This is a genomic window from Pantoea sp. CFSAN033090, assembly GCF_001264395.1.
GTDB classification, from domain to species: Bacteria; Pseudomonadota; Gammaproteobacteria; order Enterobacterales; family Enterobacteriaceae; genus Pantoea; species Pantoea agglomerans.
This window is the reverse complement of sequence record NZ_LGYX01000007.1, coordinates 1-230,686: the sequence shown is the minus strand read 5'-3', so window position 1 is coordinate 230,686 and position 230,686 is coordinate 1. Positions and strand designations below refer to the sequence as shown.

200 protein-coding genes, 3 tRNA genes, 3 pseudogenes, 1 riboswitch and 1 other annotated feature (1 of these 208 cut by a window edge) are annotated in these 230,686 nt (G+C 56.2%); of the genes and pseudogenes, 111 read left to right on the top strand and 95 right to left on the bottom strand.

The annotated features are described in order from the left end of the window. From symE to AFL22_RS07890, 4 genes are all read left to right on the top strand, one after another. Positions 1–161: the final stretch of an endoribonuclease SymE gene (symE, locus tag AFL22_RS07900; RefSeq protein WP_033787451.1), read on the top strand. 169 nt of this gene lie to the left of the window's left edge; only the last 161 of its 330 coding nucleotides appear in the window; the start codon falls outside the window, past its left edge; the stop codon is at positions 159–161. Beyond that, positions 158–424 (top strand): tlde1 domain-containing protein, encoded by a 267-nt coding sequence (locus AFL22_RS23270; protein WP_072123860.1) that lies wholly within the window; start codon positions 158–160, stop codon positions 422–424. The genes symE and AFL22_RS23270 overlap by 4 nt, the downstream gene beginning before the upstream one ends. Then, positions 393–656, top strand: a complete 264-nt coding sequence (locus AFL22_RS07895) for a hypothetical protein (protein ID WP_052271149.1) — start codon at positions 393–395, stop codon at positions 654–656. Before AFL22_RS23270 ends, AFL22_RS07895 begins: the two co-directional genes overlap by 32 nt. Before the next feature lie 1,288 nt (positions 657–1,944). Then, on the top strand, positions 1,945–2,583 hold the full coding sequence (locus tag AFL22_RS07890) for an acyl-homoserine-lactone synthase (protein WP_052271148.1): 639 nt from the start codon (positions 1,945–1,947) through the stop codon (positions 2,581–2,583). 14 nt (positions 2,584–2,597) lie between these two features. Here the strand turns inward: AFL22_RS07890 and AFL22_RS07885 are convergent, their stop codons facing one another. Continuing rightward, positions 2,598–3,326: a LuxR family transcriptional regulator gene (locus AFL22_RS07885; RefSeq protein WP_072123858.1), complete on the bottom strand. Its 729-nt coding sequence runs from the start codon at positions 3,324–3,326 to the stop codon at positions 2,598–2,600. Positions 3,327–4,043: 717 nt separating this feature from the next. Here AFL22_RS07885 and AFL22_RS07880 point away from each other — a divergent pair. The 3 genes from AFL22_RS07880 to AFL22_RS07870 all read left to right on the top strand — a co-directional run bounded on the left by AFL22_RS07880 (position 4,044) and on the right by AFL22_RS07870 (position 5,754). Next, positions 4,044–4,400 (top strand): putative T6SS immunity periplasmic lipoprotein, encoded by a 357-nt coding sequence (locus AFL22_RS07880; RefSeq protein ID WP_052271147.1) that lies wholly within the window; start codon positions 4,044–4,046, stop codon positions 4,398–4,400. Between the two features lie 131 nt (positions 4,401–4,531). Beyond that, complete coding sequence (locus AFL22_RS07875) at positions 4,532–4,957, top strand: hypothetical protein (RefSeq protein WP_052271146.1); 426 nt, start codon at positions 4,532–4,534, stop codon at positions 4,955–4,957. Beyond that, a complete protein-coding gene (locus AFL22_RS07870; protein WP_052271145.1) occupies positions 4,954–5,754 on the top strand; it encodes a CDP-diacylglycerol diphosphatase in 801 nt (266 codons plus the stop codon). The genes AFL22_RS07875 and AFL22_RS07870 overlap by 4 nt, the downstream gene beginning before the upstream one ends. Here AFL22_RS07870 and AFL22_RS23795 read toward each other — a convergent pair. Then, positions 5,740–6,042: pseudogene (locus AFL22_RS23795) on the bottom strand (class II fructose-bisphosphate aldolase); the annotation flags it as partial. The gene AFL22_RS07870 and the pseudogene AFL22_RS23795 overlap by 15 nt on opposite strands. A gap of 238 nt (positions 6,043–6,280) precedes the next feature. Here AFL22_RS23795 and AFL22_RS23255 point away from each other — a divergent pair. Genes AFL22_RS23255 through AFL22_RS07855 form a run of 3 tightly spaced genes read left to right on the top strand, consistent with a single transcriptional unit; the run spans position 6,281 to position 7,785 of the window. Then, complete coding sequence (locus AFL22_RS23255; RefSeq protein WP_072123856.1) at positions 6,281–6,796, top strand: DUF2778 domain-containing protein; 516 nt, start codon at positions 6,281–6,283, stop codon at positions 6,794–6,796. Further along, a complete protein-coding gene (locus AFL22_RS07860) occupies positions 6,777–7,298 on the top strand; it encodes a hypothetical protein (protein WP_052271143.1) in 522 nt (173 codons plus the stop codon). The genes AFL22_RS23255 and AFL22_RS07860 overlap by 20 nt, the downstream gene beginning before the upstream one ends. Position 7,299: 1 nt before the next feature. After that, entirely contained in the window at positions 7,300–7,785 is a 486-nt protein-coding gene (locus AFL22_RS07855; protein WP_010671741.1) for an Hcp family type VI secretion system effector, read from the top strand. A gap of 231 nt (positions 7,786–8,016) precedes the next feature. Here AFL22_RS07855 and AFL22_RS07850 read toward each other — a convergent pair whose 3' ends face one another. The 10 genes and pseudogenes from AFL22_RS07850 to AFL22_RS07810 all read right to left on the bottom strand — a co-directional run bounded on the left by AFL22_RS07850 (position 8,017) and on the right by AFL22_RS07810 (position 18,522). Continuing rightward, on the bottom strand, positions 8,017–8,877 hold the full coding sequence (locus tag AFL22_RS07850) for a ketose-bisphosphate aldolase (protein WP_010671740.1): 861 nt from the start codon (positions 8,875–8,877) through the stop codon (positions 8,017–8,019). Between the two features lie 5 nt (positions 8,878–8,882). After that, positions 8,883–10,307, bottom strand: a complete 1,425-nt coding sequence (locus tag AFL22_RS07845) for a fructose-specific PTS transporter subunit EIIC (RefSeq protein WP_052271142.1) — start codon at positions 10,305–10,307, stop codon at positions 8,883–8,885. A 107-nt stretch (positions 10,308–10,414) separates the two neighbouring features. Next, positions 10,415–10,888: a PTS sugar transporter subunit IIA gene (locus tag AFL22_RS07840; protein ID WP_010671738.1), complete on the bottom strand. Its 474-nt coding sequence runs from the start codon at positions 10,886–10,888 to the stop codon at positions 10,415–10,417. Between the two features lie 18 nt (positions 10,889–10,906). Next, on the bottom strand, positions 10,907–12,112 hold the full coding sequence (locus tag AFL22_RS07835) for a PRD domain-containing protein (protein ID WP_229518688.1): 1,206 nt from the start codon (positions 12,110–12,112) through the stop codon (positions 10,907–10,909). A gap of 126 nt (positions 12,113–12,238) precedes the next feature. Further along, positions 12,239–12,418: pseudogene (locus tag AFL22_RS24640) on the bottom strand (HTH domain-containing protein); the annotation flags it as partial. A gap of 282 nt (positions 12,419–12,700) precedes the next feature. Continuing rightward, positions 12,701–14,092: a hexose-6-phosphate:phosphate antiporter gene (gene uhpT, locus AFL22_RS07830; RefSeq protein ID WP_010251526.1), complete on the bottom strand. Its 1,392-nt coding sequence runs from the start codon at positions 14,090–14,092 to the stop codon at positions 12,701–12,703. A gap of 152 nt (positions 14,093–14,244) precedes the next feature. Beyond that, entirely contained in the window at positions 14,245–15,573 is a 1,329-nt protein-coding gene (locus AFL22_RS07825; protein WP_010671736.1) for an MFS transporter, read from the bottom strand. A 9-nt stretch (positions 15,574–15,582) separates the two neighbouring features. Then, the gene (gene uhpB, locus AFL22_RS07820) at positions 15,583–17,082 is read right to left on the bottom strand and encodes a signal transduction histidine-protein kinase/phosphatase UhpB (protein ID WP_052271141.1); all 1,500 of its coding nucleotides are present in this window, start codon (positions 17,080–17,082) and stop codon (positions 15,583–15,585) included. Beyond that, the gene (gene uhpA / locus AFL22_RS07815) at positions 17,079–17,672 is read right to left on the bottom strand and encodes a transcriptional regulator UhpA (protein ID WP_010251517.1); all 594 of its coding nucleotides are present in this window, start codon (positions 17,670–17,672) and stop codon (positions 17,079–17,081) included. Before uhpA ends, uhpB begins: the two co-directional genes overlap by 4 nt. Before the next feature lie 181 nt (positions 17,673–17,853). Continuing rightward, on the bottom strand, positions 17,854–18,522 hold the full coding sequence (locus AFL22_RS07810) for a YecA family protein (RefSeq protein ID WP_033769584.1): 669 nt from the start codon (positions 18,520–18,522) through the stop codon (positions 17,854–17,856). A gap of 240 nt (positions 18,523–18,762) precedes the next feature. On the opposite strand from AFL22_RS07810, the gene AFL22_RS07805 reads away from it, so the two are divergent. Continuing rightward, positions 18,763–20,016 carry a serine hydrolase domain-containing protein gene (locus tag AFL22_RS07805; protein ID WP_052271140.1) on the top strand — a complete coding sequence of 418 codons (1,254 nt, stop codon included), beginning with the start codon at positions 18,763–18,765 and terminating at the stop codon, positions 20,014–20,016. Positions 20,017–20,148: 132 nt separating this feature from the next. After that, positions 20,149–20,655 carry an RcnB family protein gene (locus AFL22_RS07800; RefSeq protein ID WP_033759783.1) on the top strand — a complete coding sequence of 169 codons (507 nt, stop codon included), beginning with the start codon at positions 20,149–20,151 and terminating at the stop codon, positions 20,653–20,655. A 57-nt stretch (positions 20,656–20,712) separates the two neighbouring features. Here the strand turns inward: AFL22_RS07800 and AFL22_RS07795 are convergent, their stop codons facing one another. The 4 genes from AFL22_RS07795 to AFL22_RS07780 all read right to left on the bottom strand — a co-directional run bounded on the left by AFL22_RS07795 (position 20,713) and on the right by AFL22_RS07780 (position 24,279). Beyond that, positions 20,713–21,825 (bottom strand): FAD-binding oxidoreductase, encoded by a 1,113-nt coding sequence (locus AFL22_RS07795; protein WP_052271139.1) that lies wholly within the window; start codon positions 21,823–21,825, stop codon positions 20,713–20,715. 19 nt (positions 21,826–21,844) lie between these two features. Beyond that, entirely contained in the window at positions 21,845–22,606 is a 762-nt protein-coding gene (locus tag AFL22_RS07790; protein WP_052271138.1) for an amino acid ABC transporter ATP-binding protein, read from the bottom strand. Next, positions 22,599–23,405, bottom strand: coding sequence for an amino acid ABC transporter permease (locus AFL22_RS07785; protein ID WP_010671730.1), 807 nt, complete (start codon positions 23,403–23,405; stop codon positions 22,599–22,601). Before AFL22_RS07785 ends, AFL22_RS07790 begins: the two co-directional genes overlap by 8 nt. 61 nt (positions 23,406–23,466) lie before the next feature. Beyond that, entirely contained in the window at positions 23,467–24,279 is an 813-nt protein-coding gene (locus AFL22_RS07780) for an ABC transporter substrate-binding protein (RefSeq protein WP_022625355.1), read from the bottom strand. Positions 24,280–24,472: 193 nt separating this feature from the next. Here AFL22_RS07780 and AFL22_RS07775 point away from each other — a divergent pair, with 193 nt between their 5' ends. Both AFL22_RS07775 and AFL22_RS07770 read left to right on the top strand, forming a co-directional pair. Beyond that, entirely contained in the window at positions 24,473–25,558 is a 1,086-nt protein-coding gene (locus tag AFL22_RS07775; RefSeq protein ID WP_052271137.1) for a LacI family DNA-binding transcriptional regulator, read from the top strand. A gap of 149 nt (positions 25,559–25,707) precedes the next feature. Then, on the top strand, positions 25,708–26,421 hold the full coding sequence (locus tag AFL22_RS07770; protein ID WP_052271136.1) for a GNAT family protein: 714 nt from the start codon (positions 25,708–25,710) through the stop codon (positions 26,419–26,421). A gap of 16 nt (positions 26,422–26,437) precedes the next feature. On the opposite strand, the gene AFL22_RS24240 is transcribed toward AFL22_RS07770, so the two are convergent. From AFL22_RS24240 to AFL22_RS07755, 3 genes are all read right to left on the bottom strand, one after another. Further along, positions 26,438–27,403, bottom strand: coding sequence for a tropomyosin (locus tag AFL22_RS24240; protein WP_052271135.1), 966 nt, complete (start codon positions 27,401–27,403; stop codon positions 26,438–26,440). Positions 27,404–27,621: 218 nt separating this feature from the next. Continuing rightward, positions 27,622–29,913 carry a phosphatidylglycerol--membrane-oligosaccharide glycerophosphotransferase gene (gene opgB / locus AFL22_RS07760; RefSeq protein ID WP_052271134.1) on the bottom strand — a complete coding sequence of 764 codons (2,292 nt, stop codon included), beginning with the start codon at positions 29,911–29,913 and terminating at the stop codon, positions 27,622–27,624. Positions 29,914–30,134: 221 nt separating this feature from the next. Continuing rightward, positions 30,135–30,524, bottom strand: a complete 390-nt coding sequence (locus AFL22_RS07755) for a tautomerase family protein (protein ID WP_010251498.1) — start codon at positions 30,522–30,524, stop codon at positions 30,135–30,137. A 102-nt stretch (positions 30,525–30,626) separates the two neighbouring features. Here AFL22_RS07755 and AFL22_RS07750 point away from each other — a divergent pair, with 102 nt between their 5' ends. Further along, positions 30,627–31,544: a LysR family transcriptional regulator gene (locus AFL22_RS07750; protein WP_010251496.1), complete on the top strand. Its 918-nt coding sequence runs from the start codon at positions 30,627–30,629 to the stop codon at positions 31,542–31,544. Here AFL22_RS07750 and AFL22_RS07745 read toward each other — a convergent pair. Then, positions 31,521–32,534: a capsular polysaccharide synthesis protein gene (locus AFL22_RS07745; RefSeq protein ID WP_052271133.1), complete on the bottom strand. Its 1,014-nt coding sequence runs from the start codon at positions 32,532–32,534 to the stop codon at positions 31,521–31,523. The two genes, AFL22_RS07750 and AFL22_RS07745, sit on opposite strands and share 24 nt — an antisense overlap. A 504-nt stretch (positions 32,535–33,038) precedes the next feature. Between AFL22_RS07745 and AFL22_RS07735 the strand changes: the two genes are divergently transcribed. After that, the gene (locus tag AFL22_RS07735) at positions 33,039–34,004 is read left to right on the top strand and encodes a hypothetical protein (protein ID WP_033759801.1); all 966 of its coding nucleotides are present in this window, start codon (positions 33,039–33,041) and stop codon (positions 34,002–34,004) included. On the opposite strand, the gene AFL22_RS07730 is transcribed toward AFL22_RS07735, so the two are convergent. After that, positions 33,986–34,540 (bottom strand): histidine phosphatase family protein, encoded by a 555-nt coding sequence (locus AFL22_RS07730; RefSeq protein ID WP_052271132.1) that lies wholly within the window; start codon positions 34,538–34,540, stop codon positions 33,986–33,988. The two genes, AFL22_RS07735 and AFL22_RS07730, sit on opposite strands and share 19 nt — an antisense overlap. A 580-nt stretch (positions 34,541–35,120) precedes the next feature. Here AFL22_RS07730 and AFL22_RS07725 point away from each other — a divergent pair. The 3 genes from AFL22_RS07725 to AFL22_RS07715 all read left to right on the top strand — a co-directional run bounded on the left by AFL22_RS07725 (position 35,121) and on the right by AFL22_RS07715 (position 38,616). After that, positions 35,121–36,509: an MFS transporter gene (locus AFL22_RS07725; protein ID WP_052271131.1), complete on the top strand. Its 1,389-nt coding sequence runs from the start codon at positions 35,121–35,123 to the stop codon at positions 36,507–36,509. An 86-nt stretch (positions 36,510–36,595) separates the two neighbouring features. After that, complete coding sequence (locus tag AFL22_RS07720; RefSeq protein ID WP_029519642.1) at positions 36,596–37,618, top strand: LacI family DNA-binding transcriptional regulator; 1,023 nt, start codon at positions 36,596–36,598, stop codon at positions 37,616–37,618. Between the two features lie 11 nt (positions 37,619–37,629). Next, complete coding sequence (locus AFL22_RS07715) at positions 37,630–38,616, top strand: nucleoside hydrolase (RefSeq protein ID WP_045140801.1); 987 nt, start codon at positions 37,630–37,632, stop codon at positions 38,614–38,616. A gap of 154 nt (positions 38,617–38,770) precedes the next feature. On the opposite strand, the gene AFL22_RS07710 is transcribed toward AFL22_RS07715, so the two are convergent. The 3 genes from AFL22_RS07710 to AFL22_RS07700 form a co-directional block, all read right to left on the bottom strand. Beyond that, positions 38,771–39,235 carry a YbaK/EbsC family protein gene (locus AFL22_RS07710; RefSeq protein WP_010671716.1) on the bottom strand — a complete coding sequence of 155 codons (465 nt, stop codon included), beginning with the start codon at positions 39,233–39,235 and terminating at the stop codon, positions 38,771–38,773. Between the two features lie 94 nt (positions 39,236–39,329). Next, a complete protein-coding gene (fhuF, locus tag AFL22_RS07705) occupies positions 39,330–40,124 on the bottom strand; it encodes a siderophore-iron reductase FhuF (RefSeq protein WP_010251473.1) in 795 nt (264 codons plus the stop codon). A gap of 193 nt (positions 40,125–40,317) precedes the next feature. Further along, positions 40,318–41,415, bottom strand: a complete 1,098-nt coding sequence (locus tag AFL22_RS07700) for a diguanylate cyclase (protein WP_052271130.1) — start codon at positions 41,413–41,415, stop codon at positions 40,318–40,320. Positions 41,416–41,646: 231 nt separating this feature from the next. Here AFL22_RS07700 and AFL22_RS07695 point away from each other — a divergent pair, with 231 nt between their 5' ends. After that, a complete protein-coding gene (locus AFL22_RS07695; RefSeq protein WP_010251467.1) occupies positions 41,647–41,931 on the top strand; it encodes a DUF1435 domain-containing protein in 285 nt (94 codons plus the stop codon). A 162-nt stretch (positions 41,932–42,093) separates the two neighbouring features. Here the strand turns inward: AFL22_RS07695 and AFL22_RS07690 are convergent. The 4 genes from AFL22_RS07690 to rsmC form a co-directional block, all read right to left on the bottom strand. Continuing rightward, a tRNA-Leu gene (locus AFL22_RS07690) sits at positions 42,094–42,180 on the bottom strand. A gap of 28 nt (positions 42,181–42,208) precedes the next feature. Then, positions 42,209–42,295, bottom strand: a tRNA-Leu gene (locus AFL22_RS07685). Between the two features lie 30 nt (positions 42,296–42,325). After that, positions 42,326–42,412 (bottom strand) — tRNA-Leu (locus tag AFL22_RS07680). A gap of 151 nt (positions 42,413–42,563) precedes the next feature. After that, positions 42,564–43,595 (bottom strand): 16S rRNA (guanine(1207)-N(2))-methyltransferase RsmC, encoded by a 1,032-nt coding sequence (gene rsmC / locus AFL22_RS07675; protein WP_010253598.1) that lies wholly within the window; start codon positions 43,593–43,595, stop codon positions 42,564–42,566. Between the two features lie 106 nt (positions 43,596–43,701). Between rsmC and AFL22_RS07670 the strand changes: the two genes are divergently transcribed. Genes AFL22_RS07670 through yjjG form a run of 3 tightly spaced genes read left to right on the top strand, consistent with a single transcriptional unit; the run spans position 43,702 to position 45,223 of the window. Further along, a complete protein-coding gene (locus AFL22_RS07670) occupies positions 43,702–44,112 on the top strand; it encodes a DNA polymerase III subunit psi (protein ID WP_022625367.1) in 411 nt (136 codons plus the stop codon). Continuing rightward, positions 44,084–44,524 carry a ribosomal protein S18-alanine N-acetyltransferase gene (gene rimI, locus AFL22_RS07665; RefSeq protein ID WP_010671713.1) on the top strand — a complete coding sequence of 147 codons (441 nt, stop codon included), beginning with the start codon at positions 44,084–44,086 and terminating at the stop codon, positions 44,522–44,524. Before AFL22_RS07670 ends, rimI begins: the two co-directional genes overlap by 29 nt. An 18-nt stretch (positions 44,525–44,542) precedes the next feature. Further along, positions 44,543–45,223: a pyrimidine 5'-nucleotidase gene (yjjG, locus tag AFL22_RS07660; RefSeq protein ID WP_010671712.1), complete on the top strand. Its 681-nt coding sequence runs from the start codon at positions 44,543–44,545 to the stop codon at positions 45,221–45,223. 664 nt (positions 45,224–45,887) lie between these two features. Here yjjG and AFL22_RS07655 read toward each other — a convergent pair. Then, positions 45,888–46,538, bottom strand: a complete 651-nt coding sequence (locus AFL22_RS07655; RefSeq protein ID WP_010253606.1) for a YtjB family periplasmic protein — start codon at positions 46,536–46,538, stop codon at positions 45,888–45,890. Between the two features lie 107 nt (positions 46,539–46,645). Between AFL22_RS07655 and serB the strand changes: the two genes are divergently transcribed. The 3 genes from serB to nadR all read left to right on the top strand — a co-directional run bounded on the left by serB (position 46,646) and on the right by nadR (position 50,336). Next, complete coding sequence (gene serB / locus AFL22_RS07650; protein ID WP_033770935.1) at positions 46,646–47,623, top strand: phosphoserine phosphatase; 978 nt, start codon at positions 46,646–46,648, stop codon at positions 47,621–47,623. A gap of 13 nt (positions 47,624–47,636) precedes the next feature. After that, positions 47,637–49,019, top strand: coding sequence for a DNA repair protein RadA (gene radA / locus AFL22_RS07645; RefSeq protein WP_031593287.1), 1,383 nt, complete (start codon positions 47,637–47,639; stop codon positions 49,017–49,019). 75 nt (positions 49,020–49,094) lie between these two features. After that, the gene (nadR, locus tag AFL22_RS07640) at positions 49,095–50,336 is read left to right on the top strand and encodes a multifunctional transcriptional regulator/nicotinamide-nucleotide adenylyltransferase/ribosylnicotinamide kinase NadR (protein ID WP_010253612.1); all 1,242 of its coding nucleotides are present in this window, start codon (positions 49,095–49,097) and stop codon (positions 50,334–50,336) included. Between the two features lie 45 nt (positions 50,337–50,381). Here the strand turns inward: nadR and AFL22_RS07635 are convergent, their stop codons facing one another. Beyond that, positions 50,382–51,383, bottom strand: a complete 1,002-nt coding sequence (locus AFL22_RS07635) for a zinc-binding alcohol dehydrogenase family protein (protein ID WP_022625370.1) — start codon at positions 51,381–51,383, stop codon at positions 50,382–50,384. Positions 51,384–51,587: 204 nt separating this feature from the next. Between AFL22_RS07635 and AFL22_RS07630 the strand changes: the two genes are divergently transcribed. After that, the gene (locus AFL22_RS07630; RefSeq protein WP_010253616.1) at positions 51,588–52,484 is read left to right on the top strand and encodes a LysR family transcriptional regulator; all 897 of its coding nucleotides are present in this window, start codon (positions 51,588–51,590) and stop codon (positions 52,482–52,484) included. Here the strand turns inward: AFL22_RS07630 and AFL22_RS07625 are convergent. The 4 genes from AFL22_RS07625 to deoR form a co-directional block, all read right to left on the bottom strand. Then, positions 52,465–53,067, bottom strand: a complete 603-nt coding sequence (locus AFL22_RS07625) for a putative adenosine monophosphate-protein transferase Fic (RefSeq protein WP_033770937.1) — start codon at positions 53,065–53,067, stop codon at positions 52,465–52,467. The two genes, AFL22_RS07630 and AFL22_RS07625, sit on opposite strands and share 20 nt — an antisense overlap. Before the next feature lie 12 nt (positions 53,068–53,079). After that, positions 53,080–53,244, bottom strand: a complete 165-nt coding sequence (locus AFL22_RS23980) for a YhfG family protein (protein ID WP_109652447.1) — start codon at positions 53,242–53,244, stop codon at positions 53,080–53,082. A gap of 64 nt (positions 53,245–53,308) precedes the next feature. Then, complete coding sequence (ettA, locus tag AFL22_RS07620; protein ID WP_010253620.1) at positions 53,309–54,976, bottom strand: energy-dependent translational throttle protein EttA; 1,668 nt, start codon at positions 54,974–54,976, stop codon at positions 53,309–53,311. A 191-nt stretch (positions 54,977–55,167) separates the two neighbouring features. After that, entirely contained in the window at positions 55,168–55,932 is a 765-nt protein-coding gene (deoR, locus tag AFL22_RS07615; protein WP_010253621.1) for a DNA-binding transcriptional repressor DeoR, read from the bottom strand. A gap of 392 nt (positions 55,933–56,324) precedes the next feature. Here deoR and rbsK point away from each other — a divergent pair, with 392 nt between their 5' ends. Genes rbsK through AFL22_RS07600 form a run of 3 tightly spaced genes read left to right on the top strand, consistent with a single transcriptional unit; the run spans position 56,325 to position 59,587 of the window. Beyond that, on the top strand, positions 56,325–57,242 hold the full coding sequence (rbsK, locus tag AFL22_RS07610; RefSeq protein WP_033780554.1) for a ribokinase: 918 nt from the start codon (positions 56,325–56,327) through the stop codon (positions 57,240–57,242). A 9-nt stretch (positions 57,243–57,251) separates the two neighbouring features. Beyond that, positions 57,252–58,577 (top strand): L-fucose:H+ symporter permease, encoded by a 1,326-nt coding sequence (fucP, locus tag AFL22_RS07605; protein ID WP_052271129.1) that lies wholly within the window; start codon positions 57,252–57,254, stop codon positions 58,575–58,577. Next, complete coding sequence (locus tag AFL22_RS07600; RefSeq protein ID WP_052271128.1) at positions 58,574–59,587, top strand: aldose 1-epimerase family protein; 1,014 nt, start codon at positions 58,574–58,576, stop codon at positions 59,585–59,587. Before fucP ends, AFL22_RS07600 begins: the two co-directional genes overlap by 4 nt. Positions 59,588–59,594: 7 nt before the next feature. Here the strand turns inward: AFL22_RS07600 and urtE are convergent, their stop codons facing one another. The 8 genes from urtE to atzF form a co-directional block, all read right to left on the bottom strand. Continuing rightward, positions 59,595–60,293 carry an urea ABC transporter ATP-binding subunit UrtE gene (urtE, locus tag AFL22_RS07595; RefSeq protein ID WP_010253632.1) on the bottom strand — a complete coding sequence of 233 codons (699 nt, stop codon included), beginning with the start codon at positions 60,291–60,293 and terminating at the stop codon, positions 59,595–59,597. 1 nt (position 60,294) lies between these two features. Further along, entirely contained in the window at positions 60,295–61,086 is a 792-nt protein-coding gene (gene urtD / locus AFL22_RS07590; protein WP_052271127.1) for an urea ABC transporter ATP-binding protein UrtD, read from the bottom strand. Beyond that, positions 61,083–62,156 carry an urea ABC transporter permease subunit UrtC gene (gene urtC / locus AFL22_RS07585; protein ID WP_033769609.1) on the bottom strand — a complete coding sequence of 358 codons (1,074 nt, stop codon included), beginning with the start codon at positions 62,154–62,156 and terminating at the stop codon, positions 61,083–61,085. The genes urtD and urtC overlap by 4 nt, the downstream gene beginning before the upstream one ends. After that, positions 62,156–63,721 carry an urea ABC transporter permease subunit UrtB gene (gene urtB / locus AFL22_RS07580; protein WP_052271126.1) on the bottom strand — a complete coding sequence of 522 codons (1,566 nt, stop codon included), beginning with the start codon at positions 63,719–63,721 and terminating at the stop codon, positions 62,156–62,158. The genes urtC and urtB overlap by 1 nt, the downstream gene beginning before the upstream one ends. A 92-nt stretch (positions 63,722–63,813) precedes the next feature. Further along, entirely contained in the window at positions 63,814–65,082 is a 1,269-nt protein-coding gene (gene urtA / locus AFL22_RS07575) for an urea ABC transporter substrate-binding protein (protein WP_052271213.1), read from the bottom strand. Between the two features lie 28 nt (positions 65,083–65,110). Then, entirely contained in the window at positions 65,111–65,812 is a 702-nt protein-coding gene (locus tag AFL22_RS07570; RefSeq protein WP_010253646.1) for a GntR family transcriptional regulator, read from the bottom strand. A 9-nt stretch (positions 65,813–65,821) separates the two neighbouring features. Then, positions 65,822–69,442 (bottom strand): urea carboxylase, encoded by a 3,621-nt coding sequence (gene uca, locus AFL22_RS07565; protein WP_052271125.1) that lies wholly within the window; start codon positions 69,440–69,442, stop codon positions 65,822–65,824. 2 nt (positions 69,443–69,444) lie between these two features. Beyond that, entirely contained in the window at positions 69,445–71,241 is a 1,797-nt protein-coding gene (gene atzF, locus AFL22_RS07560; protein ID WP_052271124.1) for an allophanate hydrolase, read from the bottom strand. Positions 71,242–71,509: 268 nt separating this feature from the next. On the opposite strand from atzF, the gene sltY reads away from it, so the two are divergent. Beyond that, on the top strand, positions 71,510–73,429 hold the full coding sequence (gene sltY / locus AFL22_RS07555; protein ID WP_033756501.1) for a murein transglycosylase: 1,920 nt from the start codon (positions 71,510–71,512) through the stop codon (positions 73,427–73,429). A gap of 45 nt (positions 73,430–73,474) precedes the next feature. Beyond that, positions 73,475–73,792, top strand: coding sequence for a trp operon repressor (gene trpR, locus AFL22_RS07550; protein WP_010671698.1), 318 nt, complete (start codon positions 73,475–73,477; stop codon positions 73,790–73,792). Here trpR and yjjX read toward each other — a convergent pair whose 3' ends face one another. Further along, positions 73,793–74,311 (bottom strand): inosine/xanthosine triphosphatase, encoded by a 519-nt coding sequence (gene yjjX, locus AFL22_RS07545; protein ID WP_010671697.1) that lies wholly within the window; start codon positions 74,309–74,311, stop codon positions 73,793–73,795. A gap of 206 nt (positions 74,312–74,517) precedes the next feature. On the opposite strand from yjjX, the gene gpmB reads away from it, so the two are divergent. Continuing rightward, entirely contained in the window at positions 74,518–75,165 is a 648-nt protein-coding gene (gpmB, locus tag AFL22_RS07540; protein WP_010253664.1) for a 2,3-diphosphoglycerate-dependent phosphoglycerate mutase GpmB, read from the top strand. A 40-nt stretch (positions 75,166–75,205) separates the two neighbouring features. On the opposite strand, the gene robA is transcribed toward gpmB, so the two are convergent. Continuing rightward, entirely contained in the window at positions 75,206–76,087 is an 882-nt protein-coding gene (gene robA / locus AFL22_RS07535) for an MDR efflux pump AcrAB transcriptional activator RobA (protein ID WP_033756504.1), read from the bottom strand. A gap of 194 nt (positions 76,088–76,281) precedes the next feature. Here robA and creA point away from each other — a divergent pair, with 194 nt between their 5' ends. Further along, on the top strand, positions 76,282–76,755 hold the full coding sequence (creA, locus tag AFL22_RS07530; protein ID WP_010253671.1) for a protein CreA: 474 nt from the start codon (positions 76,282–76,284) through the stop codon (positions 76,753–76,755). A gap of 71 nt (positions 76,756–76,826) precedes the next feature. On the opposite strand, the gene arcA is transcribed toward creA, so the two are convergent. Further along, the gene (gene arcA, locus AFL22_RS07525; protein WP_010253677.1) at positions 76,827–77,543 is read right to left on the bottom strand and encodes a two-component system response regulator ArcA; all 717 of its coding nucleotides are present in this window, start codon (positions 77,541–77,543) and stop codon (positions 76,827–76,829) included. A gap of 609 nt (positions 77,544–78,152) precedes the next feature. On the opposite strand from arcA, the gene AFL22_RS07520 reads away from it, so the two are divergent. From AFL22_RS07520 to thrC, 5 genes are all read left to right on the top strand, one after another. After that, positions 78,153–78,857, top strand: a complete 705-nt coding sequence (locus AFL22_RS07520; RefSeq protein ID WP_033780562.1) for a tRNA/rRNA methyltransferase — start codon at positions 78,153–78,155, stop codon at positions 78,855–78,857. Between the two features lie 188 nt (positions 78,858–79,045). Further along, a complete protein-coding gene (thrL, locus tag AFL22_RS23245; RefSeq protein WP_071591720.1) occupies positions 79,046–79,114 on the top strand; it encodes a thr operon leader peptide in 69 nt (22 codons plus the stop codon). Next, positions 79,053–79,171: a sequence feature (Thr leader region), on the top strand. Its footprint overlaps the gene before it by 62 nt. A 26-nt stretch (positions 79,172–79,197) precedes the next feature. Continuing rightward, complete coding sequence (gene thrA, locus AFL22_RS07515; protein ID WP_033770943.1) at positions 79,198–81,660, top strand: bifunctional aspartate kinase/homoserine dehydrogenase I; 2,463 nt, start codon at positions 79,198–79,200, stop codon at positions 81,658–81,660. Between the two features lie 2 nt (positions 81,661–81,662). Continuing rightward, a complete protein-coding gene (gene thrB / locus AFL22_RS07510) occupies positions 81,663–82,592 on the top strand; it encodes a homoserine kinase (RefSeq protein WP_010671694.1) in 930 nt (309 codons plus the stop codon). Between the two features lie 3 nt (positions 82,593–82,595). Further along, positions 82,596–83,879, top strand: a complete 1,284-nt coding sequence (gene thrC, locus AFL22_RS07505; RefSeq protein WP_010671693.1) for a threonine synthase — start codon at positions 82,596–82,598, stop codon at positions 83,877–83,879. A 61-nt stretch (positions 83,880–83,940) separates the two neighbouring features. Here the strand turns inward: thrC and yaaA are convergent, their stop codons facing one another. After that, a complete protein-coding gene (gene yaaA / locus AFL22_RS07500; RefSeq protein ID WP_022625385.1) occupies positions 83,941–84,714 on the bottom strand; it encodes a peroxide stress protein YaaA in 774 nt (257 codons plus the stop codon). 209 nt (positions 84,715–84,923) lie between these two features. Between yaaA and tal the strand changes: the two genes are divergently transcribed. From tal to AFL22_RS07485, 3 genes are all read left to right on the top strand, one after another. Beyond that, positions 84,924–85,877: a transaldolase gene (gene tal, locus AFL22_RS07495; protein WP_010253690.1), complete on the top strand. Its 954-nt coding sequence runs from the start codon at positions 84,924–84,926 to the stop codon at positions 85,875–85,877. Positions 85,878–86,003: 126 nt separating this feature from the next. After that, positions 86,004–86,591, top strand: a complete 588-nt coding sequence (gene mog / locus AFL22_RS07490) for a molybdopterin adenylyltransferase (protein ID WP_052271123.1) — start codon at positions 86,004–86,006, stop codon at positions 86,589–86,591. A gap of 106 nt (positions 86,592–86,697) precedes the next feature. Next, positions 86,698–88,005, top strand: coding sequence for an MFS transporter (locus AFL22_RS07485; protein ID WP_052271122.1), 1,308 nt, complete (start codon positions 86,698–86,700; stop codon positions 88,003–88,005). Positions 88,006–88,057: 52 nt separating this feature from the next. Here the strand turns inward: AFL22_RS07485 and satP are convergent, their stop codons facing one another. Next, complete coding sequence (gene satP / locus AFL22_RS07480) at positions 88,058–88,627, bottom strand: acetate uptake transporter (protein ID WP_052271121.1); 570 nt, start codon at positions 88,625–88,627, stop codon at positions 88,058–88,060. Between the two features lie 302 nt (positions 88,628–88,929). On the opposite strand from satP, the gene dnaK reads away from it, so the two are divergent. The 4 genes from dnaK to nhaR all read left to right on the top strand — a co-directional run bounded on the left by dnaK (position 88,930) and on the right by nhaR (position 95,013). Next, complete coding sequence (gene dnaK, locus AFL22_RS07475; RefSeq protein ID WP_052271120.1) at positions 88,930–90,840, top strand: molecular chaperone DnaK; 1,911 nt, start codon at positions 88,930–88,932, stop codon at positions 90,838–90,840. Between the two features lie 104 nt (positions 90,841–90,944). Next, entirely contained in the window at positions 90,945–92,090 is a 1,146-nt protein-coding gene (dnaJ, locus tag AFL22_RS07470) for a molecular chaperone DnaJ (protein ID WP_010253699.1), read from the top strand. An 805-nt stretch (positions 92,091–92,895) separates the two neighbouring features. Further along, the gene (gene nhaA / locus AFL22_RS07465) at positions 92,896–94,074 is read left to right on the top strand and encodes a Na+/H+ antiporter NhaA (protein ID WP_052271119.1); all 1,179 of its coding nucleotides are present in this window, start codon (positions 92,896–92,898) and stop codon (positions 94,072–94,074) included. 30 nt (positions 94,075–94,104) lie between these two features. Beyond that, complete coding sequence (nhaR, locus tag AFL22_RS07460) at positions 94,105–95,013, top strand: transcriptional activator NhaR (RefSeq protein WP_045140782.1); 909 nt, start codon at positions 94,105–94,107, stop codon at positions 95,011–95,013. 38 nt (positions 95,014–95,051) lie between these two features. Here nhaR and rpsT read toward each other — a convergent pair whose 3' ends face one another. Continuing rightward, positions 95,052–95,315 carry a 30S ribosomal protein S20 gene (gene rpsT / locus AFL22_RS07455; protein WP_008925553.1) on the bottom strand — a complete coding sequence of 88 codons (264 nt, stop codon included), beginning with the start codon at positions 95,313–95,315 and terminating at the stop codon, positions 95,052–95,054. A 306-nt stretch (positions 95,316–95,621) separates the two neighbouring features. On the opposite strand from rpsT, the gene ribF reads away from it, so the two are divergent. From ribF to AFL22_RS07400, 12 genes are all read left to right on the top strand, one after another. Beyond that, complete coding sequence (gene ribF / locus AFL22_RS07450) at positions 95,622–96,551, top strand: bifunctional riboflavin kinase/FAD synthetase (protein ID WP_010253714.1); 930 nt, start codon at positions 95,622–95,624, stop codon at positions 96,549–96,551. 29 nt (positions 96,552–96,580) lie between these two features. Further along, a complete protein-coding gene (gene ileS, locus AFL22_RS07445) occupies positions 96,581–99,397 on the top strand; it encodes an isoleucine--tRNA ligase (protein WP_010671810.1) in 2,817 nt (938 codons plus the stop codon). After that, on the top strand, positions 99,397–99,903 hold the full coding sequence (gene lspA / locus AFL22_RS07440) for a signal peptidase II (RefSeq protein WP_010253719.1): 507 nt from the start codon (positions 99,397–99,399) through the stop codon (positions 99,901–99,903). The genes ileS and lspA overlap by 1 nt, the downstream gene beginning before the upstream one ends. A 3-nt stretch (positions 99,904–99,906) precedes the next feature. Beyond that, positions 99,907–100,377 carry an FKBP-type peptidyl-prolyl cis-trans isomerase gene (fkpB, locus tag AFL22_RS07435; protein ID WP_010253720.1) on the top strand — a complete coding sequence of 157 codons (471 nt, stop codon included), beginning with the start codon at positions 99,907–99,909 and terminating at the stop codon, positions 100,375–100,377. Beyond that, a complete protein-coding gene (ispH, locus tag AFL22_RS07430; protein ID WP_010253724.1) occupies positions 100,358–101,311 on the top strand; it encodes a 4-hydroxy-3-methylbut-2-enyl diphosphate reductase in 954 nt (317 codons plus the stop codon). The genes fkpB and ispH overlap by 20 nt, the downstream gene beginning before the upstream one ends. A 223-nt stretch (positions 101,312–101,534) precedes the next feature. Further along, positions 101,535–102,350: a 4-hydroxy-tetrahydrodipicolinate reductase gene (gene dapB, locus AFL22_RS07425; RefSeq protein WP_010253726.1), complete on the top strand. Its 816-nt coding sequence runs from the start codon at positions 101,535–101,537 to the stop codon at positions 102,348–102,350. A 61-nt stretch (positions 102,351–102,411) separates the two neighbouring features. Beyond that, on the top strand, positions 102,412–102,756 hold the full coding sequence (locus tag AFL22_RS23975) for a hypothetical protein (protein WP_156311583.1): 345 nt from the start codon (positions 102,412–102,414) through the stop codon (positions 102,754–102,756). Positions 102,757–102,818: 62 nt separating this feature from the next. Continuing rightward, positions 102,819–103,967 carry a glutamine-hydrolyzing carbamoyl-phosphate synthase small subunit gene (gene carA, locus AFL22_RS07420; protein ID WP_033756525.1) on the top strand — a complete coding sequence of 383 codons (1,149 nt, stop codon included), beginning with the start codon at positions 102,819–102,821 and terminating at the stop codon, positions 103,965–103,967. A 14-nt stretch (positions 103,968–103,981) separates the two neighbouring features. Beyond that, complete coding sequence (carB, locus tag AFL22_RS07415; protein ID WP_010253739.1) at positions 103,982–107,209, top strand: carbamoyl-phosphate synthase large subunit; 3,228 nt, start codon at positions 103,982–103,984, stop codon at positions 107,207–107,209. Between the two features lie 561 nt (positions 107,210–107,770). Continuing rightward, entirely contained in the window at positions 107,771–108,910 is a 1,140-nt protein-coding gene (locus tag AFL22_RS07410) for a porin (protein ID WP_052271118.1), read from the top strand. 234 nt (positions 108,911–109,144) lie between these two features. Then, complete coding sequence (gene folA / locus AFL22_RS07405) at positions 109,145–109,627, top strand: type 3 dihydrofolate reductase (RefSeq protein WP_010253752.1); 483 nt, start codon at positions 109,145–109,147, stop codon at positions 109,625–109,627. 88 nt (positions 109,628–109,715) lie between these two features. Further along, complete coding sequence (locus AFL22_RS07400) at positions 109,716–111,599, top strand: PhoX family phosphatase (protein WP_033770950.1); 1,884 nt, start codon at positions 109,716–109,718, stop codon at positions 111,597–111,599. Positions 111,600–111,632: 33 nt separating this feature from the next. On the opposite strand, the gene apaH is transcribed toward AFL22_RS07400, so the two are convergent. The 6 genes from apaH to lptD are packed head-to-tail and all read right to left on the bottom strand — an operon-like array spanning position 111,633 to position 118,446. Continuing rightward, the gene (gene apaH / locus AFL22_RS07395; RefSeq protein WP_033787393.1) at positions 111,633–112,490 is read right to left on the bottom strand and encodes a bis(5'-nucleosyl)-tetraphosphatase (symmetrical) ApaH; all 858 of its coding nucleotides are present in this window, start codon (positions 112,488–112,490) and stop codon (positions 111,633–111,635) included. A 53-nt stretch (positions 112,491–112,543) separates the two neighbouring features. Further along, positions 112,544–112,921: a Co2+/Mg2+ efflux protein ApaG gene (gene apaG / locus AFL22_RS07390; RefSeq protein ID WP_003854807.1), complete on the bottom strand. Its 378-nt coding sequence runs from the start codon at positions 112,919–112,921 to the stop codon at positions 112,544–112,546. A gap of 3 nt (positions 112,922–112,924) precedes the next feature. Then, positions 112,925–113,746 carry a 16S rRNA (adenine(1518)-N(6)/adenine(1519)-N(6))-dimethyltransferase RsmA gene (rsmA, locus tag AFL22_RS07385; protein ID WP_003854805.1) on the bottom strand — a complete coding sequence of 274 codons (822 nt, stop codon included), beginning with the start codon at positions 113,744–113,746 and terminating at the stop codon, positions 112,925–112,927. Continuing rightward, complete coding sequence (gene pdxA / locus AFL22_RS07380; RefSeq protein ID WP_052271212.1) at positions 113,739–114,731, bottom strand: 4-hydroxythreonine-4-phosphate dehydrogenase PdxA; 993 nt, start codon at positions 114,729–114,731, stop codon at positions 113,739–113,741. Before pdxA ends, rsmA begins: the two co-directional genes overlap by 8 nt. Beyond that, the gene (gene surA / locus AFL22_RS07375) at positions 114,721–116,016 is read right to left on the bottom strand and encodes a peptidylprolyl isomerase SurA (RefSeq protein ID WP_010253800.1); all 1,296 of its coding nucleotides are present in this window, start codon (positions 116,014–116,016) and stop codon (positions 114,721–114,723) included. The genes pdxA and surA overlap by 11 nt, the downstream gene beginning before the upstream one ends. A 54-nt stretch (positions 116,017–116,070) precedes the next feature. Continuing rightward, positions 116,071–118,446 carry an LPS assembly protein LptD gene (gene lptD, locus AFL22_RS07370; protein ID WP_052271117.1) on the bottom strand — a complete coding sequence of 792 codons (2,376 nt, stop codon included), beginning with the start codon at positions 118,444–118,446 and terminating at the stop codon, positions 116,071–116,073. A gap of 182 nt (positions 118,447–118,628) precedes the next feature. Here lptD and djlA point away from each other — a divergent pair, with 182 nt between their 5' ends. Beyond that, entirely contained in the window at positions 118,629–119,438 is an 810-nt protein-coding gene (djlA, locus tag AFL22_RS07365; RefSeq protein ID WP_010253811.1) for a co-chaperone DjlA, read from the top strand. Positions 119,439–119,501: 63 nt separating this feature from the next. On the opposite strand, the gene rluA is transcribed toward djlA, so the two are convergent. From rluA to polB, 3 genes are all read right to left on the bottom strand, one after another. Beyond that, positions 119,502–120,155: a bifunctional tRNA pseudouridine(32) synthase/23S rRNA pseudouridine(746) synthase RluA gene (rluA, locus tag AFL22_RS07360; protein ID WP_010253813.1), complete on the bottom strand. Its 654-nt coding sequence runs from the start codon at positions 120,153–120,155 to the stop codon at positions 119,502–119,504. Between the two features lie 313 nt (positions 120,156–120,468). Beyond that, entirely contained in the window at positions 120,469–123,375 is a 2,907-nt protein-coding gene (rapA, locus tag AFL22_RS07355) for an RNA polymerase-associated protein RapA (RefSeq protein WP_010253817.1), read from the bottom strand. A 152-nt stretch (positions 123,376–123,527) separates the two neighbouring features. Next, positions 123,528–125,888 (bottom strand): DNA polymerase II, encoded by a 2,361-nt coding sequence (gene polB / locus AFL22_RS07350; protein ID WP_156311582.1) that lies wholly within the window; start codon positions 125,886–125,888, stop codon positions 123,528–123,530. Between the two features lie 168 nt (positions 125,889–126,056). Here polB and AFL22_RS07345 point away from each other — a divergent pair, with 168 nt between their 5' ends. Next, entirely contained in the window at positions 126,057–126,821 is a 765-nt protein-coding gene (locus tag AFL22_RS07345; protein ID WP_010253821.1) for a DedA family protein, read from the top strand. A gap of 5 nt (positions 126,822–126,826) precedes the next feature. Here AFL22_RS07345 and thiQ read toward each other — a convergent pair whose 3' ends face one another. The 4 genes from thiQ to sgrR all read right to left on the bottom strand — a co-directional run bounded on the left by thiQ (position 126,827) and on the right by sgrR (position 131,930). Next, positions 126,827–127,528 (bottom strand): thiamine ABC transporter ATP-binding protein ThiQ, encoded by a 702-nt coding sequence (thiQ, locus tag AFL22_RS07340; protein WP_031594583.1) that lies wholly within the window; start codon positions 127,526–127,528, stop codon positions 126,827–126,829. After that, positions 127,512–129,122, bottom strand: coding sequence for a thiamine/thiamine pyrophosphate ABC transporter permease ThiP (gene thiP / locus AFL22_RS07335; protein WP_033787387.1), 1,611 nt, complete (start codon positions 129,120–129,122; stop codon positions 127,512–127,514). Before thiP ends, thiQ begins: the two co-directional genes overlap by 17 nt. Next, a complete protein-coding gene (gene thiB, locus AFL22_RS07330; protein WP_033767901.1) occupies positions 129,098–130,084 on the bottom strand; it encodes a thiamine ABC transporter substrate binding subunit in 987 nt (328 codons plus the stop codon). Before thiB ends, thiP begins: the two co-directional genes overlap by 25 nt. A 46-nt stretch (positions 130,085–130,130) precedes the next feature. Beyond that, positions 130,131–130,233: riboswitch (TPP riboswitch) on the bottom strand. A 35-nt stretch (positions 130,234–130,268) separates the two neighbouring features. Beyond that, entirely contained in the window at positions 130,269–131,930 is a 1,662-nt protein-coding gene (gene sgrR / locus AFL22_RS07325) for an HTH-type transcriptional regulator SgrR (protein WP_052271115.1), read from the bottom strand. A gap of 253 nt (positions 131,931–132,183) precedes the next feature. On the opposite strand from sgrR, the gene AFL22_RS07320 reads away from it, so the two are divergent. After that, positions 132,184–133,362 carry an MFS transporter gene (locus AFL22_RS07320; protein ID WP_010253833.1) on the top strand — a complete coding sequence of 393 codons (1,179 nt, stop codon included), beginning with the start codon at positions 132,184–132,186 and terminating at the stop codon, positions 133,360–133,362. A 617-nt stretch (positions 133,363–133,979) separates the two neighbouring features. Here the strand turns inward: AFL22_RS07320 and leuD are convergent. From leuD to leuA, 4 genes are read right to left on the bottom strand one after another with little or no spacing between them, the layout of a single operon-like run. Continuing rightward, entirely contained in the window at positions 133,980–134,585 is a 606-nt protein-coding gene (gene leuD / locus AFL22_RS07315; protein WP_010253835.1) for a 3-isopropylmalate dehydratase small subunit, read from the bottom strand. A 3-nt stretch (positions 134,586–134,588) separates the two neighbouring features. After that, positions 134,589–135,995 (bottom strand): 3-isopropylmalate dehydratase large subunit, encoded by a 1,407-nt coding sequence (gene leuC / locus AFL22_RS07310; protein ID WP_010253838.1) that lies wholly within the window; start codon positions 135,993–135,995, stop codon positions 134,589–134,591. Positions 135,996–135,999: 4 nt separating this feature from the next. Next, positions 136,000–137,091 carry a 3-isopropylmalate dehydrogenase gene (leuB, locus tag AFL22_RS07305; RefSeq protein ID WP_052271114.1) on the bottom strand — a complete coding sequence of 364 codons (1,092 nt, stop codon included), beginning with the start codon at positions 137,089–137,091 and terminating at the stop codon, positions 136,000–136,002. 2 nt (positions 137,092–137,093) lie between these two features. After that, positions 137,094–138,656 (bottom strand): 2-isopropylmalate synthase, encoded by a 1,563-nt coding sequence (gene leuA, locus AFL22_RS07300; RefSeq protein WP_010253843.1) that lies wholly within the window; start codon positions 138,654–138,656, stop codon positions 137,094–137,096. 904 nt (positions 138,657–139,560) lie between these two features. On the opposite strand from leuA, the gene ilvI reads away from it, so the two are divergent. From ilvI to mutT, 22 genes are all read left to right on the top strand, one after another. After that, entirely contained in the window at positions 139,561–141,282 is a 1,722-nt protein-coding gene (gene ilvI, locus AFL22_RS07295) for an acetolactate synthase 3 large subunit (protein WP_010671820.1), read from the top strand. 2 nt (positions 141,283–141,284) lie between these two features. Beyond that, on the top strand, positions 141,285–141,776 hold the full coding sequence (ilvN, locus tag AFL22_RS07290) for an acetolactate synthase small subunit (protein ID WP_010253849.1): 492 nt from the start codon (positions 141,285–141,287) through the stop codon (positions 141,774–141,776). Positions 141,777–141,972: 196 nt separating this feature from the next. Further along, the gene (gene cra, locus AFL22_RS07285) at positions 141,973–142,983 is read left to right on the top strand and encodes a catabolite repressor/activator (RefSeq protein WP_010253851.1); all 1,011 of its coding nucleotides are present in this window, start codon (positions 141,973–141,975) and stop codon (positions 142,981–142,983) included. Positions 142,984–143,477: 494 nt separating this feature from the next. Further along, on the top strand, positions 143,478–143,936 hold the full coding sequence (gene mraZ, locus AFL22_RS07280) for a division/cell wall cluster transcriptional repressor MraZ (RefSeq protein ID WP_009092149.1): 459 nt from the start codon (positions 143,478–143,480) through the stop codon (positions 143,934–143,936). Positions 143,937–143,938: 2 nt separating this feature from the next. After that, the gene (rsmH, locus tag AFL22_RS07275) at positions 143,939–144,880 is read left to right on the top strand and encodes a 16S rRNA (cytosine(1402)-N(4))-methyltransferase RsmH (protein WP_010253859.1); all 942 of its coding nucleotides are present in this window, start codon (positions 143,939–143,941) and stop codon (positions 144,878–144,880) included. After that, positions 144,877–145,197, top strand: coding sequence for a cell division protein FtsL (gene ftsL / locus AFL22_RS07270; RefSeq protein WP_003854764.1), 321 nt, complete (start codon positions 144,877–144,879; stop codon positions 145,195–145,197). The genes rsmH and ftsL overlap by 4 nt, the downstream gene beginning before the upstream one ends. Before the next feature lie 16 nt (positions 145,198–145,213). Next, positions 145,214–146,980, top strand: coding sequence for a peptidoglycan glycosyltransferase FtsI (locus AFL22_RS07265; protein WP_010671821.1), 1,767 nt, complete (start codon positions 145,214–145,216; stop codon positions 146,978–146,980). Further along, positions 146,967–148,454: a UDP-N-acetylmuramoyl-L-alanyl-D-glutamate--2,6-diaminopimelate ligase gene (gene murE / locus AFL22_RS07260; RefSeq protein WP_010253868.1), complete on the top strand. Its 1,488-nt coding sequence runs from the start codon at positions 146,967–146,969 to the stop codon at positions 148,452–148,454. Before AFL22_RS07265 ends, murE begins: the two co-directional genes overlap by 14 nt. Then, positions 148,451–149,809: a UDP-N-acetylmuramoyl-tripeptide--D-alanyl-D-alanine ligase gene (murF, locus tag AFL22_RS07255; RefSeq protein WP_052271113.1), complete on the top strand. Its 1,359-nt coding sequence runs from the start codon at positions 148,451–148,453 to the stop codon at positions 149,807–149,809. The genes murE and murF overlap by 4 nt, the downstream gene beginning before the upstream one ends. After that, complete coding sequence (gene mraY / locus AFL22_RS07250) at positions 149,803–150,885, top strand: phospho-N-acetylmuramoyl-pentapeptide-transferase (RefSeq protein ID WP_003854755.1); 1,083 nt, start codon at positions 149,803–149,805, stop codon at positions 150,883–150,885. Before murF ends, mraY begins: the two co-directional genes overlap by 7 nt. A 2-nt stretch (positions 150,886–150,887) precedes the next feature. After that, positions 150,888–152,204, top strand: coding sequence for a UDP-N-acetylmuramoyl-L-alanine--D-glutamate ligase (murD, locus tag AFL22_RS07245; RefSeq protein WP_010253876.1), 1,317 nt, complete (start codon positions 150,888–150,890; stop codon positions 152,202–152,204). Continuing rightward, positions 152,204–153,418 carry a cell division protein FtsW gene (gene ftsW, locus AFL22_RS07240; protein ID WP_010253879.1) on the top strand — a complete coding sequence of 405 codons (1,215 nt, stop codon included), beginning with the start codon at positions 152,204–152,206 and terminating at the stop codon, positions 153,416–153,418. The genes murD and ftsW overlap by 1 nt, the downstream gene beginning before the upstream one ends. After that, on the top strand, positions 153,415–154,473 hold the full coding sequence (gene murG / locus AFL22_RS07235) for an undecaprenyldiphospho-muramoylpentapeptide beta-N-acetylglucosaminyltransferase (RefSeq protein WP_052271112.1): 1,059 nt from the start codon (positions 153,415–153,417) through the stop codon (positions 154,471–154,473). The genes ftsW and murG overlap by 4 nt, the downstream gene beginning before the upstream one ends. 70 nt (positions 154,474–154,543) lie before the next feature. Beyond that, on the top strand, positions 154,544–156,022 hold the full coding sequence (murC, locus tag AFL22_RS07230; RefSeq protein ID WP_010253883.1) for a UDP-N-acetylmuramate--L-alanine ligase: 1,479 nt from the start codon (positions 154,544–154,546) through the stop codon (positions 156,020–156,022). Next, the gene (locus tag AFL22_RS07225) at positions 156,012–156,932 is read left to right on the top strand and encodes a D-alanine--D-alanine ligase (RefSeq protein WP_010253885.1); all 921 of its coding nucleotides are present in this window, start codon (positions 156,012–156,014) and stop codon (positions 156,930–156,932) included. Before murC ends, AFL22_RS07225 begins: the two co-directional genes overlap by 11 nt. Before the next feature lies 1 nt (position 156,933). Next, positions 156,934–157,773: a cell division protein FtsQ gene (gene ftsQ, locus AFL22_RS07220; protein ID WP_010253887.1), complete on the top strand. Its 840-nt coding sequence runs from the start codon at positions 156,934–156,936 to the stop codon at positions 157,771–157,773. After that, a complete protein-coding gene (ftsA, locus tag AFL22_RS07215) occupies positions 157,770–159,026 on the top strand; it encodes a cell division protein FtsA (protein ID WP_010253890.1) in 1,257 nt (418 codons plus the stop codon). Before ftsQ ends, ftsA begins: the two co-directional genes overlap by 4 nt. 71 nt (positions 159,027–159,097) lie before the next feature. After that, complete coding sequence (gene ftsZ, locus AFL22_RS07210; RefSeq protein WP_010253892.1) at positions 159,098–160,252, top strand: cell division protein FtsZ; 1,155 nt, start codon at positions 159,098–159,100, stop codon at positions 160,250–160,252. A 101-nt stretch (positions 160,253–160,353) separates the two neighbouring features. Next, positions 160,354–161,271, top strand: a complete 918-nt coding sequence (lpxC, locus tag AFL22_RS07205; RefSeq protein ID WP_010253894.1) for a UDP-3-O-acyl-N-acetylglucosamine deacetylase — start codon at positions 160,354–160,356, stop codon at positions 161,269–161,271. A gap of 300 nt (positions 161,272–161,571) precedes the next feature. Then, on the top strand, positions 161,572–162,078 hold the full coding sequence (gene secM, locus AFL22_RS07200; RefSeq protein ID WP_323054595.1) for a secA translation cis-regulator SecM: 507 nt from the start codon (positions 161,572–161,574) through the stop codon (positions 162,076–162,078). A gap of 74 nt (positions 162,079–162,152) precedes the next feature. Next, the gene (gene secA, locus AFL22_RS07195; protein WP_010671827.1) at positions 162,153–164,861 is read left to right on the top strand and encodes a preprotein translocase subunit SecA; all 2,709 of its coding nucleotides are present in this window, start codon (positions 162,153–162,155) and stop codon (positions 164,859–164,861) included. Between the two features lie 155 nt (positions 164,862–165,016). Continuing rightward, entirely contained in the window at positions 165,017–165,412 is a 396-nt protein-coding gene (gene mutT / locus AFL22_RS07190) for an 8-oxo-dGTP diphosphatase MutT (protein ID WP_010253900.1), read from the top strand. 35 nt (positions 165,413–165,447) lie between these two features. Here the strand turns inward: mutT and yacG are convergent, their stop codons facing one another. The 3 genes from yacG to coaE are packed head-to-tail and all read right to left on the bottom strand — an operon-like array spanning position 165,448 to position 167,010. Next, positions 165,448–165,645 (bottom strand): DNA gyrase inhibitor YacG, encoded by a 198-nt coding sequence (gene yacG, locus AFL22_RS07185; RefSeq protein WP_010253903.1) that lies wholly within the window; start codon positions 165,643–165,645, stop codon positions 165,448–165,450. 8 nt (positions 165,646–165,653) lie between these two features. Beyond that, positions 165,654–166,397: a cell division protein ZapD gene (zapD, locus tag AFL22_RS07180; protein ID WP_033787377.1), complete on the bottom strand. Its 744-nt coding sequence runs from the start codon at positions 166,395–166,397 to the stop codon at positions 165,654–165,656. A 4-nt stretch (positions 166,398–166,401) separates the two neighbouring features. Further along, a complete protein-coding gene (gene coaE / locus AFL22_RS07175; RefSeq protein WP_052271111.1) occupies positions 166,402–167,010 on the bottom strand; it encodes a dephospho-CoA kinase in 609 nt (202 codons plus the stop codon). 234 nt (positions 167,011–167,244) lie between these two features. Here coaE and AFL22_RS07170 point away from each other — a divergent pair, with 234 nt between their 5' ends. Further along, on the top strand, positions 167,245–168,285 hold the full coding sequence (locus tag AFL22_RS07170) for a GMP reductase (protein ID WP_033780586.1): 1,041 nt from the start codon (positions 167,245–167,247) through the stop codon (positions 168,283–168,285). A 25-nt stretch (positions 168,286–168,310) separates the two neighbouring features. Here AFL22_RS07170 and hofC read toward each other — a convergent pair whose 3' ends face one another. The 4 genes from hofC to nadC form a co-directional block, all read right to left on the bottom strand. After that, entirely contained in the window at positions 168,311–169,510 is a 1,200-nt protein-coding gene (gene hofC / locus AFL22_RS07165; protein ID WP_052271110.1) for a protein transport protein HofC, read from the bottom strand. Then, positions 169,503–170,888, bottom strand: a complete 1,386-nt coding sequence (gene gspE / locus AFL22_RS07160) for a type II secretion system protein GspE (protein ID WP_033787374.1) — start codon at positions 170,886–170,888, stop codon at positions 169,503–169,505. Before gspE ends, hofC begins: the two co-directional genes overlap by 8 nt. Next, positions 170,875–171,330, bottom strand: a complete 456-nt coding sequence (gene ppdD, locus AFL22_RS07155) for a prepilin peptidase-dependent pilin (RefSeq protein ID WP_052271109.1) — start codon at positions 171,328–171,330, stop codon at positions 170,875–170,877. Before ppdD ends, gspE begins: the two co-directional genes overlap by 14 nt. A 174-nt stretch (positions 171,331–171,504) precedes the next feature. Next, on the bottom strand, positions 171,505–172,401 hold the full coding sequence (nadC, locus tag AFL22_RS07150) for a carboxylating nicotinate-nucleotide diphosphorylase (RefSeq protein WP_052271108.1): 897 nt from the start codon (positions 172,399–172,401) through the stop codon (positions 171,505–171,507). A gap of 196 nt (positions 172,402–172,597) precedes the next feature. Between nadC and ampD the strand changes: the two genes are divergently transcribed. Next, positions 172,598–173,149 carry a 1,6-anhydro-N-acetylmuramyl-L-alanine amidase AmpD gene (ampD, locus tag AFL22_RS07145; protein ID WP_010671836.1) on the top strand — a complete coding sequence of 184 codons (552 nt, stop codon included), beginning with the start codon at positions 172,598–172,600 and terminating at the stop codon, positions 173,147–173,149. 16 nt (positions 173,150–173,165) lie between these two features. Further along, positions 173,166–174,020 (top strand): beta-lactamase regulator AmpE, encoded by an 855-nt coding sequence (gene ampE, locus AFL22_RS07140; RefSeq protein WP_010253930.1) that lies wholly within the window; start codon positions 173,166–173,168, stop codon positions 174,018–174,020. On the opposite strand, the gene AFL22_RS07135 is transcribed toward ampE, so the two are convergent. The 3 genes from AFL22_RS07135 to aroP form a co-directional block, all read right to left on the bottom strand. Beyond that, positions 174,002–174,961, bottom strand: a complete 960-nt coding sequence (locus AFL22_RS07135; protein ID WP_033780588.1) for a family 43 glycosylhydrolase — start codon at positions 174,959–174,961, stop codon at positions 174,002–174,004. The two genes, ampE and AFL22_RS07135, sit on opposite strands and share 19 nt — an antisense overlap. Then, entirely contained in the window at positions 174,958–176,370 is a 1,413-nt protein-coding gene (locus AFL22_RS07130) for an MFS transporter (RefSeq protein ID WP_010671837.1), read from the bottom strand. Before AFL22_RS07130 ends, AFL22_RS07135 begins: the two co-directional genes overlap by 4 nt. Positions 176,371–176,568: 198 nt before the next feature. Further along, positions 176,569–177,924 carry an aromatic amino acid transporter AroP gene (gene aroP, locus AFL22_RS07125; RefSeq protein WP_033756570.1) on the bottom strand — a complete coding sequence of 452 codons (1,356 nt, stop codon included), beginning with the start codon at positions 177,922–177,924 and terminating at the stop codon, positions 176,569–176,571. A gap of 515 nt (positions 177,925–178,439) precedes the next feature. Between aroP and pdhR the strand changes: the two genes are divergently transcribed. From pdhR to AFL22_RS07090, 8 genes and pseudogenes are all read left to right on the top strand, one after another. Beyond that, positions 178,440–179,204 carry a pyruvate dehydrogenase complex transcriptional repressor PdhR gene (gene pdhR, locus AFL22_RS07120; protein WP_010253942.1) on the top strand — a complete coding sequence of 255 codons (765 nt, stop codon included), beginning with the start codon at positions 178,440–178,442 and terminating at the stop codon, positions 179,202–179,204. A 103-nt stretch (positions 179,205–179,307) separates the two neighbouring features. Continuing rightward, positions 179,308–181,974 carry a pyruvate dehydrogenase (acetyl-transferring), homodimeric type gene (gene aceE, locus AFL22_RS07115; RefSeq protein ID WP_010253944.1) on the top strand — a complete coding sequence of 889 codons (2,667 nt, stop codon included), beginning with the start codon at positions 179,308–179,310 and terminating at the stop codon, positions 181,972–181,974. 14 nt (positions 181,975–181,988) lie between these two features. After that, entirely contained in the window at positions 181,989–183,890 is a 1,902-nt protein-coding gene (gene aceF, locus AFL22_RS07110; RefSeq protein WP_010671838.1) for a pyruvate dehydrogenase complex dihydrolipoyllysine-residue acetyltransferase, read from the top strand. A gap of 160 nt (positions 183,891–184,050) precedes the next feature. Next, positions 184,051–185,475: a dihydrolipoyl dehydrogenase gene (gene lpdA / locus AFL22_RS07105; RefSeq protein WP_010253950.1), complete on the top strand. Its 1,425-nt coding sequence runs from the start codon at positions 184,051–184,053 to the stop codon at positions 185,473–185,475. A gap of 182 nt (positions 185,476–185,657) precedes the next feature. After that, positions 185,658–185,837, top strand: coding sequence for a type II toxin-antitoxin system HicA family toxin (locus tag AFL22_RS23230; protein WP_010253953.1), 180 nt, complete (start codon positions 185,658–185,660; stop codon positions 185,835–185,837). Between the two features lie 26 nt (positions 185,838–185,863). Beyond that, complete coding sequence (locus tag AFL22_RS07100; RefSeq protein WP_033756573.1) at positions 185,864–186,289, top strand: type II toxin-antitoxin system HicB family antitoxin; 426 nt, start codon at positions 185,864–185,866, stop codon at positions 186,287–186,289. Between the two features lie 81 nt (positions 186,290–186,370). Continuing rightward, positions 186,371–186,460, top strand: a pseudogene (locus AFL22_RS24455) (CRISPR-associated protein Cas1); the annotation flags it as partial. A 236-nt stretch (positions 186,461–186,696) separates the two neighbouring features. Beyond that, the gene (locus AFL22_RS07090) at positions 186,697–187,626 is read left to right on the top strand and encodes an Rpn family recombination-promoting nuclease/putative transposase (RefSeq protein ID WP_033770970.1); all 930 of its coding nucleotides are present in this window, start codon (positions 186,697–186,699) and stop codon (positions 187,624–187,626) included. A 427-nt stretch (positions 187,627–188,053) separates the two neighbouring features. Here the strand turns inward: AFL22_RS07090 and AFL22_RS07085 are convergent, their stop codons facing one another. Then, positions 188,054–188,953: a LysR family transcriptional regulator gene (locus tag AFL22_RS07085; RefSeq protein ID WP_052271106.1), complete on the bottom strand. Its 900-nt coding sequence runs from the start codon at positions 188,951–188,953 to the stop codon at positions 188,054–188,056. A 105-nt stretch (positions 188,954–189,058) separates the two neighbouring features. On the opposite strand from AFL22_RS07085, the gene AFL22_RS07080 reads away from it, so the two are divergent. The 3 genes from AFL22_RS07080 (at position 189,059) to yacL (ending at position 193,287) form a co-directional block, all read left to right on the top strand. Next, the gene (locus AFL22_RS07080; RefSeq protein WP_052271105.1) at positions 189,059–189,568 is read left to right on the top strand and encodes a phenolic acid decarboxylase; all 510 of its coding nucleotides are present in this window, start codon (positions 189,059–189,061) and stop codon (positions 189,566–189,568) included. Positions 189,569–190,121: 553 nt separating this feature from the next. Then, positions 190,122–192,719: a bifunctional aconitate hydratase 2/2-methylisocitrate dehydratase gene (gene acnB / locus AFL22_RS07075; RefSeq protein ID WP_010253968.1), complete on the top strand. Its 2,598-nt coding sequence runs from the start codon at positions 190,122–190,124 to the stop codon at positions 192,717–192,719. Between the two features lie 190 nt (positions 192,720–192,909). Further along, the gene (gene yacL / locus AFL22_RS07070; protein WP_010253973.1) at positions 192,910–193,287 is read left to right on the top strand and encodes a protein YacL; all 378 of its coding nucleotides are present in this window, start codon (positions 192,910–192,912) and stop codon (positions 193,285–193,287) included. A gap of 61 nt (positions 193,288–193,348) precedes the next feature. Here yacL and AFL22_RS07065 read toward each other — a convergent pair whose 3' ends face one another. The 5 genes from AFL22_RS07065 to AFL22_RS07045 form a co-directional block, all read right to left on the bottom strand. Beyond that, positions 193,349–194,020: an SDR family oxidoreductase gene (locus AFL22_RS07065; protein WP_154209932.1), complete on the bottom strand. Its 672-nt coding sequence runs from the start codon at positions 194,018–194,020 to the stop codon at positions 193,349–193,351. A gap of 8 nt (positions 194,021–194,028) precedes the next feature. Further along, on the bottom strand, positions 194,029–195,225 hold the full coding sequence (locus tag AFL22_RS07060) for an exo-alpha-sialidase (RefSeq protein ID WP_033756583.1): 1,197 nt from the start codon (positions 195,223–195,225) through the stop codon (positions 194,029–194,031). Position 195,226: 1 nt separating this feature from the next. Then, a complete protein-coding gene (locus tag AFL22_RS07055) occupies positions 195,227–196,642 on the bottom strand; it encodes a sodium:solute symporter family protein (protein ID WP_052271211.1) in 1,416 nt (471 codons plus the stop codon). Between the two features lie 79 nt (positions 196,643–196,721). Beyond that, positions 196,722–197,606 carry a dihydrodipicolinate synthase family protein gene (locus tag AFL22_RS07050; RefSeq protein WP_052271104.1) on the bottom strand — a complete coding sequence of 295 codons (885 nt, stop codon included), beginning with the start codon at positions 197,604–197,606 and terminating at the stop codon, positions 196,722–196,724. Between the two features lie 11 nt (positions 197,607–197,617). After that, on the bottom strand, positions 197,618–198,766 hold the full coding sequence (locus AFL22_RS07045) for an iron-containing alcohol dehydrogenase (protein WP_052271103.1): 1,149 nt from the start codon (positions 198,764–198,766) through the stop codon (positions 197,618–197,620). A gap of 187 nt (positions 198,767–198,953) precedes the next feature. Here AFL22_RS07045 and AFL22_RS07040 point away from each other — a divergent pair, with 187 nt between their 5' ends. Genes AFL22_RS07040 through AFL22_RS07030 form a run of 3 tightly spaced genes read left to right on the top strand, consistent with a single transcriptional unit; the run spans position 198,954 to position 201,957 of the window. Next, on the top strand, positions 198,954–200,213 hold the full coding sequence (locus AFL22_RS07040) for a four-carbon acid sugar kinase family protein (RefSeq protein WP_052271102.1): 1,260 nt from the start codon (positions 198,954–198,956) through the stop codon (positions 200,211–200,213). Further along, positions 200,206–201,186 (top strand): D-threonate 4-phosphate dehydrogenase, encoded by a 981-nt coding sequence (locus AFL22_RS07035; protein ID WP_052271101.1) that lies wholly within the window; start codon positions 200,206–200,208, stop codon positions 201,184–201,186. Before AFL22_RS07040 ends, AFL22_RS07035 begins: the two co-directional genes overlap by 8 nt. A gap of 6 nt (positions 201,187–201,192) precedes the next feature. Then, positions 201,193–201,957: a DeoR/GlpR family DNA-binding transcription regulator gene (locus AFL22_RS07030; RefSeq protein ID WP_033756597.1), complete on the top strand. Its 765-nt coding sequence runs from the start codon at positions 201,193–201,195 to the stop codon at positions 201,955–201,957. A gap of 248 nt (positions 201,958–202,205) precedes the next feature. Here AFL22_RS07030 and speD read toward each other — a convergent pair whose 3' ends face one another. The 3 genes from speD to AFL22_RS07015 all read right to left on the bottom strand — a co-directional run bounded on the left by speD (position 202,206) and on the right by AFL22_RS07015 (position 204,357). Beyond that, entirely contained in the window at positions 202,206–203,015 is an 810-nt protein-coding gene (gene speD, locus AFL22_RS07025; RefSeq protein ID WP_010253978.1) for an adenosylmethionine decarboxylase, read from the bottom strand. 28 nt (positions 203,016–203,043) lie between these two features. Then, positions 203,044–203,907, bottom strand: coding sequence for a polyamine aminopropyltransferase (speE, locus tag AFL22_RS07020; protein WP_010253980.1), 864 nt, complete (start codon positions 203,905–203,907; stop codon positions 203,044–203,046). Between the two features lie 102 nt (positions 203,908–204,009). Then, complete coding sequence (locus AFL22_RS07015) at positions 204,010–204,357, bottom strand: YacC family pilotin-like protein (protein ID WP_003854673.1); 348 nt, start codon at positions 204,355–204,357, stop codon at positions 204,010–204,012. Between the two features lie 181 nt (positions 204,358–204,538). Here AFL22_RS07015 and cueO point away from each other — a divergent pair, with 181 nt between their 5' ends. Beyond that, complete coding sequence (cueO, locus tag AFL22_RS07010; protein WP_052271100.1) at positions 204,539–206,137, top strand: multicopper oxidase CueO; 1,599 nt, start codon at positions 204,539–204,541, stop codon at positions 206,135–206,137. Here cueO and AFL22_RS07005 read toward each other — a convergent pair whose 3' ends face one another. Next, positions 206,138–207,421, bottom strand: a complete 1,284-nt coding sequence (locus AFL22_RS07005) for a cystathionine gamma-synthase family protein (RefSeq protein ID WP_052271099.1) — start codon at positions 207,419–207,421, stop codon at positions 206,138–206,140. Positions 207,422–207,656: 235 nt separating this feature from the next. On the opposite strand from AFL22_RS07005, the gene hpt reads away from it, so the two are divergent. After that, positions 207,657–208,193: a hypoxanthine phosphoribosyltransferase gene (gene hpt, locus AFL22_RS07000; protein ID WP_010254010.1), complete on the top strand. Its 537-nt coding sequence runs from the start codon at positions 207,657–207,659 to the stop codon at positions 208,191–208,193. A gap of 80 nt (positions 208,194–208,273) precedes the next feature. Here the strand turns inward: hpt and can are convergent, their stop codons facing one another. Then, positions 208,274–208,930 (bottom strand): carbonate dehydratase, encoded by a 657-nt coding sequence (gene can, locus AFL22_RS06995; protein WP_029519477.1) that lies wholly within the window; start codon positions 208,928–208,930, stop codon positions 208,274–208,276. A gap of 108 nt (positions 208,931–209,038) precedes the next feature. Between can and AFL22_RS06990 the strand changes: the two genes are divergently transcribed. The 3 genes from AFL22_RS06990 (at position 209,039) to AFL22_RS06975 (ending at position 212,173) form a co-directional block, all read left to right on the top strand. Then, positions 209,039–209,968, top strand: coding sequence for an ABC transporter ATP-binding protein (locus AFL22_RS06990; RefSeq protein ID WP_010254017.1), 930 nt, complete (start codon positions 209,039–209,041; stop codon positions 209,966–209,968). Then, positions 209,965–210,735: an ABC transporter permease gene (locus AFL22_RS06985; RefSeq protein ID WP_010254018.1), complete on the top strand. Its 771-nt coding sequence runs from the start codon at positions 209,965–209,967 to the stop codon at positions 210,733–210,735. The genes AFL22_RS06990 and AFL22_RS06985 overlap by 4 nt, the downstream gene beginning before the upstream one ends. Before the next feature lie 424 nt (positions 210,736–211,159). Beyond that, a complete protein-coding gene (locus AFL22_RS06975) occupies positions 211,160–212,173 on the top strand; it encodes an acyltransferase family protein (protein WP_010254020.1) in 1,014 nt (337 codons plus the stop codon). Positions 212,174–212,238: 65 nt separating this feature from the next. Here AFL22_RS06975 and panD read toward each other — a convergent pair whose 3' ends face one another. The 9 genes from panD to thpR all read right to left on the bottom strand — a co-directional run bounded on the left by panD (position 212,239) and on the right by thpR (position 219,296). Beyond that, the gene (gene panD / locus AFL22_RS06970; protein ID WP_010254022.1) at positions 212,239–212,619 is read right to left on the bottom strand and encodes an aspartate 1-decarboxylase; all 381 of its coding nucleotides are present in this window, start codon (positions 212,617–212,619) and stop codon (positions 212,239–212,241) included. Positions 212,620–212,666: 47 nt separating this feature from the next. Continuing rightward, the gene (gene panC / locus AFL22_RS06965) at positions 212,667–213,521 is read right to left on the bottom strand and encodes a pantoate--beta-alanine ligase (protein WP_052271097.1); all 855 of its coding nucleotides are present in this window, start codon (positions 213,519–213,521) and stop codon (positions 212,667–212,669) included. Positions 213,522–213,536: 15 nt separating this feature from the next. Then, a complete protein-coding gene (gene panB / locus AFL22_RS06960; RefSeq protein WP_052271096.1) occupies positions 213,537–214,331 on the bottom strand; it encodes a 3-methyl-2-oxobutanoate hydroxymethyltransferase in 795 nt (264 codons plus the stop codon). Positions 214,332–214,414: 83 nt separating this feature from the next. Continuing rightward, positions 214,415–214,900, bottom strand: coding sequence for a 2-amino-4-hydroxy-6-hydroxymethyldihydropteridine diphosphokinase (folK, locus tag AFL22_RS06955; RefSeq protein ID WP_022625440.1), 486 nt, complete (start codon positions 214,898–214,900; stop codon positions 214,415–214,417). Then, positions 214,897–216,315 carry a polynucleotide adenylyltransferase PcnB gene (gene pcnB / locus AFL22_RS06950; protein ID WP_203583884.1) on the bottom strand — a complete coding sequence of 473 codons (1,419 nt, stop codon included), beginning with the start codon at positions 216,313–216,315 and terminating at the stop codon, positions 214,897–214,899. The genes folK and pcnB overlap by 4 nt, the downstream gene beginning before the upstream one ends. Positions 216,316–216,401: 86 nt before the next feature. Next, positions 216,402–217,280, bottom strand: a complete 879-nt coding sequence (gluQRS, locus tag AFL22_RS06945; protein WP_033756612.1) for a tRNA glutamyl-Q(34) synthetase GluQRS — start codon at positions 217,278–217,280, stop codon at positions 216,402–216,404. A 73-nt stretch (positions 217,281–217,353) separates the two neighbouring features. Continuing rightward, positions 217,354–217,809, bottom strand: a complete 456-nt coding sequence (gene dksA, locus AFL22_RS06940) for an RNA polymerase-binding protein DksA (RefSeq protein WP_010254035.1) — start codon at positions 217,807–217,809, stop codon at positions 217,354–217,356. 247 nt (positions 217,810–218,056) lie between these two features. After that, positions 218,057–218,761: a DNA/RNA nuclease SfsA gene (sfsA, locus tag AFL22_RS06935; RefSeq protein WP_033756614.1), complete on the bottom strand. Its 705-nt coding sequence runs from the start codon at positions 218,759–218,761 to the stop codon at positions 218,057–218,059. After that, the gene (gene thpR / locus AFL22_RS06930; RefSeq protein ID WP_052271095.1) at positions 218,739–219,296 is read right to left on the bottom strand and encodes an RNA 2',3'-cyclic phosphodiesterase; all 558 of its coding nucleotides are present in this window, start codon (positions 219,294–219,296) and stop codon (positions 218,739–218,741) included. Before thpR ends, sfsA begins: the two co-directional genes overlap by 23 nt. Before the next feature lie 36 nt (positions 219,297–219,332). Between thpR and hrpB the strand changes: the two genes are divergently transcribed. The 6 genes from hrpB to fhuB all read left to right on the top strand — a co-directional run bounded on the left by hrpB (position 219,333) and on the right by fhuB (position 230,558). Then, complete coding sequence (gene hrpB / locus AFL22_RS06925; protein ID WP_052271094.1) at positions 219,333–221,816, top strand: ATP-dependent helicase HrpB; 2,484 nt, start codon at positions 219,333–219,335, stop codon at positions 221,814–221,816. Between the two features lie 98 nt (positions 221,817–221,914). Next, positions 221,915–224,455, top strand: coding sequence for a bifunctional glycosyl transferase/transpeptidase (gene mrcB / locus AFL22_RS06920; protein ID WP_010671853.1), 2,541 nt, complete (start codon positions 221,915–221,917; stop codon positions 224,453–224,455). A gap of 199 nt (positions 224,456–224,654) precedes the next feature. Continuing rightward, positions 224,655–226,856: a ferrichrome porin FhuA gene (gene fhuA, locus AFL22_RS06915; protein ID WP_052271093.1), complete on the top strand. Its 2,202-nt coding sequence runs from the start codon at positions 224,655–224,657 to the stop codon at positions 226,854–226,856. Between the two features lie 39 nt (positions 226,857–226,895). Continuing rightward, the gene (gene fhuC, locus AFL22_RS06910) at positions 226,896–227,690 is read left to right on the top strand and encodes a Fe3+-hydroxamate ABC transporter ATP-binding protein FhuC (RefSeq protein ID WP_033756619.1); all 795 of its coding nucleotides are present in this window, start codon (positions 226,896–226,898) and stop codon (positions 227,688–227,690) included. 10 nt (positions 227,691–227,700) lie between these two features. Then, the gene (gene fhuD / locus AFL22_RS06905; protein WP_022625447.1) at positions 227,701–228,579 is read left to right on the top strand and encodes a Fe(3+)-hydroxamate ABC transporter substrate-binding protein FhuD; all 879 of its coding nucleotides are present in this window, start codon (positions 227,701–227,703) and stop codon (positions 228,577–228,579) included. Then, a complete protein-coding gene (fhuB, locus tag AFL22_RS06900) occupies positions 228,579–230,558 on the top strand; it encodes a Fe(3+)-hydroxamate ABC transporter permease FhuB (protein WP_052271092.1) in 1,980 nt (659 codons plus the stop codon). Before fhuD ends, fhuB begins: the two co-directional genes overlap by 1 nt. Positions 230,559–230,686 lie beyond the last annotated feature (128 nt).

The window sequence follows — 230,686 nt, the reverse complement described above, 5'->3', positions numbered from 1 at the left end:
CAGTAGATGTAAAGGTAATGGAGGGTTGTATTGTGCTCACTGCCCGGCAGGAGAGCGAACTGATGCAGTCGCTGCGCCAGGTGTGCAAACTGTCGGCGCGGAAACAAAAGCAGGTGCAGGAGTTTATTCAGGTTATTGCCGGTAAACAGAAAGTCGTCTGAGTGTAAAACCGCTCCCGACATCGTATCGGGAGCGGTTAAATGTCAGGACGCGTAATGTAGAACGAGGGAATTTCAGACTACATCCTCGCGGGCCTCTTGGTGTATCTTTAGGCTGTATCACTTTGCAACACAGAACTGATTTCATCGCTATTCGGCAAGCATTACTCTCTACTTCACAAGTGAAATTACGTAATGGTCTAATGTCTTTTGGCACAATTGAGGTGGTTTTAAATGGAAGCAAAACGTGTCCCAGCGGGGTTTAGAATCCTTATCGCAGTGTCCTTGTTCGTAATGACGTTCCTTCTGGCAAGGCCGTCAGATCCATCGACAGAAGAACAACAACAGTTTTGGACAGAGTTAGCAAAGCTATTTAATCAACGCGATATTGAGGGTTTTGTGGGGATTGCGCTATTAGTGATATGTACAATGGTAACGCTCATCGGTTATCAGATTATAGTCAGAGTCATTGAGAAGCAACTTAACACTAAGCAATGATTTTATAAGGTGTGAATTAATTCTGGCAGAAGTTAAAAGTTGCTTATAAATTGTATGATATAAATTCGCTCACATTGCACATTAAAGTATTATAACATGTACGGCTAAATCTTAGGTTTTCTTGCCCAACAATACGTGCATGCGCAATTGATTGAGTTGCATTGTAACCTGCTCACCGTTTTCTGGTGTATCCACCACCGGGACATCGGGTTTTCGTTGCCTGATTGTTTAATTCACTTTCCTGCAGTCCGATTATCCCCCTGGGAATGAAAGAGACAACACAGGGATGTTTATACGGGATTGAGCCTGCCAGAAAACCGTCTTATTTGTCTGTCGGGGAATAATCTTTCGCCAGAATCGTTTGAACGTATCATCAGCCCTTTTGCTGCATGGAGCCACGCCGGACAGGACTACCAGTTTGATAATCGCTGACATCACCAGCGCTATATCGTCAATATCGAACCACAATCCAGCTATCCCCTTGCCGGAACGCTTTCCAGACACGGAGAGCAGTCAAAGGAACAACTAAAAGCCATGATAGAGTGTGGTGATGTGGTATGCCTGAATGATGTGTCTGTTCTGACCGCCGGGCTGTTTTACATTGACGACAACGGTAAGTTAATTTGCGGCGATGAAAATGCCTTCAGATTCGGTGGAGCGAAAACACTATCGGTGCGTTTAATCCTGCAGTGAGTAAGCGCGATCACTGACGCTCTGACGGAAAACCTGCGCCAACCTCATTAAGGCAGCTCAGCGTGGGAGGCGGGAGACAGCCAGCCAGTAATACGGAACGCTTAACATCAAAAAACGTCGGCCGGTTACTCGCTGCTGGCGGTATCTGTAACGATAATAGTGAGGGGTTTCGTATAACGGCTGAACAGTTTGGTGGCGATGTCTTCAGCAACTGATTAGTGTCAGGCGGGGAAACCACCGGTTAACCTGTATCACAGATTAGATAACAGTTGTTTTAGTCAATGCAACAGGAAAGCTTGCCCCTTAAAATTATAAAGGGCAATAATTAAACTATAGTTAATTGATGTTTTTCGTATTTTAATATAATTATCGTTTGAGCGCTTATTGCACTCTGTACCCGGTACCTGAAATATCAGATAATCGCGGGTGGGTTTTCCCTGGTGTTGACTTGGTCTTTGACCTCCTGACCTCTAAGCATGGTGAGTGCCCGGTGGTCAGGTACTTTTTTAAGTATAGGGTCTGCGCAGGTGTAATAAAAGCTGTCTTAAAAGACAGGGGGTAATGGTTCCCATGTGTGATTATCAGGAATGAATGAATGAATTCTGCTATTGAGTTTTTTTTGCGTGATTACGATGAATTTCCGCCAGAATTAGCAACCGAACTCTACCGGCTCAGAAGAAAAACATTTCGTGAGAGGCTCGACTGGAAAGTCGAATGCATTAACGGCATGGAAAAGGATCAATTTGACAACGAAAATACGACTTACCTGCTGGGCATGCATAACGGGAAGTTGCTATGTGGTGCACGGTTTATAGATTCAACGCAGCCGACGATGATGAGCGAAATTTTTCATGAATATTTCGAGGGTATAAGTGGTCTCCCCACAGATATCCCCTGTTGTGAGATTAGCCGGCTGTTTTTAGATAAAGATAGACGTGACTCTGCAGGCCTTCATGGCTTGCCCGCCAGTAAAGTGTTATTCCTTGCAATGATTTTTTATTGCATGAAGAGAAACTATCGGGGGATGTACGCTGTGGCAAGTCGCGGCATGTATGCAATATTTCGCCATGCAAACTGGAAAATAGAAGTTATTCAAAAAGGCCTTTCTGAAAAAGGGGAAGTTATCTACTACATTTTCATGCCTGCCAGCATGAGCATCGTGGAAGATATTATCACCAGGGACAAAGCCAGTGGCTGGCTTCGTGAGATGTCCCGGCATTTACGCCATCTTTAACCCGTAACGCTGGCTCAGTTGTCCAGCAGCCGGAGCTCCGTTCCAAGTTTTACCGCATGTGTGGCGTTATTCACTCCGAGCTTTTTCATGACGTTGCCCATATGAAATTTTACGGTGCGTTCCGCAATAGATAAAATGACCGCAACTTCGGCGTATGTTTTCCCGGCGCCGACCCACTTAAGTATTTGCCGCTCACGCGGTGACAAAAAAACGTTTTTTTTCTGATGGTGTTGACTGTATAAGTTAAGCGTCTTCTGATGCAATTTAATAAGAAAGCTAACTATTTTTGAACGATTTTTTTCCATGTCAATACCAGAATCTTTCTGACTGATAATGGATAGCACAGCCAGGTTGTTCAGGTAGTCATGCAGAGGGAATGTCTGCCCCTGGAAAATATTATATTGAAAACTTTCATTGAAAATTCGTGTGAGATTGTAGCCGCCTGACAGAATGACGTTGTTTTCCCAAAAAAAATCTTCAACACAACGTAAACTCTGAATAATGACAGGATCAATAAACTGATATTTTCTTTCAAGGTATATATCGAACCACTCAGGGTTGTTATTAATAATACGCATCTGTGAAGGGTCTTTCTTGTTCATAATTGCGTAGGCATAGATAACACCCTTGTAATCCTCAAAGAATGCATTCAGTTCACTCTGGATTAACAAATTGATTCTTGTATCGTTGTAGTATGTATCCTTCACGTCAGTTTCTACCTCCGGGATGAGTGGATAAACCATTATAATCCGCTTCGTTAGCTGTTGCTAATCGTATTTTAATCCAGCTAATGGAAAGCGGAAATGACATCTGCCAGCAATATTCTGGATGTTTTTGCTTTACAAAACGGATGGAAAGAGCAGCTTACAAGATTACAGATGGATTATCGGGGTTCACAAAAATCTGCGGGGACAGCAGGAACATTCGAATAATGATTCGCGATTTTAAGTTATTGCTGACTGGAGTGAACCGACAGCAGCATTTTTCATAACAAAAATCATGCTGGCAGGCGTAATTAAACAGGCACCGAGTCAGTATCTGGCTGCTGACGGTTTTTAAATCCTGATGCTTATGCTCCCCTTCGGCTCCCCGGCGTTACCGGGTCGTCAGTTCTGCTGCGCTAACCCCTGTGGGTTTCGGACATAAGGCCTGATGGCAAACGTTCAGGTCAACCCTGCAGCCGGCTTAACGCCTGCGCTTTCACTGGCCATATAGATGATGACAAGCGAGTGTTAATCAGCAGGAGGCACATCAGGTCGTGTAAGTAGGCCAGTAATCTGATTACTCTCTGAACAGCAAGCCTCTATTTTGGCTGACTAATGGTTACTACTGATTTATGGGATGAGTAAGTGGTCTTTCAATCAGAGGCCAGGGCGCATGGGGATGTACAGCGGCAATGATATGTTGCAGGATGTCCCCTCGCTTTATCAGAAAAGCGTAACAGGGAATGAGCGTTAATCATGAAAAACAAGATGATGCTGGGTGTCGTATTTCTCTTAACGGGATGCCCTGGGCCTGGCGACCGAATGGTGGAGCGCGAATCTACAACGGCATTTATCAAAGACAAGCAAGTTTGTGTGGTGTCGCCACTGGAGCCACAAGAAAGGATTACTGCCATTCATATCAACAGTGATAAAAGCAACTCCCTTCACAAGGTTTTTGATGACAAACCTGTTTATGTTCCAAAAGGTGAGTGCCTTCCTGTGTTCGGATTTAAGTTCACAACTGGAGAACGTTACTATTTCGCCTGTGATGTTCAATCTGATAAATCAATATCGCATTTAGTCACTGCTGATTTTTCTTATCCAAAAGAATAGGGGGGCATAACGGCCCTTTGATTCTCATAAATGCACGCATGTCATCAGGCCAGGCTTAACGACTTCACATCTGCGGTAGTTAAGGTAGTTACCAATGATGGGACATCACTCTTATTCATGGGGGCGAGGCAATGAAAAACCTGTTTAAGTGGTCCGCACTTGTGGCTGCCACCGTCCTCATTCTTATTGGCTTGTTTGTCTGGCTTGTTGCATCGGGCTCTGATGAAACGACTGTCTATAAAGAAAATGACTTCTTCAGCTATCACACACTGACAGACAAGGACATTGAAAACGCGCCGCGTATAACGGACAACTACTATTTTGAAGCGCACCCTGGCGACGGTTACTCACCTTCAAATAGCATCGTATTTAAAGGGGCTACAGATACTGCATCGCTGCGCGCTTATCTCGAAAAGCTGGGGTACGTGAAGCAAAATCGCAGTCTGGGCGAGAAGGAAATATGGGTAAGGCCTGATCAGTTGGATGGGGATCTGTTCTATCTGTACTTCAACCCCTTAACCAGTGAGATTGAGTTGACTAAGGTTCTGAATAATTGAGTCGCCTGGACGGGAAACTGTTGTGGCGATGCCGGTCTCTGCCGCTGGTCATCGCGCTGCTGCTGGTGGGATGCGCCCGCTCTGACGCGCTGTGGACGGTCACGCATGACCTCTGCATGAATAACTATCACTATCGTCGCGATCCGGCACCCTGCCAGCAAATCTATCTGCCGCAGGACAGCACCCAGGGCTACAGCATCATCCAGAATCCTCGCCACAGGTTGCACTTTATTCTGGTGCCCACGGTGGCGATGTCCGGCATTGAGAGCATTGCGCTGACGCGCCCCGGACGTCCCGACTATTTCGGCTACGCCTGGTTAATGCGCTATCGTCTGATGGCGGCCTATGGGGCTAGGGTGCCTGAGGATCGGCTCGGCATGGCGCTGAATTCCGCTTATGGCCGCAGCCAGAATCAACTGCATATTCATCTGACCTGCCTGCGGGAAGATGTCTATCGCCAGCTTCAGGCTGAGCGCCCCTATATTAATAATGACTGGCGACCCTTGCCCGACCGTTTGCTGAACCACACCTACTATGCCCGCCGCGTTATGCAGCCGACGGCGATGGGGATCTATCCTGTCTCCTCCGTAGCACGCCATTTCCGGCTGTCGCCGCCGCAGCTGGCAGAGTCTGGTGTGGCGCTCATCCCGGCGACGTTTTCGGGAGAAAAAGGGTTTATCCTGCTAACCACCCGGCGCGGCTGGGATAAGGGTAATCGGGCGTCCGTTGAGTCGCTGCTGGATAAACGCTGCGCTATTCTTTCAGCGCCGCCAGCTGACGTTTCAGTCGGGAAGTAAGTAAACCTTATCACCCTTATTCCTCCACCGACCCAGCCACTCTGCTGTAATCAAACCCTCTGATAGCAGGAACCTGGCTGACGAGGACGATCGCCCGTGCATCGGTTTCGTAAACATTGAATCAGGTTCGTGTCCGCCCTGTTTCAGTTCCTGCTCCAATGCCACGAAAAATGCCTTCTTCATGTCGCTGAAGATATTGATTTTACCGACACCATAACGAATTGATTCCGCCACCTCGCTGTCTTTGTTGCCCGAACCGCCATGCAGTACACGTGGAATATTAATTAATAGTAAGCTTGTTACAAGCTTGTCATTTATACATGGTTGTTGAGCTATAACATCTCTGTTACTCTCAGGTTAAATAACAAGCCATAAACGCATATTAATTACATCTGTTAAGTGACTTATTACTAACATAATCATCCTATTTCTTAAACTCAGACTTTTTCCAGGAAAAATTATTGCTCATTTTCTTTTCACCAGCGTAGGATAAGCGCACAAAGGATTATAGTTGCAAGGATTATCAATGGCTCTACATGGAAAGTTTGTTATTAATGATGCTGACTACTCACCGTTATCCTTTCCGGGTGTGGGAACGTTTTTAGCGTTCTCTGGCAATGGTGCTTATCGTAATCGTGGTGCCTGTGGAATGATTCCTAAAGAGGGGCCTGTACCAGCGGGTAAATACTGGATTGTTGACCGTCCTGAGGGAGGCCTCCGATCACAACTAAATGCCGGTGTAAGGGATATTTATAATCATTTTGCCAGCGGTGCTACGTTCAGGCATTCCGAATGGTTTGCAATATGGCGGGATGATTGGGCAATTGATGATTACACCTGGGTTGATAGCGTTAAGCGTGGTAACTTTCGTTTGCACCCCGGCGTTCTTTCTGAGGGTTGTATCACACTTCCGCATGATTCTGATTTTTCCCTGTTACGCAATGCATTATTAAGGACCCAGAAAATAGAGGTTCCTTGTATGAGGAAGTTAAAGGCCTATGGAATGATTGAGGTAATTGCCAATGGCAAAACATGTCCTTAGTCTTTTTATAAAATTAGCGCTCTTTACTGTGATTATGCTGTTCGTTGCTAAAGAAGTTCCCTATGATGGATTAGTTGACTCTATAACAGCCTTATTTGATTTCCAAAGCGCTCTGAACATTACCCATTTCATTCTGGGTGAACCTGACTTAGAGGCTTGGGAGTCGTTGCGAGATTACTTTTCTATTTTAATTAATACTCTAATCAGCATTCCGGTTATGAGTGCGATTATTACCCTTTTTAACGGCCTTACTCACAAAGTGACCCCATCTTGCCTCCCTAAAGAGTGGGCTTTCTCTACCGTGCGACGATTGATAAAAATAATCATTTTTGTAATGCTGCTTTGGTTATTCGTCCGCTTTGTACCTTACCAGGCTGTTTTTCCGGACATAGAAAAATTTTCAGATGTTGCTATGGCTGCACTTATGGCTTTCAACCTGATTTTAGCCATTTTCTGCTATTACTTTATTATGAAGAAATGCACATTCAAAAGGAGTTTGTAAAATGCCTATTCCAGCTTACATGTGGCTTAAAGATGACGGCGGTGCAGATATTAAGGGATCTGTAGACGTTCAGGATCGTGATGGTTCTATCGAAATTGTTGGCTTCAGTCACGGTTTAAATATTCCAGTGGATAGTGCCAACGGTAAAATCACCGGCAAGCGATCACACTCTCCCATTATGATTGAAAAAGAGTTTGATAGCGCCAGCCCATACTTATACAAAGCCGTTGCTACTGGTCAGACGCTGAAAAGTGCGGAGATTCGCTGGTATCGCATTAACCATGCCGGGCAAGAGGAATGCTATTTTGTTATGACTATCGAAGGGGTGAAGGTGACTGGCATTAATCCGGGGATGCCAAATGCTAAAATGGCAGGAAACTCGCAGATCAACCATATGGAAAGCCTTTCCCTGATGTACGACAAAATCACCTGGCGTTACGTTGATGGTAATGTGCAGTATACGGATGACTGGAATGTTCGGTCCTGAGATTAAAATCCTGTTTCCTGTGGTATAGCTAAGTTCTCCTTGGCAGTGAAGCACTAATTAAAACGTTACCGGGGTGTAATGGGGGATTTAGTGACGACCTCCATGTATGCTCGAAAAACGTTACGACCGCGTTATCCGGTTGTACAACATCTAAAAAAGGCACCTATTCATCGGTGCCTTTTCCCAGCCTCCCTGGCAGTCTTCAAGCCACCATCCACGCCACAAAACCCCTTACCGATACAACGCCGCTTTCCCCACCGAACTAAACAGCGCCATCTTCGCCGCGACAACTTCGCTCGCCGCCTGCATCGGTTTAACAAAGAGGGAATTAGGCTCGTGACCCCCAAGCTTCAGCTCCTGTTCCAGCGCCACGAAGAACGCCTTCTTCATATCGCTGGAGATATTGATTTTACCGACGCCATAACGAATTGATTCCGCGACCTCGCTGTCTTTGTTGCCTGAACCGCCATGCAGCACCAGCGGGATATCAACCACCTTACGGATCTGCTGCAGGCGCTCGATATCCAGCTTCGGCTGCTTCCCTTTGGGATAGAGGCCATGCGAAGTGCCGATGGCGACCGCCAGCGTATCGGTGCCGGTCTCGCGCACAAAGGTCTCAGCCTGCTGCGGATCGGTATAGAGAATCTCGTTACTGCCACCTTCGCCGCTGCCTTCTGCTACACCGATGGTGCCCAGCTCCGCTTCCACAGAGACATTAATCGTGTGCGCTATCTCGACAATCTTCTTCGTCAGCGCAATGTTCTGTTCGAAAGGGTGAGACGAGGCATCAATCATCACCGAGGTAAAACCGGCGTAGATCGCTTTCATCACCTCTTCCAGCGAGCGGCCATGGTCCAGATGGATCACTACCGGCACACGCGCCTGAATCGCCAGCGTCCGCAGATAGCCGATAAATTCCGGGCCGGTAAAGGCCATCTCTTCAGGATGGATCTCCAGAATCAGCGGTGAATCCAGTCGCTCGGCAGTCTCAACCGCCACACGGCCAAACTCCGCGCTGGCGATGTTGAACGCGCCAACGCCAAACTGATGCTGTCGGGCAACGCTGAGCAGATCTTTCATGTTGTAAAGCATAGGTTTTATCCTTGTTTTGCAGGAACGGAGATATCTTTTTTCAGGAACAGCAGGATCAGCGCTGTCAGCAAACTGCCTGCGGCAATCGCAAACAGATAACCCATGACATTGCTGATCACGTTAGGAATGAAGATGACGAAAATGCCGCCGTGCGGAGCGCGGGAAGCGCAGCCCAGCATCATTGAGAGTGCGCCCGCTAACCCGGAACCTGCCACGATGGCCGGGATGACGCGCAGCGGATCGGTGACCGCGTAAGGGATCGCGCCTTCCGTAATAAATGACAGACCGAGGATGTAGGTGACCTTGCCGGTCTCGCGCTCCTGCTCGGTAAATTTGCGGCGGAAGAGGGTGGTTGCCAGCGCGATGCCCAGTGGTGGCACCATGCCCGCCGCCATACAGGCGGCAATCGGTCCATAAACCCCGCTCGACATCAGGCCAATCGCAAACATACAGACGGTTTTATTCAGCGGGCCACCCATATCAAAGGCCACCATCATGCCGAACAGCAGGCCGAGAATGGCCGCATTGGTGTTACCCAGCGAACTGAGGAAGTCGGTCAGCCAGCCGAGCAGCATTTTGATCGGCTCACCAATCAGCAGCGCCATCAGTGCGCCGGTCAGCAGCACGCTTAACAGAGGCACGATTAAAATAGGTTTCAGCCCGGCGACCGCTTTGGGCAGATGGATATGGTTATTGATCAGCAGCGTGATGTATCCGGCCAGGAAGCCGGCAATCAGCGCGCCGAGAAAGCCGGAGCCGGTGTGGATCGCCATCATCCCGCCCACGGCGCCCGCCACGATGCCCGCTTTGCCGCTGACAGACTGGCTGATCCCCAGCGCAAGAATCGGCAGCATCAGGGCAAAGGCGGAACCGCCACCGATGTCAGAAAGCATCTTCGCTATCGGGCTGAAGTTCGCGTCCCCTGGTGTGGCCGCCGTAATCCCGAATGAAAAACTGAGCGCGATCAGAATGCCGCCCGCCACCACAAACGGGATCATCAGGTTCACGCCGGTGATGAGGTGCACATAAATCTCTGAAATCCAGGAACGGGAACCCGATGTCTCACGGGCACTGTTAGCCGGTTCCGATGCACTGGCCTGCGGGGCGGAGTCGGCAAGCCTCGGAGCCAGTTCGCCGTTAACAATGGCGTTTAACAGGCCTTCAGCGTCCTTCGCGGCACGGGTAACGGGCACCTCAATCACGTTTTTGTGCTGGAAGCGCGCCATCTCAACTTTTTTATCTGCGGCGATTAACACTATGTCGGCCTGATGAATATCGTCGTCGCTGAAAATATATTCGCTTTCAATCGCGCCCTGGGTTTCAACTAATACATTCAGGCCCAGTTTTTTAGCCGCTTTTTTTAAATTACTTTCGGCAAGGTAGGTGTGGGCGACACCTGTAGGACAGGCGGTAATGGCAATAATGTTCATAAATGTTCTCCAGTGAAAATTTTATATTTATGTTTTTCGGTCTGAAGGGATGGCTACAACCTGGAATACCTCCTTAATTTTTTAATTCATGCTGCTCTCCGGTTTATTCAGGCTCCCGATCGGGATAAGAGTAAATGAAACATTTCTTCGCGATGCGGGACATTAAGTAATTGCGCGACGACATCTTCATCGCCTAATGCAATGGATATTTTGGCGAGCATTTTGATATGGCCCACATCTTTATCGGACTCTTTTACCGCGAACAGAATAACCAGCCGGACTTTAGTGCCGTCGATGGTTTCCCACGGAATGTCCTGGCGTAAACGACCCACGGCAATGCGGGTTTTGGCGACGGCGGCAGATTTGCCGTGCGGAATAGCAATATGATTTTCAAATCCGGTGGAGCCTAATTCCTCACGCAGATAAACATCTTTCAGGAATGCGGCTTTATCAGTGACGGCGCCGGTCTGGCAGAGCAGGTCGGTCAGCTGAGAAATAATCTGCTCTTTGGTCTGGCAATCGACATCGAGAATAATGCACTCTTCTTTTAATACTTCGTTAATAGCCACGGCTGTCGTCATTTTGCTTCTCCATTATCATTAATTAATCGAATTCGATACCAGACACTCCGTTACTCTTGCGATATCTTTCGCCGAGAACAGGGCAGAGACATACACCACCGGTTTTTCCAGCGGTTCCAGCCTGATGGTGGAAATCACCACGTCACACTCATGTCGTTTCAGGGAGTCAGCAATATTTTTCCCTGGCACGATGTCGATAATTTTCCAGTCGGGAAAGGCGCGGATAATGCGTCCGTAAAGCAGCTGCGAGGTGCCCAGACCGCTGGAGCAGACCAGCAAGACCCGTTTTACCTTGATGCTGTTTTCGATGGCTGCCTGAATATGCACCGTCAGGTAAGCCACTTCGTCATCACTGATCTCATCCAGGCTGTACTCCTGCGTCAGCTGGCTGATTACCGCTTTCACGGCGGCAAACACCGTTCCCAGCTCGGTCTGGATATCATGCAGCAGCGGATTTTTAATCCGGATGTGATATCTGAGGCGGTTCAGCATCGGCTTGATATGCGAGGACAATGACGCCTGCAGGTTCTGGTCGGTAGTGATTTCAATGTTGATGCGCTGCGCCACCCGGGCGATCAGCGCCTCAGCAAAGCGGGTTTCACGCTCTGAAATCAGGGAGTCATCGTGCTGTGGTGACTCACCGCCCGCCTTACCGGAAGAGACCAGATACTGATAGATAGAGTGAGACTCTTCGGCCACCAGTACCGTGTTGTAAGCGGTCTCAATGCGTTCTATCACCGCCAGTGACACCTGCCAGGCGTGATGGTCGCTGACCCGGTTCATCGACACCGCGCGGGCGTCGGTCCTGTGCATCGGCGAGTGACTGCGGTGGATCAGCACCAGAATATGCGTAAATAAATTGATGTAGTAAGGATCGCTTATCGTATATTGCAGTTGCTGTTCAATAAAATTAATTAATTGCAGGGTAAAATGGACAGCCTGCTGACCAAATTTCTCTGAAAGCTCCTGCAGCGTGCTTTCATCCAGACGGCTTTCCATCATGTCCTGACGGTTATAAATCGATTTTAACACCAGCGCTTTCATCGCCATGCGAATATTATGGTCACTGCCTTTTATGCTGGTTCCGACACGGCTTTTTAATAAGGTTAAATCAAACTGATGTAACCATGCTTCTAATGTTTTTAAATCATTCACTATCGAGGCGCGGCTGATAAAATATTTATCCGCCAGTTCGCTGATGGATGAACTTTTTGGTGACAGCATTAATAAATCCGACGCTATTTTCAGCATCCTGAAGTTACTGCTGAAATCATCCACTTCGGTTGAGAAAATCCGGCGCGCGGCTATTTCCGACTGCGCATCAGCGAATTTAATTGTGATCCCTCTCCCACTTTTTCCGCTGAGATTGATTCCCTGGTCAGAAAGTTTTTCGTTAATGTCGGCAATATCGCGGCGTAGAGTTCTGGGTGTAATAGACGTTTTTTCTGAAATAGCGTGCAGGCTCACATAACTGTTATGAGAAATAAGCTGTCGCATAATCGTCAGTTGCCGTTCAGTCAGCGCCTTCATCATCATCAGGTTCCGCTTAATCCGTTATTCGCCTTGTCAGTTATCATCTAAACAAAGGCACTATGCCATGTAAATATTAAAACATGGCCACAACCTGGTGGTCCGGCTGACCACCTGACAGTGAATTTCTTAAATAATCGGCGACGAGGTGAAAGAATAAGTGAAAGGGGATGGGAGGGTTTGGCGGGCTGACTGGCAGTGATCCGATTGGTGGGACTACATCAATGGCTGAGGGCGGAATCTGGCGGGAAAGCCCGGCTTACGCCGGGCCAGATTTTATCTTTACGCCATCTTTAAACGCTGTAGCCGTTTCTCGCGGCGAATCTTACGCTCTTCCATCACCGCAACCAGCGCCATCAGGCAGATACAGGCGATAGCAGCGGCATCCAGTGCGGCAAAGGTGCCCGCCCAGCCGGTCAGGCCAAATATCGGCGTGCCGTCGGCAATCATGCCCAGGCCCAGTTTGGCGAAGCTGTCACCAATCAGATAGGCGAAGGTGCCTTTGATACCATCCGCTGCGCCAATCGCTTTTTTCGGCACAAAGCCGACTGCGGCGACGCCGATTAACAGCTGCGGGCCAAAGACCAGGAAGCCCAGAGCGAACAGCGACGCCAGATAGACATACTGGTTGCTGGCATGCTGATAGATCCCGAGCGTGGCAATAATCAGTGCTAATGCAACGCAGGCGACCAGCGCACGGCGGCCATTGGCCAGATCGGATAACCAGCCCCACATCAGCGTCCCCACCAATGCGCCCACTTCAAACAGGGTAAAGCCCTGAATCGCCACCTCTTTAGAGAGCTTCAGCTCCTGGAAGGCGTAAACCGTTGACCACTGATCGATCCCGATGCGCACCACATAGAGGAAGATGTTGGCGAAGCAGAGCAGCCAGATCACCTTGTTCTTCAGTACGTACTCAACAAAGATCTGCCATTTGGTCATCGACTCATCTTCGGCTTCTTTGTCCTCATCGCTCAGCTCTTCGTCAAACAGCTCTTCGGCCTTGCCCAGGCCATAAGATTCCGGGGAGTCGCTGCCGTAGCGCAGGCCGATAAAACCAACAATCAGCGCGATAATAGACGGGAAGATAAACATCCCAATTACGTGGCCGTTGAACAGCACATTGGCACCAAACAGCGCAACGCCTGCCGCACCGGCACCGCCGAGGTTGTGGGAGATATTCCACATGCCAAGATAAGTACCTCGTTTGCGGCGCGGCGTCCACTTAGTGATGGTGGAGTAGCTACAGGAGCCGCCGGTACTCTGGAAGAATCCGCTTAAGGCATAAAAGGCGATCATCAGAAACAGGCTGACGGATCCGGTGCCCATGCTGGCGCTGAAACCCAGCATACAGATGGCCGAGAGGATCAGCATAAACGGCAGGAACTGCTTGGTGTTTTTGCCATCAGCATAATAGGAGACCAGGGTTTTCCCGACGCCATAGGTGATGGAGAAGCCCAGACCGATCATCCCCAGCTGCGTCATGCTCAGTCCGTAGGTGGTGATCATATCGTTCTGCGCGATATTGAAGTTTTTGCGGATCAGATACATGGTCAGGTAGCCGATAAAGACCACCAGATAGGACTGCATAAACGGCTTGAACCACATCTTGCGCCGCAGTTCGATGGGCAGATCCAGCGTCGGTCTGCGCACCTGTTTGAGGAATGCCAGCATGGAAGGGAATTCTCCTGGTTGGAATAGCTGCAATGGGCAGCGAATGGCTGGCATTGTAAAAACCTGCCGCCAGACTGGCCTGAGACAGCATCCAGGCGAAACCAGGAAAATTTCTTAGTTTTGCCCCACTTGGGGCAAAAAGGAGAGGCGTATCACGCTTCAGGCAGGGGACGCGGTGCCTGAGCATTTAAAAACGGCAGCAGCAGCAGGGCGGATATCCCCGCCGCCGTGGCAATCACCGCAAAGAAGCCGCTCCAGTGCCAGACGTCGATAACCCACGCCAGCGGCCAGCCGGAGAGTGACGCGCCAAGATAGGCGAAAAGACCGACGAAGCCGGTTGCTGCGCCTGCCGCATCTTTATGGGAACATTCGGCTGCCGCCATGCCGATCAGCATCTGCGGGCCAAAGACAAAGAAACCGGTAGTAAAAAAGCAGGCTGCCTGCATCACGTAACTGGTAAAGGGCATCAGCCACAGTGAGCCGACGGAAAGCAAAATCCCGGCTGCAAAAATCAGGTTCATCGGCCCACGGTTGCCGTTAAACAGCTTGTCCGAGCCCCAGCCCGCGACCAGTGCGCCTATCACACCGCCCAGCTCAAACAGGGTGACTACCGAGTTGGCCGTCACCAGATCCACCCCCAGCGTGTCGGAGATGTAGAGATTTCCCCAGTCATTGAGCGCCGCGCGAACCACATAGACCAGCACGTAACAGAGTGACAGCAGCCAGATGTAGGGGTTGAATAGCACATAGCGGGTCAGGATCGCTTTGCGGCTCAGACCTGCGCCTTCCTGCTGCTGCGCCATCTCCATCTCATCCTGTCGCCAGTCGCCTACCGCGGGCAGGCCGACAGTCTGAGGCCGGTCGCGCAGACGCCAGCAGAGAAACAGTCCGGCGAGGATCGCTAAACTGCCCGCAATCATCATCCCGATTCGCCAGCCATAGTGCAGCGCCACCGCACCGATAACGATCGGGATGACCGCACCGCCAACGTTGTGCGCGGTGTTCCATAGTGCCCACCAGCCGCCGCGCTCGTTGCGTGAATACCAGCTGGTCAGCAGGCGCGCGCAGACCGGCGCGCCCCAGCCCTGGAAAAAGGCGTTGATGGTCCACAGCAGCGCAAAGGCCCACAGTGAGGTGGAGAAGCCAAACAGGATATTCACCACGCCGGTAGCGATCAGCCCCAGCCCCATAAAGTAACGGGCGTTGGAGCGGTCACTGACGATGCCGGAGAAGAACTTCGACAGGCCGTAGGTGATGTAAAATAGCGTCGCCAGCAGGCCGATATCGGTGCGCATCATCACGCCGCTGGCGATCACTTCCGGCGCTGCCGCATTGAAGCTTTTGCGGGTAAAGTAGAACAGGGCATAGCCGATCCAGATGGTCGACATGATGTGCCGCCGCCAGTAGCGATAGCGGCTATCAATCTCACTTTTGTCCTGCAGCGGAGCGGCGTTAGCGGGCGTTTTCAGAAAGTTAAACACGGTGATTCCTCAGGCCGTACGCAGCGGCAGATGCACACTGACGCGGGTTCCATGGGTGCAGGAGATAGTCAGCGATCCGCCCAGCGCACTCACGCGTTCGCGCATCCCGACCAGACCAAAGCTCTGCTGACCGGAACCTGGCGGCAGACCGCAGCCATCATCTTCAATCACCAGCAAAACGCGACCATCCTGTTGCCAGCCTTTGAGCATCACGGCGCTGGCGCTGGCGTGTTTCACAATGTTGTTCAGCCCCTCCTGACAGACGCGAAACAGCGTGACGCGCTGCGCTTCGCTCAGCAGCGTCTCATCAATACGCCACTCAAGGTGACTGACGATGCCGCAATCCTCCAGCTCCATCTCACGCATCAGGGAGCGAACTGCCTGTTCAAGTGACAGGTCATCTAGCTGACGGGGTCGCAGACGTCCCAGCAGTCGCCGCACTGAATCGTAGACGCCAAGAGAGAGCTGCTCAATATGGACGCCGCTTTGGATCACCCGGCCATTATCCGGCGCAAGGCGCTGCACAATGCCCGCCTGGGTGCGGATTGCCGTAATCGTCTGACCGATATCATCGTGCAGCTCGCGCGCCACCTCCTGGCGCACGTTCTCTTCTGTCTCGACCAGCCGTTCCGCCAGGCGCCGGTTGCGTGCCAGCTCACTCTGCAGCGACTGATTCAGCTCGCGCAGCCGCTGAATACCGGCACCCAGCAGCAGTCCGGTCAGGCTTTGTGCCAGCAGCGAGAGCAGAAGATCGACCGGATGATCGTGCCAGGTCTGGCTGGCGATCAGCGCGATTGCGTTCATCAGCGTAGCAATCAGCGCACCCTGCCAGCCGTAGTGCCAGGCCAGCGCAATAATCGGCAGCGCCAGACAGAATGGCGTAAAGCGCGACAGTTCAGCGGGCAGGCCAAGCTGCAACCAGAGACTGATGACAAACAGCAGCAGATACCAGATAAGATGCCGGGCGCGCCAGTTGACCGGGTGCGAGACCAGCGCCGGTCCCAGCGGCTGCCAGCGGGTGCTGGTGAGGTAGTGCCAGATGACCAGGCAGGTCGGGGCCAGCGTCAGACCACCGGTGAGCGTTAGCAGCAGCGCGTTCAGCATCTCCTGCTGTCCCGCCCACGCCAGGGATTGCAGCAGCGCCGCGGCGATCAGAGCCGCGCCCTGGCTCAGCAGCGTGCGCCAGTCACGCTGATGGCGGTAATGGGAGATCAGCGCCACCGGCAGCAGCGTCAGTACACTGCCCGCCATTAACAGCGGCAGATGCGCCAGCGCGACCACCTTCGCCAGCCAGATCAGCATGATCCACTCAGCTGCCAGCAACACCGGCCAGTAAGCGCGTGGACATTGCAGCATCAGCCCCAGACGCAGGCCAAACGGAAATAGCAGCACCGCCAGCTCCGGGCGTTCCACCAGGTGCAGGCTGATACTCCACAGGCAGAACCAGGCCGCCGAGAAGATGAAAAAGCTGGCGACAATGGAGATCAGCCGCGAAACACAGGGGCTCATTGCCAGCCATCAAACATGCGGCGCGCCAGCTCCACATCATTGCTGACGCCGAGCTTCTCCATCAGATTCGCGCGATGGACATGTACGGTTTTCGGTGACAGCGCCAGCTCAACGGCAATTTCCTTTACCGCCATGCCCTGCGACAGTTTTTCTGCCACCTGACGTTCGCGTCGGGTCAGCGGGTCCTGCCGACCGGCGGCCAGCTTGATCGCAATCTCTGGCGTCAGATAACAGCCGCCTGTGGAGACCGTGCGCACCGCCGCGATCAGCTCATCGGGACGACAGCGTTTAGAGAGGAATCCGCGCGCACCGGCATTAAGCGCCTGCTCCACCAGGGCCGGACTGTCATGGACTGACAGCATGATGGTGGCCAGGCCCGTCGGCAGCTTGCTCAGCAACTCCAGCCCGGAGAGATCCGGCATCGAAATATCGCAGATACAGACCTGAACGCCCCGGCCCGGTAAACCTGCCAGCGCCTCACGGCCAGAACCAAATTCCGCTACGACCTGGAAATCCGATTCCAGGCCCAGCAACTGGGCAAAGCCGGAGCGGACGATAAGGTGATCGTCAATAAGCGCGATGGTGATCATGTTTATTCCTGGCGGGTAAAATCGCGCTTACCTTAGCGATAAGCACGAAGCTGTTCAAGTCGTGAGCAGTCTATTCAGGTAAGGGAATGAGCAGAGTGATGCAGGTCAAACTGTCGTGGATCGTGAGAGAAGCATGCCGGGCTGAATAGCCGCCCGGCAGATCGTGAGGCTAAGCAGTCGATCAGTGCAGGCAGCACTGCTTGTATTTTTTGCCGCTGCCGCACGGGCAGGGATCGTTGCGGCCGGGCAGCTTCTCTGCCGCGACAGGCTTCTGGGGAACGGGAATCGCTTCTGGCTGGGAGATCCAGTGATCGTGCAGCGCCAGCGCAGCAGGACGGATAGCTTCAATGCTGGCTTCCATCTCGTCCGGCGTCATGGCATCGATCTTTTCAAGGTTCTCTTCCACGCCGTGCAGAGCGATGGCGTCCAGCGCGGGTTGCAGATCCTGCGGCAGGGCAGACCAGTCGGTCAGCGCGACACCGCGCATGTAACCGAAGCACCACTCTTCCACCACGGTAAATTCCAGACCTTCCATTTCACGGATGCCAAACAGCGGTTCGAACTGCTCAGGGAATTCAGATAAGCGGTCAGCCACATCATTCATATGCTGGAAGCAAAGCGACATAAAGCGCGTCATTTCACGCTCGTTGCTCCATTTTGGGATCTGCTTCTCGCCACCCCACAGTGCCACCAGCCACTGGCTTGGCTCGACGGTGACGGGACCGGAGAGAACGGCAGTCAGCAGGCCGTCGAGCTCGGAGACATCAATAATCGATGCTTCGCTGCCATATTTTTCCAGCATATCTTCCAGCCATTGCAGCTCTTTTTCGGACAGTGGGCCTTCTTTCATGCGGTTGCCTCCCGGGCATTTCAAAAATTTCAGCGGCGTTGAGCCTTAAAACCGCAGCAGTGTACACCCTTGTGGACTGCAACACAGCTAACCCTGTTCGGGCATGCTGCGGTGATTAAACTGCGTTTAGCACCACTTTCACCCCGTTGTGCAGGCGATAGCCCACAGCACTTTATGGTACATTTTTGCGCTCCAGCCAGACAGTTGCGTGTTAAATAATAATAAGTAAATGATTAATATATGAAAAATGGATTTACTGGCAGGCCGGCTGTTGCAGTCTCCCTTGCACGGCTGACCCCTGGCGGCCAGTGGATCAGCAGATTAATGACGCGATTCATGCCAGCCTTTATCTTCCTGCTGGCGGGATGTGGAACCCTGTCGCAAACCTCCGCCCCGGTGGGCGACCGCGTTTATCTGACACACGCCACCTTTCATGAAAATGTCGACGACATCGTGCAGCATTACATGCAACAGAAGCAGGTTCCCGGCATCAGTATTGCGGTCATTCATCGCAGTGGGCCGACACGCTATTACGCTTTTGGCGTCACCGATCGTGTGCATCGCTATCCGATCACGCCCGATACCCTGTTTGCGCTGGGATCGCTGAGTAAAGGCGTGACGGCAGAAGTGATTATCCAGCTGGTTGATCAGGGTAAGCTGCGCTGGAGCGATACACTGGCCGATCTTCTGCCGGAAGGCGTTCGCCTCAGCGCTGACGCGCAGCGCATCACGCTGCTGCAGCTGGTGACGCACACCTCGGGTCTGCCGCGACAGGATATGGATCTGACGATGCTGCAGCAGTTCGTACGTTATCTGGACACCGGCGAGAACTTCTATGGCAATCTTGATAGCGACAAGCTGCTGAGTTATCTGGCGGACTTCTCTGCACCTGCGGTACGCATGCCACACTACTCCAACCTCGGCTATGCGCTGCTCGGTTATATCCTGCGCACGCGTTTTCATCAGGACATTCAGACGCTGGCGTCGCAACTTATCTTCACACCGTTAAAGATGAACCAAAGCAGTTTTGTACCGGAAACGCTGACGGGCTATCCATTGCGTGCGCTGGGCCATGCAGGTGATCAGCCAAAATTAATCCGCCGCGGCACGCTGACGCCTGACTGGCATTTTCACGGCAACATGGTGGCCGCGGCCAGTCTCTACAGTAACGCGCGCGATCTGAGTGCTTATTTGCGCGCACATCTCAGCGCTACCGGTGATGCTGCGCGGGACCGGGCTTTCGCGGCGGTAGATCAGGCGTGGTATCAGCAGGGCGCGCAGGTGCAGAATATCGCCTGGGTAACCGACACTTTCGAAGAGCAGCAGATTACCTATCAGGTGGGCTATATCGGCGGCTATGCCAGTTTTATCGGCTACGATAAACGTAACGGCAATGCGATTGTGGTGTTGCAGAACGGCTTTAACTGGAGTAACTATTTAGGCATTGCGTTGTTGGTCGATCTGGCAACTCAGGATAAAGTGGTCGGACAGTGATCCGCTACCTGGCCTGTGTGCAGTAAAGTGAATAGCGCTGTTTTTCCTTACACATAGCGTCAGTGCGCCGGAACTGAAGTGCGATAAACATTGTCTTTAGCCTGACTGTCAAAATTCAACGTGGAAATCATTATGCGCAGGACTCAACGTGTACTTTTATCAATGGGATTACTGGTTGGCTCGCTGAGCCTGATCCCCGCTGTACAAGCCGCTGGCGAAGCAACGGATACCGTTCCGCCACCGCCGCAGATTCAGCCTGCTAATCCGGATGCGCAGCCCGCTACGCCTGATACGGGCAGCGTTCAGCCGGATGCCGGTGGCGCGCAAAGCCAGGCACCGACCAGCTCACAATCTAATGATGGTATTACGCCGACCACGCCGGCACCTTCCAATGGCGCGCACCCTAATTACGACCTCAGCACCATCATCATCGACTACAAACAGTACCAAATCGGTGACACAGTGCCAGAGAAGTACACCGATAAAACGTACACCATCAATGAGTGGCAAAAGCGTAATCTGCCTGCTCCGCAGGAAAATACCCACTGGGCCTATATCAACGCCAACTACATTCTTATTACCAATGACACCGGCAAAATCGTCATGGGTAAATCGGGCGATATCTTCTTCCGCGGTTAAAATAAGCGCGGTTAAAATAAGCGGTAAAAATCAGCCGGTCGTGATGACCGGCTTTTTTTAGCTGAAACGCTCAGCACCAAAGCTTGCCAGCATCGGATGCTTTTCACCGCTTACAATCTCCTCCGCCAGTAATTCACCGACAATCAGCGCCAGGGTTGCGCCCGAATGCGTGAACGCCACATAACAGCCCGGCACCTTCTGCAGTTGCCCCAGCACCGGATCGCCATCGCCTGGAATCGGCTTCAGGCCAATTTTCCAGCTCTGGACGCTGAGCGGCTCGTCACCCCGTAACAGCTGACTCGCTTCCTCGGCCAGCTTTGCTACAACCTGCTTATCAATATGGTAACCGCCTCCGGCCAGCTTCTGGATATCAGCCTCGTACCAGTCGTGATCCAGGGCGTAACGGTTGCCGGGGTTTGGCCGGATGGCGGCGCGAGGCGTGTTCAGCACCGCCTTGAGTTCATGTTTGCCCGGCTCAGTGATCACCAGCATGGAGACGGGCGATCCGTTGGGAATCGTCACGCCCAGTGGCGCAATCACATCCGGTGTCCAGGGCCCGCAGGCGACCACCACCGCATCTGCCCGCAGTTCGCCCAGCTCACTGCGAATGCCGCAGGCCCGGCCCTGATCGGTGATCACACTGGCTTTACCGGCGTGTTCAATCACTTCACCACCCCGCGCCCGGAACTGATTCACCAGATACTCTGACAGGTGCGGCAGGCTGACCCAGCCTTCACCGGGGTTAAATATCGCCTGCGACGGCAGCGCGTCAGGATCGATCGTCGCATCCGCCTGCGCCACGTTATCAGGTGTCATGAGTTGTGAGTCGTAGCCGTGTGCTTTCTCATAGGCGTGCCGCGCCTGCGTTCCGGCTGCATCATTGCTGAACCAGCAGACCCCACCATCAAAACGCAGCCAGTCGAGGGTAGGTTGTTGAGCAAACAGGGTGCGATAGCGATCAATGCCCGCCATGCGCAGCGCGTGATAGGGGCGGGAGCGTTCGCCCGCCGAGTTGAGCCAGGAGAGTGAACGTCCCGATGCGCCAGAACAGAGCGCGGCTTCGGTCACCAGCGTCACCGCCGCTCCCCGTTTTGTTAGCTCCAGCGCCGTCGAGACACCTATTACGCCACCGCCCAGTACAACTACTTTCATTTCAGTTTTTACCGCCATTATGAGGTTCCTTGCTCAGTTACAGCACTTCAGAGAGAAAACGTTGCAGTCGCGGCGACTGTGGCGTATCAAAAATGGCGCCCGGCGGCCCGGCTTCAACAATCTCGCCTTCGTCCATAAACACCACCTGATCCGCCACTTTGCGCGCAAAGCCCATTTCATGTGTCACCACAACCATCGTCATGCCGCGACGACAGAGATCCGCCATCAGCGTCAGGACACCCTTCACCAGTTCGGGATCGAGCGCGGAGGTCGCCTCATCAAACAGCATGACCTCGGGATCCATCGCCAGCGCGCGGGCAATCGCGACACGCTGCTGCTGGCCGCCGGAGAGATCGCGTGGCCGGTGATCGGCGCGCTGACCCAGACCCACTTCTTCCAGCCGCTGACGCGCAATCGCCATCGCCTGCGCTTTGGGCAGGCCTTTAACCCGCCACGGTGCCAGCGCCACGTTCTCCAGCGCGCTGTGATCGGGGAAGAGATTGAAATGCTGAAACACCATGCCGATCCGTAACCGCAGCGCATCTGGCTTGTCGCGCAACACTGACCGATTAGCCAGAAGTACATCCCCCGATTGCGGTTCATGCAGCCGGTTGATGCCGCGCAGCAACGTCGACTTACCCGAACCGGATGGCCCGATAATGCAAGTGGTACTGCCGGGCGCGACCCGCAGCGAGACGTTACGCAACACCTCAATCGGGCCATAAGCCAGAGTCAGATCGCGCAGCTCCAGGCTGGCACCGTGCCAGCTCGCGGCAGTGGTGCTGTTCAGGTTATTCATGGTTGCCTCCGATCCGGGGATGAGTGACCAGTGCGCCGCCGGGCGCTCTGACTTCCTCCACCTCTTTTAAGCCACTTTGCGGGGCAGTCAGGCGACGTCGGCCGGTGCGATAACGCACATCGACATAGTTGACCATGTGCGTCAGCGGCACAGTGATAATCAGATAGAACAGCCCTGCCAGCATCAGGGGCGAGAGGTTGCCGGTGAGCACCGCCGCGTCCTGGCCCACGCGAAACAGTTCCCGTTGCTGGGTCATGAGGCCCAGCAGGTAAACCAGCGAGGAATCTTTAATGATGGCGATGAACTGGTTAACGATGGCGGGCAGTACGCGGCGGATCCCCTGCGGGATCACCACCAGTCGCATTGCCCGGCCATAACTCATCCCCAGCGCACGGCAGGCTTCCATCTGGCCGCGTTCAACACTCTGAATACCGGCGCGGAAAATCTCGCCCATGTAGGCGCTGGCGATCAGGCTGAGGGCGAAGATCCCCAGCGGATAGGGCGTAGGACCGAACAGCTGATAGCTGAAGCGCGCCAGGCCCTGACCAATCAGCAGAATGGTCAGAATCGATGGCAGACCGCGGAACAGATCGGTATAGAGCCGGGCAGGCAGACGCAGCCAGCGTGAGGGCGAGATGCCCATCAGCGCCAGCAGAAGGCCGAATAGCGTGCCGAGCAGCGTTGCCGCCAGCGAGATAATCACCGTGTTGACCAGCCCGGTGGTCAGCATCTGCGGCAGTACTTCCATCATTGATGGAAAATCAAAGAAGGTGCGGGAAAGAATCGTGAGCAAGTCCATCGCCGTCTCCATGCAGGGTGGGGGATCCCCCGGTTAACTCAGGACGCGAACGTCCGCATCTTTACTGCCCGCCAGGCAGATACTGTTTTGGCATCGGCGATCCGGGGAACCACTTCTGATAGAGCCGTTGCCAGGTGCCATCCTGCATGGCTGCTTTAATGGCGCGGTCCAGCGCGGCCTTGAAGGCGGGTTTGCCTTTGGCAATGGCAATGCCGGCCGGTGCATCAAACGAGGGGATGTCGGCGGCAGAGACCAGCTTAAAGCGGTCGGCGTAGCTTTTTGCCGCCTCGTAGTCGAGGAAGATCGCGTCGAGCGTACCGTTGTTGAGCGCAGAGACTGCGCTGTTGTTATCCGGGAAGCGTACGAGATCGGTCTGGGTGAAGTGTTCGACGGCATAGCTCTCCTGCAGCGTGCCCTGAACCACCCCGAGCCGGTGTTTTGCCAGGCTGGCGACATTCTTCACGCCGCTGTCGTGGCGGGTCAGCACGGTGAGAAATCCCGCCAGATAGCCGGTTGAAAAATCCACCGTCTTTTCACGCGCAGGGGTGATGCCGATGGCCGCCACCGCCGCGTCATACTGACCGTTGGCCACCGCTGGCATGATGGCCGAGAAGTCCTGTCCAATAAAATCGACCTTATCGATCCCGATACGATGGGCGACATCTTTGAAGAATTCGACATCAAAGCCGGTGAACTGACCGCTGGCATCCGTGAAAGTGTAAGGTTTTGAGTCGCCGACGCTGGCGATGCGTAGCTGACCCGGTTCGATCAGCCCATAGGGATTGTTATCGCTGGCAGCCAGCGTACAGAACGACAGTGAACAGAGTGCGAGCGTGGTGCCGAGCAGTTTGCCCAGGGTGGTTTGCGATTTCATAGCTCATCCGTTTTTGCAGGTTTAAACATCAGAGACTGTTGAGCCAGCGGTTATAATTGAGACCGGTCTCAACACAGGTGGCACCTTAAGACACTGATGTTGTGAGACCGGTCTCAAGGGGTTACAATGAGTTTAAGCACAGCCTTTTTTCGGCGTCAATATTCCTGTCATCAACCTGTGATTCAAAATAATTATGACCAGCCAGAAACGACAATCTAAAGCGCCTACCGTGGCGGATGTGGCGCGCGCAGCAAAAGTATCCAAAGCCCAGGCGGCGCGTGCGCTGGGTGGCTATGGGGCGGTCAGTGATGAGGTGCAGGAGCGGGTCAACAGCGCGGCCTCCGCGCTCGGCTACCGTCTGAATGCCCTGGCCCGCAGTATGAACACCGGACGTTCCAATACCATTGGTGTGATTGTCGGCGACATTGAGAATCCCCATTTCGGTCTTGCGCTGCGCGGTATGGCGGATGTGGCGCGCACTGCCGGTTACCATCTGCTGCTCAGTAACAGCGATGAGAAGTTGCAGGCTGAGCAGGATGCGGTGCGGGTGATGCTGGAAAAGCGGGTCGACGGCATCATCGTTGCGCCCTGCTGTTCAGAACACCATCACAACAGTCACCTGACTCAGGTACTGGAAGAGGGCAGAGCGCTGAAATTATTTGATCGCGCAGTGACTGACCTTGATGTGGAGGCGATCTGCTGCGAATTTACCGAAGTGGCTGCAGAAGCAACCTCGCAGTTACTGGAAGCGGGCCATCGCCACATCGCTTATATCACCAGCATGGCACTGGCAACCGACTACAGCACGCCAGGGGATTTTGGCCTGACGCCGGTCGCCCAGCGCGTGGGCGGCATGATGCAGGCATTTGTTGCCGCGGGCATGGAATTTGATCCGACGATGGTGAAAGTGAATGCGCTGGACGAAGCGGAGATTGCCCGTATCGTGGCCGAGCTGTGGCAGCGTCCGCAGCCGCCCACTGCGCTGGTGGCTTCTGACAGCGTGGTGGCGATGTGGCTGCTGCGCGAAGTGACGCAGCGCGGACTGCGAATCCCTGCTGATCTCTCATTCGTGATGTATGACAATTTTCCGTGGAGTGAGATTGTCACGCCACCGCTGACGGTGGTAGCGCAACCGGTGTATGAGATGGGCCGTGAAGCGGCACGACGCCTGATCGCGGAGATACGCGGCGAAGCCGTCGGACCGATGCCGCGCTTTGATGCCCGTCTGATGATTCGCCAGTCCATTGCCGCACCGGCCAGCCTCATTAGTGCGGAATGATGCGGTTAACCCGGCCAGCCCGGTAACCGGTATATCGCCTGGCTGATGCGTTCGCAGGCAATGGTTCTATCATTTTCGCCAGTTTTGGTCCTTTTTAATCAATTATGATCGTGGCAATCTGCAGAGATAATCTGTAGCCAGGAGACAACATGCCACAACATACCAATCAGTTCGGACAGCCGGTCGGTGAGCCAATGCCAGACTGGCAGCCCCGACCTCTGCCCCAGCATCAGGTTTTTACTGGCGAAGTTTGTCGGCTGGAGCCGTTCAGTGTGGCGCGTCATGCTGAGGCACTGTTTGAGGCATGGGCGCTGGCTGAAGATGGGCGTGACTGGACTTACCTGCCTGCCGGTCCCTTTACCGAACGTCCGGCATGGCAGGCGTATGCCGCACAGCTTGAAATGAGTCGTGATCCGCTGCATTTTGCCGTGATCGATCTGGCCACCGACCAGGCAGTAGGCAGCCTGTCGTTAATGCGCATCCAGCCGGAACATGGCGTGATGGAAGTCGGGCATGTCATGTTTTCGGCCCGGCTGAAACAGACCCGCATGGCAACGGAGGCGCATTTCCTGCTGATGCGTTACGCCTTTGAGACGCTGGGTTATCGCCGCTATGAATGGAAATGCGATAGCTGTAATGCCCCTTCCCGTAAGGCAGCGGCACGTCTCGGTTTTCGTTATGAAGGCGATTTCCGTCAGGCAATCATCTACAAAGGGCGTTCACGTGACACCAGCTGGTTCTCGCTTATCGATAGCGAATGGCCGCAGGTGAAAAAGGGCCTGCAGCGCTGGCTGGCGGAGGATAACTTTACCGCCGAAGGTCAGCAGCGCGAAAAGCTGGAGGCGCTGCGCGACAGACCCTGACCGGGTGATAACGCGATCACATTACAATATCTTTCAGTACCGCCGCCAGCAGGGTGGTGGTCATGAGAATTGATAATCGTTTGATCCAGCGCATATCGGTGGTCAGGGTAACAACGTCATTTCTGAGGCTGTCCACAGCTGAAGTTAATCGGAAATTCATTTCACTGAGAGCGACATCCAGCTTATCCACCTTGGCTTCTAACTGATTAAAACGGATGGCCAGTTTGTCCGTTTTTCTTTCAACATGGCCAAGCCGCTCGTCTATCTGATGTACTTTTGTTGTGAGCTGACCAAGCTGCCCATCTATGTGATCGACTTTGGTTGTAAGCTGGCCGAGCCGGTTGTCTATTTGATCAACTTTTATTGAAAGCTGGCTGACCCGGTTGTCTATTTGATCAACTTTTATTGAAAGCTGGCTGACCCGGCTGTCTGTCTGGTCGACTTTCAATGTAAGATTGCCGAGTCGATCATCCATCAGGTCGACTTTGGTCGTAAGGTGACTGACCCGATCGTTTGTCTCGTCGACCCTGGTCGTAAGATGGCTGACCAGATCGTTTGTTTCGTCGATTTTAGTCGTAAGGTGGCTGACTCGATCGTTTGTTTCGTCGATTTTGGTTGTAAGGTGGCTAACCCGATCGTTTGTTTCGTCGACTTTGGTCGTAAGGTGACTGACCCGATCATTTGTTTCGTCGACTTTTGTTGTAAGGTGTCTGACCCGATCGTTTGTTTCGTCGACGTTGGTCCTGAGCTGACTGACCCGATCGTCTGTCTGGTCGGCTTTTGCCTGAAGCTGGCCGAGCCGAATGTCTATATGGTTGGCTTTGGTCTGAATCTGACCGAGTTGCTTTCCAACCTGTCCGCCTGGCTGCCTCTGCTGCATATCAGTAAACACCTCCACCATCGCCTCCGCTTGCTGATCGTCGATCCCTGCCTGTTGCAGCGCTTTAAAGGCTTTGTGGGTACTCATCATTGTGCTTGTCATCACGACACCTCCCTGTGCACTTCAGCGATAACGGCATCATGACAGGCAAAAGACGTATCGCCACTAAGCCGGTTATATTTTGCGCGCCTCGCCGAAAAATATCAATTAGTACAACAAGTAACGTGCAACAGAGTGCGGGCTGTCTCGCAACATTTAGCTGATGGCAGGATGAGGCGACTCTGCGGAAATCCGCAGAGTCGGAAAGAAAAAAGCGGGCGTCAGGGCTGTGGCACGATTTTAATTTCAACCATGCCGATGCCCAGTTTGCGCGGATCCTGACCGGTGATATTGCCGGTGTTACTCAGCTGCGGTTCAGGTGGTGCAATCACCAGACGATGGCTGGCGCCTGGGTTATCAAAATGCAGGGTATGTGTCGATATCTCTTCACTCAGTGACAGCAGTTGCTGCTGATCGCCGACCCGCACCGGAATCGCCCGGTGCGCGTTGGGGCCATACGCACGCGCGGTGATCACCAGATCGAACTTCGCGGGCAGCGCATCGATATAGTCGATATGAACCTCGGGCGCGAGATTAGCGTTAGACCAGCGTCCCCAGCTCTCTGGCCGTGAGATGCCGCTGAAGCTTTTAACACTCTCCGGTGCGCCAGGCACGTCAAGCCTGAAGCTATCGGCGCTGTAACGAATGTTGTTATCTTCAATACGGATCTGCGCGAGGTTCTGCTGGTAACGCGCATCGCTGATAGCGCTCTCGGGGAAACGGACTTTGCCTTTCCACTGCGGTTTGTCGACATGCGTCACCGACGGCGTGCCGCCGAGCTGTCCCATCGCCACACAGAGATCGCCGGAGAGTGCCAGCGAAGGCTGCCAGAGTCGCGCCATTTTAAAACAGCGATCCACCCAGAGGAATTTATCGGCTGAGGCGAAATCCGCCAGCTGATAGCGCAGCGGTGCCGAATATTCCCCCTCCGGCATCGGCTCAACGTGCTTATCACTGATGCGGAACAGAATCGGCAATTTGAAGGTGGTTCCCGAGAAGCTGAAGATATTCTTCGCCTGATCCACCGTGAAGTTGTCTATCTTCTTCGGGAAGTTCCACAGCTGGATAATGTCGGGCTTCCAACTCGTCACCTTACTCTTCATATCGTCGAACTGGGTGGAGAGTGAAAGCGATGAGAGGCTGCTGCGGCCCAGGCCAATCGCGTTATCGCCGCCGAGAATATCGAGCAGCGTGGCGCCGTTATCCAGCGTGCTGCGCTTCGCCTCCATCAATTCCGCCTGCGGCTTGTCACCACGGATCACCATGAAAAGATTGCGACGGGGCTGTTTGACCAGCCACGGATGCGCAGTGTTGTTCATCGCCAGATGATCCGAGCTCACCACAATCACGGTGTTTTTGAACCACGGCGACGCTTTAATGCGCGCAATCAGGCGCGCCACATGCTCCTGCGAGCAGGCGACCGCACTGAATGACTGATTCGGTTTGCCCTCAATGCTGTAGCTCCTGCGATCGCAGCTGCGTGAGATAAATCCGTCAGGATGATGGGTGTCGACGGTCAGCATAAACAGCGCAAAAGGTTTACCGGCCTGAGAGAGTTCCTGATACTTCTCAAACACCTCATCCATTACCGTATCGTCGTAATAACCCCAGTTATTACGGTAGGTGGGATCGGCGACGCGGCTTTTCAGCTCCTGCGAACCATAAAGGTTAGCGGGATCAAAACCGTGTGATTTCAGGAAGACATCTTTCCCGGCGAAACGCAGATCGGCACCCTGAATAAACCAGTTCTGGTAGCCGGAGTTTTTCAGGATGTCGCCCAGACAGACGTTCTGAGGATAGAAGCTGGAGAGCGATGCTGACGCATTGCCATCAAATGGGGCAAACAGCGGAATGCCACACTGTGAGGCGACCATGCCCGCAATGGTGTAATCGGTACCTGGCAGCTGTTCGGTTTCGCTGAAGTCGATGCTCTGCTCTTTCTGCCGGCTCAGCTCCGGCGCTAAGCCGGGAAAGGCGATAGGGTCAAAATAGGTGCGCTCTAAGCTTTCACCATAGATGTAAACCACGTTGAGGTGCGGCTGTTCAATGCGATTACGCGGCACTTTATAGAAGTTGTCGAAGTCAGAATCTGCCAGTTGGGTATGCGACACAATCAGGGTCGCGACCTGGCGAAAGGCCGGGGTGGTCTGCACCGAGCCGAGTGCACAGGCGGCGGCCAGCAGCGACCAGCCCATGTGATGCGGACGCTTACGCCGCCGCAGAATCCACGACAGCAGGCAGAACAGCAGAAACAGCACGATGATCAGCCCAATCGCCGGCACCACATATTTACTGACGCCCGCGCCGGTCAGGCTATTGGTCAGGGTATAAAGCACCGCATCGTTGATGCCGTCACCGGTAAAATAGTTGCTGGCATAGAGGGTGGCGTTCAGCACAACGAAAAGCACCAGCAGAATAAGAACGACAATAAACCAGAATTTGTTACGCCCGGCTTTACAGGAATAGATTGCAATAGCGGCCAGAAACAACGCGACGGACACCAATTCGGACAACGGCAAATCCTCTCTTCAGGGCTACGCGAGGCTTCACGCAACCGGCCACCTTCGGGGGATGGTTTTTCGACAATCTATATTGGCTGTAATCCGGCTGCAACATATCCGGCCCGATTTGTGCGGTGAAGAGCAGATTGGTTTATTGTCATTTCAGAAGTGAGGTTATCAGGCGTGACGGTGGCTGGCGCGCACCGTCAGCAGAGCAGAAGTCAGGGCGATTTTCAGAGTTTGCCGGTGAGATATTGTGCTTCGCCGTCGGCAAAACTCCAGTCACCTTTGTCGTTTGTGATAAAGCTGATCATTAAATCGTTGCCCTGCACACCACAATGCTCACGCAGCTCACGCGCCAGCTCGGCCATGAACAGCTGTTTCTGTTCACTGCTGCGTGGGCTGGTATAGACCCGCACCATCACCAGATTATCGCTCCGGCTGAATCCCAGTCCGGTATCCTGGAACACCATCTGATAGCGCTTGTTTTCCTGAACAATCTGGTAGCGATCGCGTTCCGGCACCTTAAAGGCCGTGAGCACGGCGCGGTGTGCCGCATCCAGCAGTGTACGAAGCTCTGATTCTGAACGACCCTGGATAACATCAAATTGCAGCAGTGGCATAGCGAACTCCTCCCGGTGATTAAGAACCCTATGGTGACCCCTTTATCCGGCGGGAAAAAGCGCGTAGCCTGAAATGATTATTCACTATAGTGAACAATCGTGATGAAAGAGATGAAAACGGATACGCTGTGGGATCATCTGCACTGGCTGACCGTACTGGCAGAGCAGGGCAGTTTTACCCGCGCGGCAGAGCGGCTCGACGTCAGCAAGGCGGCGATGAGTCAGAAAATTAAAGAGCTGGAGGAGATGGCCGGTGTGTTGCTGGTACAACGCACTACGCGCAGCGTGCGGCTGACCTCTGCCGGTGAGAAGCTGGTGGAGGAGCTACGCGAGCCTTTTGCCCGCATTGAACAGAGTTTTTTCAGCGTGCGGGACATCGCCGGACCGGTGCGTGGCCTGGTGCGCATTACCGCACCGGTGGCGTTTGCCCGTCAGCAACTGGTGCCGATTATCGGTGAATTTCTGCGTGATTATCCGCAGGTGCGTCTGCAACTGGATGTGACTGACCGCATTGTGTCGCTGAGCAGCGAGGGATTTGATCTGGCCATTCGACACAGCGACACCCTGCCGGAAACCCACGTGGCACTGCCACTGTGTGACACGCGGACATTACTGGTGGCATCACCCGCCTATCTCAACGAACAGGGGATACCGCAGTCGCCGCAGGATCTGGCGCAGCATAACTGCCTTTACTATCCACGAGGCGTCGAATCACCGCGCTGGCGGTTTACCACCACCGCGGATAACGAGCAGGTCCAGATACGGATCCAGGGCAGCTTTGCCACTAACAACAGCGAGTCGATACGCGATGCGGCCCTGCAGGGATTAGGGATCGCGATGCTGCCCGATTTCAGCGCCCGGGAGGCGCTGGCAGCAGGGTCATTGCAGCAGGTGCTGCCTGCGTGGCAGCCGGTTGAGGCCTTTGCCGCTCGCCTGTGGATCGTACGACCCTGGGCGGCGCAGGTGCCCCGCGCGGTCACCACGTTTACACACTGGCTACGCGCGCGCTTTGACCGTTGATGGCAATGCCAGCGCAGGTGGCGTGGTGTTCATCATCTCGCCAATCAGGCTGCTGCGGTTATATAAACCAAGCCGCAGATTAAAGTCGAGATGCAGCCGCTCGTTGCCGGTTAATTTTATAATGGGTGGCGGCGTCTGTGGCCGCTGCTGAAACATCACTGACTGCGCAAAGGCGCTGCTGCTGTCGGCATGCAGGCGCTGATAGAACCAGGCGCTGGCTTCACTTTTACGCAGATAGAGATTAGCCCGCCGGTATTCCCGCATCGCAACCTGCTGCGCCAGCGACAGGAGCTGACGAGACGGATTCTCCATATTCTGCACAATCAGCGGAAAATCATCACGCTTCTTCAGCTCATGGAAATAGTTGCGGATACCGACGTTTTTAACCGGTGCCAGCTGTTTCAGCCATTCGCGGATAAACGGATTTTGCGGGGCGGCAGCAAGAAACCAGCTCTCGGTGACCGGCGCAAGCAGATTCAGCGTTGATTGCTCGTTATAGTAACCAATGAGATCCATTGACCGCGCTTCGTGAACGCGATGCACCCAGGCGAGATTCTCAAACAGCAATGTGCTGCAATCAATGCCGATGCCGCCATAACGGTGAATCAGCTCAAGCCGGATGATTTCACTTTTATGTGCCAGCGTCAGATCGGAAGAGATAAAGTTGAGATCGGGCAGCCAGTGCGACAGGGTGCGCTGCGTAATCAGATAAACCTGGTGGTCGGGGTTGTCCCGCCGGATTTTACTGATATTCAGCGCCATTGAGGCAGGCAGGTGATCGTTATGCCAGACCATCCAGACGATTTTTGGAATCTCCGGCAGATCTTTCTGCTGCGCGATCAATACGACATTATCTTCCTGACCCGGATCATATTCCGGTGCCCGACAGAGTTTCTGCTGTTTTCTATTCCATAACATCTGGCTACTGAACGATATTCTTTTCCAGTTACGCCAGATTTTATGCGCTGGACGTTGGCGATGTGAAGTCATGGTACACCTGTTATTTTTATTTTCCCGTCATAGTGCAGGCTCTGCCCGTTCCGCCAGCGGCGGAAACGGCCGGAATGACATACTGACTGCAATCCCGATGAGTGCGGGAATTAATGAATAGTTTTCCCTGGTGGCGACGCAGTGCTGGAGCGCGCGATAGTTTCCTCACGGCTGTTTAATTGCACTGCACCTTTTTAATAAAACATTATTTACACATTAGCTATGTCTTTTTTTGACTTTAGGATAATACGGAAATAATCCGGTCACGTTATGAAAATAATAATGTCGTCACTGTTAATCATTTATTTAAATGCGGGAATAAACGCAGTTAAGGAATATCTGAATATTATTCTTAACCTGCGCGTTATCCTGCGGCCCGGGCCACAGGAACAGTGGCTATTGTACTTAACTGGTGGTGTAAGCCCGGCTCATCAATCCGCGGAATCAGACAGCCTGAAGAGGATTGTCTACGCTTAAGAAGAACTTACTGAGAAAGGAGCGCGCATGCAGAGTGAATCTTACGGGTTACTGGCGGTTGATAAGCAGGGTAATCGCGTCCTGTTTCTTAATCCGGAAACCTTCGCGGTCGAGCGGGAACTGAACGCTTTTCCACCGCGGCCGCATGAACTCCTGATGCTGGCCCCCTGGGGTAAAGCCTATGTACCCATTTTTGGCGACGGCGTTCATGGTAATAACCCGCATCCGGGTCACAAAGTGGCGATTATCGATTTACAGCGTCGGGAGATCAGCGGCTTTATCGATCTGTCGCCGCTGCGGGCACCCCACAGCGGGCAGCTGGGCCGCGATGGCAAAGTCTATCTCTGCTGTGAGCAGAGTGCCGCAGTGGCGGTGATCGATCCGCAGAGCGACAAAGTGGAAAAAATCATTCCAGTTCCTTCTCACAACGCGCATCGCCTGACGCTGTCACCCAGCGGCCGCAAGCTGTTCACCGATAACGAAGAGGATGCGACCATCACCGTGGTGGATCTCTGTGAAGCAGAGGGGCGGGTTATCGACACCATCCTGCTGCCCGGGCCGATTGCGGGCATCGCTGCCTCTCCGAAACACCCCTATCTGGTCGCCAGCGCCGCTGATGCACCGTTGCTCTATGTGATCGATCGGCAAAGCCACCGCATTCGCCAGCGCCTGACGCTGCCAGGTCATGAGCGGCCCTGTCAGGTGGTACGCTTCAGCGCCGATGGCGAGCAGCTGGTGGCGATAGGCGATCAGGAACCGCTGGTGACGCTGTTTGACGATCTGCTGAATCCGCTGGGCGACATCCGGGTAGGTAACATGCCGATGGATGGCTGTTTTACGCCAGACAGGCAACAGCTGCTGATTGCCAATCAGGATGATGGCACGCTGAGCGTCATCGATCTGGCGCAGCGTAAAGTGATTGCCACGCCGCGTGTCGGAACGGGCTGTGAGGTGCTGGGTTATTTTCCGATCGGTCAGATAAACGGACGATGATAGATCGCGGAACTCCAGTGGCGGCTGCTGGCGTGCTTCTCCGCCTGCCAGCCGCGTTTACGTAATTCGCGCGCAATCATCTTGTTCATGATGCCGTGACCCAGCAGCAGCACCGTGCCATGCCGTGAGTGATCGATCAGCTTCTCTGCCGCCGCGGAGGCGCGGCTGCGCGCATGTTGCAGCGACTCCGCTTCACCCGCATACCCGCAGAACCACAATAGCCGCAACAGGGCCAGCCAGCACAGGGTAGGCAGCTGCACCGCGCCGGTTCGCAGCAGTGGCACGGCGACTTCGCTGAACACGGCATCAACCTCATGGGGCTGCAGACCGAGCTGGCTCAGGGAGGATTGCGCGCGGGGCAGGGGACTACAGACAATCACCGCGGCCTGACGTGCAATCTCAATACTGCGCGGCGGCGGCCCGTCACTGACCTGTGACTGATCGTAGGCTTCGCACCAGTCTGCCAGCGCCTGCACGCTCTGGCGACCTGCCGCCTGATGATCGGGTTTACCATGTCGCATCAGGATAATGGTCATAACACCTCTGCCCGGACTTTTTGTCAGAGTAACGTATTGTCTGCGCTTACAGCGATTTTTCAGAATAAATACACGTGTCATCTCATGGTCACAGGCGTGTGCGACAACAGAGCACGATGAAAGGATTTTAGTCAGTCTTATAACGCTTAAACATAAGAGAAAATGGTAACTTATAGTCGATGGTGATTTTTTTCAGGCGATGTGTTGCGGGTAACTGGCTGAATTTGCGCTAAAAATGCGTGATGACGGGATGTGATAGTGAAGTTTTACTAATAATTTTCATCAGGATCTATTGATTTATCTACGCGCGTAGATACACTAGCTCCCCAGTGATTGCTCACGGTGCCCGATGCACAGTAGGCCCATCGATTGTTAAGTTACATTCGCTCAGTTTAAGCGACCGGTGAAAAATACACCGGCGAAATGGGGCGAAGAACAAGATTCCAACACCAGGGAATCCTTTAACCTTTCATCATGGTTAGTCAACTGAACGTCGTCACCGGGGAATTTCCGCTTTTATCAGGGAATCGACCCATGGACGGGCGTTTATCGATCTGCATACTCATTCAGGGATAGGGTTATGACGGCACACAACTCCGTTAATCAGCAGGCATCACTGTCATCCACTTCAGCCGCCGATGAGCGGTTTAACACCCCTTCAGGCCGCAAAGATTTCTGGCGCGCCACTTTCTCATGCTGGCTCGGAACGGCAATGGAGTACGCGGATTTCGCGCTCTATGGTCTGGCGGCCGGTATTATCTTCGGCGACGTCTTCTTTCCGGAATCAACCCCTGCCATGGCACTGCTCTCCAGCTTTGCTACCTGGTCAGTCGGCTTTGTTGCCCGGCCTATCGGCGCACTCTTTTTCGGCTGGCTCGGTGACCGCAAAGGCCGAAAGGTGGTGATGATCTCCACCATCATTCTGATGGGCGCTTCCACGACGTTGATCGGCTTAATCCCGAGCTATGCCTCTATTGGCGTCTGGGCTCCTGCCTGTCTGGTTCTGCTGCGCTTTACGCAGGGTTTCGGCGCTGGCGCGGAGTTATCGGGCGGCACGGTGATGCTGGGCGAATATGCGCCGACAGAGCGTCGCGGACTGATCTCCTCCGTGATCGCACTGGGTTCTAACAGCGGCACACTGCTGGCTTCGCTGGTCTGGTTGCTGGTGGTACAAATGGATCAGCAAAGCCTGCTGGAGTGGGGCTGGCGTATTCCGTTCCTCAGCAGTGCGCTGATTGCACTGGTTGCCTTGTGGATTCGACGTCATCTGCGCGAAACGCCGGTGTTTGAGCGCAGAAAAGCGGAGATGGAAGCGGAACGCGCAGGCGTGCTGGCCGCTCCGGTGGTGGATCAGCGGCCTTTCTTCCAGCGTACCCGTGCCTTCTGGACCATGGTTGGCCTGCGTATCGGCGAAAATGGCCCCTCCTATCTGGCGCAGGGCTTCATCGTCGGTTACGTCGCGAAGGTGCTGATGGTCGACAAGTCCGTACCAACCACTGCGGTGTTCCTCGCGTCGTTGCTGGGTTTCCTGATCATTCCTTTAGCGGGCTGGCTCTCTGACCGCTTTGGTCGGCGGGTGGTTTATCGCGTGTTCTGTCTGTTACTGATGTTGTACGCCTGGCCCGCCTTTACGCTGCTCGACACGCGTGAACCGATGCTGGTGATCCCGGTTATCGTGGTCGGTATGGCGCTGGCGTCGCTGGGTATTTTTGGTGTGCAGGCGGCATGGGGCGTGGAGATGTTCGGCGTTCATCATCGCTACACCAAAATGGCAGTGGCTAAAGAACTGGGTTCCATTTTGTCCGGCGGAACCGCACCACTTATTGCCGCTGCTATGCTTTCTTATACCGGTCACTGGTGGCCGATTGCGGTTTATTTCTCGGCGATGGCCGCAATTGGGTTCTTTACCACCTTTGTCGCGCCTGAAACGCGAGGGCGGGATCTCAATCTGCCTGAAGATGCCATCTAGCTTTGCCTGAGGATGCCATCTGCCAGGATAGCGCGAAAAGCAGCAGGCCGTGTAAAGCGGCCTGTTTTTTTATGGAGGAACGTGATGTGCCTAAGTCGTTAACGGGAAAAGTGACCCGCAGTGAAGTTGCGAAAGCGGCAGGCACCTCAGTGGCAGTTGTCAGTTATGTCATCAATAACGGGCCTCGCCCGGTTGCCGAGGCGACCCGTCAGCGGGTACTGGAGGCGATTAAAGCCACCGGTTACCGGCCAAATGCGGCAGCACGCGCACTGGCTTCCGGTAACACCAAAACCTTCGGGCTGGTGGTGCCCAACATCGGCAATCCTTTTGTGGCCTCAATGGCGCACGTGTTGTTGCAGGAGTCGATGAATCACGGCCACGTCATGCTGCTGGGTGATGCAGGTGATGACCGCAAGCGCGAACTGGAGTTAATTCAGGGACTGCTTAATCGGCAGGTCGATGGACTCTTTTACAACAGCGTCGATCGCCATCCTTACATTGACCTGATTAAAGCCAGCGGTACGCCACTGGTCATGCTGGAGCGGGTTGAGCCTCAGCCGGGCGTTAACATGCTGCGGGTCAATGAGCGTCAGGCCGCCTGGCAGGTGACGGCACATCTGTTGAGTCATGGTTATCAGCAGGTCGGCATAATCAGCGGCCCGGTGGATATGCTTAACGCGCAGGATCGTATTCAGGGCTGGCGTGATGCCATGCAGGATCGCGGTCTGCCGATTGATGAATCGCTGATGTTTCCCGCCAGCTACACCCCACAGGGCGGATACGCTGCGGCACAAACCATGATCGCCCGGGGTCGTGTGCCTCGTGCGCTGTTTACCAGCAACGAAGGTCAGGCGATTGGTGCGCTTCGCGCCTTTTCCGAACATCAGATCCGTGTGCCACAGGATGTGGCGCTGGTCTGTTTTAACGGTACCAATCACTCGTCGTTTCACGTCCCGACATTAACGACCGTGCGCCAGCCACTGCGTGAGATGGCTCGCTCTGCGATTCATATGCTGAAAGAGGGACAGAGCGAAGCGCAATTAAAGGAGTTTCCACACTACCTTGAAATCGGTGAATCCTGCGGCTGTGAGCCGCAAAGCCAGAGTTAGCCTATAAAAATATGAAAAGAATTATTATTGACTGCGATCCCGGCAACGGTATCGCGGGTGCCAACACCGATGATGGGCTGGCGATTGCGCTGGCCTTAGCTTCACCTGCACTGTCGCTGGAATTGATCACCACCGTGGCCGGTAACACGCCATGTGAAGTTGGCGCGCGCGTCGCCAAAGATCTGATCGTCCGGCTGGGATTATCTATCCCGGTAATCCAGGGGGCGACGCAGGCGCTACAGGAAGATCCTGCGCCGTGGCGCGAGACGCTGGATAACCGGGTCAATCAGCTTGCGCTGGGTGAGATGTGGCAGGGCGTGCGCCAGCCAGCGGATGTCGCGGCGGATGCGATTGATGCCGCTGACGCTATCGGCAAACTGATTTGCGACAATCCGGGCGAGATTACCCTGGTGGCGATTGGCCCGCTGACGAATGTGGCGCTGGCAATGCAGCGCTATCCCGCCATGGCCGACGCTGTGGCGGAAATTGTCATTATGGGCGGCGTATTTACGCTGGATGATTATATCAAAGACACCAATTTTGGCCTGGATCCGGAAGCGGCCCATCAGGTGCTGCACAGTGGTGCAGCAGTAACGCTGGTTCCGATGGATGTCACCACGCAGACGCTGCTGACCCAGCAGGATTTGACCCGCCTGACCGCCGTCGATCATCCACTGACCGAATTTGTGCGCGACACGCTGCGTCCGTGGATCGACTATTCGATGGCGACCCGGCATCTGGCGGGATGCTGGATCCACGATGCGCTGGTAGTCGCCTGGTTGCTGAATCAGCGGGTCGCGGCAGGCATCGATTACCGGGTGGATATTGAACTGCGTCCCGGTGCGACGCGCGGCAAAAGCTGGCGTTATCGTCAGCCCCTTCGGCTCACTGTCGGCGTGCCTGAGCAATGCGGCGCATCGGTGCATGTGCTGCATCGTGTCGACAACACGCTGCTGTTATCGATTATTGAACAGGCATTTAAGCGCCTGAAATCCTGATGTCGTGGGCGATTAACTCGCCCGCGTGCTGGCGGCAGCGGATCGGTTTCCAGAAGGGCGCGGTGGCCATCAAACGCTGACGGTATCCGTCAGTTTGTCAGCCGCATCAGGACGCGGGCAGAAGTGCAGGGCTTGTGTGAGCTGATACCCGGCATTACATTGCTTCGCACACATCGACCCAGCGGGCGTTAGTCAGTTCAGCCATCAGCTGTGGGGTAATGCGAACGGCGCTGTGGATAGCGCCGGCGGCGGGCAGGACTTCCTCGAAACTGCGCAGTGAAACATCACAGTAAACGGTCAGCGGATTCTCAAGACCGAAAGGACAGACGCCGCCCACCGGATGGCCGGTCCAGTTAATCACCTCGTCCACGCTCAGCATTCGCGCTTTCGCCCCCAGCGCCGCTTTCAGCTTGCGATTATCCAGCCGGGCATCGCCTCGTGTCACAATCAGCACCACGTCGTTTTTCACTTTCAGTGACAGGGTTTTGGCAATCTCACCTGGCGTCACGCCATGGGCGCGGGCAGCCATCCCGACCGTCGCAGTACTTTCGGCCAGTTCAATAATTTCAATTTCAGGGGCGTGTTCGGCGAAGAACTGGCGCACGGACTCCAGGCTCATCTTTCTCTCCAGGCTGATCGAAGGCGTAAAAATTGCCACAAGCCTCAGTGCCTGTAAACGAGATAAACGGAGAATTCAGCGTAATTAAGTCTGTTTAGCTGCCGCTCAGGGTGCAGTTGCCGCATTGTTCGACATCGGGAATGCGATAACGCTGGCAGCAGCTGCGACGGACCAGTTCGCCGTTGCGCGGGATCATGGTGCGGTAGAGCGGGTTTTCGCTGCCATCCAGCAGCCGCTGGTTGAAGAACAGCGCCTGCTCCAGTTGCAGCACCAGCGACTCATCGATCTGGCTTTTCAGTTCACCCAGGAACCACTGGAATGAGTAGCCCATATTGTTCCAGATGAGTCGGGCGTTGATATCACCATGCTGCGTAATACCATTAACCACCGGGATCAGATGCTGCTGAATCAGCCGATCGATACGCTGCTGAGGGTTAAGGTAGCGCGCTTCTTCATCCTCCTGCACATCGATCCAGAAAGTGGCCGGATGACCATTCTCATGAAAACCGACGCGGATATGCTCTGGCGAGCAGTCCAGCGCACGCGACTCCTGCAACAATGCCATGATCAGTGTTGGCAGCAGCAGGCCAAAATACCATTGCGCCCATAGTGACAGCACCGGTTTCGCTTCACGAACTGCATCAGGATGATCGCGATAGAGATAATCGCTGTAGCGCTGAATAATTGGGGTAAAGGCTTCTGATTGTGACCAGGCGGCGAGGGTCAGCGTGTCGCGCGGAGCAGGCTGGCTGAGCTTCGTCGATTCAAGCAGATAGCTGCGCTGTTGTTGCAGCCGCTCATGCAGACTTTCCGCCAGTGGACGGTCATTCTGCCGGAAGATCATCGACTGAGCGTTAAAACGCTGTTCCTGAGCTGAAACGGTTGCCATGACGACTCGCGAAAAGTGTAGATAAGAAAGCAAATGATAATCGTTATTGATTAACTCTACAAGTCGTGTAAAAAATCGTCGTTGCGGGTGGGAAAACGGCGGGGTTGAGGTCAGTTATCCGATCGGGCAGAGCAGCAGAGAGCCGGGCATATCGCGCCGAAGCTTCAGTGATTACCGATGGCGTTACGTTTAATTAGGCATGTTCACTGGCGGTCTGATGCTGTTTTCGGGGTAAATCCTCCCAGGCGAGAATGGTATTCCGGCCCTGATTTTTAGCCACATATAATGCGCTGTCAGCATTGGCGACCGCCAGGTCAAATTCATTATCGTAAATAGGCGCGATGCCGGCACTGATGGTGACGTGGGTTGAAACGGTTTCATTGAAAAGATGAGGAATTTCTAAATCCAGCACGTACTGACGGATTCGCTCTGCCAGTTTCATGGCGATGGAACTGTTCACATTGGTCATCAATACCAGAAACTCTTCGCCGCCATAGCGGGTGACAACATCGCGTGAACGCACCGCATCACGAATTGCGACAGAGACCCGCGCCAGCGCCTGATCGCCCATCGCATGCCCGTAATTGTCGTTATAAGACTTAAAATGATCGATATCCAGCAGCAGCACATAGTGGCTGCCAGCATGGTTTTCCAGAATATTATCCAGCCGGTTCTTAAGACCACGACGGTTATAAAGCCCGGTCAGCGGGTCGAGCATGCTGAGGTCGCTGAATGTCTCTTTCTCTTCGTAGAGCTGATGCATCAGGCGCAGAGTAAAGTTGTCGGCACGGCGGCGCATCAGATGCTGTAGTGAGAAACCAATCAGCGGCAGCGTAATGGTCAGCAGGATCAGCGGCAGGTGCTGTGCATTGTCGAGCAGCAATACGGTGAGCACCGGTGGCGTGACATGCAGACAAAAAGCCCCCAGATAATCGCTCAGGGCGATGGCACTGATAAATAACACACTGATCAAACTGATAATAAGAAAGCCACCATCAAAATAGAACACCTGATGAAAGCGATAATTAATATGCCAGGCCCAGAGCATTCCCAGCAGCAGCGCCACAGGATTTAACAGGGGAAGTTTTACTTTAGGCCATATTAAAAGGGAAATTAACATGATGCCGCTAAAGGCCGCGACACTCATTACCGGCAGGGTCGTCTCACTTTTCTCACTGTTCATTATTGGCAGCAGATGAAATAGCGAAACGGCGATATTCAGAAACAGAAAAAGCATCACTGAAAGCCGGTATTTACTCTGTTTCAGTTCTTCATAAGATTGTAATTTCATTATAAGTACTCGTGACGACCCTGAAATACCAAAGCGCACGCCGGCAAAACCAGGTTCTGCCAGACAATGAGCAAATTATTGCTGTTGCTGTTATTAAAGGTGTTATCGGCCGCAATCTAGCATTTTCCAACTGGTCTGTCATCTTCGTTGCCGGGCGTGACAAAAACAGGCTGCAGAGCAGGCAAAACTGTCATATGATAATGGGAATGCTTATCATTTGAGGTTGGTGTCATGGGGATAGCGATTATCGCGGCCTGCGGCCTGTGGGGAGTCAGTTGGGCGCTGGGTAAAAAGCTGGATAGTGCGTGGGGCGTGTTGCTGCCGTGCATTGCGCTGCCGCTGTTCGCCTTATGGGAACCGAGCTTCAGCCAGTGGCGGATGGTGATGACGGTTGCGCTGCTGCTGACAGTCGTGATGCTGTTTAACCAGCGGCTGCGTCACTATCTGCTGCTGCCATCCTGTCTGGCGTTAGCGGGCGGACTGGCGGCTGTCTCTGTGAATTTTCATCTGAATTAACATAAGCGGAGTGGTTAAAACCGGCGTACAGGGTAAAGCGGCTGGAAAAGGTAAAGCGACCGGAAAACAGAACAACTGAAAAAGGTAAAACGAGCAGGGGGTAAAACGAAACTACAGGGGAACAGAAAGAGATGAGCGGGAAAGGCCTGAAGATGACAACGTTGGTGCGAAGAGAGGGACTTGAACCCTCACGTCCGTTAAGACACTAACACCTGAAGCTAGCGCGTCTACCAATTCCGCCACCTTCGCATCGAGTTGTCTGTTCATATCACCGCAATGGTGCGAAGAGAGGGACTTGAACCCTCACGTCCGTTAAGACACTAACACCTGAAGCTAGCGCGTCTACCAATTCCGCCACCTTCGCGCAGTGCTCGCGATATGAAACTTGTGATTTTGGTGCGAAGAGAGGGACTTGAACCCTCACGTCCGTTAGGACACTAACACCTGAAGCTAGCGCGTCTACCAATTCCGCCACCTTCGCATACCCGTAACACCTTGAGAATGTTACAACCACGGAGGCGCATTCTAGAGATTTTACTCTTTGCGTCAACAACTATTTCGTCGGGCTGAAACGATCGCTGTAAAAAGCAACGTTTTCAGCCCGGCAAAGCAGTTAACGGCAGGAAAAACCCTTAGCGCGTTTTGGCACCGCGACCATAGACGGCACGGTAAACTTTAAAGCGCCCGGTTTGCGCGATGACTTCGTGACTGCCGAAGGCTTCATCCAGCGCCTGCGGATAGGGCAGGAAGGTGTTAGCAACGATACGCAGCTCGCCGCCGGTATTCAGGTGCTTCACCGCACCACGAATCAGCGCCTGTGCGGCGTCGAGGCTGGTCTGAGTGCCTTCATGGAAGGGCGGATTAGAGATAATCATGTCGAAACGACCGGTCACGTCAGAGAAGACATTGCTGGCGAAGACTTCGCCCTCGATGCCATTGGCGGCCAGCGTCGCTTTACTTGCTTCAATCGCCGCTGCATGCACGTCACACAGCCACAGACGCACTTTAGGCGAACGGGCAGGCAGCGAGGCGGCAATCACGCCCGCGCCACAGCCCATATCCAGCACTTTACCTTTGGTGTGTGGGGTAAAGGTCGACAGCAGCAGGGCACTGCCACTATCCAGACCGTCACGGCTGAAGACGCCAGGCAGGGTATGAATCGTCAGACCATCAAGCTGATACTGGTGACCAAAGGTGCTGGCATCGAATTCAGGCTGTTTGTCGAGGCGACCGTGGTAGAGACCACAGCGACGCGCGCTGTCGATCTTCTCCAGCTTCACCCATGACTCCATCATGCCTTCGGCGCTTCGCACGCCGCTGCGGTTTTCACCGACCACGAACACGTCGCAGCCCACCGGCAGCAGCGACAGCAGGTTCTGCAGCTGGAACTGCACTTCCGGCTTATTCTTGGTCCAGAAGTAGACCAGGGTATCGCAGCCCTGCACATCTTCGGCCTGAGCAACCATTCCGTAACGCGCCTGCTCGCCCATACGGCGGCTCAGGTTTTGCCAGTGATGATATTGCTGGGTGTGAACGCGCGATGAGGCGGTTTCCAGCTGAGCGGGCAGGTCATCCTGCAGATCGCCAGCAAATAAAACATGGCGGGCGGTAAATTCATCACTGTGGCGCAGAATGACTTCGCTGGCCGGGGTAAAAGCAGACATGTAGGGCTCCTGTAAGATCTGAGCGGGGATTATAGTGGTTTGTTGGCGCATGTTCGATGGGTTTGCTAGCATAGCGTCGCATTCAGGCAGCAGAACAGGTAACACCATGACGTCCAGGCGCGACTGGCTTTTACAGCAAATGGGAATTACGCAGTACCAACTGCGCCGCCCGCGCGTGCTTCAGGGCGAAATTGCCGTCACGCTGGCACCGGACACGCAGTTAATTATTGTCGCTGACGCGCCCCCCGGTTTGCATGAACCGCTGATGCGCGATGTGCTGCATGCCCTCAATCTGCAACCCGCTCAGGTAATGACCGTGACACCGGATCAGCTGCAAATGCTGCCGGAGACGCTGAACTGCGCGGGCTGGCTGCTCGGCGTAGAGAGCGAACAGACTTTCAATGGCGTGGCATTAACCAGCGCCTCTTTCAATGAACTGATCAGCAGCGGCGTCGCCAAACGCGCGCTCTGGCAACAGATGTGTAACCATGACAGCCATCTCTTTACTCACCCCTGACGATCTGGCGCAGGCCTTCGCCATTGAGTGTCGTAGTCACGCGTTTCCCTGGAGTGAAAAGACGTTTGCCAGCAATCAGGGCGAGCGCTTTATCAATTTACGTCTCGACGTTGACGGCCAAATGGCCGCCTTTGCGATTACGCAGGTGGTACTGGACGAAGCCTCGCTGTTTAACATCGCGGTCGATCCCGCTTTTCAGCGCCGGGGATTGGGCCGCCAGCTGTTGCAGCATCTGATCGATGAGTTGATCAAACGCGACGTGCTGACGCTGTGGCTGGAAGTGCGGGCCTCGAACCTGCCCGCCATCGCGCTCTATGAGCAGCTTGGATTCAATCAGGTCAGTCGTCGCCCCAACTATTATCCCACCGCCAGCGGCCGTGAAGATGCCATTCTCATGGCACTGACGCCGTAGCGGTGTTAAGGAGCTTTAATGATTGATAACTGGGATTGCATCCTGTTTGATGCCGACGATACCCTTTTTCATTTCGACGCCTATGCCGGTTTGCAGCGCCTGTTCGCCGGTTATGACGTGCAGTTCACCGACCAGGATTACAGCGATTATCAGGCGATAAACAAGCCGCTGTGGGTCGATTATCAGAACGGTGCTATCTCCGCGTTACAGCTGCAGACTCAGCGTTTCAACCACTGGAGCGAAAAGCTCAGCGTTGCGCCGGAGATCCTCAACAGCGGCTTCCTCAGCGCAATGGGAGAGATCTGTACGCCGCTGCCGGGCGCGGTCAGCCTGATGAACCAGCTGCATGGCCGGGTGAAAATGGGCATCATCACCAACGGTTTTACTGCGCTGCAGCAGACGCGTCTGGAGCGCACCGGTTTTCGCGATTACTTCTCGGCGCTGGTAATCTCCGAGCAGGTCGGCCAGCCAAAACCGGCGCCAGAGATTTTTGATTACGCACTGAATCTGATGGGCAACCCGGATCGTGAGCGGGTGCTGATGGTGGGTGATACGCCAGAGTCAGACATTCTGGGCGGCATGAATGCCGGTATTAAAACCTGCTGGCTCGATCATGGCACCCGGCCATTGCCGGAACATATCAAGCCCACCTGGCAGGTCAAATCACTGGGCGAGCTGGAAGCGCTGCTCATCGGCTAACGCAAGACGCCTCGCAAATCAGCATCTTTCCCATAAAAAAGGCCCGCACAGCGGTAATGTCAGTCAGTTAAGCGACAGGTGATAACGCAGTCTGGTGCCGGGCAGGGGCTGGCGGTCCTCGCGCCGCTGCGCGGTTCCTTCACTTCATTCCTCTGCCTGACGGACCGCCGGGGATGGCACATCCTGTGCCGCCCCGCCTTTCGCCCGCGTCCTGCGGGCTCTCCTGGCAGACTCATTCTGTTCAGCGCTGCGGATTGCCTGCTCCTGCCCGGCACCAGCCTGCTCTGAAACTTCAGTGTGTATTATTAAAAAGGGCACGAGAGTGGAGGCCTGAGCGCCTCTGCTGCTGAAAGGGCTATCCGCAGCGCTGAGGCGTGACGGTGGGCCAGAAGTCCACGCCGGGAAGCGTGGACAGTTCGGGGCCGGCCAGGGAGGGCCGATCCCCGAACGGTTCGTCGGCACGACGTCAAAGCCGAAGGTACCGCGTGAGCGGCGCGAGGACGGCCCGGCAGCAGCAGAGGTGCGCTGGCCCGCACTGCGGCTCGCTCGCCCGGAAAAAAAGCTGCCACGTTTGACCGTGACAGCCTTTACAAATCTAATCTTAACTGACCAGCATTACCGCTGTGCGGGCCTTTCTTGTTTTATCTTTACCGCAGCCGGAGCGTTACTCTTTCTTCTCGTCGTCCTCATCCCGATCCTCTTTCACCGGGGTGCTGGCGGTGAGCAGGAACGGCGACTGCTGCCAGCGGGTGCGGCGGTGGCGCAGCAGAGTGCGTGAGAGAATAATGCCAATTGCCAGCGCCAGCAGCATCATCAGACGCAGAATATTGGTGGTGTTATCGACCTGATGCGAGTCGGTGACCAGCACATGGGTATCCAGCGTCACGCGCAAAAAGCCCAGCGGACCCTCGTTTCCGGCCAGCGGCTGCACAATCTGATGGTTGAAATAGCTGCCTGCGCGCTGGCCGTCGAGCGCCAGCCGATCGCGGACATTGATGTTTTCACCGCTGTGCGCCACCAGGCTTCCGTCGCCGTCATAGACCGATGCATCCAGAATACGGCTGTTAGCCGTCATCTGATTAAGAATGGCTTCTATCTGAGTCCGGTTATTTTCACTGTTGTCCATCAACGGCTTAAGGCTGAACGCCACCTGGCTGGTCAGCGTATGCGCCAGCTCCTCGACCTGTTCAGAACGCGCCGCCTGATGGCCGAGGCTGAACCAGGATGCGCCCTGCATCAGCACGACCAGCAGCGCCATCGAGATGAGAACGATCACGGTACGATGTAAGCGAAATTTCAGTGCGGTTTTAGCCATTAATCATCCGGGTCATATCACAACAGAAAGCCTGGAGATTATGTTGCCAGAAGCGGCGCAGACAAGGTAGCCTCTTGCGTGGTTTTGTTGTCCCTACAGGAGCTCTGATGCCAAATCGTTTAACCTGGTGCGATCTTCCCGCCGATGTCTCCCTCTGGCCGGGTTTGCCCCTTTCTCTTAGCGGTGATGAAGTGATGCCGCTGGATTATCGCGCTGGCCGTACCGGCTGGCTGCTGTATGGTCGCGGGCTGGATAAGCAGCGGCTGACCGATTACCAGCACCAGCTGGGTGCCGCCATGGTGATCGTCAGCGCCTGGAACGTCGATGAGTATCAGGTGATTCGCCTGGCGGGATCGCTGACGCCGTTTGCCAGCAAGCTGGCGCACGACGCTGGCCTGGATGTTGCGCCGCTGGGCAAAATCCCGCATCTCAAAACGCCAGGCCTGCTGGTGATGGATATGGACTCCACCGCGATTCAGATCGAGTGCATCGATGAGATTGCAAAACTGGCGGGCTGTGGCGAGCAGGTGGCGGAAGTCACGGAACGCGCGATGCGCGGCGAACTCGACTTCACCGCCAGCCTGCGTCAGCGCGTGGCCACGCTGCAGGGCGCGGACGCCAATATTCTGAAACAGGTGCGTGATGCCCTGCCGCTGATGCCAGGCTTAACCACCCTGACGCAGAAGCTGCAGGCGCTGGGCTGGCAGGTTGCCATCGCGTCTGGCGGCTTTACCTACTACGCCGAATACCTGCGCGACAAGCTGCATCTGTCGGCGGTGGTCGCTAATGAGCTCGAAATTCGCGACGGCAAACTGACCGGCAACGTGCTGGGACCAATTGTCGATGCACAATACAAAGCCGATACCCTGAAGAAGCTGGCGCAGCGTTTTGACATCGCGCCGGAACAGACGGTGGCGATCGGCGATGGTGCCAATGACCTGCTGATGATCAAAGCCTCAGCACTGGGCATTGCGTTCCATGCTAAACCTAAGGTGAATGAGCAGACTGCGGTCACCATTCGCCATGCCGATTTAATGGGGGTGTTCTGCATCCTCACCGGCAGCCTGATCCACGAAGAGCGTTAACTGAGGTATTGATTTGGCCAAAGCGGCAAAACGCGCATTTGTCTGTAACGAATGTGGCGCAGATTACCCACGCTGGCAGGGGCAGTGCAGCGCCTGTCACGCCTGGAACACCATCACCGAGGTGCGCATTGCCGCCTCGCCCGCGGCTGCGCGTAACGAGCGCCTGAGTGGCTATGCCGGCAGCGCCGGAACCAGCCGGGTGCAGAAGCTCTCTGAAATCAGCCTGGAGGCGTTACCGCGCTTCTCGACCAGCTTCAAAGAGTTTGACCGGGTGCTGGGCGGCGGGGTGGTGCCGGGCAGCGCCATTCTGATTGGCGGCAGCCCCGGCGCAGGCAAATCCACGCTGCTGCTGCAGGTGATGTGCCGGTTGTCAGAGGGGATGAAAACCCTGTATGTCACCGGTGAAGAGTCACTGCAGCAGGTGGCGATGCGCGCCCATCGTCTGGGATTACCTACCGAAAATGTGAATATGCTGTCGGAAACCAGCATTGAGCAGATCTGCCTGATCGCCGAACAGGAGCAGCCGCAACTGATGGTGATCGACTCGATCCAGGTAATGCACATGGCGGAGATCCAGTCATCGCCCGGCAGCGTCGCCCAGGTGCGTGAAACCGCCGCTTACCTGACGCGCTTCGCCAAGACGCGCGGCGTGGCGATCATCATGGTCGGTCACGTCACCAAAGATGGCTCCCTGGCCGGACCGAAAGTACTGGAGCACTGTATCGACTGTTCAGTGCTGCTGGATGGCGATGCCGATTCCCGCTTCCGCACCCTGCGCAGTCATAAAAACCGCTTCGGCGCGGTCAATGAACTGGGTGTGTTTGCCATGACCGAGCAGGGCATGCGTGAAGTCAGCAACCCGTCAGCTATTTTCCTGTCGCGCGGCGAAGAGGTCACCTCGGGCAGTTCGGTGATGGTGCTGTGGGAGGGAACGCGACCGCTGCTGGTGGAGATTCAGGCGCTGGTCGATCACTCGATGATGGGCAATCCACGCCGCGTGGCAGTGGGTCTGGAGCAGAACCGCCTGGCGATTCTGCTGGCAGTATTGCACCGTCACGGCGGATTGCAGATGGCGGATCAGGATGTGTTCGTTAACGTGGTCGGCGGCGTCAAAGTCACTGAAACCAGTGCTGACCTGGCGCTGATGCTGTCGATGGTGTCGAGCCTGCGCGATCGTCCGTTGCCGCAGGATCTGGTGATCTTCGGCGAAGTGGGACTGGCGGGCGAAATCCGTCCGGTGCCCAGCGGTCAGGAGCGCATCGCTGAAGCGGCGAAGCATGGCTTCAAACGCGCCATTGTGCCGGCAGGGAATGCACCGAAAAAACCGATTGCCGGGATGCAGGTTTTCAGCGCGAAGAAGCTGGCCGATGCGCTGGCGATTCTGGACGATCTGTAACGCGCCTGCGGCCGCCAGCGAAAAGCCGCTGGCAGGCCGCTCCCACCTTAACCGCATTGATGCAGGAGGCACGACATGTCGTCGTTTGATTATCTGAAAACGGCCATTCGCCAGCAGGGCCACACGCTGCAACAGGTCGCTGATGCCAGCGGCATGACCAAAGGCTATCTGAGCCAGTTGCTCAATGCCAAAATCAAAAGCCCCAGCGCGCAAAAGCTGGAGGCGCTGCACCGTTTTCTGGGTCTGGAGTTTCCGCGCCGCGATAAAACGGTCGGCGTGGTGTTTGGTAAATTCTATCCGCTGCACACCGGCCATATCTATCTGATTCAGCGCGCCTGTAGCCAGGTCGATGAGCTGCATATCATTATGGGCTACGACGAGCCACGTGACCGCGAACTGTTTGAGAACAGCGCGATGTCACAACAGCCCACGGTCAGCGATCGACTGCGCTGGCTGCTGCAGACCTTTAAGTATCAGAAAAATATCCGCATTCACGCCTTTGATGAGGAGGGGATTGAGCCCTATCCACACGGCTGGGATGTCTGGAGTAAGGGCGTCAGCGCGTTTCTCAGCGAGCACGGTATTGCGCCGGACTGCATCTACACCAGCGAAGCGCCCGATGCGGAGATGTATCAGCAGCATCTGGGCATTCAGACCGTACTGGTCGATCCCAGCCGATCCTTTATGAGCATCAGCGGCGCGCAGATCCGTCAGGATCCGTTCCGCTTCTGGGATTATATCCCGACCGAAGTGAAACCTTTCTTTGTGCGCACCGTGGCCATCCTCGGCGGGGAGTCGAGCGGTAAATCGACGCTGGTGAATAAACTCGCCAACATTTTCAATACCACCAGTGCCTGGGAATATGGCCGCGACTATGTCTTCTCCCACCTGGGCGGTGATGAAATGGCGCTGCAATATTCAGATTACGACAAGATCGCGCTGGGCCAGGCGCAGTACATCGATTTCGCGGTTAAATATGCCAATAAAGTGGCGTTTATCGACACCGACTTTGTGACCACGCAGGCGTTTTGTCTGAAGTATGAGGGGCGTGAACATCCGTTTGTGCAGGCACTGATCGATGAATATCGCTTTGATCTGGTGATTCTGCTGGAGAACAACGTGCCGTGGGTTGCCGATGGCTTGCGCAGCCTGGGCAGTTCCGTGGATCGCCGGGAATTTCAGTCGATGCTGGTGACGATGCTGCGGGAAAACAACATCGAATTCCTGCACGTGCAGGAAGATGATTATGACACCCGGTTCCTGCGCTGCATTGAACTGGTGAAAGCGATGCTGGGCGAGAAAAACGCCCAGCCGTAACGCATGCTGTGACCCGGTCTGCCGCAGAGCAGCCGGGTCAGCGCATTAATACACCATCACTACTTTGCCGCGCATGTGGCCTTCCAGCACGCGCTGATGGGCAGCAGTTAAGGTCTCAACGCTTAGGCCGTGCAGCGTCTCGCTCAGTGTGGTTTGCAGCTTACCTTCATCCAGCAACGCCGAGACGGCATCCAGAATCTCGCCCTGACGCGCCATATCCGGCGTGTTAAACATGCTGCGGGTGTACATCAGCTCGAAATGCAGGGCAGCACTCTTCAGCTTCAGCTGATCCATCGACAGCGGATGTTCGTTTTCCACGATGGTGCAGATATGACCCTGCGGGGCGATAAGCTTTGCCATGGTTTCCCAGTGACCGTCGGTATCATTGAGGCAGAAGATATAATCGACCTGCTTAATGCCCTGTTTTTCCAGCTCACCAATCATATCTTTGTAGTTGATCACCAGATCGGCGCCACGATCGCGGCACCACTGCGCGGAATCTTCACGCGAAGCGGTGGCAATGATCTTCACCTTGCTGCGCAGTTTCGCCAGCGGGATCGCCAGCGATCCGACGCCGCCTGCGCCGCCCACGATCAGCAGCGTCTGATCTTCCGTTGCTGACTCCAGGTTCAGTCGCTCAAACAGTCCTTCCCAGGCGGTCAGGGCCGTCAGCGGGATCGCGGCGGACTGCGCCCAGTCCAGGCTCTCTGGCTTGTGACCGGTAATGCGTGAGTCAACCAGCTGCTCGGTGCTGTTACTGCCAGGACGGGTCAGGTCACCCGCATAAAAAACTTTATCGCCTGGCTTAAAGTTGCTGACTTTGCTGCCCACTTCCAGCACCACACCGCTGGCATCCCAGCCGAGGATGCGAGGCTGCTCTAATCCGTTCTTCTTCGCCCCTTTGTGAACCTTGGTATCGACCGGGTTTACTGACGCGGCTTTGACTTCGACCCGCAGGTCATACTCCCCTGGCGCTGGGGTGACAGGGAAAATTTCAGTGAAGTTTTCAGGACTTTCCGGATTAATTGCGATAGCGCGAATAGACATAAATTTTTCCTGTTTAGTCAGGCTGGAAGCCTGGATCTGGTGGTTGCCATTCTGGCCCTGGAGAGTGCTCACACTCCGCCGGAGCTGTGCCACGCTGTCCGTGGCAGACTGGCTGATGATTCGGAACAGGCTTTAAGTGTAGAACCTGATTTTAGCAGTGATAAGATGGACAATCTTTCATAGAGTGTTCGTCTGAGGTGAACAATGGCATTTCGCCAGTGGCAGGATATGGCACTGTTTGCGCTGGTGGCGGAGTGCGGCAGCTTTACCGGCGCGGCAGAACGTGCAGGGCTGCCAAAATCGAGCGTCAGTCAGCGCATCAGCCAGCTGGAGCAGCGGCTGGGAATTCGGTTGCTGAACCGCACCACCCGCCAGCTCAATCTGACCTTTGCCGGTGAGCGCTATCTGCTGCATTGCCAGGAGATGATGCAGGCCAGTGAACGCGCCGATCAGGCGATCGCCAGCCTGCGTGAAAATCCCAGCGGGCGTCTGCGTATCACCAGCCCGGCGGGGATTGGTGCCACGCTGCTGGCGCGCTGTAACGCGGCGTTTTTACGTCTCTATCCCGATGTGACGCTGGATGTCTCGATCTCCGATGAGATGCGTGATCTGGTGCAGGAGGGCTTTGATGTGGCGCTGCGCACCGGTCAGCCGCAGGAGTCCTCGCTGATTGGCCGCCGGATAGGCAACTGCCCGCGACTGCTGGTCGCTTCACAGCGCTATCTTGATCAGCATCCGCCGCTGGTTCATCCACAGCAGCTGTCTGCCCACCGCTGTATTGCGCATCGTGCCTGGAATGAATGGGTGTTGCAGCGCGATGACGAGTTCTATCGCTGGCTGCTGCCGCCAGGCCATCTCACGGACAATTTACTCTATGCGCGCGAATCTGCGCTGGGCGATGCGGGCATTACGCTGCTGCCGCACTTTCTGACCGACGGGGCGATGGCGGATCCCCGGCTGGTGCCGGTATTGCCGGAATGGGAAATCGAGGGGAATGAGCTCTGGCTGGTCTATCCGGGCCGTAAACTGAATTCACCTGCGCTGGCGCGGTTTATTGAATTCGCGCTGCAGTCACCGGTGTTCAGGGAGTTTTATCGCTGACCGGTACAATGTGGCGCAGGAACAGTGCCGCCATTTTTTCCGGGCCACTCTGGTAACCCGCGATATTTGCCGCTAACCAGTCGCTGGGGCTCACGCCTTCCCAGTTCACCTGATAGCCTGCGTGAAGAATGATATGTTCGAACAGAATGCGTAATGCCCGACCGTTTCCTTCCCGAAAGGGGTGCAGAATATTGAACTCGCAGTAATACCAGGCAACCTGATGACAAAAAGCTTCATGGTCAGCCTGCTCCAGCCATCTTTCGCACGCCAGTTTTGCAAATAATTTCTCCGCTTCACGCAGAATAAAAGCGGGCTGGCAAAAGCGGGTCTCTCCTTTGCTGATAGAGATATCACGTATCTGCCCCGCCCAGCTATAAAGCTCGTTAAACAGGCAGTAATGAATGTGACACAGTGACTGAAGGGTAAAAGGAGGATGAGAGAGCTTAATGGTGTGAATGGTCAGCGCGGTAACAGCACGCTCAGCCTGATCCAGCAGGGTTTGTTCGCGGATATCATAGCGATTGATCAGCACATCGGAATCGGGATAACAGTAGTGATCTCGCCAGACAAGATAACGATTCACGTTGGCTTCCTGTTACTGCTTATAGCGACGTCGAACCTGTTCCAGGGTCGATAACTCAGCATCTGCTGAAATACGTATCCCCTCCAGCAGGGAACTTGCGGCAAAGTTTGCGACTTTAGTGGCTTCATAAATCGCTTCAGCTTTTTTAGCCACTGGCCGCTCAGCTTTTTTCTTCATTGCGTTCAGCCCTTAAAACGTCACTGGTGAAGCAGGAGGAGGCCTGAGCCTCCCCCTGACATCGTTACTTCGTCATACGCTTGTACTTGATGCGCTTCGGCTCCAGCGCTTCGGCGCCGAGAGTACGCTTCTTGTACTCTTCATATTCGGTAAAGTTACCTTCGAAGAATTCGATGTTGCCCTCATCCTGATAATCCAGAATGTGTGTGGCGATACGGTCCAGGAACCAGCGGTCATGCGAGATCACCATGGCACAACCCGGGAACTCCAGCAGGGCGTTTTCCAGCGCGCGCAGGGTTTCAATGTCCAGGTCGTTGGTTGGCTCATCGAGCAGCAGCATGTTGCCGCCAACCTGCAGCAGCTTCGCGAGGTGCAGACGACCACGCTCACCACCCGACAGTTCGCCTACGCGTTTGCCCTGATCGACGCCTTTAAAGTTAAAGCGGCCGACATAGGCGCGGCTTGGCATCTCGGTGTTACCGATGCGCATGATGTCCTGACCGCCGGAAACCTCTTCCCACACGGTTTTGGCGTTATCCATGCTGTCGCGGAACTGATCCACAGAGGCCAGCTTGACGGTTTCACCCAGTACAATCTCGCCGGAATCAGGTTGTTCCTGACCAGACATCATGCGGAACAGCGTTGATTTACCCGCGCCGTTCGGACCGATAATCCCGACAATCGCACCTTTCGGTACCGAGAACGAGAGATCGTCAATCAGCACACGGTCGCCATAAGACTTACGCAGATTGCTGACTTCCAGCACTTTGTCACCCAGACGGGCACCTGGCGGAATGAACAGTTCGTTGGTTTCGTTACGCTTCTGGTAGTCGGTGTTGTTCAGCTCTTCAAAGCGTGCCAGACGGGCTTTGCCTTTAGACTGCTGGCCTTTTGGCCCTTTGCGCACCCACTCCAGCTCTTTCTCAATCGACTTGCGACGAGCGGCTTCAGAGGAGGCTTCCTGCGCCAGACGCGCATCTTTCTGCTCCAGCCAGGAGGAGTAGTTACCTTCCCACGGAATCCCTTCGCCGCGGTCAAGTTCCAGAATCCAGCCTGCAACGTTATCCAGGAAGTAACGGTCATGCGTAATCGCGACGACGGTGCCTTCGAAGTCGTGCAGGAAGCGCTCCAGCCAGGCGACAGATTCGGCGTCCAGGTGGTTCGTCGGTTCGTCCAGCAGCAGCATGTCTGGTTTTTCCAGCAGCAGGCGGCAGAGGGCGACGCGACGACGTTCACCACCGGAAAGGGTGGCGATTTTCGCGTCCCAGTCAGGCAGGCGCAGCGCATCGGCAGCACGTTCCAGCTGGGTATTCAGGTTGTGACCATCGTGAGCCTGGATGATCTCTTCCAGACGGCCCTGTTCAGCGGCCAGTTTGTCGAAGTCTGCACCTTCTTCAGCATAGAGCGCATAGACTTCGTCGAGACGCTTCAGTGCGCCAACGACTTCTGACAGCGCTTCTTCTACCGACTCACGCACGGTGTGTTCAAGGTTAAGCTGCGGTTCCTGCGGCAGGTAGCCAATCTTGAGGCCTGGCTGCGGACGCGCTTCCCCTTCGATATCTTTATCGATGCCGGCCATGATGCGCAGCAGGGTAGATTTACCCGCGCCGTTCAGGCCGAGTACGCCAATTTTTGCGCCAGGGAAGAAGCTGAGCGAGATGTTTTTCAGGATATGTCGCTTCGGCGGAACCACTTTGCCGACGCGATGCATGCTATAGACGAATTGAGCCACGTTGGTTTGAGCCTCTGGGTCTGTTGGTCGTTTGAATGATGTCGAAGTTTAGCCTTTTTCACCGTTTAATCCCAGCCGGGGGGCGGCGAATATTAGCGTGGCGGAGCCGATGCCGGGCGATGCCAGGCATAACTGACTGATTTCCACGCTCAATCGCTGACAGGGTCAGGAGAGGATGTCAGAAAGAGGCGTCAGGGCAGGCGCAGCGGGATCGCCTGCTGGGCCAGCCAGTTTTGCAACGCCTGATCGGGCGCGCTGTCACTCACCAGCAGATCAAAGCGCTGCAGCTCGGCGATGCGGGCAGGCAGCACCTTGCCATATTTACTGCTGTCAGCCACCAGCACCGACTTTCGGGCGCGCAGCATGGCGTGATGCTTCATCATCAGCTCATTGGTGTTGTAGCAGGTTGCGCCCTGATCTTTGTCGATGCCCGCTGCAGAGATAAAGGCCAGCGTCGGGCAGAGATCGTCAAGGATGGTATGCACGCCAATCGGCGTAAACAGGGCGTTGTCGGCATGAAATTCACCGCCGCTGAGAATCACGTTACAGGCCGGTTTCTCTTTCAGCGTCAGAAAGGTATTCATGGCGCAGCAGATGGCGGTAAACGACAGGGTGTCGGGAATCGCATCCACGATGTAGGGCAGGGTGGTGCCGCAGTCAAAAAAGACCGTATCGTTCTCGTTGATCAGGCTGGCGGCCGCCTGTGCCAGTCGCTGCTTTCTGGCGGCATTCTGGCCATGCTGATCGCTGACAAAATAGTGGCTGGCATGACTTTTCGGATCGCTGACGATATAGCCGCCCAGCAGGACCACGCTGGAGCCCGGCTCGGTTAAATCGCGGCGAACCGTCATCTCTGAGACGCCAAGCAGCTGGGCCGCATCTTTCAGATGCAGTTTGTCGGTGCGTTTCAGCGCCTGCGTCAGCTTGTGAATGCGTTCGTCGCGCCGGGTTTCCATGGTCATCTCTCTGTTCCCTATCCTGCAGTGCGGATGAAAGACGCCGGGATCGACGTCAATACGCTACAAACCTCACAGATTTGAATGAGTTGCGTCTCATCCGCCAGGCTGGCAGTCAATCTTACCCGCATTCCGTGAGGGCCGCAAACCTCCGCCGTGCTGTCAGCGCGTGGTGATATCGGCACATCACCGCGGGCGGTTGTGGCTTTCATCCACCGCGTTCAGTGATGTTAGCTTGTTACAATAATAACACTGAAAATCCCCTTTCATGGTGTCTTTTGCCTATTCTCACCGCCTCAGGATGTGGTTTTTGTCACATATTTAACCTTTAAGAATTGTTATTGTTACTTTAATAACATTTTAAGTTTAAAAAACATCCGGGAGAAAAGGTCATGACAATTGCGGTCATCGGCTCAAACATGGTCGATCTGATTACCTATACCAACAGCCTGCCGAAAGCGGGCGAAACCCTTGAAGCGCCCGACTTTGCCATTGGCTGCGGCGGTAAAGGGGCCAACCAGGCGGTTGCGGCGGCAAAAATGGGCGGCAACGTGATGATGGTCAGCAAGGTCGGTGACGATCTCTTTGCTCCGAACACCGTTGCAAATCTTCAACAGCAGGGCGTGGACACGCGCTTCGTCACCACCGCACCAGGCACCTCCAGCGGCGTGGCACCGATTTTTGTCGATGACCAGTCGCAGAACCGCATTCTGATTATCAAAGGTGCTAACCAGCAGCTGAAACCGGCCGATATCGACGACGCGGCTGAGGCGCTGAAAGCCTGCCAGCTGATCATCCTGCAGCTGGAGATCCCGCTGGAGACGGTCTATTACGCCATCGATTTTGCCCGCCAGCATCAGATCAACGTGATCCTTAATCCGGCGCCGGCCGTCGCCACGCTTGATATTGATTACGCCTGCAAATGCGACTTCTTTATGCCCAACGAAACCGAGCTGGAGATCCTCACCGGTCTGCCGGTCAGCAGCGATGAAGAGGTGATCCTCGCCGGACAGTCGCTGCTGAAGCGCGGCCTTAAAAATCTGATCATCACCCTGGGCAGCCGGGGATCGGTCTGGATGAGCGGCGACCAGGTGCATCGCGTGGCTGCCACACCGGTTCAGGCGGTCGACACCAGCGGCGCGGGCGATGCCTTTATCGGCTGCTTTGCGTATCTGCTGGTGGAAACCGGCGATGTGGCCGCCGCCATGACCCAGGCGTCTGCCTATGCCGCCTGCAGCGTCACCGGGCGCGGCACCCAGCGCGCCTATCCCGACGCAGAGAGTTTCCAGCGTTTTCTCAACCGTAACTGAGGTTCTGCCATGCAACAGAAAATTGTTCAGCAATCTGATGGCTATCTGAATAAAACGCCGCTGTTCCAGTTCATTCTGCTGTCGTGCCTCTTTCCGCTCTGGGGCTGTGCGGCGAGTCTTAACGATATCCTGATCACCCAGTTTAAAAGCGTATTTGCCCTGAGCGACTTTGCCAGTGCGCTGGTGCAGAGTGCCTTTTATGGCGGCTATTTTCTGATTGCGATCCCCGCGTCGCTGGTGATCCGCAAGACCAGTTACAAGATGGCGATCATGATCGGCCTGGCGCTCTACATTGCCGGCTGTATCGCCTTCTATCCCGCCTCGCACATGGCGACTTACACCATGTTCCTGGCGGCGATATTTGCCATCGCCATCGGCCTGAGTTTCCTGGAAACCGCCGCCAACACCTTCAGCTCGATGATTGGCCATCGTGATCACGCCACGCTGCGCCTCAACGTCAGCCAGACCTTCTATCCGATAGGTGCGCTGATGGGGATCGTGCTGGGTAAATATCTGGTGTTCCAGGATGGCGACAGCCTGGAGAGTCAGATGGCGACCATGACGGCAGAGCAGGCGCATGCGTTCCGCCTGACGATGCTGGAACACACGCTGGAGCCCTACAAATATCTGGTGATGGTGCTGGTGGTGGTGATGCTGCTGTTTATGTTCACCCGCTATCCGCGCTGTAAACCCGAAAGCAGCGAGATGTCGCGCCCCTCGCTGGGCGAGACTTTCCGCTATCTGGCTGGCAACCGACACTTTAAACGCGGAATTGTGACCCAGTTCCTCTATGTCGGCATGCAGGTGGCCGTCTGGTCGTTTACCATTCGTCTGGCGCTGACGCTGGGGGCGACTAATGAACGTCACGCCTCGAACTTTATGATCTACAGCTTCATCTGCTTCTTTATCGGCAAGTTCGTGGCGAACTTCCTGATGACCCGTTTCCGCGCAGAGAAGGTGCTGATTGCCTATTCGGTGCTGGGCGTGCTGACGCTGGCTTATGTGATGCTGGTGCCGAACTTTACCGCCGTCTACGCTGCCGTCTTTGTCAGCGTGCTGTTTGGTCCCTGCTGGGCGACGATCTACGCGGGAACGCTGGCGACGGTCGATAACAAATACACCGAAGTCGCGGGCGCGTTTATCGTGATGGCGATTGTCGGTGCGGCCTTTGTCCCGGCGCTGCAGGGCCTGGTTTCGGACTCACTGGGTTCTATGCAGCTGGCATTTGGCGTCTCGCTGCTCTGTTTCGCCTGGGTCGGATTCTACTTCTATGGCGAACTGCGCCATAAAAAACAGCCGGTTGCGACCGGTCGTCTGGCGGAGGAGTTACCATGAAAACCCGTTTACCCTTAGCGCGTGAACAGTTTCACACCACACCCTGGGTGCTTTTAGAAAGCGATAATTTCCGGGTTGAGCTGTTTCGCTATCCGGCGGGCATTGAGGCGGTGCGCATTCATAACCTACGCGGCAGCGTGACCGTGCTGCCGTTTCTCGGGCAGATGATCTGGGACGCAGAGTTCGACGATCATAACCTGACCATGGGCCACAGTTTTAAGCAGCCGCTGCCCGCAAATTCGATCATCGACACCTATGGCTGTTTTGCGTTTCATTCGGGACTGCTGGCCAACGGCTGTCCCGCACCAGAGGACGATCATCCGCTGCACGGTGAGATGGCCTGCGCCCGCATGGACAGCGCCTGGCTGGTGCTGGAGGATCAGACGCTGTCGCTGGAAGGGGAGTGTGAATATGTCAAAGGCTTCGGCCATCACTACCTGGCCGCACCCGCTGTCCGCATTCCGGCCGATCAGCCCCGGCTGACGATTGAAATGACCGTCACTAATCTGGCTGGCGCGCCGATGCCGCTGCAGTATATGTGTCACCTTAACAGCGCGTGGATCGATCAGGGCCGCTTCCGGCAGTCGATCCCCGAACAGGCATTCCAGCTGCGTCGCTCGATCCCGGCGCATCTGCGACCGACGCCCGCCTGGGGGGATTACACCGATCGGCTGGCGCGCGATCCGCAGGCGTTACAGCAGCTCGATCAGCCGCAACTTTGCGATCCGGAGATCGTCTTCTTCGCGGACGATCTGCCGCAGTATGGCGATGAGGTGCAGTTTGAGCTGCATTCGCCGCAGGGCTATGCGCTGATGACGCGCTTCTCTACCGCACAGTTCCCGCACGCCACTCGCTGGCTGCTGCACAACCACGATCAGCAGGTGGCGGCCTATATTCTGCCCGCCACCTGCCGGCCAGAGGGCTTTCTTGCCGCGCAGCAGGCTGGCACGCTGATCATCCTGGCGCACGGTGAACAGCGCCACTTTTCTGTCGAGACCGGCTTACTCTGAGCCGGGTTTAAATTGCCACCAGGCCGCGCACACCCTCTGCTTCCATGGTGTCGCCGCGGCCACGCTGCACAATTTCTCCGCGCGACATCACCAGATAGCTGTCCGCCAGCTCCGCCGCGAAGTCATAAAACTGCTCCACCAGCAGGATCGCCATATCTCCCCGCTGTGCCAGCTGGCGGATTACCGCGCCGATCTCTTTGATCACCGAAGGCTGGATCCCTTCGGTCGGCTCATCAAGGATCAACAGCTGGGGCCGACAGGCCAGCGCCCGGCCAATCGCCAGCTGCTGCTGCTGACCGCCAGAGAGGTCGCCGCCCCGGCGTGACTTCATCGCCAGCAGCACCGGAAAGAGCTGGTAGATCTCCTCCGGCACTTCACGCGCCTGCGCAGCCGGAAAGCGTGACAGGCCCATCAGCAGATTCTCTTCCACCGTCAGACGCGGAAAGATTTCCCGCCCCTGGGGCACCCAGGCGATGCCAGCCTGCACCCGCTGGTGCGGCTTGCGGCCATTCATGCGCTGCTGCTGCCAGTGAATCTCGCCCGACTTCGCCGGGATCAGCCCCATCAGGCATTTCAGCAGCGTGGTCTTCCCCACACCATTGCGCCCCAGCAGACAGGTGATTTCGCCAATCTTTACCTCAAACGACAGGCCGCGCAGAATATGACTGCCGCCATAATATTGATTCAGTTCAGTAACCTGTAACATTTCAGCGCCCCAGATAAACGTCGATAACCTGCTCGTTGGCCTGCACGTCGCGCAGCGAACCCTCGGCCAGCACCTGACCCTGATGCAGCACCGTCACGTGGTCGGCAATGGTTTCGACAAAGCCCATGTCATGCTCCACCACCATCAGCGAATGCTTGCCCGCCAGTCTGCGGAACAGCTCGGCGGTGTAGTCCGTTTCGGCATCGGTCATGCCCGCGGCCGGTTCATCCAGCAGCAGCAGATGCGGCTCCTGCACCAGCAGCATGCCGATCTCCAGAAACTGCTTCTGGCCATGCGACAGCAGGCCCGCGCGACGCTGGCGTTCGCCGCCCAGCCGCAGCAGTTTCAGCACCTCATCAATGCGATCACGCTGTTCACCGCTGAGGCGGGCGCGCAGGCTGGCCCAGACCGATTTATCGGCTTTAAGCGCGATCTCCAGATTTTCGAACACGGTTAACGCCTCAAACACCGTGGGCTTCTGGAACTTGCGGCCGATCCCGGCGCGAGCGATCTCCACCGGTGAGAGACGGGTCAGATCGCTGTCCTGGTCGTAGATCACCCGGCCGGCATCGGGCCGGGTTTTGCCGGTGATCACATCCATCAGCGTGGTTTTGCCCGCGCCGTTGGGGCCGATCACGCAGCGCAGTTCCCCGACGCCGATCTGCAGCGAAAGATCGGTCAGCGCCCGGAAGCCTTCAAACGACACGCTGATCTTCTCCAGTTGCAGCACCGGATCGCGCTGCACCCGATGGCGATCCGCCAGTTGAGTTTGGGTAAACAGGGCATCACTCATTTTTTCCTCCGGCGCAGCAGGCCAATCACGCCGTGCGGCAGAAACAGCGTGACCAGGATAAACATCAGCCCCAGGAAAAAGAGCCAGTATTCGGGGAAGGCGACGGTGAAGAAGCTGCGTGCGCCGTTCACAATTGCCGCGCCCAGCAGCGGGCCTATCAGCGTGCCGCGTCCGCCCAGCGCCACCCAGATCGCCGCTTCAATCGAGTTGGCCGGTGACATCTCACCCGGATTGATAATGCCGACCTGCGGCACATAGAGCGCCCCGGCCAGGCCGCACAGCACGGCGGAGAGCGTCCAGACAAACAGCTTGAAACCGCGCGGGTCGTAACCACAGAACATCAGGCGGTTCTCCGCATCCCGAACCGCAGTCAGCACCCGGCCAAATTTGCTGCGCGCCAGGGCGAAGCCGATCGCCAGGCTCAGCAGCAGCAGCAGCACCGTGGCGATAAACAGCCCGATACGGGTGGGGGTTGCCGTCACCGAAAAGCCGAGCAGGGTGGTAAAGCCGGTAAAGCCATTGTTGCCGCCAAAACCGGTTTCGTTACGGAAGAACAGCAGCATCCCGGCGTAGGTCAGCGCCTGGGTCATGATGGAGAAGTAGACGCCTTTAATCTTCGAGCGAAAGGCGAAGAAGCCAAAAATCAGCGCCAGCAGGCCCGGCACCAGCATGCTCAGGCAGAGCGCCCAGACGAAATAGTCGGTGCCGGTCCAGAACCAGGGCAGTTCCCGCCAGGAGAGAAAGGACATAAAGGCGGGTAAACCCTCGCCTGCGGCCTGGCGCATCAGATACATGCCCATGGCATATCCACCCAGGGCGAAAAAGAGGCCGTGGCCCAGCGACAGCAGTCCGGCGTAGCCCCACACCAGATCCAGCGCCACCGCGACCACCGCGTAGCAGAGGATTTTGCCGACCAGCGTCAGGGTATAGGTGGAGATCGCCAGCGGATGCGTAGCAGGCAGCAGGGCCAGAAACGGCATCACCAGGAGCGCTACGGTAATTGCCAGGCCAATGCTGATGGTCAGGCGCGGCGCGGTGCGCGCCACGCGAAGCGTGATGGGTTGCGTCATCAGTCAGTCACCCTTCCTTTTACCGCAAACAGCCCCTGCGGACGTTTCTGAATAAACAGCACGATAATCACCAGAATCAGGATCTTGCCCAGCACGGCGCCAATCTGCGGCTCCAGCACTTTGTTGAGAATGCCCAGACTGAACGCGGCAACCACGGTGCCCGCCAGCTGACCGACGCCACCCAGCACCACCACCAGGAACGAGTCGATAATGTAGCCCTGGCCCAGCTCCGGCCCGACGTTACCGAGCTGCGACAGCGCCACGCCACCCAGCCCGGCTATGCCCGAGCCGAGTCCAAACGCCAGCATATCGACGCGGCCGGTCGGCACGCCGCAGCAATCCGCCATGGCGCGGTTCTGGGTCACGGCGCGCACGTTCATGCCAAGGCGGGTCCGGTTCAGCAGCAGCCAGGTGAGCGCCAGCACAAACACCACAAACAGGATCACCGCGATGCGGTTCCACGGCAGCACCAGATTGGGCAGCAACTGCAAGCCACCCGAAAGCCACGCCGGATTCGCCACCTCCAGGTTTTGCGCCCCGAACAGCACCCGCACCAGCTGGATAAGCATCAGGCTGATTCCCCAGGTGGCGAGCAGCGTCTCCAGCGGACGGCCATAGAGATGGCGGATCACCGTGCGTTCCAGCGCCATGCCGATGGCGGCGGTAACCAGAAAGGCAACCGGCAGCGCCAGCAGCGGATACCAGGCTAAATAGTGCGGCGCAAACTGCTGAAACAGGCTCTGTACCCACCAGGTGGCGTAAGCACCGAGCATCAGCATTTCACCGTGCGCCATGTTGATCACCCCGAGCAGGCCATAGGTGATCGCCAGACCCAGCGCGGCCAGCAGCAGGATGGAACCCAGCGACAGGCCGCTGAAGGCCTGCCCCAGCAGATCGCCCCACATCAGCCGTTTCTGAATCTGTTGCAGACTTTCCGCCGCGGCGGCCCGTACCGTGGCGTCCGGCTCATTCGCGGGCTGGGTCAGGCGTTGCAGGCTGGCCTGCGTATTGGGATCGCTGGACTCACCCAGCAGTTTCACCGCCCGCAGGCGCACCATCGGCTCGCCATCTGCCAGTTGCAGGTTCGCCAGCGCCAGCGCCAGTGCGGCATGGACCCGGCTGTCCTGCTCGGCGGCAAAACGCTGCTCCAGCAGCGGCAGCTGGTCGGCAACGCCCTCACTTTGCAGCTGCTGCGCTGCGCGCAGACGCAGGGTCGTATCAGTGCTGACAAGCTGGTGGGCGGCCAGCGCATTGTTAACCAGCACGCGCAGGCGATTGTTCATAAACAGCTTTTTCAGGTTTCCCGTGGGCTGCGCCACCGCATCCAGCGGCTGCAGCGTGGCTCCCTGCTGGCTGAACGGCTGTTTATTCTGGTCGATGACCACCGTTTCGGCATGCAGCGCTTCCAGCAGCGGCAGGCGAGGACTATCCGGTGCGGCGGCCCACTGTTGCAGCAGCGTGGCCTGCTGACTGCGGCTGGCGGCGGCAAAGTCAGCCGCCGGTCCGGCACTGGCCAACAGCGGCATCAGCAGCAGCAGGCTGAAAAAGCAGCGACATAGATTCATAAAAGGAGCCTCGTCAGGGGAGGGCAGCACGGCGGGGGGCCGTGCTGCCGCTTCACAGCGGTTGACGCTGCGTATCTATCAGCAACCCGCGATTACTGCGCGGTCTTCATCGGGTGATCGGGTTTTTTGTCGTTACCGGCAATGTACGGGCTCCACGGCTGCGCGCGTACCGGCTGATCGGTCTGCCACACCACGCTGAACTGGCCGTTCTCTTCCACTTCACCAATCATGACCGGTTTATGCAGATGATGGTTGGTCTGATCCATGGTCAGGGTAAAGCCATCCGGCGCTTTAAAGGTCTGACCGGCCATCGCCGCCCGCACTTTGTCCACATCCGTGGTGCCCGCTTTTTCCACCGCCTGCGCCCACATATGAATGCCAACATATGTCGCTTCCATCGGGTCGTTGGTGACGACGGTGGCGGCGTTCGGCAGGTTATGTGCTTTGGCATATGCGCGGTAGTCGGCGACAAACTTCGCGTTGGTCGGATTATCGATAGACTCGAAATAGTTCCAGGCGGCTAATTGACCCACCAGCGGTTTGGTGTCGATGCCGCGCAGCTCCTCTTCGCCCACCGAGAAGGCGACCACCGGAATGTCAGTGGCTTTAATCCCCTGGTTCGCCAGCTCTTTGTAGAACGGCACGTTGGAGTCGCCGTTGATGGTCGACACCACCGCCGTTTTGCCGCCAGCCGCAAACTTTTTGATGTTGGAGACAATGGTCTGGTAGTCGCTGTAACCAAACGGCGTGTAGACCTCTTCGATATCTTTATCCGCCACGCCTTTGCTGTGCAGGAAGGCGCGCAGGATCTTGTTGGTAGTACGCGGATAGACATAGTCGGTGCCAAGCAGGAAGAAGCGTTTCGCGCTGCCGCCATCTTCGCTCATCAGATACTCCACGGCCGGAATCGCCTGCTGGTTAGGCGCAGCGCCGGTGTAGAAGACGTTGGGTGACATCTCTTCCCCTTCATACTGCACCGGATAGAACAGCAGGCCGTTCAGCTCTTCAAACACCGGCAGCACCGATTTGCGCGACACCGAGGTCCAGCAGCCAAACACCACCGCCGCCTTATCCTGAGTCAGCAGCTGCCGCGCCTTCTCGGCAAACAGCGGCCAGTTAGAGGCGGGATCGACTACCACCGGCTCCAGCTTTTTCCCCAGCACGCCTCCTTTGGCGTTGATCTCATCAATGGTCATCAGCGCCACATCTTTCAGCGGCGTTTCCGAAATCGCCATGGTGCCGGAGAGCGAATGCATGATCCCCACTTTGATGGTGTCAGCCGCCTGCGCACTCCAGGCGAACCCCATGCTGACAACGGTGGCGGAGAGGGCGAAAGCCTTGATCAAAGAACGTCTTTTCATCATCTGAAACCCCTGAGTAGTTGTTGTGTTATTCGGTGAGCTGGAGCCGGGCCTGCTGAAGGCGGTGCAGCGTGATCTTTCTGACCTCCGCCTTACTCACGGCGATGTGATCGGTCAGGATGCGTTGCGCCCCGGCGGTCTGCTGCTGAAAAATCGCCTGTAAAATCTGTGCATGTTCCTGATAAGTGGCACAGATGCGATCGTCACGAGTGAAGTCGAGCCGGCGGATAATGCGGATCTTCTCGGTGAGTTCGGCGTGAATGCGTGCCATCTCCGGGTTACCCGCTGCCGCCACCAGCGTCATGTGAAACGCTTCGTCATGCTGCGACACTACCAGGCCCTCTGTAAGCGCCTCCGCCTCGCACCAGAACTGGTTCAGTTCGTTTAACAGCGCGGCACACTGCGGCGCGGGCAGGGCGCAGAGGCGTTTGACCGCCTCGCACTCCAGCACGGTGCGCAGGTCATACAGCGATTCGAACCAGGCGAAATCGAAGTTCTTAATCTGCCAGCCGCTGCGAAACCAGACGTCGACAAAGCCTTCGCGTTCCAGCCGGAACAGCGCCTGACGGACCGGGGTGCGGCTGACCGCCATCCGTCCGGCGATTTCGCTTTCGCTGAAGCGATCGCCGGGCATCAGGCGAAAGGCGAAGATATCGTCCTTCAGCGCCTGATAAACCCGTTCCGCCAGCGCTTCCGGGCGGGCTTTAGGGGAGTGGGGTTGCGTTGTCATTACCGCTCCTTATTCCAGCCACAGCAGGTTATCGCCAGGACTGACCGGACGGCCCGCCTGGCAGGCAATCCGCGTCACACGACCGGCCTGCGGGGCGACAATCGCCAGCTCCATCTTCATCGCCTCTACGATAATCAGCGTCTGCCCGGCGCTGACCTCGTCGCCCGGCTGCACCAGCACTTTCCAGATGTTGCCATTGAGATCTGCCTGCACCGCCAGCCCGTTCTCCTCCTCTTCGCTGGCGCTGGCGCGCGTTTCATCCTCCTCCGGCGGCGCGTTCTGCTCCTCCTGCGCCCATAGCTGCACTTCCTGTTCAAAGGCGGCGGCCTGGCGCTGGCGGAACGCTGCAATATCAGCGGCGTGGTCGGCAAGGAACTGCTGGTGGGCGGCAAAATCAAACTGCGTCTCTTCAATACGCAGGCTGGCACGGCCTTCGCGGAAATCTTCGCGCAGCTGGGTCAGTTCGGTTTCACTCACCGGATAGAAGCGCACCTGATCGAAGAAGCGCAGCAGCCACGGCGCATCGGTAGCGAACTGCGGGTTTTTCAGGAAGGTATTCCAGATGGGCAGCGTGCGGCCCACCAGCTGATAGCCGCCGGGCGAATCCATGCCGTAGATGCACATGTACATGCCGCCGATCCCTACGGTGCCTTCGGCGGTGAAGGTGCGCGCCGGACTGTATTTGGAACTCAGCAGGCGATGGCGCGGATCGATCGGAACGGCACAGGGCGCGCCAAGGTAGACGTCGCCCAGCCCCAGCACCAGATAGCTGGCGTTGAACAGGGTGTCGCGCACCTCATCGCGGCTGCTTAAGCCGTTAATCCGCTGGATAAAGTCCACGTTGTTGGGCAGCCAGGGGGCGCTGGCGCGCACCGTCTCCTGATAGCGGCTGACGGCGCCCAGCGTGGCGCTGTCTTCAAATGCCATCGGCATCCACACCACGCGGGAGGGTACTTTCAGCGTGCTGACGTCGCCCAGCGTCGCTTCCAGCGCCAGCAGCAGTGACATCAGCCGGGACTGGTTAATGATGCGGCTGTCGTAGCGCACCTGCAGCGAACGCACGCCAGGCGACAGCTCCTCTACGCCGGGCTCCGCCTGCGCCGTCAGCGCATTCATCAGCAGATGGACACGCAGACGCAGCGCCAGATCCAGCACATTGTCGCCATACTCAATCAGCACATATTTGTCGCCCGCCTGGCGATAGACCACTTTCGGCGTGCTGGTCGTGGCCTCCAGAGCGGCCAGAATCGTGGCGGAGCCGTGGGCGGTTTCGGCCAGTGACGGCACGGCAAACGTGGGCGGATGCTCAGGCCGCAATGTCTCAATCAGATGCATCTGCGCTTTTTCCCGCGCCAGCGCATCGTCTGCGGTGATGGGGTGGAAGCGGATGGTGTCGCCAGGTTTAACCTGGCCTACTTTCCACAGCTCGGCTTTGGCGATGGTCACCGGACAGACAAAGCCGCCGAGGCTTGGGCCGTCGTGCGTCAGGATCACCGGGAAGTCGCCGGTGAAATTGACCGCACCAATGGCATATTCACAGTCGTGAACGTTGGAGGGATGCAGGCCCGCTTCGCCGCCGTTGGCGCGGGTCCAGGTCGGTTTCGGGCCGACCAGCCGCACGCCGAGGCGGTTGGAGTTGTAGTGCACCTGCCAGTCACTGGCAAAGAACGCATCGATGGCGGCCTGGGTGAAGAAATCCGGTGCGCCGTGCGGGCCGTAGAGCACGCCGATGCGCCACTCGCTGCCGTAGTGCGGAATCAGCGCCGCATCGAGCGGCTGCGGATCGCTGACCGGGGCAGGCGTGGTGCAGGCTGCCCGCTCAGGCTGGGAGATCGCCAGCATATCGGCAACCCGCAGGGTGCGTCCGGCGTGACCGCCAAACTGGCCCAGCGAAAAGGTGCTGCGGCTGCCCAGATACTCCGGCACGTCGAAGCCGTTACGCACGGCCAGATAGCTGCGGCAGCCCGTCCGGGCGCGTCCCAGCGCCAGAGTCTCTCCCGCTTTCACCGCCAGCGGCTGCCAGGTGCTGACCGGTTCGCCCTCCAGCGTGGCGTCGCAGTCAGCACCGGTCAGCGCCACGATGGCATCACAGTGGAAACGCAGCGTCGGCCCCTGCAGGGTAAATTCCAGCCCCGCCGCCGCGTCATGATTACCGACGATGCGGTTAGCCAGCCGGAAAGCGAAGTCATCCATCGGGCCAGAAGGCGGCACGCCGATATCCCAGTAGCCGAGGCGGCCAGGATAGTCCTGAACCGAACTGAAGGTACCGGGTTGCAGCACTTCCACCACGGAGGAGGCAGGCACCACGCTGTCGAGGTAGCGCGTCCAGACGTTGCCGCTGCGAAACGCGTCGCTGGCGGTAATCTGGCGCAGATAGTCGAGGTTGGTGGCGATGCCGTGCAGCTGAGTGGCATCCAGCGCATGGCGAAGTTTTTCCAGCGCCGCATCGCGGGTGTCGGCATGCACGATCAGTTTGGCGATCATCGGATCGTAGAAGCTGGAGACCTCGCTGCCGGTTTCGATGCCGCTGTCGACCCGCACGCCGTCAGGGAAAGTTACGCCGGTTAGCAGGCCGGGGCTGGGCTGAAAGTTCTTGAGTGGATCTTCCGCATAGAGCCGCACTTCAATGGCGGCGCCCTGCGGCGCCTGCTGCAGACGTGACCAGTCAACCGCATCGCCCGCCGCCACCTGCAACATGCACTCCACCAGATCGAGTCCGGTGACGCACTCAGTGACCGGATGCTCCACCTGCAGGCGGGTGTTCACTTCCAGAAAGTAAAAGGCCTGCTGGTCGACGTCGTAGATATACTCCACGGTGCCTGCGCTGCGGTAGTTAACCCGGTCGCCGAGCCGCACCGCCGAGGCGAGCAGGGCGTCACGCGTCGCCAGAGACAGGCCGGGCGCGGGCGTCTCTTCCACCACCTTTTGATTGCGGCGCTGCAGTGAGCAGTCGCGTTCACCCAGCGCGACCACAGTGCCGTTACCGTCACCAAAAATCTGCACTTCTACGTGGCGGGCGCGATCGATGCAGCGCTCCAGAAACACGCCCGCATCACTGAAGAATTGCTCGCCAAGACGGCGTACGCTCTCCCAGGCGCTGGCGAGCGCACCGGCGTCGGCGCAGCGCGTCAGGCCAATGCCGCCGCCGCCCGCCGTGCTTTTCAGCATCACCGGATAGCCGATCTTATCGGCCGCCTGTATTGCCTCCTCCAGCGACGCAAGCAGCGGTGTGCCGGGCGTCATTGGTACACCCGCACTGGCTGCCAGCTCACGGGCACGGTGCTTAAGGCCGAACTCACCAATCTGCTGCGCGGTGGGGCCGACAAAGGCGATCCCTGCCGCTTCACAGGCTTCGGCAAACGGCTGGCTTTCTGAAAGAAAACCGTAGCCCGGCCAGATAGCCTGGGCGCCGCTCTGCTGAGCCGCCGCCAGAATTTTGTCGATGCGCAGATAGCTGTCGCTGGCTTTATCGCCGCCCAGCGCGATAGCGATATCCGCCTGCTTAACGTGCTGCGCGTTGCGGTCAGCATCTGAATAGACCGCGACACTTTTGACGCCCAGGCGCTTCAGCGTCCGAATGGCGCGGCAGGCGATTTCGCCGCGGTTGGCAATCAGTACGGTGGTGAACATGATCAGTGACTCCCCTGTGATGCCAGCCAGTTGCGCCAGCCGCCCGTCTCAGTAATCTCCAGCGCGTTGTTCAGCGCCGCGCCTTCGCAGATAAAGCCTTTCACCACCCGCCCATCCGCCAGCGTCAGGCTGCCGATGCCCAGCGGTGCGGGAATCTCCGCTACAAACTCACCAAAGCGCGCCAGCGGGATATCCCACAGCTCTACGGTGATAGCGGCGCCCTGTTCGTCACGCATCAGGCCGGGTTTTTTGATCGCGCCCTCCAGCAGGGCAAACAGGCGATAGTGTGGCGCGGTTTTCGTCTCTTCCACCCAGACGGCATGGCGATCGGTGAGCTGGAAATTAAGCGGCATTCCGGTGAGATGCGCGCCCACTACCGCCAGCCGGACATGGTCGGCGGAGGCGGGCAGGCTGGTGCGCCAGGCAGGGCAGGGCTGGCCGGTCGCGCCCAGCGGCAGAGCAAGCTGCTGCTGCCAGCGAATGCCAAACTCAGCCAGCGCCCGATCGTGCCAGGCGGGCGCAATCAGCGTGATGCCTGCCGGGAGATCGTCATTGCGAAACGGTGCGGGCAGCGCCAGCGCGGCGAGGTCGGCAAGGTTGGTAAAGTTGGTATAGGTGCCGAACTGCGAGTTGAAGTGAATCGGCTCCTGCTTCATCTCCTCCAGGGTATGAATCGTGGGCGAGGTCGGCACCACCAGCGCGTCAAACTGTGCCAGCGTCTGCTGAATCTGACGCGTCAGTTCGGCCCGCAGATACTCCGCCTTATAGGCATCGACTGCGCTGTATTTCAGGCCACTGGCGATAATCTCGTGTACCACCGGATCCATCTCCGCCGGGCGATCGAGCATCCCGCCCACCGCCGCCGTGCGTTCGGCGACCCAGGCACCGTAGTAGAGCTGTTCAGCCAGCTTCCGGAACGGGGTGAAGTCGATAGGGTGCAGCGTCACGCCACCCGCCTGCAATGCCTCCAGCGCCTGGTCCCAGGCGGCTTCGGCGGCGGCATCATCAAAAAACTCCGGGTTCAAAGGTACCGCAAAATGGGGATGGACGGGCAGGCTGGCCGGGGCGGTGCGCGGATTAATGCGCGAATAGGCGTCACCGGCATCATAGCCACCCATGACGCTGGCGACGCTAAAGGCATCTTCTGCCGTCAACGCAAACACGGAAATCGTGTCGTTGAGGCGGCAGGCGGGCACCACGCCGCGTGCAGAGAACCAGCCCTTGGTCGGCTTCAGTCCGACAATATTGTTAAAGCCCGCCGGAACGCGGCCCGATCCCGCAGTATCGGTGCCCAGTGAAAAGGCGACCAGCCCGCGCGCCAGCACCGACGCGGAGCCGGAGCTGGAGCCGCCACTGACGTAATCGGCATCAAAGGTGTTACTGACCGCGCCAAACGGGGAGCGGGTGCCCACCAGGCCGGTAGCGAACTGATCGAGGTTGGTTTTGCCGATGACTATCGCGCCGGCGGCTTTCAGCCGGGCGACCGCTACCGCGTCTTCGCTGGCGGTATAGGTAAAGGCGGGGCAGGCGGCGCTGGTCGGCCAGCCCGCCACATCAATGTTGTCTTTGACGGCGAAGGGAACACCAAACAGCGGCAGCGATCCGGGATCGCGCTGATAGTGCGCCAGCAGTGGCTCAATCTGAGCCGCTAACTGCTCCGGTGTCGCCAGATAGATCCAGGCATTATCGTGTGTGTCGAGAGCCGCCAGGTGGGCGTTCAGCAGTGAGGTAATCTGTTGCGGCGCCTGCTGATAGCGCTGCTGCCAGGCGTGAAGCGTCAGGCCAAAGGTTGAAGTCATACGAAGAATTCCAGCTGGTATACAAGATGGAATTCAACAGAGCAAAGGCTGTGCCACTTTTTAACGCAATGATTCAACAGTTTAATGCGTGCAGTGATAAGATTTTCTGATGATAATTTGCACAATTACGGCGCGCACGCTGAGCGATGACGGTGCGTTTACCTTTCGTGTGCGTAAATTTTGTGAAGAACATGGCAAGAGTCCGGTGGCCTGGTTAGCATGAAGACTGTCTGGCAACTCGCCGGCCCCAGCAACAGAGGAGATTTACGTGGTGAAGTGGCGTAACTGGATAATAGGGATCTGCATGGCCGGCACGGCCAGCAGCGCATGGGCCGATTCGCTTGATCAACAACGGCAACGTTATCAACAAATTAAACAGGCCTGGGACAGCAATCAGATGGCCACCGTGGATCAGCTATTGCCCACGCTACAGGATTATCCGCTCTATCCTTATCTGCAATATCGCCTGCTGGCACAGGATCTCGATCAGGAGACCACCCTGGCGGTACAGAACTTTATTCGCCAGTATCCTACGTTGCCACCCGCGCGTTCGCTCAGCACCCGCTTTATTAATGTGCTGGCTTACCGACAGGACTGGCAGGGTGTGCTGAACTTCAGTCCGACCGAACCTAAGCCGGTGCAGGCACGCTGTAACTGGTATTACGCCAAATGGGCCACCGGTCAGCAGCAGGCCGCGTTTGACGGCGCGAAGCAGATCTGGCTGCGTGGCACGGCGCTGCCCGCGGACTGCGATAAGCTCTTTTCGGTCTGGCAGGCGTCCGGTCAGATTTCGCCAATTACGATCCTGGAGCGTATCCGGCTGGCGATGAAAGCAGGCAACGACAGCCTGGTGAGCTATCTGGCGAAAACGTTGCCAACTGACTATCAGACCATGTCTGACGCGATACAGGCCCTGCAGCAGGATCCGTTAACGGTCAGCACCTTCGCCAGCGCCGTCGGACCAACCGACTTTACCCGCCAGGCGACGATTTACGCCTTTACGCGTGTGGCGCGGCAGGACATGGAAAATGCCCGCAGCCTGATTCCGATCCTGGTCCGGGCGCAGAAGATGGGGCCGGAGGATGAGCAGGCGCTGAAGGAGATTGTGGTCTGGCGCATGATGGGCAGCGATCTCACCTCTGAGCAGGCACGCTGGCGCGATGCGGTGGTGATGAACAGCGAGTCTACCGCGCTGGTAGAACGCCGGGTACGACTGGCACTCTCTCAGCATGACCGACGCGGCCTCAATACCTGGATCGCCCGTCTGCCGCTGGAAGCCAAGGAGAAAGATGAGTGGCAGTACTGGCAGGCCGATCTGCTGTTTGAGAAAGATCGCAAAGAGGAAGCGGAAGAGATCCTGCGCAAACTGATGCAGGCGCGTGGCTTCTATCCAATGGTGGCCGCGCAGCGGCTGGGCGTTGACTACCCGTTGCAGGTGGATGAAGCGCCGAAGCCTGACAGTGCCACGGTGCAGGGACCGGAGCTGGCCCGCGTTCGCGAGCTGATGTACTGGGGACTGGATAACCTGGCGCGCAGCGAGTGGAGCAATCTGATCGGCAGCCGCACACACACGCAGCAGCAGATGCTGGCGCGCTACGCCAATGAGCAGGACTGGTGGGATCTCAGCGTGCAGGCGACCATCACGGCCAAAATGTGGGACAGCCTGAAAGAGCGTTTCCCGCTGGCGTGGCAGAGCGTCTATGAGCGCAACACCGCGGTGAAGCAGATCCCGCCGAGCTATGCGATGGCGATTTCGCGTCAGGAGAGCGCCTGGAATCCGAAAGCGCGTTCACCGGTCGGCGCCAGCGGTCTGATGCAGATTATGCCTGCCACGGCGGCGCATACCGTGAAGATGTACAACATCCCTGGCTACAGCAACACCAGCCAGCTGCTCGATCCGGAAACCAATATTCAGATCGGCACCCAGTATCTGGAATATGTCTATCAGCAGTTCAATCAGAACCGGATTTTCGCCTCGGCGGCCTACAATGCCGGGCCGGGCCGGGTGCGAAGCTGGCAGAAAACCAGTGCAGGCAATCTTGATGCCGTCGCGTTTATCGAGACCATCCCGTTCTCTGAAACGCGTGGCTATGTGAAGAATGTGCTGGCGTACGACGCCTACTATCGTCACTTCATGGGCAAGCCTGACAAGATCCTGTCAGATGCTGAGTGGAATCGCCGTTACTAGCTGTGCTAAGCTTCCGTACTCTTTAGCGAGTACGGAAGCCTCTTCATGACCCATTCTGATTCCCCCACCGATGCGCATCCGGCACAAGATAGCTGGCAACGCTTTGTCGTGCTGATGCAGCAGGCCTTTGCTGATGGTCATGCGCTGCCACTGATGCAACTGATGATGACGCCCGACGAGCGGGAAGCGTTCGGCACCCGTCTGCGGATTATCGAAGAGTTAATGAACGGCGAGATGAGCCAGCGCGAACTGAAAAATGAGCTCGGCGTTGGCATTGCGACCATTACACGAGGCTCGAACAGCCTGAAAGAGGCGCCGCCGGAGCTGAAACGCTGGCTGGAGGCGCGTCTGGGACGCGCCTGATCACTGCTGGTAAAGCGGATGGATGAACGGGCAGAGCGCCAGAATCAGTGCCTGATGATAAACACTGGAGCGGCTGAGCAGGCCGTTTGTGAACGCCCCGATAGCGCCACCCTGGTGTTTAATATTTTCGATGCCGGTTAACCGCGCCATCTCGTCGCCCAGCTCCCGCCCTTCACGCAGACCCGCCAGCACCACCGGCGGCAGGGTGAAACTGGCCGAGCGCGATTCGCCGCGCTGCTTCTGATTTTCTACCACCATCCAGGCAAACGCGCTGTCATCTTCAATGCCCGCCTCAATCGCTACCCAGAACGCCGCTTCTGGCCGGACCTGCCGGGCATTCATCACGCGCTGACGTGCGCCAGTTCGCGTTTCGAGATGGGTTAACGGTTGTGCTGCTACGCCGCTATCGACCTCGACCCCTTCAATATGGCAGGATCCCTCGCCGAAAACGTCGTTGAATGCCTGAGCAATCGCATGAATTTTCGCTGGATTGGTGGTGGCTGCGACAACATGGTACATAATTGGTTGAACCCTCAGGTGATTAAGCGCCTGGTCCATCGGGCTGTTTGATTTGTCATTCTGAACCCGGGCAGTGCTCACAATCCTCACGTACTTTCCGTACGCGCCGGTTGTTTCGCGCTCTCCGTGTGCAGACTGACTGCAACAATGACGCCTGATGGGGTAAGCTCTAAAGCGATTTTTGTCGCAGTATAACGGAAACTAACATGCTACAGGTCTATCTTGTTCGTCACGGTGAAACGGTATGGAATGCGGAGCGTCGCATTCAGGGTCAGTCCGACAGTCCGCTGACGGAAAAAGGTGAGCAGCAAGCCTGGCAGGTGGGTGAGCGCGTGAAACATCTGGGCATTACGCACATTATTGCCAGCGATCTGGGGCGAACGCGCCGCACCGCGGAGATTATTGCGGATGCCTGCGGTTGCTCAGTCACGCTTGATCCGCGGTTGCGTGAGCTGAATATGGGGGTGCTGGAGAAGCGTCCGCTGGATGGCTTAACCGCGGAAGAAGAGCAGTGGCGCGCCACGCTGGTCAACGGCACCGAAGGGGGCCGTATTCCTGAAGGGGAGTCGATGACTGAGATGGCGACGCGCATGCACGCCGCGCTGAATGCCTGTCTCGATCTTCCTGCCGGAAGCCGTCCACTGCTCGTCAGTCACGGTATGGCGCTGGGGGCGCTGGTCAGCACGATTCTCGGTCTGCCCGCCTATGCGGAACGTCGTCTGCGTCTGCGCAATTGCTCACTCTCACGTGTTGATTATCAGCAGAGCGCCTGGCTGGCAGAAGGCTGGATTGTCGAGACGGCGGGGGATATTTCCCATCTGGATGCGCCTGCACTCGACGAGCTTCAACGCTGATTTACCTGAGGCTGCCGTCGCGATGACGGCAGCCTTAACGTCAGCTGGCTACGGTCTGGCGGCGAATGGGAATCAGATATTCGCAACGGATCTCGGTCGGTGGCTCAGCGCGTTTTTTACCGCCATCGGTGTAAAAGCGTTCGATGTCCTGTCCCTGACGGCGGGTCAGCCCCAGCGTCGGCATGCAGGTGCCATAGAGCAGCAGAATAAACTCCTGCAGATTGACGCGCGGGCCGGTATAAGTGAACTGCACGTAGTCGCCCGCTTCCAGAATCACGTTCTGCCCGGAGTGCAGGTTGACCGCGCTGTCAGCAGGCACCGCCGTGGTGTAGAGAATCTCCTGCTCATCATCTTTGTCCTGGCTGGCGCGCACCTGATGCAGGCCATACAGTACCGGCGGCACCGTGTCGGTTTCCAGCAGGAACTGCTTCCAGAAATGAATACGCATTTCGTCGCGGTAGCTGGAAATCTGCTCCAGAATACAGGTGTAGTTCTGGGTTTGTCCTACCAGCACCGTCTCCGGTAAGGTGACGAAAGCCGGTTCCGGCTGCGTCTCATCATCCAGGCGAATAGGGGGACGAATACCGAATGAGTTCCAGTCTGAAGAGCGGCGATACCACGCCGGTGTCTGAGCAAACTGCTTCTTGAATGCGCGAGTAAAAGTCTGTTGTGAATCAAAACGATACTGCAGTGCGATGTCCAGAATCGGGCGGCTGGTCAGGCGCAGCGCCACGGCGGCTTTAGACAGACGACGCGCACGAATATAGGCACCTATTGCGTGTCCGGTTACGTCTTTAAACATCCTCTGTAAATGCCATTTAGAGTAACCGGCTTTCTGGGCAACATTGTCCAGTGAAAGGGGTTGATCCAGATGGCTCTCCAGCCAGACAAGCAAATCGCGAATGATACCGGCTTGGTCCATAAAACATCCTCATACTCTGGTGGTGCAGCTAAACGCATTCGAAGAATATTAGCACTCATTGCTCAAAAGACGTGGGCCGTTTTCCGGGGAAGGTTGTGCTAAATCAGTACGGGCTTCAACCCGTTTTGGTTTGGTCATTAACTCGATTAACAGTACATTACATTCTCATCTATTCCATTTGCAATGGTAACTCCATGACAATATTCCGACTTATGATCGCTGCGCTGACCACGCTGACCTTTTCCAGCCCGCTGTTTGCCGAACAGATTGGCTCTGTTGATACGGTATTCAAGATATTCGGGCCTGACCACAAGATTGTCGTTGAGGCTTTCGATGATCCGGACGTTAAAAATGTAACCTGTTATATCAGCCGGGCGAAAACCGGGGGTATTAAAGGCGGACTGGGTCTGGCAGAAGATACCTCTGATGCCGCGATTTCCTGTCAGCAGGTGGGTCCGGTCGAACTGAGTGATAAAATCGCGCAGGGCAAAGCAGAGGGTGAAGTGGTATTCCGCCAGCGCACCTCATTGATCTTCAAGAAGCTGCAGGTTGTACGCTTCTTCGACAAAAAGCGCAACGCCCTGGTCTATCTGACCTATTCCGATAAAGTGGTTGATGGCTCACCGAAAAATGCGATCAGCGCCGTGCCGATTATGCCGTGGCACTGATCATGCCGTCACACTAAGGACAAAAAAAACGCCCGCAGGGGCGTTTTTTATTTGCCGCGTCTGACAGGGGTTTAATCCTGCAGGTCACCGCAGAAGCGATAACCTTCACCATGAATGGTGGCGATGATCTCTGGCGTGTCCGGCGTTGATTCGAAATGCTTACGAATACGACGGATGGTGACATCGACAGTGCGATCGTGTGGCTTGAGGTCGCGGCCGGTCATTTTTTTCAGCAGATCGGCACGGGTCTGAATTTTACCCGGGTTTTCGCAGAAGTGCAGCATGGCGCGGAACTCACTGCGTGGCAGTTTGTAGTGCTCGCCGTTCGGGTTGATCAGTGAGCGGCTGTTGATATCCAGCTCCCAACCGTTGAACTTGTAGCTCTCTACCTGACGACGCTCTTCGCCTGGCATGGCCAGATTCATGGTGCGCGACAGCAGGTTGCGGGCACGAATAGTCAGCTCACGCGGATTAAACGGTTTGGTGATGTAGTCGTCAGCGCCAATTTCCAGACCAAGAATTTTATCGACTTCGTTGTCACGGCCGGTCAGGAACATCAGGGCGACATTGGCCTGCTCACGCAGTTCACGGGCCAGCAACAGGCCGTTTTTACCGGGCAGGTTGATGTCCATGATGACCAGGTTAACGTCATTGTCGGTCAGCACCTGATGCATTTCAGCACCATCAGTCGCCTCATACACCACATAACCTTCCGCCTCAAAAATACTCTTGAGGGTATTACGCGTGACCAGTTCGTCTTCAACGATAAGAATGTGCGGGGTCTGCATGTTTAGCTACCTAAAATTTGCCAACAAATTGAAAACAGGGCGTACAGCGGTATGGCGTTCTCCATCATCGAGAGCGGCGGGCCGCGCTGAACCGTTGTACGAAATCATATTTTGATAAGCCATCTATCAACGTCAACAACAGTATTAGCTCAGCCAGTCAGGATGAAAATTGCATGCCCCGGGCGTTAATGATAATGGCGCATATCCTAACTGTATTAACAGCAACCTAACAGCACCAACTACAACCGATAAGCATAAAAACAACGCTTCGTTGACTTATATCAAATGCAATTGTAGCACGTTAACACTTTTGTGAAAAACTTCTCGCAGATTGCCTGTTTAGCTCACAAAAAGCATCATTTTCGTTACATTTTTTACGCAGTCGGGCCAAAATAAAACCCGCCGGAAATCACATTCTATCTCGTTGAAGTTAAATGCTTTAATAATGATTTCTTTAATAAAGCTCGTTTCAGGGATAAAAAGATTCAGGCCATCACTTTTAACCAGTTTTAACATGGTTAACACACGATTTTCTTATTACCTTCTGGCGACTGAATCATTAACAGCCATGTTAATATGGCGTTATGTTAATGGACCAATGGAATAAATATGCTTTTTCCCCTGATTCTCGTCTCGCCCGCGCGGCCAGAAAATATCGGCGCTGCGGCGCGTGCCATGAAAACCATGGGATTCAGTCAGCTGCGCATCGTTGCCAGTGACGCCTGGCAGGATCCCGCAGCGCGCCGGGTGGCACATGGTGCCGGCGAAATTCTCGACAACGTTCAGACCTTTGCAACCCTGGCCGACGCGTTAGCGGACATCGATTTTTCGGTCGCGACCACCGCGCGCAGCCGGGCAAAGTTTCGTTATTACGCCACACCGGAGCAGGTTGAAACGCAATTGCTGGAGAAACGCCAGTGGGTAAACAGTATGGCGCTGGTGTTTGGCCGCGAAGATAGCGGGCTGACCAACGAGGAGCTGGAGCAGGTAGACCTGCTGACCGGCATCCCGATGGCGAATGACTATCCTTCACTCAATCTCGGACAGGCGGTGATGGTCTACTGCTATCAGCTGTCGAAGCTGAATCAGGTTGAGGCATCAAAAGCCTCTGCGGCGGATGGGCAGCAGTTGCAGGCGCTGCGTCAGCGTTTCCATCAGCTGCTGGCGCAACTGGAGGTCAGTGATGATGAGAAGCTGTCAGACTGGATTGATCAGCGGGTGGGGCTGCTGGAACAGCGCGACAGTGCGATGCTGCATCGTCTGCTGCACGATATTGAAAAAAAACTCACAGATAAATCCTCGGCAAAAAGCTGATTTTACAGCAACAGATCGCAGGGAATTTCTGCATCGCAACCGATCGAACAGCGTTTCACGCTTTCACCGGTGGCTGTGCGCAGTGGTGGAAATCTGTCCGCCGGACAAATCGGGTTGACTTAATGTGCGCTTTGCTTTACTTCTGGAAGCAAGACGGACAGACAAAAACAGACAGAAAATAAATCTAAATGCGTAAAATCAGCCTGAACACCACAATTATTACCACCACCATTACCACAGGTAACGGTGCGGGCTGACGCATACAGGAAAAACAGAAAATAAGCCCGCACCTAAACAGTGCGGGCTTTTTTTTCGGCTTAAATTCAGGAGAGTTTATATTATGCGAGTGCTGAAATTCGGCGGGACCTCGGTAGCGAATGCGGAGCGGTTTCTTCGCGTCGCTGACATTCTGGAAAGTAATGCGCAACAAGGACAGGTTGCAACCGTGCTCTCTGCGCCAGCAAAGATCACTAACCATCTGGTGGCGATGATTGAAAAAACCATCAGTGGTCAGGATGCTTTGCCGAATATCAGCGACGCCGAACGCATCTTCAGCGAGCTGTTGCAGGGACTGGCTGACGCGCAGCCGGGCTTTGAGTACGATCGACTGAAAACCCGCGTTGACCTGGAGTTTGCGCAGCTGAAGCAGGTTCTGCACGGTATCAGCCTGCTGGGGCAGTGCCCGGACAGCGTCAACGCGGCGATTATCTGCCGCGGTGAAAAACTCTCGATTGCGATCATGGAAGCGCTGCTGCAGGCGCGTGGCCATGAGGTCAGCGTGGTCGATCCGGTGGAGAAATTGCTGGCGGTCGGCCACTACCTTGAATCCACTGTTGATATCGCCGAATCAACCCGTCGCATTGAAGCGAGTCAGATTCCGCCGCAGAACATGATCCTGATGGCAGGCTTCACGGCTGGTAACGAGCGAGGCGAGCTGGTCGTACTGGGCCGTAACGGTTCTGACTATTCAGCCGCTGTGCTGGCCGCCTGTCTGCGCGCCGACTGCTGTGAAATCTGGACTGATGTGGATGGCGTCTATACCTGCGATCCGCGTCAGGTGCCGGATGCGCGCCTGCTGAAGTCGATGTCCTATCAGGAGGCGATGGAGCTCTCCTATTTCGGCGCCAAAGTACTGCATCCCCGCACCATCGCGCCCATTGCCCAGTTTCAGATCCCCTGCCTGATCAAAAACACGGCCAATCCGCAGGCACCCGGCACCCTGATTGGAGCAGAAGGCGAACAGGATGAGAACCCGGTAAAAGGCATCACCAACCTGAATAATATGGCGATGGTCAACGTCTCCGGTCCTGGCATGAAAGGGATGGTCGGGATGGCGGCCAGAGTCTTTGCGGCGATGTCGCGCACCGGCATCTCGGTGGTGTTGATCACCCAATCCTCTTCCGAATACAGCATCAGTTTCTGCGTGCCGCAGAGCGAGCTGGCGCGGGCGCGTCAGGTGCTGGAGGAGGAGTTCTACCTGGAGCTGAAAGATGGCCTGCTGGATCCGCTGGATATCATTGAAAACCTGGCGGTGATTTCAGTGGTGGGCGATGGCATGCGCACGCTGCGCGGCATTTCAGCCAAATTCTTCTCGGCGCTGGCGCGCGCCAATATCAATATCGTGGCGATTGCTCAGGGCTCCTCCGAGCGTTCAATCTCGGTGGTGGTGAACAATGATGAAGTGATCACCGGGGTTCGCGTGGTGCATCAGATGCTGTTCGCCACCGATCAGGTGATCGAAGTGTTTGTGGTCGGCGTCGGCGGCGTCGGCGGCGCGCTGCTGGATCAGTTACATCGCCAGCAGGCGTGGCTGAAGAAAAAGCATATCGACCTGCGCGTCTGCGGCATCGCTAACTCCCGTGCGCTGTTAACCCACGTCCACGGCATTGATTTAAGCAACTGGCAGGCGGCATTAGGCGAAGCGAAAGAGCCGTTCAATCTTGGTCGTCTTACCCGTCTGGTTAAAGAGTATCACCTGCTCAATCCGGTGATTGTGGATTGTACTTCCAGCCAGGCGGTCGCCGATCAGTATGCTGACTTTCTCAGCGAAGGTTTCCATGTGGTGACGCCAAACAAAAAGGCCAACACCTCCTCCTGGAATTACTATCAGCAGATGCGCGCCGCCGCTGCCAAATCGCGGCGTAAATTCCTTTATGATACCAACGTCGGAGCCGGACTGCCGGTGATCGAAAACCTGCAGAATCTGATGAACGCCGGTGATGAGCTGCTGCGCTTCTCCGGTATCCTCTCTGGCTCGCTGTCCTACATTTTCGGCCAACTGGATGACGGAATGTCACTGTCGCAGGCGACAACGATGGCGCGTGAGATGGGCTTTACCGAGCCCGATCCGCGTGACGACCTCTCCGGCACCGATGTGGCGCGTAAGCTGCTGATCCTTGCCCGTGAAGCGGGTCATCAGCTGGAGCTGAGCGACATTGAGATTGAGCCGCTGCTGCCCGCCAGCCTGACCGAAATCCAGGACATTGAGCAGTTTATGCAGCGTCTGCCTGAGCTGGATAACGCTTTTGCCGCCCGGGTTGCGCAGGCGCAGGATGAGGGCAAAGTATTGCGCTATGTTGGCGTGATTGAAGAGGGCGGCATCTGCAAAGTGAAGATCGACGCCGTTGACGGCAACGATCCACTCTATAAGGTGAAAAACGGCGAGAATGCGCTGGCGTTTTACAGCCGCTACTATCAACCGATTCCGCTGGTGCTGCGCGGATACGGTGCAGGAAATGATGTCACAGCGGCCGGTGTCTTTGCCGACCTGCTGCGGACACTGTCATGGAAGTTGGGAGTTTAATCATGGTAAAAATTTACGCACCGGCCTCGATTGGTAACGTCAGCGTCGGCTTCGATGTGCTGGGCGCGGCGGTTTCGCCGGTAGATGGCTCCCTGCTGGGTGACTGCGTCTCCGTAGAAGCGGCAGAGCAGTTTTCACTGACCAACGCCGGACGTTTTGTCAGTAAGCTGCCCGCCGATCCGAAAGAGAATATTGTTTACCAGTGCTGGCAGCGTTTCTGCCAGGAAATCGGCAAAGCGATCCCGGTGGCGATGACGCTGGAGAAGAACATGCCCATCGGCTCCGGGCTGGGTTCCAGCGCCTGCTCGGTGGTGGCCGGTTTAATGGCGATGAACGAGTTTTGCGGCAAGCCTCTCAGCGACAGTACGTTACTGACCCTGATGGGCGAGCTGGAAGGGCGAATCTCCGGCAGCGTGCACTATGATAATGTCGCCCCTTGCTTCCTCGGCGGCATTCAGCTGATGCTGCAGGAGAATGACATTATCAGCCAGGCGGTGCCGGGCTTTGATGACTGGCTGTGGGTGATGGCCTATCCGGGCATTAAAGTCTCAACCGCAGAAGCGCGCGCCATTTTACCGGCGCAGTACCGCAAAGAGGACTGCATCAGGCATGGCCGCTTGCTGGCTGGCTTCATTCACGCCTGCCATACGCGTCAGCCGCAGCTGGCAGCTAAACTTATGCAGGATGTGATTGCCGAACCTTACAGGACCCGGCTGCTGCCAGGCTTCACCGAGGCGCGGCAGGCCGCGAAAGATATTGGCGCACTGGCGTGCGGTATCTCAGGCTCTGGTCCGACACTTTTCGCCGTTTGCAATCAGATGGAAACGGCACAGCGGATGGCTGACTGGCTGAGCCAGCACTATCTGCAGAATGATGAAGGCTTCGTCCATATCTGCCGTCTCGACACGGCTGGCGCACGACAATTGGGATAACGCATGAAACTCTACAATCTTAAGGATCACAACGAGCAGGTCAGCTTCGCCCAGGCGGTGAAACAGGGTCTGGGTTCGCAGCAGGGTCTGTTCTTTCCGCTGGAACTGCCGGAGTTTGAACTGACCGACATCGACGCGATGCTGGAGATGGATTTTGTCAGCCGCAGCAGCAAAATTCTCTCGGCTTTCATTGGTGACGAGATTCCGGCCCAGCAGCTGCATGAGCGTGTTAAAGCCGCTTTTGCTTTTCCGGCCCCGGTGAAAGCCGTCAGCGAAGATATCGCCTGTCTGGAGCTGTTCCACGGCCCGACGCTGGCGTTTAAAGATTTCGGCGGCCGTTTTATGGCGCAGATGCTGTCGTATGTCTCAGGCTCAGATGAGCAGATCACCATTCTGACCGCCACCTCCGGTGATACCGGCGCGGCCGTGGCGCACGCCTTTTACGGCATGAAGAACGTGCGCGTGGTGATCCTCTATCCGCAGGGCAAAATCAGTCCGCTGCAGGAGAAACTCTTCTGTACCCTGGGCGGCAACATCGAAACCATCTCTATCGACGGCGATTTTGATGCCTGCCAGTCGCTGGTGAAACAGGCGTTTGATGACGAAGAGCTGAAGCGCGCGATTGGCCTGAACTCGGCTAACTCCATCAACATCAGCCGCCTGCTGGCGCAGATCTGCTACTACTTTGAAGCGGTCGCACAGCTGCCTCAGGAAAAACGTAATCAGCTGGTGGTGTCAGTGCCGAGCGGCAACTTTGGTGATTTGACCGCCGGTCTGCTGGCGAAATCGCTGGGCCTGCCGATCAAACGTTTTATCGCCGCCACCAACGCCAACGACACGGTGCCGCGCTTTCTGGGCAACGGCGAGTGGCAGCCAAACCAGACGGTCTCTACGCTGTCGAATGCCATGGATGTCAGCCAGCCTAATAACTGGCCGCGTGTGGAAGAGCTGTTCCGCCGTAAAACCTGGCGCTTAACCGATCTGGCCTGTGGTGCGGTCTCGGATGAGACCACGCGCGCCGCCATGCGTGAACTGGCTGAGATGGGCTACATTTCCGAGCCGCATGCCGCCATCGCCTGGCGTCTGTTGCGCGATCAGCTGCAGGAAGGGGAGTATGGTGTGTTCCTGGGAACCGCGCATCCGGCGAAATTCCGCGAAAGTGTGGAAGCGATCCTTGAACAGACCCTGACGCTGCCGCCGGAGTTAGCGGAGCGCGCCGACCTGCCGCTGCTGTCGCATCAGATGAAGGGTGATTTCGCCTCGCTGCGGGCGTTTCTGCTGAAGTAAACCTGTGAAAGGCTTCCCGGTTGCGGGAAGCCTGTTTGTGGAAAGCAGAGGGCGCGGGGTGTTACTGCTCTGCGCGCTTAAAGACCAGCTCGCTCTCGCTGCTGCTGGCTGCATCAAAACGATAGCCATCCAGATCAAACGCCTTAAGCTGTTCCGGCTTCGTCAGGCGCTGCTGAATCACATAGCGACTCATTAATCCACGCGCCTTTTTGGCATAGAAGCTAATCACTTTGTAACTGCCATTCTTCTCGTCGAGGAACACCGGCTTAATCATCTGTGCCTGCAGCGTCTTCGGCTTAACCGCCCGGAAATATTCGTCCGAGGCGAGGTTGATCAGCACCTCATCGCCCTGTTCCGCCAGCGCGGCATTCAGCGTTTCAGTGATGAGATCGCCCCAGAAGGTGTAGAGATCTTTGCCCGCCGGATTCGCCAGGCGAATGCCCATCTCCAGACGGTAAGGCTGCATTAAATCGAGTGGACGCAGTACGCCATACAGGCCTGATAACATACGCAGGTGCTGCTGAGCAAAATCGAAATCCTGATCGCTGAAGGTCTCTGCCTGTAAACCGGTGTAGACATCACCTTTGAACGCCAGGATAGCCTGACGGGCATTCTTAGGGGAAAAATCGGGCTGCCAGCTGTTAAAGCGCTCGGCATTGAGGTGCGCCAGTTTATCGCTGATGCCCATTAACGAGGCGATGCTGGCGGGTGACAGCTCGCGCGCAATTTCAATCAGCTGTTGTGACTTTTCTAACAGCGCAGGCTGGGTGAAACGCGTTGTCGCCAGCGGGCTTTCATAATCCAGCGTCTTGGCGGGAGAGATCACCATCAACATAGTTGCTTCCTCGGTTAATGCCTGGTTTAACAGGGCATTGGCTGCTTATCAGGCTTCGCAGTGTACCAAAAAAGCCGCAAAGAATGACGAATCACACCTATTTGTTCGCGCTATCGTAAACGGCATTCCCTGACCTTGCGCCACCGTTGCCGCGTGATATTATCGCAACAGCCTTTTTTCACACTGACAGTTAACTAAGAGAAAAGAACATGACGGACAAACTTACCTCCCTGCGTCAGCTCACCACCGTCGTCGCCGACACCGGTGATATTGCAGCCATGAAGCTGTATCAGCCACAAGACGCCACCACCAACCCTTCTCTGATTCTCAACGCCGCGCAAATTCCTGAATACCGTAAACTGATCGATGAAGCGATCGGCTGGGCGCGTGATCAGAGCAGCAACAAAGAAGAGCAGCTGCAGCTGGTTTCTGACAAGCTGGCCGTGAACATTGGTCTGGAAATCCTCAAACTGATCCCAGGCCGCATCTCGACGGAAGTAGATGCGCGTCTCTCTTACGACACTGAAGGCAGCATCGCCAAAGCCCGCAGCCTGATCAAACTCTACAATGATGCCGGTATCAGCAATGACCGCATCCTGATCAAACTGGCCTCTACCTGGCAGGGCATCCGTGCTGCAGAGCAGCTGGAAAAAGAGGGTATCAACTGTAACCTGACGCTGCTGTTCTCCTTTGCTCAGGCGCGTGCCTGTGCCGAAGCGGGCGTGTTCCTGATCTCTCCGTTTGTTGGCCGTATCCTCGACTGGTACAAAGCCAATACTGACAAGAAAGAGTATGCCGCGCACGAAGATCCAGGCGTGGTTTCAGTTTCTGAAATCTACAACTACTACAAGCAGCACGGCTATGAAACCGTGGTGATGGGAGCCAGCTTCCGTAACGTCGGCGAAATCATCGAGCTGGCTGGCTGTGACCGTCTGACCATTTCTCCTGCGCTGCTGAAAGAGCTGGCGGAGAGCGAAGGCACCCTGGAGCGTAAACTGAGCTACAGCGGCGAAGTGAAAGCGCGTCCGGCCCGCATGACCGAGTCTGAGTTCCTGTGGCAGCACAACCAGGATCCGATGGCGGTTGCGAAGCTGGCAGAAGGTATCCGCAATTTTGCCGTTGATCAGGGCAAACTTGAGAAGATGCTGGCAGAACTGCTGTAATCTGTTGACCGTGGCGGCGCAGGCTGCCACGGTTTTCCCTTTTCCGACCCTTTCACTTTATATTATCCTCTCGGCTATTCCCCTTTTACTCCAACCGCACCGCGGTAAATCACAGCGAAGCTAATCATGAATACATTACGCATTGGCCTGATCTCGGTCTCCGATCGCGCCGCGAACGGCATTTATCAGGATCAGGGTATTCCCGCGCTGGAGAGCTGGCTCGGCAGCGCAATCAGCAGCCCGTTTGAGATTGAGTCCCGACTGGTGCCCGACGAGCAGCCGATGATTGAGCAGGCGATTTGCGAACTGGTCGATGAACGTTTTTGCCATCTGGTGTTAACCACCGGCGGCACCGGTCCGGCCCGACGCGATGTCACGCCCGATGCCACCTTAGCCGTTGCCGATCGTGAAATGCCTGGTTTTGGTGAGCAGATGCGCCAGATCAGCCTGCAGTTCGTACCGACCGCGATTCTGTCGCGTCAGGTCGGGGTGATCCGCAAGCAGTCGCTGATCCTCAATCTGCCTGGTCAGCCGAAGTCGATCAAAGAGACGCTGGAAGGGCTGAAGGATGAGCAGGGCAACGTAAAAGTTCACGGCATCTTTGCATCTGTACCTTATTGTTTACAGTTGCTGGAAGGGCCTTACGTCGAAACGCATTCCAGTGTAGTAGCAGCATTTCGGCCTAAAAGCGCGATACATGAGATAAATAACTAAATATTCCCCATTTCAGGCATAAGCTATAGCCTTGCTGGTGTGGCAAAAGATTGACGGTATAGTAATAAGATCTTTACAACCTTATCTCTTTTGCCTCTGGAATATTATGAATCCGACTCACACTCAGCGTCTGACCGGTAAGGATTACAAGACCCTGGCGCTGGCCGCGCTGGGCGGCGCGCTGGAATTCTACGACTTCATTATCTTCGTCTTCTTCGCCACCGTGATTGGCGAACTCTTTTTCCCCTCGGATATTCCGGAATGGCTGCGTCAGCTGCAGACGTTTGCCATTTTTGCCGCAGGCTATCTGGCTCGTCCGCTGGGCGGCATCGTGATGGCGCATTTTGGCGATAAGCTCGGGCGCAAAAAGATGTTCAGCCTGAGCATTCTGCTGATGGCGCTGCCGACCCTGATGATGGGCGCTTTACCCACCTGGCAGACGATTGGTATTGCTGCGCCACTGCTGATGCTGCTGATGCGGATGTTACAGGGCGCGGCGATTGGCGGTGAAGTGCCGGGCGCCTGGGTGTTTGTCGCGGAACACGTGCCCTATAAACGTATCGGCATCGCCTGCGGCACGCTGACGGCCGGGCTGACTATCGGCATTTTACTGGGGTCGCTGGTAGCCACGCTGATCAATACCTCAATGTCGCAGCAGGCGATCCATGATGGCGGCTGGCGCATCCCGTTCTTCCTCGGCGGCGTGTTCGGGCTGATCGCGATGTACCTGCGTCGCTGGCTGCATGAGACGCCAGTGTTTATCGAGATGCAGCAGCGTAAAGCGCTGGCTGAAACTCTGCCGCTGAAGACCGTGCTGGCAGAGCATAAAAAGTCGATTGTCATCTCTATGCTGCTGACCTGGCTGCTCTCCGCCTGCATCGTGGTGGTGATCCTGATGTCGCCGGTCTGGCTGCAAAAACAGCAGGGCATCGCGCCTGCGCTGACCCTGCAGGCCAACAGCATCGCCACCGTGATGCTCTGCATTGGCTGCATTATTGCCGGACTCGCGGCCGATCGCTTTGGTGCCAGTCGTACGCTGTGTGTCGGCAGCCTGCTGCTGGCGATCTGTAGCTGGCAGTTTTATCACCTGACCGCCCTCTATCCACAGCAGCTCTTCCTGCTTTATGGCGTGGCGGGTCTTAGCGTCGGTATCGTCGGCGTGGTGCCCTTTGTGATGGTGCGCGCCTTTCCGGCAGAAGTGCGTTTTACCGGACTCTCATTTTCCTACAACCTCTCCTATGCGATCTTCGGCGGGCTGACACCCATCTTTGTGTCGCTGCTGATGAACGTCTCAGTGATGGCACCCTGCTGGTATGTGATGGCGCTGGCGCTGGTGGGATTGCTGACGGGGATCTGGCTGCGGCGTGATGTCAGCCACGAGCCTGGCCTGCAGCAGGGGATTAACTCTTTGTAATGCGGGGACGCGGAGCCTGGCTCCGCGTCTTTTTTTATGCGTAAAGGCAGGCTTAGAGTGATTTCGCGCCAATCGGCAGAATGGTGCGGCCAAAGGTTTCGTTCAGCACTTCACCCATCGCCAGATAGCAGGCGCTGACTCCACAGAGTATCCCGACCCAGCCCGCGGAGACCACCAGCGCCGGCAGGTGCATAAGATGAGCCACGGCCAGCAGCAGAAACAGCAGCGTGAGCGAGCCGAAAACAAACTGCAGCATCCGCGCACCTTTCAGCGTACCGACGAACATAAACAGCGTGAAAATGCCCCACAGTGCCAGCCAGGCCCCCAGGAAACGTTCGTCAGGCGCTTTTGCCAGACCCATTTCAGGTAACAGCAGAATCGCCACAAAGCTTAACCAGAACATACCGTAAGAGGTAAAGGCGGTCAGCCCGAAAGTGTTGTTGTTTTTAAACTCCAGCAGACCGGCCAGCACCTGCGCAATTCCGCCATAAAAAATGCCCATGGCTAAAATCGCCACGTCCATGGCAAACAGGCCCGTGTTGTGCAGGTTCAGCAAAATGGTCGTCATGCCAAATCCCATTAATCCCAGCGGGGCAGGGTTAGCCAGCGTTGAATTTGCCATAGTTCCTCGGCAGTAAAATGATCGTTGATGTAATAAACGGATTTCGTCCTGCTCCCTGAGGGGAACAAGGCGACGCATCATATTCAGCGTTGTGGCAGCGTTCTTTGATCCCGACAGGGCCAAAGGTAAAAATTTTTTTTTGGTTTAGCCCTTGATGCGCATCGAAGCGGCCCCATTTACTTGTCATCGAGCGTTGTGAACGTTGGAAAAAAAGCATGTGCTGGCAGTTGAATGCAAACAACCCGCCCACATAAAAGGTTCACAACCCAAATTGGCAACGAATTTAAGTGGGAGATGTTTAGATGGGTAAGATTATTGGTATTGACCTGGGTACAACCAACTCTTGTGTTGCGATCATGGATGGCACTAAAGCACGCGTGCTGGAAAATGCCGAGGGCGATCGCACCACGCCTTCAATTATTGCGTATACACAGGATGGCGAAATTCTGGTCGGTCAACCGGCTAAACGTCAGGCAGTGACCAACCCGCAGAATACCCTGTTCGCAATTAAGCGTCTGATCGGTCGTCGCTTCCAGGACGAAGAAGTACAGCGTGATATTAAAATCATGCCGTACAAAATTACCGGCGCTGACAACGGCGACGCATGGCTGGAAGTGAAAGGTCAGAGAATGGCACCGCCGCAGATCTCTGCTGAAGTGCTGAAGAAAATGAAAAAGACCGCCGAAGATTACCTCGGTGAGCCAGTGACTGAAGCGGTTATTACCGTACCGGCTTACTTCAACGATGCGCAGCGTCAGGCGACCAAAGACGCCGGCCGTATCGCGGGTCTGGAAGTCAAACGTATCATTAACGAACCGACTGCTGCTGCACTGGCATACGGTCTGGATAAAGGCCAGGGTAACCGCACCATCGCGGTTTATGACCTGGGTGGCGGTACCTTCGATATCTCAATCATTGAGATCGACGAAGTTGACGGCGAAAAAACCTTTGAAGTTCTGGCGACCAACGGTGATACCCACCTGGGTGGTGAAGACTTCGATAGCCGCCTGATTAACTATCTGGTTGCTGAATTCAAGAAAGACCAGGGCATCGATCTGCACAACGATCCACTGGCGATGCAGCGTCTGAAAGAAGCGGCAGAGAAAGCGAAAATCGAACTTTCTTCTGCACAGCAGACCGACGTTAACCTGCCATACATCACGGCAGATGCGACCGGTCCTAAACACCTGAACATCAAAGTGACCCGCTCTAAACTGGAGTCACTGGTTGAAGATCTGGTTGCTCGCTCAATCGCGCCACTGAAAGTTGCGCTGCAGGACGCCGGACTGTCTGTTTCAGACATCAACGACGTTATCCTGGTGGGTGGTCAGACTCGTATGCCACTGGTTCAGGCCAAAGTGACTGAGTTCTTCGGTAAAGAGCCACGTAAAGACGTGAACCCGGATGAAGCGGTCGCGGTCGGTGCTGCAGTTCAGGGTGGTGTACTGGGTGGCGACGTGAAAGACGTGCTGCTGCTGGACGTTACCCCGCTGTCACTGGGTATCGAAACCATGGGTGGTGTGATGACTTCGCTGATCAGCAAGAACACCACTATCCCAACCAAGCACAGCCAGGTCTTCTCGACTGCTGAAGATAACCAGTCAGCCGTGACCATTCACGTGCTGCAGGGTGAGCGTAAGCGCGCCAATGACAACAAGTCACTGGGCCAGTTCAACCTCGACGGTATCCAGAACGCGCCACGCGGTCTGCCGCAGATCGAAGTGACCTTCGACATCGATGCGGATGGTATCCTGCACGTGTCGGCGAAAGATAAGAACAGCGGTAAAGAGCAGAAAATCACCATCAAAGCCTCTTCAGGTCTGAGCGATGAAGAGATCCAGAAAATGGTGCGTGATGCGGAAGCGAACGCTGAATCTGACCGCAAGTTCGAAGAGCTGGTACAGACGCGTAACCAGGGCGATCAGATTGCCCACAGCACGCGTAAGCAGCTGGAAGAAGCGGGCGAAAAACTGTCAGCTGATGACAAAGCGCCAATCGAAGCCGCTCTGGCCGCGCTGGAAACTGCGCTGAGAGGCGAAGACAAAGCTGAAATCGACGCCAAAATGCAGGCGCTGATGGAAGTGTCCGGCAAACTGATGGAAGCGGCACAGCAGTCTCAGGCGGGTGCAGCGGATGCCGGTGACGCGTCAGCGAAGAAAGATGACGACGTTGTCGATGCTGAATTCGAAGAAGTGAAAGACAACAAGAAATAATTGCCCCTGACCGGGCGCGACGGTTGGCCTGACAGCCGTTGAAACCAGCACGGGCGTAGGAGATCTCTCCACGCCCGTGCGATCATGTTAAGGGCTAAATAAACATGGCGAAGAGTGATTACTACGAGATTTTAGGCGTCGCCAAATCCGCGGACGAGCGTGAAATCAAAAAGGCTTACAAACGCCTGGCAATGAAATTTCACCCGGACCGTAATCCCGGTGACAAAGAAGCCGAAGCCAAATTCAAAGAGGTCAAGGAAGCGTACGAAATCCTGACCGATGCGCAGAAGCGTGCGGCCTACGATCAATATGGTCATGCAGCCTTTGAACAGGGCGGTATGGGTGGCGGTGGATACGGCGGCGGCGGCTTTGGTGGCGGCGGCGCAGACTTCAGCGATATCTTTGGCGACGTGTTCGGTGACATCTTTGGTGGTGGACGCCGTCAGCGCGCCTCCCGTGGCGCCGATTTACGCTACAACATGGAGCTGTCGCTGGAAGAAGCGGTACGCGGCGTGACCAAAGAGATCCGCATTCCAACGCTGGAAGAGTGTGACGTCTGCCACGGCAGCGGCGCGAAAGCGGGAACGCAGCCACAAACCTGTTCAACCTGTCACGGTGCAGGCCAGGTGCAGATGCGCCAGGGCTTCTTCACCGTTCAGCAGGCCTGTCCGACCTGTCATGGTCGCGGCTCGGTGATTAAAGATCCGTGCAACGCCTGTCATGGTCATGGCCGTGTTGAGAAGTCGAAAACGCTGTCAGTGAAAATCCCGGCAGGGGTCGACACCGGCGATCGCATTCGTCTGAGCGGCGAAGGCGAAGCGGGCGAGCAGGGCGCACCAGCAGGCGATCTCTACGTTCAGGTCTCGGTGAAGAAACACCCGATCTTCGAGCGTGAAGAGAACAATCTCTACTGTGAAGTGCCGATCAACTTTGCGATGGCAGCGCTGGGAGGTGAGATTGAAGTACCGACCCTGGATGGTCGCGTGAAGCTGAAAGTGCCGTCAGAAACTCAGACCGGCAAGCTGTTCCGCATGCGCGGACGTGGCGTGAAATCTGTGCGTGGCGGCGCGGTCGGCGATCTGCTGTGTCGTGTCGTGGTGGAAACACCGGTCAGCCTGAATGAGAAACAGAAAGCGCTGTTGCGTGAACTGGAAGAGAGTTTTGGCGGCCCGAGCGGCGAGCATAACAGCCCACGCTCCAAGAGCTTTTTCGACGGCGTGAAAAAATTCTTTGATGATCTGACTCGTTAAGTCTGCCTGATAAAAAGCGGAGCCCCGGCTCTGATGCCAGTCAGTTAAGCGACAGGTGATAACGCAGTCTGGTGCCGCGCAGGGGCTGGCGGTCCTCGCGCCGCTGCGCGGTTCCTTCACTTCATTCCTCTGCCTGACGGACCGGCGGGGATGGCACATCCTGTGCCGCCCCGCCTTTCGCCCGCGTCCTGCGGGCTCTCCTGGCAGACTCATTCTGTTCAGCGCTGCGGATTACCTGCCCCTGCCCGACCCCAGCCTGCTCTGAAACTTCAGTGTGTAGTGTTAAAAAGGGCACGAGAGTGGAGGCCTGAGCGCCTCTGCTGCTGAAAGGGCTATCCGCAGCGCTGAGGCGTGACGGTGGGCCAGAAGTCCACGCCGGGAAGCGTGGACAGTTCGGGGCCGGCCAGGGAGGGCCGATCCCCGAACGGTTCGTCGGCACGCCGTCAAAGCCGAAGGTACCGCGTGAGCGGCGCGAGGACGGCCCGGCAGCAGCAGAGGTGCTCAGGCCCGCACTGCGGCTCGCTCGCCCGGAAAAAAAGCTGCCACGTTTGACCGTGACAGCCTTTACAAATCTAATCTTAACTGACCAGCATTGGAGCCCCGGCTCCGCTTTTTTTTACTTTAAATCCCCTGCCTGTGATGGCTGCATTATCTCTCCCTCACCGCAGCACTCATAAAAAAGCCGACGTTTACTGCTGCTACTGCTCGGCGAAACCGAGCAAATAGCGCGGTATAAGCTGCTTTTAACGAACTATATGAATCGTTACACTGTTTAACATTCTGTCTCTGCTCAGGAAGATGAACGTTGAACAAGCCGCGCAAATTAAAAAATCTGCTAAAAAGTTTTATTGAAAGTGATGCCAGCAATGGCGTGATGTTGATCGTGGCGGCGGTCGCGGCGATGATCCTCGCCAATACTGCCGCTACCGCCCAGGGTTACCAGGCTTTGCTGAATGAACCGGTACAAATCCGCTTCGGGGCGCTGGATATCAGCAAAAACTTGCTGTTGTGGATCAACGATGCGCTGATGGCGCTTTTCTTTCTGGTTATTGGCCTGGAAGTTAAGCGTGAGTTGATGGTCGGCGAACTTGCCAGCCGTGACAAGGCTATCTTCCCGGTCATCGCGGCAATAGGCGGCATGGCGTTACCCGCTCTGATCTTCCTGTTTTTCAACCATGGTGATGAGATTGCACGCAACGGCTGGGCCATTCCCACCGCAACCGATATCGCTTTTGCGCTGGGTGTGCTGGCCCTTCTGGGCAGCCGTGTTCCCGTTGCGCTGAAAGTCTTTCTGATGGCACTGGCGATTATTGATGACCTGGGTGCCATTGTGATTATCGCTCTGTTCTATACCAGTGACCTCTCAGTGCTCTCCCTGTGCGTGGCTGCTGGCGCAATTGTCGTGCTGGCACTCCTGAACCGCTTTAACGTCCGTAGAATCTCAGTCTACATACTGGTGGGTATCATACTCTGGACCGCCGTGCTGAAGTCGGGCGTCCACGCAACCCTGGCTGGCGTCATTGTGGGCTTCTTCGTGCCTCTGGAGAAGAAAGAGGGGCACTCTCCAGCGGAACATCTGGCGCATGGTCTGATGCCGTGGGTGAACTGGATGATTCTGCCGCTGTTTGCCTTTGCTAATGCCGGTATCTCACTTGCTGGCATTACGCTGAGTGATGTCCTCTCGCCTGAACCGTCAGGCATCATCTTCGGCCTGTTAATCGGTAAGCCATTAGGCATTACGCTCTTCTGCTGGCTGGCGGTAAAACTGCGGCTGGCAGTATTACCCAACGGCACAACCATACGCGATATTATGGCGATTGGTGTGCTGTGCGGAATTGGCTTCACTATGTCAATTTTTATCAGTTCGCTGGCCTTTGATGCCGCGCATGAACAGCTGGTGACCTTTTCTAAACTGGGCATACTGACCGGCTCTCTGCTTTCAGCCGTCATCGGCTATACGCTGCTGCGAATTAAACTGCGTTAATGGAGAGGAGGCGCAAGCCTCCTTTTTTCTATGAATCAGCTCAATTTCAATCATCTCTACTACTTCTGGCACGCCTGCCGTGCGGGATCAATTACGGCGGCAGCAGAGGCACTCTCCCTGACGCCACAGACCATTACCGGGCAGATTAAGGCACTGGAGGAGCGCCTGCAGGGCAAGCTGTTCCGGCGTCAGGGACGGGGCCTGGTACCGACTGAACTAGGGCAGCTGGTTTTTCGCTATGCTGACCGCATGTTTATGCTGAGTCAGGAGATGCTGGATATTGTGAATTACCGCAAAGAGTCTCATCTGCTACTGGATGTTGGCGTGGCAGATGCGCTCTCAAAGCAGCTGGTCAGCAAAGTGCTGGAGACGGCGGTGGTCGCAGAGGAGAAAATTCATCTGCGCTGTTTTGAATCGACCCACGAAATGCTGCTGGAGCAGCTCAGTCAGCATAAGCTGGATATGATTATCTCTGACTGCTCCATCGACCCCACCCAACAGGAAGGGCTGTTTTCGGTGAAGCTGGGGGAATGCCCGATCAGCTTCTGGTCAACCCAGCCGCTCAGCGATCTCTCTTTTCCGGCCTGCCTGGAGACGCGTCCCCTGCTGATTCCGGGGCGCCGCTCCATGCTGGGGCGCAAAATCCTCAACTGGATCAGCACCCAGGGGCTGCAGGTGGAGATTCTGGGTGAGTTTGATGATGCGGCACTGATGACGGCGTTTGGTGCGCGACAGAATGCGATTTTTGTCGCGCCTTTGCTGGAGATGGGTCAACGTGAGGGGATATATGAAGTCGGGCGGCTCGACGCGGTATCAGAGGAGTATCACATACTCTTCGCGGAGCGGATGATTCAGCATCCGGCGGTGCAGCGACTCTGTCACGCAGACTTCAGCGAACTCTTTCCCCGCCAGGGTACAGACGAAAAAAAACCGGCGTAAGCGCCGGCTTTTTTAACAAAGCGATTAACAACAGGCGATTAAGCCAGTTTGTTGATCTGTGCAGTCAGGTTAGACTTATAACGTGCAGCTTTGTTCTTGTGGATCAGACCTTTAGCAGCCTGACGGTCCACGAGTGGTTGCATTTCATTGAATGCGTTCTGCGCAGCAGCTTTGTCGCCTGAAGCGATCGCCGCGTATACTTTCTTAACGAAGGTACGCATCATAGAGCGGCGGCTAGCGTTATGCTTACGGCGTTTCTCAGATGTTACGGCGCGTTTCTTAGCTGATTTGATATTAGCCAAGGTACAACTCCCAAATGTGTTCTATAGAGACAAATCAAAGGCCGAGGACTATGCCCTTCTAACCTGATTTTGTCAATGGATTTGTGCAAATAAGCGTCGCCCTGAGAGCGGCACTCGGTTACGTATTTGATGGCGCAGGATTCTACCAGCTTCCCCTCGCTGAATACAGTATTTCGCGACAAAATTCTTAACATGCGCTTCTGCAACAGGAAATGCAGCGCCTAAAGCATGAAAGGCGTGCTGACGGGTTAACCTGAGTCGCTTTCAAGGGTATAATCCGCCGATTTCCACCGGTTTGGGCCAGCCATGAAGTTTATCCGCGGTATTCATAATCTTAACGAGCAGCATCGCGGCTGCGTTCTGACCATTGGTAATTTCGATGGCGTGCACCGTGGGCATCAGGCGCTGATGTCGCGGCTGTGTGAAGAGGGACGTAAGCGCAATCTGCCGGTGGTGGTCATGGTTTTTGAGCCACAGCCGCTGGAGCTGTTTGCCGGTGACAAAGCGCCGGCTCGTCTGACGCGTCTGCGTGAAAAACTGCGATACATGGCGGAAGCCGGCGTCGATAAAGTGTTGTGCGTGCGGTTCGACCGTCGCTTTGCGGCCCTGTCCGCCCAGCGTTTTATCAGTGACCTGTTAGTCGAAAAGCTGGACGTAAAGTACCTTGCGGTAGGCGATGATTTCCGCTTCGGCGCTGGTCGCCAGGGTGATTTCCTGTTATTACAGAAAGCCGGTGCGGAGTACGGCTTTGAGGTCGTCAGCACCGAAACCTTCTGTGATGGCGGTAAGCGAATCAGCAGTACTGCCGTGCGTCAGGCGCTGGCCGTGGATGATTTAGCGCTGGCGCAGTCGCTGCTTGGTCACCCTTTCACTATTTCCGGCCGCGTTGTGCACGGTGATGCACTGGGACGCACGCTGGGTTTCCCCACGGCGAACCTCCCTTTACGCCGCAGCGTCTCGCCAGTGAAAGGGGTTTATGCGGTAGAGGTACGGGGTCTGACGCCCGAGCCACTGCCAGGTGTCGCCAATATCGGCACCCGTCCGACCGTAAAAGGTTTACGCCAGCAGCTTGAAGTTCACCTGCTCGACATCAATATGGATCTCTATGGTCGTCACATTGATGTGGTGCTGAAACAGAAAATACGAAACGAGCAGCGCTTTGCCTCACTGGAGGCGTTGAAAGAACAAATTGCGAACGATGTGGTAACGGCCCGGCAGTTCTTTGGGCTGCTTTAACCTGAGCGAAAAACGGAATCGAGAATCTGATGAGTGACTATAAATCTACCCTGAATTTGCCGGAAACGGGATTCCCGATGCGTGGCGATCTGGCCAAACGCGAACCGGGAATGTTGCAACGCTGGTATGCCGACAACCTGTACGGCATCATCCGCGAAGCCAAAAAAGGGAAAAAAACCTTTATCCTGCATGATGGCCCTCCGTATGCGAACGGCAGCATTCATATTGGTCACTCCGTTAACAAGATTCTGAAAGACATTATCGTTAAGTCGAAAGGCATGGCGGGTTATGACTCGCCGTATGTGCCGGGCTGGGACTGTCACGGTCTGCCAATCGAACACAAAGTTGAGCAGATGATCGGCAAGCCAGGCGAGAAAGTCACCGCTGCTGAATTCCGCGAAGCGTGCCGCAAATACGCCGCGGAACAGGTTGAAGGCCAGAAGGCAGACTTTATCCGTCTGGGCGTGCTGGGCGACTGGGATCGTCCTTACCTGACCATGGATTTCGGTACCGAAGCCAACATCATTCGTGCGCTGAGTAAAATCATCGGCAACGGCCACCTGCACAAAGGCGCGAAGCCCGTGCACTGGTGTCTGGATTGCCGTTCTGCCTTAGCAGAAGCGGAAGTGGAGTATTACGACAAAACGTCACCGTCGATTGATGTGATGTTCAACGCCATTGATGCCGACGCGGTGCGTCAGGCGTTTGGTGTGGCACAGGTTAATGGTCCGATTTCACTGGTGATCTGGACGACGACACCGTGGACGCTGCCGGCTAACCGTGCCATCTCGTTAAACGCGGAATTTGAGTATCAGCTGCTGCAGATCGACGGTCGCGCGCTGATCCTGGCAAAAGATCTGGTCGAGAGCGTGATGAAGCGCGCGGGCGTCAGCGAATGGCAGGTACTGGGCGAATGTAAAGGCGCGGCGCTGGAGCTGCAGAAATTCCAGCATCCGTTCCTGGCGCTTGAGTCGCTGGTGGTACTGGGCGATCACGTCACCCTGGAAGCGGGTACCGGTGCAGTCCACACGGCACCTGGCCACGGCCCGGATGACTATGTTATCGGTCAGAAATATGGCATCGAAACCGCCAATCCGGTCGGACCGGATGGCCGCTATCTGCCAGGCACCTATCCAACGCTGGATGGGGTCAATGTCTTTAAAGCCAACGACATGATCGTTGAGCTGCTGAAAGAGAAGGGCGCGCTGCTGCACGTTGAGAAACTGCTGCACAGCTACCCGCACTGCTGGCGCCATAAAACGCCGATCATCTTCCGCGCCACGCCGCAATGGTTCATCAGCATGGATCAGAAAGGATTGCGTGCGCAGTCGCTGAAGGAGATCAAAGGCGTGCAGTGGATCCCGGACTGGGGCCAGGCGCGTATCGAATCGATGGTGGCGAACCGTCCTGACTGGTGTATCTCTCGTCAGCGTACCTGGGGCGTACCGATGGCGCTGTTCGTTCATAAAGAGAGCGAAGAGCTGCACCCGGACACGCTGGCGCTGATGGAAAAAGTGGCGCAGCGCGTTGAGCAGGAGGGGATTCAGGCCTGGTGGGATCTCGATCCGCGCGAGCTGATGGGCGACGATGCCGATCATTACGTAAAAGTGCCGGATACGCTGGATGTCTGGTTTGACTCCGGTTCAACCAGCTATTCCGTGGTTGATGCGCGTCCGGAATTTGGCGGACATGCGCCTGACCTTTATCTGGAAGGGTCCGATCAGCATCGCGGCTGGTTTATGTCCTCGCTGATGATCTCCACGGCGATGAAGGGCAAAGCGCCTTATCGTCAGGTACTGACGCACGGTTTCACCGTGGATGGTCAGGGCCGCAAGATGTCGAAATCGATCGGTAACACGGTTGCGCCGCAGGATGTGATGAACAAACTGGGCGCCGATATTCTGCGCCTGTGGGTGGCATCAACCGACTACTCGGGCGAAATGGCGGTCTCCGATGAGATCCTTAAACGTTCTGCCGATGCCTATCGCCGCATCCGTAACACCGCGCGTTTCCTGCTGGCTAACCTCAGCGGCTTTAACCCGGCGACCGATCTGGTGAAACCGGAAGAGATGGTGGTGGTGGATCGCTGGGCCGTCGGTCGCGCTCAGGCGGCACAGGCCGATATCGTTGCCTCTTACGAGAACTACGATTTCCACGAAGTGATCCAGCGACTGATGCAGTTCTGCTCAATTGAGATGGGCAGCTTCTATCTCGACATCATCAAGGATCGTCAGTACACCGCGAAAGGCGATGGCCTGGCGCGTCGCAGCTGCCAGACCGCGCTGTGGCATATCGTCGAAGCGCTGGTACGCTGGATGGCACCGATCATGTCCTTTACGGCGGATGAGATCTGGGGCTACCTGCCGGGCGAACGTGCGCAGTATGTCTTCACCGAAGAGTGGTATCAGGGGCTGTTTGGCCTGGCTGAAGATGAAGCGCTGAATGACGCCTACTGGGCTGAGCTGCTGAAAGTGCGTGGCGAAGTGAACAAGGTGATCGAGCAGGCGCGTGCGGATAAACGTATCGGTGGCGCACTGGAAGCAACGGTAACGCTCTATGCCGATCCGGAGCTGGCGGCTAAACTGCAGGCGCTGGGTAATGAGCTGCGCTTTGTGCTGCTGACCTCTGGCGCACAGGTGGCTGATTACGCCCTGGCGAACGACGAAGCGCAGCAGAGTGAGCTGCTGAAAGGTCTGAAAATCGCGCTGCACAAGGCGGAAGGCGAGAAATGTCAGCGCTGCTGGCATTACACTACCGACGTCGGACAGAATCCTGAGCATGCTGAGGTCTGTGGTCGTTGTTACACTAACGTAGCCGGTGACGGCGAACAGCGTGAATTTGCCTGATGCGTAAACCTATTTTATCAACCGGATTGCGCTGGCTGTGGCTGGTGCTGGTGGTGATTGTTGTCGACTTCGCCAGTAAGCAGTGGGTGATGAACAACATGATGCTGCATGAAACCCAGCCACTGATGCCCTACCTGAACCTGTTCTACGCGCACAACTACGGCGCGGCGTTCAGTTTCCTGGCGGACAAAGGCGGCTGGCAGCGCTGGTTCTTTGCCGGTATTGCGCTGGCTATCGTGATCTCACTGGTCGTGATGATGTATCGTAATCATGCCAGTCAGAAGATCGCTAACATCGCGTATGCCCTGATCATCGGCGGCGCGATAGGCAATCTGTTTGATCGCTCATACCATGGCTTTGTGGTCGATTTTATCGATTTCTATGTCGGTAACTGGCACTTCGCTACATTTAATATCGCTGACTGCGGCATCTGTATCGGTGCTGCATTGGTGGTGCTGGAGGGCTTTTTCAGCCCGAACGGCAAACAGGCTAAACAGAAAGGGTAAGTGATGACTGAGTCCGTACAGCGCGAAAGCGCGGTGTTGGTGCATTTTACGCTGAAGCTGGAAGATGGCTCGACGGCGGAATCGACCCGTGCAAACGGCAAGCCCGCGCTGTTCCGTCTCGGTGATGGCAGCCTCTCTGCGGCACTTGAGCAGGCACTGCTGGGGCTGAAAGCGGGTGAAACTAAACAGTTTACCCTGGAACCGGACGACGCCTTTGGCGGCGTCAGCCCTGACCTGATCCAGTATTTCTCGCGTCGGGACTTTATCGATGCGGGTGAGCCGGAAGTGGGAGCCATCATGCTGTTCAGCGGCATGGGCGGCAGTGAAATGCCTGGCGTGATCCGTGAAATCTCTGGTGACTCTATCACCGTGGATTTCAATCATCCGCTGGCAGGTCGTCGTATTCAGTTTGATGTAGAGGTGCTGGAAATCGATCCCGCACTGGAGGCCAACGATGCAAATCCTGTTAGCTAATCCGCGCGGCTTCTGCGCTGGCGTTGATCGTGCCATCAGTATTGTTGAGCGCGCGCTGGAGATGTATGGCGCGCCAATCTATGTCCGTCACGAAGTGGTGCATAACCGTTACGTGGTAAACAGCCTGCGTGAGCGTGGTGCCATCTTCATTGAAGAGATCAGTGAAGTGCCGGATAACGCGATTCTGATCTTCTCTGCGCACGGTGTTTCTCAGGCAGTGCGTGCCGAAGCCAAAGCGCGCAATCTGACCATGCTGTTTGACGCCACCTGTCCGCTGGTGACCAAGGTGCATATGGAAGTGGCACGCGCCAGCCGTAAAGGCGTTGAGGCAATACTGATTGGTCATGCAGGTCATCCGGAAGTCGAAGGCACCATGGGGCAGTACAACAACCCTAATGGCGGCATGTATCTGGTGGAGTCACCGGAAGATGTCTTCAGACTGACAGTAAAAGACGAAAACAATCTGAGCTTCATGACGCAGACCACGCTCTCTGTGGACGACACCTCTGACATCATTGATGCTCTGCGCCAGCGCTTCCCGGCAATTATCGGGCCGCGTAAAGATGATATCTGCTACGCCACCACCAACCGTCAGGAAGCGGTTCGTACTCTGGCTAAAGATGCGGAAGTGGTGCTGGTGGTGGGGTCGAAGAACTCCTCTAACTCTAACCGTCTGGCTGAGCTGGCTCAGCGTGCCGGTAAGCTGGCGAAGCTGATCGACTCTGCGGATGATATTCAGGAAGAGTGGGTAAAAGGCGTGGCCTGCATCGGCGTCACCGCAGGCGCGTCAGCGCCCGATATTCTGGTGCAGCAGGTGATCCAGCGGCTGCGTGAACTGGGCGGCGAAGCGGCAATTGAGCTGATTGGCCGTGAAGAGAATATTGTCTTCGAAGTGCCCAAAGAGCTGCGTGTCGAAGTGCGTAACGTGCAGTAACTCTGCGATATTACTGATAAAAAGGCCGACTCTGTTCGGCCTTTTTTGTTTTTTGAATCTGACAAAAAAAGTCGTTATTTGCTGTGGTGATTGCTTTTACTGATAATCACGGGCGGCTGGCATAAAATTCTTATTATCACGGATTAATAGTGGCGTGACTGTTAACTCATCGTTAACCTGATGACGCTTTGGATGCATAGTTTTGTTTTAGGAATGAATAAATATGAACACAATCCGCATTGCTATTGTGGGCGCGCCGGGCCGTATGGGCCGTAATCTGATTCAGGCGACGCAGCAGGCAGAAGGCGCAGAACTGGGTGCGGCACTGGCTCGCCCAGGCTCATCGCTGACCGGCAGCGACGCTGGTGAATTAGCGGGCATCGGAAAAAATGGCATCATCATCGCTGACGATTTACGCGCGGTGATTAACGATTTTGATGTGCTGGTCGACTTCACCCGCCCGGAAGGCACGCTGGAGTATATGGCGATCTGCCGTGAGCAGGGCAAAGCGATGGTGATCGGCACCACCGGTTTTGATGAAGCAGGCAAAGCGGCCATTCGGGCCGCTGCGGAAGATATCCCTATTGTGTTCGCCGCTAACTTCAGCGTGGGGGTTAACCTGGTGCTGAAGCTGCTGGAGAAGGCTGCCAAAGTGATGGGGGAGTACGCGGATATTGAGATCGTTGAAGCGCACCACCGCCATAAAGTTGATGCGCCCTCCGGAACCGCGCTGGCGATGGGTGAGGCGATTGCCGATGCGATGCAGTGGAAACTGGATGAGCATGCGGTCTATACGCGTGAGGGCCACACCGGCGAACGCCAGCCGCAGAGCATCGGTTTTGCGACAGTACGCGCGGGTGACATCGTCGGTGAGCATACTGCGATGTTTGCAGATATTGGCGAGCGCGTAGAGATAACCCACAAGGCTTCAAGCCGTATGACCTTTGCAAATGGCGCGGTTAAGTCCGCTTTATGGTTGAAAGATAAGAAATCTGGCCTGTTTGACATGCGTGATGTGCTGGATTTGTCGATGTTGTGAGTGTTGTTAACCATCGTGATGTGGTTGTTTCAATCGATAATCGCTTGATTGAAAAGGGGCAATGTTTTCATTGCCCTTAATTTTATCTGAAATATGCCTTCCAGATATAAATTTACCTCTGACTTCTGTTTTTTCCTGTTTTCTTCATTTATTTGCTCTGCCGGATGCTATTTTTGACCATTTGGTCAAAAATAAAGGCCGCGCTGCTTCTGTTTTGCTTTTACGCTGCCTGGCAAACGATTATTCCGCCGAGTTTTCCTCTCTTTTTGCTGCTTATGCCCGTTATTTTCCTCAGAAGGCAGATAAGGGTGAAAAAATCCCGCCGCAGGGTAGACAATGGCCAGGGCGATCATTAGAATGCGCGCAATTTGCCAAAAATCGCCAATTCAGGCGGTTTTTGCATTGATTCAGGCGGCTATTTTGAATTAATATGCAGATATTGTGACTGTTTATTCCCTGGAGGATGTTTTGATTAAGTCAGCGCTCTTGGTTCTGGAAGACGGAACCCAATTCCACGGTCGGGCCATCGGGGCAACAGGGTCGGCAGTGGGAGAAGTCGTTTTCAATACCTCAATGACCGGTTATCAAGAAATCCTCACTGATCCTTCCTATTCCCGCCAAATCGTTACTCTCACTTATCCCCATATCGGTAATGTCGGAACCAATACCGCCGACGAAGAATCCAGCCAGATTCATGCGCAGGGCCTGGTTATCCGTGACCTGCCGCTGATTGCCAGCAACTTCCGTAGTGAAGAGGGCTTATCCGCCTACCTGCAGCGCAACAACATCGTGGCGATTGCCGATATCGATACCCGCAAGCTGACGCGCTTGCTGCGTGAGAAAGGTGCACAAAACGGCTGCATCATTGCGGGCGATAATCCGGATGCCGCGCTGGCGCTGCAAAAAGCTCAGGCGTTCCCGGGACTGAAAGGGATGGATTTGGCGAAAGAGGTCTGCACCACTGAGACCTACAGCTGGCAGCAGGGCAGCTGGACGCTGGAGGGAGGGCTGCCAGAGCAGGCCGACGCTGAATCACTGCCTTACCATGTGGTGGCTTACGATTACGGTGCCAAGCGCAACATTCTGCGGATGCTGGTCGATCGCGGCTGTCGTCTGACCGTCGTTCCGGCACAGACGCCTGCCGAAGAAGTACTGAAGCTTAATCCGGATGGCATCTTCCTCTCTAACGGTCCTGGCGACCCGGAGCCATGCGACTACGCCATCAGTGCGATTCAGGCCTTCCTGAAAACAGAGATCCCGGTGTTCGGAATCTGTCTGGGTCATCAGCTGCTGGCGCTGGCCAGCGGGGCTAAGACCGTGAAGATGAAACTGGGTCACCACGGTGGCAACCATCCGGTGAAAGATCTCGATAACAATCGCGTGATGATCACCGCGCAGAACCACGGTTTTGCGGTTGATGAGAACAATCTTCCCGCTAACCTGCGTGTAACTCACATTTCGTTGTTCGATAAAACCGTGCAGGGCATTCACCGCACTGACAAGCCCGCATTCAGCTTCCAGGGACACCCGGAAGCGAGCCCGGGCCCAGGCGATGCTGCGCCGCTGTTTGACCACTTTATTGAATTGATTGACGCATTCCGTCTGCAAGCGAAGTAATCAGGAGCTAATTCATGCCAAAACGTACAGACCTAAAATCCATCCTGATTCTTGGTGCCGGTCCGATTGTGATCGGCCAGGCCTGCGAATTTGACTATTCCGGTGCGCAGGCGTGTAAAGCGCTGCGTGAAGAGGGTTACCGCGTCATTCTGGTGAACTCCAACCCGGCGACGATCATGACCGACCCGGAAATGGCTGATGCGACTTACATTGAGCCGATTCACTGGGAAGTGGTGCGCAAAATCATCGAAAAAGAGCGCCCGGACGCGGTACTGCCGACCATGGGCGGTCAGACAGCGCTGAACTGTGCGCTGGAGCTGGAACGTCATGGCGTGCTGGAAGAGTTTGGCGTCACCATGATCGGCGCAACGGCTGATGCGATCGACAAAGCAGAAGATCGTCGTCGTTTCGACGTGGCGATGAAAAGCATCGGTCTGGATACCGCGCGCTCCGGCATTGCGCACACCATGGAAGAAGCGCTGGCCGTGGCTGAAGATGTCGGTTTCCCCTGCATTATCCGTCCCTCATTTACTATGGGCGGAACCGGTGGCGGCATCGCCTACAACCGCGAAGAGTTTGAAGAGATTTGCGAACGCGGTCTGGACCTCTCACCGACCAATGAGCTGCTGATTGATGAGTCGCTGATTGGCTGGAAAGAGTATGAGATGGAAGTGGTGCGCGATAAAAACGACAACTGCATCATCGTCTGCTCAATTGAAAACTTCGATGCGATGGGGATCCACACCGGTGACTCCATCACGGTGGCACCTGCCCAGACGCTGACCGACAAAGAGTATCAGATCATGCGTAACGCCTCGCTGGCGGTACTGCGTGAGATCGGTGTTGAAACCGGTGGCTCCAACGTGCAGTTCTCGGTTAACCCGAAAGATGGCCGACTGATTGTCATTGAGATGAACCCGCGCGTGTCACGCTCCTCGGCGCTGGCCTCCAAAGCGACCGGTTTCCCGATTGCTAAAGTGGCGGCCAAACTGGCGGTCGGCTATACCCTCGACGAGCTGATGAATGATATCACCGGCGGTTTAACGCCAGCCTCGTTCGAGCCTTCCATCGACTACGTTGTCACCAAGATCCCGCGTTTCAACTTCGAAAAATTTGCCGGTGCCAACGATCGCCTGACCACGCAGATGAAGTCGGTCGGGGAAGTGATGGCAATTGGTCGTACTTTCCAGGAATCCATGCAGAAAGCGCTGCGCGGCCTGGAAGTAGGCGCTAACGGCTTCGACCCGAAAGTCCACCTCGACGACCCGGAAGCATTAACCCGCATCCGCCGTGAGCTGAAAGATGCCGGTTCAGACCGCATCTGGTACATCGCGGACGCCTTCCGTGCCGGCATGTCAGTGGATGGCGTGTTCAACCTGACCAATATTGACCGCTGGTTCCTGGTGCAGATTGAAGAGCTGGTGCGGCTGGAAGAGCAGGTTGCCCGTGAAGGGGTTAATAGCCTGGATGAGACGTTCCTGCGCGCCCTGAAGCGTAAAGGCTTTGCTGATGCACGGCTGGCGACACTGGCGGGCGTGGCAGAGAGCGAAATCCGCAAGCTGCGTCAGCAGTTTAACCTGCACCCGGTTTACAAGCGCGTGGATACCTGCGCCGCAGAGTTCGCGACAGACACCGCCTATATGTACTCCACCTATGAGGAGGAGTGCGAAGCTAATCCAAGTCCGGATCGCGAAAAAATCATGATTCTGGGCGGTGGGCCAAACCGTATCGGTCAGGGCATCGAATTCGACTATTGCTGCGTTCACGCCGCCCTGGCGCTGCGTGAAGATGGTTACCAGACCATTATGGTCAACTGTAACCCGGAAACAGTCTCGACCGATTACGACACCTCTGATCGCCTCTACTTCGAGCCGGTCACGCTGGAAGATGTGCTGGAGATTGTGCGCATTGAGCAGCCAAAAGGTGTGATTGTGCAGTATGGCGGTCAGACTCCGCTGAAACTGGCGCGTGCCCTGGAAGCCGCAGGCGTACCGGTTATCGGCACCAGCCCGGATTCCATCGACCGTGCTGAAGACCGTGAACGTTTCCAGCAGGCGGTTGATCGCCTGAACCTGAAGCAACCCGCCAACGCCACGGTGGCCACACTGGAGCAGGCGGTTGAGAAAGCCGCGGGTCTGGGTTATCCGCTGGTGGTGCGCCCTTCTTATGTGCTGGGTGGCCGCGCCATGGAGATCGTCTACGACGAGATCGACCTCAAGCGCTACTTCCAGACGGCGGTCTCGGTTTCCAACGATGCACCGGTGCTGCTGGATCGCTTCCTGGATGATGCGGTCGAAGTGGATGTTGATGCGATTTGCGACGGTGAGCGGGTGCTGATTGGCGGCATCATGGAACACATCGAGCAGGCTGGCGTTCACTCCGGTGACTCCGCCTGTTCACTGCCGGCTTACACCCTGAGTCAGGAGATTCAGAATGTGATGCGCCAGCAGGTTGAGAAGCTGGCGTTTGAGCTGAATGTTCGTGGCCTGATGAACGTCCAGTTCGCGGTGAAAGACAACGAAGTCTACCTGATCGAAGTTAACCCTCGTGCGGCGCGTACCGTGCCGTTCGTCTCTAAAGCGACCGGTGTCCCGCTGGCGAAAGTTGCCGCGCGCGTGATGGCAGGCAAAACGCTGGCAGAGCAGGGCGTCACTGAAGAGGTGATTCCGCCTTACTACTCTGTCAAAGAAGTGGTGCTGCCGTTTAACAAGTTCCAGGGCGTTGACCCGATTCTGGGGCCAGAAATGCGCTCTACCGGTGAAGTCATGGGCGTGGGCCGCACCTTCGCTGAGGCGTTTTCTAAAGCGATGCTGGGCGCACAGAGCAACATGAAGAAGTCGGGCCGTGCGCTGCTGTCGGTGCGTGAAGGCGACAAGAAACGTATTGTCGACCTGGCCGCTAAGCTGCAGAAGTTTGGTTTCGAACTGGATGCGACTCACGGCACGGCGGTTGTGCTGGGCGAAGCGGGCATCAATCCGCGCCTGGTGAACAAGGTGCACGAAGGGCGTCCGCACATTCAGGACCGTCTGAAGAACGGCGAGTATAGCTACATCGTCAATACCACGGCGGGTCGTCAGGCGATTGAAGATTCGAAACTGATTCGCCGCAGTGCTCTGCAGTATAAAGTGCACTACGACACCACGCTGAACGGCGGCTTCGCCACCGCGATGGCGCTGAATGCTGACCCGACGGAACAGGTTATCTCCGTTCAGGAGATGCATGCCCAGATCAAGGCGATGTAAGGCGATGTAATGTGAAAAACGGCTCCTGCGGGAGCCGTTTTTTTTGACCAAAATCTGGCCCGGTCAGCTGTGAGATCGAGCCTGCGAAGGGAACACGGTCAGATCGGAAAGTCGCTTAAGCCAATCCCTGGCCGCTCGGCCCGCGCGATTACGCACCTCATCCCTGAGGTGCGCCCGTAGCCGGGCCAACGCGTTGCGTTGTTCAAAAACGCTCCTGACGTTTTTGTCCATGGCGCGGGACGCTTTCCTCTTCTGCCCGTGTTCCCTGCGCGTTGAGCCTATGCATTGTGGAAAAAAAACCTGAATTGAATTTGTCAGCTGTCTGAACGGCTCCTGCGGGAGCCGTTTTTTTTGACCATCTTATTGGCGATAATCCGAAAAAAGGGTCCAGGGAAAGCAAAGAGTTTGCGTTAAAGTGACTGATTTGGCTTAATTTTTTAGCTATAGGTGCGAATAAGGCCGGTTCGCACAAATTTATAATATAAACACTTCCTGTGCGGATTTTTCGTCAGTACTATGCCTGCCGCTCATCACTGGAGCGTATCAGGACATAAATAAAAAATGAAAATGCATACTTTTTCTCTGAGTGCAGTGGCTGCACTGATGGCAATTCTTCCTTTCGCCAGCCAGGCGGAAATTACCCTGTTAAAACAGGATCCGCAGGCAGGCGATCCGCTTAGCCGTCTTAACTTTACTTTTGGCGGCAGCATTCGTGCTCAGTTCAATCATCAGACCGGCGTGGATGACAAATCCTACAAGCGCGACGGTTTTGACGGCGGCACCCGTTTCCGTTTCGGCGCTGACTACTACCTGTTTGATGACGTCAGCTGGATCAGCTACTACGAGCTGGGCGTTAACGTCCCGGCGGTCTTCAGCTGGGATCGTCACTATGCGGACGGTGCCAATAACACCACGCGTCGTCAGCTCTACACCGGTCTGAAAAGCAAAACCTGGGGCCAGCTTACCTTTGGTCAGCAGAACAGCGTCTATTACGATACCGTGGGCGCCAAGACCGATATCTGGGATTACGACATGGTCGGCCAGGCTCCGGGTAACGGGATCAACGGCGACTACGACGGATCTTACCGCTCACGCAAACAGCTGAAGTATAAAAACAGCTTCGGCGATGCGGATCTTTACGCCTCTTATCTGTTCGAAGATAACGAGTATCTGCCAGGCAACGGCCTGCGCTATAAGCGCAAAGGCGGCGGCTCGCTGGGTGTGGACTACCACATCACGGACGATCTGAGCTGGGGCACGGCGTGGAACTACACCCGCGCGGCGATGCGTAACCCGAACAACGGCGACAGCCGCGATTACGATCAGAACATTTACGGCACCGCGCTGAGCTGGACTCCAGGTAACTGGACGTTGTCAGCCGGCGGTGGCTGGTATGAGAACTTCATGACCACCAAACGCAAAGATGTGCATGACTACTTTGCCGGCGACGCGTGGGGCATTGAATATTTCGCCGGTTACAAGATTCCGGTGGGGCAGTATGGTCTGAAAGCGGTACAGCCATATGTCATGGGCGATCGCATTGAGTATGCGACAGGCCGTGATTATCAGCGCATCGACAACGGTCTGGGTGTGGTGCTGTTCCTCGACTACGGTTTCCGTGTCGATTACGAACATGTGTTTACCTCCAGCACCGATAACCTGGGTGATATGAATCTGGTGCGTCTGCGCTACGACTTCTGATAACCCTGACGGCTCCTCCGGGAGCCGTTTTCTTTTGCGCACGACTTTTGTGCCAGCATAAGGCCGATCGCTGGCGAGCTGCGGCAAACTGACGCGATTAGGCGGTGAAAAACGCTGCACAGGCCTTGAAAAACGACGTCATGAAAAGCTTTACGCAATTAGACCTTTCCCCCTATCGACGAAAGTTTCACCTTTACGTATCATGGCGCCAATTTTTTTCAGTGAGTGGTTAACATGATTAGTCTTATCGCGGCATTAGCAGCAGATCGCATTATTGGAATGGAGAACGCCATGCCGTGGGACCTGCCTGCAGATCTGGCGTGGTTCAAGCGCCATACGCTGAAGAAACCGGTGATTATGGGCCGACTGACCTTTGAATCTATTGGCCGTCCGTTACCTGGCCGACTGAATATCGTGGTCAGCAGCCAGCCGGGCACCACCGAAGGCGTTACCTGGGTCACTTCGCTGGATGAGGCGTTACAGGCAGCCGGTGACGCTGAAGAGATCATGGTGATTGGCGGTGGCCGCGTCTATGAGCAGATGCTGAAGCGTGCCGATCGTCTCTATCTGACGCACATTGATGCGGAAGTCGAAGGTGATACGCAGTTTCCGGATTACGAGCCGGATGAGTGGCAGTCAACGTTCAGCGAATTCCACGACGCTGACGAGCAAAATTCCCACAGCTACTGCTTTGAGATCCTTGACCGTCGTCGCTAATCCCCCCTGCCGGGCTGTAACCTGGCTGTCATCTTTATTCATTAGCATTGCTTCTTTTCTGGGATCGACACAAAGGAAGCAATCACTAATGAAAATCGAACTCTCTGCATTAAGCACTGACCGCCTGCCTGATCCACTGCGTCGTAAATTCCTTGCCGGTTCCGGTGCTATCGGCCTGACCGGCTTTCTCAGCGGCGGCCTGACGCTCTCGGGCAGTGCACTGGCGCAGGAGAAGCCTGCGGGCAGCCCACTGCTGGGCTTTCAGGCGATTGCCGCGTCCACGGCCGATGAGATTGTGGTAGCCCCTGGCTATCGCGCCGACGTGTTGATCTCCTGGGGTGATCCGCTGGTGAATGGCGCAGCCGCGTTTGATCCGCAGGGCAACAACAGCGCCGAAGACCAGGAAAAGCAGTTCGGTGACAACAACGACGGTATGAGCTTCTTCGCGATTAATGACCATCGCGGCGTGATGGCGATTAACAATGAATATGTGAATGAGCCGACGCTGTTCGCCCACGGCGGCAGTAAAGCGACCAGCCTGGAAGATGTCAAAAAGTCGCAGGCGGCGCACGGTATCTCCATCGTTGAAGTCAAACGAGGTGAGGACAATCGCTGGCAGGTGGTACGTCCTTCTGACTATAACCGCCGCATTACCGCCAATACCCCGATGCGCTTCTCCGGTCCGGCAGCGGGGGATAAAGCGCTGCAGACTGCCGCCGATCCGCAGGGAATGAATGTCCTGGGCACCTTTGGTAACTGCGCCAACGGCAAAACGCCGTGGGGCACCTATCTCACCTGTGAAGAGAACTACGACACCTACTTTGGCACCCATCAGGCGGACTTTACGCCGACCCCACAGCAGAAGCGCTATACCCTGAATGCCGCTGAGCCGGAGCGCAACTGGGCCGACTTTGATCCCCGCTTCGATATCGCTAAGAATCCCAACGAATTCAACCGTCACGGCTGGATTGTCGAAATCGATCCTTTCGATCCTCACTCCGTGCCGGTAAAGCGGACCGCGCTGGGCCGCTTCAAGCACGAGAATGCCGCCGTGACGGTCGCGAAAACCGGCCAGCTGGTGGTTTATATGGGCGACGACGAGCGCGGCGAGTATATCTATAAATTTGTCTCAGATGACAAGGTCACTCCGGATGATGCTAAAGCCAATCACGGACTGCTTGATAAGGGCACGCTCTATGTGGCGCAGTTCAACGGCGATGCGCAGGGCACGCCGCTTAAAGGCACCGGGCGCTGGCTGGCGCTGAAGTGGGGCGAAAATGGACTCACCGCTGAAAAGGGATTCAATAGCCAGGCAGATGTTTTGATCAATGCGCGTGCCGCGGCAGATGTGGTCAACGCAACGCGAATGGACCGGCCGGAGTGGATTGCGGTTAACCCGCATGACGGCCGTGCCTACTGCACCCTGACCAACAACAACAAGCGCGGAAATGAAGGCATGCCGGTCAATGCAGCGAATCCGCGGCCAAAAAATATCTACGGTCAGATTATTCGCTGGGATGAGAAGGGCGATGCTACCGCGCAGACGTTTGAGTGGGATATCTATGCGCTGTGTGGCAACCCGATAGCGCATCCTGAGGGGATCTATCGTGGCACACCGAACATCACCGCGGAGAATACCTTTAACAGTCCGGATGGGCTGGGGTTTGATGCGCAGGGGCGGTTATGGATCCTGACCGATGGCAAATACAGCAACAAAGAGGATTATCAGGGGCAGGGGAATAATCAGATGCTGGTGGGTGATCCTGATAGTGGCGAGATCCGCCGGTTTATGGTCGGTCCAAAATCGTGCGAGCTGACCGGTATTACCTTCACGCCCGATTACAAAACGCTGTTCGTGAATGTGCAGCATCCCGGCGAAGAGGGTGACTCGCATTTCCCAGACAACAGTCCGCGTCCGCGGTCGTCGGTGATTATGATCACCCGTGAAGATGGCGGCATTATCGGCGCATAAAACAGGATGCTGGCCTGATGGCCAGCATCGCCGTTATAGCGTGGGCGGTGCCAGACTTTCGCTGGAGGCCAGTGCTTTTTCGCGATTAGAAGGTTGCACCACATAGCGTTGTGTCTCCCAGTGCAGCAGGGTCAGCGTTCCGCCCCAGCAGCAGCCGGTATCCAGCCCGATAATGCCCTCTGGCGTGCCTTTGCCTTCCAGCGAGGCCCAGTGACCAAAGACGATGGTGTAATCACGTGCGACCGGCCCCTCAATGTTAAACCAGGGTTTCAGCGGCGGAAGCGCCGATTCCGGGGCATCTTTGCAGATCATGTCCAGCTGGCCGTTAGGGAAGCAGTAGCGCATGCGGGTGAGGGCGTTGGTGCTGAAGCGCAGACGCGCCAGGCCGGTCAGATCCTCACTCCAGTTGTTCGGCATGTCGCCATACATGGCATCCAGGAACAGCGGATAACTGTCGCTGGCGAGAACCGCTTCGACTTCACGCGCGCACTTTTTCGCGGTCTCAATATCCCATTGCGGCGTGATACCGGCGTGTCCCATCACCAGCTTTTTCTCTTCATCAACCTGTAACAGCGGCTGACGACGCAGCCAGTTGATCAGCTCATCCGCATCATCCGCTTCCAGCAACGGGGTCAGGCGATCTTTAGGCTTGTTACGGCTGATGCCGGCGTAGACCGCCAGCAGATGCAAGTCGTGATTGCCCAGCACCAGACGCACCGCGTCGCCCAGCGATTTTACGTAGCGTAAGACTTCCAGTGAGCCAGGACCGCGCGCCACTAAGTCGCCGGTCAGCCACAGGGTATCCTGTTCAGGATTGAAGTCGACCTGTTGCAGCAATGCACGTAATTCATCGTAGCAACCGTGAACGTCGCCAATCAGGTATGTGCTCATAACGTTTTATCCATCAGGAAGGTGCCCGACTTAACGGGCAAAAAGCGTGTGAATCAATGAATGTGGGTCTGAATGGCGAGGCGGAACACCGGGATCTCTACGTGAAAAGTGTCGCCCTGTTCGTCGACCATCACATAGTGCCCCTGCATGGTGCCCATCGGTGTTTCGATCACGGCACCGCTGGTGTACTGAAATTCATTGCCTGGCGCGATAAGCGGCTGTTCACCGACCACGCCTTCACCCTGAACTTCCGTTTCGCGGCCGTTACCGTTGGTAATCAACCAGTAGCGTCCCAGCAGTTGCACTGAGGAACGGCCCAGATTGCGTATCGTAATGGTATAGGCGAAGACGTAGCGATCATCATCCGGTGAGGATTGTGAGGCGACGTACTGGCTTTGCACATGGACGGAGACGCGGGCCGTTTCACTCATGACTTACTCCTGCGATTTTCCCTGATGATTCGCCAGCCAGTTCGCCAGCTGACAATATTGCGCCACCGAGACGTTCTCGGCACGCAGGGTTGGATCTATGGATAACTCTTCCAGCGCACCGGCGGCCACCATGTGGCTCAGGCTGTTGCGCAGCGTTTTACGACGCTGGCCGAACGCTTCAGTGGTAATACGGCTCAGGATACGCACATCGCTGACCGGATATGGCGGCTCGGCATACGGCACCAGACGCACCACGGCAGAGTCCACTTTCGGTGGTGGCGTGAAAGAGTGCGGAGGCACTTCCAGCACCGGAATGATCTGGCAGTAGTACTGCGCCATCACCGTCAGACGACCATAAGTCTTGTTACCCGGACCGGCAACCAGACGATTAACCACCTCTTTCTGCAGCATGAAGTGCATATCTTTGATCGAACCAGTATAGCTGAAAAGGTGGAACATCAGCGGGGTCGAAATATTGTACGGCAGGTTACCAAATACCCGCAGCGGCTGCCCTCTCTCCTGCGCCAGCGCGGCGAAGTCGAAGGTCATGGCATCCTGCTGGAAGATAGTCAGTTTCGGGCCAAGGAACGGATGCGTTTCCAGACGCGCAGCGAGATCGCGGTCCAGCTCTATCACCGTTAATTTATCGAGGCGTTCGCCTACCGGCTCGGTTAAGGCACCCAGGCCTGGGCCGATCTCCACCAGCGCTTCGTCGCGCTGAGGATGGATGGCGGAGACAATGCTGTCGATAATGTACTGATCGTTCAGGAAGTTCTGCCCGAAACGTTTACGGGCGTAGTGCCCCTGATGGACGCGATTATTCATTACTGCTCTTGATCATAGTGATGGCGAGGTTAAGCGCCGTGATGAAGCTGCCCGGTTCAGCCTGACCCAGACCAGCGAGTTCAAGCGCGGTGCCGTGGTCAACTGAAGTCCGGATAAAGGGCAGGCCCAGGGTGATATTTACCGCCCGGCCAAACCCCTGAAATTTGAGTACCGGCAGGCCCTGGTCGTGATACATCGCCAGCACCGCATCGGCGTATTGCAGATATTTGGGCTGGAAAAGGGTATCCGCAGGCAGCGGGCCGGTCAGATTAATGCCCTGCTGACGCAGTTCATTGAGTGCCGGCGTGATGGTCTCGATCTCTTCCCGACCCATGTGACCGCTTTCGCCGGCATGAGGGTTAAGACCACAGACGTAAATATGCGGCTCGGCAATCGCAAACTTCTGCTGCAGATCACGATGCAGAATCGTAATCACTTCATGCAGACATTCACGGGTTACCGCAGCGGGCACATCTTTCAGCGGCAGATGGGTGGTGGCTAGTGCGACTCGTAGCTCTTCTGTCGCCAGCATCATGACCACCCGATGGCCGCCTGCGCGATCGGCGAAGAATTCGGTATGGCCGGTAAAGGCGATGCCTGCATCGTTAATCACGCCTTTATGCACCGGGCCGGTAATCAGGGCAGCGAATTCACCGTCGAGACAACCGTCGCAGGCGCGCGTCAGCGTGGCCAGCACATAGTCGCTGTTGGCAACACAAAGCTCGCCGGGTGTGACCGGCGCTGCCGTTTCAATTGGCAGGATAGTCAGTGTACCCGCCTGCTGTGGCTCGGCTGCCACACCAGGCCGGTAGGGCCGCAGGGTCAGCGGCAGACCGAGTTGCGCCGCACGCTGCTGCAACAGGGCAGGCGAGGCACAGACCACCAGTTCAACCGGCCACGACTGCTGGGCCAGCTGAACGGTAAGATCGGGACCAATCCCGGCAGGTTCGCCGGGCGTGATCACCACACGGGCATTACTGCGCATTGCCATCCAGAATCTTCACGTAGGCACTGGCACGCTGTTCCTGCATCCAGGTCTGCGCTTCTTCCGCGAACTTACGGTTAAACAGCATACGGTAAGCACGCTCTTTCTGGGCCGCATCGGTTTTATCTACCTGACGGGTATCCAGCAACTGAATCAGATGCCAGCCGAAAGAGGAGTGAACCGGCTGGCTGGTCTGGCCTTTCTGCAGGCGCAGCAGCGCGTCACGGAACGCCGGATCAAAGACTTCCGGAGAGGTCCAGCCGAGGTCGCCGCCCTGGTTCGCCGAACCCGGATCGTCAGAGTACTGTTTAGCCGCCGCCGCAAAGGTGGTTTTGCCACTGCGGATATCGTTAGCAATCTGCTCCAGCTGCGCGCGTGCCTGATCGTCTGTCAGGATCGGCGATGGCTTCAGCAGAATGTGACGCGAATGGACTTCGGTGACCGAGACATTTTTGCTCTCGCCACGCAGGTCGTTCACTTTCAGGATGTGGAAGCCCACACCAGAGCGCACCGGCCCGACGATATCGCCTTTTTTGGCGCTCGAGAGTGCCTGAGCAAACAGGGTTGGTAACTCTTCGATTTTACCCCAGCCCATGTTGCCGCCTTTCAGCGCCTGAGAGTCGGCAGAGTAGGTCACGGCCATCTTGCCGAAGTCAGCGCCATTTTTCAGTTCGCCAACCAGCTGTTTCGCCAGCGTTTCCTGCTCATCAACCTGCTGTTGCGTCGGGTTTTCCGGCAGCGGCAGCAAAATATGACTGACGTTCAGTTCAGTACCCTGGCTGTTCTGAGAGCCGATCTGGGTAGCAAGCGTATCCACTTCCTGCGGCAGAATCGTGACACGACGACGCACTTCGTTGTTGCGCACTTCGGCGATAGTCATCTCTTTGCGGATCTGAGAACGATACACGCTGTAGTTCATGCCGTCATAAGCCAGACGGCTACGCAGCTGATCAAGGCTCATCTTGTTCTGCGCAGCGATGTTCTGAATAGCCTGGTCCAGCTGCTCGTCGCTGATCTGAATTCCCGCTTTATCACCCATCTGCAGAATGATGTTGTCCATGATCTGACGTTCCAGAATCTGATGGCGTAACGTTTTATCATCCGGCAGCTGCTGACCAGCCTGCTGGGCCTGAGATTTAACGGTGCTCATCATGCCATCCACGTCACTCTCAAGAACCACGCCGTTATTGACCACGGCTGCAACTTTATCAACGACTTGTGGTGCTGCGAACGCGGTGTTGGCACTGATTGCCACACCAAGAATCAGCATTCTCCAGTTCTTCATACTTTATCCATTGTTGGTTCCGCACTGCGGGATTGCCTGTCAAACATCACAACATCAGAAAGCAGGCTGGTAAGGGATAATGCCCTGACGCAGCATATCGTTGGTGCCTAAGCCATAGTTCGGACTCAGACCACGCAGCTCAATGTTGAATGAGATTTGGTTGTCGTACTTACTGTCGTTGTTTTCCCAACCGTTAATTTTGCGTTCGTAACCGACCCGGATAGCGTAACAGCATGAGCTGTATTGCAGGCCAACCAGTTGTGAAGCCGGACGCGTGTTGCGGGTATCGTAGTAGTAAGCGCCTACCACAGACCATGCGTCGGCAATCGGCCAGCTGGCCGTGGTACCTACCTGTGAAATCCCATTTTTGTAGATAGGATTCGTGACCAGGCTGCTATCGTTCAGCGCGGTCGCAACATACTCCGGGCTGCTGTAACGGTAGCTCAGCTGCACCATGCGGTCGGCATCACGACGGTATTCCAGTACGGTATTGCCCTGGGAGACGTTGTCGAGTTTGGTGTCATATTGCAGCCCACCACGGACGCCCCAGCGATCGCTGATTTTCCAGTATGTATCGCCAGCCCAGATCAGGCTGCCGGTATCATCTTCTTTACTGGTTTGATTCACACCAGTACGAGAAGGGGTAAACGAGTAGATTTGACCTACAGAAACGTTAAAACGTTCAACCAGATCGTTATCATAAATACGCGAGGTGACGCCGGTAGCCACTTCATTGGCGGAAGCGATGCGATCCAGGCCGCTATAAGTACGATCGCGGAACAGACCGGTGTAGTCGGTTTGCAGCAACGTTGAGTCGTACGGATAGATATTGCTCTGATTACGATACGGGATATAAAGGTACTGCACGCGCGGTTCCAGCGTCTGGGTATAACCCACCGCCGAGTTCATATCGCGGTCAAACACCAGACGACCATCAACTTTAAATTGCGGCAGGGTGCGGTTGACAGACTCATCCAGTTCGCCGCTCTTATCACCCCTGAGACCATTGGCAGCGTTGTTATAGAAATCAACGTCAGTCTGCTGATAGTGGGTCGCCAGGAACTTCGCTTCGGTATCCAGGCTGGCCCAGCCGTTTGACAGCGGCAGGTTCAGCGTTGGCTCAACATGTAAACGGGTCGCTTCGGGATAGCGGCTGCTGACATTGGTGAACTTCACCGCCTGGGCATAAACCCGGCCATCAAACGGGCCGATATCGTTCTGATAGAGATTGACGTCCAGCTGCGGCATGGCGCGGTAGACGTTATTGCTGGTGGTATCGCCGAACACCTGGAAATCTTTGGTGGAGAGCGTGGCGTCCCAGTTGGTGTCCGCATAGCCGATGCTGAATTTCTGCGTGGCGTAGTTGTCGGTGGAGCTGTAGTACTTCGAGTCGAGATCGTTGAAGTAGTACTTATCACTGACCTTGGTATAGTCCGCGCTGAAACGCCAGTTCTGGTCATAGACACCGGCATGACGCCAGTAGAACAGCCAGCGATCGGAGCTGTCATTTTCGGCGATGCCACGCACCGCTTTGTCGTTATCGTACTGTTTGTCCGAGCCGAGGTAGTCGAATTCAACCAGACCTGCACCCAGCGTGGTCAGATAACGGAATTCGTTTTCAAACTGCATGCCGCGCTTACTCATGTAGTGCGGCGTGATGGTCGCATCGGCCTGCGGCGCGATGTTCCAGTAATAGGGCAGTGTGAACTCAAAGCCGTTGTTGCTGCCATATTTTGCATTCGGGATCAGGAAACCGGAGCGGCGACGATCGCCAATCGGTAACTGCAGATAGGGGCTGTAGAACACCGGAACGGATCCGATCTTAAAGCGGGCGTTCCAGATCTCCGCCACTTCCTCTTCGCGATCCTGGATGACCTCTGAACCCACCACGCTCCAGCTGTTGGAGCCGGGCAGACAGGAGGTAAAGGTACCGTTTTCCAGAATGGTGTAGCGGTTATCGCCGCGCAGCTTCATCTGATCTGCGACGCCGCGTCCCTGACGATCTACCATCTGGTACTGACCATTCCAGACGTTGGTATCTTTGCTGTTGAGGTTTGACCAGGCTTTCGGACCTTTCAGGATGACCTGATTGTCATCGTAGTGCACATTACCCAGCGCATCGACGGTACGTACGGGCGCGGTCTGGCCTTCCTGCTGACGCTGATGAAGCTGGACTTCATCCGCCTGCATACGGCTGTTGCCCTGCTCAATATTCACATTACCGGTGAATACCGCATCATTGGGATAGTTCCCTTTGGCGGCGTCGGAGTGAATGGTGACGGGCATCTGATTCGTATCGCCATTCACCAGCGGGCGGTTATAACTCGGCACGCCTAACATACACTGCGACATCAAATCGTCGGCAAAGGCTTGCTGGCTAATGGCTGCGCCGATCAGTGTGGCCAGCAGGGTAGGTATATGTTTTTTCATACGCGGTATCGAGAATTCCATGAAAACTGGCATCATGCCGACAATCGGGTCAGAGACTAACTTACTGCCCGGCGTTGCGCCAGTGTTAATCCTGGTCAGTCAGCGTTGCCGTTAGGCGCTGAGATAAATGACAGGTATGATAATGCAATTTTCAGCCGCAAGCATGGCGAATTGAGGAGTTTATGCGCTACTGGGGAAAAGTTGTGGGTCTGGCGGTGGGATTACTTTCCGGCGCAGGCTTTTGGGGTATTGTGATCGGTTTGATCATTGGCCATATGATTGACAAAGTACGCGGCGCGCAAGGCAAGGCTTACTTCTCAAATAATCAGACCCGACAGACGCTGTTTTTCAGCACCACCTTTCAGGTGATGGGCCATCTGACCAAGTCAAAAGGGCGCGTCACGGAAGCGGATATTCAGATTGCTTCGCTGTTAATGGAGCGGATGCAGCTGCACGGTGACTCTCGCACGGCTGCCCAGCGCGCGTTCCGCGAAGGCAAGCAGGCGGATTATCCGTTACGCAGCAAACTGCGTGAACTGCGCAGCGCCTGTTTTGGCCGGTTTGATCTGATTCGGATGTTCCTGGAGATCCAGATTCAGGCCGCCTTTGCCGACGGTTCACTGCATCCCAATGAGCGACAGGTGCTCTATGTGATTGCCGAAGAGCTGGGCATTTCACGCGGTCAGTTCGATCAGTTCCTGCGCATGATGGAAGGTGGCCAGCAGTTTGGCGGTGGTCAGCGCAGTTCAGGCGGTTTTCAGCAGGCGCAACGCGGGCCAACGCTGGAAGATGCCTGTAGCGTGCTGGGTGTGAAGAGTAGCGATGACGCCACCACCATCAAACGCGCCTACCGCAAACTCATGAGCGAACATCATCCTGACAAGCTGGTAGCGAAAGGGTTACCGCCAGAGATGATGGAGATGGCGAAGCAGAAAGCGCAGGAAATTCAGGCGGCGTACGATCTGATTCGCAAAGAGAAAGGCTTTAAGTAAACACCATGTTCCGTGGCCGCTTCTGCAACAGAGGAGGCCACGGTGACAGGCGAGCAGTAAACCTTAAAAATCGGCGGGCTGACGAAACGTCATGGCGTTACCAAATGCCGGATGGGTAATGGTCAGTGACTCCGCATGCAGCAGTAAACGGGGCGCCATCGCTTTGGCCTCCGGATGCGCATAGAAGTTATCCCCCAGAATCGGATGGCCCAGCGCCAGCATATGCACCCGCAGCTGGTGTGAGCGGCCGGTAATCGGTTTCAGCGAAACACGCGCACTGTTATCCGCACGATATTCCAGCACCTGATATTCCGTCTGCGCGGCTTTGCCGGTCTCGAAGCAGACCATCTGCTTCGGACGATTTGGCCAGTCGCAAATCAGCGGCAGGTCAACCAATCCCTCTTCCTTCGCCGGATGACCCCAGATGCAGGCCACGTAAGTCTTGGAAGGCTCCCGCTCACGGAACTGTCGTTTCAGCTCGCGCTCAGCAGCCTTAGTCAGCGCCACGACCATCACGCCGCTGGTCGCCATATCCAGTCGGTGGACAGATTCAGCCTGCGGGAAATCACGCTGAACCCGCGTCATCACGCTATCTTTATGTTCGTCCAGCCGACCGGGTACCGAGAGCAGACCGCTGGGTTTGTTCACCACCATGATGTGCGCATCCTGATAAAGGATGTGCAGCCAGGGTTCACGCGGTGGATTGTAAGGTTCCATGGGGCTTTCCAAAAATAAGGGGCCATGCGGCTGAGATTGTAGACAAAGTCTGGCCCGCTTAGCTGTGATTGCGTGCCAGCGCAGGAAACACGGTCAGATCGGAAAGACGCAAAAGCTGTCATCCCTGACAAGCTCGGCCCGCGCGATTACGCACCTCATCCCTGAGGTGCGCCCGTTGCCGGGCCAACGCGTTGCGTTGTTCAAAAACGCTCCTGGCGTTTTTGTCCATGGCGCGGGACGCTTTCCTCCTCTGCCCCTGTTCCCTGCGTGTTGAGTTTCTCAGTTGCGGCCAGATTCATCCAGGCCCCTGAGCTTACTGGTGTGTCACCACAATCAGGCGCAGTGCGTCGAGACGCCAGTTGGCCTGATCGAGACTTTCCAGCACCTGTTCACGGTTGCTTTCCAGCGCCTCGACTTCATCGTCACGGATGTTCGGATTCACCGCTTTCAGCGCGTTGAGACGGGAGAGTTCTGCGCCCAGCTTCTCGTTCGCTTCGGCACGCGCTGCATCAATCACCGCACGCGCTTCGCTGACCACACTCTCTTCGCCCTGGGTCAGAATCGCATGCACATCCTGCTGCACCGCATTCACCAGTTTACTGGCGGTATGACGGTTAACCGCATTCAGCTGACGGTTAAAGCTTTCGAACTCCACTTTGTCCGCCAGGTTAGTGCCTTTAGTATCCATCAGCAGACGGATTGGCGTTGGCGGCAGGAAGCGGGTCAGTTGCAGATGCTTCGGTGCCTGCGCTTCAACCACATAGATCAGCTCGACCAGCAGCGTCCCCACCGGCAGCGCCTTGTTCTTCAGCAGTGACAGTGCGCTGCTGCCGGTATCGCCCGACAGAATCAGATCCAGACCGTTGCGGATCAGCGGATGTTCCCAGGTAATGAACTGGGTATCTTCGCGTGACAGCGCCTGATCGCGGTTGAAGGTAATGGTGCAGCCATCTTCCGGCAGGCCAGGGAAATCGGGCACCAGCATGTGGTCGGAAGGGGTCAGCACGATCAGGTTATCGCTGCGATCTTCCTGATTGATACCAACGATATCAAACAGGTTGAGCGCGAAGTTCACCAGACCGGTGTCGTTATCCTGCTCGCTGATGGCATTGGCCAGTAGCTGAGCCGATTCGCCGCCGTTGGAGTTCAGCTCCAGCAGGCGATCGCGACCCTGTTCCAGCTGCAGTTTCAGCGCGTCATGCTGTTTACGGCAGTCGGTGATAAACGCATCAAAACCTTCGCTGTTTTCCGGCGCGGCCAGATAGCCGATCAGTTGCGAATGGACGCTGTCATAGATTGTCCGGCCGGTCGGGCAGGTATGTTCAAACGCGTCCAGCCCTTCGTGATACCAGCGCAGCAGCACCGCCTGTGCGGTCTGCTCCAGCCACGGCACCAGAATCTGGATGTCGTGCGCCTGGCCAATACGATCCAGACGACCGATACGCTGCTCCAGCAGGTCCGGGTTAAACGGCAGGTCGAACATCACCAGACGGCTGGCAAACTGGAAGTTACGGCCTTCAGAACCGATCTCGGAGCACAACAGCACCTGCGCGCCATTCTCTTCTGAGGCGAACCAGGCGGCAGCACGGTCACGTTCAATGATCGACAGACCTTCGTGGAACACCGCTGCACGGATACCTTCGCGTTCACGCAGTACCTGCTCCAGCTGCAGCGCGGTGGCCGCTTTGGCGCAGATCACCAGCACTTTCTCTTTGCGGTTGGTGGTGAGATAGCCCATCAGCCATTCCACGCGCGGATCGAAGTTCCACCAGGTGCCGCTGTCGCCTTCAAATTCCTGATAAATCTGCTCCGGATAGAGCAGGTCACGCGCCCGCTCTTCTGCACTTTTGCGCGCGCCCATAATGCCTGAGACTTTAATCGCCGTCTGATACTGCGCAGGCAGCGGCAGGCGGATCTGGTGCAGTTCGCGTTTCGGGAAGCCTTTAACCCCGTTACGGGTGTTACGGAACAGCACGCGGCTGGTGCCGTGGCGGTCCATCAGCATGGAGATCAGCTCCTGACGCGCCTCCAGCTTGCCGTCACGGTCGCTGTTGGCGACCTGCAGCAGTGGCTCAATATCCTGCTCGCCGACCAGATCGTTGATCCGGTTCATCTCCTCCTGGGAGATCGCTTTATCGGCCAGCAGCGCGGTGACGGCATCGGCAATCGGACGGAAATGCTGCTGCTCTTCAACAAAGGCGGCAAAGTCATGGAAACGATTAGGGTCGAGCAGACGCAGACGGGCGAAGTGACTCTCCATGCCCAACTGCTCCGGCGTTGCGGTCAGCAGCAGAACCCCGGCGGTTTTCTCAGCCAGCTGTTCGATAACCTGATATTCACGGCTGGGCTCGCCTTCTGACCAGGCCAGATGGTGCGCTTCATCGACCACCAGCAGATCCCATTCGGCATCGGCCAGCATCTCAAGACGCTGCTTGTTACGGCGCACGAAGTCCAGTGAGCAGATAATCAGCTGCTCTGTTTCAAACGGGTTATCGCTGTCGTGCTGCGCTTCGGTATAGCGGTCGTCATCAAACAGCGCAAAGCGCAGGTTGAAGCGTCGCAGCATCTCGACCAGCCACTGATGCTGTAAAGTTTCAGGCACCACGATCAGGACGCGATCGGCGCGGCCAGCCAGCAGCTGCTGCTGGATGATCATCCCGGCTTCAATAGTTTTACCCAGGCCAACTTCATCGGCCAGCAGGACGCGCGGCGCATGGCGGCGGCCGACATCGTGGGCGATATGCAGCTGGTGAGGGATCAGATTGGTGCGCATGCCGCGTAAGCCGCTGATTGGCAGGCGATATTGCTCACTCTGGTATTTACGGGCGCGGAAGCGCAGGGCAAAACGATCCATCCGGTCGAGCTGGCCGGCAAACAGGCGATCCTGCGGCTTACTGAACACCAGCTTGCTGTCGAGCATGACTTCGCGCAGCATCACTTCGCTCTCTTCGGTATCCAGACGGGTACCGATATAGGTCATCAGGTCATTTTCGTTGCGTACTTCATCGACGCGCATCTGCCAGCCTTCGTGGCTGGTGATGGTATCACCCGGATTAAAGATGACGCGGGTAACCGGCGAATCGTTGCGGGCGTAGAGGCGGTTTTCCCCCGTGGCCGGAAACAGCAGGGTGATCATGCGGGTATCGATCGCCACCACGGTGCCCAGTCCCAGTTCACTTTCCGTATCACTAATCCAGCGCTGACCTAATGTAAAAACCATATATTTTTTGCTCGAATTTTAACGTTTTTAGAGGTGTTCCCAAAGCTCAGGCAATAGCGTTACCGCCAGACAACAAGGCCTGGAGCGTACATAAGAGCGGTGAGTTTCAGGAAGGGCGCTATGGTACTGGATGGCAGGACGTTCGTCACCTGTCAAAAAAGCCCCAGCTGTCCGGTAATAAGTGTAGCAAAGTCCCCCTCGACAAAAGGCAGAATCCCCTCTGCAACCGGCTGAAGTTGCTTCGTCACGTAGTGGTCATAGTCCAGCGGCGTGCTGCGCGCCTCCAGTGGCTCGGGGCCTGCGGTGGCGATGACATAACGGATCCGGCCACCATTCTGGTACTGCAAGGGCCGGTTTAATTTACGATTGTGCTCATCGGCCAGCCTGGCGGCGCGCACGTGCGGGGGCACGTTTCGTTCATATTCTTTCAGCGGACGCCGCAGCCGCTTTTTGTAGATCAGCTGATCGTCGAGTTCACCCGCCAGCAACTGCGCCACGGTTGTACGGATATAATCCTGCCACGGCTGACGGTGGAAGATACGGTGGTAGAGCTGCTGCTGGAATGCTTTTGCCAGCGGCGTCCAGTCTGTACGCACCGACTCCAGCCCCTTAAAGACCATGCGCTCACCGGCGGCGTCACGAATCAGTCCGGCGTAGCGTTTCTTGCTGCCCTGTTCCGCGCCGCGAATGGTGGGCATCAGAAAACGGCAGAAGTGGTTTTCATACTCCAGTTCCAGTGTGCTGGTCAGCCCCTGCGTCTGCTGCAGATGGTCGCGCCACCAGGCGTTCACTTTCTGCACCAGCTGCTGACCAATCGCGGCGGCATCTTCTTCACTGTGCGCCGACTTCAGCCAGACAAAGGTGGAGTCGGTGTCGCCATAGATGACGTCGTAGCCTTCCGCCTCAATCAGCGTTCGGGTCTGCTGCATGATGGCGTGACCGCGCAGCGTAATAGAAGAGGCGAGCCGCGGATCAAAGAAGCGGCAGGCGCTGGTGCCGAGCACGCCATAAAAGGCGTTCATGATGATTTTCAGCGCCTGGGACAGCGGCTGATTATTCTGCTTTTTCGCCGCTTCGCGACCCAGCCAGATCTGTTCAACTATCGCAGGCAGGCAGTGGGTATGCCGCGAAAAACGCGCTTCACGGAAACCCTCAATCGAATCGGCATCATCAGGATGGGCCAGCCCTTCCACCAGACCCACCGGGTCGATCAGGAAGGTGCGGATAATCGACGGGTAGAGGCTTTTGTAATCCAGCACCAGCACTGAGTCATACAGGCCGGGGCGCGAATCCATCACATAACCGCCAGGACTGGCTTCCGGGGCCACATCACCCATGTTCGGGGCGACAAACCCGGCGCGATGCATCCGCGGAATATAGAGATGACCAAAGGCCGCTACCGAACCGCCGTGGCGATCCACCGCCAGTCCATTGACCGCCGCGCGTTCCAGCAGAAACGGCATAATCGCCGTTTTGTGAAAAATGCGCGTCACCAGTTCGCAGTCTTTCAGGTTGTAGCGCGCCAGCGCCGGTTTATCGTTGGCAAAACGCCAGTTGATCTCCTCCATACGCTGCCAGGGATTATCAATCGCTTTCCCTTCTCCCAGCAGTTGCTGCGACACCGACTCGAGGCTGAATGAGGGAAAATCCCAGAACGCCGATTTCAGCGCGTCAATGCCATCAATAATCAACCGGCCACTGGCCTGAGCGAAAAATACGCCGGGTTTGAAGCCATGTTCACGCCACTCCAGCGCGGCCTGCTGGCGTCCCAGACGCAGCGGAATGCCGTAACGATCGGCATGCTTTTGTAATACCCGCAGGTCAAACTGCACGACGTTCCAGCCAATTAAGACATCCGGATCATGCTCTGCAAACCACTGGTTCAGCGCTTCAAGTAACTGCGGCCGGCTGTCGAGATAGATCAGCTCGAAATCCAGCGTGCTGGCATCACCGTTGGCCGGGCCGAGCATAAAGACCTGCCGCTGACCGCACCCCTCCAGCCCGATGCAGTAAAGCTCGCCATGCTGAGTGGTTTCAATGTCCAGCGAGACCCATTTCAGCGGCGGGCGATAGTCGGGATGGGGTTTGAGCCGCGCATTGACCACGCAGTCACCGCGCTGCTCGCCGTCAAACCAGACCGGCGCGGTAATAAAACGCTCCATCAGGTAGCGCTCCGGCGGACGGATATCGGCTTCATAGACCGGAATACCCTCTTCGCGCAGCCGTTTTTCAATGCGCTGTAGCTGGCGGTTCTGCTGGCAGTAGAGGCCGAAAACCGGGCGACGCCGAAAATCTTTCAGCGCCAGCGACTGAATCCGAAACTGACGTTCATCTTTCAGTAATTCGCTGACCTGCGCCTGAAATTCCTCAGGAATAAACGCGACGGACTCCTGCACCGGCAGCACCACGCGCTGCGCGCCCGCATCGGTCGCGAGCCAGAGGATAATTTCGGTGCCATGCGGGCTGTCGCGCCAGTGGCGGGTGAGCAGAAAACCTGCACGGGGCATATTCAGATGTTCTCCGGACTCAGCATTTCAGGATGAGAAAACCGCTTCAGTATAACATGGATATTTATACAGTTCCCGCCACCCGCTTTTGTCAACATTGTCCTACAATTCTTGCCTTGACGCTGTGTGGCTGGCTCAGGACAATCCAGCCTTCTGCTTTTACTTAGGATGATTATGGAAGCCTGGATTCAACAACTGATTACGCAGTCCCTGGAGTGGGCGCTGTTTGCCGTTGCGCTGGTGACGTTTCTGGAGTCGCTGGCGCTGGTCGGGCTGTTGCTGCCAGGTACGGTGATGATGGCCAGTCTGGGCGCGCTGGTCGGCAGTGGCGAACTTGGCCTTTACCCGGCCTGGGCGGCGGGCTTTGCGGGCTGCCTGATTGGTGACTGGGTTTCCTACGGCATCGGCTGGAAATTTCAGGGGCCGCTGCACCGCTGGAAGTATCTGCAAAAGTATAAAGGCCTGCTGGATAAAACCGAGCACGCCCTGCATCAGCACAGCATGTTTACGATTCTGGTCGGACGCTTTGTTGGCCCCACGCGTCCGCTGATCCCGCTGGCGGCCGGTATGCTGGAGCTGCCGGTGCGTAAATTCCTGCCGCCAAACATTATCGGCTGCATTCTCTGGCCGCCGCTCTATCTGCTGCCCGGTATTCTGGCGGGTGTGGCGATCGATGTGCCCAAAGCCGCGCAGGGCGGCAGCTTTAAATGGCTGTTACTCGGTGCAGCACTGCTGATCTGGCTGGGTGTCTGGTTATGCTGGCGCTGGTGGCGCAGCGGCAAGAGTCGCGACTGGGCATCGGCCTGGCTGCCGCCTGAGCGCCTGCGCTGGGCAGGGCCGCTGGGGCTGGTGATTGCCGTCGCGGCTTTCGTCGGTATTCAGTTCCATCCGATGATGCCCATTTTCCGTCATCTGCTGTGGCAGGTTTTCTTCGCCTGAATCGCTTAACGACGCGGGATGCCAAGCACGTCGGCCTCCCGCGTGTCGCCCGACAGTAACTGTCGGGTCTCGCCATCCCAGTAAACCCGGCCATCCACAATCACCACGCTGCGCGGCGCAATCTGCTGGGCATCTTCCAGACTGTGCGACACCATCAGCAGCGTGATGCTGCGCGCTTCACACACCGAACGCACCAGTTGCAGCATCTCTCCGCGCAGCGCGGGATCCAGCGCAGAAAAAGGCTCATCCAGCAGCAGCACCGGACGGTCACGCAGCAGACAGCGTGCCAGCGCCACGCGCTGTCGCTGTCCGCCTGACAGCTCGCCCGGCAGGCGCGTCAGCAGATCGCCTAATCCCACCTGATCGGCCAGCGCTGCAAGCTGCTGGCGCTGCCCGGCGCTCAGCTTCAGTCCGGGGTGCAATCCCAGCGCCATGTTCTGCTGCACGCTGAGGTGCGGAAACAGGTTGTTCTCCTGAAACAGCATCGAAACCGGCCGTCTGGCCGGCACGCTGTGGGTGTGCTCCTGGCCGTCAATCATCAGGGTGCCCTGTTTCACCGGCAGGAAACCGGCAATCAGGCTCAGCAGGGTGCTTTTACCGGCCCCGCTGGGGCCGAGGATCGCGATGCGCTCGCCGCGGGTGGCGTTGAGACTAAAGCGCATCGGCAGATGCTGATAAAGGTACGTGAGGTTATTCAGTGTCAGCATGGCGGCCTGGTAATTTTTCCATCAGGGTGAACAGCAACAAACAGAGCAGCAGCAGCAGCAGCGCGGTCACTGCACCGTCAGCACCGCGATAGGCACCGATCTGTTGATAAAGGTAGAACGGCAGGGTGCGGAAATCGGCAGTACCAAACAGCGCCACCACGCCAAAATCACCGATCGACAGCACGCAGGCAAAGGCCAGCGCCTGGGCCAGAGGACGTTTCAGCGCCCGCAGTTCAATCAGCCGCAGCCGGTTCCAGCCGTGGATATCCAGCGAATCACAGAGTCTGCCGTAACGCTCCGCGACGTCACGCATCGGGTTCTCCAGCACTTTCAGCGCATAGGGAATGGCGATCAGCGCATTGGTGAAGATCACCAGCCCGTCCGCCGACGCCGGCAGACCAATGGTGGCGTTAAACAGCAGGAAAAAGCCGGTGGCGAGCACGATGCCTGGCATCGCCAGAATCAGCATGCCGCTGGTGTCGATAAGGGTTGCCGCCGCCGGGCGCTGACGCAGGCGCAGCTCGCGACTGCTCCACAGCAGCATCATGGTCAGCACCACACAGAGCAGACCGGCGCCGGTGGCGATGCGCAGTGAGGTAAACGTCGCCTGCCAGAGAGCAGGCTGCGCCAGCGCGCCGCGCAGTCCGCCGTGCAGACCATCGATGATGACCGCCGCCAGCGGGGGCAGCAGCAGGATCAGCGCCAGCAGGATCAGCAGCGCATCAACCAGCTGCGCCCCGCGCGAATCCTGCGGATCGCGCCAGCCGTTCAGCTGGCTGGTTCCGGCGGGAATGGCCTTGCTGAAGCGCTGGCTGAGCAGCACCAGCGTCACGCAGCAGCCAAGCTGGATCAGCGCCAGCAGTGCAGCGCGTCCCGGATCGTAGTCATAACTCAGCGCCTGGAAAATCGCCAGCTCGATGGTCGTCGCCTGCGGGCCGCCGCCCAGCGAGAGCACGGTGGCAAAGCTGGCGAAACAGAGCATGAAGATCAGCGCGCCGGTCGGCAGCAGCTGACGCCGCAGCCATGGCCACTCCAGCAGACGAAAATGGTGCCAGCCGCGCAGGTCGAGCTGTGCCGCCAGCTGACGCTGTTCCGCCGGAATGCTCTCCAGCGCCTGCAGCATCAGGCGGGTCGCCAGCGGCAGGTTAAAGAAGACGTGCGCCAGCAAAATGCCCGACAGACCGTAGGGAGAGAAGTGGTAATCAATCCCTGCCAGCTGGCACAGCTGCGCCAGCCAGCCGACACGACCATAGACGGTGAGCAGACCAAATACCGCCACCAGCACCGGCAGCACCAGGGTCATGGCGCACAGACGCAGCAGCAGCTGACGGCCAGGGAAACGGCGTCGATAGAGCGCGCGCGCCAGCGGCACCGCTGGCAGCAGCGACAACAGCGCGGAGAGCAGCGCCTGACCAAAAGAGAAGGCGATAACGTGATGCAGGTAATCATCCTGCAGCACGCTGCGCCAGTCATTCTCTGGCGCGGCGCTCCAGAGTGCACCGAAGGCCAGCAGCGCCACGCTGATTAACAGCAGCGTGGCGAGCGAACCGGGGATAAGCCAGCGCGGCATCAGCGGCTGACGGCGCGTTGCCACTGGCTGATCCAGCCTGAACGCTGGCTGGCAACCTCTTCCGGCGAGAACTGCAGGGCGGTGGCGGGCACAGTGAGCGCGCTAAAACCGGCAGGCAGCGGCGTGTCGATTACCGGGTACATCCAGTTACCGGTCGGGATAGTGCGCTGGAAGTCGGGTGACACCATAAACTTCATGAATTGCTGTGCCAGCGCCGGCTGTTTGCTGCTGGCTAACTGCGCGGCAACTTCAACCTGCAGATAGTGGCCCTCTGCAAACGGCGCGGCGGCATAGTTCTCTTTTTTCTCTTCGATGATGTGGTAAGCCGGTGAGGTGGTGTAGCTCAGCACCAGATCGCCTTCGCCCTTGAGGAACAGGCCATAGGCTTCACTCCAGCCTTTGGTCACCGTCACGGTTTTCTGCGCCAGCTTTAGCCACGCCTGCGGTGCCTGATCGCCATAGACTTTCTGCATCCACAACAGCAGGCCTAAGCCGGGGGTGCTGGTACGGGGATCTTCGTAGATCACCCGCCACTTTTCCGGGCTGTCGACCAGCTCTTTCAGGCTTTTTGGCGGATTCTTCAGCCGGGTTTTGTCATAGACAAACGCGAAGTAGCCATAATCAAACGGCACGAAGGTGGTGTTGTGCCAGCCGCCGGGCAGTTTTAATGTCGAGGCATCGACCTGACTTTCGGCAAACAGACCGGTTTTCTGCGCCGCCTGTACCAGATTGTTATCCAGCCCCAGTACCAGATCGGCTTTGCTGTTTTTTCCTTCCATGCGCACGCGGTTCAGCAGCGACACGCCATCTTCCAGCGTGACGAATTTCAGCTCGCAGTTGCACTGCGCCTCGAAGGCTTTTTTAACCGCCGGGCCAGGGCCCCAGTCAGCGGAGAAGGAGTCGTAGGTGTAGACCGTGAGAACCGGCTTAGCCGCCAGAACGGGGGCGGAGAGTAACAGCAGCACCGGCAGAACTTTGTTTAACACTTTGCGCTCCTTCAGGAGAATAGGGGATGAGTCGCAAAGGATCTGAGCACAGAGGCCTCCCAAATCCCTACGTCGGTATTAACCGAATCAGGTTCGACGGGTATCTCTCAGCTGCTTGCTGGTGGCAGGCGGCACCCCGTTGAGAACGTCACATTCTAGTCATTTCAGCGCCGGGGCGAAAGCCTCACAGCGCGGGTGGCGCGAACCAGGCGGATTTAAAATCAAACCAGCCCAGCGTATTCATCCGAACGCCGCGCATGCTGCGCTGACCTTCAAGCAGCAGCCAGTGGTGAAACAGCGGATGAAGACCCGCTTCTTCGACTAACTGTTTACTCCATTCGGCCAGCGGCAGCGTTTTCTCGCGCCAGCGGGCCGCATCGCTGTGCCAGTCGATCGGCAGACAGTGATGCAGCAACGGGATCTCATAAAGCTGCGCAAACAGAGAGTAAGTCAGCGGCAGGGTAAAGTTCACGCTGCCAAGCCAGATATCACTTTCCGCTTCGCCCTGATACCAGCTTTCGTAGCTGATCTCGCGGGTCTCCAGCGTGACGCCATGCTCTGCCAGCAGCGGACGCAGCGCGTTAGCGATGCCTTCATGCTCCACGTGCTGGCTGTACCAGGTCAGCGTCAGGTGGGTTAAGCCGGGCGGTTTTTCCACTGGCGTCAGGTCGCGCCGGTGATGCCAGCGCGGCAGCAGGCCATACGCCGGAAACCAGTAGCGCTGGTAGCCGACACCGGCGTGATTGAGCAGGGCGATAGGATTAAACAGGTAGCTGACCCATCGCCGGACCACCTCGTTGCGTCCCTGCTCTGAACGCTGGTCGAACAGCAGATAGTAGCAGCCCTCTTCAAGACGGCTCTCCTCCTGAATCTCATCGGCTCCGTCGCCCTGCAGGCGGACACCGGCATAGACCAGCTCATCGCTGATGTCGGGCAGTACCCAGATAGAGACATCATCAATCAGGGCGCGAAAACCAAAATAGTCATCAAACGCTTCGATCTTCAGCTGACTCTCCTGATTGCGGATCACCCGGTAAGGACCGGTGCCAACCGGCTGGCGGGCAAAATCGTGCAGTGTCGGCCATTCGCGCGGCAGGATCATCGCACTGACGCTGCCCAGCAGCCAGGGTAATCCCTCGTCGGGCTGGCTTAAGCGGATATCCAGCGTCCAGGGCGCGGGCGAGTCGATCTGCTCGATATGGGAAAAGAGCGGATGAGGGCGCTGACGCTCAAGCGTGGCCAGCACATCCTCCATCTCCAGTTCTCTGCCGTGATGAAAGCGAATCGCCGGACGCAGAAAGAAGCGCCAGTGAAGCGGGGAAGTCTGCTGCCAGTGGTGCGCAATATCGGGCTCGATTTCCCCGTTTTCCTCATTTATCCGCGTCAGGCCGTTGAAAATCTGTCGCGCAATGTGGGTTTCGGAGCGCCGCAGCGGCGAACCGGGCAGCAGATTGAGCAGCGGACGATAGTAGAGCACCCGCAGGATATGCTTGCCCTGACGGAAACTGCGGCCCAGATGCGCGGCGATCATCTGCCGTACCTGATTTTTATCGCCCACCAGCTGGACCAGCTGATCGATGCGATCCTGCTCCAGCAAATCCTCGGCACGTTGCTGCTGCAAAGCCAGTCCGGTATAGCAGAAGGTAAGCTGTGAACGCTTGCCGCGTCCGGCTTCCGCCTGCCAGATCAGCCAGCCCGCGGCCTGCATCCGGTTGAGCAGATTGCGCATATGGCGGCGCGAGCAGTGCAGCAGGTCAGCCAGTTCGCTAAGGGTAATCTCCTGCGTTTGCCCCTGACAGCTCTGCCACAGGCGAATGAACTGCTGCTTCAGACGTGATGAGGACATAAAAGAGGAACTCCCGATGAAAAGCGCTCTGTTTTTCTTGCCCTATTTTAAGAGCAAACTTTACGTTATGGGAAGAGCGGGAGGCATTCAGCACTGAATGGCGTTCGACCCTGACTTCGCTGTTCAGCGGAGTGCTTTTCTGAGTAGGGTGCATTTACACCGCCAGCAGATGATCTCTGCTGGCTTTTTTCATGTTGCGCGGTATCGTCTACCCTTCTTTTTCCCCTCTGTTTGTTCTGTAAGGGATTTCGGTATGAAATCGCTGTTAACGCGGCAGCGCCGCATCAATCCGGTTTACCTCGCTTTTATGGTCGCCTCGTTCATGCTGGGCATCGCGGGCGCACTGCAGGCGCCGACGCTCAGCCTGTTTCTGACGCGCGAGGTGCAGGCGCGGCCCTTCTGGGTCGGACTGTTTTTCACCATCAATGCGGTGGCCGGTATCGTGGTGAGCATGCTGGTGGCAAAGCGCTCTGACAGCGTCGGCGATCGTCGTCATATCATTCTCTTCTGCTGCCTGATGGCGCTGGTCAATGCGCTGCTGTTTGCCTTTACCCGCCACTATCTGACGTTGCTGACGCTGGGCGTGCTGCTGTCGGCGCTGGCCAGCGTCTCAATGCCTCAGCTGTTTGCGCTGGCGCGGGAATATGCCGATCAGTCGGCGCGTGAAGCGGTGATGTTCAGTTCGGTGATGCGTGCACAGCTGTCGCTGGCGTGGGTGATTGGGCCGCCGCTCTCCTTCGCGCTGGCACTGAACTACGGCTTTGTGACGCTATTTATGGTGGCCGCCGCGCTGTTTCTGATCTGTATCCTGCTGGTCTGGTTCACCGTGCCGTCGGTGCCACGTTCGCAGCCTCTGATGCAAAGCGGCGGGCTGCCGCTAAGTGGCTGGCGCGATCGGGATGTGCGTTTACTGTTCCTGGCCTCAGTCGCGATGTGGACCTGCAACACTATGTATATCATCGATATGCCGCTCTATATCAGCACCACGCTGGGCCTGCCCGAGAAGCTGGCCGGTCTGCTGATGGGGACGGCGGCAGGGCTGGAGATCCCGGTGATGCTGCTGGCCGGACATTACGCGCGGCGTATCGGCAAGCGCCGGTTAATGCTGATCGCGGTGGCGGCTGGCGTACTGTTTTATCTGGGGCTGGTGCTGTTCAATTCCCGCACGTCGCTAATGGTGTTGCAGCTGTTTAACGCGGTGTTTGTCGGGATTATTGCTGGCATAGGGATGCTGTGGTTTCAGGATCTGATGCCAGGACGGCCTGGTGCAGCGACCACCATGTTCACCAACTCGATCTCGACCGGCATGATTCTGGCTGGTGTTATTCAGGGCACGCTGAGTGAGCGACTGGGACATGAGGCGGTTTACTGGCTGGCATTCGGGCTGGCTATTGTGGCGCTGGTGATGTCGGCACGGGTGCGCGACGTATAAAGAAGAAGGGCGACCCGATGTCGTAATGCCAGTCAGTTAAGCGACAGGTGATAACGCAGTCTGGTGCCGCTCAGGGGCTGGCGGTCCTCGCGCCGCTGCGCGGTTCCTTCACTTCATTCGCCTGCCTGACGGACCGTCGGGGATGGCACATCCTGTGCCGCCCCGCCTTTCGCCCGCGTCCTGCGGGCTCTCCTGGCAGACTCATTCTGTTCAGCGCTGCGGATTGCCTGCTCCTGATCGCCACCAGTCTGCTCTTAAGCTTCTGGTGCGTGCTGTTAAAAAGGGCACGAGAGTCGAGGCCTGAGCGCCTCTGCTGCTGAAAGGGCTATCCGCAGCGCTGAGGCGTGACGGTGGGCCAGAAGTCCACGCCGGGAAGCGTGGACAGGTCGGGGCCGGCCAGGGAGGGCCGATCCCCGAACGGTTCGTCGGCACGACGTCAAAGCCGAAGGTACCGCGTGAGCGGCGCGAGGACGGCCCGGCAGCAGCAGAGGTGCGCTGGCCCGCACTGCGGCTTGCTCGGCCAGAAAAAAGGCTGCCACGTTTGACCGTGACAGCCTTTACAAATCTAATCTTAACTGATCAGCATTACGACCCAATGTCGCCCTGATTTTACTCAATTAGCGCAGGAAGGCGGGCTGATTCTGCTCATACTGCGAAATGGAGGCTTCGTGCTGCAGCGTCAGGCCGATGCTGTCCAGGCCGTTAATCATGCAGTGGCGGCGGAAGCTGTCGAGCTCGAACGAATAGACTTTATCGCCAGCGGTGACCGTCTGCGCTTCCAGGTCTACCGTAAAGCTGATGCCGGGCTGGTCCGCAACCAGTCTGAACAGCTCATCCACTTCCTCTTCGCTTAACTTCACCGGCAGCAGCTGGTTGTTGAAGCTGTTGCCATAAAAGATATCCGCGAAGCTCGGCGCAATCACCACGTGAAAACCAAAATCAGTCAGCGCCCAGGGCGCATGCTCACGTGAAGAGCCGCAGCCAAAGTTTTCACGCGCCAGCAGGATGCTGGTGCCTTTGAACTCAGGCTTGTTCAGCACAAAGCCGGGCGTTGGCACGGTGCCCGCGTCATCTTCAAAGCGCCAGTCGTGGAACAGATGCTGTCCAAAACCGGTGCGGGTGACCTTCTGCAAAAACTGCTTGGGAATGATTGCGTCGGTATCGACGTTCGCGGCATCCAGCGGCGCAACAATGCCGGTGTGCTGAGTAAATTTATTCGCCATGACTTAAGCTCCTGTCGTCAGTTCACGGATGTCGGCAAAGTGGCCGGTTACGGCAGCCGCCGCGGCCATCGCCGGGCTGACCAGATGAGTACGTCCACCACGGCCCTGACGGCCTTCAAAATTACGGTTGCTGGTTGACGCGCAACGCTCGCCCGGATTCAGGCGGTCATTGTTCATCGCCAGACACATAGAGCAGCCTGGCAGACGCCATTCAAAGCCCGCTTCCAGGAAGATTTTGTCCAGACCTTCCGCTTCGGCCTGCGCTTTCACCGGGCCGGAACCCGGCACCACCATGGCGACCACGCCAGGCGCCACTTTGCGGCCTTTGGCGATGGCGGCGGCGGCACGCAGATCTTCGATGCGTGAGTTGGTGCAGGAGCCGATAAACACTTTATCAATCGCCACATCGGTCAGTTTGATGCCTGGCTGCAGGTTCATGTAGGCCAGGGCTTTTTCGGCTGAGGCGCGCTCAACCGGATCGGCGAACGAGGCCGGATTCGGGATCACCTGATCAACGGCAATAACCTGACCCGGATTGGTGCCCCAGGTGACCTGCGGTGCAATCTCTTCAGCATGCAGCGTTACTACCGCATCATATTTCGCGCCTTCGTCAGACTTCAGGGTGCGCCAGTAATCAACGGCCTGCTCCCATTTATCACCCTGCGGCGAGAACTGACGACCTTTCAGATAGTTGAAGGTGGTCTCATCCGGTGCCACCAGGCCCGCTTTCGCACCCATCTCAATCGCCATGTTGCACAGGGTCATACGACCTTCCATGCTCAGCGCCTGAATCGCCGGACCGCAGAATTCGACCACATAGCCGGTTCCGCCTGCGCTGCCGGTTTTGCCGATGATCGCCAGCACGATATCTTTAGCCGTAATGCCGGTTGACGCCTGGCCCAGCACTTCAATCTTCATGGTTTTTGCCCGACCCTGCTTCAGGGTCTGGGTAGCAAACACATGTTCAACTTCAGAGGTGCCGATACCAAAGGCCAGCGAGCCAAACGCACCGTGCGTGGCGGTGTGCGAGTCGCCGCACACAATCGTCATACCCGGCAGCGTCATGCCCTGCTCAGGACCGATAACGTGGACGATGCCCTGGAACGGATGATTCAGGTCATACAGCTGTACGCCAAACTCAGCGCAGTTCTTCATCAGCTCCTGCATCTGAATACGCGCCATCTCTCCCGACGCATTGATATCTTTGGTCTGCGTAGAAACGTTGTGATCCATGGTGGCAAAGGTTTTGCCCGGCTGACGGACTTTACGTCCGTGCGCGCGCAGACCATCAAAGGCCTGGGGCGAGGTCACCTCATGGATCAGATGGCGATCAATGTAGAGTAACGGCGTTTCTTCTGGCGTTTCGTGGACGACATGTGCATCAAATAACTTCTGGTATAAGGTTTTCATTTTTTTATTTTTCCTCGGCGATAAAGCGGGCAATGATGCTGCCCATCTCATCTGTGCTGACCGCTGGGCCATCACCGGCTAAATCTTTGGTGCGATAGCCCTGTTCCAGCGCACGGCTGATGGCGCGTTCGATACTGTCGGCAGCCTCATCGGCATTCAGGCTGTAACGCAGCAGCAGCGACAGCGACAGGATCTGGGCGACCGGGTTGGCAATATTCTGACCGGCGATATCCGGCGCCGAGCCACCCGCGGGTTCGAACAGGCCAAAGCCCGCTTCATTCAGGCTGGCGGAAGGCAGCATCCCCATTGAGCCGGTGATCATGGCGCACTCATCAGAGAGAATGTCACCGAACAGGTTGGAGCAGAGCAGCACGTCAAACTGCGACGGGTCTTTGATCAACTGCATAGTGGCGTTGTCGATATAGATGTGGCTCAGCTGCACGTCCGGGTACTCTTTGGCCACTTCGTTGACGATTTCACGCCACATCACGGAGGTCTGCAGCACGTTGGCTTTATCAACCGAGGTGACTTTGTTACGGCGTTTGCGCGCCGATTCAAACGCGATGCGGGCGATGCGCTCAATTTCGAAACGGTGATAAACCTCGGTATCAAATGCACGCTCTTCCGGGCCGCTGCCTTCACGTCCTTTCGGCTGACCAAAATAGATACCGCCGGTCAGTTCACGCACGCACAGAATGTCGAAGCCTTTGGCAGCAATGTCTGCTCGCAGCGGGCAAAACGCCTCCAGTCCGCTGTAGAGTGCAGCCGGACGCAGGTTACTGAACAGCTTAAAGTGTTTGCGCAGCGGCAGCAGCGCACCGCGCTCCGGTTGCGATGCCGGCGGTAAGTTTTCCCACTTCGGGCCGCCAACGGAACCAAACAGGATCGCGTCGGCCTGCTCGCAGCCTGCAACCGTTGCGGGTGGCAGGGGTTCGCCATGCTGATCGATAGCAATGCCGCCGACCGCATACTCCTGGGTGGTGATCTGCATATCAAAGCGCTGACGAATGGCATCCAGCACTTTCATAGCCTGCGCCATCACTTCCGGGCCGATACCATCACCGGGTAAAACTGCGATATGAGATGAGCTGGACATGGTTATACGGTTTCCTTCTGATCTTTAAATTTGCGCTGCAATTCTTGTTCAACCTGACGGGCACGCCAGATATTGTTCAGAGCGTTGACCATCGCTTTGGCGGAGGACTCCACAATATCGGTCGCCAGACCAATGCCGTGGAACTTGCGGCCGTTGTAGCTCACGACGATATCGACCTGACCCAGCGCATTCTCGCCGTGGCCTTTCGCGGTCAGCTTGTAGTTAACCAGCTCAGCGTCGAACTGGGTGATACGGTTAATCGCCTGGTAGACCGCGTCAACCGGGCCATTACCAGTGGCTGCATCCGATTTAGCGACATCGCCGCAGCCCAGATTGACAGAGGCGGTGGCGGTGATGCTGGAACCGGTCTGGACGTTAAATTCGTGCAGCTGGAAATGTTCCGGCTCTTCATTCTGCTTGTTGATGAAGGCCAGCGCTTCCAGGTCGTAATCGAAAACCTGACCTTTTTTATCGGCCAGTTTCAGGAAGGCGTCATACAGCGTATCCAGATTGTAATCCTGCTCGGCATAGCCCATCTCTTCCATACGATGTTTTACCGCCGCGCGGCCAGAACGTGAGGTCAGGTTCAGCTGGATTTTGTGTAAGCCGATCGATTCCGGCGTCAGGATTTCATAGTTCTCGCGGTTCTTCAGCACGCCATCCTGATGAATACCCGAGGAGTGAGCGAAGGCGTTAGAGCCGACCACTGCCTTGTTCGCCGGGATCGGCATGTTGCAGATCTGGCTGACCATCTGGCTGGTACGGTAGATTTCCTGATGATTGATATTGGTATGCACGTTCATGATCTGCTGGCGGGTTTTAATCGCCATGATCACCTCTTCCAGCGCACAGTTACCGGCACGTTCACCCAGGCCATTCATCGTTCCTTCCACCTGACGCGCGCCCGCCTGTACGGCAGCCAGGGCGTTGCCCGTTGCCATACCCAGGTCATCGTGGGTGTGAACAGAGATAATTGCTTTGTCGATGTTAGGAACGCGATTCATCAGCTCGCCGATGATGTGGGCATACTCGCCTGGCAGGGTGTAGCCAACGGTATCCGGGATGTTGATGGTGGTGGCACCGGCGTTAATCGTGGCTTCTACCATCCGGCACAGGTCATCAATCGGGGTACGGCCGCCATCTTCGCAGGAGAACTCAACGTCGCTGGTATAATTACGCGCACGTTTCACCATATGCACCGCACGCTCAATCACTTCTGGCAGCGTGCTGCGCAGTTTGGTGGCGATGTGCATCGGTGAGGTAGCGATAAAGGTATGAATACGGAAGGCTTCGGCAACGCGCAGTGATTCGTACGCCGCATCAATATCTTTTTCCACACAGCGTGCCAGACCGCAAACCCGACTGTTTTTAATGGTGCGCGCAATGGTCTGCACAGACTCAAAGTCGCCCGGTGAGGAGACCGGGAAACCGACTTCCATCACATCCACGCCCATGCGCTCCAGCGCTAAAGCAATCTGCAATTTTTCTTTCACACTCAGGCTGGCCTGTAATGCCTGCTCACCGTCGCGCAGAGTGGTATCGAAAATAATGACTTGCTGGCTCATCGTAATCATCCTTATGCTTTTTCTGGCCTGGCAACGAGCATAAAAAAACCCGCGACAGGCGCGGGTTTTTAACTTTCAGCAGGTTTGAATCAGTGTTTGATTCCGCCCACAAGTCTACCGCGCAAGCTGAGTGCGTTTAGTAGTAGACCGAGAAGGCGAACAGAACGAAACATGGATTCAAACCTTATAAAATGTTGTGCTGTACATATTGGTACTGGAATCACTCAGGGATGTCAACCTTCAATGCAGGGGTATTCTTAGTGGTGCCAGAGGAAGATATTCTGTTATTTAACGGTCAGGCAGCGTAATGAACAGCGCCGTAGTGGCTGCGGAGGCAATCGACCCGGGAATGAGCACTGATTCTGCGGGTCTTTGATTTTATTGTGTTGAAAATTAAAGACTTTATCGGGAAGGTGTCTCACGAGGATACAGGATATATCACCTGCTCTTTAGCATAATCGAATGCGTCTCAGCGATTTACTGGTTAATTACGCCAGAAAAGAAAAGTGTCAGGCGATTGTGGGCCAGGGCAGCCGGGTAATAAGTTTTCGTTATTTCTTAGATCACGCTGAAAATAATTTCTTAATCAGCATTTTCCTCTGCGGTTCTGCCGCGTAATTAGTTTAATCCGCGCAGCCAATTCTTATCGGGCAGAGCCTTTACGCCCCTGCCTTTTAATTTACGTGGGTTTGCGGTTTGCCTGCCCGGTTAACTGCGGTTATGGTAATCGACCTACTCTCAGAAAAATAAACTCAACAGATTTCTCTGTAACCGGACAGCGGCAGTTGTTTCCGCTGTCATGCATAAACATAAGATTTTGATTGGCAAAGCAGGCACCGGGGCTATGTGGTACGCGTTAACGGGCGTATTAACAGAGCCGGGTCCGCAAGCCTGGAGGCAGAAGATGGAGATGTTGTCAGGAGCCGAAATGGTCGTCCGTTCGTTAATCGATCAGGGCGTTAAGCAGGTATTCGGTTATCCGGGTGGCGCAGTGTTGGATATCTATGATGCGCTGCAAACCGTCGGGGGTATCGATCACATTCTGGTGCGTCATGAGCAGGGTGCGGTGCACATGGCTGACGGCCTGGCGCGCGCCACTGGTGAAGTCGGCGTGGTGCTCGTCACCTCCGGACCCGGCGCAACCAATGCGATTACCGGTATCGCCACCGCCTATATGGACTCGATTCCGCTGGTGATCCTCTCGGGTCAGGTTCCCTCGTCGCTGATTGGCTATGACGCCTTTCAGGAGTGCGACATGGTCGGCATCTCTCGTCCGGTAGTGAAGCACAGCTTCCTGGTGAAAAGTACCGAAGAGATCCCAACCGTGTTGAAAAAGGCGTTCTGGCTGGCTTCCACCGGACGTCCGGGGCCGGTGGTGATCGATCTGCCGAAAGATATTCTGAATCCGGCCAACAAGTTGCCTTATCACTGGCCGGATACGGTGAGCATGCGCTCCTACAATCCAACTATTCAGGGCCATAAAGGTCAGATTAAGCGTGCGCTGACCACGTTGCTGGCCGCGAAGAAGCCGGTGATCTACGCCGGTGGTGGTGCCATTACCGCCGGCTGCGAAGCGGAACTGTTAAAGCTGGCCGAAAGCCTGAATATTCCGGTGACGACCTCGCTGATGGGCCTGGGCGCGTTCCCTGGCACTCATCGTCAGTGCGTTGGCATGCTCGGTATGCACGGCACGTACGAAGCCAACATGACGATGCACAACACCGACCTGATTTTTGGTATCGGTGTGCGCTTTGATGACCGCACCACCAACAACCTGGCGAAATATTGTCCCAACGCCACGGTGATGCATATCGATATCGACCCGACCTCTATCTCTAAGACGGTGGCGGCGGATATCCCGATTGTCGGTGATGCGAAGCAGGTGCTGCAGCAGATGCTGGAGTTACTGGCGCAAAGCGAAAGCCAGCGCGCTGAGAGCCTGCACGACTGGTGGCAGGAGATTGAGGGCTGGCGCAGTCGTCACTGCCTGGAATTTGATCGCACCAGCGACAAAATCAAGCCGCAGGCAGTGATTGAAACTATCAGCCGTCTGACCAAAGGCGATGCGTATGTGACCTCGGATGTGGGCCAGCATCAGATGTTTGCTGCGCTCTATTATCCTTTCGACAAACCGCGTCGCTGGATCAACTCCGGCGGTCTGGGCACCATGGGCTTTGGCCTGCCTGCTGCGCTGGGCGTGAAGATGGCGCTGCCGGACGAAACAGTCATCTGCGTAACGGGCGATGGCAGTATCCAGATGAACATTCAGGAGCTTTCCACCGCGCTGCAGTACGATCTGCCGGTGCTGGTGCTGAACCTGAATAACCGGGTGCTGGGCATGGTGAAGCAGTGGCAGGATATGATCTACTCCGGTCGTCACTCCCAGTCTTATATGGAGTCACTGCCTGACTTCGTGCGTCTGGCGGAAGCTTACGGCCACGTCGGGATCGCGATTGAGCATCCGGCTGAGCTGGAAGAGAAGCTGGCGCTGGCGCTGGAAACCCTGGCGAAGGGACGTCTGGTATTCGTAGATGTCACCGTTGACGGTAGCGAGCATGTTTACCCGATGCAGATTCGCGGTGGCAGCATGGATGAGATGTGGTTGAGCAAAACGGAGAGGACATAATTATGCGTCGTATTTTATCAGTTCTGCTGGAGAACGAATCCGGCGCATTATCCCGTGTCGTCGGCCTGTTCTCGCAGCGCGGCTATAACATTGAGAGCCTGACCGTGGCGCCAACGGATGATCCTACGCTGTCGCGGATGACCATTCAGACGGTGGGCGATCAGAAGGTGCTGGAGCAGATTGAAAAGCAGCTGCACAAGCTGGTAGATGTGCTGCGCGTTACCGAGCTGGGGCAGGGCGCCTATGTTGAGCGCGAAATCATGCTGGTGAAGATTCAGGCGAGCGGTTATGGCCGCGAAGAGGTGAAGCGTAACGCCGAGATCTTCCGCGGTCAGATCATCGACGTGACGCCGACGCTGTACACGGTTCAGCTGGCAGGCACCAGTGACAAACTGGACGCCTTCCTGAATACCGTTCGCGATGTGGCCGAAATTGTTGAAGTGGCACGCTCCGGTATCGTCGGCGTTTCACGCGGCGATCGTATCATGCGTTAATCACGCAGCGTCATCATCAATCCTCACCTAACCCGGCGAAATGCCGGGTTTTTTTATTTTTTATGCGCCAGGCGAGTTACATTCAGAAAAGCGGTTGCTCCGCGCACTTTTCTGCTGTTAGATGATAGCCATGAGTTATCCATAGCTTAACTGCGGCTATTTCTGCCGTAAAAGCGGATTTGATGGTGGGGTTATCGTGAAACTGGATGAAATTGCGCGTTTGGCAGGCGTGTCGCGCACCACGGCCAGTTATGTGATCAATGGCAAAGCGCGGCAGTATCGTGTCAGCGACAAAACCGTTGAGAAAGTCATGGCGGTGGTACGTGAGCATAATTATCACCCCAATGCGGTGGCTGCCGGGCTGCGCGCCGGGCGTACGCGCTCAATTGGGTTAGTGATCCCCGATCTGGAAAATACCAGTTATACCCGTATTGCGAACTATCTTGAGCGGCAGGCCCGTCAGCGCGGCTATCAGCTGCTGATCGCCTGTTCTGAAGATCAGCCCGATAACGAGATGCGCTGCATTGAGCATCTGTTACAGCGCCAGGTCGATGCGATCATCGTCTCTACCTCGTTACCGCCAGAGCATCCCTTTTATCAGCGCTGGATCAACGATCCCCTGCCGATTATTGCGTTAGATCGCGCGCTGGATCGTGAACATTTCACCAGCGTAGTGGGTGCCGATCAGGACGATGCCCATATGCTGGCGGCTGAACTGCGTCAGCTTGAGGTCAAAAATGTGCTGTTCCTCGGTGCGTTACCCGAGCTGTCGGTAAGTTTCCTGCGCGAGCTGGGTTTCCGCGATGCATGGAAAGACGATCCCCGGCCGATTGACTATATCTACTGCAATAGCTTCGAACGCACAGCTGCCGCGGCACTGTTTGAACAATACCTTGAAGATCACCCGATGCCGGAGGCGCTTTTTACCACCTCATTTGGTCTGCTGCAGGGTGTGATGGATGTGACGCTGAAACGAGACGGACGGCTTCCGACCGAGCTGGCCATCGCCACCTTTGGCGACCACGAATTACTGGACTTTCTTGAGTGTCCGGTGCTGGCGGTAGGTCAGCGTCATCGCGACGTGGCAGAGCGCGTGCTGGAATTAGTTTTAGCCTCGCTGGATGAACCCAGAAAACCAAAACCCGGGTTAACCCGCATTCGCCGTAATTTATACCGTCGCGGACAATTAAGCCGAAAAGTTAAATGAGCCACGGGCAGTATTACGCTGCCCGCCCATTTTATTTAACGATTTAACTGATTAAATAAACAGGTCGACGTAAAAAAGCGTAAATTCTGCTCATCAAATCTAACAAAGCAGAAAGGGTTATTTTTATTATCTGCTTACAACTTCAACAAACTTACTTTCCCGTCTGGCCTTAAGCCGCTGGGCTTCCTTTCGGAAATCCCCTAAAATGCCGCCGCTGTCTCAGAAACCACGATTAATATTTAGCCCTTTACATTGTTTCATTTTTAGTCGTTTTTTCCCGGGTCATTTTTTTTATTCAGGTATTCATCGGCTTAATTTTTACTTTCCCCTTTTATTCGTTTATATCGTCGTCAGAGATTAATTCTTCACTCTGTAAATAGTGATATTCACCTGCCGCTCCGGCTTGACAAGGATTTCATGGGATCCTTAAACTCGTTTCGTGGTAAAAAGTGGGATAAAGTGGCGTAAATGGGTGATGAGGAGAAGAGACTGGCATGTTCCGCGGAGCAACGTTAGTCAATCTCGACAGCAAAGGGCGGCTCGCCGTACCTACGCGATATCGCGATTTGCTGATTGGGGAGTCTCAGGGGCAGATGGTCTGTACCATCGACCTCCACCAGCCATGCCTGTTGCTTTATACCCTGCCCGAATGGGAAATCATTGAAAAAAAGCTGGCACGCCTTTCCAGTATGAATCCACTTGAGCGCCGCGTGCAGCGTTTGCTGCTGGGGCATGCCAGTGAATGTCAGATGGATAATGCAGGCCGCCTGCTGCTGGCGAATACGCTTCGGCAGCACGCAAAATTAACCAAAGAAGTGATGCTGGTTGGACAGTTCAATAAGTTTGAGCTGTGGGATGAACAGACCTGGTATCAACAAGTCAGGGACGATATTGACGCAGAACAGTCGGCTCAGGAGCCTTTATCTGAGCGGTTGCAGGACTTGTCGCTATAGCTATGCAGGAAAATTTCAAACATACCACCGTGCTGTTGGATGAGGCGGTTAACGGCCTCAATATCAGGGAAGACGGTATTTACATCGACGGCACTTTTGGTCGTGGTGGCCATTCACGCCTGATTCTTTCGCAGCTGGGAGAGAAGGGAAAGCTGATCGCCATCGATCGTGATCCGCAAGCTATCGCCGCTGCCGCAGAGATCACCGACCCGCGTTTTTCAATTATTCATGGCCCTTTTTCTGCGCTGGCAGAGTATGTCTCTGAACGGGATCTGGTCGGAAAGATTGACGGCATTTTGCTGGACCTGGGGGTTTCATCACCGCAGCTGGATGACGCCGAACGTGGCTTCTCCTTTATGCGTGACGGACCGCTGGATATGCGAATGGACCCGTCGCGCGGGCACTCCGCCGCAGAATGGTTGCTGCACGCAGAAGAGGCGGATATCGCGTTTGTCCTGAAGACCTACGGTGAAGAGCGATTCGCCAAACGCATCGCCCGGGCCATTGTCGAGCGTAATCGCGAACAGCCGATGACCCGGACCCGTGAACTGGCTGAGGTGATCTCAATCGCCATGCCGGTAAAAGATAAGTTTAAGCATCCGGCCACGCGCAGCTTCCAGGCGATTCGTATCTGGATTAACAGCGAACTGGAAGAGATCGATATTGCCCTGAAAGGCGCTGTTGAAGTGCTGGCCCCGCAGGGCCGCCTCTCTGTCATCAGCTTCCATTCACTGGAAGATCGGCTGGTGAAGCGTTTTATGCGCGATCAGAGTCGCGGGCCGCAGGTGCCGCCTGGGATTCCCATGACTGAACATCAGCTGCGTGCCCTGGGTGGGCGTGAACTGAAGTTGCTCGGCAAAATGTCGCCGGGTGATGCTGAAGTCTCTGAGAACCCACGTGCGCGCAGCTCGGTATTACGTATCGCGGAGAAAACCGACGCATGATCGGTAATGAGCGTCACAGTCTGCCTGCCGTTATCGGCGGGGATCTGCTGCGAAAAGGCAAGATTCCGGTGCTGTTGCTGATCGCTGTGGTGGTTTCTGCCGTGCTGGTGGTGACTACCACCCATAAAACACGACTGTTAACCGCGCAGCGCGAACAGCTGGTGCTGGAGCGTGACGCACTCGATATCGAGTGGCGCAACCTGATCCTGGAAGAGAATGCACTGGGCGATCACAGCCGTGTTGAACGCATCGCCACCGAGAAGCTGCAACTGCAGCACGTTGATCCTTCACAAGAAAATATCGTGGTGCAGAAATAAGGACCTCAGATAGCGAATGAGCGGCACAGGCAGAACGCTGAAATTGAAGAAACCGGAAGATAAAGCCAGCTTTGTAAGCTGGCGTTTTGCGTTGCTGTGCGGCTGTATTTTACTGGCGCTGGGTGGATTGCTGTCACGTGTGGCCTGGCTGCAGGTGATTAATCCTGGCAAGCTGGTAAAAGAGGGCGATCTGCGCTCGCTGCGTGTTCAGGCGGTGCCCACCTCACGCGGCATGATCAGCGATCGCGCCGGACGCCCGCTGGCAGTCAGCGTGCCGGTCAACGCTATCTGGGCCGATCCCAAAGAACTGCACGCCGGTGGCGGCGTGACGCTGGACAGCCGCTGGAAGGCGCTTTCCGATGCGCTCTCTATTCCCCTTGATCAGCTGGCCGCCCGCGTGAATGCCAATCCCAAAGGCCGCTTTGTCTATCTGGCGCGCCAGGTCAATCCGGCTATCGGCGACTACGTTAAAAAACTCAAACTTCCCGGTATTCATCTGCGCGAAGAGTCGCGCCGTTACTATCCTGCCGGGCAGGTCACCTCCCATCTCATTGGCTTTACCAACATCGACGGGCAGGGCATTGAAGGCATCGAGAAGAGCTTTGATAAGTGGCTGACCGGTGCACCCGGCGAGCGGACGGTGCGCAAAGATCGGTATGGTCGGGTCATCGAGGATATCTCTTCGGTGGACAGCCGGGCCGCTCATAACCTGACGCTGAGCATTGATGAGCGGTTACAGGCGCTGGTTTACCGTGAACTGAATAACGCCGTTGCCTTTAACAAAGCGGAATCGGGTACGGCGGTGCTGGTGGATGTCAATACCGGTGAAGTGCTGGCGATGGCCAACAGCCCGGCTTACAACCCGAACAATCTCGGCAATACGCCAAAAGATCTGATGCGTAACCGCGCCATCACCGACATTTTCGAACCTGGCTCTACCGTGAAGCCGATGGTGGTGATGACGGCGCTGCAGCGTGGTGTGGTGAGAGAGAACAGCGTCCTGAATACCGTGCCGTACCGCGTCAATGGTCATGAGATCAAAGATGTGGCGCGCTACAACGAATTGACCCTGACAGGGGTTTTACAGAAGTCGAGTAACGTCGGTGTTTCACGTCTGGCGTTAGCGATGCCTTCCTCAGCGCTGGTAGAAACTTACGCGCGCTTTGGACTGGGCAAACCGACCAATTTGGGGCTGGTCGGGGAAAGCAGTGGCTTATACCCTAAAAAACAACGGTGGTCTGACATAGAGAGGGCCACCTTCTCTTTCGGCTACGGGCTAATGGTAACGCCGTTACAGTTAGCGCGAGTCTACGCAACGATTGGCAGCTATGGCATTAATCGCCCGCTGTCGATCACCAAAGTGGATCCGCCCGTCGCGGGACAACGCGTTTTCGATGAGTCACTGGTGAAAACCGTGATGCACATGATGGAAAGCGTGGCGCTGCCCGGTGGCGGGGGCGTCAAAGCGGCAATCAAGGGTTATCGCATTGCGATAAAAACCGGTACGGCGAAAAAGGTCGGGCCGGACGGACGCTACGTCAATAAATACATTGCCTACACCGCAGGCGTCGCGCCTGCCAGTCATCCCCGATTCGCGCTGGTGGTGGTGATCAACGATCCCCAGGCCGGCAAGTATTACGGCGGTGCGGTCTCTGCACCGGTATTTGGAGCCATCATGGGTGGCGTACTGCGTACCATGAACATCGAGCCGGACGCGTTACCGACCAATGACAAGAATGAGCTGGTGACTAACAGAAGTGAGGAATCAAGTGACAGATCGTAACCTGCGCGATTTACTCGGCCCCTGGGTGCCAGGCGCGCCGGCGCGCCCACTGCGTGACATGACCCTGGATAGCCGCATTGCGGCTTCTGGCGATCTGTTTGTCGCTGTTGCAGGCCATCAGGTTGATGGACGCCGTTTCATTCCGCAGGCAATTGCGCAGGGTGTTGCCGCTGTGGTGGCGGAAGCTGAGGGTGAAGCGGTCGACGGCGAAATCCGTGAAATGCACGGCGTACCGGTTATCTATCTGGCGCAGCTGCATCAGCGCCTTTCGGCCCTGGCAGGCCGTTTTTATCAGCAGCCGGGCGAAAAACAGAAGCTGATTGGCGTCACCGGCACCAACGGTAAAACCACCACCACCCAGCTGCTGGCGCAGTGGGCGACGCTACTGGGTGAGACCAGCGCGGTGATGGGCACCGTCGGCAATGGGCTGGTAGGTCACTTAGCGGCGGCAGAAAATACCACGGGTTCAGCGGTTGATGTTCAGCATCTGCTGCACGATCTGGCTGAAAAAGGGGCGACCCTGACCGCAATGGAAATCTCGTCACACGGACTGGTTCAGCATCGCGTCGCTGCGCTGCCGTTTGCCGCGGCGGTCTTCACCAATCTCAGTCGCGATCACCTCGATTACCACGGTGATATGCAGAGCTATGAGTCAGCTAAATGGCTGCTCTTTTCTGAGCATCAGGTCGGGCAGGCGATTCTTAACGCGGATGACGAAGTCGGTCGTCGCTGGCTGGCGCGCTTACCTGATGCCGTTGCGGTCACCATGGAGGATAACCTCCAGCCGGGCTGCCACGGGCGCTGGCTTAAAGCCGATGCGGTGGATTACCACGATAACGGCGCACATATTCGTTTTAGCTCCAGCTGGGGCAACGGCGAAATCGACAGTCCGCTGATGGGTGCCTTCAACGTCAGCAATCTGATGCTGGCGCTGGCGACGCTGCTGTCACTGGATTATCCGCTGGCGACGCTAATCAGCGTTGCACCGCAGTTGCAGCCGGTCAACGGGCGTATGGAAGTGTTCAGCGCCGCAGGAAAACCGACGGTTGTCGTGGATTATGCCCACACCCCGGATGCGCTGGAAAAAGCGCTGGAAGCGGCACGCCTGCACTGCAAAGGAAAACTCTGGTGCCTGTTTGGCTGCGGCGGCGACCGTGACAAAGGCAAACGCCCGTTAATGGGCGCGATTGCTGAGCAATATGCGGATGTGGTGGTGATTACGGATGACAATCCGCGCAGCGAAGATCCGCAGGCGATTGTAAAAGATATTCTGACCGGTTTGCTGGACCCAGGCCGCGCCCGCGTGGTCTCTGGTCGTGCGCAGGCGGTCACTAACACCATTATGCAGGCGCAGCCCGACGATATCGTACTGGTGGCTGGCAAAGGCCATGAAGATTATCAGATCATTGGCAATCGCCGTCTCGACTACTCCGATCGTGCCACCGTTGCGGCACTGCTGGGAGGCGTTGCATGATTCCGGTTTCATTAAAAACCCTGGCGGAGATCACCGGCGGCACGCTGCACGGCAGCGATTTAACGCTGAGTGACGTGACCACCGATACCCGCAAAGTGACGGCGGGCAGCCTGTTTGTTGCACTGGTGGGCGAACGCTTTGATGCGCACGACTTCGCCGGCGATGCCATTGCGAATGGCGCACAGGCGCTACTGGTAAGTAAGCATTTACCTGTCGCTGTGCCACAGGTGGTGGTTGAAGATACCCGTCTCGCCTTTGGCAGGCTGGGCGCATGGGTTCGTCAGCAGTCGAACGCCCGTGTAGTGGCGCTGACCGGCTCCTCCGGCAAAACCTCGGTTAAAGAGATGACGGCGGCGATTCTGCGTGAGTGTGGCGAAACGCTCTACACCGCAGGCAATCTTAACAACGATTATGGCGTACCGATGACGCTGCTGCGGCTGACCGCAGAACATCAGTATGCGGTCATCGAACTCGGCGCCAATCATCAGGGCGAAATCGCTTACACCACCGATCTGGTTCAACCGGAAAGCGCGCTGGTGAATAACCTGGCCGCGGCGCATCTGGAAGGCTTTGGTTCGCTGGCCGGTGTTGCTAAAGCCAAGGGCGAGATCTTCCAGGGCTTACCGGCTCACGGCATTGCGATTCTGAACGCAGAGAGCAATGACTGGCCTAACTGGCAGAGCACGCTGCAGGGTAAAACCGTGTGGCGTTTCTCACCGCAGGCGGCAGAGTGTGAATTCTCCGCCCGTGATATCCGCATTGCTCAGGATGGTACTCATTTTGTGATGATAACGCCGCGTGGCGAAGCTGAGATCGTGCTGCCATTGCCGGGTCGGCATAACATCGCCAACGCCCTGGCGGCGGCGGCACTGGCTCTGTCAGTGGATGCACCGCTTAGCGCCGTTCAGCAGGGGCTGAAAAACCTGCAGTCGGTGCCAGGTCGTTTGTTCCCGGTTCGCCTCTCTGCGCATCAGCTGCTGCTGGATGACAGCTATAACGCTAACGTCGGTTCGATGACAGCAGCTGTTCAGGTCCTGTCAGAGATGCCGGGTTACCGGGTGCTGGTCACGGGTGATATGGCGGAACTGGGTGAAGAGACCGAAAGTTGTCACCGCGAAGTGGGGCAAGCGGCACGTGACGCAGGCATTGATCGCGTGCTGAGCACCGGAAAATTCAGCCATTTCATCAGTGAAAGCAGTGAAGTTGGCGAACATTTCAGCGATAAGACTGCGCTGACTGAACGTTTGCGTCAATTGTTGTCCGAACACTCAGAAATTACCGTCCTGATAAAAGGTTCACGTAGTGCCGCCATGGAGCAGGTAGTACAGAGCTTAAAGGAGAAAGGAACATGTTAGTTTGGCTGGCCGAACATCTGGTCGCTTTTTATTCGGGATTTAACGTCTTTTCCTATCTGACGTTTCGCGCCATTGTCAGCCTGCTGACCGCGTTATTCATCTCTCTCTGGATGGGGCCGCGCCTGATCGCGTGGCTCCAGAAATTACAGATTGGCCAGGTCGTCCGTAACGATGGCCCGGAATCGCATTTCAGTAAGCGCGGCACGCCGACCATGGGCGGCATCATGATTCTGACCTCCATCACCATTTCGGTGCTGATGTGGGCATATCCGTCGAATCCCTATGTCTGGTGCGTGCTGTTCGTGTTAATCGGCTTTGGCATCATCGGTTTTGTCGATGACTACCGCAAAGTGGTACGCAAAGACACCAAAGGCCTGATCGCCCGCTGGAAATATTTCTGGATGTCGGTGATTTCGCTGGGCGTCGCGTTCGGGCTCTATGCGGCGGGCAAAGATACCCCCGCGACCCAACTGGTCGTGCCCTTTTTCAAAGACATCATGCCGCAGCTAGGTCTGTTTTATGTGCTGCTGGCTTACTTTGTGATTGTCGGAACGGGTAATGCGGTCAATCTGACCGATGGCCTGGATGGGCTGGCGATTATGCCAACCGTCTTTGTCGCCGCGGGCTTTGCGCTGGTTGCCTGGGCCACCGGTAACGTGAAGTTTGCTGAATATCTGCATATTCCCTATCTGCGTCACGCCGGTGAGCTGGTGATTGTCTGTACCGCCATTGTCGGGGCAGGGCTGGGCTTCCTGTGGTTCAACACCTATCCGGCTCAGGTCTTTATGGGCGACGTGGGTTCGCTGGCGCTGGGCGGCGCGCTGGGCACCATTGCGGTGTTGCTGCGTCAGGAATTTTTACTGGTGATCATGGGCGGCGTGTTTGTGGTTGAAACGCTGTCGGTGATCCTGCAGGTGGGATCGTTTAAGTTGCGCGGCCAGCGTATTTTCCGCATGGCGCCGATCCATCACCACTATGAACTTAAGGGCTGGCCGGAACCGCGCGTCATTGTGCGCTTCTGGATTATTTCGCTAATGCTGGTGCTGATTGGCCTGGCCACGCTGAAGGTGCGTTAATCATGGCTGACTATCGGGGTAGAAAAGTCGTCATCATCGGGCTGGGCCTCACCGGGCTCTCCTGTGTTGATTTCTTTTTAGCGCAGGGCGTAACGCCTCGCGTGATGGACACCCGTGTCTCGCCGCCGGGGCTGGATAAATTGCCCGGGCAGGTTGAACGCCATCTGGGCGGCATCAACGGTGACTGGCTGCTGGCGGCCGATCTGATTGTTGCCAGCCCTGGCGTCGCGCTGGCGCATCCGATTCTCAGCGAAGCCGTCGAAGCCGGCATCGAAATTGTCGGTGACATTGAGCTCTTTTGCCGCGAGGCGCAGGCGCCGATCGTGGCGATCACCGGCTCCAACGGTAAAAGCACGGTGACTACGCTGGTGGGTGAAATGGCGAAAGCCGCAGGCTGGCAGGTGGGCGTCGGCGGCAATATTGGTCTGCCCGCGCTGAGTCTGCTGCAGTCACCGGCGCAACTCTATGTACTGGAACTCTCCAGTTTTCAGCTGGAGACCACGCACAGTCTGAAAGCCGCGGCGGCAACCATACTTAACGTCAGCGAAGATCATATGGATCGCTATCCGCTAGGTATGCAGCAGTATCGCGCCGCTAAGCTGCGGGTCTATGAAAATGCACAGGTCTGCATCGTTAATGCCGATGATGCCCTGACGATGCCGGTACGCGGCGCGGACACCCGCTGCGTCAGCTTTGGTGTCGATTTCGGGGACTACCACCTTAACAAGCAGCAGGGCAGTATCTGGTTGCGGGTGAAAGGCGAGAAGGTCCTGAACACGGCCGAAATGAAGATGGTGGGACAGCACAACTACACCAATGCGCTGGCTGCGCTGGCGCTGGCCGATGCGGTGGGTCTGCCACGCGCCTCCAGTCTGGCCGCCTTAACGCACTTTAACGGTCTGGCGCATCGCTTCCAGCTGGTCCATGAGCATCAGGGCGTGCGCTGGATCAATGACTCCAAAGCCACCAACGTCGGCAGCACCGAAGCAGCGCTGAATGGCCTGCAGGTGAAGGGAACGCTGTGGCTGCTGATGGGCGGTGATGGCAAGTCGGCCGACTTTACGCCGCTGATCCCCTGGCTGCAGGGCGACAATGTGCGCCTTTACTGCTTTGGTCGCGATGGCGATGCGCTGGCGGCGCTGCGTCCTGAAATCGCCGTGCGCACTGAAACCATGCGCCAGGCGATGGAGCAGATTGCGCCGCAGGTTAAAGCAGGCGATATGGTTCTGCTGTCGCCAGCCTGTGCCAGCCTTGACCAGTTCCGAAACTTTGAGCAGCGCGGTGAGCAGTTCGCGCAACTGGCGAAGGAGCTGAGCTGATGCGTATTCCTGGTGCCGGACTGGCGGGATATTTCTCAGGACGCCTGAAAGACTGGGTCATGGGCGCACGCGAAAGTGATGACTCTTCGCTGGTGCTCTATGACCGCACACTGCTATGGCTGACGCTGGGCCTGGCGGTGATTGGTTTCGTGATGGTGACGTCGGCTTCAATGCCGGTGGGTCAGCGTCTGAATGACGATCTCTTTTATTTTGCCAAGCGCGATGCTTTCTACATCGTGCTGGCTGTATGTATGGCGCTGGTCACGCTGCGGGTGCCGATGGATTTCTGGCAGCGCTACAGCAACGTGATGCTGATGGTCACGGTCGCGATGCTGCTGATTGTTCTGGTGGTCGGTAGCTCGGTTAACGGTGCATCGCGCTGGATCGCGCTGGGTCCGCTGCGTATTCAGCCTGCAGAGCTGTCGAAGCTCTCTCTGTTCTGCTATCTCGCCAGTTATCTGGTGCGCAAAGTGGAAGAGGTGCGTAACAACTTCTGGGGCTTCTGTAAGCCGATGGGCGTGATGGTGGTGCTGGCCGTGTTACTGCTGGCGCAGCCGGATCTCGGTACGGTGGTTGTGCTGTTTGTGACGACCCTGGCGATGCTGTTCCTGGCGGGGGCCAAACTGTGGCAGTTTCTGGCAATCATCGGTTCCGGCATCTTTGCGGTGATCCTGCTGATCATTGCAGAACCCTACCGTATGCGCCGTGTGACCTCGTTCTGGAACCCGTGGGAAGATCCCTTTGGTAGTGGCTACCAGCTGACCCAGTCACTGATGGCATTTGGTCGCGGGGAATTCTGGGGCCAGGGGCTCGGTAACTCCGTGCAAAAGCTGGAATATCTGCCCGAAGCGCATACCGACTTTATTTTCGCCATCATCGGGGAAGAACTCGGCTACGTCGGTGTGGTAATGGCACTTTTAATGGTATTCTTCGTCGCTTTTCGTGCGATGTCGATTGGCCGTCGTGCTCTGGAACTGGATCAGCGTTTTTCCGGCTTTTTAGCCTGTTCAATCGGAGTCTGGTTTAGCTTCCAGGCGCTGGTTAACGTCGGTGCAGCAGCCGGTATGTTACCGACCAAAGGTCTGACCTTACCGCTGATCAGTTACGGTGGGTCAAGTCTGATCATTATGTCGACTGCCATCGTCTTTTTATTACGCATAGATTATGAAACGCGCCTGGCGAAAGCGCAGGCGTTTACCCGAGGTGGTCGATGAGCGGTAAGCGATTGATGGTGATGGCAGGCGGAACCGGCGGACATGTCTTTCCCGGTCTGGCTGTCGCCCATCATCTGATGGAACAGGGCTGGCAGGTCCGCTGGTTAGGCACTGCCGACCGTATGGAAGCCGATCTGGTGCCAAAGCACGGCATCGACATCGACTTCATCCGCATCAGCGGATTACGTGGTAAAGGCATGAAGGCGTTGCTGCTGGCACCGCTGCGCATCTTTAATGCATGGCGTCAGGCCCGTCGCATCATGAAAGCCTGGCAGCCGGATGTCGTGCTGGGCATGGGTGGCTACGTTTCCGGTCCTGGCGGCTTAGCGGCCTGGAGCTGCGGTATTCCGGTGGTGCTGCATGAGCAGAACGGCATTGCCGGGCTGACCAACAAATGGCTGGCGAAAATCGCCACGAAAGTATTGCAGGCGTTCCCGGGCGCGTTTCCCGCCGCCGATGTGGTGGGAAATCCGGTTCGCACTGATGTACTGGCATTGCCTTTACCCGCGCAACGTCTCGCGAATCGTCATGGCCCGATACGGGTGCTGGTGATCGGTGGCAGTCAGGGTGCGCGGATACTGAACCAGACGCTGCCGCAGGTTGCCGCGCTGGTGGGTGATGAGATCACCCTGTGGCATCAGACCGGTAAAGGGTCGTTGCCCGAAACAGAGAAAGCTTATCAGCAGGTCGGGCAGACGCAGCACAAGGTGACCGAGTTTATTGATGACATGGCTGCCGCCTACGCCTGGGCTGATGTGGTGGTGTGCCGCTCCGGCGCGTTAACCGTGAGCGAAGTCGCTGCCGCTGGCTTACCGGCGATTTTCGTGCCATTTCAGCACAAAGATCGCCAGCAGTACTGGAACGCGCTGCCGCTGGAGAAAGCGGGCGCCGCCAGAATTTTTGAGCAGCCGCAATTTACTGCGGAGGCTGTAGCGGATCAGCTACGCCACTGGGATCGCGAAACACTGCTGACGATGGCTGAGCAGGCCCGTCAGGTGGCGATCCCCGATGCGACTGAACGGGTCGCTCAGGAAGTGGCTCGCGCCGCAAAGTAATCATTCCGGTCAGCGTGTCTGACCTGTACCCGGACTGGGTACAAACTGAAATAGCAGGTAACTGAGAGCGATGAATACACAACAATTGGCAAAACTGCGTTCTATCGTGCCCGAGATGCGTCGCGTCCGGCACATCCACTTTGTCGGCATCGGCGGTGCTGGCATGGGCGGTATTGCCGAAGTGTTAGCAAATGAAGGCTACCATATCAGCGGTTCAGATCTGGCCCCTAACCCGGTGACGCAGAACCTGATTGCGCTGGGTGCCACCATTTATTTTAACCATCGCCCCGAAAACGTGACCGATGCCAGCGTCGTGGTGGTTTCCAGCGCCGTTTCGCAGGATAACCCAGAACTGGTGGCGGCACGTGAACAGCGTATCCCGGTGATCCGTCGCGCGGAGATGCTGGCTGAGCTGATGCGTTTTCGTCACGGCATCGCCGTTGCGGGTACCCATGGCAAAACGACCACCACGGCGATGGTGTCGAGTATTTATGCGGAAGCGGGTCTCGATCCGACTTTTGTTAACGGCGGACTGGTCAAAGCAGCAGGCACCCATGCCCGTCTGGGTCACAGCCGGTATCTGATTGCTGAAGCGGATGAGAGTGATGCGTCGTTCCTGCATCTGCAACCGATGGTGGCGATTGTGACCAACATCGAAGCTGACCATATGGACACCTATCAGGGCGATTTTGAGAACCTGAAGCAGACGTTTATTAACTTCCTGCACAACCTGCCGTTTTACGGTCGTGCGGTGATGTGTGTGGATGATGCGGTTATTCGTGATCTGATCCCACGCGTGGGACGCCATATCACCACGTACGGTTTCAGTGATGATGCTGACCTGCGCATTGAAAATTATGAACAGAGTGGCGCGCAGGGGCATTTCACCTTGATCCGTCAGGATAAAGCACCGCTGCAGATTACGCTGAACGCGCCGGGTCGCCACAACGCCCTGAATGCGGCAGCCGCCGTCGCCGTCGCCAGTGAAGAGGGCATTGAAGACAATGCTATCCTGGCTGCGCTGGAGAGTTTCCAGGGCACGGGCCGTCGCTTTGATCTGCTGGGTGAATTCCCGACAGAGCCGGTCAACGGACAGCCGGGCACCGCGATGCTGGTTGATGATTACGGTCATCATCCCACCGAAGTGGACGCGACAATTAAAGCCGCGCGTGCAGGCTGGCCGGATAAAAAACTGGTGATGGTGTTTCAGCCGCACCGTTACAGCCGTACCCGCGATCTGTTTGATGATTTCGCCAACGTACTGTCGCATGTGGATGTGTTGCTGATGCTGGATGTTTACTCTGCCGGTGAAACCGCTATTCCGGGTGCTGACAGCCGTTCGCTGTGCCGTGCGATTCGTAATCGCGGCAAGGTGGATCCGATTCTGGTGCCGGAACATGACGCGCTGCCAGAGATGCTGGCACCGCTGCTGTCAGGCAATGACCTGATTCTGGTGCAGGGAGCCGGTAACGTCGGCAAGGTTGCCCGCAAGCTGGCTGACACTAAGCTCCAGCCGGAACGCAAAGCGGAGGATCGTCATGGCGGATAAAGTTGCAGTATTAATGGGTGGCACCTCGGCAGAGCGCGAGGTTTCGCTGAACTCAGGTCAGGCCGTCCTCGCCGGATTACGGGAAATGGGCATTGATGCGCATGGCATCGATACCCGTGATGTCTCTGTGCTGACGCTGAAAGAGCAGGGCTTTACCAAAGCCTTTATCGCACTGCATGGCCGGGGCGGCGAAGATGGCACGCTGCAGGCGGTGCTGGAGTTCCTGCAACTGCCGTACACCGGCAGCGGCGTGATGGCATCGGCCGTGACTATGGATAAGCTGCGCACCAAGCTGCTGTGGCAGGGACGTGGTTTACCGTCAGGAAAGTTTGTCTGGCTGACGCGTCAGCAGTTTGATGCCGGTCTGGACGCAGAAAACAACGCGGCAATTGCGGCACTTGGCCTGCCGTTGTTCGTCAAGCCAGCCTGTGAAGGCTCCAGCGTGGGCATCAGTCGGGTTAACGATCTGAGCGCGCTGCCGGCGGCACTGGACATGGCGTTTAAGCATGACAATGACGTGCTGGTCGAAGCGTTTCTCAGTGGCGCGGAGTACACCGTCGCGATTGTGGGCGATCGTATTCTGCCCTCGATTGAAATAAAGAGCGCCAGCGAGTTCTATGACTATGAAGCTAAATACATTTCTGACGATACTCAGTACGTCTGTCCGGCCGATTTAAGCGCTGAACGTGAAGCGGAATTACAACAGCTGGTACTGGCGGCCTGGCGTGCGCTGGGATGTCGCGGCTGGGGACGGGTTGATGTGATGACCGACGGGGAAGGGCGCTTTCAGTTACTGGAAGCCAATACCTCACCGGGCATGACCAGCCACAGTCTGGTACCAATGGCAGCGAAACAGGCGGGCATGAGCTTCCCGCAGCTGGTTGCCCATATTCTGGAGCTGGCCGACTGATATGTCACAGGCGGCGATGAGAGTTCGAAACCGTGAACCGCAGGAGCGTATTCGCACCGGGCGCAGTAACGGTGCCCGACTGTTCGGCATTATTTTTCTGCTGATCGTCATCGGGATTATGGTTGCTGGCGGGCTGGTGGTACTGAAGTGGATGAACGATGCGTCCCGGCTGCCATTGTCAAAACTGGTGGTGACAGGACAGACGCACTACACCACACACGATGATATTCGTCAGGCGATTTTGTCGCTGGGTCCGCCTGGTACGTTTATGTCTCAGGACGTGGACATCCTGCAGCAGCAGATTGAGCGGCTGCCCTGGATTAAGCAGGTCAGCGTACGTAAGCAGTGGCCGGACGAACTGAAGATCCACCTTGTGGAGTACACACCGGTGGCGCGCTGGAACGATTTGCACATGGTGGATGCTGAGGGTGTCTCCTTCAGCGTACCCGCCAGTCATGTCGGCAAAGAGACAATGCCGATGTTATACGGGCCGGAAGGGAGTGAGAAAGAGGTCCTGGCGGGCTATCACAGCATGGATGATGTGCTGAAAGCCCGGAAGTTTACTCTGAAGGTGGCGTCGATGACGGCGCGGCGTTCATGGCAGCTGGTCACCAGCGACGATGTTCGTATCGAACTGGGCCGCAGCGACACCATGAAACGACTGAATCGCTTTATTGAGCTCTACCCGGTGCTGCAACAGCAAGGTCAGAACGAGAGCAAACGTATCAGCTACGTGGATTTACGATACGACTCTGGCGCTTCTGTTGGCTGGACACCGATCGTGATGGAGCCACAGGACAGTAATCAGCAACAGAACCAGGCACAGGCTAAACAACAATGATCAAGGCAACGGACAGAAAACTGGTAGTTGGACTCGAAATCGGCACTGCGAAGGTTGCCGCCCTGGTTGGGGAAGTTCTGCCCGATGGTATGGTCAACATTATTGGGGTGGGCAGCTGCCCTTCCCGCGGTATGGATAAAGGTGGCGTAAACGACCTTGAGTCGGTGGTGAAATGCGTTCAGCGCGCCATCGATCAGGCTGAGCTGATGGCAGATTGCCAGATCTCCTCCGTCTACCTTGCTTTATCGGGCAAACATATTAGTTGTCAGAACGAAATCGGGATGGTTCCGATTTCCGAAGAGGAAGTGACTCAGGATGATGTAGAGAACGTCGTACATACCGCCAAATCGGTGAGAGTACGTGACGAGCATCGCATCCTGCACGTCATTCCTCAGGAATACGCCATCGACTATCAGGAAGGGATTAAAAATCCGGTCGGGCTTTCCGGCGTGCGTATGCAGGCGAAAGTGCATCTGATCACCTGCCACAACGATATGGCGAAGAACATCGTTAAAGCCGTTGAGCGTTGCGGGCTGAAAGTGGATCAGCTGATTTTTGCCGGTCTCGCCTCCAGTTTTGCCGTTCTGACTGAAGACGAACGTGAGCTGGGCGTGTGTGTTGTCGATATTGGTGGCGGTACAATGGACATAGCCGTATATACCGGCGGCGCTTTACGGCACACTAAGGTTATTCCGTATGCAGGCAACGTCGTTACCAGCGACATCGCCTATGCGTTTGGCACACCACCAACGGATGCTGAGGCGATCAAAGTGCGCCATGGTTGCGCGCTGGGCTCGATTGTCGGCAAAGATGAGAACGTTGAGGTGCCGAGTGTGGGCGGACGTCCACCACGTAGCCTGCAACGTCAGACGCTGGCTGAAGTGATTGAGCCGCGTTACACCGAACTTTTGAATCTGGTCAATGACGAGATTCTGCAGTTACAGGAACAACTGCGTCAGCAGGGCGTGAAGCATCACTTAGCCGCAGGCATTGTCCTGACCGGTGGTGCAGCGCAAATCGAAGGACTGGCGGCCTGTGCGCAACGCGTATTCCATACGCAGGTGCGTATCGGACAGCCGCTGAATATTACCGGCCTGACTGACTATGCGCAGGAATCGTACTACTCCACTGCCGTGGGACTGTTGCATTACGGCAAAGAGTCGCACATGAACGGTGATGCAGAGACCGAAAAACGGGTCTCAGTAGGTAACTGGTTCAAGCGTATTAACAGTTGGTTAAAAAAAGAGTTTTAATTTTTGTGAAAGGGGATCATGCTGTTTTCTTTAGTGATCTCCAGGCGACAGGCACATAACGGAGAGAAATCATGTTTGAACCTATGGAATTAACCAACGACGCGGTGATTAAAGTCATCGGCGTCGGTGGCGGCGGCGGTAACGCCGTAGAGCACATGGTACGCGAGCGTATCGAAGGTGTGGAATTCTTTGCTGTGAATACCGACGCGCAAGCGCTGCGTAAAACAGCTGTCGGCCAGACCATTCAGATCGGTAATAACATTACCAAAGGTCTGGGTGCGGGTGCGAACCCGGAAGTGGGCCGTAACTCTGCAGAAGAAGATCGCGAAGCACTGCGTTCTGCGCTGGAAGGGGCAGACATGGTCTTCATCGCAGCAGGTATGGGCGGCGGTACCGGTACCGGTGCAGCGCCTGTCGTGGCTGAAGTGGCTAAGGAACTGGGTATCCTGACGGTGGCGGTTGTCACCAAGCCGTTCAACTTCGAAGGCAAAAAGCGCATGGCGTTTGCCGAGCAGGGGATCGCCGAACTCTCTAAGCATGTCGATTCACTGATCACCATTCCAAACGACAAGCTGCTGAAAGTGCTGGGCCGTGGTATCTCTCTGCTGGATGCGTTTGGTGCAGCTAATGACGTGCTGAAAGGCGCCGTTCAGGGTATCGCTGAGCTGATTACCCGTCCTGGCCTGATGAACGTCGACTTTGCTGACGTGCGTACCGTCATGTCCGAAATGGGCTATGCGATGATGGGTTCAGGCGTCGCGTGCGGTGAAGATCGTGCGGAAGAAGCGGCTGAAATGGCGATCTCCAGCCCACTGCTGGAAGATATCGACCTTTCTGGTGCGCGTGGCGTGCTGGTCAACATTACGGCGGGCTTCGACCTGCGTCTGGATGAGTTCGAGACCGTGGGTAACACTATCCGCGCCTTCGCCTCTGACAACGCGACCGTCGTGATCGGTACTTCACTGGATCCGGAAATGAATGACGAACTGCGCGTCACCGTGGTGGCAACCGGTATCGGCATGGACAAGCGTCCTGAAATCACCCTGGTAACCAACAAGCCAGCCAGTCAGCCAGTGATGGATCATCGCTATCAGCAGCACGGTATGTCACCGCTGCCGCAGGAGCAGAAACCTGCTGCCAAAGTCGTTAACGACCAGGCTGCGCAGTCGAACAAAGAGCCCGATTATCTTGATATTCCGGCCTTTTTACGTAAGCAGGCCGATTAGGATTAACCCTATAATTGGGATTCTCCGCTCTTTGTGCTAAAGTCTCTGTCCGCTGGTAAAGTATACTGGCGGTCGGACAGGTGATATTGCGAGATAATACGATGATCAAACAAAGGACATTAAAACGTATTGTTCAGGCGACTGGTGTCGGTTTACATACCGGCAAAAAAGTCACCCTGACATTACGCCCTGCGTCGGCTAATACCGGGGTCATCTATCGTCGCACCGACTTGAATCCACCGGTAGATTTTCCGGCTGATGCAAAATACGTGCGCGACACCATGCTGAGTACCTGCCTGGTGAATGATGAAGGCGTGCGTATTTCAACGGTTGAACACCTCAATGCCGCCCTGGCGGGTCTGGGTATCGACAACATTATTGTTGAAGTCGATGCGCCAGAAATCCCGATCATGGATGGCAGCGCAGCACCGTTTATCTATCTGCTGATGGATGCGGGCATCGAGCAGCTCAACAGCGCGAAGAAATTTGTGCGTGTTAAGCAGACCGTGCGTGTGGAAGAGGGTGACAAATGGGCCGAGATCAAACCGTTTAACGGCTTCTCGCTCGATTTCACCATCGACTTCAAACACCCGGCTATCGATTCCAGCTCACAGCGTTATGCGATGAACTTCTCTGCTGACGCCTTTGTTCGTCAAATCAGCCGGGCGCGTACATTTGGCTTTATGCGTGAAATCGAATATCTGCAGTCTAAAGGCCTGTGCCTGGGCGGTAGCTTAGATTGTGCGATAGGTCTGGATGATTTCCGCGTACTGAATGAAGAAGGCCTGCGTTTTGAGGACGAGTTTGTCCGTCACAAAATGCTGGACGCGATTGGCGACTTGTTTATGTGTGGTCACAACATCATTGGCGCATTCACTGCGTTCAAATCGGGCCACGCGCTGAACAACAAGCTGCTGCAAGCGGTTCTGGCTAAGCAGGAAGCCTGGGAATGGGCAACCTTCGAAGACGAAGCTGAACTGCCGCTGGCATTCAAAGCACCGAATCTGGTTCTGGCTTAATTACCCCGGAACGTGAAACGGCTGGTTATGCTGACACCCTCTCCGGTCAGCGGCGCCAGCCGTTTTTTATTGCCTCTTATCACACGCCTGATGACTGCGACCTCGCTCGCAAAGCGTTGTCTGTTCTGCTGATTTGCTGAACAATCACACGCGTTTTCTCTCGCCATCACTTTAATCCCAGGTGTGGATGCCCCACATTAATGATACTATCTGTGGCGCTTTTACAGGCCGAAATCCGTTGCGGCTCGCGGCGGGTACCAGAAAACAAGAGCGCAACAGAGCATGCGCGATGGAAAGGTTGTGATCGGGATTCTTCTGCGCTGGCGACAATTAGGTAGACGCTACTTCTGGCCTCATCTCCTGTTAGGGATGGTAGCGGCCAGCTTTGGCCTGCCAGCCTGTGCGCAAAGCTCCGAACTCAACGCGTCGTCTGAATCTCCGGCCAGCAGTCTCTTTCTTGGCAATGCCACACGCTTTGATCACCTGATCCGGCTGCAGGAAGCATCCCGACGCCCGAGCTTCAGCGTGGATTACTGGCATCAGCACGCCATCCGTACCGTTATTCGTCATCTCTCTTTCACGCTGGCGCCCCAGGCGCAGGCGGAGCAACAGACATTACCGCTGGCGGCACAAAAGCTGGCGCTGATCGACTCACTGCATAGTTTACTGACATCACATTCTGCGCTGCACACTGCACCGCAGCAGATCTCTACGCCGCCTCTTTTCACGGCCGTTACCCGTTCATGGGTAGAGTGGCATGCCAGCGTGCATGGCATTCGCGCCGGACCTGCCCGATTGTTCTGCTAATATTTTTGGTTTTATTCACTCTGTTAAGATTTCGCAGTCCGGAATGCTCCGGCTGAATTGAGAATATATTTACTATGTTAAGCAAAATTTTAACCAAGGTTTTTGGTAGCAGTAACGATCGTACCCTGCGTCGTATGCGTAAAGTGGTGGATGTCATCAATAAGATGGAGCCCGATTTTGAGAAGCTCTCTGATGATGAACTGAAAGCGAAAACTGATCTGTTCCGCGAACGCCTGAAAAAAGGTGAATCGCTGGAAAGCCTGATCCCGGAAGCGTTCGCAACCGTGCGTGAAGCGAGTAAACGCGTGTTCGGGATGCGTCACTTCGACGTGCAGCTGATCGGCGGTATGGTGCTGAACGATCGCTGCATTGCTGAGATGCGAACCGGTGAAGGTAAAACGCTGACCGCAACGCTGCCAGCCTACCTGAATGCGCTGTCCGGCAAAGGCGTTCACGTGGTTACCGTCAATGACTATCTGGCACAGCGTGATGCGGAAAATAACCGTCCGCTGTTTGAGTTCCTGGGTTTAACCATTGGTATCAACATGTCGGGCTTGCCGGCGGTGGCAAAGCGTGAAGCTTACGCAGCAGACATCACCTACGGCACCAACAACGAATATGGCTTCGACTACCTGCGCGACAACATGGCTTTCAGCCCGGAAGAGCGTGTGCAGCGTAAACTGCACTATGCGCTGGTGGATGAGGTCGACTCCATCCTGATCGATGAAGCGCGTACGCCGCTGATCATCTCTGGTCCGGCAGAAGACAGTTCTGAGCTTTACACCAAAGTGAACAAGATCATCCCTCATCTGGTGCGCCAGGATAAAGAAGATACCGAAACCCATCAGGGTGAAGGCGACTTCTGGGTCGATGAAAAAGCGCGTCAGGCTCACATGTCTGAGCGCGGTCTGGTCAAAGTGGAAGAGCTGCTGGTCAGCGAGGGCATCATGGAAGCGGGCGAGTCACTCTACTCTCCGACCAACATCATGCTGATGCACCACGTCACTGCGGCGCTGCGTGCGCACGCACTCTTTACCCGCGATGTGGATTACATCGTGAAAGATGGTGAAGTGGTGATTGTTGATGAACACACCGGCCGTACCATGCAGGGTCGTCGCTGGTCTGATGGTCTGCATCAGGCGATTGAAGCGAAAGAAGGCGTTGAGATCCAGAACGAGAACCAGACGCTGGCCTCTATCACCTTCCAGAACTACTTCCGTATTTACGAGAAGCTGGCCGGTATGACCGGTACCGCTGATACCGAAGCATTTGAATTCAGCTCCATTTATAAGCTCGACACCATTGTCGTGCCGACCAACCGTCCGATGGTGCGTAAAGATCTGGCTGACCTGGTCTACATGACCGAGAAAGAGAAGATCGATGCCATTATCGAAGATATACGTGAGCGCACCGCCAATGGTCAGCCGGTGCTGGTGGGAACCATCTCGATTGAGAAATCAGAAGTGGTCTCTAACGAACTGACCCGTGCCGGTATCAAACATAACGTTCTGAACGCCAAATTCCACGCCCGCGAAGCGGATATCGTGGCGCAGGCCGGTCAGCCGGGTGCGGTCACTATCGCCACCAACATGGCCGGACGTGGTACAGATATTATGCTGGGCGGCAGCTGGCACGCTGAAGTGGCCGAACTGGAAGAGCCAACTGAAGCGCAAATCGAAGAGATTAAAGCGGCATGGCAGATTCGTCATGATGCGGTTCTGGCATCAGGTGGTTTACACATCGTCGGTACTGAGCGTCACGAATCGCGTCGTATCGACAACCAGCTGCGTGGTCGTGCAGGTCGTCAGGGTGACGCCGGTTCTTCTCGCTTCTACCTGTCGATGGAAGATGCGCTGATGCGTATTTTTGCCTCAGACCGCGTCTCGAATATGATGCGTAAACTGGGCATGAAGCCAGGCGAAGCGATTGAGCATCCGTGGGTCACCAAAGCGATTGCCAATGCCCAGCGCAAAGTTGAAAGCCGTAACTTCGATATTCGTAAGCAGCTGCTGGAATATGATGATGTGGCTAATGACCAGCGTCGCGCGATCTACAGTCAGCGTAATGAGCTGCTGGATGTGTCTGACGTTAGCGAAACCATCAACAGTATTCGCCACGACGTCTACAAAGTCACCATCGATACTTACATTCCGCCGCAGTCGCTGGAGGAGATGTGGGACGTGCCAGGCCTGGAAGAGCGTCTGCGCACTGACTTCGATCTGAACCTGCCGATTGCAGAGTGGCTGGATAAAGAGCCCGATCTGCATGAAGAAGTGCTGCGTGAGCGCATCATGACCCATGCTATGGAAAGCTACGCTGAGAAAGAAGAGATCGTTGGCGCAGAGATGATGCGCAACTTCGAAAAAGGCGTGATGCTTCAGACGCTGGATTCGCTGTGGAAAGAGCATCTGGCCGCGATGGACTATCTGCGTCAGGGCATCCATCTGCGCGGCTATGCGCAGAAAGATCCGAAGCAGGAGTACAAGCGTGAATCCTTCGCCATGTTTGCTGCGATGCTTGAATCACTGAAATATGAAGTGATCAGTACACTGAGCAAAGTCCAGGTGCGCATGCCAGAAGAAGTTGAAGCGATGGAGCAACAACGTCGCGAAGAAGCTGAACGTCTGGCACAGCAACAGCAGCTGAGCCATGTTGAAGAGGATCTGCTGGCAGCCGCAGAGCCTGTGGCGGAGCAGAGTGGCGAACGCAAAGTCGGCCGCAACGATCCCTGCCCATGTGGTTCCGGTAAAAAGTACAAGCAGTGTCATGGCCGCATCGCCTGAGACTGAATGCTAATAAAAAAGGAGCCGCTGGCTCCTTTTTTTAATGGTCTCTGCCACCCAGGCAACAGCGACTCCGCTGAGCTAAAGCGGTTAACATCCGCTACGGCATGCTCTAAAATCAGGCTTCATTCACCCATTACTACCGGATAGTCTTCATGAAGCACCTGCAGGTTGCAGTTGGCATCATTCGCAATGCCAGTAAACAAATTTTCCTTGCCCAGCGCGCGGCGACCTCTTACATGGCGAACAAGTGGGAGTTTCCTGGCGGTAAGATTGAAGCGGGCGAAAGCGCCGAACAGGGTTTGATAAGGGAACTTCAGGAAGAGACCGGGATTGAGGTCACCGAGGCACGCCCGATTGGTCATGCAGACCACAGCTATGACGATCTGCGAGTGACGCTGCATTTCTTTCTGGTTGAAGGGTGGAAAGGAGAGCCGTGGGGCAAAGAGGGTCAGCCGCAGCGTTGGGTTGATCAGCATGCGCTGGTCGCGGAGGAGTTTCCGCCCGCGAATCATCAGCTGATTGCGCGTCTGATCGCCGGCGAACTCTGAGCGGATGGGGCAGCGCGCCCCATCCGGTTCGGCTGTCAGCGATCTTCTTCACTCCAGTTGTCACTGTCGTTCATATCGTCGCGGCTGGGAATGCGTTTCTCTTCTGCGGCCCACTCACCTAAATCAATGAGCTGGCAGCGCTTACTGCAAAAGGGGCGCCACGGGCTGAGTTCATCCCAGATCACATCTTTGCCGCACTGCGGACAGGCAACGGTCATCACTTCTTGCTGCATTTTTACCTCTAACAACAGGCCAGTTGAAAATTAAGGCGGGCCGGAACTTCACCACGCTCACTATCAAGCGGCATAAAACGAATGGCGTAGCGGCTTTTATGTCCGGACACCTGTGGATAGAGCGCATCCTCCAGCGACAACTGCAGTCGCAGCAGATCGGCGCCTTCGGCATTATCCTGATAAAAACCATTAAGGCTGGTCTGCACATGAAACGCGCCGGACTGGCGGATCAAATCCAGTACCATCGCCAGCGCATGATACAGTGGCTCCAGCGTCTGCATCCAGGCTTCGACCTGCGCATCGCGTGCTTCCTGTGGCAGATGGAGCCAGATGTGCAGGCCCGGCAAATCAAAGCTGCAGCATCCACCAGGGATGCTCAGGCGCTGCCGCACCAGGGCAATCAGACGGTCCTCGCGGAGTTGCTGGCCCATACGTGGGGCATTCATTAACTGCGTCGACTGAATTTTGAGTTTATCGCGCAGGGCATTAACCAGCGTCATATCAACACCTGGCACATCAGCCCATGCACGTAACTTTTGCTGCTGACGCTCCAGCTCTTTTAACAATTCAGTACGCATATCGCCCCGCTCAAAAATATCGAGCAGCTCGCTAATCAGGCGAAAAAAGGTCAGCGCATTAACGGTTTTATCCAGTGGGACAATTTCATCTAACTGATTGATCAAAAACTCAACCCGTAACCAGGTTCGCATTTTTTCATTCAGTGGGTGTTCAAACAGAACGGGTGTGCTCATGGTATTAATCCTGTTTCGTTGCCGCCAACCTGAGATAGCGCTGATGGAGTTCGGCAACCTGCGGCAAGGCGTCATCGGGCTCGCCACTGTTATCAATAATGTCATCGGCACAGGCGAGGCGCTGCTGGCGCGTCGCCTGTGCGGCAAGAATGCGTTTCGCCTGCGCGACGGAAAGATGATCACGCTGCCGGGTGCGCGCTAACTGCGTTGCCTCATCAACATCCACCACCAGTACCCGATCAGCCTGGTGCTGTAACTGATTTTCCACCAGTAGCGGCACCACCCAGAGCACATAAGGTGTGGTGGCTTCGGCGATCAATTGACGCGTCCGGGCATTGATCAGTGGATGCAGCAGCGCGTTTAACCAGTTTTTCTCTTCCGGCTGCTGAAAAATAATGTCGCGAAGCCGGCTACGATCAAGCTTCCCCTCATCAGTGACTATCGACGTGCCATAGCGCGCCTGAATGGCCTGCAAAGCGGGTGTGCCGGGTTCGACAACTTCACGTGCTATCAGGTCAGCATCAATAATTTCCACGCCAGACGCTGCGAATGCCTGGGCAATCGTACTTTTACCACTGCCGATCCCCCCTGTAAGCGCGACGATATAGGGCATGTTTCTCACCTGACTTCTCTTTTCGACAGGGCTTCAGGGTAATGATCTGTATAAAAAACGCAAAAATGCGCGTCAGATCACACCGATAAACCACAATTAAATTTAACGGATTGTAGCGTAAATAAAGTGAAATTCGCAGTCTTGTCGCGCAGCGAGAGGCGCGTATCATAACGTCACTGGAGCTGTGCTTACTTCGTGAACGACGATTCATTGCCACTTACCAGGACACTGTTTATGCGTATTGAAGAAGATTTAAAACTGGGCTTTAAAGATGTCTTAATCCGCCCCAAACGCTCCACGCTGCAAAGTCGCTCACAGGTTGAGCTGGAACGCAGCTTTACCTTCAGACATTCGGGCCTGAGCTGGAGCGGCGTACCGATTATCGCCGCCAACATGGATACCGTCGGCACATTTTCAATGGCTGAGGCGCTGGCCAGCTTCAATATCCTTACAGCAGTCCATAAGCATTACAGCGTAGATGAGTGGCGCGCGTTTATTCAGCGCATCCCCGCGACGGTATTGAAACATGTGATGGTTTCAACCGGCACCTCGGAGGCCGATCTCAATAAACTGGTCGCGATTATGGCGCTGTCAGACGATCTGCAGTTTATCTGCATCGACGTGGCCAACGGTTACTCTCAGCATTTTGTTGATTTTCTGCAGCGCGCCCGTGAAACCTTCCCGGCTAAAACCATCTGTGCCGGTAACGTGGTAACGGGCGAAATGGTGGAAGAGCTGATTCTCTCTGGCGCGGATATCGTTAAAGTCGGCATTGGCCCGGGTTCGGTCTGTACAACCCGGGTGAAAACCGGCGTGGGCTATCCGCAGCTTTCCGCTGTCATTGAATGTGCCGATGCGGCGCATGGCTTAAGCGGACAGATTGTCAGTGATGGCGGCTGTTCAGTGCCTGGCGATATTGCGAAAGCGTTTGGCGGCGGTGCCGACTTCGTGATGCTGGGTGGCATGCTGGCGGCACATGATGAGTGTGAAGGGCAGGTGGTCGAAGAGAATGGCGAAAGCTTTATGCTGTTTTACGGCATGAGTTCCGAATCGGCGATGAAGCGTCACGTTGGCGGTGTGGCGCAATATCGCGCAGCAGAAGGTAAAACGGTGAAGCTGCCATTACGTGGCCCGGTTGCTGACACCGCGCGCGATATCCTGGGTGGACTGCGTTCCGCCTGCACCTACGTGGGCGCGGAGCGGCTGAAAGAGCTGACCAAGCGCACCACTTTTATTCGGGTTAATGAGCAGGAAAACCGCGTTTTCAACCGATAGTTATCCGGGGCGCAGCCTGCGCCCCTTAATGCATCGCATCACCCAGCCCGAACACCGGCAGATACATCGCAATCACCAGCGTGCCAACAATGCCGCCAATCACCACCATCATCATCGGTTCCAGCGAAGCAGCCAGTGTGTCAGCGCGCTCACGGGTTTCTGCCTCATGCCATTCCGCCAGACGAGCCAGCATTAAATCCAGCGCGCCCGCCTCTTCGCCGACGCGAACCAGCTGACCGCATAATGGTGTGAACAGCGGATGATGCATCAGCGCCTGATGCAGAGGATTCCCCTGAGCAATGTGCTGCTGCAGTCCGGCCATTGCTTCCCGCCATAGTAATGATGAGAGCGTCACTTCAACGGCTGCCAGTCCCTGTAGCAAAGTTAACCCGGCGCGCTGTGTCAGATTCAGAATGGTATAGATCTGCGTCAGCTGCGTGCCACGCCATAACCCGGAAAGCAGCGGGATGCGCAGGAAAATGGCCTGTTCACGGCGCTGCCAGCCCGCAGAGCGTCGTCGTAACTGATGCCAGGCTGCCAGCATCAGCGATACGCCGATGGCTAACACCGTTCCCCACTCCTGAAGCGCGGCAGATAACTGCATTACCGCTGCCGTAAAGGCGGGCAGGGGGGCATCAAAGGAGTCATAGACGGCAACGAACTCTGGCAGAACGAACAGCAGCATGCCGCAGGTGACCGCAATCGCCACCAGCAGAATGAACAGAGGATAGCGCAGCGCCTTCGCCACCTGATGCCATAACTGCTGCTGCCGGATCTGCTGCCGGGCCAGTTCACTGCAGCAGGTATCCAGCTGACCGGTCAGTTCACCCACCTCCATCAGGGCCGGATAGAGCGCCGGAAAAATCTGCGGCCATTCGCGTAAAGCCTGAGAAAAAGGGGCGCCGCTGAGTACCCGATGATGCAGGACAAGCATCAGAGCATGCCAGCCTGCATGCGGATGGCCCTCAGCCAGCAAAGCCAGACTCTCTGCCAGCGGCAGTCCCGCTTTGAGCAGGGTTGCCAACTGACGAATCAGATCGGTTTTGTGCTGCCACTTCCACTCCCTCTGACGCCACACTTTTTCTCGCTTCCAGCTCACCGGCAGAAGATCGCGCTGCGCCAGCATCAGCAGCAGGTTATCACTGTCGATAGCCAGTAGCTGGCCACTGACTAACTGGCCCTGGCTATCGACCGCCTGCCAGCGAAATAAAGACGCATCAGCCATCGTCCAGCCCAATCACCCGTTGCATCTCTTCCAGCGAGGTATCGCCCCGGCTTACTGCCTCCAGGCCAGAAACCAGCAGGGTGCGTAATCCCTGCTGTTTCGCCAGGCTGAGCAAATTCTCCAGCGGCATTTCGGCGGCGATCGCATTTTGCAGCCTGGCATTGATCGGCAGCAGTTCAAACAGCGCCAGCCGGCCAAAATAGCCGGAAAAACAGTGGTCGCAGCCGGGAGCTCGCCAGGTTTGCAAGGTACCGGGCCAGAGTTCCGCAGGATAGTGCGCCACCGCCTGAGCGGGCTGACGGCAGTGGGGACAGAGGCGTCGAACCAGGCGCTGAGCAACAATCAGTTTCAGCGCCGACCCCAGAAGATAACCGGGAATACCCATCTGTCGCAGCCGGGTCAGGGTCTCGGCGGTGGAGTTGGTGTGCAGCGTCGACAGCACCAGATGCCCGGTCTGTGCCGCTTTAACCGCAATCTCCGCCGTTTCAGCATCGCGGATCTCTCCTACCATGATCACGTCCGGATCCTGTCTCAGCAGCGCCCGCAGCACGCGGTTAAAATCGAGGCCGTTTTTAGCATGGATCTGCGTCTGGTTAATGCCGGGCAGCGGGATCTCAATTGGATCTTCAACGCTGCACAGATTTTTTTCCGGGGTATTCAGGGCACTGAGTCCGCTATAGAGCGTAAACGTCTTGCCGCTGCCGGTAGGCCCGGTGACCAGAATCAGCCCCTGCGGCTGCGCCAGCGCGGCGCAGAACAGGCGCAACTGCGCGGCGGGTAAGCCGAGCTTATCCAGCGACAGCGCCGCGCTTTCACTCTGCAACAGCCGGACCACCGCTTTCTCACCACCGTAGATGGGTAAGGTCGCCAGGCGAAAAGAGGCAGGTTTACCGGCGATCTCCAGACTGAACTGACCATCCTGCGGTAACCGGCGTTCGGCGATATCCAGTCCGCCGAGGATCTTCAGTCGCGCCAGCAGCGCAGCAGGCTGGGTGGCGGGCAGGGAAGATAGAGGGTGCAATACACCATCGATACGCAGACGCACACGCAGGCCATCACGGCCGGGTTCGATATGGACATCAGAGGCGCGACGCTCCAGCGCCTGACGCAGGATCAGCTGTGTCGCTTCGATCGCTGATTCTGCTGGTGCCTCTTCGCGCGCCACCAGCGGTGTGTCAGCGTGCTGAAGCTGGTCGAGCCGGGCCTGCGGCCAGCATTCAATTTCAATCTGACACTGGCTGGCAAAATGGAGGGCTTCAGCCAGCCCTGGCGGCACGCTCTCCGCGACGGCAACACGCAGCTGGCTGGCATCATGGTGCAAAACCAGGGCGCGATAGCGCTGACATAATGCCGCGATCGCCTCATCAGGCTTGCTCATCGCTGGCTCCTTTATCCGCAAAGCGGAACTGCTGCAGGCAATTGTCACGCAGGCTATTGTTGCTGCTGGTACAGCTGCGTTGCCAGCTGATGCCGCCCTCGGTGCTGTCCCAGAGAGGCAGCATTTCAACGCTCAGCCCATTCAGGCTCTCCTGGCCGGTCAGCGTAATGACCCCGTTGGTCACGCTCAGTGCTGAGACATAGCGCGATCCCCTGGCAGCAGGAATACCCGCTTCTCCGGCCTGGCACTGCGTCGGGCCGCCGCGCTCCATGGCGCAAAGCTCAACAGCGGTTTTATAGGGCACCATGGTTTGCAGCATGTCAGTAAGGGCAGCACGCTGCAGATAATTTTGATAAGCGGGCAGGCCGATGGCAATTAAGATTGCCACAATACCCACCACAATCATCAGTTCAACCAGCGTAAATCCACGTTGATAATTCATCACATCGTCTCCGTATTAAGAAGGCGACAGGTTAAAAATCGGGGGCAGTAAAAGACAGGCAGAGATGGGCAAACTGGAAAGCGTGATGTGAACAGATTTCAGACTTACAGCGCAGTCGAAACTGCGCCGGAAGCAGGGTCGCAAAATCGCCGTGTTGAGTGACGGCGAGGCAGGCTATTTTTGTTTAAAGCGCATCGAGAGATCCAGCGCCCGCACATGTTTGGTTAGCGCGCCAACCGAAACATAGTCCACGCCGGTCAGGGCGATCTGTGGCAGGGTAGTTTCGGTGACGTTACCGGAGACCTCCAGCAACGCCCGACCCTGATTAAGTTCGACGGCGGCACGCATCGCTTCCAGGCTGAAGTTATCCAGCATCACGATATCGGCTTCCGCTTCCAGCGCCTGACGTAACTCCTCCAGCGATTCCACCTCAACTTCAACCGGCACATCGGGCTGCAACCATTGCGCTCTTTCCACTGCCTGCCGAATCGAACCGCTGGCAATAATATGGTTCTCTTTGATGAGATAAGCGTCAGAGAGGCCCAGCCGATGGTTGCTGCCACCGCCGCACAACACGGCATATTTCAGCGCAGTCCGCAGTCCGGGCAGGGTTTTACGCGTGTCCAGCAGTTGCGTCTGGCTTCCCGCCAGCAGCGCGACATAGCGGCTGACTTCGGTAGCAACGCCTGAGAGCGTCTGCACAAAATTAAGCGCCGTTCGCTCGGCGGTAAGCAGCAGCCGGGCAGGCCCCTCGATTTCAAACAGCAGCTGGTCAGCCTCGATCTGATCACCATCTTCGACATGCCAGATCAGGGTCGCGTGTGAGCCGAGCTGAATGAACACCTCTTCAACCCAGCGTTTACCACAGAAAACACCGGCTTCGCGGGTGATGACCTGCGCATCGGCCTGGGTATCGGCGGGTAACAGCTGCGCGGTGATATCGCGGTCAGCGTCGATCTTGCCTCCGAGATCCTCTTTTAACGCCAGCGCAACACTATCCGGAATGTCACTTTCAATGCGTTTAATCAGCGCCTGACGACGGCTGTCGGGATCATAACCACGGGATGACATAGGCGTTTTACTCCTGAAAGGGGAATGACAGAGGCGGTCACAATAGCCTGAACCGCCATTCGGTTCCAGCAACAGATAGCATTTTGTTTAGTATCCTTAACACGCAGTGCGTGAATGTCATCAGACCGGCACACTAAGAAGCAAGAATCCTTTATTATTCATGCTATTCTCAGCCAGTGAAATAAGGAAAACCGCTATGAAAATCAAACAAGGCTGGCTGACCCGCGTGCGTCATGTGCCGTCGCCGCATTGCAACGAACGCCCTGATAATGAGGCACCTTCACTGCTGGTGATCCACAATATCAGCCTGCCACCCGGTGAATTTGGCGGGCCATGGATCGATAAACTGTTCACCGGCACCTTACCGCCCGATGCCCATCCCTATTTTGCGGATATCGCCGCGCTGAAAGTGGCGGCACACTGCCTGATTCGCCGTGACGGGGAGATCGTGCAGTATGTCCCCTTTGATAAACGCGCCTGGCATGCAGGCATTTCGCAGTTCGAAGGACGTGAGAACTGCAACGACTTCTCCATAGGCATCGAGCTGGAAGGGACAGACAGTGAGCCTTATAGCGAGGCGCAATATCGGGCCTTGCAGCAGGTGACGCAATTACTGCTGCAACACTACCCGTTAACGCCTGCACGTATCACGGGGCACAGTGACATCGCACCGGTACGCAAAACCGATCCCGGACCTGCTTTTGACTGGGACTACTACAAACAGCTGTTAACGCAGCAAAAATCCTGATTTTTGCGGAGTCAGTATGACGTTGTTTACCTTGTTGTTGGTTTTAGGCTGGGAGCGCCTGTTTAAACTGGGCGAGCACTGGCAACTCGAACACCGGCTGGAGCCGATCTTTCGCCAGCGCCACCATTTTTCAATGATGCGTACCCTGCTGATGACCGTGCTGGCGATGGCGCTGACCGCGCTGGTGATCTGGAGTCTGAAAGGGCTGCTGTTTGGCGTGCTGCAACTGCTCTTCTGGATTGTTGCCGGACTGCTCTGTATCGGTGCCGGGTCGGTGCGACAGCACTACCACAGCTACCTGAAAGCGGCCAGTCATGATGACGACGCTGCGCATCAGGCGATGGCGGCTGAACTGACGCTGATTCATGGCGTGCCGGTGGAATGCAGCGAGCGCGAGTTCCTGCGTGAACTGCAGAATGCCCTGATCTGGATAAACTTCCGTTTCTACCTTGCGCCAATGTTCTGGCTGGTGGCGGGCGGTCCATGGGGGCCAGTGCTGCTGGTGGGTTACGCTTTTCTGCGGGCCTGGCAAGGCTGGCTGGCAAAGCATGGAACACCGATGGCGCGTTCACAATCTGGCGTGGATGCCATTCTGCATCTTCTCGACTGGATCCCGGCGCGGCTGGCGGGTGTGGCTTACGCCCTGCTGGGTCATGGCGAGAAAGCGCTGCCTGCCTGGTTTGCTTCGCTGACCGATCGGCATCGTTCTCAGTATCAGGTGCTGACGACTCTGGCGCAGTTCTCACTGTCACGCGATCCGCACACCGATAAAGTCGAAACGCCACGGGTTGCCGTGGCGTTAGCGAAACGTACCTCACTGGTACTGGTGGTCGCTGTCGCGTTGCTGACGATTTACGGCACGCTGGTGTAATCGGCAGGCGGCACGCCGAAATCAGGCGTGCCATCTTCCCGCCAGCTGAAATATTTCAGTCGTGTATGGCGGTTCGGATCCCATAACGGATCGCCTTCAATTTCAGTGTAGTTACGTGCGTGGTACACCAGCACGTCGCGTCCCGCCTCATCCTGGGTAAAACTGTTGTGACCCGGCCCATACTGATGGTTGTCCCAGCTGGAGACAAATACCGGACGTGCAGACTTTTGCCATGCGGCAACATCAAGCGGATCGGCATCAGCAGCAATCGACAGTATTCCCAGACAGTAATTCTCATCGGTGGCGCTGGCAGAGTAGGTCACAAACAGCCGATCCCCGTGACGGATAACCGCCGGTCCTTCATTAACGCTAAAGCCTGCGCACTCCCACTCATATTCTGGCCGGCTCAGCATCACCGGCGTGCCTTTCAGCGTCCAGGGATTAAGCAACTCAGCCAGATAGAGGTTAGAGTTGCCGGGAATCAATGGATCTTTCTGCGCCCAGAGATACCAGTTTTTACCCTGATGCACGAAGTGGGTGGCATCCAGTGAGAAGCTGTCGAACTGGCTGAAGACCCGGCGGCAGGGCTGCCATTCCCCCTGCAGCGGATCTTCCGCCTCACACACCAGCGCATACATCCGGTGCTGAAACAGTCCCTCTTTGATTTCACGCGTCGGTGCTGCCGCGAAATAGATGACCCACTGTCCGTCAATGTAGTGCAGCTCAGGTGCCCAGATTAACTCGCTAAAGGGGCCGCTCTCGGGCTTGCGCCAGACGACTACCGGCTCGGCGCTGCGCAGGCCAGCCAGCGTCGTGGCGCGACGGATCTCCAGCCGGTCATACTCTGGCACCGATGCTACAAAGTAATAGAACTGTTCATGGCGCAGGATAAAGGGGTCGGCACGCTGCTCGATAAAAGGATTCGGCAAGATTGCGGTCATTTAACATCTCCGGTTGGCGTGACAACACCGTCGCGCAGGCGAACGGTGTGTAACTCATGGAAGTTTTCGCGGCGCAGCGCGAGATCCTGCTGGATGGTAATCATCATTTTGCGGTCGACCTTCATCAGTCGTACCACACCGGCGGTAATCAGATAGCCGACACCCGGAATAATGGTGAACAGCAGCATGATGCCGTTAATCGCCTCAGGTGACTGCTGCTTAGCACCTGCATTGTAGCCATAGATCGACAGCAGAAAGCCGACCATCGCACCGGCAACCGCCAGTCCCACCTTGAGGAAGAACAGGTTGCCGGAGAAGCTGATGCCGGTGATGCGTTTGCCGGTTTTCCATTCGCCGTAGTCATCCACATCGGCCATCAGTGACCAGTGCAGCGGAGAGGGGATCTGATGCAGGATATTCAGCACAAAGTAGGCGACCACGACCATCACGGTGGCATGAGGATCGATCCAGTAGAACCCGCTGGAGAAGAGTGCCAGCGCGATATTGGTCCAGAAGAAGACTTTGAGTTTGCACCAGCGATCGGTGAGTAGTTTCGCCAGCGTGCTGCCGACCATCATGCCAATCACACCCAGGCTGATAAACAGCGTGGCGAAGTGCGTTGACTGGCCCATGACCCAGGTCACGTAATACATGGTGGCCGCCATGCGGATGAAGCCGGGACAGACGTTACAGAAGGTCAGCAGGAGAATGCGTACCCACTGGTCATTCTTCCAGACGTCACGCAGATCTTTTTTCAGGTCATCATTGCTCGGCACGGCAGGGCGGATACGTTCACGTACCGTGGCAAAGCAGAACAGAAACATCGCCAGGCCAATGGTTGCCAGTACCGCCATCGCCATCTGGTAGCCGCGCGCTTTGTCTTCGCCACCAAACCACTCTGCCATCGGCAGCAGTGACAGAGAGAGTATCAGCGTGGCGATGCCGACCATGACAAAGCGATAAGACTGGCAGGAGACGCGCTCACCAGGATCGTTGGTAATCACGCCGCCCAGAGAGCAGTAAGGGATGTTAATCGCCGTGTAGGTCAGCGACATCAGGAAGTAGGTGACGAAGGCCCAGATCACCTTGTTGTGGTAGGTCCAGTCTGGCGTGGTGAACATCAAAACGCTGAACACCACATAAGGCACGGAAACCCACAGCAGCCAGGGACGAAAACGGCCCCAGCGGCTCTGGGTGCGATCGGCGATCGCGCCCATAATCGGATCGGTTACCGCATCGAGCACTCTGACCGAGAGCAGCAGGGTCCCCACCAGCGCCGGGGCCAGGCCGAAAACGTCGGTATAGAAGTAGTTCAGGAACAGCATGATGGCACCGCCAATCATGTTGCATCCGGCATCGCCCATGCCATATCCCAGTTTTTCCCGAAACGGGAGGGCTGTACCTTTCATGGTTTTCTCCTGCGCATCCAGTGTGAACAGGAATTATTGGCAGGAAATCAGCGAGATGAACGGGAGTAATTCGTTATGAAGATGGACAAAACAGTTGCGGGGAGAGAAGTGTGAACTGGATCGGGGCAGTTGAGACGGGCAGGAGGGCGTGAGTGACGTGCTGCAACCCCGCAGGAGGTCGCAGCACGTGGTAAAGCATCAGGCTTTCTGTGTCTGGTTCTTGATAAAGTAACCCACGCCCAGAATCACCAGCCAGACCGGAATCAGCCAGACAGAGATCGCCATGCCCGGCGTGGTCGCCATCAGTACCAGAATCGCCGCCAGGAAAATCAGGCAAATCCAGTTACCGGCCGGATAGAGCAGCGCTTTAAAGCGCGTGGTTACGCCCTGCTTATCTTTCTTACGACGGAACTTAAGGTGCGCCAGGCTGATCATCGCCCAGTTGATCACCAGCGCAGAGACGACCAGCGACATCAGCAGACCAAACGCTTCACCCGGCATCAGATAGTTGATCAGCACACAGAGCGCAGTGGCGACAGCAGAGACCAGAATCGTTAACACCGGCACACCGCGACGATCGACTTTCAGCAGCGCTTTTGGCGCATTACCCTGCTGTGCCAGACCAAACAGCATACGGCTGTTACAGTAAACGCAGCTGTTATAGACCGACAGCGCCGCTGTCAGGATGACCACGTTGAGCGCATTCGCCACCATGGCATCGCCCAGCTCGTGGAAGATAAAGACAAACGGGCTGACTTCTGACGTGACACGCGTCCACGGCATCAGTGACAGCAGCACCGCCAGCGAACCAATGTAGAAAATCAGAATACGCCACAGCACCTGGTTGGTCGCTTTTGGAATGCTCACTTCCGGGTTATCCGCTTCAGCGGCGGTGATACCCACCAGCTCAAGGCCACCAAACGAGAACATGATAATCGCCATGACCATCACCAGACCGCCGATGCCATGCGGGAAAAATCCGCCCTGTTCCCACAGGTTGCGCACGGTAGCCTGCGGACCCGCGTGTCCGCTGAACAGCAACCAGCCTCCGAACAGGATCATGCCAATCACCGCAACCACTTTAACGATGGCGAACCAGAACTCCATCTCACCAAACACTTTCACGTTGGTCAGGTTGATAGCGTTAATCATCACGAAGAAGATGGCAGCCGAAGCCCAGGTCGGAAAGTCTGGCCACCAGAACTGGACATATTTGCCAACGGCGGTGAGTTCCGCCATGGCGACCAGCACATAGAGCACCCAGTAGTTCCAGCCTGAGGCGAAGCCTGCAAAGTTGCCCCAGTATTTATACGCGAAGTGGCTGAAGCTGCCGGCGACCGGCTCTTCCACGACCATTTCGCCTAACTGACGCATGATTAAAAAGGCAATAAAACCGGCAATCGCATAGCCCAGAATTACGGCCGGTCCGGCGGATTCAATGACCGATGCACTGCCCAGAAACAGGCCGGTTCCCACTGCACCACCCAGCGCGATGAGCTGAATATGGCGGTTCTTGAGACCACGTTTCAGCGCTTCGCCTTGCTGTTGTTCCATACAAACCTCGTGATGTTTTTATTCTTCGTTCGCAGCGCAGGACGCTGTAATGAAGTAGTTACAATAACGTATTGATTATTTTACGGTATCTGGCGTGCTGAATAGTGCCATCTGCTACCCTGGCGACAAGAATAGTGATAAGCGAATCGCTTTGCACCTGCTTTCGCCTTTCGTGCTGAGAGTTGACTGAAAAAACGCCGTCCTGGTCACGTCTGCCCACAGCAACTTCTGCCATGAAATTCCGTTAATGACGAATAGCTTTCACTTATGTCTGCCGCTGCGCTAACGCGCTAAGCGGGTGTAAGGTTTGGTAAAAGTGAAATTATTTAACATTTGCGGTAACGCGAATTTTTCATTTTTTTAACCGCAAGTTAGCGCCAGCACAGGCTTTGGGGGCAGGTGAATGTCGCAGACACCATATAGACACAAGGTGAATACTTTGTTACTTTACCGGCACCTCTTTTCAATTGGTATTACCAATTTACTCCGGACGATTGGCTTAATAAGAAGGGATGATGGCTTACAGTAAGATTCGCCAACCTAAGCTCTCCGACGCTATCGAGCAACAGCTCGAATCGCTGATTATGGAAGGGACCCTGCGTCCGGGAGAGAAGCTGCTGCCTGAGCGCGAACTCGCCAAACAATTCGATGTCTCACGTCCGTCTCTCCGCGAAGCGATCCAGCGCTTAGAAGCCAAAGGATTATTGCTGCGCCGACAGGGTGGCGGAACGTTCGTGCAGGAGAATCTCTGGCAAAGCTTAAGCGATCCACTCGTTGAGCTTCTCGCCGACCATCCGGAATCACAGTTTGATCTGCTGGAAACGCGCCATGCCTTAGAAGGCATCGCCGCCTATTACGCGGCGCTGCGCGGCACAGAGGAAGACCTGCTGCGCATTCGCGACTGCCATGTGAATATCCAGCAGGCGCAGGACAGCGGCGATTTAGACGCCGAAGCGGACGCAGTGATGCAGTATCAGATCGCTGTCACAGAAGCGGCCCATAATGTTGTGCTTTTACATTTGCTACGCTCAATGGGCCCTATGCTGGAACAAAACGTTCGCCAGAATTTCGAATTGCTCTACTCGCGCCGGGAAATGCTGGCAAAAGTGAGCGGTCACCGCGCCAGAATCTTTGAGGCGATTGTGGCTCGTGAGCCAGAAAAAGCGCGCGAGGCTTCACACCGTCACTTGGCGTTCATAGAGGAAATCTTGCTGGACAGAAGTCGGGAGCAGAGCCGTCGAGAACGCTCCCTGCGTCGTTTACAGCAACGTAAGGAATAACGTGCGACAAAGATCGTACGGACATGTGCGACGAGCCTGCCTGCATCTGCTTTAACAGGCTCCCGATTATTCAACGTATTAGACACAGATAAGGAACACACCCATGTCAGAACGTTTACACAATGACGTGGATCCGATTGAAACTCGTGACTGGCTACAGGCGATCGAATCGGTCATCCGTGAAGAAGGTGTTGAACGTGCACAGTATCTGATTGATCAGGTACTGGGTGCAGCCCGCAAAGGCGGCGTAAACGTGGCTGCAGGATCTTCTGCAATCAGCAACTACATCAACTCTATTGCCGTTGAAGATGAACCCGATTATCCGGGCAATACCTCTCTTGAACGTCGTATCCGTTCCGCAATTCGCTGGAACGCCATCATGTCGGTGCTGCGCGCATCGAAGAAAGATCTGGAACTCGGCGGCCACATGTCCTCCTTCCAGTCTTCTGCGACGATTTATGAAGTGTGCTTCAACCACTTCTTCCGCGCGCGCAGTGAGAAGGATGGCGGCGATCTGGTCTATTTCCAGGGCCACATCTCTCCCGGCATCTATGCCCGTGCGTTCCTTGAAGGTCGTCTGACCGAAGACCAGATGAATAACTTCCGTCAGGAAGTTGACGGTAAAGGCCTCTCTTCTTACCCGCACCCGAAATTAATGCCGGAATTCTGGCAGTTCCCGACCGTATCAATGGGTCTGGGTCCGCTGTCGGCTATCTACCAGGCGAAGTTCCTGAAGTATCTGGAACACCGTGGCCTGAAAGATACCTCTGCTCAGACCGTTTACGCCTTCCTGGGTGACGGTGAGATGGATGAGCCAGAATCCAAAGGCGCGATCACCATCGCGACCCGTGAAAAACTGGATAACCTGGTCTTCATCATCAACTGCAACCTGCAGCGTCTGGATGGCCCGGTGACCGGTAATGGCAAGATCATCAACGAGCTGGAAGGCATCTTTGCCGGCGCTGGCTGGGAAGTGATCAAGGTCATCTGGGGCGGTCGCTGGGATGAGCTGCTGCGCAAAGATACCAGCGGCAAGCTGATTCAGCTGATGAACGAAACCGTCGACGGCGATTACCAGACCTTCAAATCCCGTGATGGTGCCTATGTGCGTGAGCACTTCTTTGGTAAATATCCGGAAACCGCCGCGCTGGTTAAAGATCTGTCCGATGATGAAATCTGGGCATTGAACCGTGGCGGCCACGATCCGAAGAAAATCTACGCGGCACTGAAAAAAGCGCAGGACACCAAAGGCAAGCCAGTACTGATCCTGGCGCATACCATCAAAGGTTATGGTATGGGCGACACCGCGGAAGGCAAAAACATTGCCCACCAGGTGAAGAAGATGAACATGGATGGCGTGCGCTATATCCGTGATCGCTTCAACGTGCCAGTTGCAGATGACAAAATTGAATCACTGCCGTACGTGACCTTTGAAAAGGGCTCTGAAGAGCACACGTATCTGCACGGTCAGCGTGAGAAGTTAGGCGGCTACCTGCCAACACGTCAGCCGAAGTTCACTGAAAAGCTGGAAATGCCAGCACTCGAAGAGTTCAGTGCGCTGCTGGATGAGCAGAACAAAGAGATCTCAACCACCATCGCCTTTGTACGTGCCCTGAATGTGATGCTGAAGAACAAGTCGATCAAAGATCGCCTGGTTCCGATCCTCGCCGATGAAGCGCGCACCTTTGGTATGGAAGGTCTGTTCCGTCAGATTGGTATCTACAGCCCGAACGGTCAGCAGTACACTCCGCAGGACCGCGAGCAGGTTGCTTACTACAAAGAAGACGAGAAAGGCCAGATTCTGCAGGAAGGGATCAACGAGCTGGGCGCAGGTTCATCCTGGCTGGCTGCGGCGACCTCTTACAGCACCAACAACCTGCCGATGATCCCGTTCTACATCTATTACTCGATGTTCGGCTTCCAGCGTATCGGCGATCTGATGTGGCTGGCGGGCGACCAACAGGCGCGCGGCTTCCTGGTCGGCGGCACCTCAGGTCGTACTACCCTGAACGGCGAAGGTCTGCAGCATGAAGATGGTCACAGCCACATTCAGTCGCTGACTATCCCGAACTGTATCTCCTACGATCCTTCTTACGCCTATGAAGTGGCTGTCATCATGCATGACGGTCTGGTGCGTATGTATGGCGAAGCGCAGGAGAACGTTTACTACTACATCACCACGCTGAACGAAAACTACCATATGCCAGCAATGCCCGCTGGTGCAGAAGAGGGTATCCGTAAGGGTATCTACAAACTGGAAACGGTAGACGGCAGCAAAGGCAAAGTGCAGCTGCTGGGCTCAGGTTCTATCCTGCGTCATGTGCGTGAAGCTGCGCAGATCCTGGCGAAAGATTACGGTATCGGCTCTGATGTCTACAGCGTCACCTCGTTCACTGAACTGGCACGTGATGGCCAGGATTGTGAGCGCTGGAACATGCTGCATCCGACAGAAGAAGCGCGCGTACCTTACATCGCTCAGGTGATGAACGACGCACCTGCTGTCGCCTCAACCGACTACATGAAACTGTTCGCTGAGCAGGTTCGTAGCTATGTCCCGGCCAGCGATTATCGCGTGCTGGGTACCGATGGCTTTGGTCGCTCTGACAGCCGTGAGAACCTGCGTCATCACTTTGAAGTTGATGCATCTTATGTGGTGGTTGCCGCGCTGGGTGAGCTGGCTAAACGCGGCGAGATCGAGAAGAAAGTGGTGGCCGACGCGATCACCCGATTCAATATCGATGCCGATAAAGTTAACCCGCGTCTGGCTTAAGAGGTAATAGAGTAATGGCTATCGAAATTAAGGTACCGGATATCGGGTCTGACGAAGTTGAAGTCACCGAGATTCTGGTGAAAGTTGGCGACAAGGTGGAAGCCGAGCAGTCGCTGATCACCGTGGAAGGCGACAAAGCCTCAATGGAAGTGCCGTCGCCGCAGGCTGGCGTAGTGAAAGAGATCAAAATCTCTACCGGTGACAAAGTTGAAACCGGCTCACTGATCATGGTGTTTGATGCTGAAGGCGCTGCGGAAGCAGCACCTGCCGCCGCCGAAGAGAAAAAAGCGGACGCGGCGCCAGCGCCAGCCGCTGCTGCGGCCACTGCCAGCAAAGAAGTGGCTGTGCCGGATATCGGCGGTGACGAAGTTGAAGTCACTGAGATTCTGGTTAAGGTTGGCGACAAAGTCGAAGCCGAGCAGTCACTGATTGTGGTGGAAGGCGATAAAGCGTCGATGGAAGTCCCGGCTCCGTTCGCGGGCGTGGTCAAAGAGATCACTATTTCCACCGGCGACAAAGTCAGCACCGGTTCAGCCATCATGGTCTTTGAAGCAGAAGGCGCAGCACCGGCCTCTGACGCGAAGCCAGAAGTGAAAGAAGAAGCGGCATCGGCACCTGCCGCGGCTGCAGGCGCAAAAGACGTTAACGTTCCGGATATCGGCGGTGATGAAGTTGAAGTTACCGAGATCCTGGTCAAAGTCGGCGACAAAGTTGAAGCTGAGCAGTCACTGATTGTGGTTGAAGGCGACAAAGCCTCTATGGAAGTGCCTGCGCCGTTTGCAGGTACCGTCAAAGAGTTGAAAGTGGCGACCGGCGATAAAGTCAGCACCGGCTCACTTATCATGGTGTTCGAAGTCGAAGGTGCTGCTCCGGCTGCCCCTGCGGCCGCGAAACAGGAAGCCGCACCGGCTCCTGCTGCCAAATCTGAAGCTAAAGCCGCGGCACCCGCTCCAGCTAAAGCGGAAAGCAAAGGTGAGTTCGCAGAGAACGACGCTTACGTTCACGCTACCCCGGTGATCCGTCGCCTGGCGCGCGAGTTCGGTGTTAACCTGGCGAAAGTCAAAGGCACCGGCCGTAAAGGTCGCATTCTGAAAGAAGACGTGCAGACTTACGTGAAAGAGGCCGTGAAACGCGCTGAAGCAGCACCAGCTGCAGCCAGCGGCGGCGGTCTGCCAGGCATGCTGCCATGGCCGAAAGTTGATTTCAGTAAATTTGGCGAAATCGAAGAAGTCGAACTGGGTCGTATCCAGAAAATTTCTGGCGCGAACCTGAGCCGTAACTGGGTAATGATCCCGCACGTTACGCATTTCGACAAAACCGATATCACCGATCTGGAAGCCTTCCGTAAGCAGCAGAATGCTGAAGCAGAGAAGCGTAAGCTGGATGTGAAGTACACCCCGGTGGTGTTCATCATGAAAGCGGTCGCGGCGGCGCTTGAGCAGATGCCACGCTTCAACAGCTCGCTGTCTGAAGATGCGCAGAAACTGACGCTGAAAAAATATATCAACATCGGTGTGGCGGTTGATACGCCAAATGGCCTGGTGGTTCCGGTCTTCAAAGACGTGAACAAGAAAGGCATCACCGAGCTGTCTCGTGAACTGATGGCGATTTCGAAGAAAGCGCGTGACGGTAAGCTGACAGCGGGTGACATGCAGGGCGGATGTTTCACCATCTCCAGCCTGGGCGGCCTGGGCACCACGCACTTCGCCCCGATCGTGAACGCGCCGGAAGTGGCTATCCTGGGTGTCTCTAAATCGGCGATGGAGCCGGTGTGGAACGGTAAAGAGTTTACTCCGCGTCTGATGATGCCGATTTCTCTCTCCTTCGACCACCGCGTAATCGACGGTGCTGATGGTGCGCGATTCATCACCATCATCGGCAATATGTTGTCTGACATTCGTCGTTTAGTTATGTAAATGTAAAGAAGGCCGGCGGAAGCCGGCCTTCCTGTAACGATTCGTCGCGCCGCGGTTGGCAGTTTGTTAACAATTCTGTAAACTCTTGCGGTGAAAGTCCCGGTGGAACAAGGGCATTATAAGAAAGTCTGACCCGCCGGATATCAATTAAGAGGTCATGATGAGTACAGAGATTAAAACCCAGGTCGTAGTACTTGGGGCAGGTCCTGCAGGTTACTCTGCAGCCTTCCGTTGTGCGGATTTAGGTCTGGAAACCGTACTGGTAGAGCGTTACAGCACCCTGGGTGGTGTTTGTCTGAACGTCGGTTGTATCCCATCTAAAGCGCTGCTGCACGTTGCTAAAGTGATTGAAGAGGCGAAAGCCCTTGAAGAGCACGGCATTGTGTTTGGCCAGCCATCTACTGATATCAACAAGATTCGCAGCTGGAAAGAGAAGGTTATCAACCAGTTGACTGGCGGCCTGTCAGGAATGGCAAAAGGTCGTAAAGTCACCGTGGTTAACGGCCTTGGCAAATTCACCGGTGCTAACACCCTGGTGGTTGAAGGAGAAGGCGGCGCGACCACCATCAACTTCGATAATGCCATTATCGCTGCGGGTTCACGTCCAATCGAACTGCCATTCATTCCACATGAAGATCCACGTGTCTGGGACTCTACCGATGCGCTGGAACTGAAAGAAGTGCCGAAGCGCTTGCTGGTAATGGGCGGCGGCATCATCGGTCTGGAAATGGCGACGGTTTATCATGCGCTGGGTTCAGAGATTGATGTGGTTGAGATGTTCGACCAGGTTATCCCGGCTGCGGATAAAGACGTGGTGAAAGTCTTTACCAAGAAAATCAGCAAGAAATTTAACCTGATGCTGGAAACCAAAGTGACCGCCGTTGAAGCAAAAGACGATGGCATTTACGTTTCAATGGAAGGTAAAAAAGCACCAGGCGAAGCGCAGCGTTATGACGCGGTGCTGGTGGCGATCGGTCGTGTGCCGAACGGTAAAGGTCTGGATGCCGGTAAAGCGGGCGTGGAAGTGGACGATCGCGGCTTCATTCGCGTCGACAAGCAGATGCGCACCAACGTGCCACACATCTATGCTATCGGCGACATCGTCGGTCAGCCAATGCTGGCGCACAAAGGCGTGCACGAAGGCCACGTGGCGGCAGAAGTGATCTCCGGTCTGAAGCACTACTTCGATCCGAAAGTGATCCCTTCAATTGCCTATACTGAGCCAGAAGTTGCCTGGGTCGGTCTGACCGAGAAAGAAGCGAAAGAGAAGGGCATCAGCTACGAGACCTCCACCTTCCCGTGGGCAGCCTCAGGCCGTGCTATCGCTTCTGATTGTGCAGACGGTATGACCAAACTGATTTTCGACAAAGAGACGCACCGGATTATTGGTGGCGCGATTGTCGGTACTAACGGCGGCGAGCTGTTAGGCGAAATCGGTCTGGCGATTGAGATGGGTTGTGATGCGGAAGATATTGCGCTGACCATCCACGCTCACCCGACCCTGCATGAGTCAGTCGGTCTGGCGGCAGAAATCTTCGAAGGCAGCATCACCGATCTGCCTAACGCGAAAGCGAAGAAGAAATAACTTTCTGCTACTAAAGAAGAAAGCTCCCGTTATGGGGGCTTTTTTTTCGCCTGGATTCTGGTGCTGTATGGCAAGAATCGATTTGGGTTAAGACTAAAGGTAACCCCAATAACCCTGAAAACGTTGCCTGTGAGAGTTATTAGAGTTATCGTGCTTTCATCGGGACGCGACAGGACACAGGGATGGATAGCAGCACGTTAATTTCCGAAATGAAGGCTGATGGCTGGGTTCTGACAGGGATAAACGGTAGCCATCACCATTTCACACATCCGACAAAACCGGGGCTGGTTACAGTACCCCATCCTAAAAAAGACTTACCGATCGGTACGGTAAAGAGCATCAGGAAACAAGCGAGAATTTAATCCCGCTTGCCCGTAGAGGTATGAATATGTTTTATCCAATCGCGATTGAAGCGGGTGATCACGAACACGCATACGGCGTAATCGTTCCCGATTTACCAGGGTGTTTCTCTGCCGGGGATACTCTTGATGAAGCCATTAAAAACGCCAAAGAGGCTATCACAGGGCATATCGAATTATGTGTAGAACTCGGTCATGAGATCCCTGCCGTGTCCACCATTGAGACTCTGGCCACGAATCCTGAATATCAGGGTTATATCTGGGCATTGGTTGATGTAGATGTCATTCGCTTGCTGGGCGGCTCTGAAAAAATCAATGTCACTTTACCCAGGTCGTTAATTGATCGGATTGATCGTTGTGTGGCTTCACACCCCGAATACAAAAGTCGCTCGGGCTTTCTGGCTCAGGTAGCGCTTGAGCGTATTACTGCTCCGATTAACAGGCCTCAAAAGTAAGTCCGCGTGATAGCTAAATTTATTGGTGGCAGAGGAATCAAAAGGCACCGTTTATGAGTTTTTACCCCTTAAGCCGTTGCCATGATCTTTCTCACGTATGGTCAGGTTGATGTCTTTGATGATGCTTTTATCCAGATTGATAAAACCGGCGTAAGAATGCATATTCCGGTGAATCTGGATGGACTGCAGCTGATTCTCTTCCTGACTCTTACAAATCAGTGAGTTACTGATCTTTAAATACGTGAATTTAGTGGTGATTTTTTTATGAGGGTAAAATCATCATATTTTACAGCCACATACATTAAGAGTGTTCCCCGCGCTAGCGGGGATAAACCGCATTGATGATGGAGGTGGCCAGACATCTGGCCTGTAATCCCCTACGAATGTGAATATCAGAGTCAGGCCCGATGAAAAAAAAGAACAGCACTCCCACACCTCACGATGCCACTTTCCGGCAGTTTCTCTCACAGCCGGACATTGCCCGCGACTTCATGGAACTGCATCTGCCCGCCGAACTGCGCGCTATATGCGACCTCAGCACCCTGAAACTTGAATCCGGTTCGTTCGTTGAAGACGATCTTCGCCAGTATTTCAGCGATATCCTCTACAGCCTGAAGACCAGTAACGGGGATGGGTACATACACGTCCTGGTTGAGCATCAGTCTACGCCGGACAGGCATATGGCATTCAGGCTGATGCGATACGCTGTGGCGGCTATGCACCGCCACCTTGAAGCGGGCCATAAGCAGCTGCCGCTGGTTATACCGGTACTGTTCTATACCGGCAAACGCAGCCCTTATCCGTATTCAACACGCTGGCTCGACGAATTTGAAGACCCTTCGCTGGCGGAAAACCTCTATGGCAGCGCCTTTCCACTGGTGGATGTCACGGTGATCCCGGATGAGGAAATCATGGGGCACCGCAGCATGGCGGCGCTGACGCTGTTACAGAAGCACATTCATCAGCGTGACATCGCGACTCTCACCGATCGGCTGGCCACGTTACTGATGGCTGATTATCTTTCTTCACCCCAGGTAACAGCGCTGATACACTATTTACTGCAGGCAGGCGAGTCGGCTGACTCCGAAGCCTTCGTGCGCGAACTGGCACAGCGAGTGCCGCAACACGGAGACGCACTTATGACCATCGCACAGCAGCTGGAGCAGAAGGGCATCGAGAAAGGTATTCAGCTTGGTGAACAGCGTGGAATCGAGAAAGGCCGAAATGAAGGCAAACTCGAGGTTGCCCGCACTATGCTGCAGAACGGCATCGACCGTAACACCGTCATGAAAATGACCGGTCTCTCAGAAGATGAACTTTCACAGATCCGTCACTGATTTTGATGTCAGAAAACGGCTCGGCAACGTAAAGCCCTGCACTACAGGGCTTAACAAATTTAATGAAACGCAGGCGCTGCTCATCAGACAGTGCGCTGATGCAGTCTCCCGGGTTAACTGACTATAAGTACGAGCGTGCTTTTCTGCCATTCCCGAAACTCATCACAAAGCAATTCGACTGTTATGACAAAATTACCGGGTCTCCTGGCTTAAAAATCAGGATAGGTGGCGCTCCCGGGAGGAAGCGAAGAGGGCTGCAGATCAGCAGGGCATAACCTTCCTGGATGCTAAAATTCAGGGTTCGGCTAAGGTCTGGCTTATCCCTTTCACTGTTTCCAGTACACCCGGTAAACACAATATGGGATGCTGGACGGTGGCACTCTGACAGTCAAATTCTCAGAAGATTAGGCAGCAAGCTAACCTTCATCTAACCACGCATCTCCCATGCAGCCACCCGTTCAATAAACATCTGTGCCAGTGCAGCAATGGCGCTGTTGCCGGGCAGTCTCTCTTCATTGATATACATCACCAGCGAACTACTGCGTCGGCGGCCCTGCAGCAGCGGCAGGGGACGGAGCTCACCGCTCTCTAACAGCGCGGCGATATTCTGTTCCGGCAGCCAGCCATAACCTAACTGATGCTGGACCGCTTCAATGGCTGCCGACAGCGTCGTGAATGACCAGTTCTCCGCCTGATCGCCATTGACCTCCGACTGCTGCTGTTGCTGACGATCCAGAATGGTAATGCAGGGCCAGCGTGCCAGCGTAGCAGCACTAAGCGGGGCGGATTCGCGGTGCAGCGGGTGGTCGCGATGGGCGACGGCGACGAAATCGACACTCATCAGGCTTTCGCCTGCTAACGGCGTGTCGCCATATTGTGCTACCAGCCAGAGATCAGCCTGATTTTCCGCCAGTCTGTCAGGCGTTTCGCTTCGGACGATTTCGCTAAACCAGATGCGGACATGCGGATAGCGTTGCTGAAAGGTCTGAAGCACATCGAATAGCAAGGGTTTGGGCAGAGTCGCATCGACCATCAGATCGATGCGCGAACGCTCGCCGCGTTGCAGTGCACTGGCCTGCGCCTCAAGCGCGCCGAATCCCTCCAGCAGCGGACGCACCTGTGCCAGCAACTGATGTCCCTCTGCACTCAGGACAGCGCGGCGGCCCTCCTGCTGAAGCAGGGTCAAACCCAGCCGCTGCTGTAACAGGCTCAGCTGATAACTCAGTGAGGACTGGCTGCGATTGTTCTTCTCCGCTGCCAGCGCAAAACTCCCCTCATTCACTACTGCTTCGAGCAGATACCACTGTTCGAGTGTTGTCTTGTACATGCTCACTCATCTAAAAATTAAATTATTTAGTGCTAAAAATAGCGTTATTCATCGGTTTTGTAACGCGCAATAATCTCCTCAAGGAAAACAAATGAGGAATTAACCATGAGCACTTTCGATAAACATGACCTGTCTGGCATCGTCGGCAAACATCTGGTTTACACTTATGACAACGGCTGGAATTACGAGCTCTACATTAAAAATGCCAGCACCATCGACTATCGTATTCACAGCGGTATGGTCGGTAATCGCTGGGTTAAAAATCAGCATGTCTATGTCGTCCGTCTGGCGCAGGATGTCTATAAAGTTTCCTGGACTGAACCAACCGGAACCGATGTCAGCCTGGCCGTTAATCTGGCTGATAAAATTTTCCACGGCACCATCTTCTTCCCGCGCTGGGTAATGAATAATCCGGAAAAAACCGTCTGCTTCCAGAATGATCATCTGGAAGAGATGGCAAAATTCCGCGAAGCGGGTCCGGCTTATCCAACCGAAGTGATTGATGAGTTCGCGACGCTGACCGTAATCCGTGATGTGGGTGCAAATAACGAAAGCGTGATCGACTGTCCGCCTGACCAGTTGCCCGCCAATTTTCCGGAAAATCTGAAAAATTAAACATGCACAGAAGAGGTCATGACGACCTCTTCTGAATAGCAGTTTCTGTCTTGTAGCTTCTGACGTGTAACTTGCGAGAATGAAAAAGAGATTTACCGACCAGGGTTTTATCAGTAGTAATCAGCAGGACGAATTCGGTTTCAGTTGCATCAGGCTGATTTCCGGCCTGGTGTTGTTATCCTCCTGAGCTCACCTCCGCTTTACCCCATAAACACGCCGGCTTCTATTCCTGCCAGTTATCTATTTCCCTGAATCACTTCGCTAAAGCCACGGCAAAACTGACATAAACCTGCAGCCATTTGTGTGGAATGCGGTACGCTGCAGAGAGATCCATTCAGCCGACTCAGCTGGCTGATGCAGGGAGTTGAGCGGGCAGAATGGCCGTAGTGGATTATGTTGTATTTTTGTAAACAGATTAACAAACAGACGAAATACTGCTATTCTGCCCTCCGCGAAACCGGGCACCTCAACCTGGACGAGAAAGGGAAGATTGTTCTCCATAAGTGAGCAAGGTGGTCGGAAAGCCCTACATAATGAGAGCGAGGATAACGTCGTGCTAGAAGAATACCGTAAGCACGTTGCCGAGCGTGCTGCCCAGGGAATTGTACCTAAGCCTTTAGAGGCTTCCCAAATGGCCGCGCTGGTTGAACTGCTAAAAAATCCACCTGCGGGTGAAGAAGAATTTTTGATCGATTTATTGGTCAACCGCGTCCCACCTGGCGTCGATGAAGCGGCGTATGTCAAAGCCGGTTTCCTGGCGGCTGTCGCCAAAGGCGAAGCAACCTCTCCTCTGATATCTTCTGAAAAAGCGGTTGAACTGCTTGGCACCATGCAGGGCGGTTACAATATTCATCCGCTGATTGAGGCGCTGGACGATAGCAAACTGGCTCCGATTGCCGCGAAAGCCCTTTCACACACGCTGCTGATGTTCGACAACTTCTATGATGTCGAAGAGAAAGCGAAAGCGGGTAATGAATACGCGAAGCAGGTGATGCAATCCTGGGCAGATGCGGAATGGTATCTGTCACGGCCTGAACTGGCAGAGAAGATCACGGTTACCGTGTTTAAAGTCACTGGCGAAACCAACACCGACGATCTCTCTCCGGCCCAGGATGCCTGGTCACGTCCAGACATTCCTCTGCACGCCCTGGCGATGCTGAAAAATGCCCGTGAAGGCATTGAGCCTGATGAAGTGGGCAATATCGGCCCGATCAAACAGATCGAAGCTCTGAAGACCAAAGGCTTCCCGCTGGCGTATGTCGGTGATGTTGTCGGAACCGGTTCTTCACGTAAATCCGCCACCAACTCGGTGCTGTGGTTTATGGGCGACGACATCCCGAACGTGCCAAATAAAAAAGGCGGCGGCGTGGTGCTGGGCAGCAAAATTGCACCCATCTTCTTCAACACCATGGAAGATGCGGGCGCACTGCCCATTGAAGTGGACGTAAATAACCTGAACATGGGCGATGTGATCGACATCTATCCATTCAAAGGCGAAGTCCGCAACCACGAAACCAATGAGCTGCTGGCCAGCTTCGAGCTCAAAACCGAAGTAGTGATTGACGAAGTGCGCGCCGGTGGCCGTATTCCGCTGATCATCGGTCGCGGTCTGACCACCAAAGCGCGCGAGTCGCTGGGTCTGCCGCACAGCACCGTATTCCGTCAGGCGAAAGATGTCGCGGAGAGCACCCGTGGTTTCTCGCTGGCGCAGAAAATGGTTGGCCGCGCCTGTGGCGTAACCGGTGTTCGTCCGGGTGCCTATTGCGAACCTAAGATGACCTCGGTTGGCTCGCAGGATACCACCGGCCCGATGACCCGTGACGAGCTGAAAGATCTGGCTTGCCTGGGCTTCTCGACCGATCTGGTGATGCAGTCGTTCTGTCACACCGCCGCGTATCCTAAGCCGGTGGATGTGAGCACGCACCATACGCTGCCAGACTTCATCATGAACCGCGGTGGTGTGTCACTGCGTCCGGGTGACGGCATTATCCACAGCTGGCTGAACCGTATGCTACTGCCGGATACCGTTGGTACCGGTGGTGACTCGCACACCCGTTTCCCTATCGGCATCTCTTTCCCGGCGGGTTCAGGCCTGGTGGCGTTTGCCGCCGCGACTGGCGTAATGCCGCTCGACATGCCGGAATCGGTTCTGGTGCGCTTCAAAGGTAAGATGGAGCCAGGCATTACCCTGCGCGATCTGGTTCACGCCATTCCGCTGTATGCCATCAAACAGGGTCTGCTGACCGTTGAGAAGAAAGGTAAGAAAAACATCTTCTCTGGTCGCATCCTGGAGATTGAAGGTCTGCCGGATCTGAAAGTCGAGCAGGCGTTTGAGCTGTCCGATGCGTCAGCAGAACGTTCCGCTGCGGGCTGTACCATCAAGCTGGATAAAGCGCCGATTATCGAATACCTCAGCTCTAACATCGTGCTGCTGAAGTGGATGATCGCAGAAGGCTACGGCGATCGTCGTACGCTGGAGCGTCGCATTGAAGGTATGGAGAAATGGCTGGCCGATCCTCAGTTGCTTGAGCCGGATGCCGATGCTGAATATGCCGCCGTGATCGAAATCGATCTGGCTGAAATCAAAGAGCCAATCCTCTGTGCGCCAAACGATCCGGACGATGCACGTCTGCTCTCTGACGTTCAGGGTGAGAAGATCGACGAAGTGTTTATCGGCTCATGCATGACCAACATTGGTCACTTCCGTGCTGCGGGTAAACTGCTGGATAGCCACAAAGGCCAGCTGCCAACCCGTCTGTGGGTGGCACCGCCAACCAAGATGGATGCGGCACAGCTGACCGAAGAGGGCTACTACAGCGTATTCGGCAAAAGCGGTGCGCGTATCGAGATCCCGGGCTGTTCACTCTGCATGGGTAACCAGGCACGTGTTGCAGATGGTTCGACGGTGGTCTCTACCTCGACCCGTAACTTCCCGAACCGTCTGGGTAACGGCGCTAACGTCTACCTGGCGTCAGCGGAGCTGGCTGCGGTCGCGTCTCTGCTTGGCAAACTGCCAACGCCGGATGAGTATCAGCAATTCATGGCGCAGGTCGATAAAACGGCCAGCGACACGTATCGCTATCTCAACTTCGACCAGCTGACGCAGTACACCGACAAAGCTGATGGTGTGATTTTCCAGACCGCGGTCTGATTCTTCACCTTGCAGGCATGAATAAGGGGCGATGATTCGCCCCTTTTTTTCGTCTCAGCATGGGGTAGAGAGACGATCAAAAGCTGGCTTTCGGCAGACAGCCTGTAATAATGCGCGACGTGTCACACTTTGCCGCGAGAGCAGCACGGACACTTACCAGGTGAGACGACGACGTTGAGAGGAACGGGCGATGGAATATGAATTTTTACGCGATGTGACCGGACAGATTAAGGTTCGCATGTCGATGGATCATGAAGCGGTCGGCCACTGGTTCAACGAAGAGGTCAAAAACGATCCGGGATTGCTGGATGAAGTTGAAGCCGCCATTGAAGATGTCAAAGGCAGCGTACGTCAGTGGCAGCGGATCGGCAGCGAGTACACCATTCTGCTGGATGAAGAGGAGGTGATGATCCGCGCCAACCTGCTGGCTCTGGAAGATGACGGTATGGAAGAGGGGATGAACTACTATGACGAAGAGAGCCTCTCGTTCTGCGGCATTGAAGATTTTCAGCTGGTGATCGCTGCTTATCGCCAGTTTATGAACCAGTACGGCAAACCCGTACGGTAAGACAGTAAGGCAATCCTTTACGGTTATAAGGCCGGGCGAACTCAGCAGCCCGGCCTGTTAACTAACTCAGCGATGCACCGCCACACATTACCAGCTGCTGGCCGGTGATCGCCGCCGCCGCAGGGGAGAGCAGGAAATCGACCAGCCCGGCCACTTCCTGCGGCTGAATATAGCGGCCAATGGGAGGCAGACGGGGCGGTGAACTGGCACGGCCCGGCTGTTGCAGCATCGGCGTTTCGGTGGCGCCTGGCGCCACAATATTGGCGGTAATGCCGCGCGGAGCGAGTTCCGCCGCCCAGCTGCGCACCATACCGATCATCGCCGATTTGGTGGCGACATACTGACTGCGGCCTGCCGCACCGCCTGATGTCCGGCTGCCCAGCAGCACAATTCTGCCGCCCACACGCATCCGCGGTGCAAAATGATTCGCCAGCTGCTCAGCAGCGGCAACGTGCAGTTGCCATAAGCGTGCGCTGGCGTTCAGATCCAGCTCCCCAAGCGGCGCGGCCTGCATCATACCGGCTGCATGGATTACCGCCTGCGGCACCGGTAGCGCGTCCAGTAAAGCCTGCAGTGCCGCGCTGTCGCTGATATCGATTTGATGGCTCTGCCAGCCCGCTTCTGCCCGGCTTATCGCCGAGCGACTCAGGCCGATAACCTGCCAGCCCTCATCGAGTAAACGGTCAGCAATCGCCTGACCGATGCCGGAGCTGGCCCCGGTCACCAGCGCCATCCGTTCAATCACGCATCACCTCCCTTCACCCATGACTCCGCGACCCGCACATATTTAATCGCCTGGCGATACCAGGTGTAGGCGATATGCAGTTCGCCATCCAGGCCCTGTTTAATGCTGGGATAGGAGAACTCACGGTTTAATTTCTGCTGGGAGTTATTGGTCATGCAGTAGCCATCGCCCTCGTCCAGATTGCGCTGCAGCGGCCAGCTTTTACCGCCATCCGTGGAGATAGCCAGCGTCATCGGCGCACGAGGCGCACCCCAGAAAGCGGTGCGACCACTGTGCACCACCGGCTCAGCGGCGACGGCAACATCACTTACCTCTTCATCGTCTTCAATTTCGTCATACAGCGACAACCGGCGTTCGCTGGCACCTTCGGCGCTCATGGCATTGAACACCAGCGCCAGATGACCATTGCGCAGCGTCGTGACCTGAATTGAGGAGTTATTGTTGGGCAGCGATAACGGCTGTGGCGCGCTCCAGCTTTCGCCCTGATCAAATGAGCGGCTCTGGTAAATGTGGTCAGCCCAGCGGCTGCGGTAGAGCGCCAGCAGCGAGCCATCATCCAGCAGAGTAACGTTCATATGAACGCAGCCGGTGCTGTCAGGCACGCTGACGTCACGCCAGCTCTGGCCTTTATCTTCAGAGATTTTTACCGCGCTCACGTCATAGCTGCCGACCCACTTTTCGCCAGGCTGCGTCAGGCAGTAAAACACCGGCAGCAACCAGTTACCGTTGGGCAGCACCACAATCGGCTGGCGAATAAAGGTGCCGGGCTTATCCAGCAGCGTTTTGATCTCCCCCCAGCTCTGGCCCAGATCGTGAGACTGGCGATAGCGCACAATTGCGGTGTCCTGATTGCCCGATTTCTGCGCCGTCCACAGCAGCCACAGCACCTGGTCGGGATCGAGAAACAGCACCGGATTCTGTTCTGAACGGCCCGGATCGTCAGAGAGTTTTTGGGCTTCACTCCAGCGATCGCTGCCTTTTCGCAGCCGTGAACACCAGACAGAGATATCGGCAATCCCTTCCTGCGTGCCGCCAAACCAGACGCAAAGCAGATCGCCATCGGGCAGCGGCAGCAGGTTAGCCGCGTGGTTTTGCGGGCAGGAGGAGGGCAGCATCGCAACCTGCTGCGCGCTATCCTGCGGGTGAGGCGCAAGCAGGCCGGTGCGTTCTGCGGTGACGGTTTCCTGAGTCATATTAGGCTCCACTGTTTTGTGCATTGTGTTGCGATTGAGGCTGAGACTGGCGTGACGGGATACAGCGGTCAATCACCATAATAATTGCCGGGGTGATCAGCGCCACGTACATATTGTCGATACCAAACGGGTTACCCATCAGGAACCAGACGGAAGTGACAACGCAGGCGCCAATCAAACCTGCATTGGCGCCGCGTGTGCTCTTAAACCACGGCAGGTAGAACGCCATGATCGCCACAACGGTAATCGACAGACGAATCGCACGGGTAAAGAACGAGAGCTTCAGCACTTCCGGGAAGAACAGAACAAACAGCAGCGGGAAGAAGCCGATGCCAATCGAGATCCAGCGCGTCATTTTAAATTCGCGCTCTGGCGTAGGATTACGATAAGGCACGTAAAAGTCTTTCACCACCAGCGAGGCGATGGCCAGCGCCACGGTACCGACGCTGACGAAAATCGAGGCCACCAGCGAGGTGGTGACAATGCCCGCCAGCCACGGTGACATATCCTGCAGAAACACCGGCAGCGCATAGAGGCTCTTGATATCCGGGTGAGCAAACTTCGCTGCCACGCCAATCAGCGCCATCGCCAGACCAATCGGCAGGCAGAAGAAGAAGGCGACCCAGGTGGCGCGCTTCGCTGACTTCACATCTTTGGTGGAGGAGATCGCCTGAATCACAAACTGGGTACAGAAGATCGAACCTACGGTCCCGATCAGCCAGGCCACAATGGTACTGGCACCGACGTGACCATCCCATGTCCAGTAGAACGCCGGCATTTTCTCCATCATCGGGGCGACGCCGCCGGTCATCTTCAGCGCCACATAGAGGATAATCAGGATCCCCATATACTTGATGGCGCTGTGCAGCAGCGTGACCCAGGCCACACCTTTCATGCCGCCAAATGCAAAGTAGAAGGTGCTGACCACCGCAGTGATAAAGGCAGCCTGAGTCAGGTCAATCTTCAGCACGGTGGAGATCGCCGCCGCGCCGCTGATGTAGTTGCCGACGTTCACCAGCAACAGCGCATAGATCATGATCAGCGAGATAATATTTTTGGTCGAACTGCCATATTTCTCGGCGATAGCACCGGAGATAGTGATCTTTCCGGTGTTGTAGATGCGTTTGACCAGTATCAGGCCAAACAGCGGGAAGCCAATTGCCGCGCCAATCACCGACCATGAGGCGGCGAAGCCATCTTCAAAGGCCGCCTGCGCGGTGCCGATGGTGGATTTTGCCCCGATATATTCAGACATCAGCATAATGCCGACGATAAAAGCAGGCATGGCGCGCGAACCTTCCATAAAGTCGCCGCTGGTTTTACTGCGCAGCTGCCAGGTGAGCCAGGTGGTGAACAGGATATAGGCGACCACCATGCCGACGATCAGTAAGGTGCTCTCAGTTGAAAATGCTTTCATCATGACCTCGATTGTTCTGGCAGATGGCGACCATCAGGTTCGTTCTCATCTGACCGGTAGGGTGCAAAGGTGATGGACGTTATTGCAGGTAGTGGTTCACGATTTGACGGATCTGCTGCTGCTCTTCGGCGCTGAACTGCACCGCATAGCGACTTTCACCCACCTCAAAGCCCTGCAGGCTGACCGCTTTTTTCACGACGGCCGGTGAGAAACCGATGCTGTACAGTGCGGTGCGCAGGCCGGTGACGTTCTCCTGTGCCTGATGCGAACCGGCAATATCGCCCGCATGGAAGCGCGCCCAGATGGCGTTAATCGCCTCTGGCGCCACGTTTGCCAGCCCGGAAATTGAGGCGGAGCAGCCATCCACGAACCCCTGGTGGATCAGCGAATCCGGGCCGTTCAGCACATCAAAGTCCTGACAGTCGGCGGTAGCCTGCAGAAAGCCGCTCAGACTTTCATAGCTGCCTGCTGAATCTTTAATGCCGATGATGTTCGGGTGCGCGGCCAGCGTACGAACGGTCTCTGGCTGCAAGGTATTGCCGGTACGCGCCGGGATGTTGTAGAGGAACAGCGGCACCGTAAGCGCATCAGCCACGCGCTGATAGTGGTCGATCAGCTCCTGCTGCTTAAGCGGAACAAACCACGGCGTGATCGCGGAAACAGCATCTACGCCAAGGCGGGCAATCTGTTTGCCGAGCCGGATAGTTTCACGGGTCGAAATCTCCCCGATATGCGCCACCACCGATGCCCGGCCGTTAACTTCATCGACGCAGGTGGTGGTAACCGCGATCTTCTCCTGCTCGTTCAGCACAAAGAATTCGCCGTTGGTTCCGCCACAGAAGATGCCGTTACCGGCGTTGATCTGGCGTCTGACCTGTTCGCGCTGCCTCTCCGGATCAAAGGCACCTTCACGGTCAAAAGTGGTGACGATGGCGGTCAGTACGCCGTTTATTTTCTTATTCATGACAATCCTCATTACGCCTGGCAGGAAGGGAAAAGCGTCAGGTAGACGGCGCGCACATCGTCGGCGGTGACCGCCATCGGCACGTTGTTCATCAGACGCTGGACGTCGAGCGCGGCTTCCACTAACCAGGGCAGGTGATCCGGGCTGATGCCCAGGGCTTCCAGACTGGCAGGCAGCTGCAGCCGCGCCACCAGCGCGGTGAAGTAGTCGACCAGCGCGTGTGATTTCTCTTCATCGCTTAAACGGACGTCGGCGTCAGGCAGCAGATCATAGGCCTGAGCGAATTTGCTCACCGCCGCCGGACGGACAAAGCGCATGCAGGGAGCCAGCAGGATGGCGTTGGCAACGCCGTGTGGCAGATGATATCTGCCGCCGAGCGGGTAAGAGAGGGCATGCACCAGATGTGTCCCGGCATGGGCAATCGATGCACCGCCATAATAAGAGGCCCAGAGCATCTCCAGGCGTGCCTGCAAATTTTCTGGCTCGCGCAGGGTGGTTTCGAGATTAGCGAACAGTTTCTTCATCCCAATCAGCGCATAGTTGTCGCTGACCGGGTTGGCGACATTGGCAGTAAAGCACTCAATCAGATGGCAGAGGGCGTCAATACCGGTTGAAGAGGCAATATGTGGCGGCATGCTGGTGGTCAGTTCCGGCACCAGGGCCACCACATCGGGCAGCATCACCGGTGAAATAATGCCGACTTTGGTCTCTTTCTCCGGGATCGCCAGGATCGCATTGGGCGTCGCCTCAGAACCCGTGCCTGCGGTGGTAGGGATCAGTATTGAACGGGTACGGCGCTGCGGTTTTTCGCCTGCCAGCAGGGCGTCCAGCGAAGGCGCGGCGTCGATGCACAGCACTGAGAGTAGCTTCGCCACATCCAGCACGCTGCCGCCGCCGATGCCAATCACCATATCGACATGGGGCCGGGAGAGCGTCGCGATAATCGCTGCCACATCATGCTGGCTTGGTTCAGGCGGAACGCTGTTGACCACGCTGATACCCGGAATCTGATCCCGAAGTTGACCCATCAGCGCCTGCACTGCCGGAATCGCCTCAATGTTCCGGTCAGTGACCACGACTGCTGTCGATATCCCCTTCAGCAGATAGCGCATGTCGTTTAACGCCTGATAACCGCTAATCACCGTGCTGTTAATGTTCATTTCATACCCTTATTTCTGTCCTGTCTGAGCAGATGATTAATCTTGCTCAGCGCAATGCGAAGTCAGTCACTCTCTGTGGCTAATTTTATAAGGCATATCGATTTCGATTAATTTGAACTTGCTCACATATAATCAATCATGATTGAATATAATCAAATGCAGTGGCAATCGCCTGACAGGAGTGAGGATGGGCTCATCATTATGGAAAACCCCGGTGCTGGTCATCGCCGATGACTTTACCGGTGCCAACGATGCGGGTAGCGGACTGGCACAGGCTGGCGCCCGCGTACATGTGCTGTTTGGCACTAAGGCACCGTTGCCAGACGACGCTGCGGATGTGCTGGTTATCAGCACCGACAGTCGGGCAGTCAGCGCCAGCCAGGCCGCAGAGCGTGTGGCTCAGGTGGTACAGCACTTCGCCGCACAGCTTCAGCAGGGCTGGCTGTTTAAAAAGATCGACTCCACGCTGCGCGGCAACGTCGGTGCTGAAACCGCGGCTGCGCTGCGAGCCAGCGGCAAAAGGCTGGCGCTGGTTGCGCCGGCCGTGCCACGACTGGGCCGCACCACATGCGAAGGTAAAGTGTGGGTCAATCAGCGGTTACTGACAGACACCGAATTTGCCAGCGATCCTAAAACCCCGATCCTCAGTGCCCGCGTACTCGATCAGATGCAGATCGACGGCACGGAGATCGATCTCCCGACGCTGCGCAGCGATCGGCTTGATGCGGTGTTAGCGGCGGCGCACGGCGTGGTGGTGGTGGATGCCGAAAATGAAGCCGATCTGGCGCGACTGATAATCGCTGCGGCGCGGCTGACAGAGAAGCCGCTGCTGGTGGGAGCAGCCGGGTTAAGCGATGCGCTGGGCGCAGCGCTCTCTGTTCGCCCGTCGCGGCCCGTGCTGGCGGTAGTGGGATCGATGAGCAGCAGCGCGCAGCAGCAGATCGCCACGCTGCTTAACCAGCGGGCAGTTGAGATAGTGGATGTCGATATCCGTCAGCTGTTTCAGCAGCCCGCCTGGCCTGATCGGGATCGCTGGATCGAACAGGCTGCCGCCGCACTGCGTGCCGGTCGCCATACGGTGATCCGCACCTGCCAGCATGAATCCCAGCGTCACGACATTGAGCATCTCAGCCAGCAGCACAGCGTGACCCGCCAGCAGCTGGGCGAAGCGATCAGTCTGTTGCTGGGCGAAATGACTCACAGCCTGTGCCGGACACAGCTGCCGCATGCGCTCTATCTGTCGGGAGGCGACGTGGCGATTGCCGTTGCCCAGGCACTGGGGGCCAGCGGATTTAAAATTCAGGGTCTGGTGGCGGGCTGTGTGCCGCACGGGGTTCTGCTTAACAGTGAATTTACTCTGCCGGTGATGACCAAAGCGGGTGGCTTTGGTGATGAAAATACCCTGGTAGCAGCCATTGGTTTTATTGAGGAGAAGTCGAGTGAGTAAAATTATTGCGATCACCATGGGCGATCCAGCGGGCATCAGCCCGGAAATCATCATTAAGTCACTCTCTGGAGGTGAGCTGAATGGCATCCCGGCGGTGGTGATTGGCTGTGCCAGTACGCTGCGCCGCATTATGGCGATGAACATTACGCCACAGGCCGAGCTGCGGGTGCTGGACCGGGTGCAGGATGCGCGATTTGCGCCCGGCATCATCAACGTCATCGATGAGCCCCTGGCCGATCCCGACGCGCTGAAACCTGGCGTGGTGCAGAAAGAGGCGGGAGATCTGGCGTGGCGTTGCGTGAAGCGTGCTACAGAGCTGGCACTGGCGGGCGACGTGCATGCCATAGCCACCGCGCCGCTGAACAAAGAGGCGCTGCATGCGGCGGGCCATCTCTATCCTGGTCACACTGAACTGCTGGCGCATCTTACCGGGACCAAAGATTACGCCATGGTCCTCTACACCGATAAGCTGAAAGTGATTCATGTCACGACCCACATTGCGCTGCGTAAGTTCCTCGATACGCTGAACCAGACGCGCATCAAAACCGTGATTGGTATGGCGGACACTTTCCTGCGTCGTGTCGGTTACAACGCCCCGCGTATCGCCGTGGCGGGCGTTAATCCGCACGCTGGTGAGAACGGCCTGTTTGGCGATGAGGAGATCACCACCGTGGCACCCGCTATTGAGGCGATGAAAGCGCAGGGGATTGATGTCTACGGGCCTTGTCCGCCGGACACGGTGTTCCTGCAGTGCCAGGATGGACGGTATGACATGGTGGTCGCGATGTACCACGATCAGGGGCATATTCCGCTTAAACTGCTGGGCTTTTATGATGGCGTCAACATCACCGCAGGCCTGCCGTTTATCCGCACCTCTGCTGACCATGGCACCGCATTTGATATCGCCTGGACAGGTAAAGCGAAGTCTGACAGCATGGCGATCTCTATTAAACTCGCGATGCAGCTCGCATAGGGATATATGAAGGGACAGAGCCGTCTTGACCAGATTATGGATTACCTGAAAAGCCATAATCTGGTGACTGTTGAGCAACTGGTCAGTGCGATTTCCGCCTCACCCGCCACGATTCGCCGTGATTTGATTAAGCTGGATAAAGAGGGCGTGATCAGCCGCAGTCATGGCGGCGTTACCCTGAATCGTTTTATTCCTGCCCAGCCGACCACGCTGGAGAAGATGCAGCGTAACCTGGCCGAGAAGCAGGCGATCGCAGAATGTGCCGCCAGCTTTGTCCGGGCGGGCGATGCGGTCGTGCTGGATGCGGGCACCACCATGCTGGAGCTGGCGCGACAGCTCACGCATCTGCCACTGCGTGTCATCACTGCCGATCTGCACATTGCACTGTTTTTGTCTGAGTTTAAGCAGATCGAAGTGACGATTATCGGCGGACGTATCGACGACTCCAGTCAGTCCTGTGTGGGCGAACATGGACGACGGTTGCTGCGCAGCATCAATCCCGATATCGCCTTTGTCAGTTGTAACTCCTGGAGCCTTGAGCGCGGCATTACCACGCCGACTGAGGAGAAAGCGGGGCTGAAACACGATCTTCTGGCCAATGCGGCTCGCCGGGTCTTGCTGGCGGACAGCAGTAAATATGGCTCCTGGTCGCTATTCTGCGCTTCTCCGGTGGATGACCTGACGGATGTGGTGACCGACAGCCGGTTAGATGAGGCTGTCTGCCGCACGCTGCGCGAGCGCGGGATTACGCTGGCGCTGACCTCCGCATGAACAGAACGCGCCATGTTGCTCTGACCTGATCAGCAGGACGAGAGCAGCACCGCGCGTTTATCTTTATCTCTCGCCGTTAAAACGCGCCGTTAACGCGCGTACGCATCATTCTCTTCGCGCGTAGTCGCGGGTGTGTCCACCGAAACCCGTTCAAACCTCAGTCAGGCAGTTGCCGTGATGAAAAAGCAGGGGGAACAAGAGGGAAGGAGACGCGCAGGTTATGAGCTATAACGCTGCGCGCCTGATAATCAGAGGGTCTTCAGGCCCACTGAGGGGATATTTCTGCCGTAGTAGATCTCGCGCATCTCTTTCCAGAGCAGATCGGTAATGCGCTTGTGCTCCTGCGGAGTGAGATCTTCCGGGCGGGTGTTAAACAGGTAGTGTTTAAGGTCGAACTCTTTCAGCAACATCTTGGTATGGAAGATGTTTTCCTGATAGACATTCACATCCACCATGTCATACATCGCTTTCATATCTTCAGACATGAAGTTCTGAATCGAATTGATCTCGTGATCGATGAAGTGCTTCATCCCTTTCACGTCACGGGTAAAACCGCGCACCCGGTAATCGACGGTGACAATATCGGACTCCAGCTGATGGATCAGATAGTTCAGCGCTTTCAGGGGCGAAATGACGCCACAGGTTGAGACTTCAATGTCTGCACGGAAGGTGCACAGACCGCCTGCCGGATGGCTCTCCGGATAGGTGTGCACGCAGATATGACTTTTATCGAGATGAGCCACCACCGAGTTGGGCAGCGGACCGGGGTGCTCTGAGTTATCGATATCTTTCGGATCGATCGGCTCTTCGCTGACCAGAATCGTGACGCTGGCCCCCTGCGGCTCATAATCCTGGCGCGCAATGTTGAGCACGTTAGCCCCGATAATGGAGCAGGTCTCGGTCAGGATTTCCGTCAGACGGTTAGCGTTATATTGTTCGTCAATGTAGGCGATGTAACCATCGCGTTCAGCTTCAGTATTCGCATAGCAAATATCGTAAATACAAAAACTCAGGCTTTTCGTCAGGTTGTTGAAGCCATGTAGTTTTAGCTTTTGCAATTTCGTTCACCCCCTTAGAAATGCACTATCAGCACGCGGCAGATAACGCATTCAACAGATATTGCGGCAGGGCAAAGCTGCCGGTATGGATTGCTGGCGTGTAATAACGGCAGGTCAGGCCAGCGGCCTCGAAACGCGCCTTTAAGGTCGCGGTGTCGAGCTGGCGCAGCGCCGGATTATCACTCGCCCAGGCAAAGGTCATAATGCCGCCGTAGTAGGTCGGAATCGCCGCCTGATAGAAACTGACGTCCGCAAAGTAATGTCCCAGCTTGCGATGGCTGTTAACGGCCTCATCCTGCTGCAGGAAGCAGACGCCATTCTGCGCCACAAAGATGCCATTTTCATTAAGGGCCGCTTTGCACCCGGCATAAAATTCCGAGGTAAACAGACTCTCGCCCGGACCAATCGGATCGGTGCAGTCGGAGATAATGACATCAAACTTTTCCTGCGTCTGATTAACGAAGTTCACCCCGTCATCAATCACCAGCGTAAAGCGCGGATCGTCATAGGCACCCGCGCTGTGGTTCGGCAGATACTGGCGACAAAAGGTCACCACGCCTGCATCGATCTCCACCATGGTAATCTTTTCGATCCCGGGATGACGTGACACTTCACGCAGCATGGCGCCGTCACCGCCGCCGATAATCAGAACGCTCTTCGCCGCGCCGTGCGCCAGCAGCGGAACGTGGGTCATCATTTCATGGTAGATAAATTCGTCGCGTTCGGTGGTCTGAACGACGCCGTCCAGCGCCATTACGCGGCCCATCGCGGCATTTTCGAAAATGATTAAATCCTGATGCGCAGTCTTCTCACGGTACAGCTCTTTATCGACCGTGAAATACTGGCCAAAACCGGCATGAAGGGTTTCATACCACGTTTCATTGTGGGCCATGGTGCTCTCCTCTGATGACATCGCCATGAAGATGGGCGGCATATGATAGCTAACACTGACCGTGGTTGCACGGTCAATGTCCGGCTGCAGAGGGAAGAATCGTTACCTGACGTAGGCCAGCAGGCTCAGCGAATCGCGGGCCAGTGACTTGCACTTTTTGTCGTTGGTGATGGCGATGCCGCTGAGATCGCGATAGCTATCTTCACCCAGCGCTTTCATGTTGTAGTTGCTGTAGTTGCTTAAATCCCAGCGGTTCTGCTGAGCAAAAAAGACCAGCGCTTTGCGAATCTGCGCGTCCGGTAAATCCTGATAGCCACAATCATTTTTCAGATAGACGAAAACCGCCGTGAGATCGGCCAGATCTTCCGCTTCGGATTCGCTCAGGGCAAAACTGGTGGAGGAGAAGCCAAGGAGTCCCGTCAGCAGCAGGATCCTGATACTTTGCTTCATAGTCGTTCTCTTCAATGGATATTGCTAATGACGTTAGCACAGTTGCTCTCAGGTTTTCGATTAATTTGCCGCTGTGGGCTGCTGCACCGCCTTTTTTCGTCAGATTCGCACGGTCAGGACTTGACCTTCCCATAAGGTCAGGGTTTAGGCTGTGCGCTCTGATGCCACAAGGATGATCACCATGCAACGTCGCCATTTCCTGAAACTCACTGCCGCACTGAGTGCAGCCGGAGCATTACCGCTCTGGAGCCGTTCGCTGATGGCAGCCACCCGTCCGCTGCTGCCGATTCCGTCTCTGCTTGAACCCGATGCCAGGGGCAGCTACAGCCTCACCGCGATGCAGGGTACCACCCAGTGGAACGGCAAAGCGGTGCCGACCTGGGGCTATAACGGCAGCCTGCTGGGGCCGGTGCTGAAGATGCAGAGTGGTAAACCGGTGACGGTGAACATCCATAACCGGCTCAGCGAAGCGACCACACTGCACTGGCACGGGCTGGAAATCCCCGGCGCAGTGGATGGCGGCCCGCAGGCAGTGATTGCGCCTGGCGGCTCGCGTCAGGTCTCTTTTACGCCCGATCAACCCGCCGCAACCTGCTGGTATCACCCGCATCTGCATGGCAAGACCGGGCATCAGGTGGCTCAGGGGCTGGCGGGACTGATCCTGCTGGAAGATAAAGAGAGCGGAACGCTGCGTTTGCCCTCGCAGTGGGGTGTGGATGATGTGCCGCTGATTTTTCAGGATAAGCAGCTGACCAAAGATGGCAGCCGCATTGATTATCAGCTCGACGTGATGCGCGCCGCGGTGGGCTGGTTTGGCGACATGATGCTGACCAACGGCGTGCACTATCCGCAGCATGCGGTGCCGCGCGGCTGGCTGCGTCTGCGTCTGCTCAACGGCTGCAATGCCCGTTCGCTGCATGTTGCCGCCAGTGATAAACGTCCTCTCTACGTGATCGCCAGCGATGGTGGCCTGCTGGCCGAGCCGGTAAAGCTCGACTCGCTGCCGCTCCTGCCGGGCGAGCGTTTTGAGGTGATGATCGATACTTCTGACGGTAACAGCTTCGATCTGGTGACGCTGCCGACAGAGCAGATGGGCATGACGCTGCCGCCCTTTGACCAGCCGCTGCCGCTGGTGCAGATCCTGCCGCTGCGGGTGATGGCCAGCGCCACGCTGCCGGATCAGCTGGCGACGCTGCCAGCGCTACCCTCAACCGACGGCCTGACGACACGCTGGCTGCAGCTGATGATGGACCCGCAGCTGGACCAGCAGGGCATGCAGGCGCTGATGCAGCGCTACGGCGAGAAAGCGATGGGCAAGGGCGGTCATCACACGATGTCGCAGACGCCGGAGGAGAAAACGGCTGCCGAGCCGATGCCACCAATGGAAAATATGGATCACAGCATGCACGGCAATACGCCGCCCGCCGGTTACGATTTCCGCAACGGCAATAAGATTAATGGCCAGGCCTTTGATATGACGAAGCCGTCGTTTGCGGTGAAGCTGGGTGATTACGAGAAGTGGACGATTTCAGGTGAAGGCGACGCGATGCTGCACCCGTTCCACATTCACGGCACCCAGTTTCGTATTCTTTCAGAAAACGGCAAACCGCCAGCCCCGCACCGGCAGGGCTGGAAAGATATGGTGAATGTCGACGGCTGGCGCAGCGAAGTGCTGGTACGCTTCAACTATGTCGCCGCCGCAGAACACGCTTACATGGCCCATTGCCATCTGCTGGAGCATGAAGACACCGGCATGATGCTGGGCTTTACCGTCAGTTGATTACGCCTGCTCCAGCGCCAGCTTCACATCTTCAATCAGGTCGCCGGCGTTTTCGATGCCAATCGACAGCCGCACCGTGGCGTCAGTGATCCCAATACGCTGACGCACCGCCTGCGGCACGCCGGAGTGGGTGGTGCTGCCAGGATGGCTGGCCAGCGACTCGGTACCGCCCAGGCTTACCGCCTGCTTAAACAGCGACAGCGCATTAAGAAAACGGAACGCAGCGGGCTGATCGCCGACGATATCAAATGAGAAGGTCGAACCGGCACCGCTGCACTGCTCGCGATAGGTTTTCCCTTCGGCGCTCTCCGCATCCAGATAGGGCAGCCAGTGCAGCTTCTCCACTTTAGGGTGATCGCGCAGAAACGCCGCGACCGCTTCCGCATTCTGCCAGGCTTTCTCCATGCGTAGCGACAGCGTTTCCAGCGAGCGGCTGAGCATCCAGCTTGAGTGTGGATCCAGCTGCGTGCCGATTGCGCTGCGCAGGGCGCGCACTTTCGCCATCAGCGCTTTACTGCCCATCGCCGCGCCTGCAATCAGGTCAGAGTGACCGCCAACATACTTGGTCAGCGAGTAGAGCGACAGATCAGCGCCCAGCGTCAGCGGCTGCTGGAACAGCGGGCCGAGCAGCGTGTTGTCACAGGCGATAATCGGTCGTGAACCCTGCTGCTGATCAATCTCATCAGCGATACGCGCCATCAGACGGATATTGACCAGGCTGTTGGTGGGATTCGCTGGCGTTTCAATCAGGATCACCGCTACCCGGCCCTGGGCCATCGCCTGCTGAGCGGCTTCACGCACTTTGACTTCATCATTGCCGTCGCTGAAACCCACTGCTTTGATGTCCAGATTGTGCAGCGTCTTGCTAAGCAGGGTTTCGGTGCCGCCATACAGCGGCTGGGAATGCAGGATCACCTCGCCCGGACGGGCAAACGTCAGCAGGGCAGTGGAGATGGCGGCCATACCGGAAGAGAAGAGCGAACAGCTCTCCGCCTGCTCATAGACCGCCAGCCGATCTTCTACAATTTCGCTGTTAGGGTGGTTAAAGCGGGAATAGACCAGCCCACCCGATTTGCCTTCCGGCGGCTCACGTCGGCCAGAGACGTAATCAAAGAAATCCCGTCCCTCTTCGGCGCTGTCAAAGACAAAGGTCGAGGTCAGAAATACCGGCGGCTTCACCGCACCCTCAGAGAGGCGGGGATCGTAGCCATAGTTCAGCATCTGGGTTTCAGGGTGCAGCGGCCTGTCGCCGATATGCGTTTTTTTGCTTGAAGATGAAGTCATTGTGATCTCCGGCCAGCGGCGCGAGTAGGGTAACGATCTGTTGGATAAAGGCTACCATGCAGCGAATCATGCTGGTAAATGCCAGAATGTTCTAAGGTAATGCGCATTTCAGCGAGCCGCAGGCGGCGGGTAATAATTTTCGCGACGTAATCGTTTGCTTATGGGGCCGCGCAGCCGTCGCTGCTGCGTCTGTGATAGACTCCGGGGCTTTTCTGACGTAACCGGGCTGAACGCAATGAAACACACTGTTGAAGTGATGATCCCTGAACAGGCAATCGCCACGCGCATCGCTGAACTGGGCAAAGAGATTAACGACCACTACCGCGACAGCGGCAGCGATATGGTGTTGGTGGGGCTGCTGCGCGGCTCCTTTATGTTCATGGCTGATCTCTGTCGCGCCATCGATGTGCCGCATGAAGTCGACTTTATGACGGCTTCCAGTTACGGCAGCGGGATGTCCAGCACGCGTGATGTGAAAATCCTGAAAGATCTGGATGAAGACATTCGTGGCAAGGATGTGCTGATCGTCGAAGATATCATCGACTCCGGCAACACCCTGAGCAAAGTGCGTGAGATTCTGCAACTGCGTCAGCCAAAATCCCTGGCGATCTGTACGCTGCTGGATAAGCCAGAGCGCCGTGAAGTCGAAGTGAACGTCGAATATGTCGGCTTTGCGATTCCGGATGAGTTCGTGGTGGGCTTTGGTATCGACTATGCTCAGCACTATCGCCATCTGCCTTATATTGGCAAAGTGGTGCCGCTGGAATCCTGATACCGCTCTACCGCACATTCTTCCAAGGCCTGCACCTGTTGCCTGGTGTAGGCTATGCCGCGCTTTACGCTGCGATCGGCTCAGGCCTCGCCGTTCTTCCGCAGATTTGCAATGCCGTGGCGGTAGCGCTGTTCGAGGATCTCCCGGCTGTTTGCCGTCACATCAAGGTTACGCAGACAGCCGTCCTGAATGCCGTATACCCAGCCGTGCAGGGAGACATCCTTTCCGCGTTTCCAGGCAGATTGCAGTACGGTGGAGTGCCCCAGGTTATAGACTTGTTCAATAACGTTGATTTCGCACAGTTTGTCCAGGCGCTTATCCGGCGGGAGTTCCCCCAGCAACACGCTATGCTTGTACCAGAGGTCGCGGATGTGCAGCAGCCAGTTGTCGATTAATCCCAGCTCCGGGTTATCCATCGCCGCCTGCACGCCGCCGCAGCCGTAATGGCCGCAGACGATAACGTGTTCCACTTCCAGCACTTCGATAGCGTACTGCACCACGGACAGACAGTTCAGGTCGGTGTGGATCACCAGATTGGCCACGTTGCGGTGAACAAAGAGTTCGCCGGGTTCGAGCCCGGTCAGACGTTCGGCAGGAACACGGCTGTCAGAACAGCCAATCCACAGGAAGCGCGGTTTTTGTGCCTGGGCGAGCCGCTCAAAAAAGCTGGGATCTTCTTCAACCAGTAATTTTGACCATTCGCGGTTGTTTCTGATCAGGGTGTTGATGTCTGTCATGGTGTTGAGCGACCGGTTACTGCGCAGAGTGCGCGCGCGTACTATATGACAGGGCCTGATAAATTTAAACGGCATTGCAATGCCATCAAAACAGGGTATGGATGCAGAATGACTTATGCACTGGAACTTTCCCGGCTGACCAAGACCTATCCCGGCGGCGTGCAGGCGCTGAAGGGCATCGATCTTAACGTTGAAGCGGGTGACTTTTATGCGCTGCTGGGGCCAAACGGTGCCGGTAAATCGACCACCATCGGAATTATCAGTTCGCTGGTTAACAAATCCGAGGGCAGCGTGCGGGTGTTTGGCTACGATCTCGAAAAAGATGTGGTGAACGCCAAGCGCCAGCTCGGCCTGGTGCCGCAGGAGTTTAACTTCAACCCGTTTGAGACGGTGATGCAAATCGTCGTTAATCAGGCGGGTTACTACGGCGTTGAGCGTCGTGAAGCCAATGAGCGGGCAGAAAAGTATCTGAAGCAGCTCGATCTGTGGGGAAAACGCGCTGAACGTGCACGCATGCTTTCCGGCGGGATGAAGCGTCGCCTGATGATCGCCCGTGCGCTGATGCATGAGCCTAAGCTGCTGATTCTGGATGAACCCACCGCTGGCGTGGATATCGAACTGCGACGCTCGATGTGGGTGTTCCTGAAAGATCTCAATGCCAAAGGCACGACCATTATTCTTACTACCCACTATCTGGAAGAGGCGGAGATGCTGTGCCGCAACATCGGTATCATCCAGAGCGGTGAGCTGGTGGAGAACACCTCAATGAAAGGGCTGCTCTCCAAGCTCAAATCAGAAACCTTTATCCTGGATCTGGCACCACGCAGTCCGCTGCCCACGCTGGAAGGGTTCCAGTACCGGCTGACTGATACCTCAACGCTCGAAGTGGAAGTGCTGCGTGAGCAGGGGCTCAACAGCGTCTTCAGCCAGCTTAGCGCGCAGGGTGTGCAGGTGCTGAGTATGCGTAATAAAGCCAACCGTCTTGAAGAGCTGTTTGTGGGTCTGACGACGCAGGGAAAAACAGGAGCAAAAGCATGACACATCTCTACTGGGTGGCGCTGAAGAGCATCTGGGCCAAAGAGGTTAACCGTTTCGCCCGCATCTGGATCCAGACGCTGGTCCCGCCGGTCATCACCATGACGCTCTATTTCATCATTTTTGGCAACCTGATCGGGTCGCGCATCGGTGAAATGCACGGCTTCAGCTATATGCAGTTCATCGTGCCGGGATTGATCATGATGGCGGTCATCACTAACGCCTATGCCAACGTGGCGTCGTCGTTCTTCAGCGCCAAGTTCCAGCGCAACATTGAAGAGCTGCTGGTCGCGCCGGTGCCGACCCACATCATTATTGCCGGCTATGTTGGCGGCGGCGTGGCGCGTGGTGTCTGCGTGGGTATTCTGGTGACGGCCATCTCGCTGTTCTTTGTGCCGTTCCACGTGCATTCCTGGACGATGGTGGCGGTCACGCTGCTGCTGACCGCGATTCTGTTTTCACTGGCAGGTCTGCTGAACGCTGTTTTTGCGCGCACCTTTGACGATATCAGCCTGATCCCGACCTTTGTGCTGACGCCACTGACTTATCTGGGCGGCGTATTCTATTCATTGAGTTTGCTGCCGCCGATCTGGCAGGCTGTCTCTAAACTCAATCCAATCGTTTATATGATTAGCGGATTCCGTTATGGCTTCCTCGGCATTAATGATGTGCCGCTGGTGTTTACCCTCTCGGTGCTGGTGGCCTTTATTCTGGTGTTCTACTGGCTGGTCTATGCGCTGATACAGCGCGGGCGCGGATTACGCACCTGACGTTAAGCTGAATGGTAAGGGCCACGCTGCAATAAGGGCGTGGCTTTTTTTTGGGTGGAGAGCAAATCACGCTGACTACGGTTCTGCCTGGCCTTAAAAATCACCTTAAAACCCGCCTCATTCGTTATATTTTGTCTCTGAAGCCGCCCGACGCCTCGCTTACACCCTTGCTCACAAAAAATAACCCTAAGTATTATCTGATAATACTCTGACATCTTTCGCTATCTGAATGATTCTTAACTATTAAATATTTTTTAAGAATAGCCTTAAAGTCTGGCTGTTGTTTATTTGATTATGAATTATCAGAATAGCGCCGGAATAAGGTTATTCCTCTGCTCAGGGACGAATGAGTAGGCTAAGAGTCTTCTTAATAAGAAAAATGGCAACCGAATCAGGGCCAGTTTTTAATCAAAGGCAGGAAAAGATGAATCGTATAACGTGGATCGATAATCTGCGGGGATTGAGTATTCTCGCAATCATTTTTTTGCACAGCACTATTGCCGTACATAATAACGCCGGACATTTTACCGCCTTCAGCGGCCTGTTAAATGAGATGCTGGCACCGGTAAGGCTGGGGCTGATGTTCTTTGTTTCAGGTTTATTTGTCGATGCCGGGTTAAGAAAAGGCCTGGGTCCTTTTTTTAATAACAAGGTGCGCAGTATTCTCTATCCATTTGTGGTCTGGGTTGCAGTCTACGGCGGGTTGAAAATCCTGTTTAGCTCGATGGCTAATACGCCGCAATCACCGATGAATATTATTCTCTCCCACCTGACCGGTGGCGGTGATATGACCTGGTTCCTGCATTCGCTGTTTATCTTCTTTATTGTGATTATCTTTGCCCGTCACTTGCCGTTCCTGCTGGTGTTTGCCATCTGTATGACGCTGAGCTGGGCGCTGCCAGCGATTGAGGCGGATGGCGTGTTTGCCAGCTTCGACAATACCCACATCAATAAATCGCTTTATCTGTTTGTATTCTTCTATCTCGGCGATTACGTCGTGAGAAAGCAGGTGGATATCGCAGAGAAAGTGCAGCATGGCCCGACGCTGTTAATCTCGGTAATTAGTTTTGTGCTGCTCTCCTGCCTGAATATCTTTGTGCTGGAACGTCATTCCCAGGCGTTATTGTCACCGCTGGCACTATTATCGGTTCCGTTCTTTGTCTGGATTGCGCTGAAACTGAAGTCTGAACTGGTCTACTACATAGGCGTCAATTCTATCGTCTTCTACCTGTCGCATTATCTGGCGATTCAGTTCTTCAGTAAGATTGTGAAGTTTGAAAGCCCGTCTGCCTGGGTAAATGACCTGAAGTTTATTTCGGCATTCCTGGTGGCGCTGGCGTTACCGTGGACATTATGTCTGATGAGAAAACGCGGCTGGTTTAATTTCCTCTTTACGATGAAAAAGTCATCGAAGCCGATGACAACCAAACCGGTTTAATTACTGCAGCAGAAATAAAAAGGGCCGCCCGTTTTACCGGCGGCCCTTTTTTAATCAGGTTGTAATCAGGCAATCTGCACCGGCAGCGCTTTCGCCAGACGCTTCATCTGGTTGTCACCTTCAAAATAGGCGACCTTAGGCTGCCACTGACGCGCTTCGGCATCGTCTACCTGCACATAGGAGCAGATAATTAAAATATCGCCTTCGCAGGCACAGCGAGCGGCCGCACCGTTGACCGAGATGATTTTCGAGCCACGCTCAGCCGCGATAGCGTAGGTGGAAAAGCGCTGACCGTTGGTGACGTTATAAATATCGATCGCTTCATATTGCAGAATGCCGGAAGCATCCAGGAAATCCTGATCGATAGCGCAGGAACCTTCATAATTGAGGTCCGCCTGCGTCACCTTCACGCGGTGCAATTTGCCTTGCAGAACTGTGCGAATCATAGCCAGAAACCTTGTCAGAGAAATAAAATAACCTGCAGCGGGATTGATTACTGCGTCAGGTCAACGGTTTGATTATCAATCAGGCGGGCCTTGCCCAGCCAGGCGGCCATCAGCACCACCGCGCGCTGGCTGTCCACCGTCAGCGGTTGCAGCGTTTCCGCATCACAGATCGCCAGGCCATCAGGACGCAATCCCTGCGCCAGCAGTGCCTCACTGGCTGCCTCAATGATCTCGTCAACATGACGCTCGCCATTCTCCAGCTGCGTCGCCATCTGATGCATCACCTGGCTCAGGGCCGGTGCCAGCTTACGCTCATCTGCCGTCAGGTAGCCGTTGCGCGAACTCAGCGCCAGGCCATCTTTAGCGCGCACCGTAGGCACACCAACAATCTCAATGTCGAAGCCCATATCGGCCACCATCTTACGAATGATAGCCAGCTGCTGAAAATCCTTTTCACCGAAACAGGCAATATCGGGCTGTACCAGATTAAACAGTTTGCTGACGATAGTGGCCACACCGCGAAAATGGCCTGGACGTGTGGCCCCTTCCAGCAGGGAAGAGAGCACCGGCACCTCAACAAAGGTCTGATTCTGCGCGCCCTGCGGATAGACTTCAGCAGGTGAGGGGGCGAAGACCACGTCAACCTGGTGGCGATTCAGCTTTTCACAATCTTCCTGCAGCGTGCGCGGGTAGCGCGCTAAATCATCGGCGCGATCGAACTGCATCGGATTGACAAAGATCGAGACAATCACGATGTCGCCGCGCGCCCGTGCTTCATCCACCAGCGTCAGATGACCTTCATGCAGGTTGCCCATGGTCGGGACCAGCGCAATGCGTTTACCCTGCTGGCGCCAGCGACGGACTTCCTGGCGCAGCATCAGCAGCGTTTCAATGATCAACACGGTAACTCTCCTGAATTACTGGAAACTGTGCTCTGCCGCCGGATAGGTTCCGGCCTCGACTTCGGCGATATAGTGGCGAATCGCCGCGCGAACATCGCCGGTCTCCGCCAGGAAATTTTTGGCAAATTTGGGAATGTGGCCGCCGGTCACGCCCAGCGCGTCATGCATCACCAGAATCTGACCATCGGTGACATTGCCGGCACCGATACCGATCACCGGGATGGTGAGCGCGTCGGTAATCCGCTGCGCTACCGACACCGGCACACACTCCAGCACCATCAGCTGTGCACCTGCGGCTTCCAGCGCCAGCGCATCGGCCAGCAACTGCTCTGCACCGGCTTCATCCCGGCCCTGTACTTTATAGCCGCCAAAGATATTGACCGACTGCGGTGTCAGGCCCAGATGACCACATACCGGAACGGCCCGCTCGGTCAGCATCTGCACGGTCTCAGCCAGCCAGCTGCCGCCTTCCAGCTTCACCATGTTAGCACCGGCACGCATCAGCTGCGCGGCGTTGTCAAAGGTCTGCTGTGGCGTGGCATAACTCATAAACGGCAGGTCGGCGAGCAGCAGTGCCTGTGGTGCGCCACGGCGCACGGCGGCGGTGTGATAGGCGATGTCGCTGACCTTGACCGGCAGGGTGGAATCATGCCCCTGCACCGTCATCCCTAAAGAATCACCAACCAGCAGCACCTGAATGCCTTCATCGGCAAACAAGCGGGCGAAACTGAAATCGTAGGCGGTCAGGGTCGCGAATTTTTTACCGCTGGCTTTCGCCTGACGCAGATGTGAAATCGTGGTGGGTTTCATGGCGCTCTCAACTCAGGAATTCTGATGGGCGCAGTTTACTGGATAGCGTGAAAGAGCGGAATCAGAGATGTGCGTTTGTCTGCTCAGCCGTGCCACAGCACGATGCTGCTGCTGTCGAGGGTAGCCAGGATTGTGCTGAGTGCGCGGCCGTCGGGCAGGCGGGCGTCTGGCGCAATCGCCAGCAGGGGCACCAGCATAAACGCACGATTCAGCAGATCATAGTGCGGCACAATCAGCCGCTCCGTGTTGATGTGCGCCTCGCCAAACAGCATCAGATCGATATCCAGCGTGCGCGGACCCCAGCGTTCTGCCTTGCGCACCCGGCCATGCTCGCGCTCGATCCGCTGGGTATGGTCAAGCAGCGCTTCGGCACTGAGATCGGTCTCCAGCGCCACGGCGGCATTGAGAAAATCGGGCTGATCGGGCGGGCCATAAGGCGGCGTGCGGTAGAATGGCGAGGTAGCGATGCGTTGCGTCTGCGGCAACGCATCCAGTGCGGTCAGCGCTGCATCAACCTGATGCAGCGGATCGGCCAGATTACTGCCTAACGCGAGGTAAACCCGTGTCATGAGACGTTCTGGTTGTCACGACGCGGTGCGGAAGGACGGCGGCGCGGACGACGCGATTTATTACGCGGCACCGGATCGTCACCCAGGTTATTGAGCATGTTTTTCTGATGCGGCGGCGCAGCCACCTGGAATTCACCCCACCACTGGCTCAGGCGCAGCAGTTCCGGGTTATTTTCCACTTCCGCCCGCAGCGCCAGCAGATCGTAAGCGGCGCGGAATTTCGGATGCTCCATCAGTTTCCAGGCGCGTTTACCGTGACGGCGGGACATGCGTAACTGCAGCAGCCAGATATCGCGAATTAGCGACGTAATACGTTTCGGAATCGCCAGCGCACGGCAGGCTTCGTCCAGCGTATCGTTCATCGCCATCGCAAAAGCTTCGAAGTAGGTCAGGCCACTCTCCTGCGCAATGCGTTCTGCCGTTTCAAGCTGCGGATACCAGAACATCGCGGCAAACAGGAACGCCGGGTTAACGCGCATGTCGTTGTGAATGCGGTTATCGGTGTTTTTCAGCACCTGCGCCAGCATCCTCTCCATGTGGCTATCGCTGTTTTCGGTGAAGTTGCGCGCCAGCGTCGGGAACAGGGGCTGGAACAGCTGATATTCACACAGCTTGAGATATGTGCTGTAGCCGTAGCCAGCCTGCAACATCTTCAGCGACTCTTCAAACAGGCGAGCAGGCGGAATATCACGCAACAGCGAGGCCAGACGTGGAATCGGCTCGGCGGTTTCCGGCGCAATGCTCATATTGAGTTTGGCAGCAAAGCGTGCGACGCGCAGCATGCGGACCGGATCTTCGCGGTAGCGAGTTTCCGGATCGCCAATCAGGCGAATGATGCCCTGTTCGAGATCGCTGATGCCGCCGACATAGTCACGCACGCTGAAATCAGCCACACTGTAGTAGAGGCTGTTGATGGTGAGATCGCGTCGCTGGGCATCATCTTCGATAGAGCCGAAGATGTTGTCGCGCAGCAGCATGCCGCTCTGGGCGCGCTGCGAGCTGTTGCGATCCTCTTCCGGCTCTTCCGCCTGATGATGTCCACGGAAGGTGGCGACTTCGATCACTTCCGGGCCAAACATCACGTGCGCCAGACGGAAACGACGGCCAACCAGGCGACAGTTGCGGAACAACTTACGCATCTGCTCAGGCGTGGCATTGGTGGTCACGTCGAAATCTTTGGGTTTTTGCCCCAGTAGCAAATCGCGCACGCCACCGCCTACCAGATAGGCTTCATAACCGGCTTTGTTCAGGCGATAGAGCACTTTGAGGGCATTTTCGCTGATGTCTTTACGTGAGATGGTATGGCTTTCACGAGGAATGATGGTCATCAGACGCTCTGGTTCAACCTCTGCTGGGGCTTCCTCTTCATCACGCTTCAGGACTTTCCGGCAAAAATTAGCTACTCGGGTAAAAATGGGACACCTCGACAGTGGCAATTAGGGTGTAGGTAAAATCAGCGGCTAATCATAGCCTGTTGAGAACCGTTTGAGAATGCTGTTGTCTATGCATCCGGTTTCAGGGCGTTCTCTTGCGGCATCAAAGCGATATTCCACTGCGCCACCGCATCAGACAGCAGTTTGTCCTGCGTTAAGTCCTGCCAGCCGCCTGAAACCGGCTGTCCGAGGAAGCGTAACGCCGCCACCAACAGGGGTCTGGCATCGCCATCCGGCAGCGCAGGTGCATGATTCTGCTTCGACAACTTATGGCCATCGTGATTAAGCGCCAGCGGCAGATGCAGCCAGTCAGGCACCGGCCAGCCAAATTGCTGGCAGAGCGCAATCTGTCGCACCGTCGGCTCAATCAAATCTGCGCCGCGAACCACTTCGGTAATGCCCTGAAAATGATCATCGACAACGACCGCCAGGTTATAGGCAAACAGGCCATCACGGCGGTGAATAATAAAATCTTCCTGTGCCAGACGCCTGTCCGCCTCCACACGGCCACGCAGACGATCGTCAAACGCAAAGACCGGTGCATGCTGGCGTAAACGCAGCGCGGCATTCTCCGGTCCGCGTTGCCGTTCACGGCAGTAACCATCATAGAAACCGCCAATCTGCTGAATGCGACGCCGGGGGCAGGTGCAGTAATAGCTCTGACGATGCTGCTGCAGCCAGGCCAGCGCGTCACGGTAGGCCTCATGACGTTGTGACTGCCACAGAACCTCGCCATCCCACTCTAAACCGTAGTGCTCCAGCTGATGCAGGATACGGCTGGCGGCACCCGGTACTTCCCGTGGCGGATCGATATCTTCAATTCTCACCCGCCAGACGCCGTTTTGCGCACGTGCGCTCAGGTAACTGCCCAGGGCAGCAATCAGCGATCCGAAGTGGAGTTCACCAGAGGGAGAAGGGGCGAAGCGACCGATACAGGAGGATGACATAGGTTTCAGAAGTGACCACGCAGCGGACAAAACAGCAGTTGTTCCACTGCGTGGTAACAGGCTGGACGCGGCATCAGCCGGCCATTTGTTTCTCACGAATTTCTGCTAACGTCTTACAGTCGATGCAGAGATCGGCAGTAGGACGGGCTTCGAGACGGCGGATACCAATCTCAACGCCACAGGAATCGCAATAGCCGAAGTCGTCATCTTCAACTTTCTTCAGCGTCTTCTCGATCTTTTTGATCAGTTTACGTTCGCGATCGCGGTTACGCAGCTCCAGGCTGAACTCCTCTTCCTGCGCGGCACGGTCAACCGGGTCCGGGAAGTTAGCGGCTTCATCCTGCATATGAGAAACGGTACGATCGACTTCGTCCCGTAATTGATTACGCCAGGCTTCCAGAATCTTGCGAAAATGGGTCAGCTGCGCATCATTCATATACTCTTCGCCAGGCTTCACCTGATAAGGTTCGACGCCAGCAATAGAGAGAATACTCAGGGACGATGTTTTACGGTTTTGACCTTCTTGCATGTTGCTTCTCCTGGATAACACGCACTATACCCTTCGAATTTCGTCTCGCAGGGGCCTTGCTGCCAGCCTGCATTTGACGTCTGCGGGGTACATCGATCCCCCATTGGGGAAAAAAACAGGCCGCTATAAATAACAGAAGCAGTCAGGGTTGGCAATTCTTCATGAACACACCTTGACAAGCCTGTGAGGAACAGCGTAATTGGCCCTTAGCTCAGAACATTCTTAACACATAAAATTGCAAAAGATATTACAAGGTTACGTTGATCGGCGATTTAAGAAACATTCCCTCCGCCGATAAGTCTGCCTGATACGCTAAAACCTCTACGCCCTCCTGCTGCGCCTGAGCCAGTTGTTCTGCATACGCCACATCAATGTGACGTGCCGGAGAAACGTCCTCAATCCCCGAGTGCAAAACGGCAAACAACAAAACGGCCCGATGACCCTCTGCCGCAACTGTTGCCAGTTCACGCAGGTGTTTCTGTCCTCGAATCGTCACCGCATCCGGAAAATACCCTTTTCCTTCATGTAGAAGGGTTACGGATTTCACCTCAATATAGCAGTTGCGCCGGGCCTCTGCTTTGAGCAGGAAATCAATTCTGCTTTTTTCAGTGCCATATCTCACTTCCGCCTGACGATGCGTATAACCGGCCAGCGCCGGCAGCCGTTCCTGCTCCAGCGCCTCAGCCACCAGTTGGTTGGCGCGCAGCGTATTCACGCAGATCCAGTGGCCCTGTTGCGTTTCGGTCAGCTCCCAGCTGTGGGGGTATTTGCGCGTCAGGCTATCGGACGTCGAATACCAGACCCGATCGCCCGGCGTGGCGCAGCCGGTCATGGCGCCGGTATTGGCGCAGTGAATCGTCAGAACGTCGCCCTCTGGCGTCACCACATCGGCCAAAAAACGTTTGTAACGGGCAATCAGACGGGCGGGTTTAAGGGGCGGAGAGAAGTGCATGTGGATCCTGAGAATGTAATGGCCAGCTAGCCAGGGCGCGATAGCGGGTGCGGCCCCGGGCATATTCAGAGGCGAACAGAGAAAAGGTAGAGACGCGAAAACGCCAGTGAAAGCCGCGCGGCGGTAACGTCACCGGCTGCGTGGCGTGGCGTAACAGCGTGATGTGCGGATGAAACGGCTGGGGGCTCTGGTAACAGCCATGCCGGGCGGCCTGGGCCCGCAGCAGGCTGGCGAGCTGCAACAGACCGCGTGGCGCGCGCTGGCAGCCGAGCCAGACCACGCCGGGGCGCGGCCAGTGTCCGGCATCATCCAGGTCGAGATCAAAACCGGGCTGCACAATACGGGAGGCCAGCGTCTGCAGGCGCTGTGTGGTTTCCGGCGCAACTTCACCCAGAAACGCCAGCGTCAGGTGCAGATTCGCCGCGACCACCGGCTGGCCCGCCTCCGCAGGAAAGGTATCGACCCGCCAGCGCACCAGCTCTTGCTGCATCTCGTCAGGCAGGCTGATGGCAAAAAATAAGCGTTGTGTCGCCATGGCGCTCTCCGGCAAATATCACGGATGGATGCTACAATGCGCGCCATCTTAGCACAGGCAGAAGCGGAGTTTGCTGTGAGCGATTTACCGGTCAGCGCGGTGCTGCCTGACATTTTGGCGGCGCTGAGTGACGCCCCACAAATCCTGCTGGCTGCACCAACCGGCGCGGGCAAATCGACCTGGCTGCCGCTGCAGTTGTTACAGCAGGCGGCGCTGCCGGGACGGATCATCATGCTGGAGCCACGTCGGCTGGCGGCGCGTAATGTGGCGCAGCGGCTGGCGGAGCAACTCGGCGAGCAGCCGGGTGGCACGGTGGGATTCCGGATGCGTGGCGAAAGCTGCGTCGGGCCACAGACCCGGCTGGAAGTGGTGACCGAAGGCATGCTCACGCGCATGCTTCAGCACGACCCGATGCTGGAAGGCGTGTCGCTGGTGATCCTCGATGAATTTCACGAGCGCAGCCTGCAGGCCGATCTGGCGCTGGCGCTGCTGCTTGATGTACAGCAGGGGCTGCGCGACGACCTTAAAATCATGCTGATGTCCGCCACGCTGGACAACGCCCGGCTGGCGGCGCTGCTGCCGGATGCGCCACTGATCGTCTCAGAAGGGCGCAGCTATCCGGTTGAGCGGCGTTACGCGTCACTGAATCAGAATGTGCGTTTTGAAGAGGCGGTCGCGCGTGAAGTCGCCCAGCTGCTGCGGGATGAGAGCGGTTCGCTGCTGCTGTTTCTGCCGGGTGTGGCGGAGATCGAACGGGTGAAGCGCGAGCTGGAATCACGCATCAGTGACGACGTTGATCTGACGCCGCTCTATGGCGCACTGCCGCTGGCGGCGCAGCGCCGGGCAATTCTGCCTGCCGCCGACGGCCGCCGCAAAGTGGTGCTTGCCACCAATATCGCCGAAACCAGCCTGACCATTGAGGGGATTCGGCTGGTGGTCGACAGTGCGCTGGAACGCAGCGCTCTGTTTGACGCCCGCAGCGGCGTGACGCGTCTGCAGACCCAGCGAATCAGCCATGCATCGATGATCCAGCGAGCGGGTCGCGCCGGGCGACTGATGCCGGGACTCTGCCTGCATCTGGTGCCGCAGGAGCAGGCATCACGAGCGGCGGCGCAGAGCGAACCGGAAATCGTTAACAGCGATCTCTCGTCACTGTGGCTGGATCTGCTGCAGTGGGGCTGTACCCAGCCGCAACAGCTGCAGTGGCTGGATCTGCCGCCCGCCAGAAATCTGGATGCGGCGCAGCAGCAGCTGACCCGACTGGGAGCACTGGACAACAACGGCCTGCTCAACACGCTGGGACGGCGCATGGCGCAGCTGGGATGCGATCCCCGACTCGCCGCCATACTGTGTGCCGCAGGCGATGAGCCGGATGCGGTCGCCAGCGCCGCGCTGCTGGTGGCGATTCTGGAAGATCCTCCCCGCAGCGGCAGCGCCGACCTGCGTGATGCGCTGCATCGGCTGCAGGCGCAATGGCAGCGGCGGGCGCAGCAGTGGCAGCAGCGGCTTAAAATCCGTGGCGGGCGCATCGATGAAGATCGTTTCGCCGGATTGCTGGCGGTGGGCTTTGGCGATCGGCTGGCGCGGCGACGCGATCAGAGTGGTCGCTATCAGCTGGCCAACGGGCTGGGCGCCAGACTCGATGAGCAGGATGGCCTGACGCGTAATGAATGGCTGATTGCGCCTGCTCTGTTGCAGGGCAGTGCCACACCGGATGCCCGGATGTTGCTGGCACTGCCGGTCGATATTGAAACGCTGTGCCAGCAGCAGCCCGCCCTGATTGAGCGCCGGACCGAAGTGGAATGGGACGAAGAGAAAGGCACGCTGCGTGCTTTCAGACGTGAGCAGATTGGCGCGCTGATACTGAAAACCCAGCCGATGGCGCGCCCGGAACCGGAGGTGCTGCACGCGGCCATGCTGCGCTGGATCGCCGAAAAAGGTCTGTCGGTACTGGGCTGGACGCCGGAGGCCGAACAGCTGCGCCTGCGCATCCAGTGTGCGGCCCGGTGGCTGCCGGAAGAGAGCTGGCCCGCGACCGACGATGAAACCCTGCTTGAGAGCCTGCCGCAGTGGCTGTTGCCGCAGATGTCAGCGGTACGCGATCTCCGCAGCCTGCAGGCGGTGAACCTGACCACGGCACTCTTACATTTACTCACATGGTCACAGCGTCAGCGGCTGGATACTGTGCTGCCAACTCATTACACTGTGCCCACCGGAAGCCGGCTGCCAATCCGCTACGATGCGGAGAAGCCGCCCGCGCTGGCGGTAAGGATTCAGGAGATGTTTGGCGAGGCGCAGAATCCCACCGTGGCGGAAGGACGAATTCCGCTGGTGCTGGAGCTGTTATCGCCCGCCCAGCGCCCGTTGCAGATCACCCGCGATCTGGCGGCGTTCTGGCGCGGTGCCTGGCCGGAGGTCAGGAAAGAGATGAAGGGACGTTATCCTAAACATCCCTGGCCCGAGGATCCGGCCACCGCCTTGCCAACAAGGCGAACCAAAAAAATGTCCCCGCAGGGTTGAGTCCGCTGGATCGAATTCAGAGGGTTCTGCCATGCGGCACGCGAGAAAGCAGTTAGAGTAGCGGCGCTGCCGTAAGCACTGCCTGGAGAAGAAAAGTAATGTCTGGGAACGATCGCGAACCAATAGGGCGCAAAGGTAAACCGTTGCCGCCGCGCAGCAGTGCGGGCCGGGGACGACGCAGGGATATCGAACAGGATATCGATCAGGACGATTTTAATGATGACGAGGAGGAAGCGCCGGTGCCACGTAAAGGTAAAGGTGGAAAACCGCCGCGCGGCAAACGCCGTTGGCTGGGATGGGTAATCAAACTGTTCCTGGTGTTTGTGGTGGTCATGGCCGCGTGGGGCATCTACCTCGACTCGGAAATTCGCAGCCGGATTGACGGTAAAGTGTGGCAACTGCCCGCCACCGTCTATGGCCGCATGGTCAGCCTGGAACCCGGCATGGCCTACAACAAAAGTGAAATGGTGGCGCTGCTGGAAGGTACTCAGTATCGCGAAGTCTCCCGTATTACCCGCCCTGGCGAGTTTTCGGTGAAGGGCAACACCATCGATCTGCTGCGTCGCCCGTTTGATTTCCCCGACAGTAAAGAGGGGCAGATCCACGCGCGCATGAGCTTCAGTAAAGATGAGCTGAGCGAGATTAAAAACCTCGAAACCGGTCGTGATTTTGGCTTTTTCCGCCTCGATCCGCGCCTGATCACCATGCTGCAGTCGCCGAATGGTGAACAGCGACTCTTCGTACCGCGCGCCGGTTTCCCGGATCTGCTGGTCGATACGCTGATCGCCACCGAAGATCGCCATTTCTATGAGCATGATGGCATCAGCCCTTACTCCATTGGCCGCGCCTTCCTGGCGAACATCACGGCCGGGAAAGCGGTGCAGGGCGGCAGTACGCTGACGCAGCAGCTGGTGAAGAACCTGTTCCTCACCAACGAGCGTTCGCTGTGGCGTAAAGCGCGTGAAGCCTACATGGCGGTGATCATGGATGCGCGCTACAGCAAAGATCGCATCCTGGAGCTCTACCTGAACGAGGTCTATCTCGGTCAGGCTGGCAGCGATCAGATCCGCGGTTTCCCGCTGGCCAGCCTCTACTACTTTGGCCGTCCGGTTGATGAGCTGAGTCTGGATCAGCAGGCGATGCTGGTCGGCATGGTGAAAGGCGCGTCGCTCTATAATCCGTGGCGTAACCCGAAACTGGCGCTGGAACGACGCAACCTCGTGCTGCGCCTGTTGCAGCAGCAGAAAGTGATCGACCAGGAGCTGTATGACATGCTGTCGGCCCGTCCGCTGGGCGTGCAGCCGAAAGGCGGCGTGATTACGCCGCAGCCGGCCTTTATGCAGATGGTGCGTAACGAGCTTCAGGCAAAACTGGGCGACAAGGTGAAAGATCTCTCCGGGGTGAAAATCTTCACCACGCTGGATCCGGTGTCGCAGGATGCGGCCGAAAAGGCGGTGATCGATGGCATTCCGACGCTGAAAAAACAGCGTGGTCTGAAAGATCTGGAAACCGCGATGGTGGTGGTTGACCGTTTCAGCGGCGAAGTCCGCGCTATGGTCGGCGGTGCCGATCCACAGTATGCGGGTTACAACCGCGCGCTGCAGGCACGTCGCTCTATCGGCTCACTGGCGAAACCGGCGACTTACCTGACCGCGCTGAGCCAGCCAAACAGCTACCGGCTGAACAGCTGGATCGCCGATGAACCGATTGCGCTGAAACAGCCAAACGGCAGCATCTGGAAACCGATGAACGACGATCGTCGCTTCAGCGGCAAAGTGATGCTGGTAGATGCGCTGACCAACTCAATGAACGTGCCGACCGTAAACCTCGGCATGACGCTGGGGCTGGATGCGGTGGTGGATACCTGGAACAAGCTGGGCGTGCCGAAAGAGCAGCTGCATCCGGTGCCATCGATGCTGCTGGGTGCCTTAAACCTGACGCCGGTTGAAGTGGCTCAGGCGTTCCAGTCGATTGCCAGCGGCGGCAACCGCGCGTCGCTGTCAGCGGTGCGTTCGGTGATTGCGGAAGATGGCAGCGTGCTCTATCAGAGCTATCCGCAGGCGCAGCGTGTTGAGCCGGCGCAGGCCGCTTATCTGACGCTCTACACCATGCAACAGGTAGCTGACCACGGTACCGCCCGTGCGCTGGGCGCGCGTTTCCCGAATGCGCATCTGGCGGGCAAAACCGGTACCACCAACGATTTGGTGGACAGCTGGTTTGCCGGTATTGATGGCAAAGAAGTGGCGATCACCTGGGTGGGACGCGATAACAACCAGCCGACCAAACTCTATGGTGCCAGCGGCGCGATGCAGCTCTACCGTCGCTACCTGGACATTCAGGCCCCGATGCCGTTACAGCTGACGCCGCCGGAAGATGTGTCGCTGATGAATGTGGATTCTGCCGGTAACTTTGTCTGCGGCACGGGCAGCAGTACCTGGCGTTCTCTGCCGGTGTGGGCGCTGGATCCGAATGCGCTGTGTCAGCAACAGCAGCAGCAGGTTCAGCAGCAACAACAGCTCTTCGATCAGCAGCAGCAACAACAGCAACAGCAGCAGCCGCAACAACCGGCCCAGCAACAGCAGGAGCAGAAAGATAGCGACGGCGTAGCAGGGTGGATAAAAGATATGTTTGGCAAATAAATCAGTCAGACAGGTTAAAAAGGGCGCTTCGGCGCCCTTTTTTTGTTCCTGATCAATACGCGTCAATCGGCCTGCAAACGGCGTCACTACTGGGATTTCTTCTTGCAGTGCCTGCTGAATTTCGCATATTATCCAAGCGTTATAATAATCATTATCGTTTCGATTCGCCTGCCTGAGCCTATTGTTAAGAGACACTTTTATGAATGCGCGAACGACTTTTTCTGACAACACCAAAAAAACATTTTCCCGACCGCTTCTGGGCATCATGATCTCACTGAGCCTGAGCTTCTCTCTTTACGCCGCGCAGGCGGAGACGATGGTCGTCTCGGCTGATGGCGGCAGCGGCGTCGAGGCGGAAAGCGCCTGGGGACCGGCACCCACCGTGGCAGCGAAACGCAGCGCCACCGGGACCAAAACTGATACCCCCATTGAAAAAAATCCGCAGTCCATCTCCGTGGTCACCCGTGAAGAGATGGAGATGCGTAACGTAACCAGCGTGAAAGGGGCGTTTAACTACACGCCTGGCGTGCTGACCGGTAACCGGGGCAGCTCAGACGTGATTGATGCGCTGTCGATTCGCGGTTTCAGCGAAACCAACACCAATCAGTATCTGGATGGTCTGAAACTGCAGGGTGACAACTACTCTGAGTTTGCCATCGATCCTTACTTCCTGGAACGCGCTGAACTGCTGCGCGGCCCGGTTTCGGTGCTCTACGGTAAGAGCAATCCCGGCGGCGTGGTCTCGCTGGTGAGTAAGCGTCCGACCCAGGAAACGCTGCGCGAAGTGCAGTTCCAGATGGGCAACGATAACCTCTTCTCGACCGGCTTTGACTTTGGCGGCGCGCTGGACGACGACGGCGTCTACAGCTATCGCCTGACCGGCCAGGCGCGCAGTCAGGATGCGCAGCAGGCGATGAACAAAGAGAAGCGCTACACCATCGCACCGGCTTTCAGCTGGCGTCCCGACGATCGCACCCGCATTGACCTGCTGACCTATTTCCAGAACGAGCCAGAAACCGGTTATTACGGCTGGCTGCCGCGTCAGGGCACGGTGGTACCGATCACCCGCGCCGATGGCAGCCAGTACAAACTGCCAACCAACTTTGATGAAGGCGAGCAGAGCAACAAGATTTCACGCAACACCAAAATGGTCGGTTATAACGCCGAGCACAGCTTTAACGACACCTGGACGCTGCGCCAGAACCTGCGTTATGCCGACCTGCGCACCGATTACCGCAGCATTTACGGCAATGGTTTCCTGCCGGCGACTCAGCAAATCACGCGCGGTTCGGCGGTTTCAGAAGAGAAGCTCAACCAACTGGCGGTCGATACCCAGGCGCAGGCGAAATTCGCCACCGGTCAGGTTGATCATACGCTGCTGCTGGGCGTGGACTTCCAGCGTACCCGCAATGATATCGATGCACAGTTTGGCACTGCCTCCAGCCTGAATGCGGTTAATCCGCAATATGGTGATAACAGCGTAACGCCATTTGGTCCTTATCAGCATCTCAACAAGCAGCGTCAGACCGGCCTCTATGCTCAGGATCAGATGGAGTGGAACCGCTGGGTGCTGACGCTGGGTGGCCGCTACGACTATGCCATGAACTCGGTTTACGATCGGGTAGCGGATAGCGTTGATCGTCAGAACGATCAGGCCTTTACCTGGCGCGGCGGCCTGAACTATGTGTTTGATAACGGCATCGCGCCTTACTTCAGCTACAGCGAAGCCTTTATTCCGAATGCGGGTTCGACCTATGACGGTCAGGCATTTGATCCGTCACGCGCTAAGCAGTATGAAGCGGGCGTGAAATATGTACCGAAAGATCGTCCGGTGGTGCTCACCGCAGCGCTTTATCAGCTGACCAAAACCAAGAACCTGACTGCCGATCCCGATCCTGACAGAACTCTTTTCAGCGTTCAGAGCGGTGAAATCCGGTCACGGGGCGTAGAGCTGGAAGCTAAAGCGGCGCTGAATGCCAACGTTAACCTGACGGCGTCCTACACCTACACCGATGCGGAATATACCGAAGACACCCAGCTCAAAGGCAAAACGCCGGTACAGGTGCCGAAACATATGGCCTCACTGTGGAGCGACTACACCTTCCACGAGACAGCCCTTTCAGGCGTAACGCTGGGCGCGGGTGTGCGTTATGTCGGTGAGAGTCAGGGCCTTTACAGCACTGGCACTGAGCAGAACCAGAACTTTAAAGTTGCCGGTTACACCACGGTGGATGCGGCGCTGAAATATGATCTGGGTCGTTTCGGTTTGCCGGGTTCGACTGTGGGCGTCAACGTCAACAATCTGTTTGACCGCGACTACGTCGCCAGCTGCTATCGTGAATACGCCTGCTACTGGGGTGCGGAGCGCCAGATTGTCGGCACCGCGACCTTCAGATTCTGATTTAACCGGGCGCTTCGGCGCCCGTTCACAGGGATAACCATGCCGCATCCGCACGCAGAAGAGGCGACCTTTACGCTGAAAAACGCCAGTTTTGAAGTGCCGGGCCGGACGCTCCTTCAGCCACTGTCGCTGACCTTTCCGCCGGGAAAAGTGACCGGGCTGATCGGTCACAACGGCTCGGGCAAATCAACCCTGTTAAAAATGCTGGGTCGTCACCACGCGGCCAGCAGCGGAGAGGTGCTGTTGAATCAGCAGCCCGTCGGACGCTGGAACAGCAAAGCCTTTGCCCGTCAGGTGGCCTATCTGCCGCAGCAGTTACCGGCAGCCGAAGGGATGACGGTGCGTGAACTGGTGGCGATTGGCCGCTATCCCTGGCACGGCGCGCTGGGGCGCTTTGGTCAGGAAGATCGCGACCGGGTAGAGGATGCGATTGCCCAGGTCGGGCTTAATGCCTTTGCCGGACGGCTGGTAGATAGCCTGTCGGGCGGCGAGCGTCAGCGCGCCTGGCTGGCGATGATGGTGGCGCAGAACAGCCGCTGTCTGCTGCTGGATGAACCGACGTCGGCACTGGATATTGCCCATCAGGTTGAGGTGCTGGCGTTGATAAAAGCGCTGAGCCAGCAGCGCGGCTTAACCGTGATTGCGGTGCTGCACGATATTAATATGGCAGCACGCTACTGCGATCATCTGGTGGCACTGCGTCAGGGCGCGATGATTGCCGAAGGTGACGCAGAGGCGATTATGCAGGCTGAGGTGCTCGGTGCGATTTATGGCATTCCGATGGGCATTTTACCGCACCCGCAGGGCGGCGCGCCGGTCAGTTTTGTCTGTTAAGGAGAGGATGATGCCCGATCTTAATCGCCGCCGACTGATGCTGGCGCTGGCAGTCTCTCCGCTGTTTTGTGCGCTTCCCCTGCGTGCCGCCACGCCAAATCCGGGTCGGATTATTGCACTGGAGTGGTTACCCACCGAACTGCTGATAGCATTAGGCGTCACGCCCTGGGGCGTGGCCGATCTGCACAACTACAACATCTGGGTAGGGGAGCCGCCGCTGCCTGAGGGCGTGATCGATGTAGGTCTGCGCACCGAACCCAATCTTGAGCTGATGGCGCAAATGCAGCCGTCGCTGATCCTCTGCTCCAACGGCTACGGCCCGCCTAAAGAGAAACTGACGCGCATCGCGCCCATTATGGGCTTCGACCTCCACAGCGGCGACGGGAAACCTCTCACTGCCGCGCGCGCATCGCTGCGTCAGCTGGCGGCGCGCCTTGGATTAAGCGCGCGAGCGGAACAGCATCTGCGCGAGGTTGATGATCAGCTGGCGGCGGCGCGCCAGCGGCTGGCGCCCTATGCCGGACGCACTATCCTGCTGATGTCGCTGCTCGACAGTCGTCACGCCATTACCTTCGGCAAAAACAGTCTGTTTCTGGAAGTGATGACTCTGCTGGGCCTGAAAAATGGCTGGCAGGGCGAAACAAATTTCTGGGGCAGCGCGGTGATCGGCATTGAAAAGCTGGCGCAGGTCGGGGATGTGGATGTCATCTGCTTTGATCATGATAACGATGCGGAGATGCAGCAACTGATGCGCAGCCCGCTGTGGCAGTCGCTGCCGTTTGTACGCACCGGACGCTTTCAGCGCGTCCCGGCCGTCTGGTATTACGGTGCGACGCTCTCGGCGCTGCACTTTGTTCGCGTGCTGGAACGCGCGCTGGAGACGCACTGATGCGCCATGCTCTGTTTCCCGCAGGCCTCCTCAGCCTGCTGTTTCTGCTGGCGCTCAGCCTGACGCTGGTCAATCTGCATCAGGCGTTGCCACAGACTGAATGGTGGCAGGCACTCTGGTCACCGGTGGTCGATAGCCTGCCGCAGATGGTATTTCACTACAGCCTGCTGCCGCGCACGGTACTGGCGCTGCTGGTGGGTGCCGGGCTGGGCTTAGCCGGTCTGCTGTTTCAGCAGATATTGCGTAATCCGCTGGCGGAGCCAACCACGCTGGGCGTCTCTTCCGGTGCACAGCTGGGCATTACCGTGGCAACACTGTGGCATCTGCCGGGCGGGGCGCTGACACAGCAGTTTGCCGCGCTCAGTGGCGCGCTGCTGGTGGGCGCGCTGGTGTTTGGTGTGGCCTGGGGCAAACGTCTGTCGCCGGTAACGCTGATTCTGGCCGGGCTGGTGCTGAGCCTCTACAGCGGCGCGGTGAATCAAATCTTCGCTATCTTCAATCACGATCAGCTGCAGAACATGTTTCTATGGAGCACCGGCGCGCTGAATCAGATGAGCTGGGAAAATGTGCAGCAACTCTGGCCGCGCCTGCTGCTGGCGTTTGTGCTGGCGCTGGCGCTGCTGCGTCCGCTGACGCTGATGGGGCTGGATGATGGCGTAGCGAAAAACCTTGGCCTTGCGCTCTCCGTGGCGCGTGTCGGTGGCCTCGGGCTGGCGATCCTGCTCAGCGCACAGCTGGTCAACGTCGCCGGTATCATCGGCTTTATCGGGCTGTTTGCGCCGCTGCTGGCGAAGATGCTGGGTGGACGACGGCTCATCACCCGGATGCTGCTGGCTCCGCTGACTGGCGCGCTGCTGCTGTGGCTGGCGGACAGTTGCGTGTTGTGGCTCAGCACTCACTGGCGCGATATCCCGACCGGCACCGCCACGGCGCTGCTCGGCGTACCGATTCTGCTGTGGCTGCTGCCGCGACTGCGCACCGGTTCGGTGCCGCCCGCGCTGAATCAGGGTGATAAGGTGCCCGTCGAGCGACAGAACCTGCTGCGCTGGGCGCTGACGGGACTTGCCATCCTGGCACTGCTGGGGTGGGGCGGTCTGGCGTTTGGGCGAGATGCGCAGGGCTGGGTCTGGTCAGCGGGTGAGATGCTGCAATCGCTGCTGCCGTGGCGCGCACCGCGCGTGCTGGCCGCGCTGGTGACCGGCCTGATGCTGGGCGTGGCGGGGAGTCTGATTCAGCGGCTGACCGGCAATCCCATGGCCAGCCCGGAAGTGCTGGGCATCAGTTCGGGGGCCGCTTTTGGCGTGGTGGTGATGATGTTCTTTGTGCCGGGCGATGCGCTGGCCTGGCTGCTGCCCGCCGGTGCGCTGGGCGCGGCGCTGACGCTGCTGGTGATCATGGCGGTAGCCAGTCGGGGCGGCTTTTCACCTGAACGAATGCTGCTGGCGGGCATGGCGCTTAACAGCGCCTTTGTCACCCTGCTGATGCTACTGCTGGCGAGTGGCGATCCGCGTATGGGCGGGCTGCTGAGCTGGATCTCCGGCTCGACCTATAACATCAGCGGCACTCAGGCGATTCAGAGCGCAATCTGCGCACTGGTGCTGGTGTCGCTGGCACCGCTGGCCAGTCGCTGGCTGACGCTGCTGCCGCTGGGAAGCGCTACCGCACGCTCGGCCGGTATGGCGTTGACGCCTGCGCGGCTGAGTCTGCTGCTGCTGGCGGCCGCGCTGACCGCCAGCGCGACACTGACTATCGGTCCGCTGAGTTTTGTCGGACTAATGGCGCCCCATATGGCGCGCATGCTGGGATTCCGGCGGGCGTTGCCGCAACTGCTGCTGTCAGGATTACTGGGGGCGGGATTGATGGTGCTGGCTGACTGGTGCGGACGAATGCTGGCATTCCCGGATCAGATCCCAGCCGGGCTGATGGCGACCTTTTTAGGCGCGCCTTACTTTATCTGGCTGCTGCGGCGTTCAGGTTAAAAAACGACCGGCGCAAACCGGTCTGAGATTATTAACAAAGTCTGGCCCGATTGGCTGTGAGACTGAGCCTGCGAAGGGAACACGGTCAGATCGGAAAGACGCAAAAGCCGTCATCCCTTGTATCTTGT

Excerpts from the sequence above, each read along its gene's own strand:
- gluQRS (WP_033756612.1), bottom strand. The coding sequence starts at position 217,280 with ATGTCATCCTCCTGTATCGGTCGCTTCGCCCCTTCTCCCTCTGGTGAA.
- urtB (WP_052271126.1), bottom strand. The coding sequence starts at position 63,721 with ATGAATCTATGTCGCTGCTTTTTCAGCCTGCTGCTGCTGATGCCGCTG.
- ppdD (WP_052271109.1), bottom strand. The coding sequence starts at position 171,330 with ATGAATTATCAACGTGGATTTACGCTGGTTGAACTGATGATTGTGGTG.
- AFL22_RS07710 (WP_010671716.1), bottom strand. The coding sequence starts at position 39,235 with ATGAGCCTGGAGTCCGTGCGCCAGTTCTTCGCCGAACACGCCCCTGAA.
- urtC (WP_033769609.1), bottom strand. The coding sequence starts at position 62,156 with ATGACGCAACCCATCACGCTTCGCGTGGCGCGCACCGCGCCGCGCCTG.
- AFL22_RS07080 (WP_052271105.1), top strand. The coding sequence starts at position 189,059 with ATGAGCACTTTCGATAAACATGACCTGTCTGGCATCGTCGGCAAACAT.
- AFL22_RS07775 (WP_052271137.1), top strand. The coding sequence starts at position 24,473 with ATGACCAGCCAGAAACGACAATCTAAAGCGCCTACCGTGGCGGATGTG.
- AFL22_RS07050 (WP_052271104.1), bottom strand. The coding sequence starts at position 197,606 with ATGAATAAGAAAATAAACGGCGTACTGACCGCCATCGTCACCACTTTT.
- AFL22_RS07170 (WP_033780586.1), top strand. The coding sequence starts at position 167,245 with ATGCGTATTGAAGAAGATTTAAAACTGGGCTTTAAAGATGTCTTAATC.
- AFL22_RS07890 (WP_052271148.1), top strand. The coding sequence starts at position 1,945 with ATGAATTCTGCTATTGAGTTTTTTTTGCGTGATTACGATGAATTTCCG.
- murD (WP_010253876.1), top strand. The coding sequence starts at position 150,888 with ATGGCTGACTATCGGGGTAGAAAAGTCGTCATCATCGGGCTGGGCCTC.
- rluA (WP_010253813.1), bottom strand. The coding sequence starts at position 120,155 with ATGGAACCTTACAATCCACCGCGTGAACCCTGGCTGCACATCCTTTAT.
- thrA (WP_033770943.1), top strand. The coding sequence starts at position 79,198 with ATGCGAGTGCTGAAATTCGGCGGGACCTCGGTAGCGAATGCGGAGCGG.
- dnaJ (WP_010253699.1), top strand. The coding sequence starts at position 90,945 with ATGGCGAAGAGTGATTACTACGAGATTTTAGGCGTCGCCAAATCCGCG.
- uhpT (WP_010251526.1), bottom strand. The coding sequence starts at position 14,092 with ATGCTGGCATTCCTCAAACAGGTGCGCAGACCGACGCTGGATCTGCCC.
- arcA (WP_010253677.1), bottom strand. The coding sequence starts at position 77,543 with ATGCAGACCCCGCACATTCTTATCGTTGAAGACGAACTGGTCACGCGT.
- AFL22_RS07345 (WP_010253821.1), top strand. The coding sequence starts at position 126,057 with ATGGAAGCCTGGATTCAACAACTGATTACGCAGTCCCTGGAGTGGGCG.
- AFL22_RS07805 (WP_052271140.1), top strand. The coding sequence starts at position 18,763 with ATGAAAAATGGATTTACTGGCAGGCCGGCTGTTGCAGTCTCCCTTGCA.
- AFL22_RS07700 (WP_052271130.1), bottom strand. The coding sequence starts at position 41,415 with ATGAAATTACAATCTTATGAAGAACTGAAACAGAGTAAATACCGGCTT.
- AFL22_RS07715 (WP_045140801.1), top strand. The coding sequence starts at position 37,630 with ATGAAAAGAATTATTATTGACTGCGATCCCGGCAACGGTATCGCGGGT.
- AFL22_RS07875 (WP_052271146.1), top strand. The coding sequence starts at position 4,532 with ATGAAAAACCTGTTTAAGTGGTCCGCACTTGTGGCTGCCACCGTCCTC.
- robA (WP_033756504.1), bottom strand. The coding sequence starts at position 76,087 with ATGGACCAAGCCGGTATCATTCGCGATTTGCTTGTCTGGCTGGAGAGC.
- leuB (WP_052271114.1), bottom strand. The coding sequence starts at position 137,091 with ATGTCCAGCTCATCTCATATCGCAGTTTTACCCGGTGATGGTATCGGC.
- murC (WP_010253883.1), top strand. The coding sequence starts at position 154,544 with ATGAATACACAACAATTGGCAAAACTGCGTTCTATCGTGCCCGAGATG.
- surA (WP_010253800.1), bottom strand. The coding sequence starts at position 116,016 with ATGAAGAACTGGAGAATGCTGATTCTTGGTGTGGCAATCAGTGCCAAC.
- AFL22_RS07630 (WP_010253616.1), top strand. The coding sequence starts at position 51,588 with ATGGCATTTCGCCAGTGGCAGGATATGGCACTGTTTGCGCTGGTGGCG.
- hrpB (WP_052271094.1), top strand. The coding sequence starts at position 219,333 with ATGCGCGCCATCTTAGCACAGGCAGAAGCGGAGTTTGCTGTGAGCGAT.
- aroP (WP_033756570.1), bottom strand. The coding sequence starts at position 177,924 with ATGGAACAACAGCAAGGCGAAGCGCTGAAACGTGGTCTCAAGAACCGC.
- satP (WP_052271121.1), bottom strand. The coding sequence starts at position 88,627 with ATGGCAAATTCAACGCTGGCTAACCCTGCCCCGCTGGGATTAATGGGA.
- ilvI (WP_010671820.1), top strand. The coding sequence starts at position 139,561 with ATGGAGATGTTGTCAGGAGCCGAAATGGTCGTCCGTTCGTTAATCGAT.
- AFL22_RS07745 (WP_052271133.1), bottom strand. The coding sequence starts at position 32,534 with ATGACTTCACATCGCCAACGTCCAGCGCATAAAATCTGGCGTAACTGG.
- AFL22_RS23975 (WP_156311583.1), top strand. The coding sequence starts at position 102,412 with ATGTTTTCATTGCCCTTAATTTTATCTGAAATATGCCTTCCAGATATA.
- rimI (WP_010671713.1), top strand. The coding sequence starts at position 44,084 with ATGACAGCCATCTCTTTACTCACCCCTGACGATCTGGCGCAGGCCTTC.
- apaH (WP_033787393.1), bottom strand. The coding sequence starts at position 112,490 with ATGAGCACATACCTGATTGGCGACGTTCACGGTTGCTACGATGAATTA.
- coaE (WP_052271111.1), bottom strand. The coding sequence starts at position 167,010 with ATGCCCTATATCGTCGCGCTTACAGGGGGGATCGGCAGTGGTAAAAGT.
- ftsW (WP_010253879.1), top strand. The coding sequence starts at position 152,204 with ATGCGTATTCCTGGTGCCGGACTGGCGGGATATTTCTCAGGACGCCTG.
- yacG (WP_010253903.1), bottom strand. The coding sequence starts at position 165,645 with ATGCAGCAAGAAGTGATGACCGTTGCCTGTCCGCAGTGCGGCAAAGAT.
- mraZ (WP_009092149.1), top strand. The coding sequence starts at position 143,478 with ATGTTCCGCGGAGCAACGTTAGTCAATCTCGACAGCAAAGGGCGGCTC.
- AFL22_RS07790 (WP_052271138.1), bottom strand. The coding sequence starts at position 22,606 with ATGAATAACCTGAACAGCACCACTGCCGCGAGCTGGCACGGTGCCAGC.
- AFL22_RS07410 (WP_052271118.1), top strand. The coding sequence starts at position 107,771 with ATGAAAATGCATACTTTTTCTCTGAGTGCAGTGGCTGCACTGATGGCA.
- can (WP_029519477.1), bottom strand. The coding sequence starts at position 208,930 with ATGACAGACATCAACACCCTGATCAGAAACAACCGCGAATGGTCAAAA.
- ftsZ (WP_010253892.1), top strand. The coding sequence starts at position 159,098 with ATGTTTGAACCTATGGAATTAACCAACGACGCGGTGATTAAAGTCATC.
- AFL22_RS23230 (WP_010253953.1), top strand. The coding sequence starts at position 185,658 with ATGGATAGCAGCACGTTAATTTCCGAAATGAAGGCTGATGGCTGGGTT.
- pdxA (WP_052271212.1), bottom strand. The coding sequence starts at position 114,731 with ATGCGCAGTAATGCCCGTGTGGTGATCACGCCCGGCGAACCTGCCGGG.
- lspA (WP_010253719.1), top strand. The coding sequence starts at position 99,397 with ATGCGTAAACCTATTTTATCAACCGGATTGCGCTGGCTGTGGCTGGTG.
- AFL22_RS07835 (WP_229518688.1), bottom strand. The coding sequence starts at position 12,112 with ATGCTGTCACCAAAAAGTTCATCCATCAGCGAACTGGCGGATAAATAT.
- AFL22_RS07085 (WP_052271106.1), bottom strand. The coding sequence starts at position 188,953 with ATGTACAAGACAACACTCGAACAGTGGTATCTGCTCGAAGCAGTAGTG.
- thrC (WP_010671693.1), top strand. The coding sequence starts at position 82,596 with ATGAAACTCTACAATCTTAAGGATCACAACGAGCAGGTCAGCTTCGCC.
- AFL22_RS07485 (WP_052271122.1), top strand. The coding sequence starts at position 86,698 with ATGAATCCGACTCACACTCAGCGTCTGACCGGTAAGGATTACAAGACC.
- trpR (WP_010671698.1), top strand. The coding sequence starts at position 73,475 with ATGACCCATTCTGATTCCCCCACCGATGCGCATCCGGCACAAGATAGC.
- leuC (WP_010253838.1), bottom strand. The coding sequence starts at position 135,995 with ATGAAAACCTTATACCAGAAGTTATTTGATGCACATGTCGTCCACGAA.
- ampE (WP_010253930.1), top strand. The coding sequence starts at position 173,166 with ATGACGTTGTTTACCTTGTTGTTGGTTTTAGGCTGGGAGCGCCTGTTT.
- yacL (WP_010253973.1), top strand. The coding sequence starts at position 192,910 with ATGGAATATGAATTTTTACGCGATGTGACCGGACAGATTAAGGTTCGC.
- zapD (WP_033787377.1), bottom strand. The coding sequence starts at position 166,397 with ATGAGCACACCCGTTCTGTTTGAACACCCACTGAATGAAAAAATGCGA.
- urtE (WP_010253632.1), bottom strand. The coding sequence starts at position 60,293 with ATGTTACAGGTTACTGAACTGAATCAATATTATGGCGGCAGTCATATT.
- AFL22_RS07750 (WP_010251496.1), top strand. The coding sequence starts at position 30,627 with ATGAAAGAGATGAAAACGGATACGCTGTGGGATCATCTGCACTGGCTG.
- urtD (WP_052271127.1), bottom strand. The coding sequence starts at position 61,086 with ATGAGTGATGCCCTGTTTACCCAAACTCAACTGGCGGATCGCCATCGG.
- yjjX (WP_010671697.1), bottom strand. The coding sequence starts at position 74,311 with ATGTACCATGTTGTCGCAGCCACCACCAATCCAGCGAAAATTCATGCG.
- ribF (WP_010253714.1), top strand. The coding sequence starts at position 95,622 with ATGAAGTTTATCCGCGGTATTCATAATCTTAACGAGCAGCATCGCGGC.
- AFL22_RS07885 (WP_072123858.1), bottom strand. The coding sequence starts at position 3,326 with ATGGTTTATCCACTCATCCCGGAGGTAGAAACTGACGTGAAGGATACA.
- fhuA (WP_052271093.1), top strand. The coding sequence starts at position 224,655 with ATGAATGCGCGAACGACTTTTTCTGACAACACCAAAAAAACATTTTCC.
- AFL22_RS07060 (WP_033756583.1), bottom strand. The coding sequence starts at position 195,225 with ATGACTCAGGAAACCGTCACCGCAGAACGCACCGGCCTGCTTGCGCCT.
- cueO (WP_052271100.1), top strand. The coding sequence starts at position 204,539 with ATGCAACGTCGCCATTTCCTGAAACTCACTGCCGCACTGAGTGCAGCC.
- AFL22_RS07600 (WP_052271128.1), top strand. The coding sequence starts at position 58,574 with ATGAAAACCCGTTTACCCTTAGCGCGTGAACAGTTTCACACCACACCC.
- mraY (WP_003854755.1), top strand. The coding sequence starts at position 149,803 with ATGTTAGTTTGGCTGGCCGAACATCTGGTCGCTTTTTATTCGGGATTT.
- AFL22_RS07810 (WP_033769584.1), bottom strand. The coding sequence starts at position 18,522 with ATGAAAGAAGGCCCACTGTCCGAAAAAGAGCTGCAATGGCTGGAAGAT.
- AFL22_RS07635 (WP_022625370.1), bottom strand. The coding sequence starts at position 51,383 with ATGTCTATTCGCGCTATCGCAATTAATCCGGAAAGTCCTGAAAACTTC.
- AFL22_RS07860 (WP_052271143.1), top strand. The coding sequence starts at position 6,777 with ATGGCAAAACATGTCCTTAGTCTTTTTATAAAATTAGCGCTCTTTACT.
- AFL22_RS23980 (WP_109652447.1), bottom strand. The coding sequence starts at position 53,244 with ATGAAGAAAAAAGCTGAGCGGCCAGTGGCTAAAAAAGCTGAAGCGATT.
- AFL22_RS07045 (WP_052271103.1), bottom strand. The coding sequence starts at position 198,766 with ATGAACATTAACAGCACGGTGATTAGCGGTTATCAGGCGTTAAACGAC.
- AFL22_RS07090 (WP_033770970.1), top strand. The coding sequence starts at position 186,697 with ATGAAAAAAAAGAACAGCACTCCCACACCTCACGATGCCACTTTCCGG.
- creA (WP_010253671.1), top strand. The coding sequence starts at position 76,282 with ATGACAATATTCCGACTTATGATCGCTGCGCTGACCACGCTGACCTTT.
- AFL22_RS07005 (WP_052271099.1), bottom strand. The coding sequence starts at position 207,421 with ATGACTTCATCTTCAAGCAAAAAAACGCATATCGGCGACAGGCCGCTG.
- apaG (WP_003854807.1), bottom strand. The coding sequence starts at position 112,921 with ATGAGTGAAACGGCCCGCGTCTCCGTCCATGTGCAAAGCCAGTACGTC.
- AFL22_RS07845 (WP_052271142.1), bottom strand. The coding sequence starts at position 10,307 with ATGAACATTATTGCCATTACCGCCTGTCCTACAGGTGTCGCCCACACC.
- rsmC (WP_010253598.1), bottom strand. The coding sequence starts at position 43,595 with ATGTCTGCTTTTACCCCGGCCAGCGAAGTCATTCTGCGCCACAGTGAT.
- sfsA (WP_033756614.1), bottom strand. The coding sequence starts at position 218,761 with ATGCACTTCTCTCCGCCCCTTAAACCCGCCCGTCTGATTGCCCGTTAC.
- nadR (WP_010253612.1), top strand. The coding sequence starts at position 49,095 with ATGTCGTCGTTTGATTATCTGAAAACGGCCATTCGCCAGCAGGGCCAC.
- ampD (WP_010671836.1), top strand. The coding sequence starts at position 172,598 with ATGAAAATCAAACAAGGCTGGCTGACCCGCGTGCGTCATGTGCCGTCG.
- AFL22_RS07100 (WP_033756573.1), top strand. The coding sequence starts at position 185,864 with ATGTTTTATCCAATCGCGATTGAAGCGGGTGATCACGAACACGCATAC.
- atzF (WP_052271124.1), bottom strand. The coding sequence starts at position 71,241 with ATGACTTCAACCTTTGGCCTGACGCTTCACGCCTGGCAGCAGCGCTAT.
- AFL22_RS06985 (WP_010254018.1), top strand. The coding sequence starts at position 209,965 with ATGACACATCTCTACTGGGTGGCGCTGAAGAGCATCTGGGCCAAAGAG.
- AFL22_RS07695 (WP_010251467.1), top strand. The coding sequence starts at position 41,647 with ATGGGGATAGCGATTATCGCGGCCTGCGGCCTGTGGGGAGTCAGTTGG.
- panD (WP_010254022.1), bottom strand. The coding sequence starts at position 212,619 with ATGATTCGCACAGTTCTGCAAGGCAAATTGCACCGCGTGAAGGTGACG.
- AFL22_RS07755 (WP_010251498.1), bottom strand. The coding sequence starts at position 30,524 with ATGCCACTGCTGCAATTTGATGTTATCCAGGGTCGTTCAGAATCAGAG.
- dnaK (WP_052271120.1), top strand. The coding sequence starts at position 88,930 with ATGGGTAAGATTATTGGTATTGACCTGGGTACAACCAACTCTTGTGTT.
- AFL22_RS07320 (WP_010253833.1), top strand. The coding sequence starts at position 132,184 with ATGAAATCGCTGTTAACGCGGCAGCGCCGCATCAATCCGGTTTACCTC.
- carB (WP_010253739.1), top strand. The coding sequence starts at position 103,982 with ATGCCAAAACGTACAGACCTAAAATCCATCCTGATTCTTGGTGCCGGT.
- mog (WP_052271123.1), top strand. The coding sequence starts at position 86,004 with ATGAATACATTACGCATTGGCCTGATCTCGGTCTCCGATCGCGCCGCG.
- ispH (WP_010253724.1), top strand. The coding sequence starts at position 100,358 with ATGCAAATCCTGTTAGCTAATCCGCGCGGCTTCTGCGCTGGCGTTGAT.
- AFL22_RS07850 (WP_010671740.1), bottom strand. The coding sequence starts at position 8,877 with ATGCTTTACAACATGAAAGATCTGCTCAGCGTTGCCCGACAGCATCAG.
- panB (WP_052271096.1), bottom strand. The coding sequence starts at position 214,331 with ATGAAACCCACCACGATTTCACATCTGCGTCAGGCGAAAGCCAGCGGT.
- djlA (WP_010253811.1), top strand. The coding sequence starts at position 118,629 with ATGCGCTACTGGGGAAAAGTTGTGGGTCTGGCGGTGGGATTACTTTCC.
- aceF (WP_010671838.1), top strand. The coding sequence starts at position 181,989 with ATGGCTATCGAAATTAAGGTACCGGATATCGGGTCTGACGAAGTTGAA.
- folA (WP_010253752.1), top strand. The coding sequence starts at position 109,145 with ATGATTAGTCTTATCGCGGCATTAGCAGCAGATCGCATTATTGGAATG.
- uca (WP_052271125.1), bottom strand. The coding sequence starts at position 69,442 with ATGTTCACCACCGTACTGATTGCCAACCGCGGCGAAATCGCCTGCCGC.
- folK (WP_022625440.1), bottom strand. The coding sequence starts at position 214,900 with ATGACACGGGTTTACCTCGCGTTAGGCAGTAATCTGGCCGATCCGCTG.
- speE (WP_010253980.1), bottom strand. The coding sequence starts at position 203,907 with ATGGCCCACAATGAAACGTGGTATGAAACCCTTCATGCCGGTTTTGGC.
- yjjG (WP_010671712.1), top strand. The coding sequence starts at position 44,543 with ATGATTGATAACTGGGATTGCATCCTGTTTGATGCCGACGATACCCTT.
- secA (WP_010671827.1), top strand. The coding sequence starts at position 162,153 with ATGTTAAGCAAAATTTTAACCAAGGTTTTTGGTAGCAGTAACGATCGT.
- ftsA (WP_010253890.1), top strand. The coding sequence starts at position 157,770 with ATGATCAAGGCAACGGACAGAAAACTGGTAGTTGGACTCGAAATCGGC.
- dksA (WP_010254035.1), bottom strand. The coding sequence starts at position 217,809 with ATGCAAGAAGGTCAAAACCGTAAAACATCGTCCCTGAGTATTCTCTCT.
- nhaR (WP_045140782.1), top strand. The coding sequence starts at position 94,105 with ATGAATCAGCTCAATTTCAATCATCTCTACTACTTCTGGCACGCCTGC.
- uhpB (WP_052271141.1), bottom strand. The coding sequence starts at position 17,082 with ATGAGCCCCTGTGTTTCGCGGCTGATCTCCATTGTCGCCAGCTTTTTC.
- AFL22_RS07725 (WP_052271131.1), top strand. The coding sequence starts at position 35,121 with ATGACGGCACACAACTCCGTTAATCAGCAGGCATCACTGTCATCCACT.
- thiQ (WP_031594583.1), bottom strand. The coding sequence starts at position 127,528 with ATGCTGACACTGAATAACCTCACGTACCTTTATCAGCATCTGCCGATG.
- AFL22_RS07795 (WP_052271139.1), bottom strand. The coding sequence starts at position 21,825 with ATGGCGGTAAAAACTGAAATGAAAGTAGTTGTACTGGGCGGTGGCGTA.
- murF (WP_052271113.1), top strand. The coding sequence starts at position 148,451 with ATGATTCCGGTTTCATTAAAAACCCTGGCGGAGATCACCGGCGGCACG.
- urtA (WP_052271213.1), bottom strand. The coding sequence starts at position 65,082 with ATGAAAAGACGTTCTTTGATCAAGGCTTTCGCCCTCTCCGCCACCGTT.
- fhuF (WP_010251473.1), bottom strand. The coding sequence starts at position 40,124 with ATGGCAACCGTTTCAGCTCAGGAACAGCGTTTTAACGCTCAGTCGATG.
- AFL22_RS07895 (WP_052271149.1), top strand. The coding sequence starts at position 393 with ATGGAAGCAAAACGTGTCCCAGCGGGGTTTAGAATCCTTATCGCAGTG.
- AFL22_RS07800 (WP_033759783.1), top strand. The coding sequence starts at position 20,149 with ATGCGCAGGACTCAACGTGTACTTTTATCAATGGGATTACTGGTTGGC.
- fkpB (WP_010253720.1), top strand. The coding sequence starts at position 99,907 with ATGACTGAGTCCGTACAGCGCGAAAGCGCGGTGTTGGTGCATTTTACG.
- rapA (WP_010253817.1), bottom strand. The coding sequence starts at position 123,375 with ATGGTTTTTACATTAGGTCAGCGCTGGATTAGTGATACGGAAAGTGAA.
- AFL22_RS07130 (WP_010671837.1), bottom strand. The coding sequence starts at position 176,370 with ATGAAAGGTACAGCCCTCCCGTTTCGGGAAAAACTGGGATATGGCATG.
- nadC (WP_052271108.1), bottom strand. The coding sequence starts at position 172,401 with ATGTCATCCCGTGGTTATGATCCCGACAGCCGTCGTCAGGCGCTGATT.
- AFL22_RS07225 (WP_010253885.1), top strand. The coding sequence starts at position 156,012 with ATGGCGGATAAAGTTGCAGTATTAATGGGTGGCACCTCGGCAGAGCGC.
- fhuD (WP_022625447.1), top strand. The coding sequence starts at position 227,701 with ATGCCCGATCTTAATCGCCGCCGACTGATGCTGGCGCTGGCAGTCTCT.
- AFL22_RS06990 (WP_010254017.1), top strand. The coding sequence starts at position 209,039 with ATGACTTATGCACTGGAACTTTCCCGGCTGACCAAGACCTATCCCGGC.
- murG (WP_052271112.1), top strand. The coding sequence starts at position 153,415 with ATGAGCGGTAAGCGATTGATGGTGATGGCAGGCGGAACCGGCGGACAT.
- AFL22_RS07785 (WP_010671730.1), bottom strand. The coding sequence starts at position 23,405 with ATGGACTTGCTCACGATTCTTTCCCGCACCTTCTTTGATTTTCCATCA.
- deoR (WP_010253621.1), bottom strand. The coding sequence starts at position 55,932 with ATGGAAACCCGGCGCGACGAACGCATTCACAAGCTGACGCAGGCGCTG.
- lpxC (WP_010253894.1), top strand. The coding sequence starts at position 160,354 with ATGATCAAACAAAGGACATTAAAACGTATTGTTCAGGCGACTGGTGTC.
- aceE (WP_010253944.1), top strand. The coding sequence starts at position 179,308 with ATGTCAGAACGTTTACACAATGACGTGGATCCGATTGAAACTCGTGAC.
- AFL22_RS07265 (WP_010671821.1), top strand. The coding sequence starts at position 145,214 with ATGAGCGGCACAGGCAGAACGCTGAAATTGAAGAAACCGGAAGATAAA.
- tal (WP_010253690.1), top strand. The coding sequence starts at position 84,924 with ATGACGGACAAACTTACCTCCCTGCGTCAGCTCACCACCGTCGTCGCC.
- fucP (WP_052271129.1), top strand. The coding sequence starts at position 57,252 with ATGCAACAGAAAATTGTTCAGCAATCTGATGGCTATCTGAATAAAACG.
- AFL22_RS07520 (WP_033780562.1), top strand. The coding sequence starts at position 78,153 with ATGCTTTTTCCCCTGATTCTCGTCTCGCCCGCGCGGCCAGAAAATATC.
- AFL22_RS07135 (WP_033780588.1), bottom strand. The coding sequence starts at position 174,961 with ATGACCGCAATCTTGCCGAATCCTTTTATCGAGCAGCGTGCCGACCCC.
- AFL22_RS07735 (WP_033759801.1), top strand. The coding sequence starts at position 33,039 with ATGCAGAGTGAATCTTACGGGTTACTGGCGGTTGATAAGCAGGGTAAT.
- AFL22_RS07015 (WP_003854673.1), bottom strand. The coding sequence starts at position 204,357 with ATGAAGCAAAGTATCAGGATCCTGCTGCTGACGGGACTCCTTGGCTTC.
- lpdA (WP_010253950.1), top strand. The coding sequence starts at position 184,051 with ATGAGTACAGAGATTAAAACCCAGGTCGTAGTACTTGGGGCAGGTCCT.
- AFL22_RS07840 (WP_010671738.1), bottom strand. The coding sequence starts at position 10,888 with ATGACGACAGCCGTGGCTATTAACGAAGTATTAAAAGAAGAGTGCATT.
- sgrR (WP_052271115.1), bottom strand. The coding sequence starts at position 131,930 with ATGTCCTCATCACGTCTGAAGCAGCAGTTCATTCGCCTGTGGCAGAGC.
- AFL22_RS07400 (WP_033770950.1), top strand. The coding sequence starts at position 109,716 with ATGAAAATCGAACTCTCTGCATTAAGCACTGACCGCCTGCCTGATCCA.
- AFL22_RS07570 (WP_010253646.1), bottom strand. The coding sequence starts at position 65,812 with ATGACAACGCAACCCCACTCCCCTAAAGCCCGCCCGGAAGCGCTGGCG.
- lptD (WP_052271117.1), bottom strand. The coding sequence starts at position 118,446 with ATGAAAAAACATATACCTACCCTGCTGGCCACACTGATCGGCGCAGCC.
- leuA (WP_010253843.1), bottom strand. The coding sequence starts at position 138,656 with ATGAGCCAGCAAGTCATTATTTTCGATACCACTCTGCGCGACGGTGAG.
- rbsK (WP_033780554.1), top strand. The coding sequence starts at position 56,325 with ATGACAATTGCGGTCATCGGCTCAAACATGGTCGATCTGATTACCTAT.
- AFL22_RS07855 (WP_010671741.1), top strand. The coding sequence starts at position 7,300 with ATGCCTATTCCAGCTTACATGTGGCTTAAAGATGACGGCGGTGCAGAT.
- hpt (WP_010254010.1), top strand. The coding sequence starts at position 207,657 with ATGAAACACACTGTTGAAGTGATGATCCCTGAACAGGCAATCGCCACG.
- hofC (WP_052271110.1), bottom strand. The coding sequence starts at position 169,510 with ATGGCTGATGCGTCTTTATTTCGCTGGCAGGCGGTCGATAGCCAGGGC.
- gspE (WP_033787374.1), bottom strand. The coding sequence starts at position 170,888 with ATGAGCAAGCCTGATGAGGCGATCGCGGCATTATGTCAGCGCTATCGC.
- fhuC (WP_033756619.1), top strand. The coding sequence starts at position 226,896 with ATGCCGCATCCGCACGCAGAAGAGGCGACCTTTACGCTGAAAAACGCC.
- pdhR (WP_010253942.1), top strand. The coding sequence starts at position 178,440 with ATGGCTTACAGTAAGATTCGCCAACCTAAGCTCTCCGACGCTATCGAG.
- rsmA (WP_003854805.1), bottom strand. The coding sequence starts at position 113,746 with ATGAATAATCGCGTCCATCAGGGGCACTACGCCCGTAAACGTTTCGGG.
- AFL22_RS07040 (WP_052271102.1), top strand. The coding sequence starts at position 198,954 with ATGGGCTCATCATTATGGAAAACCCCGGTGCTGGTCATCGCCGATGAC.
- rsmH (WP_010253859.1), top strand. The coding sequence starts at position 143,939 with ATGCAGGAAAATTTCAAACATACCACCGTGCTGTTGGATGAGGCGGTT.
- AFL22_RS06975 (WP_010254020.1), top strand. The coding sequence starts at position 211,160 with ATGAATCGTATAACGTGGATCGATAATCTGCGGGGATTGAGTATTCTC.
- thrB (WP_010671694.1), top strand. The coding sequence starts at position 81,663 with ATGGTAAAAATTTACGCACCGGCCTCGATTGGTAACGTCAGCGTCGGC.
- ftsQ (WP_010253887.1), top strand. The coding sequence starts at position 156,934 with ATGTCACAGGCGGCGATGAGAGTTCGAAACCGTGAACCGCAGGAGCGT.
- AFL22_RS24240 (WP_052271135.1), bottom strand. The coding sequence starts at position 27,403 with ATGACAAGCACAATGATGAGTACCCACAAAGCCTTTAAAGCGCTGCAA.
- fhuB (WP_052271092.1), top strand. The coding sequence starts at position 228,579 with ATGCGCCATGCTCTGTTTCCCGCAGGCCTCCTCAGCCTGCTGTTTCTG.
- mutT (WP_010253900.1), top strand. The coding sequence starts at position 165,017 with ATGAAGCACCTGCAGGTTGCAGTTGGCATCATTCGCAATGCCAGTAAA.
- AFL22_RS07055 (WP_052271211.1), bottom strand. The coding sequence starts at position 196,642 with ATGAAAGCATTTTCAACTGAGAGCACCTTACTGATCGTCGGCATGGTG.
- AFL22_RS07030 (WP_033756597.1), top strand. The coding sequence starts at position 201,193 with ATGAAGGGACAGAGCCGTCTTGACCAGATTATGGATTACCTGAAAAGC.
- gpmB (WP_010253664.1), top strand. The coding sequence starts at position 74,518 with ATGCTACAGGTCTATCTTGTTCGTCACGGTGAAACGGTATGGAATGCG.
- dapB (WP_010253726.1), top strand. The coding sequence starts at position 101,535 with ATGAACACAATCCGCATTGCTATTGTGGGCGCGCCGGGCCGTATGGGC.
- leuD (WP_010253835.1), bottom strand. The coding sequence starts at position 134,585 with ATGGCGAATAAATTTACTCAGCACACCGGCATTGTTGCGCCGCTGGAT.
- AFL22_RS07880 (WP_052271147.1), top strand. The coding sequence starts at position 4,044 with ATGAAAAACAAGATGATGCTGGGTGTCGTATTTCTCTTAACGGGATGC.
- ilvN (WP_010253849.1), top strand. The coding sequence starts at position 141,285 with ATGCGTCGTATTTTATCAGTTCTGCTGGAGAACGAATCCGGCGCATTA.
- AFL22_RS23255 (WP_072123856.1), top strand. The coding sequence starts at position 6,281 with ATGGCTCTACATGGAAAGTTTGTTATTAATGATGCTGACTACTCACCG.
- ileS (WP_010671810.1), top strand. The coding sequence starts at position 96,581 with ATGAGTGACTATAAATCTACCCTGAATTTGCCGGAAACGGGATTCCCG.
- AFL22_RS07770 (WP_052271136.1), top strand. The coding sequence starts at position 25,708 with ATGCCACAACATACCAATCAGTTCGGACAGCCGGTCGGTGAGCCAATG.
- AFL22_RS07065 (WP_154209932.1), bottom strand. The coding sequence starts at position 194,020 with ATGGCGCTGGTGACCGGGGCCAGCTCCGGCATCGGTCAGGCGATTGCT.
- serB (WP_033770935.1), top strand. The coding sequence starts at position 46,646 with ATGCCAAATCGTTTAACCTGGTGCGATCTTCCCGCCGATGTCTCCCTC.
- uhpA (WP_010251517.1), bottom strand. The coding sequence starts at position 17,672 with ATGATCACCATCGCGCTTATTGACGATCACCTTATCGTCCGCTCCGGC.
- thpR (WP_052271095.1), bottom strand. The coding sequence starts at position 219,296 with ATGGCGACACAACGCTTATTTTTTGCCATCAGCCTGCCTGACGAGATG.
- AFL22_RS07655 (WP_010253606.1), bottom strand. The coding sequence starts at position 46,538 with ATGGCTAAAACCGCACTGAAATTTCGCTTACATCGTACCGTGATCGTT.
- AFL22_RS07670 (WP_022625367.1), top strand. The coding sequence starts at position 43,702 with ATGACGTCCAGGCGCGACTGGCTTTTACAGCAAATGGGAATTACGCAG.
- mrcB (WP_010671853.1), top strand. The coding sequence starts at position 221,915 with ATGTCTGGGAACGATCGCGAACCAATAGGGCGCAAAGGTAAACCGTTG.
- AFL22_RS07780 (WP_022625355.1), bottom strand. The coding sequence starts at position 24,279 with ATGAAATCGCAAACCACCCTGGGCAAACTGCTCGGCACCACGCTCGCA.
- yaaA (WP_022625385.1), bottom strand. The coding sequence starts at position 84,714 with ATGTTGATGGTGATCTCTCCCGCCAAGACGCTGGATTATGAAAGCCCG.
- AFL22_RS07730 (WP_052271132.1), bottom strand. The coding sequence starts at position 34,540 with ATGACCATTATCCTGATGCGACATGGTAAACCCGATCATCAGGCGGCA.
- ftsL (WP_003854764.1), top strand. The coding sequence starts at position 144,877 with ATGATCGGTAATGAGCGTCACAGTCTGCCTGCCGTTATCGGCGGGGAT.